Raw genomic sequence first — 230,686 nt, forward strand, 5'->3', positions numbered from 1 at the left:
CCAAACGGCAGAGTAATTTCGATTAACTCAACACCTGTGAGTGTCCACACAGATTTCTTGTTTAGATTGTTAAAGAGCATTTGACCTCGGCTTTTGCGTTACCGCTCAGCGGGTCAGGGCTGCGTATTCTACGCATTTCCCGTGTCGCGTCAAGGCGTTTTTGCAAACTTATTGGCGCTTTTGAATCAAGTGCACATTTTGCATTCGATTCGTACTGTAACCGCATCCGCTTTCGCTGTCTGCCGTGTCAGTGGATGCGCATTATAGGCAGCAGAACTTTTTGTGCAAGGGCTTTTTTGAAGTTTTTTGCATTATTTTTCAAATGCCTTTTTACACCCAATCTAGGCACAAGCTGCCCACGAGTTATTCCCAGAGTTATCCACAATCGCGGTATTTTTCACCATCACATGCCATCAAAAATCCCCTAAGTGAAACGATTTATCACTCAATACAGATGCAAGTTGCAATATTAAAGAAGGAATAAAGATGAAATTCGGCAATGAGGATAGGAACGGTAAATAGCGGAAGTCGCGACCTTATACTTATATAGCTATATAAAAGTATAAGGTCGTGCAACGCGCGCTCACTTGTGGTGTTAATTAGCACTCCACAGTAACTGGCCGCAATCGGTAAGATCGTACCCACCTAATAACGAGGCCATTTGGCGCGTGTGTCCGCTACTTAACATAGTAAAGAGCTGTTGCAGTTGTCTACGGAAGTAAATGCTTTGCGGCATCACAAAGTCGAAGGACTCTTTGACGAGAGGAACGAAGCTTAAGCCGCTCTCTAGGGCAACGGATTGGCAACCGAAACCAATGTCGGCATCACCCCGTGCTATATATCCTGCGAGTTCACGCTCGCTATAGGCCGTTAGCACCACATTGAGTTGATCTAAACGTGCCCCTTGCTTTAATAGCCATTGTTCTAAATGTTGCTGGCTACCAGCACCACCTTGGCGGCTGACCCAACGCCAAGGCAAGGTGAGTACCTTATCCTCTTCTTGGCATCTGTGGTGCATATCGGTGCGCATGATCAAGCCTTGTTGGCGGGAATAGCCATGCACCATGATCCATTGTTGGTGGTTCTGATAACCTTTAAGTAAGGCTGGATGACGGATATTCCTATCCTCCATGCTGCCCCAGTGCAGAGTACAAACGTCGGCATAGCCCTTTGCTAATAGCTCTAACCCGAGACGCGAACCCGTTGCGCTGTAACTGATCAGTTCACGGCTCCCCACCTGTGCCATCAAGCGCGCCACTAACATAGAAAGCAGGGGATCATCGCTGCCAGTGATCAAGAGTCGGTCGGTCAACATGCCACTATGGCAGGAGTCCATCACCCAACGGTCTATTAGTACCTTAGGGAATAGCCATTTACCGGTGATTTTCGTTGCTGGCAGAATGCGGTCATTCGCCATGGCGTAGACTTTCTTTTCGTTCAGATCTAAATACTCAGCAACCTGCTTCGCGCTCATGTAAATCAATTCACTGGCGGATGTCATCTTATATCCTTGTCGTCCTATCTCTTCTAAATTCAACCGATACCATCATTAGCGGCTTATTTGCCTGCAGTGGTATTCGCATCAAATTCAATATTTTCACTACCGTGATAGATCAAAAAGTGGCGCCCTTTCGCCCGGGCAATAATGGTGATACCCAGCTGCTGCGCAAGCTCTAGCCCCATTTGCGTCACGCCACTTCGCGACAGCAGTACGGGGATCCCCATCTTGGCAACCTTGATCACCATCTCTGAGGTGAGTCGCCCCGTGGTGTAGAAAATCTTGTTATCGCCCCGATCCTGCGCTAGCCACATATCGCCCGCTAAGGTGTCCACGGCATTGTGGCGCCCTACATCTTCTACGAAAGCAAGAATTTGGTCGTTCTCGCAGACACCGCAGCCATGAACTGCGCCGGCATTCTTATAAGTGTCATTATATTCATTGATATTTTTAAGCAAACTGTAGAGCGTACTTTGCTTAAGGCTTGGTGTGGGCAGCTGGATATCATCTAAATCCTGCATAAAACTGCCATAAACTGTTCCTTGGCCACAGCCTGAAGTCACGGTTTTTTCCGATAGTTTTTGCTCGATATCGGCGGTTTGCTCGCGGGTTAACACGGCGGCGGAGTTCACATCCCAATCGACAATCACTGAATCCAACTGACTGACATCGGAAATAAAGCCTTGATTTTTAAGATAACCTAACGCGAGCGACTCGGGTTTAGCCCCCAAAGTCATCAAGGTCACAATTGGGCGCCAGTTTAGGTAAACCGTTAATGGTCGCTCACAGGCAACATGCTTATCGATCACTTCGCCCGATTCATCTACGGCCTTGACGGCAATCGTTAGCGGCACTTCAGCCTGAGTTTTCACGAAAGTGAAGGCTGGCTTCGCAGGCGTTGGATGGTCATTGTGCTGTGCTTGCTGAGCAATATTAGAACTATTATCAGAGATCATACTGTTACCGCTTTACATGTGATGGCATCAGCATAGCAATATTTATACCTAGGTATAAAACTCTCGGTGAAATGCGTGATATGCCGCAATTATGAATATTGCACTGGGTGTAAATGTCCCAGACAAAATGACCAAATAGACAAAATGTCCTAAATTTACCCCTATTTTGATGATCTACCTCAAACTAATTCCCCATCTTTAATGGCATTAATATTGCAGAGACCTTTTATCCTAATCAGTTGGGGAAATAGAACCACAAACGAGGTTCACCCCACTCAGTTGAAACGGAGAGACAATGCAACATACCACTAGTGTTTGGCCTATGTACGTTTCACTCAAAAAAGTAGAGAAACAAATGGGTCGTTGGACCTCGGTGCAATGGGAAATCGATCATCTACTGCCCGCCACCCACGAAGCGCCCGAAGGCGCTACCTTAGTCCTACTTGAACTACATAAAGATGAGCGCGCCAGTTATCGCATTAACCTCGATATGGACAATGCCATGCTGTACTTAGTGTGCGATGAAATGGCAGACGGCACTTGGGTGCCCGCATTACTCTCGGCAGATCAAAACGTTGCTGCGGGTTGCCTAGAGGGCAATACCCCCGTTATCAATATGCTGATGCCGGAGGCAATCGCCTGCTGGATTGAAGCCTTCATCACCCAATACGGTGAAGTAGAAATCGCGGCATATCGTCGCAAGCATGTCGATCACCGTAAAAATCAAGGCCCTAGCCACGACCCACTGCGGAGGGACTAATGGCTGACTCAACTCCAAAGTCTAACGGCTTTTTTAGCCGTTGGAGCCAACGCCGCGAGCAAGTAGCGGCTGAAGAAGCGGCACTGGCTAACCAAACAACGGCCGAAAAAATTGCTGAATCAACTCCAACTACCACAGTTGACACAGCAATAGTTGAGCCGGCGGCGATAACACCAAACGCCCAAGATGCACTCCCACGACCCGATGAGGATCCAAACCGCATCCTCACCGCAGAAGATTTACCGAACCCTGAAGAAATAGAGATTGGCGGAAGCTTTGCTAAGTTTATGGGGGCCAATGTTGACCCTGCGGCCAAAACGGCGGCGCTACGTGCATTATGGAAACAGCCACATTTCAATGAGATAGATGGTCTCTTGGAATATGCGCTCGACTACAGCAATCAGCCAAAGCTGACGCCTGAGGTGTCCGCCGAGTTGGCTCAAAAAGTATTCCGTTTTATCACCAAAGAGAATGAAGAGTCAGACGAAGATCTGGCCTCAATCCCCAGCGATGCGGTGATGAATACAGAAAATGCAATGGAATCAAAAAACAGTGATGTCAAAACCGAATTAGCAAACACTCAGATCACGGACAATTTGGATGGGGAGACTGATGACCTACCCCAAAATGCACCAGAGCCTGCCGCTCAGATGCAAAAGCCAGTTGTTTAATGTCAGTTTAGCTAATTCTTATGTCCATAACTTTGGTATGTGAATTGCTGTACTAAGAAATAAATACTTAGATAAAAGCAGAAAAGGCAATGACTTAGTCTCCAACCACAGCCTAAATCTGCCGAAAAACAGCTATTAAAGAGCAGCCAGAGTACTGTTCAGGAACGCAATGTGAGCACTCATTTGATGACCAATCAAACCCAGCTTGCGCTAAAACAAGCGCGGCAAAATGTGTTAGCCCAAACGCAAATTTTACAGAATCTGATCCCGCCAACAGTGAGCTATACCACTGAAGGTACAGTACTAATTATTGGCCCCGAAGATCTGGCACGCCTCGCGGCGGACAAATTGTCCACTATGGCGAGCCGTGTGATTTTGGCTAATGAAGCGATTACCAGCCAAGATGAAACTCACCTTGAGCGAGTCATGGCTGCGGCAACGAATGTCGAAAGCTACTACAACAAACTCATTGGCATTAAAGGATTTTTAGGTCAATTCCAGGTCAGCGTTGAGCACCAAGATGGCGCGGCTGAATTGAGTGTTGTTGCTATTCGCAAACCCCATTTCGATTTGATCCTCGATTTAAGCAGCACACCTTGCCTGAATTTAGAGATGCTGCCGCCGGGCTATTTCTATGTCGGTCAAGACGAAGCCAAACTGGCCGATGCGCTGGAGCAACTCCCTGAACTGGTGGGCCAGTTTGATAAACCCCGTTACGTTAAAATCAATGCCGACCTGTGCGCCCATGATCGTAATGGCATCAACGGCTGTAACCGTTGCCTCAACTTCTGCCCTGCGGATGCGATTAGCAGTGTCGCTAAGAAAATTGAGGTCGACCCTTACCTCTGCCACGGCGCTGGTAGCTGTGCGAGTGCCTGCCCGACGGGTGCGATTGGTTATGACTTACCGACGCCACAGGCACTGCATTCTTACCTGAATAAGATTATCAACCGTTACCGTGAGCAAGCCCAAACCGCCCCCGTGATCCTGTTCCACGACAACGCGGTTGGCGCCAGCTTGATAGGTGGCGACTTAGCCGGGGATGTATTACCCGTCGCCCTAGAAGAAATCACCGTTGCCAGCATTGACCATTGGTTAGCGGCTTTAGCTTGGGGCGCACGCCAAGTGTTAATCCTCAATACCGAGGCGACAGCTCCCACACTCACGCAAATGTTGAAAGGTGAACTCGCTTTAGCCAACAGCATGTTAGATGAAATCGGCCAACCGCAGCGCCTGAGCCTTATCGACCCAAGCATGCTGGCGAATTTGGAGCCGCTGCTCGATATCAGCCTCGATTGGCCGGTGATTGTTCCGGGCGCTTTTGCATCGACCACCAAACGTAACACCTTGTTTGACGCGATTGACCATCTGAACAGCCAGGCAGGTGAAATCAACAGTAGTTTAAGTATCAACAACGTTCCCTACGGCAAAGTCAGCGTCAATGTCGAGAAATGTACTCTGTGTATGTCCTGCGTGGCGATTTGCCCGACCATGGCATTGCAAGATGGTGGCGACAAACCTGCACTACACTTTATTGAGCAAAACTGTGTGCAATGTGGCTTATGTGAGGCGGCGTGCCCTGAGAAGGTCATCAGTCTGACGCCACAAATTAACTTTGATAAAGCTGCTCGTCAGCAATTACACACCCTGAAAGAAGAAGCCCCATTCGAATGTATTCGCTGTGGCTCTCCTTTTGCGACCCAATCTATGGTGCATCGGATGCTGGATATGGTCGGCGCGCACAGCGCATTCTCAGCCAATATTGAACGACTGAAAATGTGTGGCGATTGCCGGGTAAAAGACATGTTTGAAGACATTCTTCAAGATCCTGAAAAGCAACTGCGATAAGAGATCCGCTATGACCGAATCAGTAAGACAAGTATCAGAAAACGATCAGTTGAGAGCCGATATCTATCAACTGTTAGCCGCCCTGTTGCGTCGCCATCCAAGCCCTGAACTGCTGCAATTTTTGGCCAATCTTGAAATCGACGCCAATGAAGACAATGAGATGACCAAAGCTTGGTTATCCCTGCAATTGGCCGCCCAGCAGTTCAGCAGTGAACAATTAGAAGATGAGTATTTTGCCCTGTTCCTCGGTGTAGGTTGCGGCGAAATCCTGCCCTATGGCAGCTGGTTTATGACTGGCTCACTGATGGATAAGCCTTTAGCTCTGCTACGCCAAGACTTAATGCAACTCGGTTTTGAACGTGAAGAAAACGTGAAAGAGCCGGAAGATCATGTCGCGGCCCTCTGCGAAGTCATGGGTACGCTTATCCTCGAAGCCCCAGGCTACCGTCAATTGGCATTCTATCAACGCCACATCGGCAGTTGGATTCAGCGCTTCTGCGATGCCGTCAGCAAAGCCCCGAGCGCGGCGTTTTATGCCACGGTCGCCCATCTTGCGAAGGCATTTTTCGAGATGGAAGCCACCGAGTTTGAGCAACTCAGTTTAGACATTCCTGTGAATTGCCCTGGCAGTGGGGAGCTACAACCCGCTGCCAGCGATTTAGAAAAACAAGTGGAATTAATGAACTAAACTGAAAACGGTTGGCGATGCACATACCAGTGCCTATCGCATAAGCGTTTGATAGGCAAAGGTGGACTTAAGGTTCACCTTTGCCACAAAAAGGAGGCCTTGGCCTCCAAAATAACCGAGGTGGTTATGGTTTGTATCACCTCACCCGTAACACAAGGAGACACTATGAAGAAGCAAGCTTCCGACATGGGCCGTCGTCAATTGCTCAAAGCATTGGCACTCGGCAGTGCGGCTGGCGCGGTTGCGACTGTCAGTAGCCAAACTCTGGCTGCCACCCCAACAGTTGCCCCAAGCGAACCTAAGAGTGAAAACTATCGCGAAACCGACCATATCCGTAACTATTATGCGTCGTTGAACAACTAACCAGAGGAGTGTGTGTGATGCGATTAACCCGCAAAACAGACCAAGTCGTCGAGCCTAAAGTGCCCGCCCTCGGTCTTAATCGTCGCCAATTCTTAAAATCTGCAGGTCTTGCTACTGGTGGTATCGCCGCAGCCTCAATGCTAGGCACAGGTATGATGCGCAAAGCACAGGCGCAGGAACATATCCCCCATAATGCACCAACTGAAGTCAAACGTACCATTTGCTCTCACTGCGCTGTGGGTTGTGGTATCTATGCTGAAGTGCAAAACGGTGTGTGGACAGGTCAAGAACCCGCATTCGATCATCCATTTAACCAAGGCGGCCACTGTGCTAAAGGTGCAGCTCTGCGTGAGCACGGCCACGGTGAAAAACGCCTGAAATACCCAATGAAGTTAGAAGGTGGTAAGTGGAAGAAGATCTCTTGGGATCAAGCCATCAATGAAGTGGGCGATAAGATGATGGCGATTCGTCAAGAATCGGGTCCAGATTCTATCTACTTTATGGGTAGTGCAAAGTTTTCTAACGAACAGGCTTATTTATATCGCAAACTCGCGGCACTGTGGGGCACAAACAACGTCGACCACTCAGCCCGTATTTGTCACTCTACCACGGTAGCCGGTGTTGCTAACACCTGGGGCTACGGTGCGCAAACCAACTCAATTAACGATATCCGTAACGCTAAGAGCATCATGTTTGTGGGCTCAAACCCCAGTGAAGCACATCCTGTCGCCATGCAACACATTCTGGTGGCTAAAGAGCGCGGCGCTAAGATTATCGTTGTTGATCCACGTTTCACCCGTACTGCAGCTAAGTCTGACGAGTACGTGCATATCCGCCCAGGTACCGATATCCCCTTCATCTATGGTCTGTTATGGCACATTTTTGAAAACGGCTGGGAAGATAAAGAGTTTATCAAGCAACGCGTATACGGCATGGAACGTATCCGCGAGGAAGTGAAAAAATATACTCCTGAAGAAGTTGAACACGTTGCAGGCGTGCCTAAGGCACAAATGTACCGCGTTGCAAAAATGCTCGCCGAAACCAAACCAGGCACTATCGTATGGTGTATGGGCGGTACTCAGCACCACGTCGGTAATGCCAACACCCGCTCGTACTGTATTTTACAGTTAGCACTGGGCAATATGGGTGTATCTGGCGGCGGAACCAACATTTTCCGTGGTCACGATAACGTGCAAGGTGCAACCGACTTTGGTTTGTTATTCGATAACTTACCCGGCTACTACGGTTTAACCTCAGGCGCTTGGGCGCACTGGTCAAACGTATGGGACTTAGATCCGAAATGGGTTGCGAGTCGTTTCGACCAAGGCGAATACCTAGGTCAAACACCTCAAACCTCAACCGGTATCCCCTGCTCTCGCTGGCACGATGGTGTGCTGGAAGATAAAACCAAGATCGCGCAAAAAGACAATATCCGTCTAGCGTTCTTCTGGGGACAATCGGTCAACACCGAAACCCGTGGCCGCGAAGTGCGTGAAGCGCTGAACAAACTTGATACAGTGGTGGTCGTCGACCCAATCCCAACCATGGCTGGTGTGATGCACCAACGTAAAGACGGAGTGTATCTGCTACCCGCAGCCACGCAGTTTGAAACCTACGGTTCAGTGTCAGCCACTAACCGTTCAATTCAATGGCGCTCTAAAGTGATTGAGCCATTGTTTGAGTCGCTGCCTGACCACGTGATCATGTACAAACTGGCGAAAAAGCTGGGTATTGAAAAAGAATTCTGTAAGCACATCCAAGTAAATGGCGAAGAGCCATTAGTTGAAGATGTGACCCGCGAATTCAACAAAGGTATGTGGACCGTTGGTTACACAGGTCAAAGCCCTGAACGTTTGAAAATGCACCAAGAAAACTGGGGCACTTTCGATGTCAACACGCTAACAGCCCCCGGCGGCCCTGCCAAAGGTGAGGTTTACGGCTTACCTTGGCCATGCTGGGGTACACCAGAAATGAAACACCCTGGTACCCAAATCCTTTACGATCAATCCAAAGAAGTGAAAGACGGTGGCGGTAACTTCCGTGCCCGTTATGGTGTAGAACACAATGGCGTCAATATTCTCGCCGATGGTTCATTCTCTAAAGGCAGTGAAATTCAAGATGGTTATCCTGAGTTTACCGCCGACATGCTCAAGCAATTGGGTTGGTGGGATGATTTAACCGAAGAAGAGAAAAAATACGCCGAAGGCAAAAACTGGAAGACTGATATTTCTGGCGGCATTCAACGTGTTGCCATTAAACACGGCTGTATTCCTTTCGGTAACGCGAAGGCACGTTGTATCGTTTGGACCTTCCCAGACGATATCCCGCTGCACCGCGAGCCACTCTACACTCCTCGTCGTGACTTAGTCGCTAAGTACCCAACCTACGAAGACCGTATGGTTGCCCGTCTACCGACGCTGTATAAGTCCATTCAGGACAAAGACTTTACCCAAGGCTTCCCACTGACACTGACCTCAGGTCGTTTAGTGGAATACGAAGGTGGTGGTGAAGAATCTCGTTCTAACCCTTGGTTGGCCGAGCTACAACAAGAAATGTTTATCGAAATGAACCCGGCAGACGCGGCTGACCGCGGTATCCGTGACGGTGACAATGTCTTTGTTCATAGCCCTGAAGGCGCCAAGATCACAGTGAAGGCAATGGTGACACCACGGGTTGTTCCGGGTGAATGTTTTATGCCATACCACTTCGCCGGTATCTTCGAAGGTGAAAACCTCGCGAAGAATTACCCAGAAGGTACAGTACCTTATGTACAAGGTGAATCGGCAAACACCATTTTAACTTACGGCTATGACGTTGTGACTCAGATGCAAGAAACTAAGTCCAGCCTTTGCCAAGTTAGCAAAGCCTAACCTACTTGATGAGGAGATAAGCCATTATGGCAGTCATGAAATTTTTGTGTGACACCAAACGCTGCATCGAGTGTAACGGCTGCGTCACAGCATGTAAAAACGAAAACGACTCCGCGCTTGAGTGGGGTATTCAACGTCGCCGCGTGGTGACAATTAACGATGGTCAACCGGGTGAAGCATCGATTTCAGTCGCATGTATGCACTGTACCGACGCTCCTTGCATGGCCGTATGTCCGGCAGATTGTTTCTACCGTACCGACGATGGCATTGTGCTACACAACAAAGATACCTGTATCGGTTGTGGTTACTGCTTCTATGCCTGTCCATTCGGTGCACCACAATTTCCGAAGAAAACCGCATTCGGTAGCCGCGGTAAAATGGACAAGTGTACTTTCTGTGCCGGTGGCCCAGAAGAAACCTTCTCCGAAGCCGAGCACAAGAAATACGGTGCCAACCGTATTGCTGAAGGCAAGCTACCTATGTGTGCTGAGCTTTGTTCAACCAAAGCGCTGCTTGCAGGTGATGCGGAAGTGGTATCAAACATCTACCGTCAACGTATGGCCTCTCGAGGCAATCCTAACGTGATTTGGGGCTACAACCCAAAGACCGGTGAGATTAACTAAGCAGAGTGAAGGTTAGGGAGCCATCCCTAACCTCTGGCAAGGAGTGAAAATGTTAAACAAACAGTTAAACAAATCACTGCGCAGTCTGTTTGCTCTGATGGTACTCGTGATGGGATTGGGCCTAGGTTCAGTAATGAGCGCAGGCCCAGTACAGGCAAGTGATCAGCAATCGAGTCAACAACAGGCGAAAGCGCAAACCAGCGAAGCCGATCTGTGGCGTGCGGTAAAGTCGGGTGAAACTGGCTATACCACAGCCAAAGGGGTCGAAACTGGGGTGTTGATTAACGTTGCCGGCAACCAAGGTAAAGAACTGAGAAACCAATACATCACCCCGATTATGGCCTTGGCTGTAACGGGCGTATTTGGCGCTTTCTTACTGTTTTACCTGGTAAATGGTCCTTCAAGGCTCAGCCACGGCTTTTCGGGCAAGATGGTGGCTCGTTGGTCTAAGGCAGATCTGTGGATCCACTGGATCATGGCAATTAGCTGTCTCGCGCTTATGTTTACCGGCTTAACCATTATGCTCGGTAAGCATGTTGTGCAAGAGCTGCTAGGGCCAGATCTGTGGGCACCGCTGATCTACGGCAGTAAGACCGTGCACGACTGGGCAGGCCCCATCTTTATCGTGGCGTGGATTGTCTGCGTGGTGAAATGGATGCCGCTACAAACCTTTAAGATGTACGATCTTAAGTGGTTCTTAGTGGTCGGTGGCTATATCAACTTTGGCCCATTCAAAGGCAAACACCCTGACAGTGGTTTTGCTAACGCCGGTGAAAAAATGTGGTTCTGGACACTGACCCTATTCGGGCTGTTTATCAGTGTGTCTGGCATCATGTTGGTATTACCCGGCTTAGACCTGCCCCGTGAAGCCTCGATGGGCGCGCTGCTGATCCACTCGATCAGTGCCGTTATCCTGATTGCCTTTACCATAGTGCATATCTGGATGGCGACCGTACTCAGTGAAGGCGGTATGGAGTGTATGAAGTCAGGCTATTGTGATGAGAACTGGGCAATCCAGCACCACAATTTATGGTATGACGAAATCAAAGCCAACGGCAGTCTGCGTTATAAAGACTAACGAAAGCCTTAAGCTTTAACCCGGTAAAAACACCTCGCACTGCGGGGTGTTTTTTTACCTAGAATCAAAACAACAAACCATTAACAAGTGTTTCATTTTTATCCGATTCTTACGTACTCACACAAGTGCTGAAACCATGAGCGAGTTAACGCTTTTGCCTCAGCGCGCCTGCCTGTCCGGCTGCAAACTGTTCTAGATCAAGTCTTACTCAATCTTTTCCTACTATATTGCCCCCACGCGCGATGATTATCGGCAAACAAGATGATTTCATTATCTTTTCCACCTCTAATCTTCACTTTTTGATAACAAGTTATATCCCCTCGAAAAGCCGCGCGCCCAAGAACCATATCCACTCATTCAGGAGTCAGCATGAAGCAACAACCTAGCGATTTATCTCGCCGTTCTTTGCTTAAAGCGCTCACCGTTGGCAGTGTTGCCGGCGCCGCCATTGCCGCTACCGGCATCAGCGCAGCCCAAGCCAGCGAGAGCAGCAAGGTAACAACCCAAGAGCCTAAGGGTTACCACGAAACTGCGCACATTATCAGCTATTACGATAGCCTGCGTAGCTAATCTAGGAGAAGTCAGCGATGAAGTTAACTCGCAAGTCCGATGTCGCCCAAGTGGCCGACAAACCGACGTTAGGCATTAGCCGTCGTCAATTTATGAAGCAAGCAGGTATTACTACCGGTGGTATCGCAGCCGCTTCTCTGTTGGGTACAGGCATGATGCGCCGTGCAGAAGCCAAAGATGTGCCACACGATGCGCCAATCGAAGTTAAACGTACAATTTGTAGTGCCTGTGCTGTGGGTTGTGGTCTGTATGCCGAAGTGCAAAATGGCGTGTGGACAGGTCAAGAACCCGCATTCGATCACCCATTCAATGCCGGCGGTCACTGCGCGAAAGGCGCTGCACTGCGTGAGCATGGCCACGGTGAAAAACGCCTGAAATACCCAATGAAATTGGTTGATGGCAAGTGGAAAAAAATCTCTTGGGAAGATGCGATTAACGAAGTGGGCGACCAAATGCTCAACATTCGTAAAGAATCTGGCCCAGATTCTGTGTACTTTATGGGTAGCGCTAAGTTCTCTAACGAAGGCTGCTATATGTACCGCAAACTGGCGGCCATGTGGGGCACAAACAACGTCGACCACTCTGCTCGTATTTGTCACTCTACCACGGTAGCCGGTGTTGCTAACACTTGGGGTTACGGTGCGCAAACTAACTCTTTCAACGACATTCAGAATGCCAATGCTATCTTCCTGATCGGGGCAAACCCAGCGGAAGCGCATCCAGTATCGATGCAACACATTCTGATCGCCAAAGAGAAAAACAACGCGAAAATTATCGTTGTTGACCCACGTTTCTCTCGCACTGCAGCGCACTCAGATCTGCACTGCGCGATTCGTCCAGGTACCGACATTCCCTTTATCTACGGTATGTTATGGCACATTTTCGAAAACGGTTGGGAAGATAAAACCTTTATCCAACAACGTGTATTCGAGATGGAAACCATCCGCGAAGAAGTGAAAAAATTCCCACCTAAAGAAGTGGCGGATATCACTGGCGTAAGCGAAGAAGTGGTTTATCAAGCCGCAAAACTGATGGCAGAAAACCGTCCAGGTACAGTGATTTGGTGTATGGGTGGTACTCAGCACCACGTTGGTAACGCTAACACCCGTGCTTACTGTATTCTGCAACTAGCCTTAGGCAACATGGGCGTTTCTGGCGGCGGTACTAACATTTTCCGTGGCCACGACAACGTACAGGGCGCGACTGACTTAGGTCTGCTGTTCGACAACCTGCCAGGTTACTACGGTTTAACCTCAGCCGCTTGGACTCACTGGACCCATGTGTGGGATCTGGATATGGAGTGGGTGAAGAGCCGCTTCGATCAAAACGCCTATTTAGGCAAAGATCCAATGACCACCCCAGGTATTCCTTGTTCTCGCTGGCACGATGGCGTGTTAGAAGACAAGAGCAAGCTGGCACAGAAAGACAACATCCGTATGGCCTTCTTCTGGGGTCAATCGGTCAACACCGAAACCCGTCAACGTGAAGTGCGTGATGCCTTAGACAAGATGGACACAGTAGTAGTTGTCGATCCATTCCCAACCATGGCGGGTGTTATGCACCGTCGTAAGAATGGCGTGTATCTGTTACCTGCTGCGACTCAGTTTGAAACTCAAGGTTCAGTGTCTAACTCAGGCCGTTCTATCCAATGGCGTGAGCAGGTTATCCAACCTTTATTCGAGTCAAAAACCGACATCGAAATCATGTACCGTTTAGCGCAAAAACTCGGTATCGCCGAGCAATACACTAAACGCATCGCCAAAGAAAACGGCTTACCGGTTATCGAAGAGATCACCCGCGAAATCAACCGCGGCATGTGGACCATCGGTATGACAGGTCAAAGCCCTGAGCGTATCAAGCTGCACACCCAAAACTGGGGCACTTTCAGCAACAAGACGCTCGAAGCCGCCGGCGGCCCAGCTAAAGGCGAAACCTACGGTTTACCTTGGCCATGTTGGGGCACACCAGAAGCTAAACACCCTGGTACCCAAATTCTGTATAACCAATCCAAACACGTTAAAGACGGCGGTGGTAACTTCCGTGCTCGTTATGGCGTTGAATACAATGGTAAAAACCTGCTGGCTGAAGGCTCTTTCTCTAAAGGTGCCGAGATCCAAGACGGTTACCCAGAATTTACCGATAAGCTGCTAAAACAACTCGGTTGGTGGGATGACCTGACTGCGGAAGAAAAAGCCGAAGCCGAAGGCCGCAACTGGAAGACCGACTTATCAGGCGGTATCGTGCGCGTCGCTATCAAGCACGGTTGTATTCCATTTGGTAACGCTAAAGCCCGTTGTATTGTTTGGACTTTCCCAGACCAAGTGCCAGTTCACCGCGAGCCGTTATACACAGCACGCCGTGACTTAGTGGCTAAGTACCCAACCTACGACGATATGCAAGTTCATCGTCTGCCAACACTGTACAAGTCAATCCAAGAGAAAGACTTCAGTGGCAAGTACCCACTGGTACTGACCTCTGGTCGTTTAGTGGAATACGAAGGTGGTGGTGAAGAATCTCGTTCTAACCCATGGCTGGCTGAGCTTCAACAGGAAATGTTTGTTGAAATCAACCCAGGAGACGCAGCCGACCGCGGTATCCGCAACGGTGAGTTTGTGTGGTTAGAGGGCGCCGAAGGTGGCCGCATTAAAGTACAAGCCATGGTAACGCCACGCGTTAAACCAGGTGTGACCTTTATGCCATACCACTTTGCGGGTGTGATGCACGGTGAAAGCTTAGCGCCTAACTATCCTGAAGGCACTGTGCCTTACGTTATCGGTGAATCCGCTAACACGGCACTGACCTATGGTTATGATCCTGTGACTCAAATGCAGGAAACCAAAGCGTCGCTCTGTCAGATTGTTAAAGCGTAAGTGCAGCTTAAGCTAGGAGAATTGCCACTATGGCTACAATGAAATTTTTGTGTGATACCAAGCGCTGCATCGAATGTAACGGCTGTGTCACAGCATGTAAAAACGAAAACGATTCCGCTCTCGAGTGGGGTATCCAACGCCGCCGCGTGGTGACTATCAACGATGGTCAACCCGGTGAAGCTTCAATCTCTGTCGCCTGTATGCATTGCTCAGACGCGCCATGTATGGCGGTTTGCCCTGCAAACTGCTTCTACAGAACCGAAGACGGCATTGTGCTACACAACAAAGATGCCTGTATTGGTTGCGGTTACTGCCTGTACGCCTGTCCATTTGGCGCACCACAGTTCCCGAAAAAAGGTGCCTTTGGTAGCCGCGGTAAGATGGATAAATGTACCTTCTGTGCCGGCGGCCCAGAAGAAAACCACTCAGAGGCAGAGCGCCAGAAGTACGGCTCAAACCGTATTGCCGAGGGCAAACTGCCAATGTGCGCAGAACTATGTGCGACTAAGGCCCTGTTAGCGGGTGATGCAGAAGTGGTTTCTAGCATCTTCCGTGAGCGTGTGGCTTACCGTGGCGCTAAAAACGCGGCTTGGAATTAATTCAGGTCACAGGATCTGTCCACAGACTTAGCCTGGCGCCTGCTAGCAGGCGCCACTAAGCGAGAGAGGATGTATGATGAACAAATGGTTCAAACACATAGGTTTAGCCATAGCACTGCTATTTAGTGCCGTGTGTCTAGCCAATGGTGGTGATGAACAAGCGCTCCAACCTCAAGCCTCTGATGCCCAAATTTGGGCACAGCTGAAGGACGGCGCCACGGGATACACTACCTCCCACAGCGAGTTCCACGCACAACCGATCAATACCTATGATCTGCGCGTGCTGGAGCTGCGTAGCGACTGGTTAGCGCCCGCTTTAATGGCGGCGCTATTCGGCATGATCATTATCTTTGTCTTATTTATCAAGGTGAACGGCATATCCAAGCTACACCATGGTTTTTCGGGCAAGCTAGTGTATCGCTGGTCAAAGTTTGACGTTTCAATCCACTGGTTAGGCGCAATCCCGTGCTTAATGTTGATTTTAACGGGCTTAACCTTATTAGCGGGTCGTTTCTTCTTCCAACCTTGGTTGGGCGAAGGCATCTGGGAAGCCATAGTTTATGGCGCTAAGCAAATCCACGATGTGATGGCGATTCCGTTCATGATCGGCTGGGCATTGATGACAGTGTTATGGGCGAAGAACCAGCTGCCAAAAATGTACGACGTGAAGTGGTTCCTCGTTGTCGGTGGTTACATTAACTTTGGTCCCTTCAAAGGTAAGCACCCTGATGCAGGTTTTGCTAACGCCGGTGAAAAAATGTGGTTCTGGGCCTTCGCTCTGTTCGGGTTAATCATTTCAGCATCGGGTATGTTGTTACTGTTCCCAAATCTTTTCGAACCTAGCCGCACCTTAAGCTTAATCGCGCTGGTATTGCACTCAGTGAGTGCCATCGTGATCTGCGCTTTCTCTATCGTGCACATCTTTATGGCAACTGTGATGTCAGAAGGTGGTATGGAGTGTATGGTGTCTGGTTATTGTGATGAAAACTGGGCAACCCAACACCACAACCTGTGGTACGACGAAATCAAAGCCAACGGCACTTTGAAATATAAAGAGTAAAAGTCGCTGAAAACAAAAAACCTCCACAGCATGCTGTGGAGGTTTTTTTATTGCTAAAAAGCTTCAAACTGAACGGTTAGAAGCGATACATCACAGAGATACCGAGATTTCTAGGATCGATGATTGCTGCATAACCATCGGGATAACTGCGGCTAGCGGGTTCATTTACCGTCAACGCTTGCTCATCAAATAGGTTGTTTACAAAGCCGCTGATTCTCCAGCTATCGGTTTGGTAATCAAGGCTTAGGCGAGCAACCACATAATCACCAGCCACCCGTGATTCGGTATTATTGATATCCGCATAATACTCACCCACATAGTTGCCTGAAAACCCGAAAGAAAACGCATCGCCCAACCAATATTTTAATCCTGCATTGGCGGTCACATGCGGCGCCGAGTTCAGCTGATTGCCGATAATGTCACCATAGCTAGGATCCGCTTGTTTGATTTCACTATCGAGTAACCCTACGCCCGAAATAAACTGCAGGTTTTCGGTAAGCATAGCGCTGAATTCAGCCTCAACCCCGTAACTGACGGCTTTATCGATATTGGTAATTTTGCGAGCACTATTAGACGCTTGGTAACCGTCAAAATCGTTGTAGAACAGGTTAGCACTTAAGTTAACATCACCATCCATAAAGGTGCTGCGACTGCTTAGCTCATAGGTGTTGACGTACTCTTCATCGTAGTAGTAATACTCACTTTCGACTAACGATAACGCACCGCCGCCAGAGTTATAACCACGACGTACGCTAGCCGCCAAAGTTGTGCTGTCATTCAGCGCATACTGCAACACTAACTTCGGCAGGGTGACAGTGTTGGCATCATCCAGCTTTTCATGCAATTGACTGCCTTGATAGAGCATATTGAAGTTACGCAATTGCTCCTCACGCATCACGCGGCCACCGACTGTGACCCAGAGCGAGTCGGCAAGCCCATAGGTCATTTCACCATAAATAGAGGTGGACTTAGTACTGTCATCACCACTGTAGACAGAGCTACCCGTACTGCCAAAATCTTGGCTACGTTTAAAATAGGCTAAACCAACAAAACCATTGAAATCTTTATCTTTTAGGCCAAAGCTATATTTGCCGTCAACGGTGTAACTCTGGTCGTTCATATCGACATATTGCTGCGCCGTGGCAAGGGCCTCATAGGATTCAAAGCCCCAGTCATAGTCCATATAGGCAACGATAAGATCTAAGGCGCGCCCTTCACCGAGGTCATAATCGGCTTTGACTGAGTGAGTCGTCGATTTAGTCTCGATATAACGTTGAAAAATGGGTTTAAACGCCCAAGGATCATCACCGGTAAAATAATTACGCCCTGAGTCACCTTTCTCATCATTATATGAAAAGCTGTAGAGCACTTTGAGATCCTCAATCGCACTCGGCTGCCACAGGAATTTACCGCGCCAGCGATTGGTGTTCAGTTCATTGAGGTCAAATGGGGCGGGATTTGTCTCATATTCCAATCCTTTATTGAAGGTATTCCCTGTTACATTTTGGCCACTCACCCTAAATGCCAACTCATCATCGAGGATAGGACCAGAGAGCATCACCGCACTGTCGATAAAGTTATCTTGATTGCGATAACCAACACGAGCCGCCCCTTGCCAATCAAAGGTTGGGTCTTCTGTTTTAATAAACACTGTGCCGCCAATGCTGTTACGACCGTTAATCGTCGATTGTGGGCCGCGGTACACCTCAATTTGCTGGATATCCCACAGGCCAGTATCGCCGGTAAGATCGGCCACGAAAGGCTCTGCGACACCGTCAACTAAGGTAGAAACCCTTGCCCGAGCACCGCCAGTAAAAGAGTTAAATCCCGAGGCTGAACCATTGCCAGAAACCCCACGAATATCCGGTACTGCACCCGTTAGCACGACAACGTTTGGCACTTCAGATAAAGCGCTTGAAGTAGATTGGTATTGACCGCTGTCGAGCGCTTCTTTATCAATCACCGAAATAGAGGAAGTCGTATCCTTAAGACTACGTTCGATTTTCTCACCATAAACAGTAATTTTTTCAATCGGTTCAGAAGATTCCGCGTCCACGCCCGCATAAGCTGAAGATATCAACAAACTCGAAACTATTGCGGCAATTGCACTTTTTTTAAACGCCCTGCATTCCATAAAAACCTCGACGGCACTCATTGATAAAAAGGTATTAACTAAAAATGCCGACAATCTATATTAAAACAACCTTAATCACAATTGATAATCGATATCATTTACATTTCAGATTATTACTTTGTGATACGGCGCATATTCATCAGGAATGGCATAAAAAACATGGGACATTAGGGGACAAATGCGATGACTTTAGTGACAGATAAAGATAGTCGCAGAGCTTTATGAGTTTTTGAGATTTCCTTCACAATCATCTTTATGACTGTTAATGCACTGTAGTATGAACTGTAACTATCAGCATTTTAATTGTTAAAATCAATACGATGAAAACATACTGAACTTTAATTACATAACATATGACAACTGTTAGGCTATCCCATGCTAACAGGAAACAAACAAATCCTTATAAAACATTAGATTAGCAATTATCACATTAAGAAAGCGCGTTGCAGAACGGTTAGCCAAGGAGCTAAACTAGCTACTTATGTAATTCAATTACACCCTTCTTGATTTTATACCTCAGTAGGCCACCATGTTTAACAATGCCAAAACCAGCACATTGACGGCGCTGCCCTCAGTGTTTGCGAGTATTTTATTGATCATTATCGGTATTTCCTCCTATAGGGGTTTTACCGAACTCAATGACACTAGTATAAAACTAGTAAACAATACCCAGCTCGCCGAAACCTTCACCAGTGTGCGTGAAGCTTTTTTCGAGTTGCGTTTAGCCACCTTAGTCCATAACAGTGACGCCATCAGTTTGCAGCAACGCAATGTGCAGCAACTTGTTGAGCAACTCGCAGGATTTAACACCGATTTTATGGGGCAAGATGCCAGAACGATCCGCACTCTATTGCCGCAAATAGAGCAATATGTGCGTCTCTATCAGCAGGAGTTAGCCTTCGCCAAACAAACGGGTACCGAACCTGAACTCACACCAGAACGTGGCGCACTTGGGCCCAAGGTTAGCAATGAGATCAATCAATTAGTTAAATTGATCACCCAACGCAATCATGAACTTGGCAAACAGGCTGAATACAAGGTGAATACTACCGAGGTATTACTGCTTGGTTTAATCCTAATCGCCATAGTCGCTTCCTTACTTAGCGCCCTGTTTATGAGCAGAGGTTTGGTCAATATCGTTAATCAAATCAAGCGCGTCGTAGAGCACCTTGCTGCTGGCGATCTCACCCAGAAGACTCAAATCAGTGGTCAAAACGAACTCTGCGCGCTTGGCGCCGATCTTGATCGAGTGATTGACCACTTGCGCCATATGATTTCCGATATTGCCCAGGCCTCAGAACATATGTCGGATCAAATTGGTCAGTTGAATGTGCAGTCCAATGCCAATAGCCATGCATTGCAAACCCACGCGCTAGAAACCGACCAAGTGGTTACGGCCATGACCGAAATGAGTGCAACTGCCCATAATGTTGCCGGTGATGCAGCCTCCGCCGCACGCTTTACCCAACAGGCAAATGAACAGGCTGATAAGTCGAAAAAGGCTGTCGAACAAGCGGCAAAGACGGTTATCGCGCTGGTCGGCAAAGTTGATGTAGCAGCACACAACATAGCGGAAATGAATGAAAACACCCGCCATATCGCCACCATCTTAGATGTGATTGGAGATATCGCCGACCAAACCAACTTACTCGCACTTAATGCCGCCATCGAAGCCGCCCGCGCTGGTGAACAGGGCCGTGGTTTCGCCGTCGTCGCCGACGAAGTACGCGCCCTCGCCGCTCGCACCCAAGCGAGCACAGCTGAGATCAATCAGATGTTAGAGCGACTAAGCAATGGCGCCAATTCAGCCGTTAGCGCAATGGATGAGACCAAACAGAGTTGTCAAGACGCAGCGGATACCACCACACTGGTTACTGAAAGCCTTGAAACATTGACAACCTATGTATTTGATATCAATGGATTGAGCAATCAAATCGCAACCGCCGCCGAAGAACAAAGCGCGGTGAGTGAAGAGATTAATCGTAACTTGAATACCATTCGCGAAATGGTTGAAGAGTTAAATCAAAGTGGTAAAGCGACCCTCAATAGTGCGACCTCTCTGGCCGCCACCAAGGAACAGTTAACAGGCGTAGTCTCGCATTTTAGACTCTAATTCGAGCCAGCTAAGTCACAACAATGGCCTAATATCGCAAGATATTAGGCCAAACTTTTTAGCTCAATTCATAAAGCCTTAAATAAATATCTAATGGCTTATTCCAATGCCTCTGTCTGTTTCTTCTGCTCTAAGCTCGACCAATATCCTGCCAGCAGGGCGCCTGAGAGATTATGCCAAATTGAGAAAATGGCGCTGGGGACGGCGGAGAGCGGGCTAAAAAACTTGATGCATAATGCAGTCGCAAGACCTGAGTTTTGTAACCCCACCTCAATCGAAATGGTTTTACACACTGTATGGCTAAAGCCGAGCAAGCGGCAACACGTATAACCCAAGGCGAGTCCCAAGCCATTATGCAGAAACACCGCGAGTAAAATCACAGGCCCCACCTGCGCAAATTGCCCCGCATTTAAGGCCACAATAATGCTGATGGCCAGTACAATCGCCACGATAGAAATGATGGGTAATGCAGGGGCAAGTTTAGCCACCTGCGGTTTAAAGAAATGATTCAACACCACACCCACAGTCACTGGAATAAGCACGATTTTAACAAGGCTGACTAACATATCCATTAGAGGAATGGCGACAATCTCACCGATTAATAGCTGAATAATCAACGGGGTAAACACCACACCCGCTAAGGTGGATAGCGCCGTCATAGTGATAGATAAGGCGACATCGCCCTTGGCCAAATAACAAATCACATTCGATGCCGTGCCACCCGCCACGCTCCCCACCAGCACCATGCCTATGGTCAATTCACGATTGAGCCCTAACAGCAAACTAATGGCTAAGGCACTTAAGGGCATTAGGGTAAATTGCAAGATTAAGCCAGTGATAACGGCGCGCTTCTGCTTGAATGCATTGGCAAAATCCCGCACATCTAAGGTCAATCCCATGGATAACATAATCACCACCAGCAACGGCACTATGCTGGTTTTCAATCCGCTAAACCACGCGGGCATCAAATACGCCGTACCCGCCCCAAGTAAGGCAAATAGCGGAAAAAAGCGGTTGATATTAACCAAAGAGATTTCAGGCGGTTTGAGGAGATTAAGCAGTGTCCGCAGGGATAATGACAGCCAGATACCCTCAGTACAAGTCAAAATGCCCACAAGTAAGAAGCTCAACTTTTTATCATTTCAGTCTTTCGATTGAGCCCTAAAGTTAATCGCTCAAATTCAATAACAAAGGCCCAAAAACCTTAGCAAATATGCATCTACAATTACTAAAACATGATCTGCTTAACAAAAAGCCAGTGATTTCCTTGTTAGGAAACCGTAACTTATAACCAGTTCACGTTTTGCTTACTCCATACGAGGTAGTCTAATTGCGCTAGGTGGTCGTGAATTACCTAAAGCAATTTCGGTGTTTACGGTTAGCACTCTCAGATAGGAATCGTTATGTCTTCAGTTATTCAAACGCTCAATGGCGCGATCGCAACGCCTTATCAAGCGAATATTACCGTCCCTAACTGGATGCTCAGCTCGATGGAACGAGTCATGCAGTATTATGTCGATAAGAATCTTCGCCTCGATACGCTCTCCGCCGACATCATGCCCGCCCCGGTCGAAGGTAAAAAGTACATGCTTTATGCCCATGTGCCCTTCTGCCATACCTTGTGTTCATACTGTACCTTCCACCGTTTTATGTTTAAGGAAGACAAGGCGCGCGCTTACTTTATCTCTCTGCGTAAAGAGATGGAGATGGTCAAAGCCTTAGGCTATGACTTTGAATCTATGTACATTGGCGGTGGCACCACCACAGTATTAGAAGACGAACTCGCACGCACCATTGAGCATGCCAAGACGCTATTCCCAAATATTAAAGAAGTGTCCTGCGAGTCGGATCCACAGCATTTAGATAGCCCAGGCTTTAAGCAACTCAAGGGCTTAGTGGATCGCATGTCCATCGGCGTACAAAGCTTTAACGACGATATTTTAAAAATGACCGACCGCCTCGAAAAATTCGGCACTGGTCAGCAAACCTTCGACAAGATTATGGCGGCCAAGGAGCTGTTCCCCATTATCAACGTCGACCTGATTTTTGGCTTCCGCGGCCAAACCGATGAAGTGATCCAGCACGATTTAGACATGGCCTCGCGTCTCGACCCAAGACAGATCACCACCTATCCGCTGATGATTACGCACCAAACGCGTAAGAGTGTTAAGGGCAAACTGGCCGCGCCACAGGCGGATATGGCCAACCAATATCGCCAGATCTTAAACAGTCTAAATGGTCAATATAATCAATTGTCTGCATGGGCCTTTGGTAAAGCAAATGACGAAGGCTTCGACGAATATGTAATCGACTACGATGAGTATTTAGGGGTGGGTTCAGGCTCATTTAGCTTCCTGAACGACACTTTATACGTCAACACCTTCTCGCTGCGTAAATACCAAGAGCGGATCGCCGCCGGCAAGATGGGCGTCGAGCAACAGAAGAACTACAGCAAAAAAGATGTGATGCAATATCGCTTCCTGCTGGGGATGTTCTCCGGTCGTCTGTCGCGCAAATACTTCCGCGAAACCTTTGGCGTAAACTTAGACACCGCGCTGTTTAAGGAAATGACCTCGATGAAGCTGATTGGCGCCATCAAGAACGACCCCACCGATCCCGATAATCTGATCATCACAGATAACGGCAAGATGATGGGCCTGTTAATGATGAAAGAGTTTTACGCTGGCATGGATAACGTGCGCGCCCAATTGCGTAAACCACTCAAACCCTGCGATATGTAAATATCAGTTAAAGCACAAAAGGCCCATGATGGGCCTTTTTGTTAGCGCCATTTCAGGCTACGCTTGCCATCACTCACGCATGAGTCTGTCACCCAGTGATAAAGGAGTATTCGTTATGGGTTTTAATGAGCAAGAAAAACAAGCACTACTCGCCGTTAAAGGCGTTGGTCCTACCGTAATTAAACGCTTTGAAGAAATCGGTATTAGCTCACTCGCGCAGTTAGCCGAGCATGAGGTCGATGATATCGCCAACCTAGTCGCCAGCATGTTACGCACCACTTGCTGGAAGAACAGCCCACAGGCGCGCAATGCTATTGCTGCGGCCATTGAACTTGCCCGACGCGCCTAATCTTTATTGCTATTTTTTTGAGATGTTTATGCCAATCCATATTCGCGCCTTAATCGGCAGTTTACTCGCCTTGCTGCTGAACTCTGCGGCCTTCGCCAATGACAGCAGTTTTGGTGATGCCAATGGTTCAATCACCCTTAAATATCAGCCACATATCAGTATGGACAAGGAGTCACTCTTTATCAGCGAGGCCGAAGTTCGGGTTGATTATGTGTTTACCAACACCAGCTCGCAGGATCTTATCGTCCCCATCGCCTTCCCCATGCCGCCGATGTTTTTTGGCTCAGCTGAGCACAGCAGCATTGATAATTTCACCCTTAAAGTGAATGGCAAAACCCAACCAACCGAGCATAGACTCGTCGCCCAACTCGCCGATAAGACCGATATTACTACCGAGCTGAAACAGCTTGGTTGGGGGATAGATGAAGTCGCTTACTTTGCCGAATATGGCGAAATCCCTAAGGGCAAACCCGCGCTCCCCAAGGAATGGTTGGATGAGGAGCAACAAATCGCCTTTACCCTAAGCGATTACTTTGTGTGGGAACAAACCTTTCCCGCGGGCCAATCTGTCTCCATCAGCCACAGTTATACGCCGAGCCTCTCAACGGGCATCCCCGATACTGCCAATAGTATTATCGATACTTACACTGAACTTGCCTGTTTAGATGAAAGCGCTAAGCAAGGTATTCGGAAGCGAAACCTTATCGTTAAACAAGACGGCGAAGATGTTGAATATGGCGTGGAATGGAGCCACCTTAGCTATATTTTGGTCACGGCCAATAACTGGCAAGGGGCGATTAAGGACTTCAAACTGACGCTGAAAAAATCCCAGCCCACAGATCTCATTAGCCTGTGTTTTGATGGCGAGCTTAAAAAAACCGATCCACTCACCTTTGAATTCCAACAAAAACAGTTCACGCCAAAACAAGATCTCAGCATCCTGTTTATTCGTAAACCGAATATTGAATAATCAAAAAAGAAGCCAGCTAGGTGCTAGCTTCTTTATAAGCTGCTGTTTTTTTTAAAAAAATTAAAAACTATAAGTCATACCTAACCAGTAACGACGGCCATCTTCGATGTAGCCATATTCTTCTTGAGTAATTTCCTTATCGAAAGCGTTATAAATACCCGCGCTGAATTTAATGCTGTCGTTAACGCGATAGTTGGCCCCTAAATCTAACAGCGTATAGGAAGGCGCAATCAAACTTTTCGACGAAGGCCCTGTGGTTGGCTGGCTCTCTTCACCACGATAGTTAACCCGCAGCCAAGTGCTTAACTTATCGATCGGCTCATAGTTAACCGACAATTGCACCAGATGTTTAGGTAACTGATTCAATGGACTACCTTTATATGCGCCCGTCTTCTGCTCCGAGTCGGTATAGGTGTAGTTGCCCGTCAATGCCAAGTTGCTGAGGATTTTATAGTCGATACTAAACTCAACCCCTTGGGTGACCGCCTCATCGATATTCACATAAGTGGTGGGATTAGCGCCAAACTGGTTTGGCCCATCGGTACATTGAGTCGCAGGGCAAGCGACACGGGTGATCTTGTCCTCAAACTCGTTATAGAACACGCCAGCACTGGTGGTAATGGAATCGGTGAGATCGGTGTAAATGCCTAACTCATAGTTCACTGAGGTTTCGGGTTGTAAATCCGGGTTACCGTACATATTGCCGCCTCGGCTCACCTGCCCCCAATCGGGCACAGTTTGCCTCAGGCTCGGCGCCCTAAAGCCCGTCGACACACCGCCTTTTAAGGTAGTGTGCTCAGTCAGCCCCCAGACGCCGTAAATCCGTGGGCTGAGGTGGTCGCCAAAGTTTTCATCATCGTCTAAACGCAGGCCTAAGGTTAAGGCAAAATTATCGACGATACGCCACTCATCCTCTGAGAACACAGACCATTGTCGGCGACTAATATCGGTTAAGTCACTGACCTGATTGCCAGTTTCATCGGTCAGATCTTGATAATTGAAAGCAGCACCAAAGGTGGCGGTATGGCTTTCACCTAAGGTAGCGATCAGGCTGGTTTGAGCATCGGTATTTTTGATTTTCATCTTGCGGGACTTGTTATCGTACACTTCGTGCTTGATATAAGTATCCGAGGTACCAAAGTCCCAACGTCCGGTGTGAGATAGCGAAATGGTGCTGTTTTCATACTCGGTTGTCGACGATGCAGGGCAGCCACCGCGGCCACAACTGGCGCCCGGTGCCAATGGCGCAACGGTTTTCCCTAAGGTGCTATCCAACTCTTGGTTGGCGATGCCGACTTCCAACATAATGTCGTGGTCTTGGTTAGGCGTGAGGGCAAATCTGGCTGTGAGATTATCCGCATCGCGACCTCGGTAACCACCGTAGATATTATCTTCTTCACGTTGAGTGTATTGGCCGTATAACTGCACGCCGAGCAGATCTTTAATCAAGCCACCGTTCACAAAAAAGTTGCCCTGATACACATTGCCTGAGTCCGACTTCTCCTGCAGCGTGGTGTCGAGGCGTAATTCCCCCTGCCACTCATTGGGGACTTTTCGAGTGATAATGTTGATCACCCCACCAATGGCATCGGAGCCATAAAGGGATGACATGGGGCCGCGGACAATTTCAATCCTATCGATTGCGGCGAGCGGCGGCGTCCAAGCGCCTTCAACACCCGGACCATCGCTGTTGGTGCGGGTCTCGCGGGAAGACTGGCGTTTACCATCGACGAGGATCAGCGTGTACTGGCTGCCCATGCCCCGCAGACTAATGTCCCGACGGTCGGCACCACCAGTCACCACCACGCCGGGCACTTCTAACATGGCGTCGGTTAAGTCACGGTAAAAACGTGTATCGAGATCCTCACGGGTGATAACACTAATCGACGCCGGTGCGTCACGCACTTGCTGTTCAAAGCCCGATGCAGTGACGACAATCCTTTCCATCATCTTGTCTTGATCGGGTGCGGCATCCGCCAAAGCCTGAGTGGCTGGTAGCAATAATGCGGCAGAAACTAGCTGTGCGAGGATCTTTTTACGACGTAACAACATAACCAACAAATCTCCCTTGATCGCCTGTAAATGATAATAATTTTCAATACGGAAATGTATCCCTATGTTACAATCGGCTCAAGTTAGACTTTGAGTAATCACTTGTAAGAGTTGCTTAAGAATGAATAGAAATATGGTCAAGGGCATGATCGTGTTTGCCGCCATCGCGGAAAAAGGCTCGATGAGCGCTGCGGCAACACAGCTTAATCTGAGTTCATCGGCGGTGAGCCAACAAGTCGCAAAACTTGAAATGGATATGGGAATTAGTCTATTTCACCGTAATACCCGCCACCTGACACTCACAGAGGCAGGCACATTATTTTATGAAAACTGCATTAAAATCATAAAAATAGTAGAAAGCGCCGAACATCAGCTGCATGCATTAAAGGGCACGCCTTCGGGGGAGCTTAAAATCGCCGCGCCAGTGGGCTTTGGCGGTGGTTTACTCAGCCAGCCATTAGCGCATTTATTGGCGGCTCACCCGCAGATCAGCCTCAATCTGCAATTGCAGGACGGCCCAATCGATATAGTTAATGAAGGAATCGATCTGGCGATTTGCATCGGCCCTCTGTCGAATTCGAACCTTATTGCTCGCCCCTTGGCGGATTGGCGCATGTTACTGTGTGTGGCTCCGAGCTATATTCCCCAGCATCAGAGCCTACAACACCCTGAAGACTTACAAGGGCTCAATCGCATCAGCCACAGTTATGCTAAGCCCGAGTTCTTAACCCATTTACAGACTCAAGAGCGAATCGAGCTTCCAGCCCAGCGTATCAGCGTGAACAATATGCAGACGCTGATCCAACTCACCCTCGATGGATTGGGCTTTGCCGTGTTGCCAGAGCCCGAAGTGCATCAATATCTTGCATCAGGCCAATTGGTAACACTTTTACCCGAGTGGTCACTACGCACCTACAGCGTGTATAGCGTGACCTCGGCGCGGGATAAACAGCCTGCCAAGGTAAAAGAAGCCATAGCGGCCCTTAGCCAATATTTCAGCCAGATGGATTTTAGCCCGCGCCCAGCGTCACTAACTCAGTCCAGCGCCTGCGAACTCACGCCAAGATTAGCCATCCCCGCCTAACCGCTCGTTGGCATGCGTTTCATTTATCAGGTGAGTTAGAGTATGCTGTTTTATCCATTTGATTAAGTAGTAGTAATGTAATGCAAGATGTGGCCTTAGTGTTAGAGGGCGGCGGCCTGAGGGCAATTTATACCGCCGGCGTATTAGATGCCTTTTTGCAGCAACAATTGCACTTCCCCTATGTAATTGGTGTATCGGCGGGGGCGATTTATCCCGCTTCTTATGTCTCACGCCAATTTGGCCGCAATTTAAAAATTCAGCAGCAATATCTGCGAGATAAGCGCTACATGGGGCTACGCCACTGGTTAGCCACGGGGAATTACGTCAATACCGATTTTACCTATAAGCGTATGGCCTATGAGTTACTACCTTTTGATTTTAAAACCTTTTTAACGAGCGGTACTGAGTTTAAGATCGGGGCATTTAATTGCCAGACAGGATGGACAGATTTCTTTGGCATGGCGGATTTTCAGGAGCACGACAAGTTGCTCGACGTGCTTATCGCCTCCTCGAGCCTGCCTTTTATGGCCAATCCCTACCCGATAAACCACCAAACCTACCTCGACGGCGGCATCGCCGCCCCCATTCCGGTAGCGCAGGCGCAGCAAGAGGGCTACTCGCGCCAGGTGGTGATCCTAACTCAAGACGCAAACTATCGAAAATCACCGATGAAGTTCAACTGGTTAGCGCGCAAGCGTTATCAAGCTTATCCGGCAGTGGCCGCTGCACTTAAAGTGCGTCACCAACGTTATAACCAATCCCTCGAGGAACTCGCCAAGAGTGTTGCCAGCGGCCAGTCCTTTGTGATCCGCCCTGCTGCGCCACTTAATCTCTCGCGGCTTGACCGCAATATCGATAAAGTGACCGCCGTGTATCAGCAAGGCCTCGCCGATGGACAGGCGATTTTGCCTAAGCTGCGGGCTTGGCTAAACACTAGGGCAGAAGTTAGTTAGGGAGCGAGGTAAGGACATTGTCGATAATCAGTTCCCGCAACCATTTATGGCTGAGATCGTGTTCAAAATGCTTATGCCACATAAGCAGATACGCACCGGGGATCAGCTTAATTGGCGAAGGTAAATACTTAAGGTCAAACGACTTCATCACAGCTAAGGCATAACGGGAAGGGGCACAGAGGATCAAATCGCTCTGCTCGCACAGGGCCAGCGCACTCTGAAAATCCGTCATATTCACCGCAATATCCCGTTTACGCCCTTGGATTTGCAGCACATCGTCTAACAACCAATGCTCCAAGCCACCAAAGGCAACCTGTAACTGGCGATAGCTTAAAAAGGTGTCGAGATTCCATTCCTGCGAAAGGGCTGGATGGTCACGGCGCATCAGGCACACTGTGTAATCCTGAACCAATTCAACATAATGGATATCATCCGGGATATGGTTTACATGCATGGGCGAACGTTCATCCCATTCGCGGCAACCTATGGCGAGATCGATATCGCAGCGCATCAATCTTTCCATGGTATCCAGCCGCCAGGTTTGGCAATTAATGCTCACACCGGGCGCCTGCGCTAAGAGCGAAGGCATAAAATGCGGGAAGGTCAGCGAATAAGTCGTCTCGACCAGATGCATTCGAAATTGCCTTTGGCTTAAGGCGGGCTCAAAACTATCTGGCCGAGTAAATTGCGCTAATTGCTGTAAGCATTGGCGTAAGTCGGGCGCCAGCGACAGCGCCTTGGGCGTCGGTTTGAGGCCGTAGGCGGTACGCTCGAATAAGGGGTCATCAAACACTTCCCGCAGGCGAGTCAATTGCTTACTCACCGCCGACTGACTTAAATGCAGCCGCGCCGCCGCGGCCGTGACACTCTGCTCCTCAAGGAGAATTTCCAGTACGGGCAGTAAGTTTAAGTCTAAGTGTTTTAGCATTTAACCCCTCGCTTTTAAGGGATTCCACCTCAAGTTTTGCGGCAACTTCATCAGCAATAGCGACAGTAAAATCACTAAAATCCCTGCCCACTGGCGCATATCTAAGGCTTCACCCACAATCAATACGCCTAATGATACGGCAACCACGGGATTGACTAAAGCGACCATCCCCATGATTTCTGGCCCTAAATTTCGCATTGACCAGAGCCAAGCCCAATAGGCCACCGCGGTATTGGCGGTGACTAGCCAAATTAACGAGGGAACCACATCCATACTCGGTATCTGTGGCGGCCCCGCCATAAACCAAGCCAGCGGGATTAACATCAATCCCCCCAAGAGTAATTGCCAGGCGGTAAGCACTAAAAAGTCGCCCACATCCCAGCGCTGCATCCAGCGGGAAGAAAAGGCAATCAGAGTCGTCGCGCTCAGCATACACAGGACACCAATCGGGTCGAGATCCGCCGAGGGATTAAGCAATAAAATCACGCCACCGAGGCCCATTAAGCCGAGCAGTAACCACTTCATCCCCGGGCGTTTTTTATCGATCAGCCAAGCGAGGATCAAAAAGATTAATGGCAATGTCGCCCCCAGCGTACCCGCGACGGCGCCGGGTAGCCGATAGGCGCCAATAAACAGCAGCGCAAAGAAGGCGCCAATATTACAAAACGCCAGCAAGCTTAATTTAGACCATGCCAGCGTCGGCAAACGTGGCCGCAGCATCAGCAGCAATATGCCCGCAGGCAGCGCGCGCCAAACCGCCACCCAGTAGGGCGACATATCCTGTAAGTAAAGACTCACCAGTGCATAGGTGGTCCCCCAAAACACTGGGGCGAGTAACGCAATCACAAACGGCATAATGACTTCTTAAAAAGTATCTTGATATTGAGATATATTACTTTGAGGGAATAAAACAGGCAAGTGCTGAGATAAGGTTAATAGGGAGAAAAGAAAATGGACTAGCGTTTATGCCGCTGTAGATATGCGCACGCAGAGCTGTGCTTAAGGCTTGTTTGCCGTATAATCGGGCGTCATTTTTTATAGGCGGGCAAGCATGTTCCATATCGCACTCTATGAGCCAGAAATCGCACCCAACACGGGTAATATCATTCGCCTTTGCGCAAACAACGGCAGCCAGCTTCATTTAATTGAGCCGCTTGGGTTTGATTTTGAAGAGAAAAAACTGCGCCGCGCGGGCCTAGACTATGCCGATTTAACCAATGTGACTCGCCATAAAAACTTCGATGCCTTCCTCGAAGCCATGGCAGGCAAACGCATTATGGCCTGTACCACTAAGGGCAGTCGCCCTCACACTGAACTCAGTTTTGCCAAAGATGACGTGCTGTTATTTGGCCCAGAGACCCGTGGGCTACCTATGTCGATTATCGAGTCAATCCCAACTGAGCAGCGATTACGCATTCCCATGGCGGCCACCAGCCGCAGCCTCAACCTCTCCAATGCAGTAGCTATTATTAGCTACGAAGCCTGGCGTCAGCTCGGGTTTGAAGGCGCTATTTAATGTGTGGAGATGCTTTTTAAAGTTGGACACCAATTTTAAAGTTGGACACCCAACGTTAATAGCGCGGTAGTTAACCTCCGACTATGCTTTGGTTAAGCATTGAACAAGGAGGTTTGTATGCCGCGCCCTCGCAGAACTCAGATAAGCCTTGAAGACACACCTTATTACCATTGTTGTAGCCGCGTTGTTCGGCGGGCATTTTTATGTGGCGATGATACCTATTCCGGTAAAAACTATGACCATCGCCGCGCTTGGGTAGAGTCATTATTGTTTGAACTTGAAGCCGTTTTTGCTATTGATGTTGCGGCCTTTGCGGTTATGTCGAATCATCTACATGTGGTGCTACGAGTCGATATCGAGACGGCAAATCTCTGGACTGACCGCGAAGTGCTTGAGCAGTGGCATAAGTTGTTTAAAGGCGATGAGTTAACACAAAAGTTCGCCAAAGGTGAGTTAGTTGAAGCCTATGAGGTCAGCAGATTAAAGCATTCAATCGCCATTTACCGCAGCCGTTTATGTGATATCAGTTGGTTTATGCGCTGCCTCAACGAACCCATTGCAAGGCAAGCAAATCAAGAAGATAACTGCACAGGCAGGTTCTGGGAAGGGCGGTTCAAATCGCAAGCCCTACTCGATGAAGCCGCAGTATTAGCCTGTATAACTTATGTGGATTTAAATCCTATTAGAGCACAACTGGCTGATACACCAGAGCAATCCGACCATACCAGTATTCAACTACGCATTCGGGCGGCGTTAAAAGGTGAGCAGCCGAGCAATCTACTACCTTTTATTGGTAATGAGTGCGACAACCAACCCAATGGCATAGCATTTTCCTTAACGGATTACCTTCAATTGGTGGATGATACCGGCCGAATCATTCGCAATGATAAACGTGGATGCATCAGCGAAAGTAGCGCCAAGATACTGAACAGATTAAATATTCCCCATGACAATTGGCTCAAGCTGACAACCGAATTTGGCAAGTTATTTCATGGTCCCGTGGGCACATTGCAAGAATTGACCGACTACTGCGAACACTTAGAAAAGCGACGACGGCATTTTGCCACAAGCTGCCAGCACTTTAACAGTAACTGACAACGGCTTATATCACTTCAAATGCCCCATCCAGAACACTTCCCAAGCGCTATGGGATGACTTACCTCGTCTGAAATGCTCCATTTTTTAAGGAATTAGCGTGATTTTTGCCTTAGATGCTCTCCCCGCGACTGTGATGGTTCTTTTTAAACAACATTAACTTTTACAAGTTGTAGGTAAACGGAAAGTGCATTATGTTGTTGATTTAAAATGGGTGGCCAGATTTATCGACAACGGCTTATATCACTTCAAATGCCCCATCCAGAACACATCCCAAGCTTTAAGGGATGACTAACCTCGTCTGAAATACCCCATTTTTTAAGGGATTAGCGTAATTTTTGCCTTAGATGCTGTTCCTGCGACTTTTGATGACTCCCACTCAAGTCATTTTAGCTCACACAAGTTGTAGGCAAAGCGAAAGTACATTATGTTGTTGATTTAAAATGGGTGGCTAGATTTAATCTGGTGATTATGGTGTCATGCGGAAAGTTAGTAGCAGCGTTGTCTGCCCATTAAGCGGGCGTTATATGTCATTTAGGAAAGTTCGATGAAATGTCCCGTGTGTTCTGAGGAGTTTGGGTACTTACTATTGAAAGACCTGGAAAAAACAAAAAAGGAAACATTATTTCATTGCCCTAAATGCTCGCAAAAGCTTAGCAATTCATCACTATTAGAAATCCAAAGAAAAGTAAATTTCTGCATACATGGAGGACTAGTTTTTTTGATGGTAGTGCTTGGGATCGAATATATCATCCCAGGGGAGTCAATGAGCACGATTTCTACAATTTTAATAATGACTATTTGTCCTATATCGTTGCTTATAGGTTACTTACAAATGAAAAAGATGGACACAGCAGAGTATCGGAAGGCTGGTGAAAAAAATGCCATATAACAAATTTTATCGCCAGCATAAAACGCTGGCTGCGAGGTCAGCTCGCTTTTGTCCAAAATGAATCGTATAGCTATCAAGTCAAGATTGTACGACAAAGTTGTACCACAGACTCAAAACTACCCGTTCGGGTATCAATAAGTTGGCTTAATGCGATGGTGCAATAGGCGTCATTTCTATTCCACGAAAGAGCTGATAGCGGTCGATATCATCATCTAAATATTGGATATTTTGCGTCCACTGCCATGCGCCTTGGGGCGATTTAGCTTCGAATAACAGTTGGATTAAGGCGGCGCGCGCATTCACGACTCCCTCACCCAGCAGGGAAAAATCGCCATTTTGTTGATATAAACTAAAGAGTTGCTGCTTTTCCTGCGAGACACCGTCGTAGTATGTTAACAGCACTTGCTCGCCTTGCTCCCGAAACCACCAAGTCTCGCTGTAGGGAGCGCGCGTACCGACACTCACGGAGAGGATCAACTGGCGCTGATCATGGGAGCAAAAGCCGTTGACGATAACTTGCTTAGGGATCTCCCCCACCTTAGCCGCATTGCCCTGCCACTGCCCCACCATTTGCGGGCAAAAAGCCTTAAAACTGATCTTAGCGGCTTGCGCAGGAAAGACAGCCAAGCTGCCCAAGGCGAGTATCAATACATTTTTGATCAATAGCTTGCCCTGTCTTCGCGGGATGATTAACGCCATATTCGAGTCCTATTTCAACCTCCCAATACATTAGCGTTAAAACACCTTAGCCACAAATACGCTACGGCACTTTGTGCCATGCCCAACCTACCTCGTCATCAAAATGTGCCCGGTGGTTACAGTTACTTACATAAAAGTCCGCCTCAACCTTCACAGACTCAGCTTGATTTCATGCTCGGTTTTTATACTTTGGGGTTTAATGGGAAATATAACGATAACACTCTGAATGATAAGGAGACATCTAGTGAAAAAGGCAGGAATTATACTGCTGAGTCTGCTAATGCCCCTGAGTACGGCATTTGCAGAAGCCAGCAAACCACTCTCAGTCGAATTACTTTGGCAACTCAAGCGCATAGGTAGCCCAGTGGTGTCCTCCACGGGCGAGCACATTATTGCGCCTGTGACTGAATACGACCTTAAGGAAGACAAAGGCTCAACCCAACTGTGGCGCTTCGACGGTGAAGGTAAACATAACCGTGCGATTACCGCCAAAGGCTTAAAAGTCAGCGAGCCAGTGTTCTCGCCAGACGGCAAAACCTTGGCTTTTATCAGCGAGCGCCATGATGACGATACGAGCCAAATTTACCTGTTACCTATGGACGGCCCGGGTGAAGCCAGCAAACTCACGGATATCCCCACCGGTGTCAATGGCATCAAGTGGGTTGGCAAGCATTTGTATTTTATTAGCAATATCTTTCCTGAGCAGAATTGGGAGCAAATGAAGGCCCAGCTTAAGACTGATAAAGATAATAAAGTCTCCGCCCGCCAGTGGAATGCGCTGCCCTATTCGCAGTTCGATCATTGGTTAGATGAGCGCCGTCAGGCCCATGTGTTTAGGATCCCTGCAACGGGCGGCGCGGTCGAAGCCGTGACTCAGCCGCTAGGCCATGAATTGCCACGCTCAAGCCAAAGCAGTTCAAGCTATGATATTTCCCCCGATGAACGCTTAATCGCCTTTAGCGCCTATGGTTCGGATAATCGTGTCGATCCTAAATTAGACTTGTTCCTCGCCACCATCGGCGGCAGCAAAGCCGACAACATCACTCCCGATAACCCCGCGCCGGATCTAAACCCCACATTTAGCCCTAATGGCAAAACCCTTGCCTTTACTCGTCAAAAAATCCCCGGATTTTATGCCGATACCGCAAGGTTGATGCTGCTGGATGTAAGCAGTCGCAAACTCACCACACTCACTGCCGATTGGGATCGCTCAATTTCTCAATTCGAATGGACACCTGATAGCAAGGGTTTCTATGCCAGCATTGATGATGCCGCCACTAACCGTATTTATCATATCGATGCCAAGAGCGGTAAGGCCAAGGCCATCACTCAAGCCACCGACTTTAGCCAACCTGCTATCGCTAAAGATGGCCAGCTGATTGCGACCAATCAGAGCTTTTTATATCCCGCGCGTTTAGTCAGCATCAACCCTCGCAATGGTAAAACCGTGCGTTTAGAGCAATTTAACGACGATGTTTTAAAGGATGTCGATTTAGGCACCTATGAGTCAGTCACCTACAAGGGTTACCAGGGCCAAGACATTCAAATGTGGGTACACTATCCACCTGGGTTCGACCGCAGCAAAAAGTATCCGCTGTTTATGCTGATCCACGGCGGCCCACACAACGCCATTAGCGATGGTTTCCACTTCCGCTGGAATGCGCAAACCTTTGCCTCTTGGGGTTATGTTACCGCGTGGCCAAACTTCCACGGCTCTAGCGGTTTCGGACAAGAGTTTGCCGATGCCATTAACCCAGATTGGAAAAACAAATCCCTCGAAGATGTGCTCAAAGCCGCAGACTGGTTTAAGCAACAAAGCTGGATCGATAGCGATCGTATGGTTGCCGGTGGCGCCAGCTATGGTGGCTACTTAACCTCGATTATTTTAGGTCAGCCACATCCCTTCAAGGCGCTGCTAATCCACGCAGCGGTATACGACATGTACGCACAAATGTCGGCGGACTTTGCCGTCCACAGCACCCGCTTTGGTAACTACTGGGATAATCCTGAGTTGTATAAAGCCATTTCGCCCCACTACTTTGCCGCCAACTTTAATACTCCAACCTTAGTCAGCCATGGTCAACTCGATTACCGTGTGCCCGTCGGCCAAGGTTTTGAGCTGTTCCGTACTCTGCAAACCCGTAACGTTGAATCGCGGATGATTTATTTCCCCGATGAAAACCATTGGATTATGAAACCCAACAACTCCATCTATTGGTATAACCAAGTGAAAGATTGGATGGCTCACTACGCTAAGCCTGGTGCGCAATAACACCTAGAACCTAGAACCTAGAACCTAGAACCTAGAACCTAGAACCTAGAACCTAGAACCTAGAACAGAAAAACAAAAGGTCTGCACTATGCAGACCTTTTTATTGGGCGATATAAACTAACGCCAGTGGTTATTGACCAAAACCTACCGCATTAATATCGACGGTTTGCACTTGGCCATACTTGGCGGCTATCGGCGCAATCTTGCTGGCGTTGCCAATCAGCACAAACTGTAAGTTCTTTTGCGGGAAGTAAGTTTTCACTAACCTTTGGGTTTCTTCTAAGGTTAAGCCGTCCACTTTGGTTTGGAACTCGTTGATAAACTTATCATCGAAGCCATACAGATACATGCCAGATAAGAGTCCTGCCAATTGGCCCGAGGTTTCAAACTTAGGCGGGAACTGACCTTTAACATAGGCCTTAGCCGAATCAAGAGTCGCTTGGTCAACGCCTTTTTCCCATAAACGAGCATAGGTTTTCAGGGCTAAATCAATCGCTTCTTGAGTGGTTTCCGTCTTAGTGAAGGTGCTAATGGTAAACACACCCGAGTCGGTATAAGGACTAAAGCCAGAGCGCGCGCCATAGGTTAGCCCCGCATTCACTCGCAGTTCATCGTTCAGCCAAGAGGTAAAGCGACCACCTAAAATAGTGTTCACTACCGTTAGCCCCACATAGTCTGGGTTATCACGGCTAATGCCTAAACCGCCGATAACAAAGGTGGTTTCCATCGCATCTGGCTTATCCACCAGCAGCACTTTGGCCTGAGTTAACTTAGGTAAACCTTGGTTTAAGTCGGGCTGAACGAGTTTTTCGCTGCCTTTCCACTGACCAAAAGTCTGGGTTAGCTTGGCCTTCATCGCCGCCACATCAAAATCCCCCACCACAGTTAATGCGGTATTGGCGGGTTGATAGTAGCTTTTATGGAAGGCGCGCAGCTGCGACACTGTGACTTGCTCAAGTGACTCGCGATTACCCGATGAAGCATTACCGTAAGGATGGGCACCGAATACCAGTTTATCGAAGTAGCGACCAATCACGGCGCGCGGGCTTTCTTTATCCTGCTGTAAACCCGCGATGGCGCGCTGCTTAAGCTTGTCGAACTCGGTCGAATCAAAGTCTGGGCTTAATAGCGCGGCGCTGAATAGGCCGAGCATCACATCGGTATCTTTCGCCATAAAATCGGCGGCCAGATAACTGCCTTCTTTGTCGGCTTCGGCCCCTAAGCTAGCACCGAGAAAATCCACTTGCTGCTCAATCTCGGCCTTGGATTTACCCGCCGCGCCAAGGAGTAAACCTTCGGCGGTCATTTGGGCAATACCCGCTGTGGTGTCGTTTACCGCCCCGGCACGCACTACTGCGTTTAAGGTGATTAACGGCACTTCGCGCTGCGGCATTAAATACACGGTTAGGCCATTATCCAGCACTAACTTGTCGTAATTTGGCATGGCAAAGCTGCCAGTATCGACGCGTTTGGGTGCCGTGGTGGAAGCGCAGCCGGATAAGGCTAAGCTAGTGCCCAGGGCCAATGCGACCATTAACTTAGTCGGTTGCCAAGATGATTTGACAAAGGATGATTTTACAAAGGAGAGCTTCATTGCCATCGATTTCATTGAGAGTTCTCCTCATTTGCCGCCAATACCGCGACCGTGCGATTCGATTTGCGTAAATAGGTTTGGGCAACACGTTGGATATCCGCAGGTGTGACCTTGTTATAGGCCTCTGGCGCATTAAATAACTTGTCGTAGCTGCCAAAATACATTTCATAGGTGCCGATGGTGTTGGCCTTGCCATTAATGGTTTCCATCGCACGATAAAAATCCATCAACTTGATATTTTTGACTTTATCCAATTCTTGCTGGGTAACACCATGGGTCGCAATGGCATCGATTTGTTCAATCAGCGCCCGCTCTAGCGTCGATGCTTTCACCTCTGGTGTAGCCACACCCATGACGTAAAAGAGATTGGGATCGACCGACATCGGCATATAGGTTTGCGCTTCTAAAGCCACTTGCTTATCCACCAACGCTTGATATAAACGCGAGCTATTACCTTGGCTTAAAATCGAGCTTAATAAATCCAGCGAATAAAAATCTGCGTGAGTCGCCGCTGGAATATGGTAAGCCAGCATCACATTAGGCGTACTGACCGAGGCTTTTTGAACGAAGGTACGGCGCTCACCCTTTTGCTCAGGCTCCACGGTACGCACAGCCTTAGGCGGTGTTTGCGCAGGAATAGGCGCAAAGTACTTGTCGGCCAATGCTTTAACTTGAGCCAGCTTTACATCACCGGCAATCACCACGACCGCATTGTTCGGCGCATAATAGGTTTTATGGTATTGCACTAAATCTTCTAGGGTCCAAGCGGCAATATCCGACTCATGGCCAATCACAGACCAAGAGTAAGGGTGCGCTAAAAACGCTACGCCTTTAACTTCGCCTTCGAGGGTATTCCAGTTGGAGTTTTCAAGCCCAGTCGAACGCTCCGACTGCACTACGCCACGCTCGCTTTCCACCATTTCTGGATTGATATCCAAGTTGGCGATACGATCGGCCTCGAGGTCGAACATAGTTTCTAGCGCATTGGCTGGGAACCAGTCGGTGTAAACTGTCATATCCTCTGTGGTGTAGGCATTGTTAGCCCCGCCCGCAGCTTCCATGGTACGGTCGAACATCTTAGGGCCATATTTTTTCGAGCCGTTAAACATCATATGTTCGAAAAAGTGTGAAATACCGGTAATCCCCGGCACTTCGTTGCGGGAACCGACTTTCCAAAACAGATACATATTGGCATTGGGAATAGAAGAGTCCTCTAGCACCATGATTTTCATACCATTGGCGAGTGTAAAACTCTTGATGTCTTCTGCCGTTGTGGCCTGTGCTTGGCTTAAGGGATTAAAGAGTCCCATCGCCAACACCAGCGCCGATAGCGTGCGCTTCATCTTGTTCGCTCCTTGCTGTAAAAATTCACATAAGAGGGCATATTGATTAACAAATCAAGGGCGAAAAGATCTTCCCGCCCAATTTTTTGTAAGCTCAAGTTATACCGAAAAGCTGACGGAATAAGACTTAAACGGTTTATTGCGCCTTCAGTGCCGTAAGGGCAACCTTAGTCATGGCCTCAACACCAACTTTTAACGCGCTTTCATCCACATAAAATGCTGGCGAATGGTTACTGGCCGCCGTTTCAGGATCTGTGCCCTTTGGCGTCACCCCGAGGAAGAAAAACATCCCAGGAGACTCTAAGGCATAGAAGGAAAAGTCCTCGGCACCTGTGATTAATCCAGGCTCAATCAGCATCTTATCGCCAACCACGCTGGCAAGCACGGGGCGCATACTGGCGACCAATTCGGGATTGTTCACCACCACGGGATAACCTTGATGGATTTCGGTTGTCGCGGTGGCACCTAAGGTTTTTGCCGATAATTCGGCGATTTCGGCCAAACGCACCTTAATATCGGCACGCATAGGCTGGTCAAAGGTGCGGATGGTGCCAATCAGTTCCACTTCATCGGGAATAATATTCGAGCGAATACCGCCATTTACCGCGCCAAAACTCACTACAGCCGGCGCTTTGGTAATATCCACCTGACGACTGACAATAGTTTGCACATTGGTAATAATTTGCGCCGCGGCAACAATTGGATCGACGCCATTCCAAGGGCGCGAACCATGGGTTTGTCGACCTTTCACTTTGATCGTAAAGGAATCTTCACTCGCCATTGCTGGGCCACTACGCACCCCAATCATGCCGCTTGGCATACTCGAGGTCACATGCATGCCAAACACTTGGTCGGGTTTACGCTTGGCAAACAGCCCTTGTTTGAGCATTAATTCCGCGCCGCCCTCTTCGCCATCGGGCGCACCTTCTTCGGCGGGTTGAAAGATAAACATCACATCGCCAGCAAGACTATCTTTCACTTTCACTAAATTCTCGGCCACGCCCATTAACATAGCCACATGGGTATCGTGACCGCAGGCATGCATCACCCCAACGGTTTGACCGCGATAGGTATCCGTCGCTTTAGAGGCAAAGGGCACATCGACGACTTCGGTCACGGGCAAAGCATCCATATCAGCGCGAATCGCAATCAAGGGACCGGGTTTACCGCCCTTTAACTTTCCGCCTTTCAAGATAGCAACAACGCCTGTATGGGCGATGCCCGTTTGTACTTCTAATCCGAGAGATTTCAGATGCTTTTCAATAATCTTGCTGGTGCGAAACTCGCGGTTAGATAACTCAGGATGCTGGTGCAAATCACGGCGCCAGTCGATCACCTTTTGCTCCACACTCGCCGCCAACTTAGCCGCATCGGGCTGCGCCGCATAGGCAGAACTTAAGCCTACACCCATTAAACTCAAAGTGACGATGGAAGCCAGTAAGCTCTTGGTCAGTTTTGATGTACTCACACCGAATGAACTCACATAAGGTGCAAAGGATGTGGCTACAGAGGATGTTGATAAAGCGCGCGATACCGAGGATACAGTCATAGCGATAACCTATTGTTGTTTTTATAAGCTATCTAAACTACACGCACATCACAGAATTGTTAATAGATTTAATAGTAAGGCTTGTAACGAAGAATTATTGTGGGATAAACACATCATTTATGGCCGATGACAATCCACACTTGGACGCATAAAAAAGGGCCTTCGTTAGAAGGCCCAAAGACAAGGAACTACTTAAATTTAAAGGTGAAGTTTACTTATTAACATTCCATTTTTGACGTGATACTGCTATCAATCCAAGCATCAAGACCGCAAGCCAACCCAAACTACCGCCACTGTTATCTTTGGTTTCTTCAACCGGAGGCGTTGGAGGCGTAGGTGGAGTCGGCGGCGTTGGCTCCACACCATCAGAGTTCACGACTAAGTTGAAGCTCGTTTGTACCATGTCATTTTGATAAACCATATCAAAGGCTTTCACTGTGACAGTGGTTGTGCCGTGCCAATCTTTTTCGGGAGTGATGGTGACTTGGTTGCCATTAACGACAGAGGTGATGTGCGCGCCTGTGACTTGGATACCATTAGCGGTATTTTCTTTATCTTGCACTAGCACCTCAAAACTGATGCTAGTGTTTTCGGCAACAGACATATCGCCTAAAGCACCGATTGCAAGGTTTGAAGGCACTTTGATGCTTCCGCTAGAGGTCACACTATTGCTGCCAGTGTAATCACTTTTAGCAATAATCTGCAGATCTTGACCTACCGCTTTGGCGCCCACACGGGCTGAGAATGATACTTCAATTGCCGTTGCTTCCGGTCCAGTGTAGTTAGCACAGACCACTAAGCCCTCTGCAATTTTCTCATCCAGATTATTAAAAGCAAAACCATCACCGATATAACCATACGCAGGACCAAAGGTGCCACGTGGTCCATGGTAACCATGTAAACCAATTGAACCTAAATGGGCTTTGTTACCCGTTAATTTGTCGTAGGCGAAAATAAACTCATGTTCACCGGGAGCAAAATTAAGCTGCGTTGAGGCTATTAACTCAAAACTGTAACGGGCATCGTAGTCAGGATCATGGTTAATACCAAAGGCAAACTCCTGACGCATATTGTCCCATTCAACAATCAGATAGCGACGGTCGTTCGTAACGGCAAGTGATACACCGTCAAAGCTCTCAGTATCCAAATTATATTCTGGAATAGTTAACCCATCTCCACGCCATAATGGTGCAATCACAGTATCTGGGAAATATTGCTCTTCCATTGGATAATGAGCAGCCCAGAACAGCGGTAGTTGATCGAGCTGAATAAATCCACCAGGAGAAATACTTAAGGTATCTTTGTGTGAATATTCTTCAGGGTTGTTATACAACGGGATACGATCAATACCAAAGGTACTTAATGGCACGGTTACCGTTTCATTCACCCGACCAGCAATCGCAGTTTCAGACTGAATGCCAGCCTCAGTAAATAAATCCAAATAATAGGGATTCGAACCGATAGGAATTCGACAACTCTCATCGGTCTCGCTCGTGGTAAAGAGATATTGACGTTTTTGCGCATTGCTCGCCTGTTGCATCGCTTTCAGGGTGATTTGCTGTGCCGCAACAGTCAGACCAGCTTTAAGATCTTGGTTATTGCTGGTCGCTTTTAACGTGTCAGGCAATATTTGCAGACCTTCGGGCAACGTTAAGGCAATATTCACATCGCGCTCTAATCCGAGTAGGTTTGGTGCCATCACCATCTTGACCTCAACAACATCGCCTTCTTTGGCCTGCTGTTGGCTGGTCGTGATACTGACATCATCGCCCTCATGCACTAAATGCACGGCCATTTTGCCAATATTACCTACGTTTTGTGCACCATTACCCACTTCAACCAAACCGTATAAGCGATCACCCGCTTTACTACCTGTGGCAGACCAGTTCATTTGTAATTGGTAAGGATCGATACCATTGGTACTGGCAGGCCCTGTCACATTAAGTTGCTTAGTATCAGTGTCGGAGATAATCGCCAGACTCGCTTTAATGCTGTCTTTAGTATCAATCTCGTCTCCCCATGGACGCTTAAAGTTGCCTAGCATCACCCAATAGCGACCAGGTGTGGGATCATTGATCGCGCAATAGTCGGTAACATCGGTATAGGAGTAACAAATCGCCTCGTCATACCATTCCACTTTGCCGTTGTTATTCAAGTCCATACCAATATCTAAAGACGTTGATGCGGCATTATCTGCAGAGACTTCTTCCCATACGATGCGGCGAGTACCTTCCGGCACGTCAAAGAAATGCACCGAAACACCTGGATTATTTTCCAATGTTTCAGGCTTTGTAAAGTCAACATAGGCGGCACTAAGTTTGTGCTCTGTGACTGTACCTGCGGTTAAGCCGCTCACTTTGACATTTAGCTCGCTGATTTCTTTGGTCATCAACTCAGGTGTTAGCATAGTGCCAGTATCGCGGTGAATTTTTCCTGCGACAATTTCAGGCAAGCTAGAACCAGTAAAACGTGCCATAACGGGCAAGTATTGATCTGGCAAACTGGCATCCGTTGGTTTCAAGTCAATTTTTCCAAATACTTCGTTTGAGGAAGAGTTAGCGTTGACTGAAGTCACATCGAGGATTTTCGCGGTCACCATAATGCTTTGTTGCTCACCCGCTTTTAACTTAATCTTTTGCGGATAAACACTTAACTCAAGGAAAGGCGCGCCTTCTGTGGTGATTTCCGTCGCACTCACGTTCCACTCGCCATCAGTCGTAGCAGTAAAGGTACGCATCCAAGTGCAGCTACTTTTACATTCCGCATTGACTAAGTAAGGCACGTTTAACGCGGTTACATCACCGCCTTCCATCGGGTTAGCTGCGCGATAATTGTCACCGTTTTCATCCATCACCAGACCCGCTTTTACCGCTCTGGCAACGTTAATCACTCCGCTACCCATATCGTAGAAAGTTGCATCCACTAATTTTGGCGGATTATCGTAGGTTGGAGCTTTACCTAACACGGCGGTGGTCATCAGTGCCGACTGAATCATCGCAGGCGTCCATTGCGGGTGCGCTTGGGTTAATAACGCCAAAGCGCCCGCCACATGTGGACCGGACATGGAAGTACCACTAATGGCTACATAATCACTCGGAGAGGGATACAAGCTAAAAGGCATTTCGTCAGAATAAGCAGCAAATACGTCAACCCCAGGTGCCGATACGTTGGGCACCATTACATTGGGGTTAGTGCTACTTGGACCACGGGAGGAGAAGTCAGCTAACACATCGGCTTCACGCTCAGTGGTGATAATCTTACCCGCGGTGATAGTGACTTTAGGCTCTGTAGCGCTAGCAACCCATTCCACTAGCTGATTGCCTGATGCCGCATCGATATGCATTCCAGGGATAGGGAAAGGGTTTAAATTTAGGCTATTAGCGCCAGTACCATCATCAAATGAAATGGCGTTATACAGGATCACGCCACCCGCGCCACCCGCTGCAACGTTAATCCCTTTTTGTACTCGGCCATTTTCTCCACGCTTACAAATGACAACATCATCACTTTTAAAGGTGCCTGCGGGGAAGGGTTGTAAGCAGAGAGGATCATTGTGAGCCGCTGCATCAACTAAGTTACCTGTGATATCACCTGTTACGGCATAACCAATCATATCTTCAGGAGCATTTTCCCCCACAAAAGACAGTTTGCCTTCAACAGGTTCAATTTGGCGTCCATGGGTACTGGCGGCAACGGATGTTAACCAAGGTGATACATGGTCGATATAACCTGGCCCGTAACGTCCCCAGTTACCCGCCGAGGCGGCAACAGAGATCCCTGATTCGCGGGCCGCTAAAAACGCCATTTCAACCGCATCGTACCAAGGTAGATGTTCAAGCCCACCGATGGAGAAGTTGATCACATCAACGCCGTCGATAATGGCATCTTCAATCGCAGCGACTAAGGCATCGCCAGGACAACCACCGTAGTTTTCGCCGTAAGAGCCGCCACCGGGATAGCACACTTGATAGGCAATAATGTTGGCCCTTGGGGCAACGCCTGAAATTTCGGGGAAGACTAAAGAGGTATCAAAACCATCTGATTTTTCATCAGTTCCATTGAGTTTAAAGGGCACATTGTAGAGCACGTTACCCGCAACTGTACTGGCAGTGTGTGAACCATGGCCGTTGTAATCTTCACCGTTTGGTGGGCGTTTATAATCCACTTCCCATGGCGGCAGATCGGGTTGGAAAATCGGGTCTTTATAGGTATCGGTAATAATATCGTAAGAACGAACACCAATAAGCTTGCTGTTACACATCAAGGGATATTCTTGGCAGTCGCCCAGATATTTTCCTTCGCCTAATGGGTTGACGTGCTTATAACCATCTGCCGAAACTGCGGCAAAAGAGGGATGATCTGAGTTAATCCCAGTGTCGATAATACCGGCAATAATGCCCTCACCGCGCATAGCAACGCCATCGGGAGTGCTCGTGCCCTGCCAAATCATATCCGCGCCAATATGTTTAGGGCCGACATCGGTGAACAATTGGTATTCCTTCGCCCGAGTCACCACTTTAACATTGGGCAACTTAGCCACTTCAGCGGCTTGTTCTTGAGTTAACACCATAGTCATGCCGTTTAGTGCCACATTAAAGCGACGCTTTATTTCCGCATCTGGCGCAACCCGCTTGATTTGACTAGCCGTTTCATCCTGAGAACGCGTTAAAAAAGCTTGGTAGTTTTTAACTGCTTTGCTCTTTAAATCGATTGTCCCAAAACGCTCATTGGAACGTATTGCAGGCTGATTGCTACGAGGAGACGTTGCAGCAAACTCAGGACGCTCACCCAGATAAAGTGAAACCGGGGCATCCATTAATTGAATAATGTAAGTATGCGTTCCATCAATATCCTTTTCCCATGCAAATGGTGCCTTATGGCTACTCCCATTTACAGCGCGATGGACGTTCATACCAATTTGACCCGGCCTCTCAGCGCGATTCAGCGCCGGATGGGTTGGTTTATTTTTATTGGCTAATATTTGTTCTGGTGCCAGCTTGATACTAATAAGTTTTTGCTCAGCTTGGTTCCTATCTAAAGGATTGGCAACTAACGTCCCGATTCCGGTCGCATATAGCGCCGCAAAGGTCATTATGCTGATCTTCTTCAATTTCATCACTCATTCCTTTGTTTAATTTATGTTGCAAATTTGTTTATTTGCAGAATGAATAGTTACCGTCAGCCATACCTTAAGGCCAATGCGTTTTACGTATCGCTCTATGACAAAAAGCTATACAAGATCAGAGTCAAACAATTAAAAAATAAAAACAAACACTTATTCACAACTGTTAATTCTTCATATAAAGATAAAGATACAAATTGTCACCAACGTCTGCTTGTTGATACTGAGCCACAAGGGTATGTTTCACATATGTTGTAATTATTTGACAAATAACTTGTGATTGAGTTTAAGCATCTTAAAAATTTCCAGATTTTAGCCAAAGAACGTAATTTTCAAAAAGCAGCTCAAAAATTAAATCTTGCTCAACCTTCATTAAGCCGAAGTATTCAGCGACTAGAACACCTACTAGGTGCTGAACTTTTGCTTAGGGGAAACCAATCAACCTCTTTAACTCCCGCAGGAGAATTGGTTCTTAGCCATAGTCAGCATATTTTGCAAAATGTCGAAAACCTTCGAAAAGAATTGCAATATATGCAGGGAAAAAGCAGCGGTTATTTATCCATCGGCGCAAGCCCTGTACCAGCAAATACGATTCTCGGCCCTATTCTTGGACGATTTTTTGAACAATATCCTGATATTCATATCGATCTAGAGGTTGGTGCTTGGCAGCAACAACTCGAAAAATTGCTGCGGGGAGAGCTCACACTATTAATTACAGATGTTGAAGGTGAGATTATTGGCCACGAAAGTGCAATACAGTCCTTTAATTTACCTTCTTTTGAGGCTGTGTTTTGTACTAGAGTAGGACATCCACTAACCTATTTAGATCATTTAACGTTAGAAGATATTAGAAACTACCCACTCGCCATACCCAAAAACTTACCTTATGGTGTTAGCGAACAATTTGGCGATCTGTTTAATAAATATCGAACCGACTTTTCAGGATTATTACATTACGATTCATTCCCGCCTATAAAAGGCGCCTTGTTACATTCTCAAATTGTCGCATTAACTCCACAAATTACCTTATTTGATGATGACATTAAAAATGCAGTACGTATTATCACGCCAGTTGATATGCCTAAACTCAACGTATTTTTTAGTGTTGTGATGCTTAAAAAACAAATCAGTATTCCAACAAAGCGCCTTCTCAGTTTTCTACTTTAACTAACCGTTTTTTTAGCGCTAACGCAATAGCGCTATTAAAATTAAAATAAGGGGGAAACCAAACATAAAACTCGATTTACCCACTATTTGTAACCTTTCATTCTGTTAAACATCGTTTATGAACCTTTGCATTGTTAATGCCTGCCTGATTGCAATCGTATTCAAACTTTTAAGCAAGATTAAATACGCTAAGCTGTTCTCAATCACCATCACACTACAAAACCAACATGATGAGATTACTCGGCATTTTATTCATACTGCTAAGCTCAAGTTTCAATGTATATGCGCAATTACCGCAAGTAAGCGCAGGCAGCATTGAGCGACTCAGCAGTTTCCCTTCGGCCTTTGTCCCACCTCGGAATATCGATATTTGGTTACCCGCGGGTTACGATAAACAGCAACGTTATGCAGTGCTATATATGCATGATGGTCAAATGCTATTTGATGCGACAACAAGTTGGAACAAACAGGAGTGGCAAATTGATGAGGTGGCATCGAGACTAATCAAAGCAGGAAAAACTCAACCTTTTATCGTGGTTGGAATCGATAACGCAGGCGAAAATCGCCATAGCGAATACTTTCCACAGCAACCCTTTGAAAATCTGTCCCAAGCACAACAAACTGCACTCTATCAATTACAACGCACTAAAAACCAAGCGCTATTTAGCCAGCAGGTATATTCAGATCGCTATCTTAAATTTCTAGTGACAGAACTTAAGCCCTATATCGATAGTCATTACTCTGTTTATACAGATGCCGCCCACACCTTTGTTATGGGATCGAGTATGGGCGGATTAATTTCACTGTATGCGATCAGCGAATATCCTCATATTTTTGGTGGTGCGGCTTGTCTATCAACTCACTGGCCAGGTACGTTTGAGCAGCAAAACAACCCTATTCCGACTGCATTTTTTAACTATATGCAGCAAAAACTCCCCGATCCTTCGACACATAAACTCTACTTTGACCATGGAACGGCCACTTTAGATGCCTGGTATCCACCATTACAAGCTCAAGCAGATAAGATCATTAAAGCGAAAGGCTATACAAGTCAGAATTGGCAAAGCTTAACATTCGAAGGTGCCGAGCATAGTGAACACGCTTGGGCGGCAAGGCTAGATATCCCACTTATCTTTTTGCTCACTTTAAAATAGCAATGCCCTCTTCAATTATTAAGAGGGCTAATCGCCAGAATTCAGGCTGGGCAAGCTTTGGGACAAAAGCGTGTTAGGTCATCGGTTGTATCAGGTGAATTTCGGATAAAAATTTCTATGGATTAACGCCCGCCTAAGGGGCTGGCAACGCATAACACTAAAATCAAACACAACAACCATAACCACCGCGGCTCATTGGGACTGGAAACGCCATACGTTGACAGTCCCTCTTGAGGCGATTGTTATAAATACTCTTTCACTATATCTGGAAATAGTCGCTCTACTTCTTTACGTAATGGCGAGAAGAAAAACTTTTTACCTAATAAAACTAAGCACTCAGCATCTGGGTCAAGTAGTTTAAAGATATTTCCAACAGGATCATCTGCTAACTCATGTGAACCTATTATAGGTGTTGGAAAAAAATAGCCTGCTTCTTGAGTTAACAAGTAAGTATCTAATTTTTCATCAAAATGTTCCCATGCGTTTCTTAGCTCTCGGTCAGCTAAAGGCGAGTTGTCGGTAAGTTTATAACGTTTCTTTAAGTATTCGCCTCTTTTAAGCCTCAGATTACGCTGTTGCTTATCTTTCTTGTGCCCTCCCGGCGATGGCCAAAAATATCTTGATAATGCACCAACATGAACAATAGCCTCTTGCACTTCACTAATTAGTGTTGATGCATCATCTGTTTGAGTAAGCAAGTAGTCATACTGCATAAACGCAACAATTGCCCGCTCAGCTGAATATCGAACTGAAAATGTATAAAACGGATTGTGCATCGGCTGAACACCACCAAACTCCAAAATAATTGACGCTCTACGCTCTAATTCTTCTTGTTCAATTTCTGTCACGTCATATTCTCCGTATTTATAACGCCGCGTTCACCAGCTTGTCCGGTGTAATGCCTTGTTATGCTTACCAAAGTGCAGATCTCGGTGACAATTTGGGCACAGCGCAACTGCATTTTCCACAGTATCTTCTCCACCGTCAGCAAGTCTAGTTTTATGATGAACCTCCAAATATGGACTATCATCTTTTTTTCTTATAAAAGGAGCAGCACTATTGCATCTTTCGCATACACCATTTGCTCGTGTAAGCACCTCTGCCACCACATAAGGATTGCGCTCATATACTTTGACGAGGACTGATTTGGTTTTAGGCACTGCACTTGATTCAGCGATTCGCTTTTGACGCTCGTCTTTAGGTGTACTTAATGCCTTCTTGACTTCGGCATCAAAAGATTCATTTAGACTATCCAGGCTGGAGGAGCCTTTCTCAATTGCTGAGTAGGATGAATGCAAATCACGAAGCGATTTAAGCGTGACGTTATTCCTTGCTTCGTAGTAAGTTATGTGCCTCCACAATGCTTCGACAGGTTTTGTCAACGCGTTACTGCCACCCTCGCACATGATTCGAGCTAAGTAATAACTCATGTCAGGTGCGCTTAACGCACGCTTGAATTCCAGCCCTTTTACCAACTTTCCGTACACGGTTATCATAATTTTTGCGGAATTAAGATTTATTCCATGCCCTGCGTTTAACTGGCGAGCACCTTCAGTTTGAGAAAGCTCTCCATTAAATACTTTTTTCGCCGTGGTAAAAGCCGCTTCGGTAGTTTCCATCTAATTAGGGTCTCAATTGAGCATAACGCTCCAGTCAATTCCGCAGAACACATAAATAAAGCGTATAAAAATTTAAAACCGCAACAGCAGTGATTAAATGCGTCAATTGCACTGGCTTGTTAGCTTTCATTGTCAAAAGGGAAGGCTTTTTCTAGATATCCAATTTGCTTATTTAAAATCGGTTTTGAAATACGTAATATTAATGATTCCACATGCTTGGGGTAGTCAACCCATTGTGAATCACCTACATCATAAGCTGAAATGTAACGTACAACTTCATGACGTTTTTCTGGTGATTTTTTTACACCAGTAGGAAACTTTACAGGTACATCTCTCCGAATCGCTGAATAGCATTCATCGAGTAATCTAGTAGCCTTACCGACATAAATTAAATTCGCAAATGCATCATAAAACGCATAAATACCCATTCTATCCTCATAACCTTTGAATAGATTTCTTAACTGAGGTCTAACGTCACCCTTTGGTTCAAATTCTGCGTATTCGACAATAACTTTGAATTCTGGCACAAATAATTTATGCATAATAAATTCAACTGTCTGTTTTTGTGGATGTTTAACACCAGTTATCCAATCGTGTAACTGTGTTTTTGTATATCCTGTTAGATCACTTGCTTGATCTAAATCGCCGTTGAAGTATTCATTGATCAAGTAATTAATCATTACATTTCTTTCTTCCACAAACTACCTCGATTTATAAATTCAAAGCTATATTAGGAAAGCTAACGCCGCATTAAGGGGCAGGCAACGCAAACCACTGCGCTCAAATTAACCAACCGTAACCTCAAATACTCAGCCAAACCAAAACTGCCAAGCGTTGACTGTCTCTCTTGAATGCTTTGTTAGCTGTCTTCTCCCAGTAAACGAGGACTAAATGTTGGGTACACTACACTTAAGTCGTTTAGTATTTCGTTGACTAACATACATGCATCCTGAAGAGTATCGGGCAGTGTCGACTCCTTAGGGTATCTATGTAAGCGGTGTAGTGGATTACCACATGTGTGGAAGCAAACCTCCCTGATAGCGCCCCAAGTCCCGTGCGAATATGTAGATGACCAAGAATAAAATTGGTCATAAGAGGACTTTAACCCTGCCTGATCACTCAATTTTCTGAGGTCAGAACCACTCCAACTACCAAGTTCGATATTGATGAACTCTTCCCACAAGTCTTCACCTGCAATAGACTCTAACGTTTCAGTATTAATAAATTTTGGCGGCTCTATAAGCTCATCAAATTTCAAGGCGTTCAGTTTGGCTTGACCAGCTCCGTAAGTTCTCCATTTAGCCCAAAGCTGATCGTCATTTTTTTGAATCAAATATCTAAGACTGATATGTGTTTCTAAAATGGTTCTCAGTCCTAACCTTGCAAGAATTCCAGTGCTAACTCCAACCGAGACTATCTCACTCAATATCGATAGCGCGTAAAATGCCATACCAAAAACGCCGTCGTGCTTAGCATCGACTCCAGTTGTAGAGTGAGTTTTTTCCCAGTGTGTTTCCAACTCGCCTCTGAGCTTATGGATCTCATTTAAATCACAACAACGTTCTTCGGAATTAGTGTCACTTTCTGGAATTAATTCTAAACAAGGAGTGTTTTCCCATGATTCAGCCCAAAAATCGTTTGACCATGTTAATTCTTGCTCGACTATCGAATTGGTAGCCATTTCACACGAACGGATAGATGGGCGAACACTTCGTTGATCTCCCTCATAAGGATAGTTAATCCAAGGTTCAACCATTTCTCTTGGTGCACGAAATTTGCCACCCACAACCACTAACATTAACTTGAACCAACGACAATCCGTAGCCTCTTGAGATTGATGAGGTAAACACATACCAATTGCAGTCATCAGAATATTAAGATCTGGTTCAATAGGTGGCAAAAATCTCAGCCAAGACTCTTTAGCTGGCAAGTTTTTAAACAACTTTAAAACAGTTAAGGCTGATGCTGTTTGGGGATTCAACAATAGAAAAGCCAAAAACTCATTCCGTAGCTCTTCATCTAACTTTGAAATCCCTGTAATAGAGAGGTCTGATAGTTTCTCTTTTTCCGAATGCTCCGAAACAAATGTAATAATCCTTCTAAACTCAACGATTGCCGAATCTTGGTCTTGAATAACGCGGATAATCGCTACCCACAACATTTCGGGAAGACGCTCATTAGACCAAGAAGAGAACGTCATTTTATCGCCTAATTGTGCAAAACCTGGCTGTAATTCAGAACCTACTTTTTTATGATCGAGCAGAGCCGTTCTATTCTTACCACTTTTTGACGGTTTCTTTTTTCGTGTTTTTTTATTTCCAGCCATAACACACCTAATACTAAAGATTAATCACCTAGATAGCTAACGACCAAGCTCAGCTGCGCTGATGTCTAGCGTCGGCTGGAGCGCCTTGTTATGCATCATTATCTCCGACTATTGCCATAGCAATGTCGTGTTTCTCACCCTCTGTAAATGAATTATTCGCAGTTTTGTGAACAAACAAGTCATAGTGCTGCTGTATGTCGTGAGCATCTTTTTCAATCAAAAATTCATATCTTCTAGATTCACCAGAGCCGACTGTCCCGGATATTTTAAGCACACCGTCAAATGGAGGAATGAGCGACAAATGAATTATTAACGGTTGTACGTTTGCCCCTGGAGGTAAACGATAACCGGGTGCACTTATTAGGCTTGCCTGTCTCCAGAACTCAAAGCTACCTGTCCAATTGGCCTGACCAGGCGTCTCAAATCTCATTTGTGAGTTATTGCCCGGTAAATATTGCATAAGACAAGTACAGAAGATATCAGAAGCAATCCCCGGCCCCTCATTGTGAATTGCGAGCCCAAAAGTTATGTATAGTTCGTTACCTCTAAGCTCTGGGACAGCGAGAATATATTGATGAAATACATGTGGCTGCGGCCTCCTACCAAACATACCAGCCAGAACATCATGCGGTGTCGGAATAAAGTCAGAACCAGCACGAATAAGATATTTTTTGTCAGGAAGCATTTGGTGTGGTGCCCAGTTGCTTTTCGGTATCAACGTAACAACAAAGCCTCTATCCTCATCGACATTAATAACGTAGTTTTCAACACCAGAATGCGGTGGCACTGTACAACCTGAAATCACGCCCTGTAGTAAACTCGAAAATCTAGTAGGGTTATTTATGAAGACCTCAGTATGGGCGACGTCCGCCCCATCAACATCTATGGAACAGTCAACACCCCATACAATTACACCACCTTCTGAGTTCCCAAAACCTGAAATTGCTTTTGCTAGATTCTTTCTGTCATTGTTCGACAATCTATTCCCATTACCATCATCAGAAGAGCGTTTAAAATCCAAGAAAAGATCTTCTGACCTTCGATCTGCAATAAACTCCTCTATTGCAGCTTGTCCGCGCTCTTTAATACGCTCGTAAATTTCTAGACATCTTTCCATAGTTTACCTAGCAATTTTCCAATTGATGCATAACATGTTATTAGTGCGCATGCGCGTTTATCTCGTCAGACTAGTGAAAACGCGCACAGTTAACTATCTGTATGTAAAGAACTTATCAGCTTTTTGCCTAATATACCATCTGGAAAAACGCGCATGCGCGTTTTCCAAACCTATTAACTAAAATTCAGTTACTATATTCACCTGATTTTATAGGGTTTTATTTATTGCGGATGGAAATAGTGCGCACTGATTTTGTGTTAAAATCATACTAAAATACTTAAATTTAAATATGACTGTATACCCATACATTGTCAGTCGATTTCTGGTAAGGCAAAACATAGGCAAATAGATAAAAATTTGTATAGCAGCTGGAGTGGGAATTTTTGGTTGAGCTAACGAGGCGAAACACGGAATGGGGCAAAACTGCGTTAGCTAACTGTCAATGCCAAATAGCAATGTTTGGCGGGTAAACAACGTTAGACGATTCAGCTTCACTGCTTTTAACTCTCCATCACTTTTAAGCGTCATTTATAGGCCAAAGCTCAAAAGCTACGACAGCTTTTGTCGCTGCTATTGATTAATATACGGATATTCGTGCCTAAGCCTGTAACTTATCAATTAATATGCAGCCTAATTTTCAGCGTCAAGTGACCTTACTCAGCTTAATCCCGCGGGCTCCGCGCAAAATTTCGGTGAATGAATTAGTCGAGCGACTGGCAAACCGCACGCAAGATATCAGTAAGCGTTCAGTGCAGCGAGATCTCAAGGCGATGTATGAAATGGGCACCTTTGGCTTGCGCCTTGATGACAGAAACAAGCCCTATGGTTGGTCGATTGAATCTTGCTGGCGTGGCCTTAATCTGGACTTAATGGATCAACATATGGCGCTGGCATTAACCACCTTAAAGCGAAGTGCCAGCCAGTTGATGCCGCCGCAAAGCTTGCAACAACTGCAACCCTATTTCGAACGGGCCGACCAAGTGCTGGCTAGCGATCCTGAGAATCCTTGGCTTTATTGGGCTTGCCGAGTTGCACAGCTCCCAGAGCCTTATCCCTTTATCCTGCCGCAGCACGAACCTAAATCCCTAGAGGTAATACAACAGGCGATTTTGGATAAAAAGCAAATTAGCTGCGATATAAAAAAACGGATCAATGGCAAAATGGATTGGCTGCATTACAACCCAATCAATCCACAGGGAATTTTAATCCGTGACGGTGTAGCGCTGCTCGCCTTTACGATTGGCCGTTTTGATAAACGCCGCCATCATAAACCAATAGGTTTACTGCGTAATGCACAGTTACTGTCGACCCCGGCGGTGGCGAGTGCAGATTTTGATATTAATAAAACCGCCCAAGGTCTAAGCGGGGAAAAAATTCACCTCGAATTACTGCTCGCCGATCGGGCAAGTTTTATCATGCGTGAAGCTAAATTTAGTGAAAACCAAACCATGCAATTACGTGAGGATGGCCGCTTTTATGTAACGGCTGAGGTCAATGACACCCCAAAACTTCGCGCGGTGCTATGGGAAATGGCCGACACCGTTGAGGTATTAGCCCCAGCAAAACTGCGGGAGCATTTTGCAGCCCTAAGCCAAAAAATGTATGCCAAATATCTTTCTGCGGTTTAAGTGTTTGATGCGACAAGTCTAGTCGCTACTCAAGGTTAGCCTTAAGACATAATAGCTAACCGTGAGAATCACCATGTTTGAACTTATCAGTGAAGGATCCGCTAGCACTATGCCCAAATTAACCGTGTTGGGTGTAGGAGGCTGCGGCTGCAATACCATTAATCAACTCAGCCACGCCAATCTGCCGCCAAGCGTCGAACTGGTCTCGGTCAATACCGACGCGCAAGCCATGGCGGCCACCAGCAGCCACGCCCGCATTCAAATTGGCCCGCAAACCACCAGAGGCTTAGGCGCTGGCGCTAAACCTGATGTCGGTTGTGCGGCTGCGGTTGAGTCAGCACAAGAATTAAGTCAGCAAATGCAGCACGCGGATATTGTATTTCTGACTGCGGGTTTAGGTGGCGGAACGGGCACTGGTGCACTTCCACAGGTCGCAAGACTCGCTCAAGAACTATCAAAACCCGTTATCGCCGTTGTCACCATGCCTTTTAGCTTTGAGGGTCAGCACAGAAAGGCCAATGCCGAGGCGGGATTACAAGCATTATTGGAAAGTGCCAATGCTGTTATCGTACTCCCCAATGACAAGCTTGCCGAGGTGCTCGGGACCAAAGTCACCTTGCTTAACGCCTTTAAGGAGAGTAATAAAATTTTGCAAGATGTACTGCTTGGGCTTGCCACTACCATTAGCCAAGCTGGGCTTATCAATATTGATTTAAACGACTTTATTTCCGTCATCAGTCGCCAAGGCCGGGCAGCCATGGGCGTGAGCAGCCTTCAGGCCGATGAGGATCTTATCTCGGCGGTTAAACGCGCCATGCAACATCCTTTGCTCGATAATATCGAACTCAATCAAGCGCAAGCGGCAATTGTCAGTGTGGTAGCAAAAGACACCATCGAACTCAGTCAATACAACCAAATCGGCGCGACTGTACATGAGCAATTACCCAAAGATGCCTTAGTAATTATTGGGTTAACCATCAATCCAGATCTCGAGTCGGAGCTCGAAATCATGGTGATAGCAACGGGGATTGGATTAGAGCAGACCGCAAAGCCAGAACCAGTACAGATTATTGAGGATAGCTATATCAATGTGCATGATTTTATTAAGCGTCCAGCCCTACCCATACCCGAACCAGCACAATCGAAGTTTGATTTAGACAAGTTGCAAATCCCAACTTATCTGCGGCAGCAAAAGCCTCCAACGCATTAGTGGGCTTGATGCAAAAACACCACGTCTTTGTCGATGATTTCCAGCCGCCAGCCGTAATGCTCGGCGAGCCATTGAAAGGTGGCTTCGGAGTAAAAGTTAATATGAGTGGGATCATTTTTATAATGCCAAGTGCTAAATGCTGTGGGATTAAGCACTCGCTTGGTCATCACGGCCAAAATGCCCTTGGGTTTGAGTAAGGTGTTTAATAAGGTCAGTAACGCATCGGCATCACTTACATGCTCAATGACCTCTGTCAGGGTAATAAAATCGTATTGCCGCGTGAGTAACTCGGGGTGATTGGCATAATAGAGATCGTAGTTCTCGACCCGATAACCCCGCGTTTGCGCCATCAAACTTAATGCTTTGCCCTCACCACAACCAAAATCGAGCCCTAATGCCGTTGGCGCAAAGCGGCTCAACAAGGGGGTGAGAGTTCTATCTAGAAACTGCTGATAACCGAGATCCTGCGGGTGATTCTCGTGCTTATCATATTCGGCTTTTTCCGCTTCAGGGCTCAGATAAAACTCAGCAGGCACGCTCACTAAGGCACAGTGCAGGCACTGTTGGTAATGGCGGCGTTTATCTTGGTGGTAGGCAACTAAATCGGCACTATGGCAGAGGGGACAGGTATTCAACAGCAGTTTCCTAAAGAGCCGTAAGGCAAACGGCGGATATTGCCTTTAACTAAAAAGATTAAGGTTTGGGGATTTTACGCTCTTTGGCAGCGGCTTCCTTTGCTTCTTGCAGATATTTTTGCTCACGGCTTTCCCTTTCATCAAACTGCTTTTGCGCCTTGAGCTGTTGCTGTGCCTCCCAATCCTTAGGATTGGTCTGTTGGCGGATTTTTTCTTCCCGCGCCGAGGTCTCTTGCGCTGCTCGGCGGGCCTTTTCAAGCTGGGCTTGCTCAATTCTTTCAGAATCGATACGCGCCTTATCAGCCTTTTGTTCTAAGGTGAGTCGAGGTTTAGGCTGTTCGGCCGCGTTTGCAGAAGCCAATAACACGCCGACACACATTGCTAATACAATATTGGGTATCAGTTTTTGCATCCTATGTTCCTCACGTTTCAAGCCCCATTTGATATTACACCGCCAACATAGCATAAAACATTACTTAGCCATGATGAGCCAGCATGATTTTCGACTAAGTTAGTGAAATAAAGCTATCTTAAACTATTAATTTTTAATTTCTATTTGAGCAAAACATCGATTAGGTTTATTTTTAACCCCAATGGAATGATGTACTATTTGAATTAATTTCGTTATAAACGAAGCACCTAGGCTATAGGATGTGACCTAAAATAGTGTCACCGAGGGAGTATCCTAATGATTCGATGGCAACACTTGCTGAATAAACTCACAACAGATGATCCTCTGTTGCAAGAAAAGCTGTCGCTTTGGCGAGCTCATCCCCATAAAACGCCCCTCGCCTTGATTCAAGGTTTTAGCTTTATTAGCGCAAACAGTGCCACTTTGGATTATTTTGGTACTGAGTATGATGCCTTTGTCAATGCAACTCCCTATGATTTTTCTCCTAGAATTCAATCGTCTGGACGTAACAGTGTTGAATTTGCGCGGGAGATGATCCTTGAAGCTGTATCAGGCATCAATGTCGAGTTTAGTTGGCTTCACCTTAACCAACAGGGAAATGAACTACCTACTCGTGTAAATCTTTATCGCTGTTATTTGCAACAGCAACCCGTTGTACTTGTAGAACTACAAGCCCTCAACCGTCGAACACAGGTTAGGCCTGCCGTTGCCGACGGTTTCGCCCATATTCCAAAAGAGATCCTTTCAACGACCTTGGAGGAAAGCGCCGAGGCGGTTTATATCACTGACACGAGCAATCGAGTGCTGGCGGTCAATAAAGCGATGTGCCGAATTTGCGGCTACAGCGCCGAACAACTCATTAATAAAAATCCTGAGTTTTTAGAGGCTAACCCAACCAATGCCAGTGAAGAAAACGAGTGCCAGCTTGCCTTGAAACAGCGTGGATTTTGGCAGGGTGAAACCCTGAAGCAACGCTCTGATGGCAGTGCTTTCCCTGCATGGCAAAGCAGTCGTCGCATTGAAACTGATGGTATTCAATATCATGTAAATATTTTCAGTGATATCAGCACTAAAAAGCTACTAGAAACACAGCTCACTACCCGTGCCATGTATGACACCTTAACCGGATTGCCAAATCGGTTTCATCTTAAACAGATTCTCAATAATGCTCTTGAGAAACTCAAAGAGGATCCCCTCAGCCTTGGTGCACTGATGTTTTTGGACCTAAACGGTTTTAAAAATATTAATGACAGTTTTGGCCATTCCATGGGCGATAGAGTATTACAGCTGGTCGCGGCAAGATTGGAAGCCGGTTGCATTGAAAAAGCGGATATTGCTCGTATGGGGGGCGATGAGTTTACCCTAGTGCTGCAAGACTGCAGTTGTAAGGAAGAAATTCAGCTGTTTGCCGAACAAATTTTAAGTTTATTCGATAGCCCGTTCGAAATCGAAGGACAAAAATTCTTCCTTGGCACCAGTATCGGTATCGCACTTTTCCCAACACACAGTGATCAAGCTGGCCAACTGATTAGCTTGGCCGATACCGCCATGTATTGCGCCAAAAAGAATCAGCCTCATTTAGTGTTTTATGATAAATCAATGAGCCAAGCTGCAGAGCTAAAGTTAAAACTTATCAATAACCTAAGACATGCTCACAGCCTAAAGCAGTTTAAACTTGCCTATCAAGCCATAGTAGATTTACATACTAACGAACCGATTGGTGCTGAAGCCCTACTACGTTGGCAAAAGTCCCCAACTGAGCATTATGAAGCCGCTGAGTTTGTGCCTTTGCTGGAAGAAACGGGGCTCATTGTCACCATTGGTCAATGGGCACTGGAACAAGCCTGTAAGCAAGCATCTGTGTGGCGAGCGCAATACCAACCGGATTTTAAAATTTCGGTTAACGTTTCTCCCTTGCAATTAGAACACGTCGACTTTGTAGGCCAAGTAGTTACTGCACTTGAAATGGTTGCCTTACCGGCCGAGGCATTAATTTTAGAAATTACTGAGTCCGCACTTCTCCGCCAACCTGAGCTTGCTAGACTTACGTTAGAACGGATCAAAGCCCTTGGGGTCGGTATTGCCATTGATGACTTTGGCACGGGTCTGTCTTCGCTCAGTCGCTTGGGCACCTTGCCGATTGACAGCGTGAAAATTGATGCGGAATTTGCCCTGCGTTTAAATGACGCCTCGGGACAAAAACTCTGCCATGCCATAGTGCAATTAGCGCAGGCACTCGATATCCACTTCGTGGCTGAGGGGATAGAAACTCAGCAACAAAAAGATATCATCACCCATATGGGGCGCGGTTTTGCCCAAGGCTTTTTATTTGGTTACCCAAGCTCCGTAGAACAATTTACACAGGCCTACTTAGCCGAGAAGTGCATTGCCTAGGCTTTAAAATCAATACGTTAATATTATTCATTCGGATAATAAAGAAGTATAAAGGCGGGGCTCGATAGCCCTGCCAGCACACCATAAAATATGGAATCACTCCCCTGCAAAGTAATTGGCTGGCAAAGCTATCTCATCATCTGCAACGCAAATGAATCGTCACTATTAAACCTTGTTTTAGGTTACGTTAGCGTGATCTGAATAAGATTTTAACTATTTTAATTCGTACAGAGTCTCAAAAATGTAAGAATTAAAAATCACTTACCGCAATTCTAAAAAAATGAAATTAATCATAGCGCAACCTCACTTCAGTGGGCATCGCCTGAAGTCTAATCGCAACCATAGCATCAAAGGCCGCCAATAATGGGTTCACATCTAAACCCTCATCAAGTGCTTTGAGCATATAAGCACTCGCCTCTAAGGTTGATAGGCTATCGCTACGGCTCGATTTGCGGATCTTATACCTTGATGCATAACCTTCGGGCAAATGCACCGCGGGTAATTGAGTCAGCCAAGGATTTAATTGCAAGATTTTAAAAGCTTTGCGCCAAGTGCCATCTATCAGCAACAGTATGCAATCAGCGCTAATCGTCTGTTGTTCGACACTCACACTCCGCTCAGAGGGATAAACAAGATAGACAGGGCGCCCACAATTCATCAACTGTTTGCTCAATAATGCAAAATCCGCTTCCGTCTCGCCCACATACACTTGAGTATCGGGGATCACTAGACTTAACACCTTGACGCTATTCTTTTTATGCTCGACTTCAGAGGGATGCTGCAATATCACTAGTTGCGTCTGCGGTTTTACCTGCTGCACATGGGAGCATAAGCACGCATTCATCGGATAACAGCAAGTAGGACAATATTGACGGCTCAAAGCGAGTTCTCGATAAATTATTTCCAGTAGTATAGCAACTTGAATTATCCATAAAAAATGCCCGTAGCTATGGTCAAATAAGCTACGGGCAAAGGGTGTTTCTTTAATTAGCCGTTTAGGGCGTATTAATGCTCGGCGGCTAATTGCTCTTGGTGCCAGTGGTCAAAGCGGCTGAGCGCCATCATCGAGAGTAATCCGATAGAGAAAAATCCCATCACTAACGCCACCGCATAGGGTGCAGTCAGGTTTGTTTGCTGCACTAAGCCTGCGATGACGGATGCGCCACTCATCTGAATAAAACCTAACATCGCCGTTGCAGTGCCTGCGCGCTCGCCAAAGACAGACAACGCCATACTGGTCGCTGGGCCTAATAAGAAAGCAAAACCAATACACAACAACATCATAGGCAGCATAAAGGCAAAGGCGGCAGCCATACCCATACTTGGGCCAAATGCTTGCGCAGCGATAATCAATACCGCCGAGAGCACCAACAGTGCTAAAGCAAGGATGGCGGTTGGACGATTGCCTAACTTGCGGATCACCACTGGTGCAGCAAAACAAGCCACAATATTGACCAAAGCATTCAATCCAAATAAACCGCTAAAAGCTAACTCTGACACGCCTAAATGACCGATAAGCCACACGGGAGAGTAAGACACATAACTTAAAATCGCCGCCATCGCCGACATACAGGCAAAGGCATAGAACAAGAAATGGGTATTGCTCAGTACGGGTTTATAACGGCTCCAACGGTACAAGGGACCACTGCTCACCGTATTGGCCGGACGAGTTTCGGGTAAACGATAGCCCACTAAAAGCATCATCAAAATCGCGTATAGGGTCATAAACACAAAGGTTGAGCGCCAGCCAAATTGCATAGCCAATAGACCCCCTAAGGTTGGCGCCAGTGCAGGGATCACGCAGATAGCCCCATTTAAGTAACTGTAAATTTTGGCGCCTTCTTTTGGTGAGTAACAATCGCGCACTGCACTAAAGACCACAATAGAGGTCGAGCAGGCAGCCAAACCTTGTAATACCCGGGCAATTTGTAACCAATGGAATTCAATCGCAGCGGCCGCAAGCAAACTGCTGGCACCATAGAGCAGCACGCCAAAGAGTGCCACAGGTCGACGTCCGTAACGGTCGGCCAAGGGGCCAATCAAAATTTGGCCCACACCCATAGCAAATAAAAACAGCACTAAGGTGGATTGCACTTCACTGGCAGACACGGCGAACTCTGCCGCCATGGTGGGCATCGAAGGTAGATAAATATCAATCGCCAAAGGGCTGAGTAGCACCAAAGACATCAAAATAGGTAACAGATTGCGCCGCATAAAACTTATCTCGGTTAAACAGTAAAAGGTATTTCAGTGGGCGCTATTTTAAATAACTCAAGGTATGAACAGAAATGGTATAATTTCCAAAGTGAATTTCCTCTGAGGAATATCTATGAATCTCGACAACTTAGCCAGAATCGATCTCAACCTACTGGTGATATTGAAGGTTTTGCTCGAAGAGCAGAGTGTCACACGCGCAGCGAGTCGATTACATATTAGCCAATCGGCGTTGAGCAAGAGCTTGAATCGCCTGCGAGAAACCTTAGATGATCCCCTGTTCCAACGCACTGCCCACGGCCTAAAACCCACGGCACATGCGCTCAATATTGGGCTGAAGTTGCCAAATATTTTGCAGGACTTATATCAACTCACACAGCCACCGACGTTTACACCGGCCAGCAGTAACAGGCAGTTTTCCTTTGCCATGGTTGAAAGCGCCTACGAAACCTTAATTCCCTATTTTATCGGCCCATTATTAAGCACTGCACCGAACCTGAAGCTCGACTCCTATGTGTGGACCGAGAAATCGATGCACGATTTGCAGCAGGGGCAAATTGACTTTGGGATCTCGGGGCGGGATTTACACCCGCTGTCAGACTCGCAAACGGACAGACTCCCAGATGGCATTAGCTGCCAAACCCTGTTTACCGACAGGCAAGTGTGTTTGGTGCGCCAAGATCATCCTTTGATGGCCGCTCTCACCTCACCACAATGGGATTTAAATTTGTATTTGGATATGGCACATGTGCAGGTGCGTTGTGAAGGGAGTGATTGGTGGGCGCTGGATTACTTTCTAGCAGACCTTGGCCACAGGCGTAAAATCAGCACAACTGTGCCCGATTTTTATGGCGCGGCCAGCATCTGTGCCCACAGTGATTTGATTTTTACCTTACCATCGAGCTTTGCACTGCACGCATGCAAGCTGTATCCACTGAGGCTGTTGCCTCTGCCCTTTGAATTTATCCCTATGGCCTATGTGCTGCTCTGGCACCAGCGCAACGATGAAGACCAAGGTCATAAATGGATGCGCGATACCATCTGTCAAAGTGTTGAAAAACTGATGCTGCCGCAGAATTCGAGCAAATAAAAAGCCCAGAGTATTTACCTACGCTGGGCTTATCGCTGTCATCAAGCTTACAGAATAAAGGTCGCAACCTGCGCATTGAGATCGTTCGCACGCGCCTTTAATGCTTGGGCTTGCGTCAGATCCGATTTCGCCGCCTCGGTGATTTCGTCGGTCACGTCCTTGATCGCCACGGTATTTTGGGTGATTTCCCCCGTAACCTGTGTTTGCTCTTCGGCAGCCGTGGCAATTTGCCCCGCCATATCCGAAATAACATTCACAGCTTGGGTGATTTCCTCCAGCGCCTTGGCCGCAGCATTGGCATCTTCCACGCTGTTTCCCGCAAGCATTTGACTGCTTTCCATCAAACTCACGGCCTTCGCTGTGGTACGTTGTAGGGTTTCAATGGTCGCATGTACTTCTTGGGTCGAATCCTGCGTCCGACGCGACAATACCCGCACCTCATCGGCGACCACCGCAAAACCACGGCCCTGCTCACCCGCGCGGGCGGCTTCAATCGCTGCGTTGAGCGCTAATAGGTTAGTCTGCTCCGCAATCCCTTGAATTGTCGCTAAAATGCTAGAAATCGACTGGGCATGGCGACTTAAATCTTCAATCACGTCTGTTGCCTGAGCAACTTCATCGGCCAAGGAGTTGATCGAACTGCGGGTTTTATTAACCAGCTCTTTGCCTTGAAAACTACTCGCGGCCGACTGCTGCGCCGCAGTTGCAGTGTTTTCCGCATTAGCGGCAATTTCATTGGTCGCGCTCGCCATTTCGGTCACCGCCGTTGCCACCATAGCCACTTCCTGCTGCTGACGTTGCAACTCTGCCACGGCAATATGATTGGTTTTAAGGCTGCGCTCTGCATCCGCATCTAGCTCGCTGGCTAACTGACGAATATGGCTGATAAGTTGATGCTGGCTGCCGACAAAACGGTTAAAGCTATCGGCCAATACGCCTACTTCATCCTGTGTGTCGACCTCTATGCGTTGAGTTAAATCGCCATTGCCGTCGGCAATACGTGCCAGCGCCTGAGACACGCGTCCAAGTGGGCCTAGCAGTAGATTTACCAACCAGGAAATCGCCAACACGCTCAGGAGTAACACTACGGCAGCGAGTCCAAATTGCGTTAACAGAAGATCGGTTAACGGCGCCTCAAGAGTCTCCTTATCCAGCACTATCACCAGCTCCCAATCGGTATTGGGAATATCGACACCCCAAACTAACTTATCACGGCCCTCATTCTCAAAATACATGGGCAGCAAGGCTCCCGCTTGGCGGCTCTGCTGCGGTAAATCATGATTCAAATCATTGTCGATTTGGCCGACGGGCTTCATCGCCTTAGAGGCATCTTTGTAAGCAATCACAGTGCCGTCTTTGTGCATCATGATCGCATAGCCATTGGCGGGGAGCGTCATGCGATTTACGCTCTCGACTAAGCTCGCAATCGAGAGATCGCCTCCCACTACACCTTGAGAAGTCGGCTGCGCCATAGTGACCACTAACACGTTATAGGCCACGTCGACATAGGGTTTAGTCAGGATGAGGCCGCGCTCATTCACCGCCTGTTTATACCAAGGACGCGTTCTCGGATCGTAACCCGTACGGTCGATGCTTGGATCTGAGTCCAACATTTGTCCTGTCTCGGTACCATAATAAGTCAGCTGGAATCGCCCTGAGGCCTGTGCCTGTTGCAATGCACTTAAACTGTTACCTTCCACCTTAGATGCCAATGCGCCTACGATATCTTGGCGTCCAGCCAGCCATTCTTGAATGCGCTCGGCCTGTTGTTCACCTAAGCGCTGCACCTGCTCTAGGCTATTTTGCAATAACAATGATTTTTGACTGGAGTAGCTTTGCCAAGACAGCAAGCTGATCACGAGGGACAAGGCGATCACGACCGAAATCAGGATCTTTTGTTTAAGTGAATATGAGTTCATTTTGGTATCTACGATTTACACAGCACTGAAGGAAGGTATTGGACGAATGGTCATCACTCACTGTAATAAATTTACAGATTTAGCCATGACCAATCAAAATATCGGTTAAATTTTCGCACATCTCGCACAACAAACAAAGAATCACTTATCATCAAATTAATAAATAATTAAGCTAAAACATAATGATAACTTTAATCAAGTCATTAAAAACCTAATGATAACCAAAAGATCACAGATACCTTGGATTACACAACAATGTAAGCTTTCAGACGTAAAACAACGTAAATTAACCCAAATTAACGTGACCCAATCCGTTTATTTATTGCACACTGACTCTCCATAGCATTGGGAAAGAGGCCTCTCGATAACGCCAAGTTGGCAAATCCTTAGATGATTTACCTTACGCCTCGCCCCATTTTGATTAGGAGTTCTTATGATCTATCAACAATTTCAACAGAGCCCATTTCAGCCACGCATTTCAGGAGCACGGGCTTGGTTAGCCATGGCCGTTAGTGTCAGCCTAATCTGTTTATCACTGTTTTTATTGCCTTTTGTGCTTTTATTTGGCGCTATTGCGCTCGGCTGCTTAGTGCTATTTAGCCGCATTTACGTGGCGCGCCAAATGAGTAAGTTTAATCGTGCCCAAGCACAAGCAAGGGAAGCGGCGAGCCAAGAGACTGAGTTTTATCGTTCCACCAATGTGGTGCGCGAAACCCATGCAAAGCACTACACTGGTCGCACCTTTGAACATCAACAGGATGAGAAATAATACTAGGCGCTGAGTAAGGTCTTTGCGCGCTTAAGGGTTTGAATCTCGCCGGGATCTTGGGTCATTTCCAACACAGTATCAACCTGCAATGCGAGTGATTGCCATAGGGGCTCGATAATCTCAGCCTCTTTGCTATTGGCATGACGGCGCGCCAGGTTGAGCAGCGCCGCAGAGCCCACCACATCGATACGCCCTAAAATACCGTCTGCGAGTGCCATGCTCAGTTCAATCATGGCTGGCACACTGTGACCGTATTTAATTACTTCACGCAGGTAATGCTCCGCCTGACTGACATCGCCACCCAAACCACTTTCGTCGTTTAGCATGTGCTGCGCGCGGGTAAGCATGGCATCCAGCTGACCTTGCTCGGCCGCTTCGGCCATCCAATACTCACTAACGATAGGATCGCGCTGACAACCATCGCCGTTGGCGAGCATTAAGGCTAAATGATACTGGGCATGGGGATAACCCGCTTGCGCCGCTTTATTAATAAAATGATAGGCTTGGGTCAGATCTTTGGTCTGATAGTAAAGCACGCCTAAATTCGCCATGGCTTCAGTCTGCTCACCCTCGGCCGCCAGTTGTAAATAATGCTTCGCCTGCGCTAAATCCGGCTTAAATGACTCGCTGCCCACCAGATAAAAATACCCGAGTAACGCCATCGCATTGACGACACCCGCCTCAGCAGCCTTAGCAATCGCAGCTTCGCCCTGAATGGCATCGGCCTGTCCTTGGTAACCATGAATAAGCCCCACCCCATGTTCATAGAGGGCATCGGAATGTTTTGGCGCCGCAAGGGCAAACCAATAGGCGGCTTTGGCAAAGGTATCACGGGCTTTTTGCGCCACTTCCTTCACTGCTGGGCCATTTTCATCTTCATTACCATAGGATTGATCAACCAAGGCAAGCTCTTGCTCTTTAAGCATTAATGCTTTGGTTTTAAAAGAGATCCCCACAAGGTATTGTGCCTTAGGGTCGTCTTCCATCACAGCGCGGTAACAGAGATCTTTGATGGTGACGGCGTCACTGGCTTGGTAACGATAAGCGGGAGCAGCACGCCCGAGCACCTTAGGATACAAGTGCTCAATTAAGGCCAACACATCTTTGATGGCCTTTTGGGCCAAGGCGAGCAATTGTTCTTGGGTTAAATGGTATTTTTCAGGATGGGCGCCACGATTACCATCTCCACGCAGACGATGTAAGGCTCGTGTCGTCTTCACATCGATCAGCCGCCTTTGGTTTAACAGCTCGATACGGTCATAGAGATTAGGACTGGTGAAGGAAACAGCTTTATCCTGACCAAGCAGTTCGGTCAGCCTGTGGGTAAAACTGCGGATATGCAGCAGTGACTGAGTGGGTACATCCTGCACATAGTTTTTGGCGTTGAGGTAATCATCGAGGAGCGCGGCCGAAAAGCCTTGGATAAATTCGCTATCCAGTAACTCAGCCCCTGTCCCCATACGTTCTTACCTCAACTCGAATATACTCAGTGAATGTTATTCTGCGCTGGGCTTTTTCGTCACCATATACAGGCGGAACAGCGCTAAGTTCACGAATAGACCGATAAATGCCATCAAGGTATCCGCCAACATTTGCACTGGCAGGCCACCCAGAGAAGCAGCGCCAGAGAGCTGAGCGCCCACGACAGAAAGCGGCAGGTAAAGCATCAATAAGGCGATGGTTTTCAGTACAATTGGACCACTGAAGCTAAAGCTTGCCTTAATAGCTTCCAGCGGCGTTAGACGCTCAACCACCACCATAAAGTTCACATAGGCTAGGCGGGCAAACAGGTAAAAACTGATCACAAGCCCAACCAACCACATTGGCCCAAACGCGGCGAATAACATCACAGGCGCTAGAATTGCGAGACCTGAAAATACACCCGCCAGCAGTAAGGGCGGTACAAAGGGTAAGCTGGCTTTTAATACCATACCCGCCGAGGGATTGTGCCCTTGGGATCTCAACTCTAAAAACAGTGTTAACGCGGCAATCAGCACCGAAAAAATCAACAGCAATAGCATCATGGCAATCATATGCGGCGCGCCAAACTGCGGGTTTTCCAGATCGACTTTGCTCATCTCTGTGCCTAGCCACAGCTGTATCCCCACTTGCACTAACAGCAATGGTACCGTCAGCATGGCAAGCTGAGTGAGATGATTACGGAAAAAGTTATAAGCTTCGGTCAAAATTGCGGATAGTGACATGCGCCTTTCCAAAAATAATTGAAGTAAATTAACACCGTGAATTGCCGCTAAGGATACCCAAAATCCTGCTCCAATGCACAACACAAATCGTCTGAGTGAACCGTAAATCACAGAAAAGGGCTGCAACAAAAGTCGCAAAGTCGTTACACTGTCCACTTTATTGCGCGCAAACCGTCAAAGGATGCCACTCTATGAAACACACTTTCACTCTCTCTATTCTGATTAGCGCCTGTCTTCTCGCTACTCCCGCCAGTGCAGGTTGGTTAGATAACCTTGCCGGTACACAAGCAAAAACGGAGAAAGCGACCACAGCTACTGTAACCCAATCCAACGAGTTAGTTGGCAGCGTGATGTCGCAACTCGGCTTAAGCCAAGCCCAAGCCGAAGGTGGTTTAGGCAGCCTGTTAGGCCTTGCACAATCAAGCTTAGGTACGAATGATTACACCAAATTAGCCGCCAGCATTCCGAATGCAGACAGCCTATTAGCTGCAGTCCCTAAACTCGATGGCAATTCAGGGGTGTCAGGTTTGCTCTCTAAGGCGGGTAATATTGGCTCTTCTCTACAGGGTAGCGCAATGGTGTTAGATGCCTTTGAAAAATTAGGTATTTCTAAAGAGTTAGCCATGCCTATGATCAATATCGCCAAGTCTTACCTTGAGACAAATGGTGCTGAAGGCAGCTCAGATCTGCTGATGAAAGGCCTAAACGCCCTACTGTAATCTTGCCCATCACCCTAAGCCCATAAGCTTAGGGTGAACTTTAGCGCCGTAAATCGCTCTATTAAATTATCTCTTCTTGCCAGAGCAGTGCCCTTTTATGATTGCTAAGCTGAAACGATTTATTCAATCCCACACTCAAGCTATCTCTCCCGAGGAGAAAGCCCACCAGTTAAAGTTAGCGGCAGCGAGCATGTTGCTCGAAGTGGTATTTGCCGATGAAACCCTCGCGGCGGAAGAAATGGCGTTACTGCCGACATTGCTGACGGAAACACTGTCTATGCAGGAGGAGGAAGCCAAGGAACTGATTGAAGAGGCTAAAAAAGCCCAAGGTAATGCAACATCGTTATTTGAGTTTACCAATACCATCAATGCCGAGTTTAGCGTGGAGCAAAAACAGCAATTGCTATTAGCCATGTGGCAACTTGCCTATGCGGATGGACAACTCTCCCAATATGAAGATCAAATCATTCGCCGCACCGCTGATTTGCTATACCTTAAGCACAGCGAACTGATCCAGATGCGTAATCAGGCTATCGACGCACTAAACTAAGATCAAACAACAAAAAAGCATGAATCGCAGTAACGCTATTCATGCTTTTAGTTAACGTTTTAAGTTTACGGCTCAAACAGTCTTAGGCAAGTGCCTTACCAATCTCGAAGCCTGCACCTCTCAGCTCAGTTAATTTGGCTCGCAATCCACCCATTTCCATTTTTAAGCCTTTCTTAGTCGCCAATTGCGATAACCAACTGGTTTTATCGTCATCTTCAATACTATCCCAATCAGCTAACACTTTGTGAGATAAACACAATAACGCCGCGAGCTTTGAGAAGGGATTAGAATCCTTAGGGTGATCTTGAAACAGAATGCCCTGCACCAGCGCGGGAGTAAATTTCCAGTTTTGAGCTAACAATGCACCAATATCGGGGGAATCATAACCAAGGAGTTCGCGCTCAAATGCATGCTTATCTTTACCCTGTGCGACAGCTTCGTTAATTTTTTCAGCGTCTTCAGGAGAAATCGCCGCAATTAATAAATCACCAATCCGATGGAGAATCCCGCAAGTAAAGGCCTCTTCCGGCTGTACTCCGCACCGTCTAGCCATTTCTTGGCTATAAAGTGCAATTTCAAAGGTTTGCCCCCAAAATTGAGCCAGATCCACACCATTACATTTAGGCATAGACCCCATAACAGCGGAGGCTAAGACTAAAGTTCGTAGCGTCTGCATCCCTAGACGTACTACGGCCTCATCAATACTACCGACCTCTCTGCTATGTCCATAATATGCACAGTTAGCCAACCTAAGAACCTTGGCACTGATTAAGGGATCGTGGGACACCTTAGTCGCAATGGTTTTTACCGTTGCATTGTCATCATTTACGACATCAAGTAGCTCGCTAATCGCTTTAGGTAAACGGGGTAACTCATCGACTCGACTCAGTAGCGCGGCGGAATCCATATTTATTCTCCTTCTAAACGAATGATCAAAATATAGAACACAAAATCTCGCCTCGCTCTGAAAGATATGATGACTTATCAATAGGGTGTAAAGCTTTTACGCCAGCATTCAGCAATCATTATCTTGGCCAAAAATACTCTGACTCAATATCAAAATACCCTGCAATGCCTAATGAACCTGATAAATTCACTCTTTGATTGATGAGGAACAGCAACAAAATCACTCAATAAACAGTCTTATTTGTAAATAAATATTTCTAAAATTAAGTAATGGGTGATATAGATTAAATCTTGTTCATCAATTGTAAGGAAGCACTATGGGCCAAAATGCACTCGTTAATCGCACTGGGATTATTATTGTTAGCGCTCTGATCACCTTAGGTTTGTTCGTGTTTATGGCGCAACTTATCCATAATCCGCAGCCATTGAGCGGACAAGCGTCAGATGCGCCGCAAATCAATATTTTGATGAGCGAGCGAACGCCAATTCCACCGAAGGAAAGTCGCAAACCCGAACCACCAAAACCCATTCCAGCGAGGGAGCGGGTGGCGACTCCGGGCGAAAGTACTGAAGTGGTTGACTTTAGTCCTAAGACTTTTACCCCCGAAATGCCAACGCAAACAGCGTTATTTAACCCATCGGCAATGACGGCAGAGGCCTTACCCGTGGTGCAAGTGTCCCCTCGCTATCCCATTGATGCGGCACAAAATGGTAAGGAAGGTTATGTAGTCGTAGGCTTTGATATTACCGCGGATGGTACTGTCAGCAACGTGCGTGTGCTCGATGCCAACCCCAAGCGGGTGTTTGACAAGGCCGCGCTGTCAGCGGTGCAAAACTGGAAATACAAACCTAAGTTTGATTCGGGCAAGGCCGTGCCACAGCTGAATCAACAGGTGCAGCTCGACTTTAAACTGGATCAGAAAATATAAGCGCAAGAGACCAGAACGCGCGCTGGTTGGCGTTCTGGTGTTACATTCAGTGATTAATCGTTCAAAACCTCGGCCACTAAGACACTTTATTTACCGCTAAGCTCTGTTTGCGACTGATATGCGTCTTCTGCCACCACAGGAACGGCGCAACGAACAAAATCAATACCAGTACGTAGGTCATGCTAGCCCCAAGCGCGATACCTAAGGCCAAACAGAAGCCACAACCTAATACCACTAAGGGTAAGTTGCTGCGGGGCAATAATTTAGCTGCGGCTAACATCGCCATTAAGTAAATCACCACAAATACCCCATTACTCCAAGCAATAAGATGCTCCAGCTCTTGACCAGTGATGTGAGTTAGCACTATCACACTCGCCATAACGCTAAGTAACGCCGCCAAAGCGCGAATTGGCACACCGTAGCCATTCTTTACCGCAAAGCAGCGCGGCAAAATCCCTTCGTTACTAAAGCTCCAGATAAGACGCGCAGCACTGGCGGCATACACGTTAACCGTGGCAAGACCGCTGGCAATCCCCAGCACACCAATCACTTGAGCGCCATAGCCGCCCAAGAGCGTATCGAACACACCGATCATGGCCACGCTTTTATCGGTCGGCACTAACAGTAAAATCAAGGTACAGGCCACATAAATAATGCCCACCAGCACAGTGCCCATCATCATCGCTGGGATCATATCCTGCTGTGGACGGCGGAAATCATCGGCGAGGTGAGTCATGGCCTCAATCCCCAAGAAGCTCCAAAAGGCGATACCTGCGGCAATCATAATGGTGGGGATTTCTGGCGTGCCATAGCTTGCTAATGAAGTTAAGTGCCCAGGTTGCACACTGCTCGCCCCGAATAACAGCACCACAATCGCCACAATACAAAGGGTTAAGCCAAATTGCAGTTTGGCCGAGACTTGAATGCCACGCAGATTAAGCAGGAATAAGCCGAAAATCACTAATACCTCAGCGCCCACCTTGTACCAGCCATCCAAGGGGATGAGTGCGTTAACAAATTGGAAGGTCATCAAAATCGCGGCCGGCGCCCCCATGGGCACTACCAGCAAAAAAATCAGCCCAATAGTACGGCCAGCGGTTCGACTAAAGGCCTTTTCGACAAAATATGCGGGACCCGCAGCATGGGGAAAGACGCTCGCCAGTCGACCAAAAATCAATGCTACTGGAATAATGGCTAAGGTCAGGAGTGACCACGCGATAAGCGCGCCAGCATGGGCTTTGTCGATTGTCATTTGTGGGAGAATAAACACCCCTGTGCCCAGCAAAGTGGTGGCCATTAAGCCTGCGCCTTGCCAACGTCCTATAGTTCCGCTATGTGAGTTCATCTGTTAAAATTCAGTGGTTTTGAAGCCGTCAGTATAGTGAGATTCTACGCCGCAATCTGCCGTTAATCTCAGTGTTCTTAGTGGCAAACACCAGCAAAATGACGGCAAAAATACATATTTCCGGCAAAATGACGGCGCAGCCCCAGCACTGGGTGCTTAACTGATATTAGTCTGCCTTGGCGATATGCTTCTTGCTTTTACCACTCGTTTTTATCGGAGTCCAAGTTGGATAAGTTTGATACCGCCATCATTAACAGCCTGCGCCAAGATGCTCGCCAGAGCGTCTCCAGTATTGCCGAGCAGGTGAACCTTTCCCGTAGCGCCGTTGCCGAGCGGATCAAAAAACTCGAGCAAACTGGGGTGATCCGCGGCTATCAGGTTTTACTGAGCGAATCGCAAAAGGAAGGCGTGTCGGCCTATTTCGAAATCCAGCATAAATGCCCGCGTTGCGCCGATGTGGTGCATGTATTCCATGCCATCCCCGAAGTAATTACCTGCCGCGGTATCTCTGGCGATATGGATTTACTGGTGTATGTCCACGCCCCTTCGATGCGCCGCTTGCACGAGATCCGTGAATATATCGATACCCACACTGACATCATTAAAATCAAAACCCATGTGGTGATGAGCGAGTGGATAAATAACGCGGGTGAATAAACATGTTTTGCCCCCAAACAAGAAACGCCACCCCTAAGGAATAAAGGTGGCGAGGCCCTTGTGGAGGCAGGGCAAACAATACCTAAATATCAAATATGGCTTCCCTTCCCAATAACCTCCCTGTGACAGCAAATCGCGACAAGACAACACACCTTTAATTACTTCAGCCAGCGTGATTAAAGGGAGTTAGCTCACGGTGCTTCCTTAGACACCGCTTCGCCATTCACCGTAATTCCTTCTTATCTATAACCTTGGGCGAACCCTGCCCAATTAAACGACCGTCATTTGCCCCGTGTAGAGAATAAAGTTACGCAGCAGAAGCACACCAATGAGACTTAAGCATGCAGTGCCTGCAACATAAGCCCACTTACGTTTTGAAGTGGCCGTCATAAACAGGTTCATCGCCAATGGGCCAGACAACCCCAATCCGACAATACCAATCCAGAAGATCCATCCCCAGAAGCCGTAACCTATCGCATTGAAGGCGGCAAACTTGCTCTGACCTCCGGACAAGACCAGCCCCATAAAGAAGGTGAAAATTAGCACTATCTCCACCAAAATCAGTGGGATCTCAACCTTGTGGATAAAGTGCACTTCCTTGGCATTAGGGTTAGCGTTTAGCAACACGCCACCCAGTAGAGAAGATGCAGCGCCCGATGACAGTCCCGAAGCCAAAAACAGCAGTGGCAACACTGGGTTTTTCAACATCGGATAGCCGGGTAAGGCCGACAGCAAAAAGCCGGTATAGGCACCAAGCGCGAGGGAAAAGATCACCAACAAACCGGTAATTGTCGCCTCGAAGCGGCTCAACCAAGCGGTAAACTTCAGCACTATGGGGAAGCGACTCTCACACCAAGCATCGATAGGTTTACGGAATAATAAGCCAATCCACATAAACATAAAGACTTGGTAAATCAGTAGGATCAGCACCCCCATCGACATCACAGACTTGGGATTATAGAAGACTAAGATCTTCCAAAAATCGAAGGGCTTAGTTAGGTCCAATACCAAGATGCCCAAACCCGCCATCACCGCCACGGGCGCCACAATACAGGCCGCCTGCACAAAGCCAGACTGGTAGGCATTATGCTTTAACACAAAATGTTTGAGCAACACCGCAAAGAACATAGCACCCGCCGAAGCACCTGCTAAAAACAGGTAAATCGCGATCGGCCAATGCCACACTAGCGTATCAAAATGTAGGGCGCTCATATTGCTACCTCCCCTGATTTAGCCACAATGCGGAATAGTTTTGGCCGCGTTCCTAGGTCGACCTTAGCCCTTTGGGTTGGGTTTGCCTTCAGCACTTGTACCACCTGTGAAGTGGGATCCTTTAAGTTGCCAAACACTAAAGCCTTAGTCGGACAAGCCGCAACGCAGGCGGGTTGTTTACCCTGGGCAAGATTGGTCTCACGGCAAAAATCACATTTGTCCGCAGCATGGGTAACGGGATTGATAAAGCGAATTTTGTAAGGGCAGGCCGCGATACAATACTGGCAGCCGACACACTTCCAAGCATCCACAGACACGATTCCCGTCTCTTTATCGATAAAAGCGGCACCTGTGGGGCAAACATTGACACAGGGCGCATCTTCACAGTGCTGGCAAGACTTACGACTGAAGTGATAAAACTGGTTAGGATATTCTCCGTAGGGCCCAGTTTGTTCTATCTTCAACCGCGCCACTCCCTCAGGCACATGGTTGGTTTCACGGCATGCAACCTCACAGGCTTTGCAACCTATGCACTTAGTCTCATCGTGGATCAGCGCATACTTAACACTGGGGTCGGCCTTGGCCTCATTCGAAGCACTAACAGTCGCGAGTAGAGTCGCCCCCGAAGCGCCAGCCAACAGGGCGCATGTTCCTTTCAGAAATCTTCTTTTTGAATTTTCCATAACCTTACTCCTGCTGGCCTGTATGACAGTTACGGCACAGCTCACTGCGAACCTTAGGCGTCATCTCCGCCATAGGATCGGTGGGGCTATGTAATTTATGGCAAGCGGCACAGGCCACTTTTTGCGCATGCACATTATGCGTCCATTCTTGAGAGCTAAGTTTGGCGGGCATATGGCACTTATGGCAGACCTGCAATTGCACTGAGGTTTCGGATGCCTCATTTAATCCAAAAACCACTAAATCATTTGGTTTTTTAGGGTGATCACCCTTTTCACCATGACAGCTTGAACAGGTCATTTTCATGGCATCTTGGCCGTGATGCCCTAACATTTGACCATTACGCTTATGACACTTCATGCAAGCATCACTGTTAATTTGCTTGGCGGGTTCAGCACTCGTTGCGGAAAAACTGAGCAGTAATGCCATTGCACCCAAGCGTAATGACCACAGCCATTGTCGTGTAGACATAGCGAGTCCTCATATCAATTCATTGGGAAACAAAGAGGAAGTCAGGTTCGGAGAGCTCCGAACCCGACGAGCGAGGTCAAACAGCTAGCGCTTGCTTAAGACTTGTTGGATCCCAGTGCTTATGCTGATTCATTTCAATAAAACCAATATTGAATTTACTGAATAGCTTTTTCATGGGTGAATTGATTTGTTTACCCGCGTCACTGATCACCATTTTGACTTCTGATGAGTCATGGTCAATCAACACATAGTCGAGACGGCATTCATGGTTTAAATCAGCATCGTGCTGGTCCATATCAAATACGGTGTCCAATGGCACATTGCAACAGACGTCGTATTTACCTTCAACGACAGTTTTGAGTGATTTAAAAAAGTTGAAACTATCCTCGTCAAATAACACTGGTTTAAGTTTCATTTCATGATGTGCAGCTTCCTCGGGATCAGCCCTAAAAAACTTAATGCAAGTCATGACGAACATTACAAACACAAATGGCACTGCTACGAATAGTACGAAGTACATAAATGCATAGCTGAGAATGACTGAAGTATTCATATACGCCTCCAATAACACAATTATATTTTTGTTATCTCCTTTAAAGCACCTTCAGTATTATTGCAGACAGGATTTATTTTTTTGATGCAGATCACATATCCAAATTCAAAATTAAACATAAACAACAAGTTAGGATACAGAACACATTACCATATCGCGTAAATCTAAAATGCACATATTGATAATAGTTAATTAAGAAACTGAAATTTGCCGAACTGAATGTCAAAAATTAAAATTTCAAATTAGTTTAATTATGTTTTTTGAAATATAAAAAAACAAATTCTAAACCCTTTGTTACACATAGATAAATTCAAGGTGTAAAACTTGAGACGGGATTCACATTAAATTAAATAAATAACACCATAATTAGGTGTTCTTTAAAGTATTTACTCAATATTAAGGAATATAAAAAATGCATATTAGTAACATGGACGGCCTCGATATTTTGAGTTTAAAAATACTTGTTTCATTATATGAGAACAAGTCTGCAACTTATGTATCAAAGGCATTGGATATTCCCGCACCCAAAATAAGTCGCAGCCTAAAAAATCTGCGGGAAGTGTTCGGTGATGAGCTTTTTATTCGTAAGAAATATGGCTTATTCCCTAATGAATTTGTCACTCACTTATATCCTATAGCTAAACAAACCATTGAATGTACTGATAAGTTTCAAAAGGTACGTGCCGCCAATGCTAACCATGTTAAAACCCATATTGAAATCGCAGCACCGGGGCTCATCGCCTATGCGTTTCCTAAAGCCCTAATGCAAGCCATTAAGGAAGAACAGAAATCTATCCATATTAATATTACCCCTTGGTCAATCCATACCACGCAGGACATCATCAATGGGGACACCACTTTAGGTATTTGCTGTAATAAGAGCACCGCTGATGTCGCCGCCTATGGCGACAAATTACAAACCACAACACTACAACGCATGGACAAGGTTTACCTGATCGCTAGCCGCAATCATCCCATTTTTAAACGCGACATCACGCTTGAGAGCATCGCCGAGTATCCTTATGTCAACACAGATCTTGGCAACCCCAGCACTCGGCTCAGCCCGTATCAAGAATTTTGTATAAAAAACGGCATAAAACTCAATACTGAAATTACCATTACCAGTATTTCAAGCCTGTTTGAATACCTCGGCGAGAGCCAGACGATTTCCTTACTGCCATATCGAGTAGTTTACGAAATGGTGGCCGAAATACCTGAGCTACATACTTGTCAGTTATCGCAACTGGAGGCCGAGCGTTTATATGCAAATACCGAGGCGCCGACAATTTTCCTTGTGCAAAAAAATCAACCCAACAAAGCTAATGAGGAGTTACTCTGGTTAAGCGGACAAATTAAAAAAATCGTCGACAACATTATCTGATCGCTGATTTATAAACATTCGCCATCTTGTTATTCGAGGTGATAGGCATCCTGTGCCTTAGCTTAGGCTCCACCTCACCCTCCTGCGTACAACCCTAAGTTTTGTTAAGCCAGACATACATCTTAGCCGCCAAACACGTTACACTAAGCCCATCTTTATCCTGATTGATCTTGCTATGCGAACCGAAAACACAGCCACACTGAACCTAATGTGGGGCGCACTGATTCTGGAAGAATTAGCACGTCTTGGTGTGCAGCATGTCTGCATGGCGCCGGGCTCACGCTCGACACCGTTAACCTTAGCCGCGGCTCAGCAAACTAAGCTGAAACGTCACTTGCATTTCGATGAGCGCGGCTTAGGTTTTATGGCCCTCGGATTAGCCAAAGCCAGTTGCGCCCCGGTGGCAATTATCACCACCTCAGGCACGGCCGTCGCCAACCTTTATCCTGCGATAGTCGAAGCTTGGTTGACCCATGTGCCTTTGATTGTCTTAAGCGGTGACAGACCGCCAGAGTTACTCGGTTGTGGCGCCAACCAAGCCATAGTGCAACCGGCAATTTTTGCCAATTATGCCCAGCAGGTAAACCTGCCCACGCCGGATGCACACATTGCACCGCAGATGTTGCTCACAACCCTCGATGAGGCGGTGGCAAACCAAACACGCCCAGTGCATATCAACTGCATGTACCGTGAACCCCTCTATCCGAGTGAGATGAACGGCGCCATTCTCGATAGCGAATCGCCTTATCTGAGGCCATTGCAAACTTGGTTACAACACGCCAGACCCTACACTCAATACGGTAAGAGTGAACAACTCAGCAGCCCGAGCGATGACGCCATTATGCGTTTCGTCCACGGCAAGGGCGTCATCATCGCGGGTACGCTCACGCCGGAGCAAGATCCACAGCAGCTTATCGCCCTCTCACAAAAAATTGGTTGGCCCTTGCTGACCGATGCACAGTCGCAATTGCGGCAACATCCGGCGGCGATAGGCAATATTGACCAACTACTGCAACATCCCAAGGCGCGCAATCTGTTGCAAGAGGCTGACCGAGTGCTGGTGTTTGGTGGACGCTTATTGTCTAAGCGTTTGATTGCTTACCTTGCCGAGCAAAACTGGCACAGTTACTGGCAAGTGCTGCCACAGCAGGACAGGCTCGACCCAAGCCATAATGCTAAACACATCTGGCATGCCAATGCCGCCCAATTTGCTCAACTCAATTGGTATCGCTCTTCGTCGGCGAATTGGGCTAACACCCTAATCACCTATAATGATGAATTGCATCACTTATTTGTGCGTAATATCGATCAAGGTGAGTTTGGTGAGGCGCAGGTTATCCGTGCAATTGCCAATACACGGCCGCTGGAGCAGCAATTGTTTATCGGCAATAGCCTGCCGGTACGTTTGTACGATATGTACGCGCCAGTGAGCTGCTGCACTGCCACCACTTACACTAATCGCGGCGCCTCGGGGATCGATGGCTTACTGGCGACAGCCTGCGGCATTGCCGCACACCAAGGTAAACCCACAAGCTTGATTATTGGGGATTTATCCCAGCTGCATGATCTCAACTCTTTTGCCATTGCCCGCAGCTTAACCAGTCCGCTGGTGATCATTATTCTCAATAACGATGGCGGCAATATCTTTAATCTCTTGCCCGTTCCCAACGAAGAGCTGCGCAGTGATTACTACCGCTTAAGCCATGGTCTAGAGTTTGGTTATGCCGCGGCCATGTTCAATCTGCCCTATAATCAAGTGGATAATTTAGCCGACTTCCAAAGTTGTTATCACGAAGCGCTGGATTATCAGGGCGCCTCGGTGATCGAAGTCAGTGTGAGCCAACATCAAGCCAGCGAGCAGATCGCCGCGCTTAATTTATGGGTGAAACAAAGCTAATGCCAACCGTAGCCCGTTACGGGGAAGTCTCGCAGCCAAACTTAGTCCTGCTTCACGGCTTTTTAGGGACTAAAACCGATTGGCTGCCGCTTATCCCCGAACTGAGCCAGCATTTTCACTGTATCTGCCTCGATTTACCCGGACACGGCGACAATCAGCAAGAGCCACCATCAACGCTCGCCAATGGTTTTGAGCATTGTGTTCAAGACGTTATCAGTCGCCTCGACCGCCTTGGTATTGAATCCTTTTATCTCTACGGTTATTCCCTCGGCGGCCGCATCGCGCTGCATCTTGCCAAGGCCTATCCACAACGCATTTTGAGCTTATGGCTAGAGTCCTGTCATCCCGGGCTAACCGATACCGCAGAGCAAGCCGCACGCAGTAAAAACGACAACCTGTGGGCCAAACGCTTACTCAGCTTAAGCAGTCGGGATTTTTTACAGCTTTGGTATCAACAGGCGGTGTTTGCCGATATGTCCGACAAGGCTCGGCATGCCTTGATTGCCAAGCGTGCGGCGCTGCTCGACCAACATCCCAAGCAGACACTAAAACAGATTTTTTTGGCCACATCGCTGGCTCGCCAAGCCTCTCTCTGGGATTTACCTGAAAGCCTTGGCTGTGAATGCCATTTTTTTACTGGCAGCCAAGATGCGAAATTCACTGCAATAGCAAAGGATTGGCAAGCACAACAGCCCATCATCATGCATCAGATTGAACTGGCTGGGCATAACATACATCAGGCCAATCCCGCGGCATTAGTCGCCTGCTTAAGCGCACTCAAGCTTAAAAAATCGATGACTTGAAACAAATAAATTTAGGGAAAATATGATCTTAACTTCGCTCAGCTTGTCCTTATATCGCCTGCCCTTAGACCGCTTTTTACCCGTGGGGAAACAGCGTATCGACCATAGAACGGGCTTAGTGTTGCAGGCAAAAGCACGAGCAGAGGGTGAAGAAAGCGAGCAACTGGTTGAAATCGCGCCGCTCTCAGGGATTGATATCGACCAACAGCCGTTGTCCGGTTTTAGCCGCGAGAGCCTAGATGAAGTACAGCAAGCCTTAGTGGCGCTATTGCCCAGCCTGCAAAACCAGTCTATCGATTGCTTGCTCGAGCAGGCCGAAGCGAGTCCCTTTCCATCCATTGCCTTTGGCTTGAGTCTATTGCACGCCAAACTTAGTGGAAAACTCGATGCGGTGCGCCCAGTTACCACCACAGTGCCGCTCATCTATCAGCCAGCGGATGCGCCAAAATCCGAATTAATAGCAAGAATTGCGAGTCTCGATAGCGGCGTACACTCAGTCAAAGTGAAAGTCGCACAAACCTCAATGGAAGATGAGTTGGGCCTGATTTATGCCATCTTAGGCCAGAGACCCGATCTTAAGCTGCGCTTAGATGCCAACCGTGGCTTTAGCTTAGAGCAGGCCCTCGACTTTGCAGCCTGTTTACCGCTAGAGAGCATTGAATATATTGAGGAACCTTGTCAGCATCCGCAGGATAATCAAACCCTGTATCGCGCTATTCCTCTGCCCTTCGCCTTAGATGAATCCCTCAATGATCCGGATTATCAATTTGTGATGCATGAGGGGCTCACGGCGCTCATCATCAAACCCATGCTACTGGGCAGTATTGAAAAACTTCAGCGCCTTATCGATGAGGCCCATAGCCATGGCGTGCGCTGCATCTTAAGCTCAAGCCTTGAGGCCAGCTTAGGCATCAATGACTTGGCCCATTTAGCCGCCATACTGACGCCCGATGAAATTCCAGGGCTCGATACTTTGAGCGCCTTTAGCCAAGACTTAATCGTGCCAAGCAACAAGCCACAATGCTTGAAGCCTCATCAACTTAAGCTTGTCGCCAGTACACAGCCGGATTAATTGCCGATGTCCGAATCTCAAGCATTGGCTCCATCCCAATCCGTTTCACAGCAAGGTATTTCGCCATTACATAGCGCCGCGCTCAACTCGCCCACACAAACGGCGGTTAAGTTCAATGGGCATGACATCAGCTACGCCCGCTTAAGCCATATGGTGCAGGGCTTGGGAGAACAGCTCATGCGCATTGGTGTTGGCCAAGGGCAACCATTGGCATGCATCAGCCGCAATAATTTAGAGATGATTTGCCTGTATTGGGCCTGTGTGGATATTGGCGCAATTTTCTTTCCTATCTCGCCGCGTTTTCCGCTGGCGCAAGTTCAAGGGCTTATCGATAGCCACCAAATCCCTTTCTATTGGAGCGAAGCGGAGTTGGCCTTGTCAGGCAGTCATCAACTCACGCTGGATTTTAGCCTCGATGTGAGTCCAAACAATGAGCAAGCAGCGATAGCTTTTGATCTTTATCGCCCAAGCAATGTGATTTTAACCTCTGGCTCCAGCGGCTTTCCTAAGGCGGCCGTGCACCATCTTGCGAATCATATAGCCAATGCCGAGGGCGCTCGCAGACTGATCCCACTGGTCACAGGTGATGCTTGGTTATTGTCGTTACCCCTGTTTCATATTGGCGGCCTCGCCATTCTCAACCGCTGCGCCTTAGTGGCGGCGACGGTAGTGCTGCCGGATCCGACTCTCCCGCTGCAGGCACAAATCGAGCGTGACGGCTTAACCCATGCTTCCCTCGTACCGACACAGTTACTCAATCTACTCGCCGACAAACAGGTTTCACTCAAGAGCATTAAAGCCCTGCTACTCGGCGGCGGCGCAATTTCTGTCGATTTGCTTAAACAGCTCGAACAGCGGCATATTGCCAGCTTTACCAGTTACGGCATGACGGAAATGGGCTCGCAAATCACCACAGGCCCAGCGCTAAGCGATGGCACCAGTGGCAAATTACTCCCAGGGCGTGAACTCAAAATTGTCGATGGGGTGATTTGGGTACGGGGAGATTGCTTATTTATGGGTTATCTCACGGATAAGGGCATTGAAAAACCACTCGATGCCGAGGGTTGGTTTTATACCAAAGACAGGGGCGAATGGGATGCTAACGGCAATCTTAAGATCTTGGGCCGCGTTGATAATATGTTTATCAGTGGCGGCGAGAACATTCAGCCAGAGGAAATTGAAGCGGCGCTCAAACTGCATCCGCTAATTGATGAGGCAATCGTCTTCCCTCTGCCTGACGTTACCTTCGGCCAACTCCCCGCCGCCATTATTCGTGGTGACATTTTTCTCGGCAGCACAAGCCCAGAGATGAGTGCAATAGAAGCCGAGCTCGAAGTCTTTCTCGCCGATAAAATCGCTCGCTTTAAAAGGCCGCGCCGCTATTACCCTTGGCCAGAAAACCTTGAACAAACAAGCTTGAAAGTCAATCGATCGCTAATAGCTAAACTCGCTACATCGTAACCTAGAGCAAAGCGTAAAACTGGCATGGAAAGTGTGAACCAAAGTAGAGGTGTGACACTTAAAGGCTACTAGAACTAGGTACTTAGCCTAATGCAGTCTTCCATTTCTCTATCGAAAGGGAAAAAACGTTGTATAAAGGTATGCTCATCTATGGGGCGAGAGAAACAAAAGCCCTGACCAACAGTACAACCCAATTGCTGCAATAAGACCAACTGAGAGTTTGTTTCGATTCCCTCGATTACTAACTCCATGTTAAGTGCCTGAGATAATGCAATGACACTTGAAATCGCCGCCTGACATCGAGGTTCGACACCTAATTCCCTAACAAAACAACTATCTAGCTTAATTTGCGAGAATGGTAATTCGCATAATCTCGCGAGAGAGGAATGAGCCGCACCAAAATCATCTATCGCCAGCTCAAAACCTTGCATACGTAACCTGATCAGATTTTCCATATTCACCGCTGGGGCAGAGAGCAAACCAGTCTCAGTAATCTCTAGCGTGATACAGCGTGGGGGAATATTAAACCGCTTCACAATATCTACAATACGATAAACTAATTTGGTTGAATTGAGCTGAGAGATGTCGAGATTATAAGCAAGCGATATCTGGTGGTTTTGGTTTAACAACTCTTGCTGTAATTGGCATCCTTGCTCGAATAACTGCAAAAACAACTCATCAAGTAGTCCATGACCAATCAATGGCTCAATAAACACGACAGGACTAAGTGTGCCGAGCTCGGGATGGATCCACCTCGCTAACACTTCAACACCCGCGAGACTAAAATCAGCCACATCGAATTTTGGCTGATAAAACCCTACAAACTGATGCTGTTCAAGTGCCAACTGAAAATCAGCGAATGAAAAATCTTTCGGCCTTATTTCAACTCTAGAAGGGGTTATGACTTTGCGTTTTTGAGTACGAGAATAAACAAATTTATCCAACATACTTTGCAAATTATCAACTGAAGGGCTTTTACTCAAATCGCCAAGATACTCAAAATTAAGCATTTTTATCATTTGAGATACAGCTCGTCTTAATTCCATATCAATACAACTAAATAAAGCTACTGCGCTAATACTGTATTTAGCTTTGGCCTTACGTAAAAATGATAAGCCATCGATTCCAGCCATCATCAAATCACAAATGACAATATCGGCACTTTTATGAACATCGAGCCAAGTTAAAGCATCCTGAGCACTACCGAATGCGAATACCTCAACATCAGTAAACGAAGCTAAGTTGTATTCAAGCACTGCACGCTGAAAGGGATGATCTTCTAAGACTATTACTCGAACCTTACTCATCAAATGTCCTTCAAACCTAACTAATTAAAATGTCATAGTATCCTTTCAAAATGAACTACAACTCCCAGTTGCAGATAAATTGCTATAATAAGATGCAAGTTGCTCCGCCAAGTGATACAAATTACAACATATGTGAAGCACTTTACCTAAATGATCAGAATCGTGAATAAAGGCGCCTCATTTTGTCTATGCTACGATAAATTGAAAAAAGAAATGACCGATCACCGCGTAGGAAATATCTGAACCGCGTTCTAGCGTTTCCTACAAGGACTTACAAAGGATAAAATCTGTACATAATAGTTATGGAGTTTTATTAATGAAGAAAAAAATATTAATAGTAGATGATCATCCGGTTGTAGTCTTGGCGTTGAAAATCATTCTTGAGCAAAATAATTTTGAAATTACTGCTGAAACCAATAATGGTGTTGATGCACTGAGATTGATGAAAGAACTATCACCAGATGCGGTCATTCTAGACATTGGGATACCACAACTGGATGGATTAGAAGTAATCGAGAGATCACGAAAATTAACTAATAATCCACCCATATTGGTGTTAACCGCACAGCCATCTGAGCACTTTGTTTCTCGTTGCATTCAAACGGGAGCATCTGGTTTTGTCTCTAAACAGAAAGACTTAACTGAGGTCATTGGTGCATTAAAAGCAATACTATCGGGACATTCCTACTTTCCTATATTAGCAAATAGCAATGTAATTTCTAAGTCAACTCAGGATGAGGCAGAATTAATTAAAAAGCTTTCAACTAGAGAAATGGTTGTATTGCAACAACTAGCAACAGGTTTATCGAATAAAGAAATTGCAGATAGAATGCTGCTTAGTAACAAAACAATCAGCACTTATAAAACCAGACTTTTAGAAAAACTTAATGCTAAAACGCTAGTAGATATAATAGAAATCGCGAAGAGACATAACTTATCATGAAATTTGCTACTATACTAAAATCCATTATTATATTAGCTATCATTATATTACCAATTCACAAATTAACTGCACATAATCTGGATAGTGATACTTTTTTACTTAAAGGACATCCTAATCTGGAAGCAGAGAGAACAGTATTAACTCAAGTAGAAGAAGAATACCTCCGTAATCTTCAAATCATCAAAATTGCGATTACAGAACCCAATTTCCACCCTTATGATATCGTTGACGAAGAAAGTCATTATTATCAAGGTATTAGCGCAGACTTTTTACAGTTAATAAAAGAGTCACTCCATACGCAGGTTAAAATAGTCCGTTTTAAAGTCAGAGAGGATGCAATCAATGCTGTAAAAAATGGAGATGTTGACTTACTTACCACGGCCAATAACTACGAAGAATATAATGGGTTAAAGCTATCCATACCTTATATTTCAGATCGACCTGCATTATTTAAAAATGTGATATTAAATACTGAAGTAAAAACGATCTCAATGGCTTATGATTATTTAGCGGATAGAGATGTTAAAGAATATTTCCCAAATAAAACGATTATTAATTACCCGACAAAACAGGCTGCAGTTGCAGCAGCCGCTTTTGGAAAAACAGATGCCGTTATCATGGATTTATCCTCAGCAAATTACATGATAAATAATACATTTTACAAGAGACTTCAGTTAGACGAATATGTACATATCGACTCTAAAGGTATTGCATTTGCAGCTAAAGATACAAATAAAACACTGCTGGAAATTTTTAACAAGGCAATAAAAACAATCTCTAAAGACGAAAGCCGACTGATTCGTAAACGATGGAGTGGTGGTGGGTATATTATTCCTGAAAAAAGCGAATTACCTGTATATAGTGAAGAAGAAAAAGATTGGATCAAAACAAATGGCAAAATAAATGTTGTTTTTAATGAGTATATGGCACCTCTTTCTTACCTTAATAGCTCCGGACATCCTGCCGGGTATGCGATTGAAATATTAGAATTGTTGCGACTATATTCAGGGTTAGATATAGACTATACCGCATCAAAAGACTTTAATGAACAACAAGAGCTAGTTTTAAAAAGTAAAATCCCGTATATAACTATATTAACACCAAATAATACCAGATCTAAAAAATTTGAATTTTCGTCGGAATTCTCGAGCTCACCTTATATAATTGCTCAAAGGAAAAATAGTGAAAAGATTAACGACCCTGTCATAGCTGTTCCCAAGGGGCATGCTATCGAAGCATATACAAGGCAACATCTTAAATTTAAAGATATAAACCTAACCTCTAATTTTATTGAAGCTTTAGATTCAGTAAAAAATAATGAAGCCGATTATACACTATTACCACTAAACATTGCAGACTATTATAACCATGGTTATTTTGATGACTCTCTTGAAATAAAAGAAATAGCGGACAACATTCCAAATGCAGCAGCTAACTTTGCTGTCAGAAAGAATGAACACATATTGGTTGACATTATTAACAAAACACTACTTGCGATACCTCCAAATGAATTACAAACGCTAGAAAATTACTGGAGAAGTAATTCTCTACCAGCTAAACAAACCTGGAAAGATTATCGTTATACAATTTACACAACGCTAATTGCATCATTAATATTGATCTTAGTATCAATTGGTTGGACACTTTATACCAGACAACACTACAGGCAGCGTTTAAAAGCCACTCGCGCTCTTGATGGTCAACTATTATTCATGCAACAGATCGTTGATGCTATTCCTCACCCTATCTATGTGAGAAATAAACAGCGTGAACTTACTATGTGTAATGAAAGTTATTTGAAAGCTTTCAATTCTTCACGTGAGGACTTATTACATAAAACGACTATTGAAGGCGTTAGCCGTTCTATAGAGGCTCCCATTGTTGACAAGGAATACATACAAGCCTTAGAGGATGGCATCCCTATTTTTAAAGACAGAGAACTACATATAGATGGTATCAAGTATAATATTTATCACTGGTTTAAATCATATGGTGATGATACGGGAAATATAGAAGGAATTATTGGGGGATGGATAGATGTTAGTGACCGCGCTAAGTTAATCAAGGAATTAAAAAATGCTAAAGATGTAGCAGATACTGCAAGTCAAGCTAAAAGCACATTTTTGGCAACTATGAGCCATGAAATAAGAACTCCAATGAATGCGATTATCGGAATGTTGGAATTAGCGCTTAAAAGCCCAAATTTACCTGTTTCAGAACTAAATACAATTAAAGTAGCTTACGACTCAGCAAATGGCTTACTTGAACTTATTGGTGATATTCTTGATATAGCACGTATTGAAGCAGGACAACTGACATTATCTCCTGTAAGAACTAATTTGAAATCGGTTGTCGCTTCAGTTGTGAGAGTTTTTGAGGGACTGGCACATCAAAAAGGATTATCACTAGAACTTAACTTTGATACTCGTGTTAATAATGACGTGTTAGTCGATCCTATGAGGATCAAACAAATACTGTCTAATTTAATTGGTAATGCGATTAAATTTACCGATGTTGGCAGCGTAAAAATTTCTGTGAGTTGCGCTAACCTGAGTCAAGGCCAATGTTCATTTATCTTCACTGTCATTGATTCAGGTATCGGAATATCACCAGAGGATCAGCAAAGACTCTTTACACCATTCTCTCAAGGGCATGAATCCCATATTAAATATGGTGGTACCGGATTGGGATTAATGATTAGTCGATCGCTATGCGAAATGATGGGTGGAAGATTAGAACTAAAGAGCCAGCTAGGTTCAGGAACAGAAATTAGAATGGAGTTGAGCTTAACGTTACTCGATGATATCCCTAAATTTGTAGAATCTCAGGTAACGGATCTATATAAATTAGATCAGTCCTATAGCATACTTATAGTAGACGACCATCCAGCAAATAGATTACTACTTTGTCAGCAATTAAAATTTTTAGGCCACAATGTTATTGAAGCTGATAATGGAAAATCGGCAATTGATTTATTTAAAGAAAATGAAATTCAATATCTCATTACAGATTGCAACATGCCGGAAATGAATGGATATGAATTATGCAAAATAATTAGAAACATCGAAAAGGACTACTGTAATGTAGCCCCCGTGATTATAGGCTATACAGCAAATGCCCAAAAAGAGGTTAAAGAGGCATGTATAGAAGCCGGTATGAATGACTGCTTATTTAAACCAATAAGTTTACAAGAGTTAAATTATGTTCTGATAGCACATAGCCAAACTTATAGCAGTGACACTTCAGGACTCAGTTTTTCACCTGAAGTTGTGAATAACTTAACGGGTAACAATGAAGAACTGATTGTTAAGCTACTTATCGAACTTACAAAGAGTAATAAAACAGACCGAGAATCTTTACTTCAAGCAAAAAATAACAGTGACTACCAAATGCTTAAGGATGTTGCCCATAAGATTAAAGGCGCAGCAAGAATTATTGATGCAAAAAAACTTGTTGCATGCTGTGAATATCTTGAGCAATCAAACCATAATTCACTTGATAATTATTTCACATTGTTAATTAATGAATTAGAAAGATTGGACTGTGAAATAGCAGATTATATCGAAAAGAATAGTTCAGAAGAATAAATTTATTCCGTGAATTTAGCCCAGAGGCCACTGATGTGTTCTTTGGGCTAATACGTTAATTTGGCATTTTTAGAGTTTACAACACCGTCATCATCAATATAGTCAAACTTAATTGTTACATTTTTATTTTTAAGTGTTTTTTCTGAGCTAGTAATATTAATAGATTTACTCGAAAATGGTGATAAGATTTCCGGATAAATTTTAACCTCATTCAAACCATCTGATAGTAAAACCTGACTATACACAATAAAAAATGGTGAATCATTTTTTATCGTCAACCTATCGTTATTTAGCACGAAATATTGTTTATCAAATCTAGTATCTTGCTCCGTTTTTAAATTAATTGGCCTTAAAAACACTTTAATTTGTGTTCTTATGGTTAAAATCATCAATTGATCACCAGAGCCAGCTTCATAGTTACTTGGCTCTGGAGGGATTTCATAGATGTTCAGCCAATACATTTCTTCCTGATCACGCTTTTCAGTGTGATTCAAATTGACCAATCGAATACTTTTATGTTCTCCTGGGCTGAACTTTAACATCCCAGGCACAACCATTATCGGTGCTCTTGTATTTTCTGGCGTAGTATCTATATCACCATCATCAACCCATAATTGAGTGATTACAGGAAAGTCATTCGTATTGGCCAATGTTAACTGCTGTGCTTGCTCATTGTCATACATAACGACTCTGGTTTTATCCATGACTACGCCTGCAATACAGTTTGTACTAGCCAAGATGAAGCCTAAGATGGCTATTTTACTGAACACGAATAAGCACTTGAGCCTGTGCATAATATTTACCTGCCGTAACGGTCGCACCCGGTATTTTGGTTAATTTTGCCGTATAGGTTTCGTGCAAAATAGTAACTTTATTAATCGGATCATAGTCAATATTTGTACCAATGAATTTGCGCCAACCATCCTTACTGGAGTCATATATTCCCGTTCCAAGATCTGGGTAAGTTTTAATCACAAATGGTTGTGTAAGACCATCTTCACGTTCCAATATCACCCCAACTCCTTGTGCATAACCTGGGCTCCCATAATTCTGGCTCAACAGATGACTCACGGCGGCTTGATCTGTTAGTCCCATAGCTTTAGCCCTATTAAAACTATTCGTATCAATCTTAAAGCCAACTGCAAAATTTCCAGCTTGGGTACCCGAAATAAAATCCCCCTGGCACCTATAGCTCAATGACATATTGACGTTTACAGAGTGGCCTTGTGCTAGTTCATTAATTGTTGTAGCAGGAAAAAGAACATAGGGAGCAACGCTACTTACGGAGCAAGTTCCTGGAGTACGTCTTACTAGCATTTGTTGGTAAAAACTAATATTACCGGGCCATTGCGCGTACCAACCTGGATAATGGGATATATGGTCAATCCCCTCCGTGGGGTGAGTTATCCCCGGCCCACCAAACGCGATATAACCAGCAGGTTGATTATAGCTATAACCACTCTCATAAGGCCGATTGACAGCGCTGCTACCATTGAAACCTCTGACATCTCTGATCCTAAATAACTCCACCGAAATATCAGTGAAGTTTTTCGCTTTCACTAAAATACGACCTTCGGCATCTCGGTCTAACCCTGTCATTGCGCGCTTTTGCCAGATTCGCGAAAAATATTCACCACTCTGATTATTCTTAAGCCTTGCAACAACATTTTTTATGTACGTTGCGTACCCTCTATTCACACCATCAGCGACACCATCTTCATACATACCGCTATATGCGTTGTCCGCGTTTACTGAATAGTATTCAAAAATTTCATTCTCGTCCGCCGCATCACAGCGATAGAGCACTTGTTCAGGATCATAACCCCCTCTTTGACCATAGGTAATAAAAGGCACTATGGATGACGCTAGCATTGTCCCATTTGGTTGAAATGCGGTATCAGAAATATTCACTATGGGTAAATTGAGGTCACCACGATTGGGGTCATGTGCACCATCCCAAATTGCGGTTTTACCATACAGTGGATCAACATAGGAGCCATTGGTTGGACTAGTGGTAGTGGTAGAGATACGTTGACATTTTGCATTCGCATCACTGGCTATTAATAGTCCTGAAGCCAACAAAAAGGTGACGGCAAACTTATAACGACTTTCGTAAGTTACACTATTAGACATATCCTATTCACTCCTAGATGCTTGACTGACAATTTACAGGCATACGCACCAGTTCGGACGATAACTCTGCTTCTGATAAGGCATAATCGAAACTACAAGCTTGTTCACTCAACTCACCCCAGGTCACTTTCAAATGCCCATTAGATGCAGGAGCACGGATATAAGCCATCCCAGCTTGGCCAACCATACCCAGTACTTGGCCATTTTCATCGACCACTTCAGCACCAATAGGAATAACACCGCCGTTAGTCTTTTGAGTCATAAACAACACGGCATAGCCTTCACGAGTTTCAAACTTCAACTTCACAATCGCACCGGCATAGGGCGCAATCTGCTGCTGGGTCTCGAGTAATTCCGATTGACCAAGCATGTTCCCAGAATCCAACGTCACACGATTCATTCTATAGGGTGTCAATGTTGGTATAACGGCATAACCGGCTGAATTAACTTCAGTTCCCCAGCTGTTAATCACTTTTGCCCCATTTGCACCCTTGGCTTCAACAATAGCGAAGGTGTCACTTAAATTTTGGCTTAATGTCAAACCGCCAGCATGAGCAACAACAGCACCACTTATTCCTGCACTCATTTGTTGGTAAGAATCTGCTATTGAGTAACTGCCTGAAAGCGTAGCTTGGCTAAATCGCTTCTGTGTATTCACTCCAAGGCTCTTACTTGTACCATCATCACTCTGTAATGAAGCATTAACGCCATACGTCCAAGATTGGTCTTCCAACACAGTTCCAGATACGCCCATGTTGTAACTATTCATTCCACGCGATGAATGGCTGGCTCCCATATTTAACATGTTTGATTGCCTAGTCCCCAAGGGGATAGAAATCGTCAAACTCAGCAGATCTTCCTTGGTTCGTGGAGCGTTAAAATCTGTTAACTGGTTAAGATAATCATCGTTATAAGCATACTGCACTGGTACTTGGCTCGAATATTGACGAGAGAATGTCAGCCCTAAACTCCATTGACCTAGATTGACTGAGTACCCGAGTTGTAGCTGGTCATCATCATCTCGACCATCCCTATATTGTCGTTTAGAGCCGCTGACATACAGAAAGCCGTAGTCATCAAGGCTTTGGTTAATACTCAAGCTCATCTCGCTTCGTTGCTTATAGGTCTCAGACGTGAAAATATCCGATCTTTCAAGCACTTTTCGTACGCCTAAAACATCATTCAATTCGCGGAACGACTCAGTTGAATAATGATATCCAGCAAGTGCTACAGAGGTCCCCGTCTCAAAAGAACGACTATAGTTAACGCCTAAACGCCAACCATTCTCCCAATCATCAAGGCCAGCTTCCTTCGAGAGCCGAGAAAAAGAGTGGACAGCTGTAATACCAACGGCTCCCCACTCAGTCCCTAAAACTGTTCCAAGGCTGAGTGCATAATAATCTTCACCAACACGTCCACCCGAATTTAGGGTCAGCATATTGTTAATGCCGTACTCATAATTCAAATCGATAAAGTAATTACCAGACCCTAAATAATTCACTTCACCAGCAGATAAACCATATTGTGAGTGACCTTCCCGAATTGAACCGGGAACCGCACTAAACGGAACAGTAAAGTCAGAAATTTTCCCATCTGCCTCTGTGACTTCTACAATTAAATCACCTTCATAACTCGTCGGATATAAGTCATTGATCACAAATGGCCCTGCGGCGACAGTCGTTTGGTATATTGCAATACCATTCTGTTTAATAACAACTTTTGCAGTAGAATTAGCTAACCCTCGTACAACAGGCGCATAACCTCTCTGCGAGTCGGGTAGCATTCGATTATCCGTCTGTAACTGAAACCCAGTAAAAGGTAAACTCCCTAAGACATTACCTCGGGTATATGAATCACCAAGTAGTAATTCACTTTCTATATTAGGTAGCGCGCGCATAGCATAAGTTCTTATTGAATTAAAATTATCTTTAGAACTGCTATCATAATCATTGTAATTATAGCTAGATTGATTTCTCAGACGCCATAAACCAATATTTACTCCAGAATTAAACCCAGTATAAAATGCACGCATATCACCGCCATTACCCGAGCTATTTGTCTGATAAAGGTTGGTGTTATAGCTAATATATCCTGCAGTTTCTCCCATGTTCCATAATTCAGGATGCACATATCCTCTAGGGGATTTTTGCATATAAGCTTGGGGAATTGTTATGTCTAACTTCAATCTTTCAACGTCGAATTTAGCTGTTGCACCATTCACAGTCAGCTCAGGTGTTTGACATTGTTTATCTAGTAATTCTTGATTGATATAGGTAGAAATGACTGGTGATATTTTCCAAAAATTGGCATCAAGACATGGATAGATTTCATTTTCACCTTCCTTCACAAAATCAACAATTTGCCGACTTACACGTGTGCCATTAATATAAATATCAACCTGATATTTCCCTGGTGTAGCCTGTCCTACCGTATTAAAACGGGCGAGGTAGCTCTCTCCGTAGCCACCACCCAAAAGCAAGCTATCATCGAAAGTAAACTCCTGAAAATCATCCTCTTTAAGCTCGTCGGCAATCAATAAAGGCGCAACACCAAAATTGCAATAAAACAAGCCCAATAAGGATAACTTTGTGGCCAATGCAATACACTTTCTCATAATAGAAATTTCACTTAATTTTATTATTTTATTTCATATTCATACTTTATAAACCCACCAAAATCATTGACGATAGTGAATTTAACTTTCATTGGATGAATAGAAACAAACTGTTGATTATACACCTTAATAAGCTTATTCCCTTTTGGCTCAACCATATCAACAGGAACTTTAAGCTCTTGATTACCAGAGATAAGTTTCACGTCAACAAATGAAGCGTAAAAAGGTGATTTATTAATAACATCAACCTCAATACCACCATTTATTTTATTTACGTTAAAGCTAATTTCTCTTCCAACATTTTCAGGATTAGATTTAATCTCGACTGGCCTATAAAAAATCTTAACTCTGTTTTTCAGCATAACTAACATCTGGTTTTCACCGGCATTATCTTTAGATAATGGGGGAATTTGTAGAAAGTTAAGATAAAACAAGCTCTCTCTATCTTTAGGCAGTTCTCCACCACTATATATTAAGCGGAACAACTGTCCTCGATTAGGCTCTATTCTGAAGATCGCTGGCAAAGCTAAAAATGGACCATCTGCATTTTCAGGAGTAGACTCAGAATTATTAATATCTGTCCAAACCTGAACTACGTTTGGAAAACTATCATTATTTTTTAACTGAACACTACGCTCTTTAGCATCACTGGGATAAATTACTCGAGTATTGGTCATCACAACACTTGCACTCGATGGGAAAACAATAATTAGCAATGAAATTAGAACTGATAAGCGCACAGATAAAGGAAGAATTGACATATTATTTCCACAAAACCGGAGTGCTCACTCAGAGAGCTGAGTGAGCAAGAGCAGAATTTGGCTTTAATTACAGGTAAGAAATCGCGTATTGAACAGAACTAACTACGGTACCTGCTGTTGCTGCACCTTCAGCATAATATTGAACAGCAAAGTCATGTGATGCAGTGCTATCACCAGCGGCTACATTCAAGCCATCAACTGTTGCAACACCAGTCAAATCAACAGCATTACCACCAACAGCATCTAAAATTTGTAGCGATACGTTTGTTGCAGTACCTGTGTTACCTAAGTTACCAGCTGCAGTAACGCTGTTACCAACGAAAACAGTTTTAATTGGAAGAGCTTGAGTAGCATTGATAGTACAACCACTTACAGACAGAGTGAATGGTGTTTCACCAGCAACAGAGCCAGCGGCAGCTAAATCAGCAGTTGAAACTGTTGGTAATAATACCGTTGGATTAGCAGTTGCACCATTGATAGCAACTTCGCAAGTTTGATCAGAAACTTCACCTAAGAAAGTAATAGTATTATTTGCGTGAGCATTAGCGCCAAATAAAGCAGTTAAAACTAGTGCAGAAAGAGTTAATTTTTTCATCAGAAATTCGATCCCATAAAATTGTTAATGATACAATGGGTTTACTTATTAAACCTGCGTATACAATAGCAATAATATCCAGCAGTCCCCATAGGACTAACCTTGCACTGCTGTAGGAAATGTCTGATCAACTAATATCAATTATATAGGCAGCCTTAAATATTATGGCTGCCTATAATTAAACGAAGTTACTATTAGTTATAATAAAATGAAATCATCACTTCATTTCTATCCAACTGATTAAAGACCAGTGAGTTTATTTGGCTAAAATTAGTAGGAATATTTTTGGCAATGCCATCAAGAGAAGATACTTCGGAAAAATTAAAGGATATTAGTTGAGTGTCGAATTGATGTGTAGATTGATTATAACAACTGATGGAAGATAAATCAGAGTAGCAACTAGGTTCTGCCACCTCACCTCGAAATGTAAGGGTACTAAACTCTGTTGCAGCTACCACTGAATTCAAACCCACAATGAGTAGTGCAGCACTACAGAGCTTGCCCCAAAATGTTAATTTTCTCATAAAGCACCTCTTCCGGCGTTAAGGACACATGATAAGTATCGGCCAGAATAGAGATGTCTGAAGCTAATTTTTCAAAATTAACAACAAATTATTTACTATGAATAACTGATTAAATTTTGAGATGACACACTAAAATTTAATATAAATATGAAATTTTAAACTTTAATTTAGTATACTTCCTCCATAAAGCTCTGAATTATTTAATTCTATCGTGTGTTTTTTCCACTGAATATAATAGATATTTGATATATTACTCGGCAATAGCCAACGAACTCTATCATCCTCTAAGAAGTATGGAATTTCATTAAAATCAAGAAATTCAACCAACTTTTGCAATGAAAATTGGCAAACAACAACGATCGATCCTAAAAAGTCGCTTAGGGTAATATCTCTCATATCACAGGGCATACCCTTGCTTAATAGCCAAAATAGGCTCTGCTGATACGCCTCAATCGAGGCCCCATTTCTGAAAGCAACTCCCCAACCAGGCTCTGAAGATAGGGCTAATTTGGAAACCATAGTGACCATAATTATCTGACCTACATATTGATGAAAAAACCGCAAAATGGGTATTAAACTTTGCCATGTTAGATTTGAATTCCCTGTTGATTTTATCCATAACGACTCAATCTAACTCCCTAAAGCATCCTTACCAAATGACAAAGCCAAACCCATAATGCGGAGAGCAACACTATCGATATCAAGCTTCGATAATCACTTTTGAATGAGGCTCAAAAGTAAACATATTTTAAGAAGGATTCACTAGAGAATGCTGTAGGACAATTCCGTTAATAACGACGAAAAACCTTAGAAAGAGTTAAATATGCTATAAACAAACTAATTTTCACCATCATTAGTAAAATCTAGACAACAAAAAACCTGCCGAAGCAGGTTTTTGATATCTTGTCTTGAAAGAAAACGTAGCCTAATTAGGCTTCCATACAAGCCTTAAGCTTGTTCATGGCGTTTTTCTCTAACTGGCGAATGCGCTCAGCCGAGACTTGATAGGTTTCTGCTAATTCCTGCAGTGTGGTTTTATCATCATCTAACCAACGGGCACGCAGAATGTGCTGGCTACGCTCGTCTAAGGTTTTGATGGCCGATAATAAACGACCTTGGGCATTGGATTCCCAGTTATCGTTTTCGATATTTTCGGCTAAATCCGACGAATGATCTTCAAGATAATGCACAGGGGCAAAATCCTGCTCATCATCGTTATCACTGCTCAGGTCAAACGCAGGATCCTGCGCCGCCATACGTGATTCCATCTCAGTCACATCGGCCTTAGATACACCTAAGTTTTCTGCCACCATTGCGACTTCATCATCGCTAAACCAACCAAGGCGAGTTTTCGCTTTACGGATATTAAAGAACAACTTACGTTGTGCTTTGGTGGTTGCGACTTTAACAATGCGCCAGTTCTTCAGCACATACTCATGAATTTCAGCTTTAATCCAGTGCACAGCAAAAGACACTAGACGGACACCCACATCGGGATCGAAGCGCTTAACCGCTTTCATCAGACCGATGTTGCCTTCTTGGATCAAATCCGCCTGTGGCAGACCGTAACCTGAATAGCCCTTGGCAACGTGCACCACAAAACGTAAGTGCGACATAATCAGTTGCTTAGCCGCTTGCAGATCACCCGTTTCCTGCAAACGCTTGGCTAACTCATACTCAGTCTCAGCGTCTAACATTGTCATGCTAGTCACTGAATGGATATAAGCTTCTAAACTACTGCTGCCCTGAGGGACTGTTAGTGCCATTGATTGCGTTTGAAAGGTCATTCGCGCTCCTACTTTCTTGCTACTTATCAAATATAAGTCGATTTCATCCTGCGGCTTAACTCAAAACACCTTAAGGATGAGCTGACGAACTATCGGCTAATTGACAGAGTATGTCAACCTTCGCTCGTCTGGGATGTTACTTTTAACCCCGTTGAATAGACATTGCAAGTGAACAAAAGTTCATCGCTTGCCTTATCTAGCCGCATTTTTAAACGATAAGCGATTGATCATTAAGAGGGTTCAATCGCTCTTAAATGTTGTCGTACCGAAAGGTAAGAGCCCAGCCAACCTAAGAAGGAGGCTAAGCCCACTAATTGTAGCAGTTCGGTAAAGGTCAAAGACTTCATCTCTAACTGACTGCCGTACAAACCGAGCAGTTCGGCTAGGGCAGAATCCAAATACCAAACCAATATGTTAATGATAAGCCAAGCCAATATGCCGCCAATCACTCCGTACCAAATGCCGGTATAAAGGAAGGGGCGCTGAATAAAGGACTCTGTAGCGCCGACAAGTTTCATCACTTCAATTTCGGTGCGACGGTTCATAATCGCCAAGCGAATGGTGTTACCTATTACCAACACCACGGCGAGCACCAGTAAGGCCGCAATCGCCATCACGGTACGTTCGAGCAAGCGCACCACTGCTTGCAGACGCTCTAGCCATTCGATATCTAAGCGGCCAAAACTGATTTCAGGCTCGCGCTCCAGCTTAGATAACAACTCACGGGCACCCACGGGGGTGGAATAACGCTGGGTCGGCGTTACGGTAATGACCGCTGGCAGCGGGTTTTTATCGAGATAGGCTAACGCCTCACCAAACCCCGACAGGCGCTGAAACTCTTCGAGTGCTTGATTGCGGTCGATATACTGCACCTTTTCCACTTCGGCATAGGCTCGGATGCGGGTCAGCAAGCTTTGGATCGTCTGCTCGCTGCGATTTTCATCGATAAACAGTGAAATCTCCGCCGCGCTGTTCCAAGAGCTGGTAATGGTCTCGGCATTTTTAACTAACACTTGCAGCGCCGCAGGTAAGCTTAAACTCACCCCAAGAACCGCCATAGTCATCAGCGAAGAAACTGGGCTGCGCCACAGCTCGCCCATACTCGCCATGGCTTGCTGCACATGACGAATAAAAAACATCACAATACGCCCCGAGATGGGTAACTTGCTGCGCGTTAGTTTGGCGTTATCACTCATAGCCCATCACCTCGAGCGGTCGCGTGTCCATGGTGTAATTCCTGTGCGCCGAGCATGCGCCCTTGTTTCAGGGTGAAAGTGCGATACTTCATCCGCGCGATCAGTCCTAAATCGTGGGTAGCGATAAGCACACTAGTACCCGCATCGTTAAAGGTTTCGAATAAGCGCAAGATATCCATCGACAACTTAGGATCTAAGTTGCCCGTTGGCTCGTCGGCCAGCAATAGTGGCGGTTTATTCACAATGGCGCGGGCAATACCGACACGTTGCTGCTCACCACCGGATAACATGATGGGGTTATGGCGCTCTTTGCCATATAAACCCACCATATCCAGCGCGCCAGCGACACGTTTGCGGATCTCGCCGTGGGAGAAACCTTCAATCACTAACGGTAAGGCGACGTTGTCGAATACACTTCTGTCCATCAATAGATGATGGTTTTGGAAAATCATCCCAATATTGCGGCGCAAATAGGGCACGTGTTTAGGGCTGATTTTGGCAATATCATGGCCATTAATCGCCACGCGGCCGGTGGTTGCGCGCTCGATCACTGTGATTAATTTCAACAGGGTACTCTTACCCGCGCCCGAATGGCCGGTTAAGAATGCCATTTCACCTTTTTGTAGATGAAAATTCACCTCTTCCAGTGCCATTTGGCCACCAGGATAAATCTTACTGACCTGCTGAAAATCAATCATAAATTAGCTATCCGCTTTCTCTTGAGTGAACAAGGCATCAATAAATTCTTTAGAATTAAAGGTACGCAAATCATCAATTTGCTCACCTACGCCAATATAGCGCAGCGGGATTTTAAATTTGTCGGCAATCGCAAACACCACGCCGCCCTTAGCGGTACCGTCGAGCTTGCTGATGGTCATGCCGGTAACGCCCACAGCCTCTTGGAATAGCTGCGCTTGGCTAATGGCATTTTGGCCCGTGCTCGCATCTAAGGTCAGCATCACTTCGTGCGGTGCCTCTGGGTCGAGTTTCTTCATCACCCGCACCACTTTCTTTAACTCTTCCATCAGGTGCGATTTGTTTTGCAGACGACCGGCAGTATCGGCAATCAAAATATCAATCTTACGGGCCTTAGCCGCTTGCAACGCATCGAAGAGTACCGAAGCACTGTCGGCCCCCGTATGCTGAGCCACCACGGGAATGTTATTGCGTTGACCCCAAACCTGTAATTGCTCGACGGCTGCTGCGCGGAAGGTATCGCCCGCCGCTAACATCACAGACTTACCTTGGCGCTGGTATTGCTTCGCCAGTTTACCGATAGTGGTAGTTTTACCCACGCCATTAACGCCAACCATAAGAATCACATAGGGGCCGTTAGCATTTTCAGGCACTAAAGGGATAGCGACAGGATCGAGCGTCTTCTGCATTTCATCACGTAGCAGATCGTAGAGTGCTTCAGCATCCTTTAATTGCTTGCGGGACGCATGTTCAGTCAGGCTCTGGATAAGGCGTGAAGTGGTTTCAACCCCTACGTCGGCGATTAATAGCTGCTCTTCCAGCTCTTCAAACAGGTCATCATCGATTTTTTTACCACGGAATAACCCGATGAAACCGCTACCAATATTTTCGCTGGTTCGCATCAGGCCGCGTTTTAGGCGCGCGAAGAAGCTTTCTTTGGCGGGTTTTGCCTGGGGTTCGGGTTGTTGCTCAAGGGGCTGTTCAGCTTGGATCTGCGCAGCGGCAATGCGCTCTGCTTCTGCTTGGGCTGCTGCCTGTTCTGCAGCAACTCTTTCCTCTTCGGCTTTTTCTGCGGCTAACTGTTCTTCCTGTGCTTGCTCCGCCGCCAAACGCGCGGCTTCGGCAACCTGTTGTTCGGCTAAACGTGCAGCTTGTTCTTCGGCAATACGCTGGGCTTCCGCTTGAGCTTTTGCGGCTTGTTCCGCGGCAACTCTTTCTGCTTCGGCTTTTTCTGCTTGTGCTTTTTCAGCGGCTAACTGCTCCGACTGAGCTTGCTCTGCCGCTAAACGCGCGGCTTCTGCAGCCTGTTGTTCAGCTAAACGTGCAGCTTGCTCTTCAGCAATACGCTGCGCTTCTGCTTCTGCTTGAGCTTTTGCGGCTTGTTCTGCTGCAACTCTTTCTGCTTCGGCTTTTTCTGCGGCTAGCTGCTCAGCCTGCGCTTGCTCGGTCGCTAATTTGTCGGCTAACGCCTGTTCGGCTGCGGCTTTTTCAGCCGCAAAACGGGCTTCTTCAGCTTGCTGCTTTGCTAATGCTTCGGCTTGCTCGGTTTGCGATGGAGTAGAGACTGGGGTTTGCTCGACAACCTCATCTTGTGATTTATCTTTACGAAACCAGGAGAAAAAACCTTTCTTTGCCATGTGTAATTCCAGCGCTCTACTTCAGTGTTGAATTTAAAATAAGACCCTGCCGTTATACCAGATTACCGCGGCAATTACGCCCAAAAAGTCGGCAATTAGTTCTGCTCTATCAGCCTTCTCACCTTTTACTAGGAGTTTGATATAAAATAGTGGCCTTTATTAAGGTGGCATAGTCTACCACTTTCTTTCTTCAGGCAAAATCACGGGGGCACTTTGGCTAATAATCGTGCAAACAACAAGCAAGTGACCAAGAGTCCAACGGCCAACAAGAAAGCCGGTAGTGGCCAAGTGCGGATCATTGCCGGGCAATGGCGTTCACGCAAACTGCCTATCCACGATTTAGACGGCCTGCGGCCGACCACAGATAGAGTCCGTGAAACCCTATTTAACTGGCTCGCCAATGATATTGCCCACGCAAGGGTGCTCGACTGCTTCGGAGGCAGCGGCGCCTTGGCGCTTGAGTCTCTCTCGCGCTACGCCAGTTACGCCAAGATTATCGAGTTGCAACGTCCTGCCGCCATGCAACTTAAAGCGAATCTCAATACCCTCAAGTGCGACAATGCCGAGGTACTCAACGCCGATACTTTAGTCGTGCTGCAAAATGGCTGCGACCAAGGGTTTGATGTGGTATTTATCGATCCACCTTTCCGTAAAGGCTTGGCAGAAAAAACCATTCAGCTATTGGATAGCAAAGCTTGGCTTAATGATGGTGCGCTAATTTATGTGGAGATTGAGTCAGAATTAACTCAAATGGCAGTCCCTGCGACTTGGCAACCGCTCAAAGACAAGACCGCAGGACAAGTTAGCTATCGTTTATATCAATACCAAGCCGAAGACACTTCGGCTAACACCGAGGAATAGCATGTCGTTTCTGATCAATATGGGTAAAGCCATCACCCTAATCGCGTGGTTGATGATGGCTTATAACCTTGTTATGCCTTTTGCAGGTAATATCGGCATTATTCTCAATATCTTACTTGGCATTACTTGTTTGATGCATTGCTTCCAAGTCGCCATCTTCCATATGCTGTTTAAAACCCTGCTGACGCTACGCAAACAAGATTATCTTCAAGTGTTTATCTTCGGCGTATTTAGTTTATTGAGCTATCGTCGACAGGTGTTGGCGCAGGCGTAAGCGCACTAAACCTTTGTCGAAATGCACTCGGTGTTAAACCGGTAATACGAGTAAACGCTTTGCGACAGGCACTCACATCCTCATAGCCCACTTGGTGCGCTATGGTCTCGAAACTCAGAGAACTATTTTCGAGTAAGTCACAGGCCTTTTGGATCCTGAGTTTTTGCAGGTATTCATTAGGCTTATGCCCCGTTGCTTTCACAAAACGTCGCAAAAAAGTTCGCTCGCCCATGCAGCACTGCTGTGCCAAAACCGCAACACTCATCGGCTGACCATAGTCGGTTTGTAGGCGATTTTGCAGATTCAAGATAACAGTATCCCCATGATCTCGCTTAGGTAAAAACTGTTGGTAATAACGTTGTTCACGCCCGCCAGTGTCGATAACAAGGTACTTGCCCAGTTGGCGCATGACTTTCACATGGCAAAACTGCGCCACTAACTCCAACCCCAAGTCGAGCCAGGACATCATGCCAGCAGCCGTGATGATATCGCCCTCGTTGACCATGATTTTTTCGATCTCGAGTTTCACCTGTGGATATTGGGTCTCAAACGTTTCCACTAATCCCCAATGGGTTGTCGCTTTGCGGCCATCGAGTAACCCCGCGGCGGCCAGCACAAATGCTCCCGCACAGGCGGAGCAGAGGATAGCGCCTTGAGCATGTTGCTGCTGTAGCCATAATCGCAATGAAGGCGCCGCATTGAAATAAAGCTCTGTCTCGATGCTTGGCGGGATAATCACTAACTGATAACACTCTTCGAGACTCATTTCCTCTAGGGATAACCGAGTCACTGCAAAACTACTTGAGCTTAGCGAATTATTTTCGTCAGCTAACATCAGCTTGTTAGCCACCAGCAACATCTCTTCTAGACCAAACACGGCAGAAGTTAAGCAACCGGGTATGGCTAATATCGCCACTTTTAATGGGGATGGCTCGGCAAAATTTGTCAATTTAAGCACCATAGATGTCATTTCTGCCACTCTTAATAGGCATGAATCTACCGCAAACTCTCCTTCGAAGACATCTTTTGCAAGAGAAGACGAACAGGAGAAAATTATGCCAAGCTTAAGCAAAATCCCAGCGAACAGCGCCTTAGTGATTATTGATGTGCAGAATGACTACTTTAGCCATGGTGCTTACCCACAATGGCAAGTCGATGAAGCATTAGCGCGCACCTTGCACTCAGTGCAGCGTGCCCAGCAACAGGCGATACCTATTATTCTCGTGCAGCATATTGCCGATACGACTCAGGGTGAGGCGCCCTTTTTTAACCCAAACACCCAAGGAGTCGAAATCCATCCAGCGCTTTTAGCAGAGCTCCCCAATGCCCCTTTTGTGGTAAAACAATTTGCCGACAGTTTCGATGGCACAGAACTGGCCCGCTTACTCCAAGATATGCAGATCAAGCATTTACTTTTATGCGGCATCATGACGCAAAACTGCGTGACCCATACGGCGCTATCACCCGCTGCACAAGCCTATTCAGTACAAGTGATTGCCGATGCCTGCACAGCTCCCACGCAAATGGTGCATCACATTGCGTTAAGCGCCTTGTCCCGCAGAGTGGCATTAATCAATAGCCAAGACTTATAAGGTTAGGAAGCAAAAAGCCCTCGTAAGAGGGCTTTTTATTTTAATATCAATCAATTGAAGCGCTAAACCTTATCCTTTTGGATAGGGGTGAGCAACACCTTTGTGGCAGTCCACACAGGTCTTTCTTGCTTCAGGATCTTTCTTGAAGTTGTTGGTGTGCATTCTCACAGCCATTGGCTTCATAGTTTCAGGTTGATTTTCATAAATACGAGTATGGCAATGTTGACAGTTAGCAGAGTCGTTACCACGGAAGTAAGCTAATGCTTTGTCAGCTTGCTCTTTACGGTTTTCGTCTAACCAAGCTTGAGTGTTAAAGCCATCGATAGTTAAGAAACCATATAAGTCTTTAGATACGATGATTTTCTTGATCAAGTAATCCACTGGAGCATGTGGTAAGTGGCAGTCTTGACATTGTACAGTCACACCAGCACGGCCACCGCCATGGGCAGAAGCTAACACTTCATCTTTCAATGAGTGGTTGCTATGGCAGCTCATACAGAATGCGTCTTCGCTTGTCGCATGTAAGGTTTGTTGGGTTGCAAAATAGCCGACAACACCGATAACAATACCGACGACGATCAGCGCCAGGATGGAATATTTTGCGCTTGGTTTAAATAGTGCACGCCAGTTCATCACTCTATCTCCAAAAATATTGTCAAAATTAGTTTTTATAAGACTATTTTATGTTTTTTCATTTATTAGAAATTTGATTTTAAGCCTAAAAATGCCGATTAATTTAAACTTTAAAGCGCAAAATGAGACTTAGGTCTAACTCTGAATACGACAACCCGCACAATCCAGCTTAGCAGGGCTTCAAGGTACTTCAACTATCACTAATACATTAATCATTATGCTAAGCGGTAAATGATTAAGTACCACCTTAAGAAGCTAAGCCAATGAAATCATTTTTAGAATACAAAAATGTGATCGAGGCTACATTTAATTTTTGATATGTAAACGCAGCAGATAAAAAGCAAACATGGGGTGAAACTTTTTATTCACTTTAGAGGTCTTTTAAGGTGTGCATATTCGTAAGGGTTATTTATGGCCAAGTTTTGGATCATCGTAGCGCTGTTATTTTCACTTATCGCCCAATCAGCGATGGTGAATGCTATGCCAACTTCAGCAATAAATGATTTCCACGATGCCACCAGCATGCAAATGGTCGATGGCAAGATGAAGTGTACTATGCCCTATTGTGCTTCAGACGAATGCATGCTGCATTGCCAAGACTCTCTCACTAATCACTGTAAAACCCATTGCCTTGCACAACTGTATCTAACAGCTTCACAACCGCAACTCGCCTCGATGGGTCATGCAAGTAAGCGTATTACGGTGCAAAGTTGGGCGATTCAAACCGTTGATCTCGGGTTAGCCACGCCACCTCCCAACTCCAATCTGCTGTAACCGATCTTTTTTAACGACTAAATCGATTCAATATTCTGCGACTGTGTCACTACGATTGCACACCCTCGCGGTATAGCAAATTTTTGGAGTTTATTATGAAAACCACTTTATTAAATAAAGCTTTCGTTGGCGCGACGTTAATCATGAGCACTATGGCGATTAGCGTAACCGCAACTGCGGCAACCCTAAAAGGTACTGATACCCTTAATGTGGTCAGTATTAATGGCCAAGCCACTAAAGCCTTTAAACCTGTGCAATTGCCAGAGGGTAAAGTGCTGGTTGAAGTTAAATATCAGGATCTGTTTAGCTATCGCGCCGATGATAGCGGCACTTGGGTCAAATCAGAGCCTTTATTCTTCACTTTAGATGTCGCACCGCAGTCTAATTACCAAATCAACACCCCAACTAAATTAGTCAGCGAAGCCGATGCAAGGCGTTTTATCAAAAACCCTAGCATTCAGTTAAGCGAAGATGGCGCCGAACCGCGTCAACTCCCCCTGCAAAACCACAGCCAATTAATGGCGGATATGCTGGTAAGTCACCCTTCTAAATAATAAACCTTAGGAGTTTGCAAGCTGGGGCATTAACTGAAATGTGAGTTAACGCATTGCAGCTTAATGCCCCTATGCTAGAATCGAGCCGTTCATTATTTGGAATATATATGCATCAGGCACTTAGTCGTTATCTATTAGTCATATTCACTTTACTCGCACTCGTCGGGCAAAGTGTCGTGTCTAATGGTCACGCCATGGTGATGCGCTCTATGGAGATGGGCGCTATGGTTCATCATCCTTCCAGCCAAGGAATGGATCATGCAGCTATGATGCAAATGAACACAGAGAACCACTCTGACTCAAGTACAATGGCCAATACAGATTGCTGTAACGATCAAATGCTTCCCGGCGCAAAGCACTGCTGTGATGGCACCACATCCTGTCTCAACGACTGTGGACATTGTTTAACGATTTCAGTTGCTGGCACTCTTTTCAGCCCACACCTCTGGCCGAGTGTGAGTCTGAGCGATACCCCAGTGGCCACTCCTATGCCTCATTTCCACTCTATCTCTTTGTCTTCGGCCTTCAAACCGCCGATAGCCTAGCCTCATTGCGCCCTTTTTTCAGGGCAAACCAAGCTAAAAAACAATTTATTTCGCCGTTTATTGTGGTGCGCCAACATCTTAGCACCCAGAGTAAAGCAAAAGCGTTGTACTGAGCACACAGGCCACTGTGTCGACCCTTTCTCGCGCCTTAAAGCGCCGGAATCTCGCAGTCACGTTTTATGCACTCATATTCGGCTGTAAAACCCGATGGAGTGAACAATATGAAAACCTTAACTAATCTTGCCTTAGTTGCATTTTTAATGACCAGCACCAGTGTGTTTGCTACGGCAACACCCCATGAGCATCACCACAACAATGCAGCGCCACAGGAACAAGCCCAAGCCTATGTTTGCCCTATGCACCCCGAAGTGACAGGCAACAAAGGCGATACTTGCCCTAAATGTGGCATGAACTTAGAGCCAAAAGCGACGACAGAAAAAATGGCTGACGGTGCAATGCACAAAGATCACGCGCACCACTAAGCTAGGCTGGAGATGAGGCATATGAACCAATTTCATAAAGTAAAAAAGCCAGGCCCTAAGGCAGTATTGATACTCAGTAGTTTACTTATGGGTACGCCTTGGTTAACCCAGGCCCAGCTCGTTAATCCTGCCACTCAAGCAGAGACAGGCCAAGAGCATGCGCACGATACTCATAGTGCAAATCAAGTCAAAACCTACACTTGCCCTATGCACCCCGAGGTCGAAAGCCACGAACCCGGTCGTTGCCCTAAGTGCAATATGTTCCTCGTTGAAAAAGAAGAAGAGGAAGAAGCCAGTACTGCCGCACAACATGCAGAGCATCAAGCAGCAAGCCAAAATGCGGCGCAAGTCTTTGATACACCAACCCCCAAAGCGAATAGCTTAGTTAAAAGGCAAAGCTCGGGTGCAACCATTAAATATGTCTGCCCCATGCACGCCCACATTATTAGTGATGTGCCCGGCACTTGCCCTATCTGCGGCATGAATTTAGAAAAGGTTGAAACCGGCGGCAATACTCAGGAAATCAATATTAATGTCTCTGGCAGCATGCAACAGGCGCTTGCACTGAAAGTGGCAGAGGCAAAACGCGATACCCTGTGGAAGTTTGTCGAAACCGTCGGCCAAATTGACTACGACGAGAGTCAGATCAACCATGTGCATGCCCGTGTGACTGGCTGGATTGAGAAGCTGATGATCAAATCGGTGGGCGACTCAGTTAAAAAAGGCCAGTTACTATACGAGATCTATTCACCCGATCTGATTAACGCCCAGGATGATTATCTGTTAGCACTCGATACCGCCAAATCTGCGGGTAACAGTAGCCGTTATCAGGATCTAGTCCGCAAAGCCGGGCTGCGTTTATCGCTGCTTGGTATGAATGAAAAACAAATCCAACAGCTTGCAGACTCACGCAAAACCCAATACCGGGTGCCTTTTTATGCCCAGCAAGATGGCATAGTCAAAGCACTCGATGTGCGTGATGGCATGTATATCCAACCGTCAACCGAGGTGATGTCGGTTGTCGACCTCTCTAAAGTGTGGGTGATTGCCGACGTGTTTGAAAATGAGCAAAGCTGGATTGCCCTGGGTCAAAAGGCCGAAGTCTCAGTCCCCGCGATGAATATCAGCGGTATCGAAGGCACGATTGACTATATCTATCCCGAGCTGGACCCCGTCACCCGCAGCTTAAGAGTGCGCGTGGTGCTGAATAATACCGACATTTCCCTAAGACCTAAGACACTCGCCAAGGTCTCGCTCTTCGGCGGCCCGAATAAAGATGTGTTAGTGATCCCGCAGGAAGCCCTGATCCAAACGGGTAAAGAAAACCGCGTGATAGTTAAACAGGCCGACGACAGCTTCACCGCTAAGGCCGTGACGGTCGGCATGATGAGCCAAGGTAAGGCCGAAATAGTCTCGGGCCTGAACGAAGGTGAGCGCGTGGTGACATCGGGACAATTCCTACTCGACTCCGAGGCCAGCCTCAAGGGCAGCTTAATGCGTTTAAGCAGCGGCCATCAGCACTAGGAGCGGATTATGTTGAAATATATTATCGAGTCCTCGATCAGGCAAAGGCTCATGGTGTTGATTATCGCCATGATGATCACTGTCTGGGGGATACAGGAGCTGCGTAAAACGCCGCTCGATGCCCTGCCGGATTTATCCGACGTGCAGGTGATCATTAAGACCCCTTATCCGGGTCAAGCGCCAAAATTGGTTGAAGAACAAGTGACTTACCCACTCTCAACCGCCATGTTAGCCGTGCCCGGTGCAAAAACCGTGCGGGGTTATTCGATGTTTGGTGACTCCTATGTCTATGTCATCTTTGAAGATGGCACCGACATCTATTGGGCACGCTCACGGGTGTTGGAGTATTTAAGCCAGATCAGCAGTCGCTTGCCCCAAGGGGTGCAACCCTCTCTCGGCCCCGATGCCTCAGGTGTGGGCTGGGTATTTGAGTACGCACTGGTCGATCGCTCCGGCAACTTAGACCTGTCGCAACTGAAAAGCTTGCAAGATTGGTATCTCAAACTCGAGCTACAAAGCGTTGCCGGAGTCTCCGAAGTTGCGACCGTTGGCGGCATGGAACAAACCTATCAAATCGTGCTTGAGCCGGACAAAATGGCAATTTACAAGCTCGATATCGCCGCCGTTAAGCAAGCGATCGATAAAGCCAACAGCGAGGCGGGCGGCTCTGTAGTCGAAATGGCCGAAGCCGAGTACATGGTGCGCGCTAAGGGTTATCGCCAAACCTTAGAGGATTTTCGCGAAATTCCGTTAGGGATCACTAGCCCATCGGGCACAGGTTTGTTGCTTAAGGATGTTGCCACCGTCCGTAAAGGCCCGGCTTCTCGCCGTGGTATTGCCGAGCTAGATGGCGAAGGCGAAGTCGTGGGCGGCATTGTGGTCATGCGTTACGGTGAAAACGCCCTCGCGACGATCGATGCGGTTAAAGCCAAACTCGAAGAGTTAAAAACCGGTCTGCCTGACGGCGTGGAAATCATTCCAACCTATGACCGTTCGCAGCTGATCCAAAAGTCCGTCGATAACCTGTTCAGCAAAGTGGTCGAAGAAATGCTGGTCGTGGGCTTAGTGTGTCTGCTGTTTTTGCTGCATGCCCGCTCAACCTTAGTGGCCGTTATCACCTTGCCGCTGTCGATTCTTATCGCCTTTATCGTGATGAACAAAATGGGCGTGAATGCCAACATCATGAGCCTTGGCGGTATCGCCATAGCTATCGGTGCTGTGGTTGACGGCGCCATAGTTATGATCGAAAACCTGCACAAACATTTGGAGCATTTTAAAGCCGAGCACGACCGAGAGCCTTCGGTAAAAGAGCATTGGCGCATTGTAACTGAAGCCTCGATTGAAGTCGGCCCAGCACTATTTTTCTCGCTGATTATCATCACCTTAAGCTTTGTACCGGTCTTCGCGCTAGAGGCGCAGGAAGGACGCTTATTCGCACCGCTCGCCTATACCAAAACCTTTGCCATGGCGGCGGCCGCGTTTTTATCTATTACCTTAGTACCCATTCTCATGGGTTACTTTATCCGTGGGAAAATCCCAAGTGAGCGCAGCAACCCCATCAGCCGCGTGTTGATTGCCCTGTATCAACCAGCATTAAAACTGGTGCTTAAGTTCCCTAAAGTCACCATTGTGCTTGCCTTAGTCGCATTGGCGAGCGCTTGGTATCCTATGACGCGCATGGGCAGTGAGTTTATGCCCGCCCTAGAAGAGGGGGATTTACTCTATATGCCAACGGCACTGCCTGGGATCAGCGCCAGTAAAGCCGCCGAAGTGCTGCAACAGACCGACCGTTTGATTAAAACCGTCCCTGAGGTAGCCCGCGTATTTGGTAAAGTCGGCCGCGCCGAAACCGCCACCGATCCCGCGCCACTGACCATGCTCGAAACCACGATTATGCTTAAACCCCATGAAGAGTGGCGTGAGGGCATGACCTTAGACGGCATCATCAATCAGCTGCAACAAACGGTAAAAGTGCCCGGCCTAACCAACGCTTGGGTACAACCGATTAAAACTCGTATCGATATGCTGTCGACGGGGATTAAAACCCCCGTGGGGATTAAGATCACTGGCGCCGATGTCAATGAGCTACAAACCCTAGGCGCTAAGATTGAGGCCATCTTGAGTAAAGTGCCACACACTAAATCGGCCTACGCCGAACGCAGTGGTGGCGGTCGCTATATCGATATCAGCCCCAAACTCGATGTGGCCGCCCGCTACGGCATGACGCTTCAGGATATCCAAGATGTAGTACGTTACGCGATTGGCGGTATGGACATTGGAGAGTCGGTTCAAGGCGCGGAGCGTTACCCCATCAACCTGCGCTACCCCCGTGAACTGCGTGACAATATCGAGAAACTGCGCGAGCTGCCAGTGATCACTAAATCAGGGCATTATTTGCCGCTGCGTAACTTGGCCGATATCGAAATTAACGATGGCGCGCCAATGCTTAAGAGTGAGAACGGCCGATTAATTTCGTGGGTATTTATCGATATCGAAGGCACTTCGATTGGTGAATATATCGCCGCGGCAAAAACCGCTTTAGATGAAGAACTCGTTGTGCCGCCCCGTTACAGCTATAGCTTTGCGGGTCAGTACGAGTATATGCAGCGAGTCGATGCCAAACTTAAGCAAGTGATCCCTATGGCACTCGGGGTGATCTTTATTCTACTGATGATGACCTTTGGCTCGACCATGCAGGCCAGCATTATTATGCTCAGCCTCCCCTTCGCCCTCGTGGGTAGCACTTGGTTGTTGTATCTACTCGACTACAACATCTCAGTCGCCGTCGCCGTGGGGATGATCGCCCTTGCCGGGGTCGCCGCCGAGTTCGGGGTGGTAATGTTGGTGTACCTCAATAACGCCATTAAACATCGGCAGGAGAAAAACACTTACCACACAGTCGAGGACTTAAAAGAAGCCTTGATTGAAGGTGCGGTCATGCGTATTCGCCCTAAAGCGATGACAGTCGCAACCATCTTCTTCGGCCTGCTACCCATCATGTGGGGCGCAGGTTCGGGTAACGATGTAATGCAAAAAATCGCCGCACCTATGGTCGGCGGTATGGTCACAGCACCTATACTGTCACTGTTTGTACTGCCAGCACTGTATCTGTTGATCTACGCTCGCCAAATCAATAAAGCAGAATAACTCACTGTTTTAACTAAACATAACCCCTAGCACAATTAACGTTAGGGGTTATGTTTCTTGAATTCGAATTAGCTTTTCAGTCAATATCCTATTCGCGTATTCGGCCATTTCACTGCACAATAGCAGCTTGCAACTCCATATGTTTGTGCCACTGCCATAGCAGAAAGGACGCCAGCGAATGACAGTTTTATTTTCCCTCCACAACAGCACAGGTATTTATCGCCATAGCTTTGGCTTGATGGGGCTGTTGTTGATAGGTTTAACGCCCATCACCCTTCAGGCGGCCCCCGCCTCGGGAGAGTTTGTCGCCAACAAGCGCTGCGAACTGTTTCAGTCCAAAAATAAACAAACCAATCCCGATGATTGGCAGAGCAATATTGGCGAGCGTTATCCCGTCTCCGAAATTTTAGGTAATAGCAGTAATCCAGATTGGCTCAGGGTGCGCACCAATGCCAACAGCTCGCCACTGCGTTGGATAAAAGGTGATTGCGGGCAATATAGTGCCACAGGTACAGCGCCTGCCGAGCCAATTGCAACCGCTCAGCCCACCACTAACGTAGAGCCAGCGCAAACAAGCATCATTAACGAGAGCGCTGCGGTTAAGAGTGAAAGCCAGCAGGAGCGGAGCACGCCAGAAAAACACCAAGGTAATGTGTGCCAAATTGAGGATAACTACGATTCCAATGTGCTCGCCCTAAGTTGGCAGAGCACCTTTTGCGAACTCTATGGCAGCCGTAAACCCGAGTGCCGCGCCTTAAGCCAAACGAGTGATGCGCCTCAGTGGCAACACTTTAGCCTGCATGGCCTCTGGCCGAATCGCCAGCAATGTGACACCCGTTACGGCTTTTGCAGCAGCGTAAAACAACAACCGAGTGATTTTTGTGATTATCCCGAGGTGCCGCTCAATGCCTCCGTTCAAAAAAATCTCGAGGAAGTGATGCCAAGCGCCCGTTACGGCAGCTGTTTAGAGCGCCATGAATGGTGGAAACATGGCACCTGTCGCAACCAAGACCCTAATGATTACTTTTTACTGGCGACTCAGCTGACGCAGGAAGTGAATGCCTCGGCATGGGTACAACAATTTATCCATGAAAGAATTGGTAAAAAAGTGACTCAAAAGGAGCTAAATCAAAGCTTTGATGCCAGCTTTGGCCAAAGTGCACACACTAAGGTCACAGTCCATTGTGCCAAGGGGTTATTAAACGAAATACGGATTAATCTTCCTCAAAATATCAAGCTGTCAGACTCAATCCCAAGCCTGCTTGCCAAAGCACCGAAGGCAAAAAAGACCAATTGTCCTGATCCGTTATTAATTGATATGCCAAACTAACTCACTCTGATAATGCTCACTAACTTTCACTTCACTTTAAGTGAATTATTGCAAAAGTCGCCCCTTGCGCATCGGCAATCACCGCAAAACGTCCCACATCTGGGATATCGCTGGGTGGCACGCATAGTTGTGCGCCTAGCCCCTGCGCCTTAGCGGCAAAGGCATCACAATCTGCCACCATAAAATAGGGCATCCAATGGGCGGGGATCTCGCCCCATTCCGGCATCATTTTCATCATGCCCCCCATAGACTGACCGTCGATTTGCCACTCGGTATAATCGATGCCGGGTACATGACTGGGGAGCGCGGTCCAAGGAAACACTTGAGTGTAAAAACTGGCTTCGGCGCTAGGTTCACGACAAGCCAGCTCAACCCAACACAGGGTATTTTCTTCCCCTTGGCGACGTGAGCCTGGGTGGTTTTTAGCCTGCCACAGGGCGAAGCGCGCGCCTTCGGGATCACTCACCTGCGCCATCACGCCCGCATCACCCACCACATGGGGTCCCATATGTAATTGCCCGCCTGCTGCAAGGATGGCGGCAACTGTGGCTTCGATATCCTTAACCGCAAAATAGATCCGCCAATGGCTAGGGATCTGTGGTTCCGACTCAGGGATTTGATACATGGCACCTAAGTCATCACCGTCGAGGTTGAACAGCGAAAAATGGCCATTAGGAATCGCCATTTCCACCGCATTCCACCCAAACAGCGCGTGGTAAAACGCCTGTGCACCCTGCCAGTCATGGCTCGCCAGTTCGACCCAACAGGCCTGTCCCTGTGCGTACTGAGTAATCCTCATTGCAGACTCCAATCAAACAGATAATGTGTTCGAGTTAAGCTGGAGTTTGAGCAACTGTCCAGTTTTGGCGATAAAAAGATGAATATAAAGAAAAAGCCCTCAATTTGAGGGCTTGATTCGTACGAGAAATACTTAGGAGAACTGCGGCAATAAATTCGCCATCGCGAGTAGATGACAAGCCCCTGTCACCACACCATATAACACCACAAGGATAATTAATGGCGTGCCACCAAAGACTCTAAAACCTTGCTGGTTAGGGAACTGCTGTCTCGATTTATAGGCCATCAGTGCAGGCACGATGACGGCCCACACGGTTGCCGCTAAAGCAGCAAAACCTATGGCAATCAAAAAGCCATCGGGGAATAACAAACCTAAAATGGTGGGTGGCACAAAGGTAACAATTGCGGTTTTCATCCGGCCTGAACGCGAATCATCAAAACCAAATAAATCGGCCAAATAATCGAATAAACCTAAGGTCACACCGAGGAAAGAAGATGCCACAGCTAAGTTAGCAAACAGGGTTAACATGCTGTTTAACCAGCTGCTTTCCATCACTTTCGACAAGGCGCCGACTAACACGCCCATATTGCCGCCTTGGGCAATAATCTCACTAAACTGGCTGCGGGGAATGTTGCCCATAGTGGCGACTAACCAGCAGGCATAAATGATCAGCGCGATGAAAGTGCCGACGAAAATCGCTTTGATGATGGTCGATGAATCTTTGCCATAGTACTTCACCAGACTCGGCACGTTGCCATGATAACCAAAACTTGCCAGACCAAAGGGCAATGCCGCCCACAGATAAGGCATAAAGCTTTGATTGCCATCCGGTTCGAGCAACTTAGTCACATCGATCTCGATCAGTAAGTTACCAATCGCGAGGAAGAAAGTGATGATCATCCCGCCGAGCATTATAGTCGTTATACGATCCACCGCCTTGGTGCTGATCAACACGATACAAGCCAATACGACCGCAAACACAAATCCGGCAACACTCTGGGGTAACTCAATCCCCATGCCCTGCAGGCTATGGTTAACAATCGAGCCGCCGCCACTGATATAGGCGTAGGTTAAGATGTAGAGCACGAAGGCAATCGATACCCCATTTACGATCCGCCAAAACTGACCTAGGGTTTCCTTGGTCAAGGTATCGAAACTCGCCCCCGGCTCGAAATGTAGATTGGTTTCGAGCAGTAACAGTCCCGACATCAACATACAGAACCAAATACCGAGTAACATCAGTACCGAGTAGCCAAACCACATGCCAGCGCCCACAACGGGCAAAGAAAACATCCCCGCCCCGACTGTGGTGCCGGCAATAATCATGGCACCACCGAGCAAAGACTTACCCACCGGCTTATTCTTCGCCGCATTCATATGGTTAGCCATTAAACGATATGCTCCGCGGTCACACTCGCCACTATGGTTTGTCTCACTGAGGCTCGAAGTAAGCTATTGGCTTGATCGCGAATGCGCTCAACGTCGGATTTATCTTCCTTCTCGGAAAAATAGCCTAACTCTTTAAGCTTAACACTCAAGGTGTTATAGAGTTTCTTGTCGTAGAATTCTGGTGCAGTAATTCCATGCAGTGCCCCTAAACGTTGGGCAAGCAGATGGCTTTCAGACTCCAGATCCGAACGCTCCATCTTAGGTCTGTGGGCCAGCAGATTGAAAATAATCGCATAGCGTTGCAAAGTCTCGCTAACGCTTCCGGCCAGCAACAACATTTGGCTAGTGTGCTCAGTCACCACCGACAGCGTATCGCTTTCCTGCACTAAGCCCTGCTCAATAAACAGATCCAGCACTTGATTCACATAGCTTGGCAGATCCTTGATACCCATGAATAACTCCGCCTTCAGTAGCGGGTAGAAGTCACTCACAATTCCCAAAATCTGAGCTCTTGAAATCTGCTTATTGTTGGTTAAACAGCTGGCAATTAACGACGGAATGATAAACAAGTGGATGATATTGTTACGATAGTAAGTCATTGAGATCGCTTGTTTCTCATCAATCGACACTATCTCACCCAGAGGATCGGCATTGATGGAGAACTTATTCAGCTCTAATCCTTGCTGCACTAAGTGCTTGCCATCACCTTCGGCCACTGAAGTAAACGAAGTGTAAGGCACACGCTTAAGCAAAGTTAGGTACAAATCTAACTGACGCTCGAGTAAACAACGCTCAAGGGCATTTTGCTCCGACGCCAGCAACACTAAGCTGGTTAAGGTAATTGAACTGGCGGCAGCAGCATCGTTAATGCGGGTCATCACACGATTCGCTAACACGTTCACCGCTGGGGTTAACCAAGTGGGTTTTTGCTCAGGATCGTCGGCCACTTCAATGCGCCAGTTAGGCGCCGTTTCATTCAAGAAGTTTTGCAGTGTAATCGGCTCACCAAAGTTGACATAACCTTGGCCAAAATTACCTAATTTGCGAATAGCACCAAAGACTTGCCATACAGATTCTTTCTGTTTTTTCTTACCACTCAGCTCCTTGTGATAGGTCGCCACTTCCATCACGTGATCGTAACCTAAGTACACAGGTACTAAGGTGACTGGGCGTTCGATGCCGCGCAGCACACTGTTGATCGTCATGGCGATCATGCCCGTTTTAGGCGCCAATAGACGACCGGTACGAGAACGTCCCCCCTCAGAGAAATACTCCACCGAATATCCCTTAGCAAACAGCTGATCGAGATATTCACGGAACACGGCCGTATAAAGTTTATTGCCGTTAAAACTACGGCGAATAAAGAAAGCCCCTCCACGGCGGAACAGCGGCCCTGCTGGCCAGAAGTTTAGGTTAATCCCCGCCGCAATATGCGGTGGCACCATGCCTTGGTAATACAGAATGTAGGATAACAGCAGGTAATCCATATGGCTGCGATGGCAAGGTACATACACAATCTCGTGACCATCATGGTGAAGCTGGCGGATTTGCTCGGCACCTTTGATATTGATACCGCTGTAGAGCTTGTTCCATAACCAAGTTAAGAAACGCTCGGCAATACGCACTAGACTGTCGGAATAATTCGCTGCAATTTCATCAAGATATTCAATTGCTGTTTCACGAGCTTGGGTTTCTGAAATCTTCTTACTCGCCGCTTCTTCCTGAATCGCCTTGCGTAAGGATTCTGATTTCAGCAGAGAGTGGAATAACGCCTGACGATTAGGCAGCACAGGTCCCGTCATCACCTTGCGCTGACGGCGGAAATGCACTCTCGCTACCCGCGCCAATTTGTGGGCAATCCCCATGTCGGTGCCGTGCTCGTCGGCCATATAACGCAGCGATACCGCATTAGAAAACTGAACAAAGTTGTGGCGGCCTAAAAATAGGATCATCAAGCACTTACGTAACCAAGTGGGGTTCTCGCGCTCAAGCACAGCCGCCTTCATGGTGTCGTCTTCTTTACCCGGAGTACGGCCCCAATAAAGGCTGACAGGCACCAGCTGAATATCTAACTCAGGCTTTTCTTTATGGACGGCCAACAAACGCATAAAACATTCGAGGAATGGCTCATTGCTGGCACGCTCGCCAAACAAAGGCTTACGCCCTTCGAGACAAACGACGCGGGGCGCAACAACGCCATTGACCACGAGCGGCTCGTAGGGGCTTGGCAAACCCAGCTTAGTAGTGATCTCGCTTAACGCAGCAATATCACTCAAGGATTCTGTTTTCATTACATAAGCAAGCGGTCTGGAGGCGTCCAGATTCAGATCGGCAAAGGGATCCTGCGGCACAACAATAGTGTGCACTAAGTGTTTTTGGATCCAGCGTAATGATTTCAACCAAAGAGAGTCTTGTTTAGGCATTATTCTTATGCAATGTAAGTACGTTCATTAGCCCCATAGAATACCAGATTCTAGGGAACATTCGCTAATACTCTCCAATCGCGTTAAAAAGTGGTTAATACTTGCACTACGAATAATACTGTATATACTAACAGTAACTGTATAGAAAAACAGGAAAGAACATGAGACCGTTGACGCCACGCCAAGCCGAAATTTTAGAGCTGATTAAACGTAATATTGCCGAGACTGGCATGCCACCCACCCGGGCCGAAATCGCCACACGTTTGGGTTTTAAAAGTGCAAATGCCGCCGAAGAACACCTTAAGGCATTGGCGAAAAAAGGCTGCATCGAGATCATGCCTGGCACTTCCCGCGGGATCCGCCTCCCAGTTGAGGAAGAAGATAACAGCGAATCAGGCTTGCCACTGATTGGCCAAGTGGCGGCAGGCGAACCTATCCTCGCTCAAGAGCATGTCGAACAGTATTACCAAGTCGACCCCAGCATGTTCCACCCTGCCGCCGATTTCTTACTGCGTGTCAGAGGCGACAGTATGAAGAACATCGGTATCCTCGAAGGGGATCTGCTCGCCGTTCATAAAGTACAGCAAGCGCGCAATGGCCAAGTTGTGGTTGCTCGCGTTGACGATGATGTAACAGTTAAACGCTTTGAAAAGAAAGGGAATCTCGTTTATCTACATGCAGAGAATGAAGATTACTCCCCAATTAAAGTCGATTTAAGTTTCCAAAGTCTAACAATAGAAGGGCTCGCCGTAGGGGTGATCCGCAATGGAGATTGGCTATGAACAAACTACTAGGTAATGCCCCGCGTCACCCCGGTTTATGGCTCGATGCGGTACGCGAAACCAATACAGACTGGCAGCATACGCCTATCATCACTATGCCTACCGAGAGCAAAGGGCGCCAAGAGCTAATGCAACTTAGCAAGCAGTTAGCACAACTGAGCCAACAAGGCCGCTGGGTCGTACTCATCAACCCACCTAGTATTGGCTACAAGCAGTTACTGGCCAGCGCTGGCGTGCGTATGGACCGCGTACTTTTAGTCCATGCGAAAGATGAAGTCGAAACCCTGTGGGCTATGGAAAAAGCATTAACCAGTGGCACTTCAAGCGCAGTAATTACTTGGATCCACTCACTCGATGCCCGTGACAATCGTCGTTTGCAAATTGTGGCCAAGAGCGCCCGCGCCATGGGAATAGTGCTCGAAGGTGTCGTAAATCACTCGACTGCGGACGCGACACTCAAGCAGCCCGCTCACTTTGCCCAAGGTAGTTTTTTTAGCTCTGTTCATTAAAATTTTTGCACTGCGTATTTAGCCTTGAAAGCCGCCTCACCTGTGAATGTGGGGCTTTTTTTGGCAATTTTTCAGACAATTAGAAAAAGAAGTGATCTTGATCAATTTTTAAACAGCAAGTATGGTTGATTTAGGCGAGCATAATATATCGCCCGTTTAGGCAGAAATATCGGCAAATTATCGAATATCTCTTGCCCACACAAGTCGAGAAAATGAGTTAATTCAGCAGTATGTGCCAGTGTGGCTAATACCAGCAGTAACAATACTTAATCAAAAGTAAGCCGCCAACGCACGTTGAAGTCAAAAAAGCTTTTTTGGGAACTGAAGAGTTTGCATAGAGTTGAGACTTACTGTGTTGCTCTTCTTTGTAGTTGCTATTCGCAATTGGCAGAGGAGAAGTCTTGTGAAGCAATGGTTGTATTGTTTACTCGTGGTGCTATTCGCCCCACCGTTGGCCGCATCGGACATGCGGTTCAACATGACCCCCGGCGTAACAGAAATCAGTGGCAAGGTATATCACCTGCACATGACGATTCTGTATATCTGCTGCGCCATAGGCTTAGTGGTGTTCGGCATTATGATTTATGCCATGATCAACCACAGAAAATCCAAAGGCGCGGTCGCGTCTCACTTCCATGAAAGTACAAAAGTCGAAATCGCGTGGACGATCATTCCTTTTGTCATTCTGATCTTAATGGCGATTCCCGCCACAAAAACTCTGATTGCTATGGAAGATCCCAGCAATGCCGATCTTACAGTCAAAGTGACTGGCTCCCAATGGAAATGGCATTATAGCTACTTCGATCAAGATATTGAGTTTTACAGCATTCTCGCAACCCCAAGGCCTCAAATCGAAGGCGCGGAGGCCAAAGGAGAACATTACTTACTCGAAGTAGATAAGCCCCTTGTCCTGCCGATCAATCGTAAAATCCGTTTCTTGATGACCTCAGAGGATGTTATCCACTCATGGTGGATGCCCGCCTTTGCCGTTAAAAAAGACGCTAATCCAGGTTTTATCAACGAGGCGTGGACCCGTATCGACAAACCCGGCATTTACCGTGGCCAATGTGCCGAGCTTTGCGGTAAAGACCATGGTTTTATGCCGATAGTGGTGCAAGCATTGCCCGAAGCCGAGTTCGATGCTTGGGTTGAAGAACAAAAACAAGCCGCCAATGCCGCAGCGCAAGCCGCACAAGCCGCCTTATCGCAAACACTGACGAAAGAAGAGCTAATGGCTCAGGGTGAGCAAGTTTACCTTGGTCACTGCGCGGCCTGTCACCAACCTAACGGTGAAGGTTTACAGGGGGTATTCCCACACCTCAAAGGCAGCCCCATTGCGACAGGGCCTCTGAGCGGCCATCTTGAAATCGTGCTCAATGGTAAAGCGGGTACGGCCATGCAAGCCTTTGGCAAACAATTAACGACCCAAGAAATAGCCGCCGTGATTACCTATGAGCGTAATGCGTGGGGCAATAACACGGGGGATGCGGTACAAGCCAAAGACGTTGACGCCCATAAATCCGGAGGCACCAATAGCGAACCAGTAGCCACGACTCCGCCCCCTGCAACCACCGATGCGCCCGAGGCTGCGACAGAACCCGCCGCCAGTGTCGCCCCCGCGAGTCTCCCCACGCTTAGCCATGATGAACTGATGGCCGAAGGGGAAAAAACCTATGCCACGATTTGCGCCGCCTGCCACCAGCTAACAGGTGCAGGTATGCCTCCCGCCTTTCCCGCCCTTGCTGGCAGCGCAATTGCAACGGGGCCGGTCGCCAATCACATCGACATTGTGATGCACGGTAAACCGGGCACGGCGATGCAGGCATTTGGCACACAACTCACGCCACAACAGCTTGCCGCCATCATTACCTATGAGCGCAATGCATGGGGCAACAATACTGGCGATACAGTGCAACCCGCTGATATTGCTCGCCATGGACAGTAGGGGATTAAGATGAGCACACTGACTCAAGATCAAATTGCCGCCCATGATGAACACCATCACGGTGCACCTAAAGGCATCATGCGCTGGTTACTCACCACTAACCACAAGGACATTGGCACCCTGTATTTATGGTTTAGCTTTATTATGTTTTTAACTGGTGGCGCTATGGCCATGGTGATCCGCGCCGAACTCTTCCAGCCAGGATTACAACTCGTTGAACCTAACTTTTTTAATCAGATGACCACGGTTCATGGGCTGATTATGGTATTCGGTGCCGTGATGCCGGCCTTTACAGGCTTAGCGAACTGGTTGATTCCGATGATGATTGGCGCGCCCGATATGGCGCTTCCACGGATGAATAACTGGAGTTTTTGGATCCTCCCCTTCGCCTTTGCCATATTGTTGAGCTCACTGTTTATGGAAGGCGGCGGCCCTAACTTCGGTTGGACCTTCTACGCACCACTCTCGACCACTTATAGTCCTGATAGCACAGCATTATTTGTATTCTCTATTCATATCATGGGGATAAGTTCGATCATGGGTGCCATCAACGTGATCGTAACCATAGTCAACCTACGTGCCCCCGGTATGACATGGATGAAGTTACCGCTGTTTGTCTGGACCTGGCTGATTACCGCCTTCTTGCTGATCGCCGTGATGCCCGTACTCGCGGGCGCCGTCACTATGGTGTTAACCGATAAGTTTTTCGGTACTAGCTTCTTCGAGGCAGCAGGCGGCGGCGACCCTGTGATGTTCCAGCATATCTTCTGGTTCTTCGGTCACCCCGAGGTCTACATCATGATTTTGCCGTCCTTCGGCATTATCTCCGCCATAGTTCCGGCCTTTAGTCGCAAGAAATTGTTCGGCTATTCATCCATGGTGTATGCCACGGCGAGTATTGCGATTCTGTCCTTCCTCGTGTGGGCGCACCATATGTTCACCACCGGTATGCCCGTGTTTGCCGAGTTGTTTTTTATGTACTGCACTATGCTGATTGCCGTGCCGACAGGGGTAAAAGTGTTTAACTGGGTAGCGACCATGTGGCGCGGCTCACTAAGTTTTGAAACCCCAATGTTGTTCGCCGTAGCCTTTATTATCCTGTTCACTATTGGCGGCTTCTCGGGTTTGATGCTCGCCATCACGCCAGCCGACTTCCAATACCACGATACTTACTTTGTGGTGGCTCACTTCCACTATGTGTTGGTCACGGGTGCGATTTTCTCCATCATGGCGGCGGCCTATTACTGGCTGCCTAAATGGACCGGACATATGTACAGCGAAAAGCTCGGCCAGTGGCATTTTTGGTGTTCGGTGATTTCGGTCAACGTGTTGTTTTTCCCGATGCACTTCTTGGGTCTTGCGGGTATGCCAAGGCGCATTCCCGATTACTCGATTCAATTTGCCGATGTAAACCAAATCGTATCGATTGGGGGTTTTGCTTTTGGGCTATCTCAGCTGATCTTCCTTGTGCTGGTGATTAAGTGCATTCGGGGTGGTGAAAAGGCGCCCGCCAAACCTTGGGAAGGCAGTGAAGGCTTAGAGTGGACTCTACCAAGCCCCGCACCCTACCACTCTTTCACCACGCCACCCGAGGTGAAATAACATGCAAGGCCAACCCCATCAGCCCAACATCAAGTCAAACCGTAAGCTTATCAGCCTACTAGTGTTGGGCTGCCTTGCGATGTTTGGCTTTGGGTTCGCCTTAGTACCGCTCTACGATGTGCTGTGCGAAGAACTGGGTATTAATGGCAAAACCTCTAATACTGCCAGCAGTTATCAGGCAATCACTGTAGATAAGAACCGCGTGGTAACGGTCGAGTTTATCTCGCAGGTGCAGACGGGGATGCCGTGGAAATTTGAGCCTCAAACTAAGCGGCTCGAAGTGCATCCGGGCGAACTCATTCACACGGCATTTCTGGCGCAAAACGTCTCGAATAGAGCGACTGTGGGCCAGGCGATTCCCTCTATTTCGCCCGGACAAGGTGCGGCTTATTTCAATAAAACCGAATGTTTTTGCTTTAACCAACAACACTTAGCGGCTGCGAGTCGCGCTGAGCTGCCGTTGATTTTCTTCGTGGACCCTCAATTGCCCGAGTCGATCCACACCTTAACCCTCTCTTACACCCTCTACGACATTACCGACAAGCAGTTAGCGTCTGCCATAGAGCAAGGAGCTGCAAAATGACCACTAAACATGAGACTTACTACGTCCCCGCCCAGAGTGCTTGGCCGATTGTTGGTGCTATCGGCTTGTTTTTAATTGCCTTTGGTGCAGGACATTTTGTTCATCAACTCAAATCTGGCGCTTCCGGTGGCGGCTATATTCTACTAGCAGGCATAGCCGTGATCTTATTTATGCTTGTAGGCTGGTTTAGAACCGTTATTCAGGAATCGATGACGGGCCTTTACTCCCATCAAATGGACAGATCGTTTCGCCAAGGCATGAGCTGGTTTATCTTCTCCGAGGTGATGTTCTTTGCCGCCTTCTTCGGCGCCTTATTTTACGCCCGCATGGTCGCAGTACCTTGGCTCGGCGGCGCATCCAACAATGCCATGACCCACGAAGTCCTGTGGCCACACTTCGAGGCTGTTTGGCCACTCCTCACCACGCCGGATGGCACCAAAACCGAAGCCATGCCATGGAATGGACTACCGCTAGTCAACACCATTGTGCTGCTAACCTCCTCTGTCACGCTGCATTTCGCCCATACCAGCTTAGAAAAGGGTAAGCGTTCGGCCATCACCCTCTGGTTGGGACTCACGATTTTGCTCGGAATTAGCTTCCTTGCTTTGCAGGCAGAGGAATACAGCCATGCCTACCATGAGATGGGGCTAACGCTCACCTCGGGCGTGTATGGCAACACCTTTTTCCTGCTGACGGGTTTCCACGGCATGCATGTCACTTTGGGGACTATATTCCTATTAGTCTTGTTTTTCAGAGTGTTAAAAGGCCACTTTAGTGCGGATAAGCATTTTGCCTTCCAAGCGGGCAGTTGGTACTGGCACTTTGTCGACGTAGTCTGGCTCTGCCTGTTTATCTTTGTTTATGTGCTTTAAAGATTTATTGAAACAATAAATTGAAAGCTTAAGGCGTGGGATTGAGACCAAGCATTCCAGTTCCCAAAGCCACCAGCAAAAGCAGGATAACCAGTACAGAAAACATCACCCTACGGCCCAAATAGCGACTCATAGGCACAGGGTGATCAGCGGTTTGATCGTCACCTTTAACCATAATGATTAAGGCTCTGCCTAGGTTAAAAATGATAAACAGTAACAGCAGTACTAAAACACACTTAAAAATGAACGGGATGTTCATACGCTATCCTTATGTTTTGCTGACCAAATTAATTGGGTTGCCAAGATATATTTGGCGGCATAGGGGAATGTTGTTACTGCTGATATTGACTGTGGTGGTATTTACTATTTTGGTCAAGCTGGGTTTGTGGCAAATGGACAGGGCCGCTGAAAAAACCGAACTGCTCGCACAAATGGAGGCCAGACAATCCGCTGCCGCACTCAATCCTGAACAGCTCATAGCTGAATTGGCTAAAGGCGGCGTTACTGGCTATCGCCTTGAGGTTCAAGCCAGCCCCGTTAATCCACAAATCTGGTTACTCGACAATCAGGTCTATCAAGGGCAAGTGGGCTATCTCGCCTTTCAATTACTGCAAATAACGTCAGCAAATCTGGCAAATAATCGCGAGCAACCTTGGCTGTTACTCGAACTCGGCTTTATCGCAGCTAAATCCCACCGAGATGCCTTGCCCGAAGTCAGCCCCATGATCGGTGAACAGGCTCTTATAGGCCGCCTCTACCAAAAACAGATTAATCCCTTGAGCCATCACTTATTAGCAGAACCCTTCACCACGGAACAAGGTGAACGGATTCGGTTTCAAAATCTCAATCTACCCGAGATGGCACAAATGTTAGGACATCCCATCCTGCCCGCGGTATTACAACCCGATGCCTTACCCCAATTACAACCTGCGCAGGCCTTGCCCCACCCTTGGCAACCATTCCCCCTCTCGGCACAAAAGCATTGGGGTTATGCATTGCAATGGTTTGCCATGGCAACTGTGTTTGCTGGGCTGATGGGTTGGCAAGGAGCGAAATACCTCAAAACATCACGACAACGGCATCAAACCGATAAGGAAGCGACTAAGACCGAGTAACAGATACCAGCAAGATTTTAATAAAAAACAATAAAACAAAGCATTAGGGACAATTAAGAGGAGCAAATATGGACTCCCAACAAACAGCCAAATACCGCGCATTGGGGTTATTGCTACTGGCCTTTATCGCGCCTGTGGTCATCGCTAAGTTAGTGCTAAGCATGCATTGGTATCAAGGCGGCTCCACCAACCATGGTGAGCTCATCAGCCCAGAAACCAGTTATACCAGTCTTGGCCTTAACAATCCTCAGCCAAGAGAATGGCAACTGCTGTATTTATTGCCCGCAAAGTGCGATGAAGCTTGCCGCGAGCGCTTGTATATCCTGCGTCAGAGCCATACCGCCTTAGGGCCAGATCAGGCTCGTGTCGAACCGCTTATTCTTGTAAACCCAGACAGTGACTTAAGCGCATTAAGCAGCTTTAACTTCAACACTCAGCCCGCCAGCCAAAGCCTAAGCCATTGGCTTGACCAACAGCAACTGATTATTGTCGATCCACTCGGCGCACTCGTGCTGCGTTACCCCCAAGTGCAAGGCAAGGCGGCACATTTAGCTCAGGGTAAAGCCTTGGTCGCGGATCTGCGTAAGCTATTAAAACTATCGAGGGTAGACTAATGCAACTGACTTGGCTCCTACGCATCACCATAGTCTTTACCCTGTTAGTAATTTTAATGGGGGCTTACACTCGGCTCTCGGACGCAGGACTTGGCTGCCCAGATTGGCCCGGTTGTTACGGCCATATCAAAGTACCCACCCACGACCATGAGATCTCCCATGCCCAAACCCTGTTTCCCGACCACGATATCCATCCCGAAAAAGCCTGGCTCGAGATGATCCACAGGTATATCGCGGGCGCCTTGGGCATCCTAGTGTTACTGGTTTTTATCCTCTGCCTAAAAACATCCCAAGCTCCAAAAAAGCTACCCTTTACCATAGTGTTACTCATCATCTTTCAGGCAGCGTTGGGTATGTGGACTGTGACGATGAAATTAATGCCGATTGTCGTGATGTCCCATTTAATTGGCGGCTTTAGCTTGCTCTCGCTCCTGCTATTGCTGTATCTGCGAACACGTCCGAGACGGATTTTCGAAACCGCTGATATTCACAATCAGCGTGTTGCGAGCACAGGATTTAATGGCGCCCATGGTTCGCGGATAGGCTCAAGCCTTAAATTTCTCGGCCAGAGTAAACACTTACCGAAACTGGCGTTGCTGAGTCTGTTGGTGCTGATAGGTCAAATCATGCTAGGGGGCTGGACCTCCTCCAACTATGCGGCACTCGCCTGCACGGCTTTGCCGATTTGTGAAGGTAATTGGATGGATAACCTCGCCATTGCCGATGCGTTTTCCCCTTTCCAAGGGCAACACCCAAGCTTTGAATTTGGGGTACTGGATTACCATGCGCGCATGACTATCCATATTGCCCATCGTATCGGTGCCATTATTACCGCCAGCCTGTTAATGCTGCTTGCCTATCGATTATTTGTCAGCACGCAACTCAAGGCACTCAGTCTGTTGCTGGTCGCCTTAGTGATACTGCAGGTCAGTTTAGGGATTTCAAACGTGGTAATGCATTTACCACTGGGGATTGCCGTTTCCCACAACGGCGGCGCGGCCTTGTTATTACTCACATTAGTCGCGATTAACTATTTCCTTTGGCGCAGGGCACCTTAATCATCGGGGGATTTATCATGGCAAAACCACTCTCTATCAGCAGTCACCCCAGTGTGCATTTGGCTTGGCGTGCCTATTTCGAGATGACCAAACCTAAGGTGGTGGCCTTAATGCTGCTCACCGTCTTAGTCGGCATGTGTTTAGCCATGCCCACCATACTGCCCGTTAAACCTTTAGTGGCAGGCTTGCTCGGCATCGCTATGATGGCGGGATCGGCCGCCGCCTTGAACCATCTGATTGATAGGCGAATCGACGGCATGATGGCACGCACCTATAACCGACCACTGCCCAAGGGCCGAGTTTCTGCGACGAGGGCGCTGTTGTTTGCGGCACTCTTAGGCAGCCTAGGTTTTGTAATCCTCTATGTTTTTACTAATCCACTCACCGCTTGGCTCACCTTTGCCAGCTTGATTGGTTACGCCTTGATTTATACCGCCTATTTAAAACGGGCCACGCCACAAAACATTGTCATTGGCGGTTTAGCGGGTGCGATGCCGCCGCTCTTGGGTTGGACGGCGGTGACAAATCAATTCCATGGTCATGCGCTATTGCTCGTCATCATCATATTCCTGTGGACGCCGCCGCATTTTTGGGCGCTGGCGATTCACAGACGCGCAGAATATGCCAAAGTGGATATTCCCATGCTACCCGTGACCCATGGGGTAGAATTTACTAAGACCTGTATCTTGCTCTATACGATTTTGCTGGCGATTGCTTGTCTATTGCCCGTGTTAGTCGGGATGAGTGGACCACTCTACTTTGTATGCTCAAGCTTACTCAGCACGGGATTTATTTATAAAGCGTGGCAGTTAAAGTATCAGGACAGCGAAGGGCTGGCGATGCAGGTGTTTCGTTTTTCGATTTATCATTTAATGTTGTTATTCATGGCATTACTGCTCGACCACTATCTTTGGGCTTAATGTGCAACGAGCGATGGGCGAGCATGGTCAAAGGACAAAATATGCAAACAAGAATCTCCAACAAGATCTTAGTGATAGCAATTCTATTGATAGGATTGGGCGGACTATTTGCAGTGAAGTTCAATCCACCTAAGCCCGTTGAGTTAGAGAGCGGTTTTTTGTTTCCCGAGGCGTTCGAGCTAGCGCCCTTTGAGCTTGTCGATCAACAGCAGAAACCCTTTACCAATGCGAATTTGAAGGACCAATGGAGTCTATTCTTTATCGGCTTTACCTATTGCCCCGATGTCTGTCCGACCACCTTAAACAAACTCGCCGCAGCCTATCCTGAGCTGAAAAAAATTGCGCCCATTCAAATCGTGTTTTTATCCGTTGATCCCAAACGGGACACGCCAGATAAACTCCTCACCTATGTGAATTTCTTTAATCCTGAGTTTAAGGCGGTGACGGGTGAGCAAGCCCAAATCTTCCCACTCACCCGCAGCCTAGGACTGATCTACGCCATGGTCGGCGAAGGGGATAATTATCAAGTCGATCATAGCGCTGGCTATGTACTGGTTTCTCCCCAAGGCACGCGGGTTGCGGTGTTTAAACCCACCGCAGCCTTAGGTAAAGCCCCTCAAGTACTTAACGACGCCTTGATCAGCGACTTCGATAAAATCGTCAAAAGCTACAAACCTAAATAGCCGCCGCTGACGTGTTACTCTTTAACCCAAGTGCCGTCGTCTTTGGGTCTCACCCATGCCTGCGAAAACCAGTAATAACCATTGCGCGTCTTGCTTGGCGCCGTGCAATTGTAGCGTGAGCGACCAGCGGGTAAGGCTAAATCGGCTTGAATACTAAATTCATTGTCACTGCTCCAAGTCGGCGTTTTAGCGCCTTGCCCTTGGATATAACACATGACTTGCTTGGCGGAAATGTCGCTCATATCGAGCTTAACCTTAAGTTCAGGGCGCCAATGTCCGCCCTTAAGCTCAGGATCGCTAGGCGTTTGCTCAAGCACTGGCATATTGAGGCTGTATAACTTGGCTTTTAAGCTTTTTAGATCTGCATATTGCCCCGCTACAGGGAAACGCGGCAGCGCAGTGAGTGGCGAATAGGGCCCCGCCGCACCAGACTGCTGGCCAAAGGCGACAAAGCCATTGTCGCTCAACATATCCTGAATCGCCTGATTGTATTCGCCATAGGGATAGGCCAGCATTTTAAAGTTCTGCCCCGTCGCCTCACGAATCGCGTTTTCGGTGTCCTGAATATTGGCTTTAATTCGCGCTAGCCATTGGCTTTGGGATTCATTGTCGAGTTTGCGGATCAGATGCTCATGGGCCCAGCTGTGGTTAGCGATGTCAGCCCCTTCCTTGGAGAGTTTAATCAGCTCCTCCCAAGTCATCATCTCGGTAAACTTTTGTTTAATCGGCTCAATTGCCACAAATAGGGTGTAGGGAAAGCCAAATTCCTTTAGGATAGGGTGCGCTGTGGTCGCAATGCTGCGATAACCATCATCGAAGGTGATCGCCACCGTTTTGGCGGGTAAATCTTGCTTGTTTTTGATCGCCTCAACCACTTGGGATAAGGGGATAACCTTAAATCCATCGTCCGCCAGAAACTGCATTTGCTCACGAAATTGTGCAGGCGTGACGCTCGTCGCCGCCGGTGTGCTTTCTGACACATGGTGATACTGTAAAATGACCACAGCATGGGCCGAGAAAGTCATCAGCCCTAAGAGTGCCAATAACGCACGTTTAACCATAATGTGAATACCTCTGAATCAATGACTACCGCAAAATTCACCGCACTCGCGCTCCTGTTGAATGGCACCAAGAATCGCCAGCTGCTCGCGCTTGCCCTGCCGATGATCCTCTCCAATATCACGGTTCCGCTGTTGGGATTAGTCGATACGGCTGTCATCGGGCATTTAAGTGACGCCTATTATTTAGGGGGCGTTGCACTCGGGTCAACGATTATCACATTAATCATTTGGTTATTAGGCTTTTTACGGATGGCGACCACGGGATTGGTCGCACAGGCCTATGGCGCAAATGATCTTAACGCCCAATTAAAATTGCTGGTTCAAGGCGCCATGTTGGCGACAGGACTGGGTATCGCGGTGATCCTATTGCAGATCCCGATACTGAATTTAGCGCTTAGCCTCTCCGAGGCGAGTGTCGAGGTGGAGCGTTATTGCCGAGAATATTTTCAAGTCCGCGTTTGGTCGACGCCATTCGCCCTGCTCAATTTAGTCATGTTGGGCTGGCTCCTTGGCAGACAACAACCCAAGGCGGCCATGTGGCAGCTTATCTTCGCCAACGTAGCCAATATTATCCTCGATGTACTGTTTGTAATAGGATTTGGCTGGGACGTTAAAGGAGCCGCACTCGCCTCAGTATGTGCGGATATCACCGCCTTTAGCGTTGCGCTCTACATGGTATTACAACAGCTTAAGCTGTCGTCTCAATTTACATTTGACCACTTGCGTGTCCATCTAACTTTTGCTGGTTATAGCAAACTGCTTAGGCTCAATACCGATATTTTTATCCGCAGCCTGTGCCTGCAAGCCGCCTTCGCCTTTATGACCTTTCACGGTGCGGGCCTTGGGGATAATACGGTCGCAGCCAATGCGGTGTTATTGAATTTACTGTTATTAATCGCCTACGCCCTCGATGGCATTGCCTATTATGCCGAGGCGGAAGTGGGCAAAGCTTACGGACAAAAACGCACACAACCACTGCGCGAAGCAGTACTCCTAGCTTGGTGTTGGTCCGCCATCTCTGCATTGGGTTTCAGTCTGATATTTTATCTTTTTGGCGACCGTATCATCGGGCTGCTCACCAATATTGATGAGGTAAAAACTACAGCGCAAATTTATCTGCCTTGGCTGATATTACTGCCGCTTTGGTCTTTTAGCTCTTACCTTTTCGATGGGGTTTATATTGGCGCCGCTAAGGGCAAAGTGATGCGTAACAGTATGATTATCGCCACATTTGGCGCCTTCTTCCCAACATGGTATTTGCTGCAATCGCTGTTGCCTTCCGAGCAGGCTAACCATGCTCTGTGGGCGGCCATGACGGCCTTTATGCTAACGCGCAGCCTCACCCTAGCGACACATTACCGCTTTAGCAAGGCATTTATTCTTAATTAGTTCTGTAAAGACAGTAGCTTACTTAAGGTTATCCCATTAAGATACGCGCCATTATTGTAATGAAATTGTGATGCGCTATGAAAAGGATTTTACCTTTGTTACTCCTGTGGCTAAGCCTGCCACTGCTTGCTCAAACAGTTCCTCAGCTTCCCGTCGAGGCCTTTGCCAGTATTCCCGATGTCAGCTCAGTCCAACTGTCTCCCGATGGTAAAAAAATTGCCTCTATCGTTCGGGTAGACCAGCCCAAACTTAAGGGTACCGTTGTCAGCATCCTCGATTTAGAAACAGGTGCAAAAGACGTTGCAGTTCATACCGATAATCAGAAGTTTGTCCTGCTGTCATTACAGTGGGCAAATGACACTACTTTGCTGATTAGCGCTAAGTTTCCGGCAAACCGCTACGGCACACCAACGACCGAAACTCGCTTGGTGAAGTACGATTTAACCACACAAAAAACGACGAGTGTTCTTGCGCGCAGTGTTGTGGAGCGACTTAGTTGGATTCCCCAACATCAGGGACAGATTATCGATATGATGCCGGATGATCCCGATCATATCTTGCTCTCCCTCGATGGTATGGGCGAAGCAGTGGGAGAAGACAGCGTGCTTAGAGTCAATCTCTCTCAGGGAAAATCCGCCTTTATTCAAAACGCTAAGCGTAAAGTCATCGGTTGGATTGCCGACAGGCAGCACAAGGTCCGAATTTCCATCTATAACGATGACACTGAGTACCGAATCTACGAACAGCCCGAACAAAAAACCGAGTCTCGCTTACTTTGGACCTTTAAAGCCTTCTCCGAAGACAGTATCTGGCCACTGGGGTTTGATGCAGACCCAAATATTCTGTACGTACGCGCCTATCACCAAGGATTTGAAGCCATTTTTAAGGTGAATTTGACTGATCCTAAGCTCACCAAAGAGTTAGTGTACGCCAACGAAAATACCGATGTCGAAGGCGACCTCATCTATTCAGAATTAAAGAAAAAAGTCATTGGGATCAGTGAGGGCGATGGCGAAGAGTATACCTTCTGGGATCCTGAATATGCGGGCCTACAAAATGGGCTGAAAGCGGTATTACCCAATGCGCACAACTTCATCACCCAATTTAGCGCCAATGAACGCCGCTATATTGTCTACTCCACCAGCTCAACTCAGCCAGGCACCTATTACTTTGGTGATCGGGATGAAAAGGCACTGTTTCCAATAGCCGAGAGATATAGCCAGCTCAGCAGCGAACAACTCGCCGACACTCAATATCTGAGCTACGAAGCGCGGGATAAACTCAAAATCGATGCTTACCTTACTGTGCCTAAAGGCCTTGAGGCGAAAAACTTACCAACCATCATCTTCCCCCACGGCGGCCCCATTAGTTACGACAGTAATGACTTTGATTACTGGGCACAGTTTTTTGCTAACCGAGGCTACGCAGTATTTCGAATGAACTTTAGGGGCTCAGCCGGCTACGGCTATGAGTTTATGAAAGCCGGCCTAAAAAGCTGGGGACTCGAAATGCAAAACGATGTGGAAGATGGCACGCGTTACCTAATTAATCAAGGGATTAGCGATCCACAACGTATCTGTATTGTCGGCGCGAGTTATGGTGGTTATGCAGCACTAATGGGCGCGGCGATGACCCCCGACCTATACCGCTGTGCGGTCAGTGTGGCTGGCGTAACAGACGTGGCTTACCTAGTAAAATCCAGTCGCCGTTTTACCAATTATGAAGTCGTTAAAGAACAAATTGGCGATGACTTTAGCGCCCTCTATGAACGCTCACCCGTCAGTAAGGCCGATAAAATCACTATCCCAGTATTACTATTGCATGGCGACAAGGACCGAGTGGTCAAGGTGCAACATAGCCGCGAAATGTTCGACGAACTGAAATCACGTAAGAAAAACGTCGAATATATTGAGCTTGAAAATGGTGACCATTATTTAAGTAACAATGACCACAGGTTAACCACGTTCAAAGCACTGGATAAGTTTTTAGCCGACAATCTGAAAACCCAGTTGTAGCATCAAAGCCAAATATAAAAAACGCGACTCAAGGTCGCGTTTTTTAATTCAGCTCAACACAAACTTAAGCGTAAGAGTGCTCACCATGTTGGTGATCGGTTACGTCACGTACACCAGACAACTCGCCTGGGAACATATCCAATAGTTGCTTCTCGATACCATCTTTTAAAGTGATATCCACTTGCGAACAACCGTTACAACCGCCGCCGAACTGCAATACCGCAACGCCTTCGCTAGTGATCTCAACCAACATAATGTTACCGCCATGGCTTGCTAGTTGTGGGTTGATTTCTGATTGGATCACGTACTCAACACGCTCAGCTAATGGCGCATCGGAAGCGACTTTACGCATTTTCGCGTTAGGTGCTTTCAGGGTTAATTGCGAACCTAATTGATCGGTCACAAAGTCGATTGAGGCTTCTTCTAAGAATGGCGCACTCTTTTCGTCTACCATAGCGCTAAAACCATTGAATTCTAATTCAATATCATCGCTTTCAACGGCGTCAGGTGGGCAGTAAGACACGCCACACTCGGCTTGTGCGGTACCAGGACTAATCACAAATACGCGAATATGAGTGCCTTCAGGTTGATCGGCTAACAACTTTACAAAATGGGCTTGAGCCGCATCGGAAATCGTAATCATGGAAACCAGCTCCGTCAGGGGATACCTGAGTGTTTTAGTAAGAATTAGCCGTATGATACTCCTACTCACTCACGCTTTGTAGTCCCCTTGGGCGCAAGTTTATGGATTTTTGCCATAGTGATCACGATTCATACCTTATTAAGCAATTTATAAATAACACTTAAACATCAGCATTATGCATGAGTAAACAATCATTAATAAAAAGAAAAGCGACTCAATTGAGTCGCTAAAAAGATCCGATAAAAGACAAATTATTTTGCAGCTTCTTGTCCTGCGATACGGCCAAAAACAATGATATCTGTATAAGCATTGCCACCGAGGCGATTGGTTCCATGGGTTAAACCAGTCACTTCACCCGCAGCAAACAAGCCTGGAATCACCTTTCCTTGTTCATCTAGTACACGAGTACGTGTATCCACCACAAGGCCGCCCATCGTATGGTGCACGGAAGGTGTCGCTTTTAAAATCCAATAAGGTCCTTTACTTAAATCGACTAATCCTGAGCGATGATTAAAGGCCTCATCCTTTCCTGTAGCTGCATAGCGATTAACGTCTTTAATCGTTGATAACAACTTATCTTCAGGAATATTAAAGACTTTAGCGGCTTCTTCTAGGGTATCGACCTTATACATTAGCCCGTCTTTTGTGAACTCCTTCAGTTCGCCTTGATGCATTTCAACTGTATGGGCAACGTTTTCAATGCCTTGATTCCAGAGCACATAAGTATAGCGGCCAGGCTGGGCTAGAATAGCCTGTGAAATCACATCTCGGCGCTCCAATTCCTCAACAAAACGCTCACCCTTCTGGTTGATTAATACCGCACCAAAAAAACGAGAGTCTGCAATCAAGGCAATCGCACCCGAGGTTGGGCTACAAATAGGATATGACTGGATATAGCCCATATTTTTGGCCGCTGCATGAATTTTCTCTGCCATCACAATGCCATCACCGGTGCCGCCCGCATGGCCTGTACTACCATAGCGCTCGTCGAGTTCTGGATTGTATTTCTTGCGCATCTCCATATTCGAGGAAAAACCACCCGTTGCAATCACAACACCGCGTTTAGCATGGTAAGTGATAGTTTTGCCATTATGTGTCGCTTCTACACCCACAATGCGACCCGTTTGATCTTGGATTAACTTTTCAGCCTTAGTATTGGTATGGATCGGTAAACCGACTTCATCCGCTTTAATCGAAAACTTACTAATGACCTCTGCCCCAGTATGACCTTTAGGGATTAATGCCCGTTTAACGCTGTGTCCACCAAACTGAAATAATTGATCTGGGTAGAATTCTACTTTGACGTAATCCCTTAGCCATTCAGCTGCGCCGACGGCATTATCGACCATGGTTTTAACCATTTCAGGATCACCTTTGAAATCACCACCTTTCAGCGTGTCGCTGATAAACAGCTCTTTGCTATCGGTAATTCCCATATTTTTTTGCACCCAACTACCGGCCACATTCATCTCAGCGCCAGAGATCAATGAGTTACCACCAATAATTGGCATTTTTTCAATAATAACAGCGGAGCGACCCGCAGCTTTCGCCTCTAAACCAGCGCTAAAACCTGCTCCACCCGAGCCAATAATCACCACATCATAGGTATATTCTGCTGGGGTTAACGCCTCACTTTTCTTAGCAGAAGCCGTTGCAACAAGAGTGACTCCCGCGGCTTCAATACTTTTACCCACGGCTTCTTTGAGCGCTTTAGACGTTACTGTGGCGCCAGCAATACCGTCAACCTCGATAGAGTTATTATCAATAATTGCCTGTTTAACATCTTTAAATACGGCACCAGCAAGGACTTTATTTTCCTTCTGCTTGAGTACATCAATCGCTACAATATGTCCGTCTTTGAATGTGGTTTCGACCTGCACTTCGCCATGCTTACCTTGAGCAGTGCCTTGGCTTTTTACTATTTGATGGGTCACTTGACAGCCGGCAATAATTGCTGTTGCAGTGACAGCAATACCAATAATGGATTTTTTATAATGCATTATAATTCCCTTATTATTTTTGATAAAAAATAGAACAACACCAAATGAAATGGTATTCTACTTATTAAAAATTCAACCTATTTGACAAACCGTTAAAACTGATAACCAATAGATAAACCGTATTCAATCCCATCATTATATTGTGATCCCCAGCCATCATAATGAGTGACATATATTTTTGAAAAAATTGAATCAGCAAGGTTTGTTTGTAATGTTGTGATTATCTGATGACCATAGCTGTCGTATGAAAATAATGCTTGATGCGCTTTATCCCTATCAATTTGCGCCTCATAATTCAAACTTAAACTATGTTTAAACCCTAGTAACTCAAATGGATACTTTGCATTTAAAACTACAGCATAACCTGATAGGTCGTTAAACTTTTCTGAGGCAGGGGAAAAGCTACCAATGGTATAGTTTAAACCGACCCCATAGTTTAGTGATAACTTTTGAATTTTTACATTGTGGGTAACACCTAAATAAAGATTATCTTCAACCAGCGTTTCACTCGCAGAGATAAAGTTCTGAGTCCAAAAGTTGAACTGCGATTCTCCGAGCTTATTTTCAAGTATTAATAATGACTTAATGGTAGTTTTACCATCAAGATGTTTCTGGTTTTCTGCAATTTCAGCCGGGTTTTCGAGCTTAAGATTAGCAAAGTAAGTCCCCCAGTCAGCAATTCCCAAATGATTCAACTTAACAAAAGGTTGATTAAAAACACCTGGGTTATCATTTTTTGTGTCACCGGTATAAAACTTATAACCTAAATCCACACTCGTTTTATTCACGTCAGCATATACTGAACCACTAAATACTATTGCACTAACTAAAATAGATGCCACACTTTTTTTACACATAGATCCCCTCTCAACCATGTATTCTAGGATGTATTTTCAAATACCTACCAACCAGTAAACCTTATATAATAACGTTACTATGAATATCATGATGACTATGTGATCTAAGCCCAACGGCGCTTTTGCATTTTAAAAGTGTGTGGTTTCATGCAGTAAATTTATCGTTTACATTATTTAGCCGTTAGATATTTCCAACCTGGCGGAAAATAAATTATTTGCAGATGAGCTAGTAAAAATCCAACCCAATTGATTTGCGAGACGTTTCACCAGTAAAAGTCCTAAACCAAATCCATGCCGGCCATTACTATTGTAGAAATTAGTTATTTCTATACAACAAGCATCTTGAGTAATGCGAATATCCCGCCCCCCATGCTCAATACTATTCCTTAATAAATTGCTTAATATTATTTTTAGTGGATGAAGCTGAACGGGCAAACAAGTATCGTCAGAAAATAATTGAATTTTTTGCTCATGACCATGAACCCGTTGCTGCTCCTCGATAATACTGGCAAGCAAAGGCGATAACGCTAGTTTTTCCTTTTCTAAGCTGGAACACTCTTTATTGGTCAACCACAGTAAGGTTTCAATGAGTGACTTCATTTGATTGGTTGCTTGGGAAGCATACAGCGTTGGTCCTGTAAGCTCACCTTGTTGTAATGTGAGGATTTCGAATGAAGATTGGCATATGGCGACTGGCGTTCTTAGCTCATGGCTAGCAAAGCGTAAAAAATTTAGTTCGCGTTGCTGGGCCTCTTGAAGCTGTAAAATCGAGTTATCTAAAGCATCAACAATGGCTTTAAGTTCAGCGTATTCTTGTTGCGGTAAACTCAGTTTGCCTCCGGCTTCCCAATCATGCTGCTTAATCGCATGGCTAATTTGATGCACAGGCGTAATCACTTTACTTTGCATATAAAACGCTAAGCTTGCGCTGGCACAAAAGGTGATCAAGACAAGCAGCAAAATGGCCGTCATATTCTTAGGGGCAAAATGCAAATCATGGGTAACACTAAACTGCAGCCAAACGTAAAGCGGCTGGCCAGTTTGGGGGGAGTACACACTTAGCGCGTTAACAATGGGACCTTCTGCATGCTCATAGCGAATTGTGCTCGCATCTGTTAAGACTTCATTGTTATTTAACTTACGAATTTGCAGCGGAATATCTTGCCAATCAGTATAGACAGTTAAGTTATCGGTTTTTAGAATCGGCTGCTGTAATGGTTGCTGAGTTGGCTGTGCCGCCTTCAGTAATGCTTCGGCAGCTTGCCCTGCATTGTGCATTGTGACTTCATGCATAGAAATCATACCTGCACACATCATGCAAAGCGGGATAAAACTATTCACGCCTAAGGTTATTAAAAGAAAAATAACTCCCCACACTTGATAGCTACGCTTAAGGCTAAATTTAGGCGCTTGCATTGATTTCATCCCTAAGGCTTAAGCCAACGCCACGAATTGTATGTAATATTTGCCGCTCAAACGGGCGATCTATCACTCGGCGTAAAAGATGAATATGGCTGCGTAAGCTGTCACTATCTGGTGCACAGTCGGGCCAAAGCATTCGCTCAATCTCTTCTCTAGTCACAGTTTCTGGACTACGACGCGCCAATAAAGCTAGGATCTGCCATCCGGTTTTAGACAAAGCCAGCAGTTGCCCTTGCCGATACACCATGTGGTTTGCAAAATCGATTTCTAGGTCACCAATAATCAACCTTTGGGGTGCGGGACGACGCTGGGCTACCACCTTCAGCCGCGCGACCAGCTCCTCCATCGCAAAGGGTTTGACTAAATAATCGTCTGCGCCAACAGCAAAACCACTCAAGCGATCATTCAGACTACTACGTGCAGTTAACATGATTACTGGTGAGGTAATGCACTGTGCTTTCCAGCGTTCACACGCTTCAATGCCATCCCCATCCGGCAAATTTAGATCGAGAATAATAGCGTCAAATTGCTGCTGGATAATGAGCATATCTGCTTGCGCTAGGTTGAACGCGTAATCGCACTCTATGCCACTCAATTCAAGATATTGAATGATGTTGTTAGAGAGCAGCCGGTTGTCTTCAACCAGTAATACCAACATATTTAGATCAACTCATATTGATGGGCGAGATGAATTAAGTTTGCTCGATTCGTCGCCCCAAACTTCCTACGCATTGATTCCATATGGTATTCAACTCCCCTAATGCTTATCGGGAGCTGGGTTGAAATTTCGTCATTCTGCAGGCCGTTTGCGACCATAACTAAGATATCTCTCGCATTATCTTTCAGTAGAGAACTTTGAAGAAACGGATTAAACAATGACTTATTACATTCAAATAGCTTGTTTTGGGCATCCTTTAAGGTCGCGCTCAAATCCGTTAATTGGATGTCCGAATCATCCAAATGACTCAGTAGAATAAAGCGACCCGCCCAATGTCGATTGCTATGGCATGCAACGGGCCAACTTAATATGGTTTGAATATGGTGCTTATTAAAAAGTCGGCGAGTCTTGTCACTTTTCTCACACGACAAGCGATACATATAAGATTTTGATGTATCTAACGAAAAACCAAAATTAAAATCACTAGCGGCAATCTGACTTAAATAAAAACGCTGCAATTGGGCAACTTTAGGGGATGAAGCTATACCGGCAGTGGGTTTACGCAGCGAGGCTTGCGAGAACAAATTTGTTTCTTTTGGGAAGTGATAGTTTTCATACGCACAATGTGCGACCCCTTGAAACCAGAATCCACTAAAACCGTGCGGTTTCAAAGCAGCACTTATCGCCTGAATAACGTCTTGTAATGTCGATGCCATATTGGCATTTGATAGCGCCCGTTTAGCGTCCATAAATACCCCCAAACAAAATATGATTAGAAGGTATCTCAATACAAGTAACAAACAAAATCTATAGATACATATACTTACATTTGATCGCAAAATTAAAAGTTATTTTTTATATCCCATATTTTTGACATAGTTTTGACGTTCGTAACGCTACACTGCAACGATCTTTGTTAACTATAAGTTCGTTATCTCCAACAAGCCTGGCGCTTCGGCTCGTGCAAGGCACCATATTTGAACATGCACATATCGCGCTTCGAATAAACTGGCGATTTCCGCAACCGTCGTGCCTGTCGTCACCACATCATCCACTAATGCAATGCGTTGATAGGCAAAATCAGCATTTAACTCAAAGGCATCCTGTAGATTTCTTCGCCGCTGCGCACCATTGAGTCCAGCCTGTGGGCGGGTATCCTGCCGCCGTGTTAATCCTTGGTCAACTAAGGGCAACTGTAAGCGTTGCGATAACTCATGGGCGATTAACCATGCTTGATTAAATCCACGTTGGCGCAGCCGATTAGGGTGTAAAGGGACTGGCACTATGGCCTGCGGTAGCGTGATTAATCCTTGCTGTTCAAGCTGACCAATGCGCGCCACTAAGGCTTGGCACAGAATGGGTAAGGCAGCGAGTTGCCCCTGATATTTAATAGCCGCTATCCAAGGGCCAAAGCCTTGATGATAACTACAGGGTGCGATGACTTTTCGCGGTTGATGACGTTGGCATTCACCGCAATACTCGAGTTCAAGCGGCATGGATTTGCCACAACCTAAGCAAATTGGGCTGTGATACAAACCCGTTTGCAGGCATATCTGGCAAAATCCGGCTTCCGTTGAATTTAGTGATTGGTGGCACAGTAAGCAACGGTTAGGTAAACTGCCTGCCAAGTAACGCTGCCCCCAATGCGAAACTAAGCGTAAAAACTTCGCCCCTTGCTGCGACCAAATCCATTTGCTATCGCCTGACATACAACATCCTATTAGAGGTATTTTAGTGAACGCTACAACGTCTGCTCATCATCCACTGCATATCCAAACCATTGGCCAAGGGCCAGATCTGGTGATGATCCACGGTTGGGGGGTTAATAGCGCCGTATTTACGCCGCTCCATGAGCAACTGTCTGAGTATAGGGTGCACTATGTCGATCTGCCTGGCTTTGGCTTAAGTCAACCAATCGTAGGCGATTTATCGACTTGGGTGGATACCCTAATCCATGCCTTGCCCGCCAATGCAATTTGGGCTGGCTGGTCACTAGGCGGATTAGTCGCCACTCAAGCCGCCATAAGCTATCCCTCCCATGTCAGAGGATTAATAACTATCGCGTCCTCGCCCTGCTTTATGGCGAGGGAAGCAGAAGCATGGCCCGGCATTCCGCCGCAGGTGCTCAGCATGTTTGGCGAACAACTTGGGCAAAATTTACCAAAAACGATTGAGCGCTTTTTAGCGATTCAGGCCATGGGTAGCGAAACCGCCAAAGACGATATCAAGCAGCTGCGGGATTTAGTCTTGGCGCGCCCGCTACCCGATGCAGCAGCCTTAACGCAAGGTCTTGATATGTTGAACCAAATCGATCTTAGACCGCAGTTATCGGCGATACAGCAACCTTGGCTGCGGATCTGGGGCAGGCTCGATGGACTCGTGCCCAAACGCGTGCAACCTCAAATGCCCACCGCAAGCCATATCACAGATGTGATGCTCGCCAAGGCATCCCACGCACCGTTTGTGTCCCACAGGAAAGAATTCTTGCAAGCAATCACACCTTGGCTGGCGCAATTCAAGGACTAGCGCTTTATCTTTGAGCAATAAATGGCTAGTATTTAACCATTAAGGCTACAAGGAATTTTTCATGCTGCTTGTCAGTAATTACCCCCAAGTTCCGCTAGCGACCACCAATGTCGCGACGGACTCGGCTCGGGTCGACAATCAGCTCAAACCCGTGGTTATCCCACCACAGGCTGCTACTAAGGGCCATGAAGAACGCGCCTTTAACCCGCAAAATGAACGTACTGCCGACCAAGCTCAGCAACAGGCTCGCTTACTCGAGCAAAATCAGCAACAAGTTCAAGACAAGCAGCAACAGCAGCAGTCTTCACAGCAACAGAGCCAGCAACAGCAGGAAAAGCAAGCTCCTATTGTTGCCGCTGATCGCGCGCTTCCCAAGACATTAAAAGTGCCTGTACGCGGCCCAGCCGCGCTGCAACGTAAGGATATTCGCCTCAAAGTCGGCCAACATAATCCGAGACCAGCCAATACCAATGCCAAAATGGATACAACAACGGCTCGTCAACCTATTCAGGGCGAATCACCTCAGTTTTATCAGCAGGTTGGCCAGCGTATTGGACAATATTATGCGCAGCAAACTCAGCCTGAGACCGAACCATCTATGTCGGCTTGGATTTAAAAAATGCTGATTTGAAAGATAAAAAATGCCGCTAATCAGCGGCATTTTTTATTCGGTTACTTACCCGAGCGATACAGCTCTTGCTGGTAGGCTAGGCTGCCCCACAGAGCCCAACTTAGGGCCTTTTTCTCCAGCGCCTGCGCCGCTGGGGCATAAGGCGTTAAGTGCTCGGTCTTTTCATCATACTGGAAGCCCTGCGCTGCCTTCTCCGGCTGCAGGATAACCACATCTTTACCTTCCATCAGGGCAAAGTTTTTATCGTATTGCATCAGCGCGCGCCCCGGCCAATCGTCACTAACCTGAGTTAAGTCACGACCTAGCATAGGGTAAGAGTCTGAAATACCAATCAAAGACAACAAGGTTGGCGGTAAATCGATTTGGCTCACGATACGGTGGTCGCGTTTTGGCGCAACATTATCCCCAAGGATTAACCCCGGAATACGGAAACGCGATACTGGCACCAGATCAGCGCCACCAACGCGGCTGTCGTGGTCGGCCACCACGATAAAGATAGTGTCCTTCCAGTAGTCGGCATTTTTCGCCAACTTAAAAAACTCGCCAATCGCATAATCGGCATATTTAGCCGCGTTATTGCGGGTTTGCTTAGGTTGCTCATAAAGCTCAATACGGCCATCGGGGAATTCGAATGGATCGTGATTACTCGAGCTAAAGACCAAGCTAAAGAATGGCTTACCTTCGCTGTGCAGGCGCTCAAACTCACTATTTGCCTTACGCATTAAATCTTCGTCGGATGCGCCCCACGAGCCAACAAAGGCCGGAGATTTATAGTCCTTCTGATCGATAATGTCGCTAAAACCATTACCGAGGAAGAAGCTGCGCATATTATCGAAATGACTCTCACCACCATAAATAAATTGGGTGGTGTAACCGTGGTGTTTCAACAATTCAGCGATACTGAAGAAGCCCGTCTGGCTCTTACCCAATTTCACCACGGCGCGGGCCGGTGTTGGCGTAAAACCTGTCGTAACCGCTTCGATTCCGCGCACAGAGCGTGTGCCAGTGGCATAAAGATTATCGAAATACCAACCTTCCTGTGAGAGGGCATCAATGTTTGGCGTTAATGGCAGACCGCCTAAACTCCCCACAAAACGAGCACCTAAGCTTTCCTGTAACAGGATCACGAGGTTTTTCGGTTTACCGCTGTAACTAGCTTGGTTAAAGCTGAGTGAGGGAATTTCATCGGAGGTAAACGCACTCTCAGGGCGACCGCTTTCCTGCCTAATGGTCTTGATGATCTCAGCTTTATCTAATGAGCCATACACCTTAGAGGCGTCTTCCTCACTGCCCATTTGCTTGATTGCAAACACTAAAGAATAAGCAGAGTTAATCACGAGTGAGTTTACTAATGGATCGTCGGCAAACGCTACCATCGCGGGGTTAATCGGTCTATGACCTAAGGTTGAGCGTGCCCCCAACAGAGTAACCACTATCACCATTAAAGCGAGCACTGGGCGCCAATACCAACGGGGAAAACGGAGGTTTTTACACAACTTACCACTCAATACCCAGCCACCCCACAGGGTTGCGACCGTCAGCAGCACCGAAAAAATCAGTTCTAACTTACGTCCCGCCCACAGCATAGAGAGTACTTCTTTGGGATAAATCAAATACTCCACATACAAACGATTGGGGCGAATACCATATTCCTCGATAAAGGCTGGCGTTGATACTTCGAGGAAAAAGATGGTCCACAGACCTAAAGTTAACCAGAGGCGCAGAATCCATTGCCATGCTCGGCCAATCAAATGATCACCCGAAAATATTGCCGTACCTAAGGCAGCCACACCCCATAACCAACACAGGGTTGCAATATCGACACGTATCCCTTGCAACAATAAATGCGACCAGCCATCAACGGCGGCTACACGCTCGCCCTGCCACAAACCTAAGCCAATGCGGCTAACGGTAGCAATGGCAAGTACCAAGAGACTGAAAATAAGAATAACGCGAAACGGCCCATGGGTGGGCTGTTGTCCACGAGCAGATAAACCTGACAGCATGTCTTACCCCAAAACATTAAACACACACTCAGCTTTGGAGTGCTAATTTGAAAAATCACCTGAAGTGGCTTTATGACAACCCATTTGGCTTAAGGTTGCATTAAATTGCCGACTTTATATTACCTGCAGTAGCAAACATGCAACAGATTTGTGATCTTAGGGTAAAAAATGTCGACTCGGGCACAGACTAACGCCCGAGTCGTATTGTGTTAGCTTACTTTTTCAGCTTCGCGAAGGCATCGGCAAAGGCATTGCCCATGGCCGCGTTGACAGGTGCCGCTTTTGGCGCAGGACGCGCAGACTTATGCTGTGCATTGCCCTTATGAGCCTGTGGCTTACCTTGGGATGGGCCGCGAGTTTGAGCCTTGCTCTGATCGATAGCCTCATCCAGACGCATACTCAAACCGATACGACGACGCTCGACATCGACTTCCATCACCTTCACTTTCACTACATCACCCGCTTTCACCACGGTATGGGGATCGGTAATAAACTTGTCGGTCAGTGACGAGATATGCACTAAACCATCTTGATGCACGCCGATATCCACAAAGGCACCAAAGTTAGTCACGTTGGTCACAACACCCTCGAGGATCATCTCAGGTTTCAGGTCCTTAAGCTCCTCAACCCCATCCTTAAATTTGGCGGTTTTAAACTCACCACGGGGGTCGCGGCCCGGTTTATCCAGTTCGCTCAGGATGTCGGTCACCGTCGGTAAACCAAACTCTGGGGTCGTAAACTCCTGCGGCTTGATATTGCGTAGCAGCTCGGAATTACCGATAAGGCTCGCCAGGTCCACTTGCTTGGTCTTGGCAATGGTTTCGACCAGCGCATAGGCTTCGGGGTGAACCGCCGACATATCCAAGGGATTATCGCCACCACGGATCCGCAAAAAACCCGCAGCTTGTTCAAAGGCTTTAGGGCCTAAGCGTGGCACTTTCAGCAGATCTTTACGGTTTTTGAAGGCGCCGTTGGCATCGCGGTAGTCGACCACGTTTTTCGCTAAGGTCTTGTTTAAGCCAGCAACTTGCGACAGCAAAGGCACAGACGCCATGTTTAAATCCACACCCACACCGTTTACGCAGTCTTCGACCACGGCTTCGAGCGAGCTAGATAGCTGACTTTGACTCACATCGTGCTGATATTGGCCAACGCCAATAGACTTAGGTTCAATCTTCACCAATTCCGCTAAGGGATCCTGTAAACGGCGGGCAATTGAGACCGCGCCGCGAATCGAAACGTCCAACTCAGGGAATTCCAACGCCGCCAGTTCTGAGGCGGAATACACCGAAGCGCCCGCTTCACTCACCATCACTTTGATCAATTGCGGTTGGCTGTCCTTAAGGCTGGCAATCAATTCACCCGCTAATTTATCCGTTTCGCGGGAGGCGGTACCGTTACCAATCGCGATTAACTCCACCTTATGCATTTGCACTAGGTTGGCGAGGGTACGAATCGACTTGTCCCATAAATTCTGTGGCGCATGGGGGAAGATAGTCGTGTGTGCGACCAGCTTACCCGTGTTATCTACCACAGCGACTTTAACACCCGTACGAAGACCTGGGTCTAGCCCCATGGTTGCCTTGGCACCCGCTGGTGCGGCCATTAACAAGTCGCCTAAGTTACGGGCAAACACTTTAATCGCTTCCGCTTCGGCGCGTTCGCGCATTTGCGAGATAAACTCGGTTTCCATTTGCAGGGCAATTTTAATCCGCCATGTGGCAGTCACAACGGTCTTAAGCCATTGATCGACACTGCTATCGCCCAGCTTTAAGCCTAAGTGCTCGCTAATAATGACTTCGCAGTAACTGCCCTGACCCGCTTCGGCTGTAGGATCTGCATTCATCGATAACGACAGGAAGCCCTCATTACGACCACGCAACATCGCCAAGGCGCGGTGGGACGGCACTTTCGCCAGAGGTTCGTTGTGCTCAAAATAGTCGCGGAACTTCGCGCCTTCCTTCTCTTTTCCAGCGATAACGCGGCTCTCTAACACACTGTTTTGGCTTAAGTGTTCGCGAACTTTACGCAGTAATTCCGCATCTTCGGCGTAACGCTCCATCAGAATATAACGGGCGCCTTCCAACACGGCTTTGGTGTCGGCAAAACCCGCTTCGAGATTTAGATAACCCGCAGCCAATGCCTCGATATCGGCATTGCGATCCGCAAGCACAGCTTCAACAAGCGGCTCTAAACCCGCTTCAATCGCAATTTGGCCCTTAGTGCGGCGCTTAGGCTTGAAGGGAAGATACAGATCCTCGAGGCGGGTCTTACTGTCGGCACCTTCGATTTCTCTTTGCAGCTCAGGCGTTAACTTACCCTGAGTTTGAATGCTGGATAAAATGACCTGACGTCTGTCATTCAATTCACGCAAGTAACCTAAACGGGTGTGTAATGAACGTAATTGGGTGTCATCTAAACCACCAGTTGCCTCTTTACGGTAACGGGCAACGAAGGGAACTGTGGCACCATTGTCGAGTAAATCTATGGTGGCAGTGACTTGATGCTCCTGAACATTCAGTTCCTGAGCAATAATCTGGGCAATAGTTTGCATAAATAAAGTATCGTGCCTAAGGGTTTGATTGATCCTAATTGCGCCCAAGATACCACAGGCGCAGTCGTTATTTCATATGATGCTGTCGATTTCAGCATGAAAATCGACGAGAGTTTGATCTACTAAAGGTTATTCTGGCTAGCCCTCGAGCGGCGTCTCGAATGGGGTATAGCGGATGTCGTTGATATACCATTCCTTTGGACCCGAGGGGGTTTGTACGACCACTTCATCATCGACCTGTTTACCGATCAGTGCCCGCGCCATGGGAGAGTCTATGGTGATGTAGCCCAGTTTAGTGTCGAGCTCATCCTTGCCGACGATACGATAACGCACGCGCTCGCCCGCTTCGTTTTCGAGCTCAAACCAAGCGCCAAAGTAAATTTTGCCTTCCTGCTGGGGAGAATAGTCGACGATTTTGAGTTCTTCGAGGCGTTTGACCAGATATCTAACCCGACTATCTATTTGACGTAAAAGCCTTTTATTATAAGTGTAATCCGCGTTTTCACTTCGATCACCCTGCGCGGCAGCCTCTTGCACTTTAAGGGTGATCTGCGGGCGATATTCCTTCCACAGGTATTTTAATTCTTTATCTAAGGTCATCCAGCCTTGGCGGGTGATCAAATGCGCTTTCATGCTAAGACTCTGTAGTTAAAACGAGCAAAATTTTAAACTGATGACACTGATAATACTCAGAGTCAGCGCCAAAGTTAAGGATTGACAAAAATCGCCTCATCCATAAATGCCAATTTAGTTACAATTTCATATGTATAGTGAATATATTCAACGATTCCCATGCAATTTCATTTGCTTAGTATTAACATGAGTTGGCAATTCTGTCGCATTCGACGCTGTAGGCTTACATCATGAGCTAGTCGCTCAGATTGAATCCGGCTATATTAAGCACATTCTTGGCAGATTCGTTTTCAATTTCAGCCAGTTAATCTTTGTTGTATGACGGCATAAAGAATAAAAGCAATAATCCGAGCAATTTAAGGACATCCCATGGGACAAGAAACCTCGAAAATCCTCGTCGTCGATGATGATATGCGCCTACGAGCACTACTCGAGCGTTACCTGATGGAGCAAGGCTATCAGGTACGCAGTGCGGCCAATGCTGAGCAAATGGACCGTTTATTGGAGCGGGAAAACTTCCACCTGATAGTGCTCGATCTGATGTTGCCCGGAGAAGATGGCTTATCCATCTGTCGTCGCCTGCGCCAACAGGGCAGCACGATTCCGATAGTGATGCTCACCGCCAAGGGCGATGAGGTCGACCGCATTATCGGCCTAGAACTCGGTGCCGATGATTACCTGCCGAAACCCTTTAACCCGAGGGAATTATTGGCACGGATCAAAGCGGTAATGCGTCGTCAAATCCAAGATGTGCCCGGCGCCCCTGCGCAGCAGGAAGCCGAAATTAGCTTTGGCGAGTTCTCCCTCGACTTAGCGACCCGTGAGATGTACCACGGCAATGAAGCCATCGCACTCACCAGTGGCGAGTTTGCGGTATTAAAAGTGTTAGTCACTCATCCACGCGAGCCTTTATCGCGGGATAAATTGATGAACCTTGCCCGCGGCCGCGATTATTCGGCGCTGGAGCGCTCGATTGACGTGCAGGTTTCTCGCCTGCGCCGATTGATTGAGAAAGATCCCGCTAATCCGCGCTACATCCAAACAGTCTGGGGTCTTGGCTATGTGTTTGTCCCCGACGGCGCAGCCCGTCGATGAGCCATTCTTGCCTGAAGTCGCCAGTGCGTTGGCATCAAGATGAAACCTAAGTTTTGGTGGCGCTTTCTTCCCCGCAGCGCCTTTAGCCAAACCGTTATGCTGATTGGTTGTCTACTGTTAATCAATCAGCTGGTTTCCTATGTCACTGTGGCTGTATATGTGTTAAAGCCCAGTTATCAGCAAATCAACCAGTTAATTGCCCGCCAAATCAATCTGTTATTTGTCGATGGTATCGATATCGGCCGCGAACACTTAACCATAGTCGATGCGCTCAATGCCAAAGTCCGCGACGATGGCATGAAGGTCTACAACCAACAACAGGCCCGCGAGGCGGGAATCGAACAGGCCACCTACTACGGTTTTTGGTCATCACAGATGTCGGAATACCTAGGTGGCGATGCTGAAGTTCGCGTCACCCACGGCACGGTATTACAAATTTGGATCCGCCCGCCGCAGGCGCCTTCGGTGTGGATTAAAGTGCCACTCATCGGGCAAAACGTTTCCGACTTGTCACCACTCACACTGTACTTAATGGTGATCGGTGCGCTCAGTGTCGCTGGTGGATGGTGGTTTGCCCGCCAGCAAAACAGGCCGCTCAGACGCTTACAAAAAGCCGCAATAGCCGTCTCCCGCGGTGAGTTTCCCGAGCCTTTGCCGCTTAAAGGCTCCAGCGAACTGGTCGAGGTGACCAATGCCTTTAACCAGATGTCCCACAGCATGAAACAGCTCGAACAGGACAGAGCCCTGTTGATGGCGGGAATTTCCCACGATTTACGCACACCACTGACGCGTATTCGCCTCGCCTCCGAGATGATGGTCGAAGAAGATCAATATCTTAAAGATGGTATCGTCAATGATATCGAAGATATGGACGCCATTATCAGCCAGTTTATTGCCTATATTCGCCAAGATCAGGAGGCGAGCCGCGAGCCCGGACAAATTAATAAACTGATCCAAGATATTGCGCAGGCCGAAGCCAACCGCGACGGTGAAATTGAAGTCGTACTGAGCGATTGCCCCGAGGCCCTGTTCCAAGGGCTGGCGATTAAGCGAGTGCTCAGCAATCTGGTCGAAAATGCTTTCCGCTATGGTTCGGGCTGGGTGCGAATAAGCTCGCAATTTGATGGTAAACGCATAGGCTTTAGCGTTGAGGATAATGGCCCCGGGATTGATGAATCGCAAATTCCCAAACTGTTTCAGCCATTTACCCAAGGTGATATTGCACGCGGTAGTGTTGGCTCGGGCCTTGGGCTCGCCATCATCAAACGGATTATCGACCGCCATCAAGGCCAAGTGACCTTATCTAACCGTACTGAGGGCGGCTTAAAAGCCCAAGTCTGGCTCCCTCTGGAATAACTCAAAAATCATAATGACAACGCTGACATTTGATTGGCTTTGTCATATTTATGTCACGCAAAATTCATAAACTCTAGGCAGTTAACTTACCTTAAGTTTCCAATGAAGATTGCATCATGAAGATTTCAACCTTATCACTCTCTGCTTCAGCGCTATTGTTATTGCTTGCAGGATTATTAGCAGCCGTAGTGCTATGGAGTAGCGACCAAAGGCAACAGATTGAGCAACAAACCCAAGCTCTCCAAGGTATACAGCAGGATTTCCTCATCGGTGTACGTCGCGATCTTGATGGCTATTTAGCCAACGGAAACGCAACCCTGCTCGAACAGGCCAAAGCTAAACTGAGCAAGATTAAAACTGAGCTCAGCGAACTCAACCTCGCCGCAGCGGACAGTGCCGATGAAGAATTGCAAACTGGCCTGAGCCAATTCATTCAAGACTTAGATACCAAATACCGCGCCGCCGGCAAACTCGCGGGTAATCCAAGACAGCTACTGGCCCACGCCGAATCTGAAATGCTCGACTATAACCGCAGACTCGGCAGTTACGCCGACAAAGGTTTAGCCGTTAATGCCACTGTGGCCGAACAATATCTGCAATTAAGCCGCGACTTACCCAACATTGTTTATCAGTTATCGCAGCTGACCGATGGCTATCTCATCGATAAAAATCAGCAACTTAAAAATATTCTCGACAGCACCAGCAAAGAACTAAACCAGTGGCGTGACCAACTGAACGCTCTGCCGTTAATCGGCGTGTACGAGCAGCAGGAAGCCGATGAATTTGCCCTTGGCGCAAGTGAACCTGAACAGATTGAAGTGGGTGAAAATGATCGCAGCGAGCTGTTAAGCCTAGCCAATCGATACAATAAAGAAGTCGCCAATACCCACCAACTGCTGCAAGCCAATCAGGAGATGCAAGAGCAGTTAATTCAAGCCATTAGCAGAGTTGAACAGCAGCTTATCGCCCTAGGTGAGGCGCAGGCCGCCAAAAACCAACAACTCAAATATGAGTTACAAGTCATTCTTTATGCAATGGTTTCTATTATGGCGCTGTTTGCTATCGGCTATTTAATCCTACAACAGAACCGCGTGGTTAAACCCCTTAAACGCCTCAACCAAGCCTTTATGCAATTAAGCGAGTCCAACAGTCGCGAACGCTTGGACATTAATCGCCGCTGCGAAACCGGACAAATTGCAGGCCATTTCAACCAATTGCTACACAGATTCGAGCAAGAAGACGAACTCCAGCGCCAACAAATGACTAAGGTTTCTCAATCCTTAAGTCAGTTGGTCGCACGCATTACCCAACTGTCGCAGCACACCGAACACACTCAGACCATAGTCGCCGACACTCAGTCGCAAACCGAGCATATCCGCAGCCTCGCCAATGAGGTCAGCCATACCTCTGCCCTTGTTGAACAAAGCGCGGCTGAAACCATGCGCCAAATGCAGTCGAGCCAGACCGAAGCCGAAGCGGTACTGAGTGCCACAGAACAAACCCAAACAGCCGTCGGCCTTTGCCATGCCTCGCTCGAAAGTCTGAATAACTCGGTAGCAGATGTGGCCAAAATCATTGATGTGATTGGTAATATTGCCGAGCAAACCAATCTATTGGCACTGAATGCCGCCATCGAAGCTGCCCGTGCGGGCGAGCAAGGCCGCGGCTTTGCCGTGGTCGCCGATGAGGTGCGAAGCCTGAGTCAACGTACTCAGGTGTCGTTAAATGAAATCGTGAAAATCCTGCATCAACTCACCCAGTCGAACCTCGCACTCGGCGAAAGTGTTGATGGCATCGCCCAAGCGACCGACAGCCAAAAACAACGGGCACAGAGCCTATGGCATGTGGCGCAAACCGTGCAAAATCAAGCGAGTGAAATGGCCAATACCGCCAAGCAGGGTTCGCTTAACGCCAAAGAACAAGTCGATTATCTCGATGAGTTTGTTCGCAGCATGGATAACCTAAAAGACCAAGCGCAAACCAGTTCGCAGCAGAGTGAAGTGATTGCCCAAGAAGTACAACAAAGCGTGGTAGATATCGAAACCAGTTTAGGTATTGCCGACACCAACACTGTACCAGCCCGAGCAGCTTAAGCTTGATACCAATAAAAATGGGAGCCTAGGCTCCCATTTTGTTTTTTATCAGGCATTAAAGTGCCGCTAATACCACTTCGGCTTTGCTCACTTCAAATGACTTAGGTGCTTCGACATTCAGTAAAGTCACCACGCCGTTATCGATGATCATCGCATAACGTTGTGAACGCACACCGCCAAAGCCAGCGGTATCCATCTCGAGTCCCAGCGCCTTAGTAAAGCTGGCATCGCCATCGGCTAACATCAGTAGTTCAGACGCATTCTGCGCTTCGCCCCAGGCTTTCATTACAAAGGCATCGTTTACCGATACACAGGCAATTAAATCCACACCTTTAGCTTTAAACTGATCGGCCAGTACGACATAACCTGGCAAATGCGCTTCAGAACAGGTTGGTGTGAAAGCACCAGGCACTGCAAATAACACCACTTTTTTACCCGCGAACAGCTCGGTAACTTGATGATTTACCATGCCATCTTTAGTCAGTTGGCTTAGCGTCGCCGCTGGTAATGTTTGACCTTGAGCAATCATGTCTCTCTTCCTTTAGTTAACGTAACTTGCCCATACTAGCCCGAATCCGAAATGATAAACACAGAGAGAAAAAGGGGATTTGTGCAGTGAAGCAAATTACGATACGGGAAAACCTAGAATGGAATAGCAAGTTTTTACTTTGGGATGCACCACTTACTTTTTTTGAATAAACGATTGCTATTTTTCGATCCCAACGTTTGAGCTTAGCGGCGCAGCATTTTTGTGTCGGCTTGACCGAGATTTATGGTTACCTCGAACTCAAGGCCTGCTAGTTTCTCAGCAATAAGTAACTTCTTTGCACGCTCCGTCGCTATGATCATTCGGCCACGGCTATTACCAGAGCCGAAAACAACATCAGTGCCAGAAAGATCAGATTCTGGTTCCTTTAGAAGAATTGCGGGTGTTGCACCAGCAACAGCCTTATGGAAACCACACGCAGTACAAAAGGATTCAAATTTTGTTTTTCTTGATGCAGAGTCAAACGATGTTATCGATGTTGGTTTTATCACAAAGAATTCAGAATCAGATGGGAGGGCAAGAAATTCAAGCCCACCCAGTTGCAATCGTTGACATGTCTCCTTGAACTTAAGGGAGGCGATGTTGTAACCGTCATAGGTTGCAGATAAGTCGTATTCCCTCTTTTTGACTCGAAAGAGTGAATTAATAAAATAAAGCTCCGTCTTATAACCACATACGGAGCAAATAGGGATATCTTGAACCTCCTCAAGCAGGCTGTCGCAAGAGCCACACATGTTTGAATCGTTATCACGACCGTGAAGGGTAAATGCAGCCACTAACTTCCTCTAATTAATAAAGACATTAAAAGCAACTGAGTCTAACGGAGAGCAAACGCACAGGCGCTATGCTGCCTTACATTGTAAAATGTTGTCGGCTAGAAATTTGATTGAACATACGTAAGCAGCAATTCCTTAATATTGTCTGGGTACTCTGTGAACTCATAGTCAAGTTTATTTAAGTACTCTTCATGTTTTTCAGAAATACTTTCCAATATCTCAACTCTCTCATCACGGTTTTTAGGCGGGCCTTCAGGACCAAATAGATCCTGTGCTTTCTGGGCAATGCTTGCCATGTTATGAGCACCAATAGCGTCGAAAGCTTTTGCTGCATAAAAGGAAATATCGCCAGCTGAGTTATAAAAAAGCTGGTCAAAACCACCGTTATTAACTTCGGCCTCCACAGCCCATATTGTTGCTAATACACGCTCATGCTCACGAATCGCATCGAATTCTTTTGATTCAAGTTCGATCAGTGACTGTTCAAATGCTTGCTCGATATTCATGTTGGCTTTTAATATTGCTACTGTGTATATGCGCCTAATATCACCTAAGTTCACTCGGCAAAATTATCCACAACTCACTGATTTAAAATTTGATTTTCACAATAACAAAAATCATTCTGGGTAGAAAGTGAGCATGCGCATAATTTCTACAAGTTTTACTTTACGTATTGCGAAATAAAAAAGCAGCGTATCGATGGATACGCTGCCTTTTTAGTGTGAGATCTACTTTTTACCCTAGAGGGTATTACTCAAGCATTAATCGTGATGATTTACATAAGATTTTATTTTGCTCTAAAAGCGTTAAGCCCATTTTCACGTTTACGCAGCACCGCCAACAGTCCTAGGCCAAGCAAGGCGAAGAAAGAAACTGCGCCGCCTTCATCTACAATAATTACCTCACCAGAGCTATCGCGGTCACGACTTTCTAGCGGCAGGGCATATAAGCCATCGGTGTCATCGGCGCTAATAGTGGCGACAATATCGCTATAACCCACTTCATAAACATCGATTAATACATCGTAATGATCCGTTGGATAGCCAGTGTAGAGGGTCGTTAGCACTTCGTAATCGTCCTGCGTCGAATCACCGTAAATGGTAAACACGTCCGTGGTGTAGTAATGCACCCAAGGGCCACCGTTACGACTGAGGTACAACTCGGCAAACAGGTCGGCGCGCTCATTAAGATATGCGCCAAACACATCCACATCGAAGGTCACGCTGAAGGTTTGATAAAACCCATCGTAATCAAAGTCTTCAAACAAACGGCTGCTGGCATCAAAAATCGCAAAGCTGTGATACACGGGCGCACGATAGGGATCTTCACTGGCCGCACTCGAACTTGGGATAGGCTGACTCGTGTGCTTAGCAATTACCTGTTCGCGGGTCATTGGGGTCGCGCCCATCAATTGCACGCGATGTGCACTCGGGCTTTTCGCCGATAACGACGGCGCTAAGGATTTGACCGCGTCCGCGGCGGCCTCCCCCACTGTTTGAGCGGGCGCAGCCTGTTGTAATAGGTTTAAGGCTTGTTGCTCTTGCGCGGCGGCTTGCTCGGCATCGGCTTTTTTCGCCATTCCGATACTAGCCGCAGTAAAAGGCGCTAGGTTTGGCTCGTCAGAGGATTCTGCGTTCACCATGAATGATGTCAGTAATGCGCCAGCCAATGCCATCGCCTTAACGAAAGCGGTGTTTGTGGTGGAAGCCATACCTTGTTGCTTGAGTACGTTCATCTTGAATACCCCATGGATAGTCCGTTCAAATTGATGACATTAGAGGGCACTCAAGGTGAACATAAGCTGAACATTAAAATCTGCCATTTTTGCGAGCAAAAATGTCGTTCAGCCCTAATTCATCTGGGCTGATTAACACTACTCATATGTCACATGAACACTGGATATGACTCGTGTGTGCTGAATAGGTTCAGGTGCTTGTTTGTAAATAACGCTTGCCTGAATCACAGTGAAATTTAAAGGAATTGTGTTTACCAATTGGCTGATCTCTATGTGTTTGTTATGGTGATGAGGTATTCTTAGTCGACTCGATAAGCTATCCACCTCGCGACTCACTTAAGATCGCCGAACATACGCGGGTAACAGATATGAAACTTGGTTTAACACTGACCCTAGTCGCTTGCTTATGCGCCTCTTTCGGCAGTATCGCAGGCAATGATAAACACGATGATCGCAATCAATCGCGTAGCCAAGGTGTGAAAAATGAACAGCGCCTAGTAGTGAACAGTCCAGACCAAGCCGTGGCTATGGCACAGCGTCAATATCGAGGAAAAGTGCTCAGCGTGCAGTCGAGTGGCTCAGGCTATAGAGTCAAAATCCTCAATAACGATGGCCAAGTTTTCTCGGTTTCGGTGGATGCCGCCACTGGGCGCGTGTCGAGGAATTAATATGCGACTCTTACTCGTTGAAGACGATTTAGCACTTCAAGCTAACTTAAAACAGCACTTGCTCGATGCTCACTACAGCATAGATGTCGCCAGCGACGGTGAAGAAGGCTTGTTCCAAGCCATTGAATATAATTATGATGCCGCGATTATCGATGTCGGTTTACCTAAACTCGACGGCATTAGCCTTATCCGCTGCATTCGCCAAAAAGAGCGCGCTTTCCCGATCTTAATTTTAACCGCGCGCGACAGCTGGCAAGATAAAGTCGAAGGCCTCGATGCCGGCGCCGATGATTATCTTACGAAACCGTTTCATCCCGAAGAATTAGTCGCTCGACTCAAAGCCTTGATCCGACGTTCAGCGGGTAAGGCAAGTCCAATCATCACTAACGGTCCCTTTAGTTTAAATACCAGTAGCTTAGAGGTGCGCAAAGGGGATGAACTCGTCACCCTAAGCGGCTCTGAATACAAGCTATTCGAAATTTTTATGCTGCATCAGGGCGAGGTGAAGTCAAAAACCGCGCTCACCGAACATATCTACGATCAGGATTTTGATCTCGACTCCAACGTTATCGAAGTCTTTATCCGCCGTTTACGCAAAAAGCTCGACCCCGATAACCAATACAATCTGATCGAAACGCTGCGCGGCCAAGGCTATCGTTTAAGAGTCATCTCCCCAGATGAGTAAACGCGCGCTTGCCTGGCAGTTATTAAACTCCCTAAAAACTCGGCTCGTCCTTAGCGCGCTGCTGTTTATTTTGGTGTTACTGCCACTGATTGGCGTCGCCCTCAATGATGCCTTTACCGAACAAGTAAAAAGCGCGGCCAAGAACGAACTGAGTGCCTATGTGTATTCGATATTGGCGGTAACTGAGGTCGAAAATAAGCGGATTTTTATCCCCGAGCTGGTACTCGAAAATCGTTTTAACCTCATTCAATCAGGCCTCTATGCCATTGCCACCACAGAGGATGCCGAGCATAAACAAAGTATCGTCTGGCATTCGCAATCCTTTATGGGTATCACGCCGCCCGAGCATTTTACGATTCCTCCCACGGGCAAGAGCGCGTTTGAGCAAATCGACCTCGCGGGCGCGCCGCACCTTATCTACAGCTTTAGCGTGAGCTTTGCCAGCCTGAATCAAAACGTGCCGGTGACTATCCATATCATTAAGGATGAGCTGGAGTTTCAACAGCAAATTGCCCAATTTAATCAACAGCTTTGGACTTGGTTACTGATCTTAATCTTAGTCATGCTAGTGTTTCAGTTGAGTTGGTTGATTTGGACTATTAGGCCGCTGGCGCGCTTTACCCAAGAGCTGCACGATGTCGAACAAGGTAAATCGACCCAACTGAGTAGCCAGTACCCGAGCGAGTTGCAGGAAGTCGCGCGGCAATTGAATATTTTGCTCAATACCGAGCAAACCCAGCGTAAACGCTATCGCAATGCTCTTGCGGATTTGGCCCATAGCTTAAAAACACCACTTGCAGTGATTAAGAGTCAGGCGGATTTGAGCGAAGCCTCGAGCGAGCAAGTGTCGAATATCAGTCGTATCATCAGCCATCAGCTCAAACGCGCCCAAACGGCGGCATCGGCATCATGGCACTTAGGGATTAAGGTGGATGAGGTTGGCGCCAAATTGCTGCGCACCTTAGCCAAGATTTATCGAGAACCACAAATAGAGCTCAGTGGTGAAATGGCGCCACAGGCGGTATTTAAGGGCGATGAAGCCGATCTCACCGAGATTTTAGGTAACTTACTCGACAATGCCTGTAAGGCAGCCAAATCAAAGGTCAAATTAACCGCCACTGGTGATGCTTATCAGCTACAGCTCTGTATTGAGGACGATGGTCCAGGGATCAGCGAAGCCCTGCAAACGCAAATCTTTGAGCGTGGGATCCGCGCCGATTCTTACCGCCAAGGCAACGGCATTGGCCTAGCAATTGTCCGCGATTTAGTGGATAGCTATAACGGCCGTATTTCCGTATCCCGTTCAGAAAACTTAGGCGGCGCCAAGTTTACCGTTAACTTCACCCACTCGGCTTAATCTTTTACTTTCATAAAGATAGTTAATTTTTACGCTAAGAATGGCGCTGCAAGACTCTCTTTACCCTACAAAATACTTTCAGCTTATATTCATATTCACGCGCCTATGATGCCAATAACATCCTCAATAGGATTATTGGAGCGAACCATGAACAGATTATATCGATGGAAATGGCTAGTGTTATCGGCGGCTTTAGTGGCTCTGCCCTTCACCGCGCCAACCCAAGCAGCAGGCGTATCAGTCAGCCAAGGTTCAAGTGCTTCACTGAGCCAAGCCGAACTCGAGCAGATGCTTGCGCCTATTGCCCTCTATCCCGATAGTTTATTGAGCCATATTCTGATCGCCTCAACCTACCCCCTCGAAGTGGTACAAGCACAGCGTTGGCTAGAGGATCATCCTAAGTTATCAGTCGACCAAGTGATGTCGCGCACCGAAGATAAGGACTGGGATCCAAGTGTAAAGGCACTGATGGCTTTCCCCAATGTCTTGCAAAAAATGAGCGAAGATTTGGATTGGACCCAAAGGCTGGGCGAAGCTTTTTTGGCCGATGAAGCCCAAGTGATGGACAGCATTCAATCGCTCAGACAACAGGCAGATAAAGCCAACAGCTTGGCCAATATGGACAATATGGCGATTACCCGTGCAAACAATCAGATCATCATCGAGCCCGCACGCCGCGAAGTAGTATATGTGCCCTACTATGATCCCCGCGTGGTTTACGGCACTTGGCGCTGGGGTGTGGCCTATCCCCCAGTATATTGGGAGTTTGGCGGCTATGTTGGCTACCCTTACCGCCCAAGTCATAGTTACTTTTACTGGTCACCCGGGATCCATATTTCCTTTAACTACTTCTTTAGCTCGTTCCATTGGCACAGCCACAGAGTCGTGGTTGTCGATCACCGTCACTCCCACCATTATCGCCCAAGGGAAAGGTACTCAGTCAGCTATGGTGCTCAACCTTGGAAGCATAAACCCGAGCACAGACGCGGCGTGGTGTACCATAATCCCGTGGTGAAAGAGCGCTACTATGGTGACAGCAAGTTCCGTGGCCGCGATTCTCACTCCACTGGCAGTGGTCAACACTTTACCAGTCAGTACTCAAAATCGCGGGAGCACCAAGACACACGTTATAACCGCGACAACAAGAACTATGACAAGCGCCATGATAAGGACAGAAGCAATAACCTAAGTCGCGATAATCACTACAGCCGCGAGCGTACGCCCAGTTTCCAAAGCACTCAGGCCGAGTTAAAAGAGCGCCGCGTGGCACCGACAAACGCTGCGCAAGCGAGTAAGGAAGGTTACAAAAGAGAGCGTAACGACAATGCCCGCCAGGATAATCAGGTAAGGCAAATGCAGGCCAAAGCATCGCGAGAACAAACTAGGGACAACTCAACAAGGCAGTATCAGACTCGAGAGCAACAGCCGCGCAGCGTTGAGACCCGTACTCAGCCGCAAAGACAGGAAGCTCGCCCCGAGGTGAGACGCGCCGAACCGCAGCGTATTGAACAACCCCGCCAAGTGCAACCAAGACAGCGGGAAGAGACGAGAGTTTGGCAGAGCGAGCCACGCCAAAATATGCAAATGGCCCGCAGCCCTGAGCATAACCAAGGCCGATCGGCGCAGAGCCAAGAACGCCGTCACAGGGAATAAGCACAGATCAAATATAGAAAATGAGCGCGAAGATTCGCGCTCTTTTTGATAACTCAGTCGTTAAAACTTTAAGGTCAAGGACTGGCCTTCACCCATGCCTTGCCACTCGATGGTAAGATCCATTATCTCGTTGAGAATATGTTCAAAATCAGATTCTGAAATCTCAGGCACGGCTAATTTTCGATTGCTGCAAGCCTGCTCAAGTAAATAGATAAATCCCACATAGCTAGGCGCATCGGCCGACCACAACAATGATTGCAATGCTTCGACAATCGATTCGGTTTGCCAAATTTCGGTTTTATCGGCAACCGCTAGAGAAGCTTCGTTATGCTCAAGGGTGAAATTGATATCGGCACCGGCACGTATTTGAGCGAAAAAAGCGCCCTGAATACGCAAGCGCTTTTCTACAACGTAGTGAATCATATCGTGTGGAGCAATCCCCTGCTCGGGCATTTGCGTTTGTGTGGCACTACCATCCATGCGAACACAACGTAATTGAGCGTAACGGGTCGAACCTTTAGTGAAGATAACTTGCATAGCGCTGTCCTTAATGTATCCATTTCCTATCGCCAGACTGACTCAAGTATAGTGCTAAATGGATAAAAAACGGCCTAAAAATTGCGCTCAATAAAACGGAAACAATCATCTGCAGATAAGGGTTTACTGAAATAATATCCCTGCACCAAATCGCAACCCATACTCGAGAGTAATACCAGTTGGGCCTCGTTCTCGACCCCTTCGGCCACCACGGTTAATCCTAGTTCATGGGACATGGAAATCGTTGCTGCACTGATGGCGGCATCGTTTGGATCATTTTCAATATCCTTCACAAAGGATCGATCCAGCTTGAGTCTGTCTAGGGGCAGCAATTTCAAGTATGAAAGTGATGAGTAACCCGTCCCAAAATCATCAATCGCCAATTCAATCCCCTGCTGGCGTAATTCGGCCAGCAACTTGGCATTTTGCTCAGGGTACTGCATGGCCACACTTTCTGTTATCTCAAGCTCTAACGCGCCTCTGCCGAGCTCATATTGAGCTAACACATTGATAATATCAGCAACTATGGTCTCTTTACGCAGCTGATGCGCCGACAGATTAACGGCCATTCGCAACGTTTTAGCGCCCTTTTTACGCCACTCGGCCAGTTGTGCGAGAGCATTTTCGAGTACCCATTGGCCTATGGGGATTATCATGTCAATTTCTTCAGCAATAGGGATAAAACGATCGGGAGCAACCAAACCCAACTCAGGATGTTGCCAACGGATCAACGCCTCAACCCCAACGACCTGTCCGGTATTAATATCGATTTGAGGTTGATAATGCAGTCTTAATTCATTGCGGGAGATGGCTTGTCTCAGGCCAGTCTCAATTTGCTGGCGTTCGGTAACCAAGGTGTTCATCGCCGCAGTAAAAAACTGGTAATTATTACGCCCTGCAGCCTTAGCGCGATACATGGCCATATCGGCGTTTTTCATTAATGCTTCAACACTGTCGCCATCGGCTGGAAATAGGCTGATACCAATGCTAGGTGAGGAGTGTAAAGGTTTATTATCAATAATATAGGTTTGATTCAAACCACTGCGAAGTGCTTCGGCAACCTTAGCAACACTATCATGTTCAGTATCCGATAACACCACAACAAACTCATCACCACCAAGCCGAGCCACAATATCATCTTGGCTAACAATGGTTTTTAAACGTCGGGCGACCTCAAGTAACAACATATCCCCGACATGATGACCTAAAGTGTCATTGATATTTTTGAAGTGATCCATATCGATAAACATGACTGCAATCTGCGTTTTAGTGCTTATCGCTTCTTGGAACACTCTTTCTAGCCGTGACTGTAAGCTCAGCCTGTTGGGTAATAGGGTAAGAGAGTCATGGTGAGCTAAAAAGTGGATGCGTTCCTCATTGATTTTTCGCTCACTGATATCGGTAAAGCTACCAATATAATGGCTGATCGCCCCCGTTTCGTCGCGCACCACCGACATCATCAACCACTTAGGAAAATCATAACCCTCTTTATGGCGATCCCAGACTTCGCCCTGCCAAAACCCCGTTTGTTCAAGGGCGGCGCGTATTTGCGCATCAATGCTTTTATCTGTTCTATCCGCTTCTAGAAAACGGCAATGTTTACCAATGATCTCGTCCCTTGAGTAGCCGGTAATTTGGGTAAAAGCGCTATTTACATCCACGATAATGTCATTGGCGTCCATGATGGTGATGCCTTCACCACTTTGCTGGAATACTTGCGCCAATAGATTCACACGGGCAACGGTGCGTTCCTGCTCGGTAATATCCTCCACAATAAATAAGATGAGCTGTTCACCATTAACGGCTGTGACTAAAGAGCCATTCAGCCTAACCGCAACTAGCTGCCCATCTTTACGACGATAATGCTTTTGATATGGTCCATAGCGACTCGTTTGCTTTAGCTGTTCGAGCTGCTCAGCTTCGGGAACACGGTATCGAATCGGCGTCAGTTCCCAAGGATTCAGGGCTTTTAACTCCGCTAGAGTGTAGCCAGTAATATCTGCAAATGCTTGGTTTATAGCAACAAATTGGCCATCATCGAGGCGTTTAAGCACATGGCCAACGGGCGCTTTATCAAATAGATTACGGTACTTCTCTTCACTTTCCACTAAGGTCGCTTGGAACGCCTGATTACGCGCAATCTCCTTCGAAAGTGCCATGGTTTTTTCGGCCACTTTATCCGCAATCCGATAATGCTCACCGGAAGAGATTAATGTCATACCGCCGACAACTGCACAGGTGATAAAGGCAAGGAATAACAATAGTAGCGAAAGGCTATAGGACTCGCCCATCAATGAGGCATTGGATTCATAAATCACGATGTGCCAATGACGATCCGCGAGCATTAAGTTCGCTTGATAGTATTGACCCGTTTTATCGCTATACATTTTCCCCGAGAAAGTCGGAAATTTTTTCTTACTACTAGCATACAGCAATGCACCATCGGCGCTAATATCCGTAAGTCGCCAATGCAATCCTTTGACTTGTTGGACTTTATTAATGATGCCTTGGATATCAATCACCGCAGAACAAAATCCTGTGATATTGCCTAAACGATCAAATACGGGCGCCAGTAGGAGTGTACCACCAGGCCCATTAGGGTCTTCCGCTAATTGGATCTTGCCCGTCATGACAGGTGCAAGTGTTGCTCTCACCTTTGTAATGGCTGCGGCACGCACGGGCTCACTGTTCAGATCAAGCCCCAGTACCGCGCGACGGCTATTCATAGGTTGCACATACTTTACAGGGACTAACCACCCATCGGCATTCGGTTTATCACCTTCTAAATATCGAATATTGAAAGGCCTACCAAGTTCTGCACTTGTTGCAGATTCAAAACTATCTTTATCGCTCGCAGCCACTAAAGGTGACCAAGCCCAAGCCCTAAAGCCGTCTAGCTGCAGTTGGTTGCGCTTACCAAACTGGATAAATTCATCCTCAGAAACGTCTTCGCTATTATCGAATAAGCTGGCTAAGGCGATAACTTGCTGTAAATTAGCCCCCTGAAAACTCTCAACACTGCTGATAATGGCATTTGATTGGATCTGAAATTTATCTCGCAATTGTTGGCGTTCGTTCATATCCGAGTAGTAATAAATCCCTACGCAGAATAAAAACCCCACCAGCAAAGGGATACCTGTTTGAATTCGCCTTGAGCGCCAGATAGGACGTTGATCGAAGATTAAAATAGTGAGCGGGATAAAAATCACAGCGCCAAGAAAATCCCCCATCCACCAATTAATTACGCTATTAAAAATGTCAGCGCTAGGGATCGTACCGCGAAAGGCTAAAGTAGCATTCCCAAAAAGTGAGGCAATAGTGCAGCTTGCACTGAGAAGTACAGTGGTTTTAATAACTGTATCGGGTTTATCTAAAGTTACTAAGGGGTCAACATGGTGAATAATTCTTGCAGAAAGAATCGTTTGCAGCAAAGTACCCGCTGCGATTATCACAGGCAACCAGCCGAGGTGCAGTTGGCCACCTATATTGATATTAATCAGCAGTGACCCGATAAAAACACCCACCCAAGGTGTATAGGCTTTCCATAGCACGCACGAAGCAATCGCTATTCCAGCAGCAGGCCAGATTGCCGCCGAATAACCGGGCGGCAAAGCGATCATCAGACCAATTTTACCGACAATAAAGTAGGCTAAGGCAATGAATAAATTGATCTTTACATGGTGAGCAAATGCTTTGATATATAATCCCTTTTTATTCTGTTAACGAGCAGAATGGCCCCATAATGCCTTAATCTATAAATCAATCTCAAGCCTAGTAAGGGCAGTTAGCGAACCAAGTATTGAATAATAGTCGCCTTATCGCCGAATTTGGACACCTTTTACCATGCTGTATCTGTTAAAAGTTCAGACTCAGCACCTAGGGCGTGTTGACGTGTCGAGATTAGATTTTGTTCTTTCTGGCAAGCACGTGCTCGCGAAACGAGGAATGATGTGTCGTTATTCTACTCCAATGACGAACGGCTCTTATGGCTGAAAGTAAGAGCAAGGACTTGCCAGGCGAACCCTTCGGGCAGCATTTGGCTGCAAAAATAACCCTGAAACATCAACACGACCTAGTCACAGGCTTATTTTTTGTTGAAATAAACCTGCCATTCACTGTAGGTTGCCCGCTAAATCGGCAAACATGCATAGTCCGATTCGAGCACAATCTCCCCAATCTAGCCTTAAACAGGCTAAATATAACCTCAATATTTTTCAAACAACGCTCACAAATCCCATATATTTTGTGAGCTTAATAGGTTTATCTTAAGTTAAATTTGTATAAAAAATGTATAAACACAGTTTTGATTAAGGTTTTTTTAATGCAAAAGCCCTTTTGTGACCTAGATCCACTTTCAATCAATCCCCGCTTCTTGTTATCCTCCCGCCCGCACAAAAAAGTTGCAGCTTGAATTTTTATTCAGCCAACAATTCTTCTCGCTTAACGCCGGACCTGTTAATTGAAATTCGCACTCAGCCAATTTTGCGCTGAAGGATTGAATCTCGTTGCGAGGTTCTCCCACTTCAGCATGACAAACTTAGCCCTGATTTTTGGGTTACTGTTTGTGCTGCCCACTGCTGACTTAGTGTCAGTGATGGTCGGCGGCTGCATCGATATTGGCGAATTAATCACCCTAAGTGATGGCTTTTTAATCGAGTTCTTCGGCGCCACGCTGCTGAGCATTTTGCTGCTCAACCCCCAAATAATTAAGCAATTGTGGAATCTGTTCGACGATGGCTTTAAATTTTTCAACCGCTTAGACCTCACTAATGCTGGCCAGTTTTTAGCACCCCCAAGGCTAAAATCCCTCGAGCACCTTGCGCACGGTTGTCGCGCCCCACCATTGTAACTCTCTGTTTTAAAATTCAAATTTAGCATTAAGCGCTGAAAGTCGATCCTCAATCTCGTATTGGGGTGGCAGGCATTTTTTGTGCCGCGCTCGAGCCACTTTCGGATTTGCCTTCGGATAACGCCGCTCAATGCTACTGCCTATCTCTCTGGGCAGAGTTGTAAACCTTAGGGTTAGAGGAATCTTCCTTTGTTAATTCGAAATTTAAGTAAAGTAGCATTCGCGGCGATAGCCCTGATGCTCGCAGGCTGTGATGGCGGCGTATTGGATCCCAAGGGCCAGATCGGTGTCGATGAAAAGCATCTGATCATCATCGCTACCCTACTCATGCTGATTGTGGTTATCCCCGTGATCTTCATGACCTTGTTCTTCGCATGGAAATACCGCGATGGCCGAGATCATGAGGTTTATGCCCCTAAATGGTCCCATTCAAGCGCGATTGAAACCGTGGTTTGGATTGTGCCGATTGTGATCGTATTGATTTTGGGCGTGATCACTTGGGGTTCAACCCATGATCTCGACCCTTACAAACCACTCGAACACGACGCCAAGCCAATTACGGTTGAAGTGGTTTCTATGGACTGGAAATGGTTGTTTATCTATCCAGAACAAGGTGTTGCATCGGTAAACGAACTGGCTTTCCCAGCGAATGTACCAGTGAACTTTAAGATCACCTCTGATACCGCCATGAACTCTTTCTTTATCCCGCAGTTAGGTAGCCAAATCTACTCAATGGCTGGGATGACGACTAAGTTGCACCTGATTGCCAACGAACCCGGTACCTATGACGGTATTTCCGCTAACTATAGCGGTGCAGGCTTTGCAGGCATGAAGTTTAAAGCCATTGCCACGCCAACGGCAGCCGACTTCGATGCTTGGGTAGCCAAGGCCAAACAACAGGCGACTAAGACCTTAGACTCTGCGACTTACCAAGCCTTAGCACAGAAGAGTGAAAACAATCCTGTTGAATACTTTGGCTCAGTGAGTCACGGCATGTTCGATCAAATCGTTATGCAATACATGCACATGGACTCAAGCGAGCACATGGCAGGCCATGAAGGCATGGAACACATGAATGCCGACCACAATATGGCTGGCATGCACCACGATATGACGCATATGGCGAGCGACCAGAAGATGGCCGACATGGAAGGCTCAACCCATTCTGACACTTCATCAACAGAACACTCATCCACTCACCAAGTGGAGGCGGAGTAATCATGTCTTTTCTCGGTAAATTAAGCTTAGATGCGATCCCGTATCATGAGCCTATCATCATGGTGACCCTTGCGGTTGTTGCCGTGATAGGTCTGTACATCGCAGCCTTGATCACTAAACACAAAAAATGGGGCGTGCTTTGGCACGACTGGTTAACCTCGGTTGACCATAAACGCCTCGGTATCATGTACATAGTGCTTGCATTCATCATGTTGATCCGCGGTTTCTCCGACGCCATCATGATGCGTACCCAACAGGCACTGGCCACCAATGGCGCCGCAGGTTATCTGCCGCCAGAACATTACGACCAAATCTTCACTGCCCACGGCGTGATCATGATTATCTTTATGGCGATGCCATTTATGATCGGTCTAATGAACTTAGTGCTGCCACTGCAAATCGGTGCCCGCGACGTTGCCTTCCCCTTCTTGAACAACCTCAGCTTCTGGTTAACCGCGTCTGGTGCCGTGCTGATCAATATTTCATTAGGTTTAGGTGAATTCGCCCGTACTGGTTGGGTGGCTTACCCGCCTTTGTCTGAGCTGGCTTACAGTCCGGGTGTCGGGGTCGATTACTATATCTGGGCGCTGCAGATTTCGGGGATAGGGACAACCTTAACCGGGGTCAACTTTATCGCGACTGTGCTTAAGATGCGCGCCCCAGGCATGAAGCTGATGCAAATGCCCATCTTCACTTGGACTTGTACTTGGGCCAACATCCTGATCGTGGCTTCGTTCCCGATCCTGACCGCGGTTTTAGCGCTTTTAACACTCGATCGTTACATGGGTTTCCACTTCTTCACCAATGATGGTGGTGGTAACGCCATGATGTATATCAACCTGTTCTGGGCTTGGGGTCACCCTGAAGTGTACATCCTGATTCTACCTGCGTTCGGTATCTTCTCGGATGTGATTTCAACCTTTACCTCTAAGCGACTGTTCGGCTATTCCTCCATGGTATGGGCCAGTGGCGCGATTTCGATCCTCGGTTTTATCGTGTGGTTACACCACTTCTTTACCATGGGCTCGAGTGCCAACGTCAACGCCTTCTTTGGCGTGATGACCATGGTGATTGCGGTCCCGACTGGGGTAAAACTGTTTAACTGGTTGTTCACTATTTACCGCGGCCGCCTGCGCTTAACTGTGCCAGTGCTGTGGACCTTAGGCTTTATGGTGACTTTCACCATTGGTGGTATGACGGGCGTGTTATTGGCCGTACCTGGCGCCGACTACGTACTGCACAACAGCTTGTTCCTGATCGCTCACTTCCATAACACCATTATCGGTGGTGCCGTGTTCGGTTACTTAGCCGGTTTTGCTTACTGGTTCCCGAAAGCGACGGGTTTCCACTTAAATGAGCGTTTAGGTAAAGCCTCATTCTGGTGCTGGCAAATTGGTTTCTATGTGGCCTTTATGCCGCTGTATGTACTCGGTTTTATGGGTATGACTCGCCGTATCAACCACATCGATAACCCAGCATGGAACATGTGGATCTATATCGCTGCCGTGGGTGCTTGCATCATCATGGTCGGTATCATTCTGCAATTCGTGCAACTGTACGTGAGTATCCGTGACCGCGACCAAAACCGTGACACCACGGGCGACCCATGGAATGGCCACACGCTGGAATGGTCAACCGCCTCACCACCACAGTTCTACAACTTTGCTAAGTTGCCACAAGTGTCTGATATCGATGCCTTTACCGATGCCAAAGAAAAAGGCACCGCGTATCAACGCCTCAAACACTATCAGCCAATCCATATGCCGAAAAATACTCCGAGCGGTATCTTAATGGCGCTGGGCATTACTGCCGCTGGTTTTGCTGCGATTTGGCACATTCTGTGGCTCGCGATTGTGGGCATGGTGGGCGCGTTTATCGTGTTCTTATTCCGTGCTTATAACAACGATGTCGACTATTACGTTCAACCCGATGAAGTGGCACGCATTGAAAATGCTCACTTAAACAATGTAGTAAGGGGCTGATATGAGTGTTGCAATCCCAGCTGATTTAGAAGTTGCTCACGCCGAGGAGCACCACGAGCACCATGACACGGGTGGCAACACCCTGTTTGGTTTTTGGCTCTACCTGATGACCGACTGCATCCTGTTTGCTTCGGTATTTGCCACCTACGCCGTGCTCTATATGAACACCGACGGCGGTGTATCGGGTAAAGACATTTTCGAACTGGACTTTGTGCTGATCGAAACCGCAGCCCTGCTGCTCAGTAGTATTACCTATGGCTTTGCGTTGATTTTCGCTAAGCGCCACAACAGGTTGGCGACCCTCACTTGGTTAGCCATTACCTTTGCACTGGGCTGTGTGTTTATCGGCATGGAAGTCTATGAGTTCCATCACCTGATCGAACATGGCAACGGCCCACAACGCAGCGCCTTCCTGTCATCTTTCTTCACCTTAGTGGGCATGCACGGCTTGCACGTGACCGCTGGGTTAATTTGGATGGCAATCATGATGATTGAAGTCGCCAAAACGGGCTTAGGTAACCGCAGCATCACTCGCCTGAGCTGCTTAAGTTTGTTCTGGCATTTCCTCGACATCGTGTGGATTTGCGTATTCACCGTTGTGTACTTATTGGGAGCACTGTAATGGGCACACATACTCAATCACATGACCATAGCCATGGCACAGACGATCTGGCCGCCAGCATCAAGTCCTACTTAGTCGGTTTTGTGCTGTCAGTGGTGTTAACTGCCATCCCATTCTGGGCGGTAATGACCCATCACTTCGAGCAATCGACGACGCTCGCCATCGTCGTTGTCACGGCACTGGTGCAGATTTTGGTACACCTTAAGTACTTCCTGCACTTGGACTTCTCTAAGGAAGGCAAGATCAACACCTTCTCCTTCCTATTTACCGCGCTGATCATCGTGATGGTGGTTGGCTTGTCGGTATGGATCATTCTCGAAGCTAACGCTTTGATGATGTAATGAGACACAGCAAATGAACACACAAGCTAGATTGACATCGACGCAATGGAAAGCACGCTTCAAAGGGTATGTACAGGTGACTAAGCCTGGCATCATTTTCGGGAATCTGATTTCCGTTGCTGGCGGCTTCCTATTGGCCGCGAAGGGCGATGTGGATCTGGTCTTGATGCTGGCAAGCTTAGTGGGATTATCCTTAGTCGTCGCCTCAGGCTGTGCGATTAATAACTGTATTGACCGTGACATTGACGCCAAAATGCAGCGCACCTGCAAACGCGTCACCGTCACGGGCGAAATCCCCCTAAGCCATGTCTTGCTGTTTGGCATCGCCTTAGGCGTGCTTGGATTTGGCATCTTAGCCTTGTTCACCAATGCCTTAGCCCTGCTGTTTGCCGCGATTGGTTATGTCGTTTATGTCGGGATTTATAGCCTCTATATGAAGCGAAACTCCGTTTACGGCACCTTAGTCGGCAGCTTTTCGGGCGCAGTACCGCCCGTGGTGGGCTATTGCAGCGTGACGGGGCAAATGGATATGGGCGCAGTGATTTTATTGCTGATGTTCAGTCTCTGGCAGATGCCACACTCCTACGCCATCGCGATTTTCCGCTTTAATGACTATGCAGCCGCGAAGATCCCCGTGCTGCCCGTCGCCGAAGGGATGGCCAAGGCGAAGCACCATATAGTGCTCTATATCGCAGTGTTCGCCTTGGTCAGCACCATGCTGCCACTCGCAGGTTACACAGGCACCGCCTTTATGGCCGTGACCTGTGCCACCAGCCTCTGGTGGCTAACAATGGCCCTCAAAGGTTATCGTCAAGATGTGGATATGCCACGTTGGGCCAGACAAGTGTTTGGTTTTTCAATTATTACCATCACAGCACTCAGTGTAACCATGGCGCTGGATTTTCAAGCGGTCAGTCAAACCCCACTGTTTACCTTAGTGCGATAAACATAACCTTTATTCAAAAACAAAAGCGCTAACCTAGGTTAGCGCTTTTTTATTGTCTCAAGTCTCAATAACTAAGGGACAAAAGGGCGTTAAAAATGAAAGAGGAAAAACAACTGAGTGACCAGTTACTAAAGAGCTTAAATGTAATCAACAATTTATAGGTGACCCATGGTATTTGCTCACCTGTTTAGCATCAGCGTAGCCTGTCTGTAGATTTAATAACCTTACTCAGCACGCTTCGGGACATTTCCGCGTTAAAGCTATAACTCAAAAACGCAAATTTCGGATTAAAATTTATATGGGGAACACCCGCCTAAACTGCGAACAACAAGTTACGAATCCTGCAATCCTAGGTCGTGTTGTTTAAAGCGCATTGACATGCTCCACTTCCTCCAGTTTTTTCAATGCAAAACGACCACGTTCGGCTACTGCTTCAGACCTATCCGATGCAAACTTGTTAGCTAATTCCCTTGCAACAACTCCAAGATTTTCTAACTCCCGAATTAGAAATTCTGCAGAAACTCGCCGAACGATAGCCGATCTGTCATCAGCAGACATTTTTAACAAGTCAATCAATGGAGTTTGAACATTTACTTTTCGCTCTGAAATGATTGGCTTTATTCTTCCCTTGCAATATCGGATGTCAGTCCATTCCCACTTACGACCTTCTATCCATACTATTCGGCCTTCGAATAAGCTTCGTAAAGCCTTGGCTCGAACGGAGGGCTGGATGGAGAGGGTAGCAATTTCTTTAATCTTTCCATCCAGAATCGGTGTACGTCCAAGCTGAGAAAAGAGAGATGGCATAGGCCCCGATGTCGATAACATTAACTTAGACCTAAGTAAATCTGCTATCTGGTCTTCGCATATGATCTGCAAAAGAACCTTTTTGTCTAGTTCCTCAATCCTCCCCCAAGAATTCCAATTGGAAAGTGCGATACAAAGAGCTTCAACAACAACTTTAGGGTTTGTCGCTTTTGCAATATCTAAAAGCTTTTCCCTTGCAGCTTTTCGAACTTGAGGAACCCAATCATTGAGCCTTCTAACGATAAGTGAAAAGAAGAAAATGTTCGGCGCTGCACCAGACAGTGTACGCAACGTCTTTTCACGCTTGTAGCCATCCCAACTTATTAGATCTAGCCAAGTTAACAATTCAGTAGGTTTAGACCAAATTTTCCACTTAGGTGGAGTTGACTCCCTTACCGCTAAGGAAAATTCTGACCGAATTAAGCTTTCCCAATGGTCAAAACTGGTGAGAGTTAACTGAGACGTCACATCAATAAGTGCTGTCATGTCAACGCTGACTTTACCTCCCGAATTTATCGAGTTAGCAAAATCCCTCACTGCTGATATAACTTTATCTTCCATGATCTGCGATTGTCGCACCTATTTCCAGCCTCTTAACATTAATCTCCACCGATGTTGTAGGCACTTTGTATCATTACTAAAGTTTGGTCAACAGGGACGAGTTACTCGACCTAAACATGAAAGATTTAAAATCGTTTGGGGCATTTCTTTGTTAGAGACTTTGGAAGTAAGAGATTGAATAGAAGCATTACTGCTTCTATTTTTATGGATTTGTCAGACAACACTTCAGCACCAATGTAACTCATTAATTTAATTGGTGTTGTGTTTTATTTGTAAATTACAGAACCCTATTTTATGTCAAAATATGCTTTAAATTTGTCAATCTATGGGTTCAGCGACAGCTATATCGATTTAATACTCAGCTTATAGCCTACTTCATTGCCGATTTCACATAGACATCGAAGCGGTTTTTCTTGGTCTCTATAACCATACTGGGCTTAACACCGGCGAGATCTTCGGCATAATCGGGGCGCTTCACCACAACACGCTTACTGGCTAGGGCCATGGCGGGGGCGAGCAATCCATCGGCGTCGAGGTCTGCACCGACTAAGGTTTGGAAGACCCGCATTTCCTTTTTAACTAAGGCCGATTTGTCGCGGTGAGGATACATAGGGTCGAGGTAGACAACATCGACCTCTTGCTCCAATTTTGCGAGTGCTTCGAGGCTGGAACCATGGAAAAGCTGCATACGTTCACGCATCCAGTCGCCGATTTCGGCATCTTGATAGGCGCGGCGCAGGCCATCTTCTAATAATGCGGCTACTACAGGATGGCGCTCTACCATAGTCACAGTGCAACCTAAGCTGGCCAGCACAAAGGCATCGCGGCCGAGGCCCGCAGTGCCATCGACAACTTTTGGCGTAACGCCCTGCTTTAACCCGACAGCCTTGGCTATCGACTGACCACGACCGCCACCAAACTTACGCCTATGGGCAACCGCGCCAGTCACAAAATCCACTACTATGCCATCGAGCTTAGGCTCATCACGCTTATGTAGCGTCAAGGTGTCTGATTCAAAACGCAATTCGAATGGCGCATCGGCATCAAACACCAGTTGCCAGCGGGCACAAATGTCCACAAGAGTTGGAAATTGCTGATTAAAAAAGACTGGAATAGGCAAAGGGATCACTGTTTAACGGATAGAAATTGCGGCCATTATGCCAAAGAACCGCCTTGATGAACATGCAAGCAAATCCCCCTATTTGCGAGTTTCTGCTTATTGGTCAATTTGTCTAACTCATCCGACATAAGCTCAAACATGAATCACATTGTAATCTACTGATTTATAGAGGTTATAATCTATTTGTGTAACAATTAAGCGATTTATGTTATATGTCTTATCCCCAGTCAACCTTAGCGACTTCCGTATGGAATAAGGACAATCTTTGCTTAACTGGCTGAAAGGTTTTTTGTTTATCAGGGAGCAAGATTTTTTAAACCCCGATAGAACCATATTAAAAACCAGTTTATTGCGGATTATTTTGCTGAGTGGTGCCGTTCTTACCACCAGCATAGTGCTGCATAGTTCGTTGATCGCCTATCAGCTAAACCTCAGTTTTATTATTGGCATTACGGTCAGTTTTTTAACTGTGCTATTTCTTGCCTTATGGTTTACGCGCAAATATTTACTGGCGAGTTCTATCAGCTTGCTGGTAATGGTGGTTGCAGCCTGTTTGTCTATCTTATTATTTGTACCAAATTTCAATTTGTCGCAGGCGGGTATTACTTTTCTGTACACGCTGCCTTTAATGGCACTTTTTTTGTTTGGCAGAAAAGTCGCCTGCTGGATGATGTGCTTCAATGTGTTGCCTTTTTTATTGTTGCTGCGTAACCAAAACCTTCCGCCCATTGTCGATGTAGATATTAGCCTGCCCGCGACCCACGCCTATCTCAACGGGCTGCTGTTTATGTTTTTTAATATCTGCATCCCCTTATCGGCAATGCGGTTGTTAAAAACTCAAAAAATCCATGCACAGCAGATGATTAGGCATCAAAAAGCACTGCAACGCACCCTAGACCAATATGCTGAAATATTTGACAACAATGGCACAGCGTCTTTCTTCTGCAATGAAGAGGGCACGATCCTCAATCTAAACAATGCTGCCAAAGATATCGCCGCGAATGTCCAACTCAACTGCACCCGTCTCTGTGATATTTTTGAACTGAGCGAAGACACTAGCGTTAATTTACTTGCAGCATCATTTCAGACCCGCTTAAAAAATAATGACAGCAGCCGATATCTCCTGCAAAAAGCGTCATTAGAGCACCACGATACTCTGCTATTTCACTGCCACGATATCACGGCACAAACCAACCATGAGCTCGAAGTTAATCGGCTCAAAAAACACCATATCAGTACCCATTTTTATGATTTAGTCACGGGCTTACCCAACGAGAACCACTGGTATAACCCGACACCAAGTGCTACCCACCAAGAAATGACGGTAGCTTTGGTTAAGATTGATAATCTGAGTCAAATCAACGCTGCTTTTGGAATAAGTGTCGGGGACGCTATCCTAAAAGCCTTTGCCTTAGAGCTTAAAGAGCGCTTCGGCCATCAAGCAAAAATATATCGCTTTAGAGGAGCATCCTTTGCCCTGGAATTTACCGAACTGCCACTCATCTCGCCAGAGACGCTCGCACCGCAATTACGTCTTCGCATTCCAACAAGTTTAAAACTTAAGCAAGAACAACAGATTGACTACCATTTAGAGTGCCGCGTTGGCTGCAGTTCTGGCCATAAATCCGCGCCACAGCAAGCCGCCGAGCAGTGCTTGATTGCCATTAAACAAACCACCCAAGCCAACCCGGTTATGGTGTATTACGTTGGTTTGATTAACAATTTACTTGAAGCCTCCTCGCAAGAAAGCAAAATCCGCGATGCATTAAAACACAACCGACTCGAAATGTGGCTACAGCCAAAAGTGTTAGCCGATGGCCATATTGTCAGCTTTGAAGCGCTCGCCAGAATGTTCGATAAAGACGGCAGCATGATTATGCCAAGCACCTTTATTCCGATCATAGAGTCATCGCAGTTGCAGGCGATTTTCGCCATTAAAGTGTTTAGGCAATTACTCCAATTGATCCGCGCTTGGCCAAAAAATGTCCCTATGACTAAAATCGCTTTTAACCTGTCGGGGCAAGATATTCTGTCGGATCGTTTCTTCAAAGTGCTGATCCAGACGTACATTAACCATCCCGAACTGATCCCAATCTTAGAAATTGAAATCACCGAAACCTCAGTTTTTTCGACACACAAAGAAACGGGTAAACGTTTAAATACCCTCGCAAAAATGGGCGTTTCGATTGCCATCGATGATTTTGGGACTGGCCATGCCTCATTGAGCCAGCTGATCGATATCAGTGCCGATACGATTAAAATCGATCGCTATTTTGTCAGCCAACTCGGCATTAGCGAGCGCCACACGCAGATTGTCAACGCGGCGATTTTGTTAGCGAAGAGTTTAAAACTCAATGTGATTGCCGAAGGGATAGAAACAGAAACCCAGCTGTTACAGCTGACAACGCTTGGATGTGAACAGTTTCAAGGTTACTTATTTGGTAAGCCTGCGCCCGCAGCGCTGTGGCTGAAAACCTATCAGATGCAAACGCCCTCCCACTGGCTAAACCATAAGAAAAGTGCCAACTAAGGCATTCGTTTTACGCATTAGGGCATCCTAGGTATAATTAGCAACACGCATTTGCCTCCCTTTGCTTTGTTTGCAAATAACTAGGATCCCCCATGTTAAGTTACCGCCACGGTTATCACGCCGGCAATTATGCCGATGTGCTGAAACACGCTATCTTGCTGCAAACCTTGCAGTTAATGCATAAGAAAGACAAACCTTTAGTCTATATCGATACCCATGCGGGTGCGGGTGGTTATGCGTTAACGGATGAGTTTGCTCAGAAAACGGGTGAATACCTCGAAGGCGTAGCCAAGCTCTGGGATAAAACCGATCTGCCAAAATCCCTACAGGATTATGTGGATGCAGTGCGCCACTTTAACGAAGATAGTCCAGAAGAGCTCAACTTCTACCCAGGCTCCCCCGCCATTATCGATATGGAGCTGGGGCCGAAGGATCGTATGCTGCTGCACGAATTGCACGGTACCGATCATCTGCTGCTGGATGAGTATTTCGAGCAGGATAAGCAGGTAAAAGTCATCAAGGGCGATGGCCTAAAAGGATTAATTGCTGCGGTACCGCCACTAGAGCGCCGCGCACTGGTACTTGTCGACCCCAGTTATGAGATTAAGACCGACTATCAAACGGTTGCAGAGACCTTAATCAAGGCGCACAAACGCTTTGCCACGGGCGTATTTATGCTCTGGTATCCTGTTGTCAACCGCGCGCAGACGGAAGAAATGCTTTCCCGCTTAGCTTGCAGCGGCATTAAGCGCCAGCTACGTATCGAGCAGGCAATCAAACCTGACTCCAATGAATTTGGCATGACAGCCGCAGGACTATGGGTGATTAACCCACCTTGGCAACTGGATGAAATCGCGACCGAAATGCTCGACTATCTCAGCAAAAACTTAGGCCAAGCGGATGGCAATGTCATCGTTAAATGGGAAGTCGGCGAATAAGCAAATCCTATTGCGTCATCAACGTATGCAGCAGAGCAGCGTCACCTCCTAGGTCCGCTGCTTTTGTTTTTTCAGCATGAAATAACCTAAGCTCGGGATAAGTAGAGACACTGAATAGGCATCTTTTCGACACTCGTTACCCCGAGTTCAGGTTAAATAGAGAGTGGCAGTGCCGCTAGACTTTGGCGCTTCGATAACGCTTTAGCAGAATTTGCACCCGCTCAACATAGGCTTGGGTTTCTGGATAGGGAGGAATACCGTTGTATTGAGTCACAGTGGTTGGCCCAGCATTGTAGGCCGCGCAGGCCAATGCAATATCACCATTGAACTGTTTTAGCATTTGCGCCAAATACTTACTGCCGCCGAGAATATTCTCCTCCGGTAAAAAGGCATTGGTCACGCCCATCTCTTTGGCGGTTTCGGGCATTAATTGCATCAACCCCATTGCGCCAGTACGCGACAAGGCTCTGGCATTAAAGGCCGATTCGGCATGGATAACGGCGCGGATAAGTGCAGGGTCTAACTGATGTTTATGGGCCGCACGGCTGATCAAACTATCGTAATTGCGGGTAAACAACTGAATGCCATTCCAGTCAATTTTGGAATCGGGGCGACAGGCAAAGCAGTCATAGAGCAGGATTTGATACTCATTGGTGGTCGGCGCTTTATCGGTAAAAGCCGTGACGCCATTGGCCTGTTGATATTGATAAACTTTGACTTTTTCTTGCCCTACATTGCTCACAATACCGCTTTCAGAATAACGGGCCACAATGCGCGGCTTAGGCTTGGCTTCTTCGGCAAACGCGGCCGCAACACTTCCCCAAGCCAAGCACAAACTAAGGCTAGCTATGGCTATCGACTTAAGGCAAAGTGGTGAAGAGTGCGTTGCTGGCATCAAAGTCCCGTATGTTCGTTGAGTTTAAGTACTTCAATAATAGCAAAGAGTTGCTTCATCTCACGGTTTAACTGACTAAACTCTGCTGAAAAATTAGCGCTGTCGAAGATGGAGCGATTTTGGAAACGACTGCGACGATTGGGCAAGAACAAAAGCAAACGGTTGCGAAAGAAGGCGCATTGAATATCATCATCGAAATACCTCGCCAGTTGCTGCAAACGTTCCATAAAGGCGGTATTGAGCAAATATCGAGCTTCAATTTGATCCGTTGAAAACACATCGAATTCTTTTTCGAACAAGGGATCTTCCAGCTTCACCCTTTGCAACCCTGAATGGCTATCGGATAAGAAGTTTGCCAGCCCACCGCGATCCTTTAAAACCACGGTATGGCCAACAAAACGCTTATGACTACTTAGCTCAACAACAGTACCGCGAAAGGGGGTCTCAGTGCGGGTCACGGTTCTGCGTTTATTGCCGTGCCACTCATCAACTCGCACATCTTTGGTCAGGGTTAACTCATTAACAACCAAATCAACACCCTTGTATTGGCCTTGGATATAATCACCAAAACTCGCCTTATCGTAATCTGGCAGCACTTTAGCCGCGGTGAGGCGATTCATATCGAGGCGTATCTCGCGGTTATAAATAAAATCCTCACCAAAATACTTAAACATGATGGGATAAATATCTCGCTGCACCTGACGGGTAAACTGCCTAGTCGGCTCAAAACTCCAAAAACCTAATACCAACAATCCAATTAAAGGTAATGGAAACAGCATGATCCCACGGCTATGCCCCAATAGCGCTAACAGCGCGAGACCCGCGACTATCACCAAACTCAGAGATAGGCGTTTGCGTGTTGCCTTAAGGCTGTTGACGCGCTTGGTTTCATAGCGAGCGGCGAGCGGTGCAAGGTGTGTATCGTAATAATGCTGAAGTGACGCCTTATCCGAAGGTTCAGCCAACAAGGTTACCGCCTGCCGCTGAGCCTTGATGGGGCTGCCTAAGATAAAGCTGAATATATTCATTGAGTTCATATGTATGTGGAGCCAATCTTGGCTCCACAAATATTGAAGGATTACAAATAATCCGCCGCGTCTATCGGCGCTTTAGAGGCTTCATTCACCTCGTAGAATGGCATCACCTTAATGTTTGCCATCGATGCAATAATCGACCCGGGGAAAATCTCAACGGCGGTATTTAACTCAGATACCGCCGAATTATAGAAACGGCGGGCAGCAGAGATATGGGCTTCGACCTCGTTATAGGTTTGCATCGCCTCGAGCATAGTATTGTCCGACTTGAGCTCAGGGTAGCTTTCAACGCTTACCATCAAGGCTCCCATTTTATCGTTAAGCTTCTCGGCTTGCGCGATATGCTCTTTAACCGCATTGGGATCGGTCTTGTTGTAATTACGGGTTAATTGGGTGCGCAGCTCGGTGATTTCAGTGAGTAATGACTTTTCATGATCCATAAATCGCTTAGCGATTTTGAGGATATTGGGTACAAGATCGGCACGCTTGGCTAACTGCACATCGATTCCTGACAGGGCTTCAAGGGCGGTATTGCGCTTTTTGACTAGACTGACGTACCAAAGATAGGTGACGATAAAAATCAGCGCTAATCCTAATAACAGTTTGTCCATCTTCCATCCTTAGGGTTTATTCTTACTCTTAACAGGTACAGCTAACCATAAATGGCTAAGAATTTCATCTAAAGCGTTAGCTAACGCAATGAAATATTAGCTTTACCGACTCTGGTCAGAGCATTAAACAATAAAATCGTGAATAGCGATTATTCAGCTTGGATACAGAAAAAATGCACTATACTGTATTTGCACAACGTTAAGAGCAACCTTTTTGCTCGTGAATACTGGACTCCTAGTGGGTCCATTTTTTTATCCCTAATTCTCCCAAAATCCGCTGCTCATCCGCAGTTGCAACATTTAAGTTTCAATTAAAGCTTAACCATCATACTTTTCGGCCAATTTTTTAACTTTCACCTTAGCGTTAATCCAACCACTTGGGCCAGACATAGCTCTACCAAGTACGCCGCATCGATTCTGCTCCCGGGTAAAGAATGCGCTAGCAAAGGTCGACAGAGGCAAGAGAATGAGCTCGAAATCCAACGATACTCCCGTCAATCCATCACAGTCTAACGACATCAGTTCTCGCGGCTGGTTTGTCCGTTTTCTTAATATTGTCGAACGCTTAGGGAACCTACTCCCCCATCCTATTACCTTGTTCGCCCTGTTCTGTGTCGCCGTGATCTTGGTGTCTGGCATTGCGGGTTACTTTGGATTAACGGTGACTGATCCGCGCCCAGAGGGTGCCCACGGCCGTGGCGCCGATGGACTTATCCATGTCGTCAGCCTGATGAATGCCGAAGGCTTGCGGATGATAGTGTCCAACTTAGTCACTAACTTCACCGGCTTTACGCCCCTAGGCACTGTGCTGGTCGCCCTACTGGGTGTGGGTATCGCCGAACGTTCTGGGCTGTTATCCGCGGCGATGCGAGCACTCGTTATGGGTGCATCTAAGCGATTAGTAACTGTGACTATCGTGTTTGCTGGCATTATGTCGAACACAGCAGCTGAGCTTGGGTATGTGGTATTAATTCCCATGGCGGCGATGATCTTCCACTCCTTAGGTCGCCATCCCCTGCGGGTCTTGCTGCGGCATTTGCAGGGGTATCAGGGGGCTACAGCGCTAACCTATTGCTTGGTACTGTTGACCCATTGTTATCGGGTATTACTGAGGCGGCGGCGCGGATGATCGATCCTGAGTACAACGTCGGCCCCGAGGTTAACTGGTACTTTATGTTTGTCTCGACCTTTGTGATCACTTTCCTCGGCGCCTTTGTAACCGAGAAAATTGTCGAACCGAAATTAGGTAAGTATCAAGGCGATGATGCCGATGAAACCGTGCATCAATCCATGGGTAATGTCACTGAGTTGGAAAAACGCGGCCTCAAGTGGGCGGGATTATCTATGCTGGTGTTAGCGTTAATCCTTGCGCTGTCCGTCGTGCCAGAGGGTGCGCCACTGCGCGATCCTAAAACCGGTCTGGTCTCGGGTTCCCCCTTCCTAAAGGGTATTGTCGCCTTTATCTTTATCTGTTTTGCGATCCCAGGTTTTGTCTACGGCAAGGTCGTTGGCAGCATTAAAAACGATAAAGACGTTATCAATGCCATGTCGCACAGCATGAGCACTATGGGATTGTATATCGTACTGGTGTTTTTTGCGGCGCAATTTGTGGCCTTCTTTAACTGGAGTAATCTGGGCGCCGTGTTAGCCGTGCTGGGTGCCGATGCCCTACAATCCATTGGTTTAACAGGGCCAATCCTGTTCCTGTTTTTTATTATGCTCTGTGGCTTTATCAACTTGATGCTGGGCAGCGCCTCGGCCCAGTGGGCCATTACCGCACCGATTTTTGTACCTATGCTGATGTTAGTCGGCTATGCGCCTGAAACCATTCAAGCGGCCTACCGTATTGGCGACTCAGTGACTAACCTAGTCACGCCTATGATGAGTTATTTTGGATTAATTTTAGCCGTAGCTTGCCGTTACCAGAAAAACCTCGGCATAGGCACGCTTATCGCCACTATGCTGCCGTACACCTTAGTATTTTTCGTTGGCTGGACGGCGTTCTTCTTCCTGTGGGTGTTTGGTTTTGGTCTGCCAGTGGGACCGGGCGCAGCCACTTACTACACGCCTTAAGCCGGAGTTTAACTCCATCCCTAACAGAAAGGGCGTCGAAGCTAAGCTCGACGCCCTTTTGATGTCCCAATCCTAGCTGGGATGAACTGCATCAGTCATACAGCCATTCCATTAAAAAACTACAGATCAGCAAGAAAACCCCCAGATTAAACACCACAGTCTGTAACTTTGCCTTAGGCGATTTATCCTCAGCTTGAGTCATCACTTGGTTGAGGGGAGTAAAAAACATATTAGGGTCGAGCCCCATGCCAATAAAAAAAACCACCACAGCCAAGCTACGGGTAAGTTCGGGAACGGCAAGTTGTTCAAGATAAAACTCAAATATACTGTAGGCCGCTATGCCTACAGCGACACAATAGCAAACCACGGCGACAATAAGTTGCTTAGTGATAAGGTGGCTAACCGATGACACTATTTTGCTCCTCAAGCCAACACACTGTTATTGATTATGCGGCTGATAATGTTCGGCGCGCAGTCTATCTCTTTTACGTTGCAGCTGCACCCAAGCAAACCAACCAAATAAAATACCCGTCGCAGGATAAATATAGAGTGCCCGAGCTAACTCGCCCCAAAAGGATGTGTCGGAGGTCAAATAATGAATCGCTGCGACCACGAGTGAAGTCATACAACCCCAAGACAACACGCCAACCACTAGGATAAAAAACCACTTTCCCTTGGCAAAGGCTTTATCCAATGCAGCCAGTTCCTGTGCCGACATACCCAGCTCCCCATCATTCATTATGATTCCTTCAATATGCCTGAATTGGCTAGTGGTGGCTATCCGTCCTTGTGACGATTCTCTTACCCAACAAAAAGCCCTGCATCTGCAGGGCTTCAATAGTGCTAGATTAGATTACTCAGCCGAGCTCGGCTTTTCTTCTTTGCCTTTCTTCTCACGCTTACTGAAGATACGTTCCACAATCACGAAGAACAACGGCACGAAGAAGATACCTAAGAAGGTCGAACTCATCATACCGCCGAGTACCCCAGTACCGATAGCGTTCTGGCTACCAGAACCTACACCCGTACTAATCGCTAACGGTACAACACCCAGACCGAAGGCGAGTGACGTCATCAAAATTGGACGCAAACGCACACGTACCGCATGTAGGGTCGCCTCGATAAGACCTGCACCTTTTTCATAGAATTCTTTGGCAAATTCCACAATCAAGATGGCGTTCTTCGTCGCCAAACCAACCGTCGTTAACAGGCCCACCTGGAAGAACACGTCGTTTGGTAAGCCACGACCATTCATCGCCAGCAGAGCACCGATAATACCTAGCGGAACCACTAGGATTACCGCAAACGGTACTGACCAGCTCTCATACAATGCTGCGAGTACGAGGAATACTACCAGAATCGACAGCGCATACAGCGCTGGCGCTTGGTTACCCGATAAACGTTCCTCATAGGATAAGCCGTTCCACTCGATACCAAAGCCTGGAGGCAGTTGTTTAACTAAGTCCTCCATGATGTTCATCGCCGCACCAGTACTGAACCCAGGAGCCGTTGCACCTTGAATGTTCACCGCAGGTAAACCGTTAAAACGCTCTAGACGCGGTGAGCCGTATTCCCAAGACCCTGTCGCAAAGGCAGAGAATGGCACCATGTCACCCTTGTTATTTCGTACATACCAAGTGTCTAAGTCTTCAGGTTGCATACGGTATTGCGCATCACCCTGTACGTAAACTTTCTTCACGCGACCACGGTCGATAAAGTCGTTGACATACGAGCCACCCCACGCAGTTGCTAACACGCTGTTAACGTTAGCAATTTCAATACCTAAGGCACTCAGTTTGGCATGATCTATATGCAGTTGATAAATTGGTGCATCTTCCTGACCGTTAGGACGAACGCCCACTAGGTTTGGATTCTGCCCCGCCATTCCAAGCAATTGGTTACGCGCGGCAACCAGCTTATCGTGGCCTTGACCGTTTTTATCTTGCAGGTACATGTCAAAACCGTTTGCTGTACCCAGTTCGATTACCGCAGGTGGTACAAAGGCGAACACAAAGGCATCTTTAATTTGACTAAAGGCTCCCATGGCGCGACCGGCAATAGATTGCACATCCATACCTGGTGCTTCACGCTCTGACCAATCCTTCAAGCCAACGAAGGCAATACCCATGTTTTGGCCTTGACCCGCAAAGCTGAAGCCCGCAACACTAAATACCGACCTTACGCCTTCTTCAGCCATAAAGTGATCTGATACTTTCTCCAGCACTTTAAGCGTGCTTTCCTGTGTCGAGTTAGTCGGCAAAATCGCCTGAGTAAACAAAATACCTTGGTCTTCATCGGGCAAGAATGCCGTCGGCATACGCATGAAGATCCAACCAACCGCAACCACTAACGCCACATAGATCATCATGACCCTAAAGCCACGCTTTACTATGCCAGCCACACTTGACTCATAACGATTAGTCAAACGATCGAAGTTACGGTTAAACCAGCCAAAGAAGCCCGTTTCAATATGGCCATGACCTTTCTTGACAGGTTTTAGCATGGTCGCACAAAGCGCAGGCGTTAAGATCAAAGCCACCAGTACTGACAGCGCCATCGCAGATACGATAGTGATAGAGAACTGACGATAAATAACCCCTGTTGAGCCAGACATAAATGCCATAGGTACGAATACCGCAGACAGCGTCAGACCAATACCGACTAAGGCACCAGTGATTTGATCCATCGATTTACGAGTCGCTTCGAGCGGACTTAACCCCTCTTCAGACATCACCCGCTCAACGTTTTCGACCACCACAATGGCGTCGTCCACGAGCAGACCAATGGCCAGCACCATAGCGAACATGGTGAGGGTGTTGATGGAGAAGCCCGTCGCCGACAAAATCGCAAAGGTACCCAGCAATACCACAGGTACAGCAATCGTTGGAATTAAGGTTGCACGGAAGTTTTGCAGGAAGAGATACATGATGACGAACACCAGTACGATCGCTTCTAGCAGGGTGTGAACCACGCCTTCAATCGATTTTTCAACGAAGGGTGTGGTGTCATAGGGATAAACCACATCTAACCCTTGTGGGAAGAAAGGCTTCATCTCATCAATTTTTGCTCGAACCGCTTCTGCAGTATCAAGAGCGTTAGCACCCGTCGCTAATTTAATCGCTAAACCCGTTGCAGGTTTACCATTGTATAACGATACAACCGCATAACTTTCGGAACCTAACTCAACTCGCGCCACATCACCGAGGAAAACATTCGCACCCGAAGTATCTGACTTCAGAATGATTTTGCGGAACTCCTCTGGCGTCTGCAAACGGCTTTGGGCAGAAACAGTCGCGTTGAGTTCTTGACCTTGAATAGAAGGTGTTCCCCCCAGTTGACCCGCTGATACCTGCGCGTTTTGCGCACGAATCGCCGAGATAACATCTAAGCTGGTCAAGTTATACTGGGTCAACTTCAGCGGATCTAACCATATGCGCATCGCATATTGGGCACCGAACAGCTGAATTTCACCAACACCTGGCACACGGCTCATTGGGTCCTGTACGTTAGCACCCACATAGTCGGCAATGTCGCCTTTATCTAAGGAACCATCTGTCGATACGAAACCCAAAACCATTAAGAAGCCAGAACTTGACTTGTTAACGTTAACCCCTTGAGCCTGAACTTCTTGCGGCAACAGGGTCATCGCACCTTGTAACTTGTTCTGAACCTGAACCTGAGCAATATCAGGATCGGCTTCAGCGTTAAAAGTTAAGGTAATAGACGCGTTACCAAAGCTATCACTGGTCGAGGCGATATAACGTAAGTGGTCAATGCCTTTCATACGTTGCTCAATCACCTGAGTCACTGAGTCTTCAACAATTTTGGCCGATGCACCAGGATAGTTTGCACTGATCACCACGGTTGGCGGTGCAATGCTGGGATACTGTGAAACGGGCAAGGAGCGAATAGAAAGCACCCCCGCCAACATAATGATTAAGGCGATCACCCACGCAAAGATGGGGCGATCAATAAAAAAACGTGCCATAGCTATGCCCTATTGTGCTTGGGTTTCTGAAATAACTTTGGGAGTGACTGGCGCACCTGGACGGATTTTTTGTAATCCTTCCACAATCAACTGATCACCTACGGCAAGACCTGAAGTCACGCGCCACTGATGATCTATCACCTCAGCTGTTGTCACAATTTTAGCTTCTACTTGTCCCTGTGCATTCACGACCATAGCCACAGCCTCACCCTTAGAGTTACGGGTAATCGCCTTTTGTGGAACAAGAATCGCTTGAGGATCTGTGCCAGCATTTAACATTGCACGTACATACATACCCGGTAATAAAATCCCCTCAGGGTTCGGGAATTCAGCACGTAAGATCACTGAGCCAGTGTTTTGATCCACGCTCACTTCGGCAAATTGTAGTTTGCCTGTATGGGCATAAATTGACCCATCCTCAAGTACTAACTGTACGTCAGCGTTATCTGCCGCCTGCAATTTTCCTTGCTTCAACTTGGCTTTTAGGCGCAACAGCTGAGCGCTCGATTGCGCGATATCCACATTGATAGGATCAAGCTGTTGAATAGTTGCTAACGTCTGGCTTTGGTTTGCGGTTACCAACGCACCCGCAGTCACACTCGATTTACCAATACGGCCAGAAATTGGCGCTAACACTTCGGTATATTGAAGATTGATTTTTGCTGTATTAATCGCCGCTTCTGCCACAGTCACACTGGCCAGCGCTTCTTTGTAAGCAGCTTCGGCTTCATCGAAATCTTGCTTACTGATCGCATTAGTTTTAACTAGCTGCTGGTAACGAGCCGCTTTCGCCTTGGCAGAGGCAAGACTGGCATTAGCTCGAGCTAAATCAGCATTTGCACTGACTAAAGCCGCTTTGTAAGTGGCTGAGTCAATTTGATAAAGAGATTCGCCTTGCTTAACGTTTCCACCTTCAACAAAGCTACGTTTGGTGATGATACCACTCACTTGAGGGCGCACTTCCGCCTCGAGGAATGCTTTGCTTCGGCCAGGTAATTCGACTTGAATCATCTGTGGCTTTGCAACGACTTTGATCACGCCAACTTCCATGCTCTGCGGCCCAGCGCCTGCATGAGCGGCCTTCTCTTCTTGAGGGCTACAAGCTGCCATCCACAACGCCACGCTGATTACTGAGGCAAGTTTAATTGTCTGCCGCATGAGAACTCCTTTAAATATTAACGCTACCGTTTTTCACACTCTCGGAAGGTGAGTCACGGCCGTAATTATAACCAAAATCAAATCTGATACTTATCGCATACCCTATAAGGATCAACAACAAAGATAAACAAACAAAAGTGTAAACTAATGAAAATATTCACACCTTTACGAATACCTTATTAGTGGAATTGTGATCCTATTTAAGAAGTATGTTAACTGTGGATAAGGTTGTTAGCGTTATACAGTACAAATCACTTATTCAGCCTACTCTATATCTAAAATGTTGCAAATATGTTTGGCAACACGAATAGCTATAAACTTACTGGAGGTAAACATTCAATGGATAAATATCCCGCGTTGTCTCTCATTTATCAGATTTTACGCATGTAACATTCATCTATTCGCTATTTGAGGCGAAACAATACGGGTGTTAATGCGTGTCATAAACAGCCAAAACAATTAATACGCTTGATGTACCGAAATAATTCAAGTTTTGTGTAAATGCTGATTTGCATCAGAAAAAATGAGAGACATTCAAACCTTTGGACGCGACATTTTATGACCAAGCTTAATTGGGGGCAAATCAGAAATGGCTTTTTACACCCCATTTAATGAAACTCTGCTTCCCAAAAAACGTATTTTTATTAATTAAATCACCACATCATCAGCAAACTCGGTTATTTTGCCGCTTGTTCACATTCATTCATATCTTTTCGTCATTGGTTCATCCCATGCTGCAGCGCTATTCACAACTTATTTTTACGATAAAGGTGCGCTAACAATTCCCAATACTTTGAGATGATGATTATGAAGACTCGTACTAAATTTTTGCTGACAGGAGCATTGCTTTCTTTGGCGGCAAGCTCCCACGGCGCCGAAGATAATCAACTCTTTGGCGGCACTATTAACGGCAACCTTAACTTTGCATCTGACTATGTGTTTCGTGGTGAATCAGAGACCTTAGACGGCGATATTCCTGTGGTACAAGGCACTCTGAGTTGGAATCACAACCAAGGCTGGTATGCAGGGGTATTTAGCTCCAACATCAAATTTGCCGACCCTAACTTAGAGATAGTGACTGCACCTTTTATTGGTAAAGCGGGGGAATTTGGCGACTCAGGTTTTACCTATGATGTGATGCTGTTTTCATACCTCTACCCAGGTGCATCCTACTCCAACTACACCGAGTTATGGTTAAAAGTGGGTAAACAATTTGGCCGTGCAAATCTGCAACTCGAAGTCACCCCGACAGTGGATGATTGGTTTGGTGTCGATGGCTGGCATGGCGTTAACTATGCCTTGCACCCAAGCTATAGCTTTGACAATGGTGTAAAAATCTCAGCCTCTGTGGGTTATCAAGACCTCACGGGTGATGGCGCCGAAGGGTGGGGTCACTGGAACATCGGCTTAAGTAAAGCATACTACGGCCTCAACTTCGACCTGCGCTACCACGGCAGCACAGTGGACAGTGACCATAAGGTCTATGGCACTCAAACTCAAATCTTCGATGACAGAGTCGTCATTGGGATCAGTAAAAGCTTTTAATCGTTATGTGACTTACCCGTTCATCCCACTGCTTCCCTGCAGTACTCCAATTGCTTGATATATCGAGCCTTGACCAGCCAATTTGGCTGGTCATTTTTTATCTAAATACGATTATCACCCACGCTACAGGCTAAGACGCGGCTGATATCCGCAAGACAACGACCCGACTCTTGCTGCCATTGATTGAAGGCAGCCTGCACCTGCTTTAGCGCCGTTTGCGAGCTAAAACCGGCATCCACCAGCTTGTGCGCCTTAAAATAGCCTTGCACATCATCGGTTAACAAAAAGGTGTCCTTACCGATTCCACGTAAGAAATACGGCCCAGTATTACCGCCGAGACGAGATCCGCGTTTTTTCAATAACGCCCAGAGTCCGACGATATCTTCGGTTGGCCAGTCGGCAATCAGCTTAGCCAAGCTACCATGTTTGCGGGCGATATCATGGATCATCAGCGCATTGTCATAAATCGCTTGGGTCTTCTTTAAATGGCGAATTAAGGTCGCATCCGCGGCGCGGGCTTGGATCTGTTCGGGCGACAGCATCAACACCTTTTCAGGCACAAAATTGAAGAAAGACTGCTCATAGGCGGGCCACTTATTATCGACCACACGCCAGACAAAGCCACTCTGAAATACCTGCCGACTCATAGCAGAGAGCAGCTCAGCATCATCATACTGGCGAATCTCAGCACTGGTAAGACAGCCCGGCAACAATGCTTCGAGTCCCTTGGCGCCGCCCTTACGCTCACTCGCTCTGGCATAGATGGATGAGAAACTTTCTAACTGACTCATACTGTTACCTTTGATTGTCTATATTTCACTGATTTTTTGAAGCGTTAATAGTACCGAATTTTAGCGGGAATAGATCATTCCGCATGGCAAACCACTTTTACGCCACTTCAGCTACTTTTAAAGAAAATTCCCACAGCAAGCGCCTTGATACCGACTAAAGTTAAGGCGTAGAGTCAAAAAATGCAGTGGTTATGGGGTCGGCACCTATGGAGCTTTTCTATCATCCGTTATCGCGATATTCACAGAAGGTGCTAATCGCTCTCTATGAGAAACAAGCTAACTTCTATCCGCGGATCACCGATCTGCGCGACCCATTTGCTCGCCAAACATTCCAACAGTTTTATCCACCCGCAAAATTGCCACTGCTTAAGACCCAAGAAGGCCAACTCATCCCCGAATCCAGCATTATTATCGAATATTTAGATAGGCATTTTAGCAACAGCACAGAGCTGCTACCCGCAGAGCCAGAACGCAACTTAGCAGTACGCTTATTTGATCGCATTATTGATAACGATATCAATAACCCACTATTTCAATTAGAAAAGTTGAAGATTTTGCCCGAAGGCAATGAATTTGAAATCAAGCAGATAGAAAAGCAGATGTTTATCCAATTTCAGCGCTTGGATGCCCACCTTAGCCAAAATCACTGGGTGTGTGGTGATAGTTTTACCTTGGCCGATTGCGCACTTATCCCCTGTTTAAGCTACAGTTTTGCCCACTTAAACCTACTGGATTTAGATGAACTCGTGCGTTACTGGCAGCAGGCGCAACTACGCGGCGCCTGGATGCTAGTGCTGGAAGAAGTACTGCTCGCCGAAATGGAGGAATACACAGGTATCAGGAGTATTCCCTAACGCAAACACAACTAAAGGTTGCGCTCTTTCTTCAACTGTAAAAACGCTTTCCATTTAACCACTTCAGGCGGCAATTCAGGAGCCGGATCGGTATAACCCGCCTCTTTAACCAACACATCCAGCGGGACTTGCTTACCTTTACAAACAAACACACCACGCACATGCACGATACAGTGCAAACCGCGCTCGCTCACAAAGCGTTGTTCAATATAAAAATATTTCTCATCCCAGCCCACGACCTTGGTTTCAATCTCAAACTTTTTCAGGGGCTTGATATCGCGGATATAGGTAAATTCGGCGGCGTTAACAATTGGCATCCACTTCAATTTGAGGAAACGCTTTAACAGCCCCATTTCGGCCAACATATAGGTACGCGCCAGATCCATAAACGCCGGATAGCGGGAGTTGGTCAGGTGGAAGTTGATATCGCAATCGCTAGGTAATGCCCGGTAAGTAATGCGGCTTGTGCCCAAAAAATCAATCTTACGGCAGTGACGCGTGCGCCAAAATAACAACCAAAACAAACGGAAATACAGATTCATATGCAGTCGCCCTAAAAAGAAGAGCCACAGGCTAACAGAGGTCATACCAGAGGGCAAGCGAGATCTAGCTCACAAAAAAGGCGCCAAATAGCGCCTTTTTATGCTCAAGCATTCCTATTGAGTCTGGCTTAAGCTGCAATCCCAGAGTGGCGCAGCAGCGCATCGATACTCGGCTCGCGGCCCATAAACTGTTTGAACAAGTCCATAGGCTCGGCTGAACCGCCCATTTCGAGGATATTGTGCAAGAAGCTACGGCCCGTGTCAGGATTGAAGATACCTTCCTCTTCGAAGCGAGAAAACGCATCCGCCGACAGCACTTCTGCCCACTTGTAGCTGTAGTAACCCGCGGCATAACCGCCCGCAAAAATATGCGCAAAACCATGTTGGAAGCGGTTAAATGAAGGCGGAATTAACACGGCTACCTGACGACGGACTTCATCCAAGGTTTCTTGAATACGCGCCCCTTTAGCTGGGTCAAATTCGTGGTGCAGTCTAAAATCGAACAGTGAAAACTCCAGCTGGCGTAACATCATCATGCCTGATTGGAAGTTTTTCGCCGCTAACATCTTGTCTAACATGGCTTTTGGCAAAGGCTCACCGGTTTCGTAGTGACCGGAGATCTCCGCTAAGGCTTCTTCTTGCCAGCACCAGTTTTCCATAAACTGGCTAGGCAATTCGACTGCATCCCAAGGCACACCGTTGATACCTGACACACCTGCCACGTCGATTTTGGTCAGCATATGGTGAATGCCATGGCCAAATTCGTGGAACAGGGTCGTCACTTCATCGTGGGTGAAGAGTGCCGGTTTGCCATCCACTGGGCCATTAAAGTTACAGGTGAGATAAGCCACGGGCTTTTGCAGACCATTAGGCGTGTGGCGACGCACTCGGCAATCATCCATCCAAGCGCCGCCGCGTTTACCTGTGCGGGCGTATAGGTCTAAATAGAAGCTGCCTCTGTGCTCGCCTGTTTCGTCAAAAATATCGAAGAAACGCACGTCTTTATGCCAACGGTCGAACTCGGTTTGCTCAACAATCTTCAAACCAAAGAGACGTGAGACAGTGTAAAACAAGCCAGATAGCACTTTATCTTCAGGGAAGTAAGGGCGCAGCAACTCTTGAGAAATCTCATACTTATGTTGCTGTAACTTCTCGGCATAAAAACTTAAGTCCCAAGAAGCCATTTCAGTCACGCCATATTGTTCCTGCGCAAAGGCTTTTAACTCGGCTAATTCGGCCTTAGCTTGATCCTTAGAACGCAGTGCCAATTCATTTAAGAAAGCCATCACCTGCGCGGGCGTTTCAGCCATTTTAGTGGCGAGTGATTTTTCGGCAAAGCTATCAAAGCCTAACAACTGTGCCAGTTCATGGCGCAGCGCGAGGATTTCATCCATCAAAGGACCGTTATCAAATTCACCCGCATTCGGGCCTTGATCCGATGCGCGAGTCACAAAGGCACGATAACATTCTTCACGCAGATTACGGTTTTCGCTGTAGGTCATCACGGGTAAATAGGAAGGGAAATCTAAGGTAAATAACCAACCTTCTAGTTCGCGCGCCTCGGCCATTGCTTTCGCTGCTGCTTTGGCAGAATCTGGCAAGCCAGCAAGTTCGGCCTCATCGGTAATTAACTTAGTCCACGCTTGGGTTGCATCCAGTAATTGATTGGAAAAGCCGCTGGTAAGTTCAGAAAGACGCTTAACGATTTCGCCATAACGCACTTTTTGCCCATCGTCTAAGCCGATACCCGAAAGCTCGAAGTCCCGTAAGCTGTGCTCAATCACCATCTGTTGTGCTTGGCTCAATTGGTCAAAGTCTGCCGATGCACGCAGGGATTTATAGGCCTGATACAGCCCTTGGTGTTGGCCAACGTAAGTGCCGTATTCGGATAGCAGCGGCAAACAAGCATCATGGGCGGCGCGCCATTCATCTGTGCTCACCACTGAGTTCATATGGGAGACAGGCGACCAAATCTGGCTTAACTCGTCATCCACTTGCTCGAGCGGGGCGACTAAGTTATCCCAGGTAAAAGGCCCAGGGTTTTGCAGCACTTCATCAATCTTGGCACGACACTGAGCAATGGCCTGCTCAACGGCAACTTGAATGTGTTCAGGTTTAATCTGGGAAAAAAGCGGTAATTTTGCGCCGTTAAGCAAAGGGTTGCTCATAATGGTTCCTCTACAATCTGTGTAGCTAATAAATAAGGGCTTATCTGCTATTTATCAAGGCGAGAAAACCGATTGCCCCCTTCGCAGATACACCTAGCCGTATTCCACAAAGAAAAAAGCGAACAAGTTCACAATTAAGATTTACACCAAATTTACTTACTCAATCTTGACGAGCTGATCGCAAATCGAATCCATTCTCATTAACGATCATATTCGCTTGAGTTAATATCTGCACATATTCCGCATCTTTTATTAGATTGGCTTAAATATGGCAGCTTCACTTCATCCCATCCTTAGTGCCGTCGGTGTGATTAGCGTCATTTGCTTGAGTCACACATGCTTGGCGAACGAGAGCTTAGTGCAAACCGAAGGTGTATCAAGCGGCGTATTACCCGCAACAACCACAGCACCTTGGGCCGCGAATCTAGACTTAGGTTGGGATAGCAAATATGTGTCCCAAGGACGTAACAATCTGGCCGAGGGCGGAATTTATTGGCTAAATGCTAGCGTTCAATACGGTAATCTCACCACCTACGCCCTAGTCGGACGCGGCGATAGCCAAGCTTATACCGAGTGGAATATTGGTCTCGAATACGCATTAAACCTCAGCGAACACTTAGAGGCGAATCTGGGTTATCAGCGGATTGAAGGTTATAGCAGCAGTCGCTGCCAGGATAACGAACTGTTCGCAGAATTAGCCTACACCGCCGCCCCTTGGTTAGTCCCCTCGGTAAATTATGTGTATTCCACCGAGGCTGCCGGCTATTTTGTCGAGCTGAGTCTGCACAGTTATTGGCAACTGAGTGAAAGCTTTACTCTCGCACCTTATATAACCCAAGGGCTTGATTTTAAATATCGAACAGAAGAACACAATGGCCGTAATCACCTCCAATTTGGTTTGGAGGCCAATTATGTTCTGGCCGATAATATGAGTCTCAGTGGCCATATTAGCCACAGCATTGCCCAGAACGATATTGAGCAAGAAGCGGCCACCAATGGCGATTTTAGCTCGCAGGATCAAACCTATGCGGGTATCCATTTCAATATCAACTTCTAAGTTTTTAAGCACGCCTCTGCGTTTGGCAAACTCTCCCTGCTCTAACTACACTCAAGAAGTCGATGGAACGACTCAAATTAAGCGAGGAACAGGGAATGTTAACGCATCATATAAAATGGCTGTCTAACGCATTTATCTTATTGATATTTTATGGCTTATTATCATTTGCGGCCGAGCCAGAATTAGAAGCATTATCCAAACCGACCACAACTGAGCCCCTACCTTTAGGAACCTTACTCGACAGTGAAGGGAAACCGCTTCCGCTCCCGGCTCAACAAAGCGCCTTAGATTACCAATCTCCCGTGATAGACACTGACAATATGCCTGCGAAAACAAATACCCATAAGGCAAAGTCGACGTCATCGAAGAAGAAAAAGCAGAGCCGCAAGCAACAACTCGCCAGCCGAGAGAGGGTCGCTAACGACCCTAGTTGTCGCTGGCTCAATGCCCGCATGTCACAACTCGAGACCCTGATTGGCAACCGCCCCGACAAAGCGGCAAGCTATCAGACCGATGAACTCAGCGCCCGTCAGCTGGAGTGGCAATGCCTCAAATGCGGCGCCGAAGGGCCAAACCAAGACGATCACTATCGCTGCCAATATCGCCGTTAAGCTTGAGCTAACCGCCCAAAGATAAAGTAGGTGCTTTGCTGAGATTTTTTGCGGCAAAACAAGGTCTATACCAAAGCAACCTAATGGGCTGGTCTGCAAACCCATTCCAACCTACAATGACCTTCTGCTAATAAGCACCTCATTCTTAGAGTTAGACGGAGAAACTCATGGCTCAACATTTTGACTATATCTGCCTAGGCGCAGGCAGCGGCGGTATCGCCTCAGCTAACCGAGCTGCCATGCGTGGCGCTAAAGTTCTACTCATCGAAGCGAAACATGTTGGCGGCACCTGCGTAAACGTAGGCTGCGTACCTAAAAAAGTCATGTGGTATGGCGCGCATATCGCCGAAGCCATGAACCTCTACGCCAAAGATTATGGATTTGATGTTTCAGTCAACAAATTCGACTGGAACACCTTAGTGAACAGCCGCGAAGCCTATATCGGTCGTATCCACGAGGCCTACGGTCGCGGTTTTACCAATAACAAAGTCACCCTGCTCAATGGTTATGGCCGCTTCGTTAATGGCAACACCATTGAAGTGAATGGCGAGCACTATACGGCTGACCATATCCTGATCGCCACCGGCGGCGCACCAACTATTCCAAACATTCCTGGTGCGGAATACGGGATTGATTCCGATGGTTTCTTCGCCCTGCGCGAACAACCTAAACGTGTCGCTGTTGTCGGCGCTGGCTATATCGCCGTCGAAGTCGCGGGCGTGTTACACGCGCTTGGCAGCGAGACTCACCTGTTTGTGCGTAAACATGCGCCGCTGCGTAACTTCGATCCTATGCTAATCGATGCTCTCGTCGATGCCATGAAGACCGAAGGCCCAACCCTGCACACCAACAGTGTTCCTCAATCTGTGGTCAAAAATGCCGACAACAGCCTGACTCTGCACCTCGAAAATGGCGAAAGCGTGACCGTTGATTGCCTGATTTGGGCCATTGGCCGCTCACCCGCGACGGGCAATATCGGTTTAGAAAACACCGATGTGCAATTGGATAGCAAAGGCTATGTGATTACCGACGCGCAGCAAAATACCACCCACAAAGGCATTTATTGCGTGGGCGATATTATGGCGGGCGGCGTGGAGCTGACTCCCGTTGCGGTTAAAGCCGGTCGCTTACTCTCCGAGCGCCTATTCAACGGCATGAGCGATGCCAAAATGGATTACAGCCAAATCCCAACCGTGGTATTCAGCCATCCTCCGATTGGCACTATGGGCTTAACCGAGCCAGAAGCCCGTGCGCAATATGGTGATGATAATGTCAAGGTTTACACCTCAGGCTTTACCTCAATGTATACCGCCGTCACTAGCCACCGTCAGGCCTGTAAAATGAAGCTGGTATGCGCGGGCAAAGAAGAGAAAGTCGTGGGTATTCATGGCATTGGTTTTGGTATGGATGAGATCCTCCAAGGATTTGGTGTCGCCATGAAAATGGGCGCCACCAAAGCTGATTTCGATGCCGTTGTCGCCATCCACCCCACTGGTGCTGAGGAATTTGTGACCATGCGCTAAGCGCATGACTCAAGTTTTAAATCAGGCTCAATAGCCTGTGAATGTTGCATTTTATCGAAGCGGTTCTGATATTCTCAGCGCCGCTTTTTTTATGTTCAACGCTAAGCCATCAAGCCTATTTATCCGCTCTCAACATCCCACTCTTTCGCCCCAATTATCGGTTAAAAGCACAGGTAAATTTATCAGTATTCAAATCAATTTCTCTTGCTTTATGCCAATCGAAAGTATGCAAACTGGGCATTTCAACTTGATATTTTGCTAATAAAGATCTTATTATAGTTATAGCACTAACTATTATTCGCTTTAAATAAATCAAGGAGGCATTATGTCAGCTAAGCATGCTGCAGATGAAAACCCCATCTCACAGATCATCCGTTCCACCTGGGAACGCCTTCATGGAACACTACAATATTTCTGCCTGTTCGCCATTCTAAGTACCTATCTCTTTGTCATTTTGAAACCGAGCTTCATTCAAAATAACAAAGCGTTAGGAGGAAAATAATCGATGAATTCCCTCTCTTACGTTTCATTGGCAATTTACTTTATTGCCATGCTCGCTATTGGTTTGTTCGCCTATCGTAAGTCGACCGATGATGTCTCTGGCTACATTTTGGGTGGCCGCCAAGTGAGCCCGCACGTCACGGCTCTCTCGGCCGGCGCCTCGGATATGAGTGGCTGGATGCTGATGGGCCTACCCGGCGCTATGTTTCTGGTGGGGTTTGAAACCCTGTATATCGCCCTCGGATTATTAATTGGTGCTCTAATCAATTATCTGGTTGTTGCCCCTAAATTGCGGGTCTACACCGAGGTCGCCGATAACGCGTTGACTATCCCAGAGTTCTTCGCCAAACGCTTTGGTCAGGCCGATAACAGCATTCGCATTATTGCCGCCGCCATCATAGTGATCTTTTTCACCCTCTATACCTCGGCGGGATTAGTCGCGGGCGGCAAGTTGTTCGAATCCGCCTTTGGGCTGAACTACGATATTGGCCTAGTCGTCACCTTAGCCGTCGTGGTGTCGTACACTCTGCTGGGGGGATTTTTAGCCGTTAGCCTCACCGACTTTGTGCAGGGCTGCATTATGTTTGTCGCCTTGGTCTTAGTGCCTTTCGTGGCATATCAAGAATTTACCAGCGCAGATCGTATGATGAACTTTGCCTATCAGTCGATCCCGCATTTTACTGACGCGATGCAAAATGTGACCCTGCTTGGCTTAATCTCGAGCCTCTCGTGGGGACTCGGGTATTTCGGACAGCCGCATATTATTGTGCGTTTTATGGCGATCCGCTCGGTCGCCGACATTAAAACCGCACGCCGCATCGGCATCAGTTGGATGACAGTGACCATTATCGGCGCCTTAGCGACAGGCTTGGTCGGTATCGCCTACGCCAATAAATTTGGGATGAAACTGTCAGACCCTGAAACCATCTTTATCGTGTTTTCAGAGTTACTGTTCCACCCCTTAATCAGCGGCTTCCTGCTGGCAGCGATTCTCGCGGCCATTATGAGCACGATTTCATCGCAGTTATTAGTCTCGTCGAGTTCGCTGACCGAAGATATTTATCGCACCCTGTCGAAGAAACAAGCGAGCGAGCAAGAGATGGTAAAAATGGGCCGTTACGGGGTTGCTGGTGTTGCCATTGTCGCAACGCTATTGGCGCTTGATCGCTCTAACAGCATCCTCTCCCTCGTGAGTAATGCGTGGGCAGGCTTTGGTGCTGCCTTCGGTCCGCTGGTGCTGTTTAGTTTGTATAAAGCCAATCTCACCCATAAAGCGGCGATTGCGGGGATTATTTCGGGCGCGCTCACGGTACTCTTTTGGATTTACGCCCCCGTGCTTGCCGATGGTAAGGCATTGAGTAGCTTAGTGTATGAGATGATTCCAGGCTTTATTGTCAGCAGCACAGTGATTTATCTGGTGAGCAAATTCGATAACGACCCGTGCGCTAAAACCACGAAGCAGTTCCATCAGGCCGGTCGTGTATTGGCCGAGGAAAGCTAAGGAGGCGTTATGACAGACTCTCCCCGTAAACGTATCGTCGTCAAAGTGGGGAGCGCCTTAATCGCGCCCCACAAGCAAGGTTGCAGCAGCCATTATCTCTTGGGTATCGCGCAGTTTATTACTTACTGCCGCGTCCAAGGTATCCAAGTGGTACTGGTTTCATCCGGCTCGGTTGCCGCTGGGTGGCATCACTTTGAGGGCCAAGCTCAGCCGAGTGTCACGGTCAAAAAGGCCATGGCGGCTGCGGGTCAGGCGGATATGATGGCGACGTGGAATAAGCTATTTGATTTTCCCACAGCCCAACTGCTGCTGACCCATGGCGATTTACGTAATCGCGAGCGTTATATCAGTATTCGAGACACGATTTTTAGCCTGCTCGAACACGGTTTAATGCCAATTATCAATGAGAATGACGCCGTGACCGCCGACAAACTCAAGGTTGGCGATAACGATAATCTCTCGGCCATGGTGGCGGCTGCGGCCGATGCCGACACCTTAGTAATTTGCTCGGATGTGGATGGACTCTACGATCAAAATCCCCACGAATATCCCAATGCCAAGCTGATCAAGCAAGTCACTGAAATCAATGCCGATATCTATGCGATGGCGGGAGGCGCCAGCAGCGATGTTGGCACCGGAGGCATGCGCACTAAGATCCAAGCCGCCGAAAAAGCCATTTCCCACGGCATTGAGACCTTTATTATCAATGGCTTTAATGCCGATTCCTTTAGCCAACTGCTAAAGGGGCAAAATCCGGGCACCCTCTTTACCCCCTACGAAAAACCGATGCAGGAGCATTTGCATTGGATGACCCACACCTCGCAAGCGCAGGGCGAAGTGATCGTCGAGGATGATTTTGACCTCGCGCTCGATCAGCACAGCGAGCAATTAACCAGCGATGATGTGGTTGAAGTCAAAGGGGATTTCTCAGTGGGCGACACCATTCTGGTGCGTAAAGGCGATGGCACTAAGTTAGCAAAAGCCAAATCTAACTACAGCAGTTGCCTACTGAGTTTTATTACCGAGCAGGATGATCAGGCGTTTGCCAGTGAATTCCAGCAAAAAACCGGCCCCATCATTTCCGATAAGAATATCGCCATTCTTAAATCCATTTGAGTGGAGAAACTATGAGCCTAATTAAACAAATATCTGCCGATGCCGCCCATGCGGCCCGCACACTCGCCCAACTCGATGAGTCGTTAAAAAACACCGTATTACTTGATATGGCGCGCTCATTAAGGGAAAAAACCTATGAAATCCAAAGCGCCAACCTGATTGATGTGCACCGTGCAACACAGGACAACTTAAGCCCTGCCATGGTCGATCGCATCACGCTGAACCAGCATCGTATTGAGGCGATGGCGCAAGGAATCGAAACCATCGCCGCCCTGCCCGATCCCGTTGGGCGCGAGCGTTTTATTGGTAAACGACCTAACGGCTTATCTATCAGTAAGATGCGTGTGCCACTCGGCGTGGTGTGTATGATTTATGAGGCGCGCCCTAATGTCACCGCCGATGCAGGCGCCCTGTGCTTTAAATCCGGCAATGCGGTGATCCTGCGTGGCGGTAAAGAAGCACTGCACACCAGCCAAGTGATCGCCAGCATTTTACAGGCGGTACTGACCGCCTATGGTTTGCCTAAAGCACTTATCAGCGTGATCCCAAATCCTGACCGCGCCCTGATGCTCGAACTGATGCAGCAGCGGGAATTTATCGATGTGATCATCCCTCGCGGTGGTGAAGGATTGATTAACTACGTCACTGAAAACAGTAGCATTCCGGTTATTCAACACTTTAAGGGCGTGTGCCATTTATATGTGGATAAGGATGCCAATCAAGATATCGCCTTAGATTTGCTGCTTAATGGTAAAACCCAACGCACAGGAGTGTGCAACGCCCTCGAAGGCTTGTTAGTGCATAAGGATATCGCACCGCGATTCTTGCCCCGCGTCGCCAAAGCACTGGCCGAGCATCAAGTAAAAATCAATGCATGTCCTCCGGCCGCCGCGTATTTCGACGCCTGTACTTATATGGCCGAAGAGGATTTTGGCCAAGAATACTTGGACTTAGAAATCGCCATTCGCCAAGTCGACAGTTTTGAGGTCGCCACCCAACATATAGCTAAGTTTGGCAGCCACCATACCGAGGTGATTTGCACCGACAATGAACTCACCGCCGCCCGCTTTCAACGCGCAGTGGATGCTTCGGTCGTTATGGTGAATGCCTCATCACGCTTTTCCGATGGAAGCGAACTCGGCCTCGGCGCCGAAATCGGCATCGCCACCACTAAGCTACATGCCTACGGCCCCATGGGACTCGAAGCCTTAACCACTGAAAAATATCTGGTTTCAGGCACAGGACAGATTAGAGCTTAGCGATTACCTAGAAGATGTGATTAACTGCCCCAAGATATTCTCCCTTGGGGCTTTATTTAAGTGCTCGCCATTGAAATAGAGCTTCATACTTCTTATACGGCTTTCAAATGTTTCGAAAATACCCAAGCGAGTTTGTCTTGATATAGAAAGGCTTTCCAATCACCGCTTGCAGCAAGCACATTAATACGCTCACCTTTTGAAAGTGCCCCCAGTAACTCCGCATTTTTCTTAGGTTGATTACGGATATTGAGCTTATCGATAGTCACTTCATATACTTGTCCATTCTCCAGAACGGGATTACTCGCCATATCCGCGTTTGGCGATTTGAAATGGCTTGTCTCTTGTGATGCCAAGACGCTAGCACTTGTATTTACCGATCCGATACGACAAGTTTTGCTCCAAGAAATGCAAGAGTTGCCACACGGTTGACCCTTTTTACAGTTTTTGGCGTTGGCAATGGATATTGGATGCCCCAGAACAAAAACTAACAGTAATATCCATAACCTATTCACATTTAACTCCTTTAATATTCTTGCCTCAAAAGAAAGAATTACCGCTAGATTGCTTTAAGCATAGATTTACCGCCCGATGCCGCAGAATACGACTCCCCTCGGAGTTGCCGCAGGGCGAATAGGCAAATTGTGTGAGTGCGGTCATGGATGACCGACTAGCTTTCGCAGGTGCTGGGGCGAATGAAAATCGGTGATTTTCACGCTTATGAGCGAGAGGCAAGGATTGCCGAACTGGAGTGCTTTACATGGATGTAAAGCGAGGACTTCGGAAGCGATAGCAAATTTGCCAATGAGCACAAGGGGCTTTCAACTCCGTTGGGGGCGGCAAGGGAGATCCAAGAGGGAATTGCTGTTGATCCCCTCTTGGTCGGGTGTGGGGTGAAGACCCACGACCTTGATTCACCTCGGCCGTAAGGCCGCAAAACTCAACGTAAATCAAATAGTGATTTACGTTGCCCCATCACACTGCGATTTCCCCGCTTGATAACAGCTGGGTTGCCGTGGGCAGACGGCGCCGCGGGAGCAAATAAGCCGGGCATCATTTTTAATCCCGCGTTCAATCCAGTTGATATTCAATATCTTAGCCACGCTGACCAGATCGCTTTTAATATGCTGAGGAATCGCGACTGAGCCACCGCCAGACACACAGGCGGCTTTTAAATCATGGGCGATAGAGAGTGCATCTTTACCTTGGGCTTCAATGGCTGGATTCAAATCGATACCGGCACAGAGCACATGGGGGTTGCCCGCCGAGTCTTCGACCTTAATCGACTCGCAGCAGTAAATCCGTGGTTCATTGCCCACATTTAAAATCGAAATTTGCGCCGATGTCCCAACTGAAGGTTCGCTGATCATTCTAAACACCGCCCAATGCTGGCAAGGGTCTTCCACCAGCCGCATATTGCCCCAAGGCAGGGGAATGCCATTACCACGGTAAACGGCTTTGAGTTTGCCCGGCGCGTAAGCATCAAAATAATGCCAATGGGGATAAGGCGATACCACAGTCATCCGCCGCATGGCGACCGAGGCCGACACTTGCAGCTGTTTATGCACCTCAATTTCGTAACCGTGGCGGTCGAGTAATTGTCGATAGGGCACCTTAGGGCATAACAGGGCTCCGGCAAAAAAGCTGGATTCGAAGTCGCGCCACGCATGCAAAATATCCTGCGCGTTCAGGGTATTAGACTGCATTGTCACTTCTTCATCCATCTCCAGTTTTCGGCCGGAGATCATCACACTCTTAAGCCCATCTTTGTTGTGCAATACGCAATGACCGATATGGGCGGCGAGATCGTACTTCAGCCGACTGGGGCGATTTTTAAGGACTTTATTGATGTAAATTGTGCTGGGCGGCTCGAAGAAAGAGGTCACTAACTGATGGGAGCTTACGCCGCGCTCGTCGATCACTTCCTGGGGCGTACTATCTATCCATTTGATTTTTAAGCCTACACCCTTGGCAATATCCAGCATCTCCTCGAGGGATAAGGGCATACGTTTTAACCCAACCTCTTCGGCGGCACGTTCAAGATCGGGGAAATGGTTTTGATGGTGTTCCTGATGGGCGCGGATTAACAAATGGGCGAATTGCCGACCCGAGATCCCAGTCTGGGATAGCATTTCAGGAATCGCAATTTGCAAAATATCATTTGAAAACAAAAAGCTGGGTTCGAGCGCCATGCCGCTGATCCCACCACGGCGGCCCTTGTCCGGCGTGATGGCGCTCTCCTCGGGCACGTCGTCTAAAAACCAGTCAACGTCCTTTTGAAAAACCGTGGCAATCACGGCCAACATTTCGGCACTGGGCACGCGTTTTCCACGTTCGATCATCGACAAATATGACACAGAGGGTGCACTGCCCGCATCGACGCGAATGCAACGCGCAGATAAATCTTCCATGGTTAAATTGTTACGTTTCCGTAGGTTACGTATTTTTGTCCCTAGGAAATGTGACTTTCTCATCAAGCTCTGGTCATTGCGCATTTTGTAAAATTCACATTGTAAAATTTTTATTGTGAAATTGTAGTCAAAAAAAGACTAGACTACAAATTAAGCAATCGAGGCAGGTTATCCACCTGACACTGCTTAACCATTAACTCTGTCGGACAAACCAAATTGAAGACAAACGTTGAACCATTAGAAGTGAAATCAAGGCCCTAATTTTTAATTTGAATGTGTAGAGGATACAGCGATGAATATGTCAATTATCAATAGCCACCAGATCCAACCGAATCTAAACAGCTTCATCGCCGAAGAAGTGCTTGCCGTCGCCCAAGTGAACGTGGCCGAACATGAAAAACTTGCCCAAGCGAAGCAGTTCCTCGACCGTCATTTCCCGCTGGATACGGGTTCGCACCAGGATGTGATCAGCTATGTGGTTTACTACCAACACCTGCTGGCATTTTTTGCCGACGGCAGCCACAGCGGATTACGCCAAACCAAGCAGTTTGTTGCCTTTAACGGCACTAAAGATGCGCCAAGCGCCATAGTGTTACAGGACCAAGGCTGCCATGTAGAGTTATGCTTCGACCGCACTGGCATGATAGGCGCAAGGGATTTAGCAAATTTGGAAGATGTGCAAATTGAAACACCAATGGTGCAAGCGACTGAGCCAAAGGACACTCGCAACGCCACATCGCGCCACTGGTTAAGCCTGTTACATGCGGGAATGCCAAGCGCCAACGATATTCAAGACAAGTTATTTACCGCTAAAGATGGTGGTGACTACAGCCTACAAAGTATTGTTAATCTTTAATTTAATCCTACAGTTGGAGGAGATAAAGCCATAGGTGAGTCTCCTCAGCTTTCCTTGATGATCATTCCATCGACCCAACAATCAGTAAAACTGACTCTCAAAATAAATTAAATTGATTTTATTGAAGATTAATTCCATCGCTATAATACCCGCTTTTATCAGCGTCTCTGTTCTAACCTCGTTGCCATATAAAACCACGCTCCAGTAGTTAGAACCAAACAATCAGTCGCAAACCTAAGGCGTTATGAATTTTTCATCGATAGTCTCGCAACTTAAGCAACCCCATCGCCTTGTGTTTATCTGCGCCGCACTGCTGTGCCTCGCGCCTGTTATCTCATCCCCTATGGCACTTGTGCTCGGTTTTACCTTGGCCAGCCTAGGTTGGGTGCCAAACGGCTGGAATATCGCTGCCCTCACCAAAAAATTACTGTCCTATTCGATTATCGGCTTAGGCTTTGGCATTAATTTCAACGCCGCGATTGAGGCCAGTAGTCACAATGTAGGGCTAATTGTCGGCTCGATTATTTTTACGCTGATCTTAGGCTTTATGGTGACTCGCGCCCTGAAGTTTGACCCGATCACAGGGCACTTAATTGCCTCTGGCACCGCCATATGTGGCGGCAGTGCCATTGCTGCCGTATCGCCCGCCATTAATGCCAAACCAGACCAAACCGCCACCGCATTAGCCTGTGTATTTGTACTCAACTCGGTGGCTTTGTTTTTATTCCCCGCCCTCGGGCATTTGCTCAATATGAGCCAGTACGATTTTGGCGTGTGGAGTGCCATTGCGATTCATGACACCTCCTCAGTGGTCGGCGCGGCCTCTGCCTATGGTGATGAAGCACTTAAAACCGCCACCACCATTAAACTGGCGCGCGCACTTTGGATTATCCCCATCGCCCTTGTCAGTGCACTGATCTTTGGCGGCGATAAACGTAAGCTTAACCTACCGTATTTTATTGGATTTTACTGTTTAGCCATCGCAATCGCCCATTGGCTGCCGCAGTTTCAGCCGCTCTACGACACGCTGTTTATGGTGTCTAAACGTACCTTGGTTCTGTGTCTATTCTTGATTGGCGCGGGGATTACGGTGCAAAAAATGCGGGCGAGCGGCCCTAAGCCTTTGCTGCTGGGCGTGGTTCTGTGGGCGGCGATTGGGGTAACGTCTTTAGGTTATATTCTGTATTTTCAATAGATTGGATTTGAGTCTAACTGATCAGATTGACGTGCTAATGCAGGAAGCTTTATTCGGCGTTGGGTTTAATCCGCCAAGCCAACCCCAGTACGCCTAAAAAGGCAGAAAATTCAATCAGCGAGCGGAGTAATCCTGTGGTTTGCGTGGATGCAACCAAGGCAATAAGGCAAAACACAATTAGCAGCGAGTTTTTCAATTGCATCCTCCGACAAACTTAGGGGATGCTCATTATTGTTTAGAACCAAAAAGCCAGCCAATATCGATTTTCAATAACAAATAGCTATAACAACTAAGCCTGAGAGTTTAGGCTAAGCGGCTTTATGGGCGCTATCGGACTCGTTTGCCGCCAGTTCTTGGTTATGTTCTTGAATAAAATCCTCCATAAACCAAGCACAAAAGGTGTGGCGGCCATCCACGGCGGCCTTGCCATAAATGGTCGACGCCTGTTGGCGCACGGTTTTCTCTTTTGTCTGTCTCACTTCGGCAATTTCTTTAAAACTCAGCCCTTTAAGCAATAAAAACGCGACTTGCTGCTCGCTCTTGGTAAAACCCCAAGTATCAAACTGGTTTGCAACGGCTTGGCTGTATTCCTGTCTGGCGGAACGCATTTGAGTCGACATATTGTCGATTTTTTTATCGGCGTACTCGAGGCGTTTTGCTAAGGCTTTAACCTCGCGTGAGCGGCGAATTAAATCGTAACTGAGGTAGATGGCCCCGACTGCGGTGAGCACTAAGAGTATGGCTTCCTGCACTAAATGCCATTGCGGAATGCCTAATTGAATGTCGGAACTAATGTCAAAAAGCTTAAAGCACATGATGAGTGCCAGCAGACCAATAATGACAATATCCTTCATTTAAAACTCCTAAATAAAAGCAAAATCAATCAATTATTTTATGGGACATATGTACCATAGGCGGATTTATGATACAGGTCCCCGACGACTTTCACCCGTCAATCCCTACACTGACAGCATTGTTTAATACCACAGAATCATGTCATGTCTGTCAGTTCGTCTTGTATCAAGTTATGTCTGTTGACCAGCTTAGTCGGCAGTAGTTTCCTTTGTCTTGCGGCGGAAGCCGAACTTTCCCAAGCGCTGTCGAGCAGCCAAGCGAGGTTGACTCATATCACTTCGTCGAATACTCAAGCTGCCAATTTAACCAGCTCGACCTGGCTCTCTGGCCTGCCGAGCATCAGTTTAAGTCACCTCGGGAGTTTGGATAATAGTAACAGCTACGAGCAGGAACTCTCAGTCAATTTGCCATTTAAATCCCCCGCGCTACACAGCAGCGATAAGCAAATAAAACAGCTCGCCGAGCAAATTCATCAGCAACAAATGGCGCTGCAAGGCTTGTATCTCTCGGGATTATTAAGGCAGAGCCTGTGGGAATACCGCCAGAGCGAAGTCAAACTGTCGCAGCTTGAGCGTAAACAGCAGTTGCTCGATAAACTCCATCGCCAGCAAAAACAACTGACCGATGCGGGGGAATTACCACTGGCCAACACCCTGCTGCTGGAGCGGGAAAGTGTCGATATCGCCTTAAGCCGCGCCGACATTCTGCAACAACAAGCCCAATCTTTAGCCCTGTATCAACAGCTAACGGGCCAAGACCGAATGCCCAGCGCGATTGAGGAAACTGACCGCTCACTTGGCAAGGGTGCCGAGACCTTAGCCCAACATCCCCTGTGGCAATTGTTGAAACTACAACAACAGCAACACCTGCTGCTGATCCAAACTCAACAAGCGGGTGAGCGCGATCCTTGGACCGTCTCACTCACGGCAAAAAATACCGCCGATGCGGGTGTGGATGATCAGCAGTTAGGCATAGCCGTGTCAGTGCCCTTAACCTTAGGCTCGGCGCTGTCACAGAGCGATTTATCCCAATGGCAACAAGCAAATACCGAACAAAGCCTCAATCTTGACCGCAGCGCACTCGAGCTTAAAAACCAGTGGGATCAATTGGTCCGCCAGCAAACTAACCTCGTCGAGCAACAGCGCTTACTCACCCAAGCACTCGCCCTCAGTCGCACCATTACCGAGGAACTCGCCAAGGTAAAAGATCAAGATCAGGTGAGTTATGAAGTCTGGCTGCGCCGCTACATGGAGGCGCTCGACACCGAGTCCCGCTTGGCGCTCAACCGCGTCAGCTTGCAACAACTGCATTCTCAACAACTCCAAGCCTTAGGAATTTCATTATGATGGCCAAGTACGGCGCATGCCTTCTCTGTTTATCCGCGAGTGTTGTAGGTTCGGCGCAGGCCGAAAGCTTAGCCATTAGCGCCTTAGGTAATCTCGACCTCAGTTACACCCAACCACAAAGAGTCGCCAGTTATGAGGGCAGCCCACTGCCGGCGCAGGTTGAAATCCTTCCCGGCAATGATTATTGGATCAGCACACCCGAGAATATCCAGCAGGTGCACTTTCTCGTCGGCCAAGGCCAGCGCGTCAGTAAAGGCCAAGCGATAGTCAAACTCACAGGGCCAGAAGTGTTCCACTACCTCGCCCAAGTCGAGGCCGCGGCTAGCCTGTATCAACTCGCCAAGAGTCGCTATGAGCGCAACAAACCTTTGCTCGCCAATGGCAGCATTAGCGCCGAAAAATGGCGTGAGATCAGTCAGGACTATTTCACGACTCACCTCGAATACGAGCATATGCAGCACTTTATGGAGCGCGTCCACAGCACGGATGCGGCAACTGACTCCTTAGTGGTCGCCGCGCCCGTTGACGGTATCGTTAAACTCAATGCCATCAGCGGCCCTTATATGGCGGGGGACCAACTGTTTTCACTGGTGCCCAATAACAGCATCCGCGTCAAAGTGAATGTGCCCACGGGGCAGTCCCATTCCCTGTCGGCCATCAATATCAATCAATGCCATATCGCGATTGAGTCACTGTCGGCGATTGCCGAAGGCGCCTTTGTTACGGCTTGGTCATCGGCGGTGCCGCAGGAATGTAACCTATTGTTAGGTCAGCAAATGACTGTGGTTCCCGAGTATCAAAAGGCCGTGTATTTACTGCCCAAAAACAGTGTGTTTAGTTGGGAGCAGGACAGCCAAGTGTTCACTAAGTCCGATAGCCAGCTCAATGCGCTAACGGTCGATATCTTAGGCTCAACCCCGGAGCAATATATTGTCGCCAGCGATCAAGACTTGAGTCAGCTGCAAGTCCTATCCCAGTCAGTTGCCGCGGTGAAAGGCATCATGCTCGGTTTAGGAGGCGAATAAGATGCTCACCTCAGTGATCCGTTTTTCGCTCACTCAGCGACTGTTTGTGCTGATAGTAGCGCTGATCCTCATGTTGGCTGGTGCACGGGCTTGGTTTGCCATTCCCTTGGATGCCTTTCCGGATATTTCCCCAACCCAAGTGAAGATTATCCTCAAGGCTCCCGGCATGACGCCGGAGGAAATCGAAGCCCAGATTACTGTCCCGATTGAAACCGAGCTTTTAGGTATTCCGCGGCAATCGATTCTGCGCTCGACCACTAAGTACGCCATTAGCGATATCACCCTCGATTTTGAAGAAGGCACGGATATCTATTGGGCGCGCCAACAGGTGAGCGAGCGCCTCACTGCGGTCTGGGACAGTTTTCCCGAAGGCGTGAGTGGCGGCGTGGCGCCCATGAGCACGCCGCTCAGTGAAATTTTTATGTTTTCACTCGAAAACCCCAATCTTTCCCTGCTGGAGCGACGTCAATTACTCGAGTGGGAAATTCGGCCGCTGCTGCGCACAGTACCGGGTGTTGCCGATGTGAATATCCTTGGCGGTTATGCCAAGAGTTTCAGCATCAGCCCTAATCCTGCGGCGATGGCGGCAGCGGGCGTAAGCTTTGCCGCGCTGCAACAGGCAATTGTGGAGAATAATCACAACGAAGGTGCCGGTAAGCTCACCATAGGTACTGACACCATCATAGTGCGCTCCGAGGGACGCATCGATGATATCGACGAGCTCAAACAGCTAGTGATCAAAGCCGATAATGCTAAGGTCTATCGCTTGCAGGATCTCGCCGATATCCAGATAGGCCACCTTGCGCGCTACGGCGCCGTCACTAAGGATGGCAACGAAACCGCCGAAGCCTTAATCATTGCCCTAAAGGATGCTAATACGGCACAAGTAGTTAACAACATTAAGGAAAAACTAGCGCAAATCAGCCTGACGCTCCCCGAAGGCAGCCAGATAAACACCTTTTACGACCGCGCTAACCTGATCAATACTGCCATCGAGACCATCTCCAATGCGCTATTCGAGGCCGTTGTGCTGGTCATCGTATTGCTGGCGCTGTTTTTAGGAAATGTGCGCGCCGCGTTAGTGGTGTCACTATCGTTGCCGCTAGCCGCACTGTTCACCTTTTTGATGATGGATCACTTCAATCTGTCCGCGAACCTGATGAGCCTCGGTGGCCTCGTTATCGCTATCGGCATGTTGGTGGACTCCTCAGTGGTAGTAGTTGAAAACATGGTGAATTTAATCGCCACTAAACAGCGTTTGCCGCGTTTGCACTTGATCTTTCGCGCCACCAAAGACGTCGCCATTCCTGTGGTCTCGGGCACGGTTATCGTGATCATAGTGTTCTCACCACTGCTTACCCTCAGTGGTTTAGAGGGCAAACTCTTTACCCCAGTCGCCATCACCATAGTGTTTGCCATGTTGTCGGCGCTGGTGCTATCGCTGACAGTGATCCCCGTGATTGCCTCGTACCTAGTCAATGAGAATGCCGCGAAAGAACCTAAGGCCGTCGAAAAGCTCAAGCATCTTTATCTTGGCAGCCTAAAGGCCTGCTTTGGTTGGCAAAAACCTTTTATGCTCACCGCCTTTAGCTTACTGATCGTCAGTCTGGGTCTGTTTAGTCTGGTGGGGAAAACCTTTATGCCGACCTTAGATGAGGGCGACATCATTCTTCAGTTAGAGAAATCCCCTTCGATTTCCCTCGACGCCTCCATCGCTATCGATAAACAGATCCAGCAAACCCTGCTAAGCCAAATCCCTGAAATCAAGCAGATGGTGGCGCGAACTGGCGCCGATGAGATTGGTTTAGATCCCATGGGGCTGAACGAAACCGATGTGTTTTTAGAGCTGGCGCCCCGCAGCGAATGGCGTTTTGCCACCAAAGAGCAACTTATCGATGCCATCCGCACTGTGTTGCTTAAATATCCCGGCGTGAACTTTAACTTTACGCAACCGATACAGATGCGCGTCTCCGAAATGCTCACCGGCAGTATTGGCGATGTCGCGATTAAAGTATTCGGTAATGATATCGAGACCTTAGGCAAGCTCACCGGAGAGATAGAACAACTGGTCACCGCCACTCAGGGCAGTGTCGACGTTAAGATGGCGATGATTGAAGGCAGCCCCTTTATCAATCTCACCTTAGATAATGAGCTGGCCCGTGGGTTTGGGATGAGCACTATGGAGTTTGCCCGCTACCTCAAGAGCCAACTCGAAGGCGTGGTCGTCACCGAAGTGCTGCAAGGGAAGAAGCGCACGCCTGTGCTTATCGCTAATAATCAGGCGCAGATAAGCAACATTAACGAACTGCAAAATCAGTTATTGGTAATGCCAGATCATTCCCTAAAACGCCTAAGCGATGTGGCGGTATTGAGCTATAAACAAGGCCCTATCCTGATCGAACGGGAACAGGGAAATCGCTTTTCGGTGATCACCACCAACGTCCAAGGGCGGGATATTGTGGGCTTTGTGGAGGAGCTCAACAGCAAAATCGCCAAGGAGATCAAACTGCCCAGTGGCTATAGCGTTAGCTTCGGTGGCGAGTTTGAAAACCAGCAGCGCGCCACCAGCAATTTATTGCTGGTGATCCCCATTGCTATCGCGCTGATCACTTTGATTTTATTCACCACCTTCGGCTCGCTAGCAAAATCGGGGTTAATCCTCGCCAACGTCCCGTTTGCCATGATGGGCGGTATCGTCAGCTTGTATCTCTCGGGGGAATACCTCTCGGTGCCCGCCTCGGTAGGCTTTATCGCCCTGCTAGGTGTCGCCGTGCTTAACGGCGTAGTGATGGTCAGCTATTACGAACAAACCAAATACTTATTTGGCAGCCTCAGGGAACGGGTCGAACAGGGCGCCGCGCGGCGACTCAGACCCATTCTGATGACGGCCACCACCGCCATGTTTGGTTTGATCCCATTAGTATTCGCCTCTGGCCCCGGTGCTGAAATCCAAAAACCTTTGGCCATTGTGGTGATCGGTGGCTTGCTCACCTCCACTATCACGACCCTGTATTTACTGCCCATGTTGTATTTTTGGCTGGAGAAACGCCGATGAGCACCGAACAACTGCTAGTCCTGATCGCCCAAAACGATATCAAGGACGATATAGTCGATACCCTGATTGAGTTGGAGTTTTTATCCGGCTTTAGCCTAGGCAATATTTGCGGATTTAGCCGCGAGCACAGCCATTTCAATATCAAGGAACAAGTGGAAGGTTATCGAGAGTTTTGTAAGTTTGAGATTATGCACCCTGCAAGCCAGCAAACCGCTTTGCTTGAGGCACTAGCAAAGGTCTGTAAACACAACCCTTGCCGTTATTGGATTATGCCCATCTATCAAAACGGCACGCTTTCCTAACGATAAAGGGCATACAGAACCTGCTGTATGCCTGACTACAGAATCGGGGTTGGTCGACGCACTAAGTAACCACTGGCGATGGAGAGAATGCAGTAGGCGGTAAAGAAGTAGAATCCGCTCTCAAACTGCGCCTTGGTCTTTAACATTTCGCCCATGCCCCCCGAGGCATTGCCCGCCAAAAAGGTAATGATCAGGGCCACCACAAACACATCGGCCATCGACCATTTCGCCAGCGCAGAGACGATATGGTGAATGCGCCACTGCAGCGCAATCGAACTCACGGTTTGTTGTACCAACATCAGGCTGAGTTTCACTGCAGGGATAACGATGCTAAACAGCATTACCAGCCCAGCCACTAAGCCATTGCCGGTATTATATAGTTCGGTGACTGTGCTCCAAATACTGCGGGTTTGCTGTAATACCTCCACCTCGCCCTTGAGATTATTCAGCCCCAACAGGCCACTGACCATATTCAACATGCCGCGGGCACTGTCGCGCCCCGAATCCTCATCGAAACTTTGTGCGACCTGCTCAATCCCTTGTTCGGTGAGTTTGGCCTTATCTATGCTGCCATTGAGGCTCAAAATGGGCTGAGTTACGCCGGGGATTAACAGCGCCAAAGACAGCAGAATAACGAGAATGGGAAGCAGAGAGTTGCGTAAACAGTTCATAACTAGGCCCAGAGGAAGTTTGTCCCAGTGTACGGCTTTTAGCGCAGTGAAGGAAATGAATGGCACCTGACATTTCGGCGGATATCAAGTGCACTAAGCGATTAATAGAAAGGAGTCGGATCGATATCGAGTGAGCTTGGGGACACACCACGCTCAATATATAAATCTGATTTGAGCAGATCTACCATGACCACTTCTGTATAACGTTTTGCTTTTAAAGAATAAAAACATTTAACTATCGGGTTTAATGCATCTCTATCCTTTGAAACCCAAACGATACCTACACGTCCATCAGACAGCTCTACTAAAGATCCAACAGGATAAACACCGATACAACGGATAAATTCGTAGACTAACTGCTGGTCTAAATGAAACGGGGTCAAGCTCAGTAAAATCTTAAACGCGGCGGCAGGACTCATTGCCTCTTTATAGCAGCGAGTCGCAGTTAAGGCATCGAAGATATCGACGATACAACTCATGCGACCATGGAGCGGGATTTCATCACCCTTTAATCCCCTTGGATAACCCCGACCGTCCAATTTTTCATGATGCATCAAACATACATCACGACTTATTTGAGACAACCCTTTAGTTTCACTCATAATTTCAAGCGCATACACTTGATGCAACTTCATATGCTCGAACTCTTCGGGGGTGAGTTTGCCCGGTTTATGCAGGACTTTATTATCGACCTTAATCTTGCCGATATCATGCAAAATGCCACCTACAGCCATTTCCCTCAGCATATCGCGGTCGAGTTTAAGGTATTTACCAAAAGTCACCAGCAGGAAGGCGACATTCACTGAGTGCTCTAACAAATAGGCATCTTTTGTGCGCAGTGCTGACATGCACTTGAGGGCGTCCTCATCCAAGAGCACTGATTCGATCATGCTATCGGCTAAAGCTTCAAAGGGAGCCACTTCTATCGCTTTACCTTCGAAGGTTTCGGAGAGAACTTTACGGATAAGATCCTTAGCTTCAGTCAAAATAATCTGAGCTTGCTCTTGCTGCTTCTCACGTGTCACAGAGGTTTTCTTGGGATCAGATAAGCCATCATTATTGGCTTTGCGCTTAAAACCACAATGATCCGCTGAACGCTCGGTATCCACCCAAACGAATTTGATCCCACTATTAGTTAACTTAGAAATCGCATCCTTGTGCTTGATTTGTCCAGCATTTGCGATAGCAAGCCGACCTTGATCTTTTTTGTCAATTGCCGTGACAAACATTCCCAGTGTCAATTTCGACACAGGCAATTTGATTAGGTCAACCGATTCTGCCGACTCACTCATATCTGCAACCCCAAGGCATAGAGAAAATGACTGCTATTTACTACGCAGCTTGCCGCCCTATTGGGCATATTAGCTGTGACTTATCTCTTGGTAGTATAGGACAGTTTATCCTGCATTCTAAGCCGAGGGAGGGAAAAGCACCATATTCTTTGATGACGAGCATCAAAGAACCAGATAAAAACCGAGCAGAATGATGGGGTATTGCTCAGTTAAAGGCTAATTGGTTAATAATACGGTATTTTTTAGCATCATACATTCGAAGCTTGTCACCATCCAACGGCGATATTGGCAGTTATAGCAGGAGCGCATTTCATCATCGACCTGCTCATCTTCATCGTCGGGCGCAAAGCGAGAACACAGCTGTGCCGCTCGCCTCGCTTCAGGATATTGCTGCAAACCCGCTCGAAAAATCCAACGTTCGGTCTCGTATTCAAACTGGTTGAGAAGGTCCTGATTCATCTTCACCTCAATAGTCCTGCAATGCTTGTTTGCCCGCATTACGCCACTGCTCACCGTCACGGCTAACTAGCAATACAAATTGATGCTCAAGATAAACCGCCTTCACTTTACCTTTGAGTTGAACCTTTTCATCCGCCGCTAAACGGGTTTTATCTGTGCTCATGACCGCATCGAGGCCTGTCTGCTCGAGAATGTCTGCCACAGTTAATTCGAGGGACACTTCCTCAAGCTGACCGAGTTTAATTTGCCCCTTAACGCGCCCATCACTGCCCATTAAACGCAGCCCTAATCCCGCCAAAGCACCAATCACGCCCTGGCCAGTACCACCGTGCTCGGTGAGTTGGATCTGTAACTGCTCAGCAAGCTGATAAGCGGCCGCTTTGGTGATCACTTCACGCTTGGCTCTGAGCCCAAAGTCCATCAGCGCATTCACATCATAGTCGGAATCGACATCCAAAATTGCAATGCCAGGATCCGCCTTAGGCGCAGACTCTGCGACTAAATGCGCGACCGCCAGACGATGGATCTCCGCCTGCGATAATGGCGACTGCAACGCAAAACACATGGCGCTGTTGTGGGAGGTGTAAGGAATATCTGGATGCACAAACAACTGATGCCGCGTCACAAAGGAAGCCTTGCCACCAGAGTGCTGCGCGAGCAAATGTGCAATCTCCTCGGCTATCTCGCCTGTTCCCTTAGTGCCAATGTCGTCGGTATCGTCAATACAAATAAGCCAATTTTTCATCGGTATTCCTAGCAATTAAAACTTGTCACGGTGGAGGAGATCATGGGCCTTAAGCCTATGCAACACAGGCGGCACCAGCAAGGCACCTAAGGTGGCAAAGAATCCGCCCTTAAGCACGCTCGCGCCCCATTGGATAAGCACGACGTCGAAGGCCATGCCCGCCAACGCATTGGTCAGTGCCACTTTTACCGCCCAGGCCATACAACCAATAATGCCTAAGATCACGCAGCGCCAATGCAGGCTTAATGTGAGCGGTAACAGTAAAGCCACGAGATCCATCGCAATCGCCGGTAAGATAAACTTCAATAAAATCATCGGGCCGCCCTTGCCGACACCGAGCGCCATGGCGACTAAACCTGCTATCCCGCCACAGGCAATCATGCTGCCGAAACGCCCAAGCACGCCGTAGCAAATCAAGTAGAAGAAGCTCATTAAAAACATGCTGTGACCAGAGATCCCAAGCTTGAGCCTTAACATTCCCGTCAAGGCCACCAGCAAGGTGGCGCAAAAACCAATAAACAACGAGTCCTGTAGACTCAGAGGGAGTTTTTTCTTCATTTTTTGTCTCTCGGTGAGTGCCAATGGGTGACACGCGTACTCTTGCCAAAGTGACGACTCTGGGCCGCAATCGCCATCTGACGAGATAATTTAAGTAATTGGATTAATACGGGAAACAGCACGCAATACACTAGCTCTGGCCAATTTTTAGGATTTCGCAGCGCCTTAGGGGTAATGCGTGCGCCGCGCAGACATTGGATCTGGTAAATCTCGCGTACTTCGTCCGCCATAAAGGGTAGCAAACTCAAGGAAGCTGCCACCACAAAGGCCCATTTAGTTGGCAAAAAGGCACTTAACACTTCGCTGATACGCTCGGGCGCCGCCGTAATACACAACCACCAGCCGGGGATAGTCGCTAGAATAATCCGCCCGACCAGCACGGCGCCTTGAGCCAAATGGCCAACACCATAGAGCAACAGATACAAACTCAAGGTAATCGTCAGTTGAATCGCACCGAGTTTAACCACCCCCATGATGCTGCCGCGGCGCGCTAAACCATGGAGCACGAGCAAGCCATTGATCGCCACCAGCGGCAGCAATAGATCGGCGGGCAATACAAAAGCGCAGGCTGAGAGCACACAGACCAACAATAGCGATAGCGCACATAGCGTAGTTTCTTGGCGTTCGCGACTCCAACGCCTGCGGGCTCGTAGTCGCCAGCGACGGCAACTAACCCACATAGCGCTCCTCCATCCCCATGGCATCTTCCGTCAGCAAGCCATTGTGTAAACTGAGTTGCCTAGACACGGCACTATGCTCCACCACTCTGTGACTGCTCATTAGAATCGCACAGCCCTGCGCCCTAAGACGCTTGAGCAGGAACCACACTTTTCGGTAATAGTGCTTATCCATGCCAGCAAGCGGGTCATCGAGTAACAGTACCTTAGGCTGCAGGCAGGCCAAGGATGCCAAGGCAACCAAATGCTGCTGCCCGTAGGACAATTTATGGGGAGATTGTTCGGCAAGCGCCATCAACTCGAGATCGAGTAGCATTTGCTCGGCACGCTCTTTGGGGAGTTCGAAACGATTCAGGCTAAACTGCATCTCGGCTAACACGCTGGTTTCAAACAGTTGTCGACTCGGCCTTTGGATTAATAATCCTAACTCGGCACCATAGATGCCCAATTTAGGTTTACGACCTAAGACTTTGAGCGGCAAACGCAGCTTTAGGTTGAGCATTCCGGCTAAGGACTTTAATAGACTGGTTTTACCCGAGCCATTATCCCCGACCAGAGTCACTATCTCACCCGCATGTAACTGAAACCCCTGCGGACAGCTAAACAAAGGCTGGCTACCGTCGAAACAAAAATCGAATGCCTCAGCACTGACCAGCACTTTACCAACATGAGCAGAACCCCAAGGTTTAACTGGCGTATCAATCGGTTGAGTATCGCTAACTGTATAGATACCTGTGGATAAACGGCCAGCCTCCAATTGCCAATAATGCTGGATAATCTCGGCAAACGCCGCCGCATTATGCTCCACTAGCACCAGCGCCATACCTTCGGCAATAAGATTGCGCAGCACTACCAATAGCTCAGCCACACCCTGATCATCGAGCTGCGCCCATGGCTCATCGAGCAGCAATAAGTGCGGCTCGCACACCAGCTGGGCGGCGATCATCAAACGGTATTTTTGGCCGAGGGAAAGGGTGCTGACTGGGGTATCGAGCCGCAGAAACAACCCGACGCGTCGCAGCGCTAACTGCACCTTAGGCAACATATTCTCGGCGGGAATGCCGAGATTCTCTAAGGCGAAGGCCACTTCGGCGCCCACGGTTTGCCTTAGTAGCTGAGTTTGAGGATCCTGCATCACTAAACCAGTAACCAGCTCGGGATGACGCCAAATATCGCCCTCATGCGGGCGATTCTGCACGCCCGCAAGCAGGTTTAATAGACTCGATTTACCCGAACCCGTTGGCCCGCTGACACAATGGCATTGACCAGCGCTAATCCCTAGCCTGACCTCCTGCAATACAGGGGTTAATTGGCTGCCATAGTTAAAGCTGACACCTTCGAGCTCGAGTAATTTCATCTTAAATTTGCCAGTTCACACCCACAAAGAACTGACGGCCAGCCTGAGGCAGGGCCTCACTTTGGTAGTAGTTCTCATCCAATAGGTTAGTGGCGCGCAGATACACTTCTAACTTATCGGCGATCAGCGGCTGCACTAAGTTAATGTCCACTAAGGTGTAGTTATCCAGCGACTGTTGTTGATACTGGTTCTGCCCGTTCACTTTCACCTGAGTCGCATAAACCTGATCGAGGATACGCTCCACATTCAGGTGCACTTGCGTCTCGAAGGGGAACTCGTAACTCATCTGCCAACGCAGCTGGTGACGAGGACGGTATTGCAGCGCATCTAAGGTATCGTCGCCTTCCATTTCTTTCGAATCTAAGAAACTGTAGGAGAAGCTCAGATCTAAATGCTCAATCGCATGGTTGTTAATTTGGAAATCAATCCCTTTGAACTCATAGCGCCCCATATTTTGGTAGAAACCATCGGTATCTTTGGCGATATAGTTCTTCGCATCCGTGTAATAACCGTAGAGCGAGAAGTCGGTGCTAGCCGGTAAGTTTTGCTCCAGACCGAGCTCGACATGTTTAGATTCTTCCGCTTCTAGCTCACTATTACCCGATGATTGCGAGTACAGGTTCACCATAGAGGGGAAACGCACTTTACGGGCCACACTCAGGCTCAAGCGTGAATCGGGTACCACCTGCCAATAGCTAGAGGCCATTGCCGAGTAGTTATCATCCGTACCATCGGAGGTATCGAGCGAATGGAAGGCACCACCTAAGGTAAAACCATAGTTGTGCTCAGATTGATACTGATATTCGGCCGCAGCGGTATATAACCATGCAGAATCGTTTAGGTTTTCAGCACCGCCGGAACCGCCACCGCTACCATTGCCACCGCCAGAACCTGTTCCGCCACCGCTACCAGTGCCACCACCAGAACCTGTTCCGCCGCCGCTACCAGTGCCACCACCAGAGCCTGTTCCACCGCCAGAACCTGTTCCACTGCCGCTACCTGAGCCGCTGCCAGAACCTGAACCTGTGCCAGAACCCGAGCCTGTGCCCGAGTTATTCCCCGTGCCACTGCCAGTATCGCTTGAGTAAGTATCGACGACTGACTTCCAACTCTGTTCTTCAGCAATCACAGAGGTGGTTAACAGCCCAGCCTTATGGAAATCGGTGATCAGCTGTAAATTGACCCCTTGCACCACGGAGCGGCCATCTTGAGTTTGCGTCAATGCCTGATAGGTTTCATCGGCATAGGCCGCTTCTAAGGTATCGCTTTGATTGTGATAACCAAATCCGCGCAGGGTGAAGGTATCGTCAAACTGATGGGCCAAGCCAAGTTGGAAGGTATGTGAATCGTAATCGTCGGTACGTTCATACTTAAGTTTGCCGCTACCAGTACCATCACGGGCAGGTTTGCCCCATTCACCATTGCGCAGCGCCATGTTGGCAATCAATTGGGTCTTATCCGATAACCAGTAACTGCCTTGGGCATAGACGTTGGTGACTTCTTTATCTGAGTTAGCCCGCAGCTCACCGTCTTGATATTGAGTCGGCTCGAAATCATTCGACATAGGGTAGCCATCGGTCTGCTGACGGCTAACACTCGCCAATCCCTGCCAATCATCACCCGAGCCAGCGGCGCTGATATCACCATTGAAGGTATTGTCTTTGCCCGCTTCCAAGCGTCCAGACAGAGCGGGCGCAGTACTGCCCTGCTTCGTAATAATATTGATCACCCCACCGGCACCGCTTGGGCCGTACAGCACTGAGGTCGGTCCGACCGACACTTCAACCGAGGCAATTTGGCTGGTTGGGATTACGCTTGGGTCGAACTGGCCATCATCGGCACTGCTCATGGGCACACCATTCACCAGTAAAGTGACATGGCGTGTCTTAAAACCACGAATATCGACCCTTGGAGTGCCATCACCGCCCACACGGATATATACCCCGGGCACATTCTTCAACACTTGATCTAAGGTCTGGGCACCTAAAGCGCGGATCTCGGCTTCGTCTATGCTCCAATGGGTGGTCGCCAATTGCTCGGCATCGGCACCTTCGCCATGGACGACAATAACTTCATTCACATTCAGCAGGGGATCACGGGCGATTTCATCGGCGTTGGCGCTAAAACTCAACCCAATCGCAAGCGCTAAGGACGACACTCTAAAGGCGGTATTTCTGGTAATCATATTATTGTTGTCATACAGGAAGTTTAGGATGTGCCCCCTATTGTGGTCTGAGGAATTTCCGCCTCAACTGAAAAACAATCAAAAACCAACTCAGATCGATAAATTGCAACAAATGGAAAACGCCTTCTGTCACAAATAGACAAAATGTCCAACACAGGCTACGGTATCGACAAAAAGACCCATATAGGTCACATTTTTTTGCACCTCAAAATGAGACTATGGCAAAAGTCACACACTCGTGGGTTGCATCTTGACACTCGCGGCCTCGGCCTTTAATTTGAGCGAAAGATTCTTATTTACACGTTCTCGGCCACTTAGTGTAAATGACTTTAAAAAGAATGGATTAACTTACCGCTGACTGCCGGAACTTCAGCCACCACCTTCATCTCGTTACCTTTGGAGTTTTATTTGCCCGCTCACGCCCTGTCTGAAGACCTTAAGTCTCTCATCGACAAACTCATTCAATTGAAGCAGGTTCCACCGACGGAGCCGATAGTGCAGTTATCCTTAACAACTGTCTCTATCCCTTTGATTTCGTGGCTGGCATCCCAACACCAATATCCACGCATTTACTGGCATGGACGTGACAAGGTTGAAGAAGTCGCGGCAATTGGCGCCTGTAAAGACTTTAAGTTTGAAACCGGTGTCGATGATAAAACATTAGCGAACGTCTACGAACAGCAGCGCGCCTTATCCAGCAATCCTGAGATCCGCTACTACGGCGGCGTGGCGTTTGACCGCAGCATCGAATCTTGGCCCGAGTTTGGTAACAGTCGCTTTGTGTTGCCGCGTATCGAATTTAGGCGCAGCAACAATCAGTTCAGTTTACGGGTGAATCTTAACTTTGCCGATAGCACTCCAGAAGAGGAAATCAATCGCGCCATTGCCGCGATTGAAGCCGTGATGCCAGCAAGGCCTTTGGCACCACCGAATAAACTGACCCTGTTGAGCCGCAACGATACTCCCGACTTTCCACGCTGGAAAACCTTAGTCGAACAAGTGGTTGAGCCTAAGTTTAATCAAGAGACGCCCAAGGTGGTGCTATCGCGCCACACTGAGCTTGAGGTTAATGCGCAGGTTGACCCTTGGATGGTGTTAGCCTGCTGGCAAGGGCGTAATCCCAACAGTTTTCAGTTTGGCTTCCAATTTAGCCCAGATCGCACTTATATCTCCTGCTCGCCAGAGCGGTTATTTCGCCGTCGCCAGCAGGAACTGTTTACCGAGGCACTTGCCGGCACCACAGTACGTGGCTTAAACCAAGAGGAAGACACGGCGCTAGCCAACGCACTGCTCGAGGACAATAAAAACAGCGTAGAGAACCAGCTGGTTCGCCGCCATATCGTCAGTATGCTCTCCCCCTTGAGCCAACATGTGAGCGCCGAAGAAGCCGCGACGATTTTTAAGTTAAACCATATTCAACACTTGCACCGCGCCATTCGCGCCGAGTTAAAGCAGGGCGTGAATGACTTCCAATTGTTACAGGCGTTGCACCCAACACCTGCGGTGGGTGGCCTTCCCAGACAGTCTGCAATGAACTTTATTCGCGAGCGTGAAGGCTATATGCGTGGCTGGTATGCTGGCGCCTGTGGTTATTTCAATAAGTATGAGAGTGAGTTTTCGGTGGCGATTCGCAGCGCCTTGATTGAACCCGGCAAGATCAATCTTTTTGCTGGCGCGGGGATTATTGCTGGCTCTGACCCTGAGGCAGAATGGCAAGAGCTAGAGAATAAGTTAGCGACAATTATGTCGATTCTGATTGAGCTATAAGCTACTGATAAACCCTAAAATCCCTTTGCTTTTGTCTCTGCATAAAGCCGTTCTTGCTCGCCAGATTCAATAAGTTTTTTATGCTCAATATCAAACTGTCGCTTTAACATTTGTCCTTTTTCCGTATTGGCAAACGCAAAAAATATCTCTGCATTTAATACGCCTTGAATAATCACAAACTGTTGTGGCTCCTTCAGTTGGGGGATTAAGGATTCTAAATTTTTTTTATAATCCAGCAATGCATCTATTCGTCCGACATTGACACTGTTGAGCATACTGAGCATATCGCTACTTTCTTCGTAAAACATGGGAGTGGTAGTGAGCATGTTGTAGCGATAAGCCAACATGGCTTGGACTTTCTTGTGGGACAAGCTCTCAATTCCCGACCAAGAAGCGGCAATTTGAGGAGTAACGGCAGCATCAATAGAGTCGAGTTCAACAGGCTCTTCACTTAATAAACTCTTTTTCACATCCCCCTTATAGACGCTGAGGATCATATCTACTCTATTGGACTCTATCAGGTATAAGGTTCGAGCAAAGGGCATAAACTGCACATCGAGTTGCCACTCAGGCGCAGGAAAAGTACGTTGCAAAATATCGAAGTAATAACCCGTCTGATCGGGATTAGCGAAACCTTCCCACGAGGCAGTAACCAAATGAATAATCACAGGCTTACTCGGCGTAGCGAAAGCGCACAAACTCAAAAAACTTAAACACAAGGCCGCAAGGAATGATCTCATCTGAATCTCCTTCCCTTTTACTCATAGTGTAGGATAGTTTCGATGCTAATGCAGAGAACATATCGATCACTCGTGCTTAGAGAGTGCAGTTAAATTGCTTGGAATATAAACAGTAAGCTTGCATCTTCAAGCCTGGTCACTATAATGGCGGCCCCGATTTCAGCACGCTGATATTGGCAAAAATAACAACAGATCATTTAGCGGGTTCCCTCACCCCGCCCTACACAACTAAAAAGGCCACATATGTTAATGTTAACTCCTGCGCAGCTTCGCCGCGCACTCCTACTATTAGTGGGATTTCATATACTGATTATTTGCGTAAGCAACTACTTGGTCCAACTACCGTTTCAATTGTTTGGTTTTCACACCACTTGGGGCGCGTTTAGTTTTCCCTTTGTCTATCTCGCGACCGATCTCACAGTGCGCATCTTTGGACAAACACCTGCCCGTAGCATCATTCTCAAGGCCATGGTGCCAGCCTTGATGATTTCCTATGTCATGGGTGTGGTATTCCATCAGGGTAGCTTCCAAGGGATAGATTCCTTAAGCCAATGGAACACTTTTGTGTTTCGCATTGCCTTCGCCAGCTTCGCGGCGTATTTGATTGGTCAGCTGATGGATATCACAGTCTTCGCTCGTCTACGCCAAAGCCGTTCTTGGTGGGTCGCGCCTGCGGCATCGACCATTGTCGGTAACTTAGTCGACACTTTAGTGTTCTTCAGTGTCGCTTTTTATGCCTCGACAGACAGCTTTATGGCAGCCAACTGGCCCGAAATCGCGGCAGTGGATTACAGTTTTAAATTACTCGTGAGCTTAGGGTTGTTCCTGCCCGCCTACGGCGTCCTGCTGAAGATCCTACAAGACAAGATCTTGCAAACCAGTCCACAAAAATCATTTTCCTGATTAACTCAACTGGCCAGACCTGTTATAATTTGAGCAGTTTTTTGTTCAGCCCCACTGTGTTTATGCGCATTTGGGGCTGATTTTCTGTGAGAGAAAATTATGTATTCAATTGAAATCAAAGCACTGACAGCTCTGACTCCTGAGTTGACCACACAGCTTATCGAACTGAGCAAGCAAATCCCTGAACTCGACCGTCCTCTAACTAGCGAAACCCTCGCGGAACGTCTCTCAGACAAAACTAGCTTGATTCTCTTAGCCTATGTGGAAGGTGAATTGGCAGGTTTTAAACTGGGATACGAGCAGGCAGATGCCGTGTTTTACAGTTGGTTAGGCGGTGTTGCGACCGACTTTAGACGCTTAGGGCTGGCACAGAGCCTATTGGAATACCAAGAAACCTGGGCGAGCCGCCAAGGTTATAAGCTGATCCAGGTTAAGACCATGAATCGCTTCCCTGCCATGCTCAATCTGCTGATTAGAAATCAATATTTGATTACTGAACTGAAGGCTGATCCGCAAAGCCTGATTAACCATAAACTGCATTTAAGCAAGTCGATAGCAACGGCTTAAAGGCGATTTACATAAAAATGTGCATTTTTTGCGAGAAATAGCTTGCAAACCTAATTGAGAATGATTATCGTTAACTTGCGTTCCAAAACTCATCTTTAACACGGATGACTGGTAATCTGACGTTGTTAAAGTGCTCCTGAGTTTGCAAGCACGACATTGCTCACACACACTCTTTTGTGGCCGGATTCATCATCCGGCTTTTTTTTGCGTTTTATTCAGTGAATCAATCCGATAGCATTTCGTGCAAAGTAGCTTCTAAGATGACATTTCAGTGCTTTTACCAGAAAAATGTAAGCCATCGTAGGGATTATTTTGCTGATCTTCCTTAGCCTCGTGGTGCAAACCAATGGTGAAAATAGAACCTTTCCCCAGTACAGAACTGACCTCAATGGTGCCACCGATGCGCTTGATAATGCCGTAGCTGAGGGATAATCCAAGGCCAGTACCGTCTTTACGTGTGGTGTAGAAGGGATCAAAAATCCGCCCTAGCTGCTCAGGCGCAATCCCAGAACCTTCATCCTCAACCTCGATTTTCACCCCAATAGGCATATCCTGCTGCACCCAATCATAGGTTCGCACCCAAATCCGCCCCTTACCATCCATCGCATGGGCGGCGTTAACTACAAGGTTAATCAGCACTTGCAACAACTGCGGGCGGTTAACCTGCACGGGGCAACTGGCGTTCAATTCAGTTATCAGCACCACTTCTTGTTTTTGAATCGAGTGCCGCACTAATACCAGCATTTCCTCGATGATGGGCGTGATGGGATGCATCTCTAAGGGAGCGTTAAACTCACCTGGGCGGCTGTATTGCAGCAGGCTGCGGATAATAGTGCTGATACGACCAACCTGTTGAATAACTAAATCAATTTCTTCTTTAACAGTTTCAGCATTATCCCCAAGCTCGTATCGCAACAACTCCATATTCCCGAGGATCACCGCCGTTGGGTTGTTAATCTCATGGGCAATGCCTGCGGTTAGCTCGCCCAGCGCGGTTAGCTTTTCATTAGTCACTAACTGCTGGCGAGTCTCATTGAGTAACGCCACGTTGCGCTGTAACTCTAAGGTCTTGTCCTGCAGGCTACGAGTACGCTCTTCAACCTTCATCTCGAGTTGTTCGGCGGCGGCTTGGATTTGTGCGTTGCGCCGCTGCAATAAGTCGAGCATTCGGTCGAACTGCTCGGCAAGATTCGACAATTCGTTATCCCTGTCTAGCCCCAAGGCGCCAATCCGCACGTTGCGCCCTGACTGTACCGCTTGCACTACATGGTGAATGCGCTCAATCGGTTGCAACAAGCTGTAAGCGCCGCGGTAAACCAATAAGCCGGAGATCAGCAGCACCAGCATCAGAATGGTGCCTAACTCAATGATATTAAGCAGGTAGTTATGAATAAAGGGCGACTCAGAGAATCCGGTATAGATCATGCCAACACGTTGCCCACGGATATCTTCTAAGGGCGCGTAGGCGGAAATAAACCAATCGTTAAACACAAAGGCGCGATCGACCCATAACTCGCCGTGATTCAGCACTTTTTCGCGCACTTCCTCCGACACTAAACTGCCGAGCGCCCGCCCTTGGGGTTCATTCGACTGTGGGAAAAAATGCAAAGGCACGTTGGTTGAGACACGAATATTGTCGAGGAAAATGGTCACAGTACCGATGGAACGCTCCGGCAACGTGCCCTTGTCGTACACGAGGTCGCGGATATGGTCGACGATGCGCGTATCCCGATTAAACAGCACGCCGCCATCGAGATACCAAGCCACTTTTCCCTCAAAATCGGGGATCGGCAGCAAACTGCGGCTCAGTAACCCACGGTCTTCCACTTGTTTATTCGGGCTTTGCGCCCGCAGTGTCGCTAGTAAGGGAATCGCCGCCCTTTGGGCTAAATCCGGATCAACCCGCGCCAAACGTTCAGGCGATAACACCATCAGCCCCGAATAGGGCAAGAGACCACCCATTTTCGGTAAAATTTGTCGCAAATCCGGGTCTGACGCGGCCTCGGCCACACTGACAAGTCTTAGAAAATCCAGATCGAGTTGCTTTTTTTGCTCATTTAGAAAGGCATCTATACTCGCCCTGTGGGCCAACTCGCCAGTGAGAATGGGCCGAAAATCATTTTGAAAAGTCCATGAGGTCATTACTCTCTCGAGCTGTTTCTCCTGACGAACTTGCACCTGTTGCAGGGTATTTTCAGCGACAGCCAGATCGGCTTTTACCTTCATAAACAGTTGCTTGCCTGTGTAACTGATATTCCAGTAAATAGTGATAAACACTAAACTCACCAAGGTGAGCAAAATCGGCAGCAAGGTGAGGATCAGAATGCGATAACGCACTTTGGCCTGCATTTGCTGCCAACTGACACCAAAAAAGTGAGTAAAAAACGACACTTAGAACTCCTGCTCGTCGCTAACGTCAAACCACTCTTTATACTTGCGATCTAAGGTCTTACGGGAAACGCCTAAGTCCCTCGCCGCCGCCGATTTATTGCCAGAGTGCAGATCCACCACACTGGTCACATGGTGTTTTTCCACTTCTTTCAACGGCCAATCTAAGGGATAACCTTGGGAGGCCGAAGACTCTGTCTTCACCTGTTGTTTCCAGTATTCCGCTGGCGGCTTGCCGAGCAGAATGCAGCGTTCAATCATATTGCGCAGTTCACGGATATTGCCTGGCCACTCGTGCTGTTGCAGCTTCACCATATCCTCATGGCTCCACACGACTTCACGCACACCCAATTCGGCCGCTAACTGGCGAGTAAAGTGATGGGTCAATTCGACCACATCTTCCGGACGCTCACGCAGGGGAGGAATTAAAATATCCAGCACATTCAATCGATAATAAAGATCACGACGGAAGTTACCCGCCTCGACTTCATCCACCAGCGTGCGGTTAGTAGCCGCAATCACCCGGACATCGATATTGACTTCCTTCTCACTGCCGACGGGGCGAATCGCCTTTTGCTCTAATACCCTGAGCAGTGCCGTCTGCATTTTGAGGGGCATCTCACCAATTTCATCGAGGAAAATGGTGCCGCCGGAAGCAAAACTGAATAAGCCTTCGCGATTTCCCTTAGCGCCGGTAAATGCCCCCGCGGTATGACCAAAGAGTTCACTCTCCAGTAGTTCGGGGGCGATAGAGCCGCAGTTAACGGGCACAAATGGCCCTTGGCGGCCGCTGAGTAGGTGTAATTGGCGCGCGACAAGCTCTTTACCCGTGCCCGATTCGCCTTGAATTAACACCACGGCATTAGTCGGTGCCACGCGCTCAATCACTTGCTTGACCGACTTCATGGCCTCGCTGCTACCGATAATGGTGGAGGAATAGCCGATAGAGACTTCACGGCGCAGCATTAAGTTTTCACGGCGCAGCAAACGGCGTTCAATACAACGGTCAACCGCCGACATCATCTGCTCGAGGTGGAAGGGCTTCATAATAAAGTCTGAGGCACCAGCCCGCAGCGCTTTAATCGCGACTTCTAAATCCGCATAGCCTGTCATAAAAATCACATCGGAGCGGCGGCCTTGTTCATCCAAGGCTTCGTGCCACTCGATACCCGAGCGACCCGGTAAACGGATATCGACAATCAATAGGTCGAAGTGGCAGCGACTACGTAACTGCTCAGCATCTTCAATACTGCCCGCCGTTTCGACTAAGGCGAATTTTTTCGAGAGCGCCTTATTCAAAAAGCTACGCATCCCCGGCTCGTCATCGACGATCAGGACAGACACAGCGGAAGGAAGGGGCTTGAGGTTATTATCTATCTGGCTCATAGTGCTCACTTCTGGACATTTTGACTCAATTGCGACCAATTCTAGCATTGAAACTAGACAAATAGGTCACTATGAACCATAAGAAGCATGCGCTGAGACAATTTGTCTGCAAACTATTTGTTGAGCCTGAGATCAGGGTCACAATTTAGATCAAGCTGTGAACGTAAATGCGTCATTGTTGGTTTGGCATCCTATTTGCTTTCAATCGAACGCATTACAATTTACGGAACCTCCCACTCAGTAGGCAATTGAGTCGGAACCCTATTTTTCGCCAAGGAGTATCCATGCTAAACGTGAAATCCCATATGAAGTCATTACTGGGCCTGGTTGTTGCAGCCAGCATGCTCACAGTGTTACCCGCTCAATCGGCTGAAGTGATCAAGTTAGCCACCACCACCAGTACTGAAAACTCAGGTCTGTTAAAAGAATTACTGCCTAAGTTTGAAAGTGAATCAGGCTACAAAGTACAAGTTATCGCAACGGGTACGGGTAAAGCCCTGAAACTGGGCGAGCAAGGCGATGTGGATTTAGTGATGACCCACGCCCCAAGTGCTGAAGCAAAATTTGTTGCCGACGGTTTTGGTGTTGAGCCACGTGGCATTATGGAAAACGATTTCGTGGTGTTAGGTCCTAAAAACGACCCAGCGAAACTACGTGAAAGCAAAACTGCCGAAGAAGCCTTCGCAAAAATCGCCAAATCTGGCTTACCTTTCGTCTCTCGTGGTGACAACTCTGGCACCCACATCAAAGAGTTAGAAGTATGGAAAGCCGCAGGCGTGACTCCTGACTTCAAAGGTTACACTTCAGTAGGTCAAGGCATGGGTAAAACCCTGCTGATGGCAAACGAATTACAAGGTTATACGCTGTCTGACCGTGGTACTTTCGTGGCTTACAAAACTAAGCTGGACTTAGGTGTCGACTTCGATGGCGGTAAAACGCTGGCGAACCCATATCAAGTGATTCTGATCAACCCAGCTAAATACCCAGATCTGAACCACAAAGGCGCCAAAGCCTTCAGTGATTGGCTGATCAGCAAAGAAGGTCAAGCCATGATCAACAACTTCAAAGTTGAAGGCGAGCAACTGTTCAAGGCAACCTATAGCGAATGAGCGAAGGCTGGCTAGCACTGTTACAGCAGGCGTTAAGCCTGCTGTTTTCATTGGACCCCGACGTTTGGTCCATCATCTCTGTCTCGTTTTCGGTTTCTTTCGCGGCGCTGCTCATCACCTTAGTCCCCTCTATGGTGCTCGGTTTTGTGTTGGCGTTTGCCCATTTCCCCGGAAAGTGGTTTGTCACTAACTTAGTACAAACCTTGCAATCGATCCCTACGGTCGTCATTGGCCTGCTGGTGTATCTCATCTTGACCCGCAACGGCCCGCTTGGGGATTTAAAGTGGTTGTTCACTCAAGAGGGGATGATCCTCGGCCAAATGATGATTTGCGCCCCCGTGATGATAGCCATGAGTCAAGCGGCCTTCACCAGTGTCGATCGCCGTGCATGGGAAACCTCACGCACCTTAGGCGCCTCTTGGTTTAGCGCGGTCTGGACCGTATGCCGCGAACTGCGTATGCCGTTATTGTTGGCGATTGTCGCGGCCTTTAGCCGTATTCTCACCGAAGTCGGCTGTTCTATGATGGTCGGCGGCAACATTTTAAACGTAACACGTAATATCCCGACGGCTATCGCACTGGAAACCAGTAAAGGCGATTTCGCCCAAGCTATCGCCCTCGGATTAGTGCTGCTAATCTTGGCCTTGATCCTCAACTTTGCCTTAGGTAGTTTACGCGGCAAAGAAACGCCAAGGAGCCATTAACTTATGACCCAAGCCAAACTGATCGCCCGTGACTTGGAAATGTCCTTTGGCTCGCGCTTATTATTCAAAGCCCATAGCCTAGAGTTGTGCCAAGGGAACGTCATTTATTTGCAGGGTGACAACGGCTCGGGCAAGTCGACCCTAATGAAGATCCTCGCGGGTTTACAGCCGCCATCTAAGGGCAAAATTGAAGTCAGCGGCTTTAAAAAGGATGCATGGTGGACACGCAATCCTTTGCAGGGCAAAGCCGTTTACCTCCACCAGCATCCCTATCTATTCGATGGTACAGTCAATTACAACCTGACCTACGGCTTACCCTTTGCGGCCTCAAAAACCGAAGCCAAACACAGGATAGGTCAAGCAATTGAGATGGCACAACTGGGCTCGCTATTGCAAGCCAGAGCCAGCAATTTATCCGGCGGCGAAAGACAACGCCTCGCCATCGCCCGCGCTTGGATATTGCAGCCAAAGTTACTGATGCTCGATGAGCCGACCTCCAATATGGATAAGGACTCCCAGGCCTTAGTGCTGCAAATGATCCAACAGCTCAAACAGCAAGGGACGGGAATGCTATTAAGCAGCCACCAAAACTGTGCGCTCACCGCCATTTGCGAGCAGCAGTGGCACATTGAAGACCAACAGGTGATAACCTCCCGTCAGCAAACGCCCACAAACTCCACACAGGGATCTTTATATGTCGTTGCAAATTGATGCCGTAATTCTTGCCGGTGGTATGGCGCGCCGTATGGGCGGGGACGATAAAGGCCTCGTCGAGCTAAACGGCAAGGCCATGATTGAACACACTATCGAGCGGATAAAACCTCAGGTTAAGGAGATCCTGATCAACGCAAATCGTAACCAAACACGTTATGCTGAGTTCGGTTTTACGGTGTTGAGCGATGAACATACTGGGTTTCTCGGCCCCTTGGCGGGCATGATCACCGCTATGGGTCACACCCAAGCAGACTATCTGCTCGTGGTGCCCTGCGATTGTCCGCTGCTGCCGCGGGATTTAGTCGCCCGTTTATTGGCCGCCATTGAGGCAAACGATGCTGAACTTGCCGTTGCCAGCGATGGGGAACGTGAGCAGCCGGTGGTGATGTTGTTAAAGCCGAGCCTGCGCGAGTCGATGACCGCCTTTCTCGAAGCGGGTGAGCGTAAAATTGATTTTTGGTATGCCAAACATCGCTTTGCTGTGGCGGCCTTTGCCGATCAACCCAATGCCTTCGTCAATGTGAACACGCCAGAACAAAAACAACGACTGGCTGCAGAGATAAACCAAAGCTAAGGCTTCAAATTTCCTAGATTAGAGGTGCAAATGAGTACTCCCTTCGTCAATCCGCTATCTATTCCCGTTCTCGGATTTTGTGCCTATAGCGGCACGGGGAAAACCACCTTACTCAAGCAATTGATCCCCGAATTGAATCAGCGCGGCCTGCGTCTGGCGGTGATCAAACATGCTCACCACAATTTCGATGTCGATATTCCCGGTAAAGACAGTTACGAGATGCGCAAAGCCGGCGCGCGGCAAATGCTAGTCGCCTCCCATGTGCGTTGGGCGCTAATGACCGAAGATGCCCGCGATGGCGACCCAGAGTTAGTCCACCTACTCAAGCAAATTGAAGCCGATAAAGTCGATATCGTCTTAGTCGAAGGCTTTAAAAAACTCACATTACCGAAAATTGAGCTGCACCGCGCCGCCCACGGTAAGCCGTTTATCTATACCCAAGACGACAATATTCTCGCCATCGCTTGCTGTGATGACACTGAGCTGCCGAGCGAGCTAAGAAGACTCGACCTTAACAATGTCGCACAAATTGCTGACTTTGTGATGGAATACGCCAATAGCTGGCAAGCCCCTAACCCCGCATTACCGATTGCGACTGTCGATGCCTGCACCTTGGGCAGCGATAAAAACCTCAGCGTGAGCCAAGGCTTGGCACAGATTTTATCCCATGTCGCCCCCGTCACTGAGGTGGAAGATGTAGGTTTAGATGCGTTAGATAACCGCGTGCTCGCCCGCGACAGCATTTCTCCCGTGGATGTGCCGCAACAAACCAACTCGGCGATGGATGGTTATGCCTTTGCCTATCAAGATCCGCTGCCAGCGAGCTTCGACTTAGTCGGTGAAGTCCTCGCCGGACATCAATATTCGGGCACACTCAAAGCGGGTGAAACCGTGCGCATTATGACAGGCGCGCCCGTACCCGCTGGCGCAGATACAGTTCAACCTCGTGAGCTAGCTAACGAGGCCAATGCCAAGGTCAGTTTCGATGGTCGCATTCAGCCAGGCCAACACGTTCGCCTTGCGGGTGAAGACATAGGCCAAGGCCAAGTCGCCCTCACCCAAGCCACACGCCTAAGCGCCGCCGAACAGGGCTTATTAGCCTCCCTCGGCCTTGACCGTGTGACGGTTTATCGCCGCCCGACCGTGGCCGTGTTCTCAACCGGGGATGAAGTCAGCCAACCCGGTGAAGCACTGAATCCAAACTGTATCTATGACTCGAACCGTTACACCATCAAGGCGATGGCAAAACGTTTAGGTTGTGACGTCATTGACTTAGGTATTATCGAAGATTCCGAAAGCGCTCTCGAAGCCACCTTGACCAAAGCCGCGGCACAGGCCGATGTGGTGATTAGCTCTGGCGGCGTTTCCGTTGGCGATGCCGACTACATCAAGGCCGTGCTGGCACGCCTTGGCAATATCGACTTCTGGCGGATCAATATGCGCCCAGGTCGCCCACTCGCCTTTGGTAAGGTCGGCGATAGCCTATTCTTCGGCTTGCCCGGCAATCCAGTGGCTGTGATGGTGTCCTTCCTGCAATTTGTGCAACCTGCGCTGCGTAAGCTCGCTGGCGAAACAAACTGGCAGGCGCCGTTATTCCCGGCGATTACCGATGAAACCCTGCGTAGCCGCACGGGCCGCACGGAGTTTATCCGCGGAATTTATCGCCTTGGTAATGATGGTAGGCTGCACGTGACCAGCACTGGCAACCAAGGTTCGGGCATGCTCAGCTCTATGGTCAAAGGCAATTGCCTTATCATTATTGGAGATGATGCTGAGGCGGTCAATGCAGGTGAAACTGTGTTTATTCAACCTTTTGCCGATCTTTTATAAGTTCAGGTAAGCTCTATGAGCCAACTTGTGGATGCCTTTGGCCGTCAGGTCGAATATTTACGACTCTCAGTGACGGATCGCTGCGACTTCCGTTGTGTCTATTGCATGACGGAAGATCCCTGCTTCTTGCCCAAGGACCATGTACTGCACCTCGAAGAGTTGGCTTGGATTGCCCAAGCCTTTACTGAACTCGGGGTGACCAAGATCCGCCTCACAGGCGGCGAGCCGCTAGTGCGTAGCGATTGCGATCAACTGGTGCACTTACTGGGCAAGCTCCCAGGGCTCAAAGATTTATCGATGACCACCAATGGTTCTAGGCTCAGTAAGTTTGCCAAACCTATGTTTGATGCGGGACTTAAGCGCTTAAACATCAGCTTAGATACCCTTAACCCCGAGCTCTTTACCCAACTGACACGCAACGGCAAATTAGCACGAGTGATCGAAGGGATTGATGCGGCCATCGCCGCAGGTTTTGAGCGCATTAAAATCAATGCGGTGATCCTTAAACAGCAAAACGATCATGAAGTGATTGATCTGGTTAATTTTTGCCGTGCCCGTAAGTTAGATATCGCCTTTATTGAAGAAATGCCGCTGGGTGAAATGTACGAGCGTAAAGACGCGCGCCATTGCAGCAGTGATGAAGTTAAGGCCATGATTAACGAGCATTATCCCCTGCAACTTTCCAATAAACGCACAGGCGGCCCCGCGCGTTACTACACCATGGCGGATAGTCCGATTCATATCGGGTTTATCTCACCCCATAGCCACAACTTTTGCCACGAATGTAATAGAGTGCGCGTAACCGTAGAGGGGCAATTGTTGCTCTGCCTAGGTAATGAACACTCCATTGATTTAAAAAGCATTGTACGAGAATACCCCGGAGACATTAAACGCCTTAAAACCGCGATTCTCCAAGGCATTAAGCTCAAACCTAAGCAGCATGTTTTCGATAATAACGGCGTGCAAATCCTGCGCTTTATGAACAGCACTGGCGGTTAACCCCTTCGTCATAGGGCTAGCATCTCTATTTTGCCGTGATACACTCAAGGCATCAGTCCCTTTTTTGTGTCACTCTTACCATGGCGCTTACTCGTAAACAGTGGAATAACATCATTATTCTTGCCTGCATTTTTATCATTGCGGTGCTGACGTTTATGGACAAGAAAACCCATAATGTACCGAGTGATGCCCAACTGTTATTTGATGACAATGCACCGCTGGCGCAGTTGCAGCTAGATGGAGTGTGGCTGCATAAGCAAGCCTCGGGTTGGGAGTGCGATCCACAAGTACTCAACTGTGAGCAATGGGCAAAGGCTTGGCAAGGTTTAAGGGTCTCGCCCTTGAATGACGCGCCACAACCCACTGGTAAACCTCAGGAACTGGTGATCCAAATTGCCGAGATCCGCCAATCGCAACGTTGGATTTATTTCCCCGAGGACGGTGTGCTCAAGTCGCCCGCTGGCAACTGGTACTTAGTGCCCCCCAGCCTAAGAGCCGATTTACAACCGATCCTCGATGCCAAATCCACCAGCTAATTTTATTACCTAAAAGAACTCAATCATGCCGGAATTACCAGAAGTTGAAGTCACCCGTCAGGGCATAGCCCCACATCTTGTCGAACAAACCGTGGTTGACCTCGTAGTCCGTAACGCCTCACTGCGTTGGCCCGTTCCCGAACTTGCCAAACAGATCATCGGCCAAACCATACGCCAAGTGCGCCGCCGCGCTAAATATCTGTTAATCGATACCGATGCCGGCACCAGCATAGTGCATTTGGGGATGTCGGGCAGCCTAAGGATCCTGCCCCATGACACGCCAGTGGAGAAGCACGACCA

Annotated in this window: 197 protein-coding genes and 1 pseudogene (1 of these 198 cut by a window edge); 106 read left to right on the forward strand and 92 right to left on the reverse strand. The window is 47.4% G+C overall.

Going from position 1 to position 230,686, the window contains the following annotated elements:
- Nucleotides 1–595 precede the first annotated feature (595 nt).
- Nucleotides 596–1,501, reverse strand: a complete 906-nt coding sequence (locus EYR25_RS16535) for a helix-turn-helix transcriptional regulator (protein ID WP_011718636.1) — start codon at nt 1,499–1,501, stop codon at nt 596–598.
- 56 nt (nt 1,502–1,557) lie between these two features.
- Nucleotides 1,558–2,454, reverse strand: a complete 897-nt coding sequence (locus EYR25_RS16540) for a formate dehydrogenase accessory sulfurtransferase FdhD (protein WP_023265406.1) — start codon at nt 2,452–2,454, stop codon at nt 1,558–1,560.
- A gap of 295 nt (nt 2,455–2,749) precedes the next feature.
- Between EYR25_RS16540 and EYR25_RS16545 the strand changes: the two genes are divergently transcribed.
- The 12 genes from EYR25_RS16545 (at nt 2,750) to EYR25_RS16600 (ending at nt 16,454) form a co-directional block, all read left to right on the forward strand.
- Nucleotides 2,750–3,214, forward strand: a complete 465-nt coding sequence (locus tag EYR25_RS16545) for a DUF3305 domain-containing protein (protein WP_039976978.1) — start codon at nt 2,750–2,752, stop codon at nt 3,212–3,214.
- Nucleotides 3,214–3,885 (forward strand): DUF3306 domain-containing protein, encoded by a 672-nt coding sequence (locus tag EYR25_RS16550; RefSeq protein ID WP_133181517.1) that lies wholly within the window; start codon nt 3,214–3,216, stop codon nt 3,883–3,885. The genes EYR25_RS16545 and EYR25_RS16550 overlap by 1 nt, the downstream gene beginning before the upstream one ends.
- A gap of 186 nt (nt 3,886–4,071) precedes the next feature.
- Nucleotides 4,072–5,733: a 4Fe-4S binding protein gene (locus EYR25_RS16555; RefSeq protein ID WP_023265403.1), complete on the forward strand. Its 1,662-nt coding sequence runs from the start codon at nt 4,072–4,074 to the stop codon at nt 5,731–5,733.
- Between the two features lie 10 nt (nt 5,734–5,743).
- Nucleotides 5,744–6,421: a TorD/DmsD family molecular chaperone gene (locus EYR25_RS16560; protein WP_133181519.1), complete on the forward strand. Its 678-nt coding sequence runs from the start codon at nt 5,744–5,746 to the stop codon at nt 6,419–6,421.
- A 165-nt stretch (nt 6,422–6,586) separates the two neighbouring features.
- Nucleotides 6,587–6,784 (forward strand): formate dehydrogenase, encoded by a 198-nt coding sequence (locus EYR25_RS16565; protein WP_133181521.1) that lies wholly within the window; start codon nt 6,587–6,589, stop codon nt 6,782–6,784.
- 17 nt (nt 6,785–6,801) lie between these two features.
- Nucleotides 6,802–9,654, forward strand: a complete 2,853-nt coding sequence (locus EYR25_RS16570) for a molybdopterin-dependent oxidoreductase (RefSeq protein WP_133182925.1) — start codon at nt 6,802–6,804, stop codon at nt 9,652–9,654.
- Nucleotides 9,655–9,680: 26 nt separating this feature from the next.
- Entirely contained in the window at nt 9,681–10,277 is a 597-nt protein-coding gene (gene fdh3B, locus EYR25_RS16575) for a formate dehydrogenase FDH3 subunit beta (protein WP_007651894.1), read from the forward strand.
- A 49-nt stretch (nt 10,278–10,326) separates the two neighbouring features.
- The gene (locus tag EYR25_RS16580; protein ID WP_133181523.1) at nt 10,327–11,355 is read left to right on the forward strand and encodes a formate dehydrogenase subunit gamma; all 1,029 of its coding nucleotides are present in this window, start codon (nt 10,327–10,329) and stop codon (nt 11,353–11,355) included.
- Nucleotides 11,356–11,724: 369 nt separating this feature from the next.
- On the forward strand, nt 11,725–11,925 hold the full coding sequence (locus EYR25_RS16585; protein ID WP_133181525.1) for a twin-arginine translocation signal domain-containing protein: 201 nt from the start codon (nt 11,725–11,727) through the stop codon (nt 11,923–11,925).
- Between the two features lie 17 nt (nt 11,926–11,942).
- Nucleotides 11,943–14,795 (forward strand): molybdopterin-dependent oxidoreductase, encoded by a 2,853-nt coding sequence (locus tag EYR25_RS16590; RefSeq protein WP_133181527.1) that lies wholly within the window; start codon nt 11,943–11,945, stop codon nt 14,793–14,795.
- Between the two features lie 29 nt (nt 14,796–14,824).
- Entirely contained in the window at nt 14,825–15,394 is a 570-nt protein-coding gene (gene fdh3B / locus EYR25_RS16595; protein WP_011627524.1) for a formate dehydrogenase FDH3 subunit beta, read from the forward strand.
- Between the two features lie 76 nt (nt 15,395–15,470).
- On the forward strand, nt 15,471–16,454 hold the full coding sequence (locus EYR25_RS16600) for a formate dehydrogenase subunit gamma (RefSeq protein ID WP_133181530.1): 984 nt from the start codon (nt 15,471–15,473) through the stop codon (nt 16,452–16,454).
- A gap of 76 nt (nt 16,455–16,530) precedes the next feature.
- Here EYR25_RS16600 and EYR25_RS16605 read toward each other — a convergent pair whose 3' ends face one another.
- Nucleotides 16,531–18,588, reverse strand: a complete 2,058-nt coding sequence (locus EYR25_RS16605; protein ID WP_133181532.1) for a TonB-dependent receptor — start codon at nt 18,586–18,588, stop codon at nt 16,531–16,533.
- Nucleotides 18,589–19,117: 529 nt separating this feature from the next.
- Between EYR25_RS16605 and EYR25_RS16610 the strand changes: the two genes are divergently transcribed.
- The gene (locus EYR25_RS16610) at nt 19,118–20,701 is read left to right on the forward strand and encodes a methyl-accepting chemotaxis protein (RefSeq protein WP_133181535.1); all 1,584 of its coding nucleotides are present in this window, start codon (nt 19,118–19,120) and stop codon (nt 20,699–20,701) included.
- 98 nt (nt 20,702–20,799) lie between these two features.
- Here the strand turns inward: EYR25_RS16610 and EYR25_RS16615 are convergent, their stop codons facing one another.
- Nucleotides 20,800–21,729: a bile acid:sodium symporter family protein gene (locus EYR25_RS16615; RefSeq protein ID WP_133182927.1), complete on the reverse strand. Its 930-nt coding sequence runs from the start codon at nt 21,727–21,729 to the stop codon at nt 20,800–20,802.
- A 375-nt stretch (nt 21,730–22,104) separates the two neighbouring features.
- On the opposite strand from EYR25_RS16615, the gene EYR25_RS16620 reads away from it, so the two are divergent.
- The 3 genes from EYR25_RS16620 to EYR25_RS16630 all read left to right on the forward strand — a co-directional run bounded on the left by EYR25_RS16620 (nt 22,105) and on the right by EYR25_RS16630 (nt 24,761).
- Nucleotides 22,105–23,442, forward strand: a complete 1,338-nt coding sequence (locus EYR25_RS16620; protein ID WP_133181538.1) for a coproporphyrinogen III oxidase family protein — start codon at nt 22,105–22,107, stop codon at nt 23,440–23,442.
- A gap of 115 nt (nt 23,443–23,557) precedes the next feature.
- Nucleotides 23,558–23,791 carry a helix-hairpin-helix domain-containing protein gene (locus EYR25_RS16625; protein ID WP_133181540.1) on the forward strand — a complete coding sequence of 78 codons (234 nt, stop codon included), beginning with the start codon at nt 23,558–23,560 and terminating at the stop codon, nt 23,789–23,791.
- A 28-nt stretch (nt 23,792–23,819) separates the two neighbouring features.
- A complete protein-coding gene (locus EYR25_RS16630; protein ID WP_133181543.1) occupies nt 23,820–24,761 on the forward strand; it encodes a DUF4424 domain-containing protein in 942 nt (313 codons plus the stop codon).
- 60 nt (nt 24,762–24,821) lie between these two features.
- Here EYR25_RS16630 and EYR25_RS16635 read toward each other — a convergent pair whose 3' ends face one another.
- The gene (locus EYR25_RS16635; protein ID WP_133181545.1) at nt 24,822–26,813 is read right to left on the reverse strand and encodes a ligand-gated channel protein; all 1,992 of its coding nucleotides are present in this window, start codon (nt 26,811–26,813) and stop codon (nt 24,822–24,824) included.
- Nucleotides 26,814–26,934: 121 nt separating this feature from the next.
- On the opposite strand from EYR25_RS16635, the gene EYR25_RS16640 reads away from it, so the two are divergent.
- Nucleotides 26,935–27,897: a LysR family transcriptional regulator gene (locus tag EYR25_RS16640; protein ID WP_133181547.1), complete on the forward strand. Its 963-nt coding sequence runs from the start codon at nt 26,935–26,937 to the stop codon at nt 27,895–27,897.
- Nucleotides 27,898–27,977: 80 nt separating this feature from the next.
- Complete coding sequence (locus EYR25_RS16645; protein ID WP_133181549.1) at nt 27,978–28,850, forward strand: patatin-like phospholipase family protein; 873 nt, start codon at nt 27,978–27,980, stop codon at nt 28,848–28,850.
- On the opposite strand, the gene EYR25_RS16650 is transcribed toward EYR25_RS16645, so the two are convergent.
- Together EYR25_RS16650 and EYR25_RS16655 are read right to left on the reverse strand one after the other, a co-directional pair.
- Nucleotides 28,843–29,778: a LysR family transcriptional regulator gene (locus tag EYR25_RS16650; RefSeq protein WP_088586303.1), complete on the reverse strand. Its 936-nt coding sequence runs from the start codon at nt 29,776–29,778 to the stop codon at nt 28,843–28,845. The two genes, EYR25_RS16645 and EYR25_RS16650, sit on opposite strands and share 8 nt — an antisense overlap.
- Nucleotides 29,779–30,633 carry a DMT family transporter gene (locus EYR25_RS16655; protein WP_011624456.1) on the reverse strand — a complete coding sequence of 285 codons (855 nt, stop codon included), beginning with the start codon at nt 30,631–30,633 and terminating at the stop codon, nt 29,779–29,781.
- 196 nt (nt 30,634–30,829) lie between these two features.
- On the opposite strand from EYR25_RS16655, the gene trmL reads away from it, so the two are divergent.
- Together trmL and EYR25_RS16665 are read left to right on the forward strand one after the other, a co-directional pair.
- Nucleotides 30,830–31,294, forward strand: a complete 465-nt coding sequence (trmL, locus tag EYR25_RS16660; protein WP_088212461.1) for a tRNA (uridine(34)/cytosine(34)/5-carboxymethylaminomethyluridine(34)-2'-O)-methyltransferase TrmL — start codon at nt 30,830–30,832, stop codon at nt 31,292–31,294.
- A gap of 117 nt (nt 31,295–31,411) precedes the next feature.
- Nucleotides 31,412–32,389 carry a transposase gene (locus EYR25_RS16665; protein WP_133181551.1) on the forward strand — a complete coding sequence of 326 codons (978 nt, stop codon included), beginning with the start codon at nt 31,412–31,414 and terminating at the stop codon, nt 32,387–32,389.
- 1,036 nt (nt 32,390–33,425) lie between these two features.
- On the opposite strand, the gene EYR25_RS16670 is transcribed toward EYR25_RS16665, so the two are convergent.
- On the reverse strand, nt 33,426–33,980 hold the full coding sequence (locus EYR25_RS16670; RefSeq protein WP_133181554.1) for a hypothetical protein: 555 nt from the start codon (nt 33,978–33,980) through the stop codon (nt 33,426–33,428).
- A gap of 244 nt (nt 33,981–34,224) precedes the next feature.
- On the opposite strand from EYR25_RS16670, the gene EYR25_RS16675 reads away from it, so the two are divergent.
- On the forward strand, nt 34,225–36,252 hold the full coding sequence (locus tag EYR25_RS16675; protein ID WP_133181556.1) for a S9 family peptidase: 2,028 nt from the start codon (nt 34,225–34,227) through the stop codon (nt 36,250–36,252).
- Nucleotides 36,253–36,382: 130 nt separating this feature from the next.
- On the opposite strand, the gene EYR25_RS16680 is transcribed toward EYR25_RS16675, so the two are convergent.
- The 4 genes from EYR25_RS16680 to EYR25_RS21515 all read right to left on the reverse strand — a co-directional run bounded on the left by EYR25_RS16680 (nt 36,383) and on the right by EYR25_RS21515 (nt 45,854).
- On the reverse strand, nt 36,383–37,846 hold the full coding sequence (locus tag EYR25_RS16680) for a M16 family metallopeptidase (protein WP_425057230.1): 1,464 nt from the start codon (nt 37,844–37,846) through the stop codon (nt 36,383–36,385).
- Nucleotides 37,847–37,857: 11 nt separating this feature from the next.
- A complete protein-coding gene (locus tag EYR25_RS16685) occupies nt 37,858–39,189 on the reverse strand; it encodes a M16 family metallopeptidase (RefSeq protein WP_133181560.1) in 1,332 nt (443 codons plus the stop codon).
- Between the two features lie 136 nt (nt 39,190–39,325).
- On the reverse strand, nt 39,326–40,738 hold the full coding sequence (locus EYR25_RS16690; protein WP_133181562.1) for an amidohydrolase: 1,413 nt from the start codon (nt 40,736–40,738) through the stop codon (nt 39,326–39,328).
- A gap of 211 nt (nt 40,739–40,949) precedes the next feature.
- On the reverse strand, nt 40,950–45,854 hold the full coding sequence (locus tag EYR25_RS21515) for a S8 family serine peptidase (RefSeq protein WP_133181564.1): 4,905 nt from the start codon (nt 45,852–45,854) through the stop codon (nt 40,950–40,952).
- A gap of 282 nt (nt 45,855–46,136) precedes the next feature.
- Here EYR25_RS21515 and EYR25_RS16700 point away from each other — a divergent pair, with 282 nt between their 5' ends.
- Together EYR25_RS16700 and EYR25_RS16705 are read left to right on the forward strand one after the other, a co-directional pair.
- On the forward strand, nt 46,137–47,027 hold the full coding sequence (locus EYR25_RS16700) for a LysR family transcriptional regulator (protein ID WP_133181566.1): 891 nt from the start codon (nt 46,137–46,139) through the stop codon (nt 47,025–47,027).
- Between the two features lie 227 nt (nt 47,028–47,254).
- On the forward strand, nt 47,255–48,181 hold the full coding sequence (locus EYR25_RS16705; RefSeq protein WP_133181568.1) for an alpha/beta hydrolase: 927 nt from the start codon (nt 47,255–47,257) through the stop codon (nt 48,179–48,181).
- Nucleotides 48,182–48,423: 242 nt separating this feature from the next.
- On the opposite strand, the gene EYR25_RS16710 is transcribed toward EYR25_RS16705, so the two are convergent.
- From EYR25_RS16710 to EYR25_RS16730, 5 genes are all read right to left on the reverse strand, one after another.
- Nucleotides 48,424–49,029 carry a hypothetical protein gene (locus EYR25_RS16710; RefSeq protein ID WP_133181571.1) on the reverse strand — a complete coding sequence of 202 codons (606 nt, stop codon included), beginning with the start codon at nt 49,027–49,029 and terminating at the stop codon, nt 48,424–48,426.
- Between the two features lie 30 nt (nt 49,030–49,059).
- Nucleotides 49,060–49,800: an HNH endonuclease gene (locus EYR25_RS16715; protein WP_207953662.1), complete on the reverse strand. Its 741-nt coding sequence runs from the start codon at nt 49,798–49,800 to the stop codon at nt 49,060–49,062.
- Nucleotides 49,801–49,919: 119 nt separating this feature from the next.
- Nucleotides 49,920–50,498, reverse strand: a complete 579-nt coding sequence (locus EYR25_RS16720; RefSeq protein WP_243729902.1) for a GIY-YIG nuclease family protein — start codon at nt 50,496–50,498, stop codon at nt 49,920–49,922.
- Between the two features lie 161 nt (nt 50,499–50,659).
- Entirely contained in the window at nt 50,660–52,126 is a 1,467-nt protein-coding gene (locus EYR25_RS16725; protein WP_133181573.1) for a DUF5677 domain-containing protein, read from the reverse strand.
- 88 nt (nt 52,127–52,214) lie between these two features.
- Nucleotides 52,215–53,243: an AlbA family DNA-binding domain-containing protein gene (locus EYR25_RS16730; RefSeq protein ID WP_133181575.1), complete on the reverse strand. Its 1,029-nt coding sequence runs from the start codon at nt 53,241–53,243 to the stop codon at nt 52,215–52,217.
- A 623-nt stretch (nt 53,244–53,866) separates the two neighbouring features.
- Here EYR25_RS16730 and EYR25_RS16735 point away from each other — a divergent pair.
- Together EYR25_RS16735 and ftsZ are read left to right on the forward strand one after the other, a co-directional pair.
- Nucleotides 53,867–54,871: a helix-turn-helix transcriptional regulator gene (locus tag EYR25_RS16735; RefSeq protein WP_133181577.1), complete on the forward strand. Its 1,005-nt coding sequence runs from the start codon at nt 53,867–53,869 to the stop codon at nt 54,869–54,871.
- A gap of 109 nt (nt 54,872–54,980) precedes the next feature.
- Nucleotides 54,981–56,081, forward strand: coding sequence for a cell division protein FtsZ (gene ftsZ, locus EYR25_RS16740; RefSeq protein WP_243729903.1), 1,101 nt, complete (start codon nt 54,981–54,983; stop codon nt 56,079–56,081).
- On the opposite strand, the gene EYR25_RS16745 is transcribed toward ftsZ, so the two are convergent.
- Together EYR25_RS16745 and EYR25_RS16750 are read right to left on the reverse strand one after the other, a co-directional pair.
- The gene (locus tag EYR25_RS16745) at nt 56,078–56,716 is read right to left on the reverse strand and encodes a class I SAM-dependent methyltransferase (RefSeq protein WP_133181581.1); all 639 of its coding nucleotides are present in this window, start codon (nt 56,714–56,716) and stop codon (nt 56,078–56,080) included. The genes ftsZ and EYR25_RS16745 overlap by 4 nt on opposite strands.
- Nucleotides 56,717–56,774: 58 nt before the next feature.
- Nucleotides 56,775–57,128, reverse strand: a complete 354-nt coding sequence (locus EYR25_RS16750) for a hypothetical protein (RefSeq protein ID WP_133181583.1) — start codon at nt 57,126–57,128, stop codon at nt 56,775–56,777.
- 276 nt (nt 57,129–57,404) lie between these two features.
- Between EYR25_RS16750 and pdgA the strand changes: the two genes are divergently transcribed.
- Entirely contained in the window at nt 57,405–59,522 is a 2,118-nt protein-coding gene (pdgA, locus tag EYR25_RS16755; RefSeq protein ID WP_023265368.1) for a diguanylate cyclase PdgA, read from the forward strand.
- Between the two features lie 286 nt (nt 59,523–59,808).
- Here the strand turns inward: pdgA and EYR25_RS16760 are convergent, their stop codons facing one another.
- Together EYR25_RS16760 and EYR25_RS16765 are read right to left on the reverse strand one after the other, a co-directional pair.
- A complete protein-coding gene (locus EYR25_RS16760) occupies nt 59,809–60,402 on the reverse strand; it encodes a tRNA-uridine aminocarboxypropyltransferase (RefSeq protein ID WP_133181585.1) in 594 nt (197 codons plus the stop codon).
- A gap of 125 nt (nt 60,403–60,527) precedes the next feature.
- Nucleotides 60,528–61,736, reverse strand: coding sequence for a multidrug effflux MFS transporter (locus EYR25_RS16765; protein WP_133181587.1), 1,209 nt, complete (start codon nt 61,734–61,736; stop codon nt 60,528–60,530).
- 115 nt (nt 61,737–61,851) lie between these two features.
- On the opposite strand from EYR25_RS16765, the gene EYR25_RS16770 reads away from it, so the two are divergent.
- Nucleotides 61,852–62,826 (forward strand): LysR family transcriptional regulator, encoded by a 975-nt coding sequence (locus EYR25_RS16770; protein WP_133181589.1) that lies wholly within the window; start codon nt 61,852–61,854, stop codon nt 62,824–62,826.
- Nucleotides 62,827–62,873: 47 nt separating this feature from the next.
- On the opposite strand, the gene EYR25_RS16775 is transcribed toward EYR25_RS16770, so the two are convergent.
- Complete coding sequence (locus EYR25_RS16775) at nt 62,874–64,745, reverse strand: methyl-accepting chemotaxis protein (RefSeq protein ID WP_133181591.1); 1,872 nt, start codon at nt 64,743–64,745, stop codon at nt 62,874–62,876.
- Nucleotides 64,746–65,178: 433 nt separating this feature from the next.
- Between EYR25_RS16775 and EYR25_RS16780 the strand changes: the two genes are divergently transcribed.
- Nucleotides 65,179–65,514 carry a hypothetical protein gene (locus EYR25_RS16780; RefSeq protein ID WP_133181594.1) on the forward strand — a complete coding sequence of 112 codons (336 nt, stop codon included), beginning with the start codon at nt 65,179–65,181 and terminating at the stop codon, nt 65,512–65,514.
- Between the two features lie 2 nt (nt 65,515–65,516).
- Here EYR25_RS16780 and EYR25_RS16785 read toward each other — a convergent pair whose 3' ends face one another.
- Together EYR25_RS16785 and EYR25_RS16790 are read right to left on the reverse strand one after the other, a co-directional pair.
- Nucleotides 65,517–66,974 (reverse strand): DUF4145 domain-containing protein, encoded by a 1,458-nt coding sequence (locus tag EYR25_RS16785; RefSeq protein ID WP_133181596.1) that lies wholly within the window; start codon nt 66,972–66,974, stop codon nt 65,517–65,519.
- 36 nt (nt 66,975–67,010) lie between these two features.
- Nucleotides 67,011–67,718, reverse strand: a complete 708-nt coding sequence (locus tag EYR25_RS16790) for a hypothetical protein (RefSeq protein ID WP_039976951.1) — start codon at nt 67,716–67,718, stop codon at nt 67,011–67,013.
- A gap of 191 nt (nt 67,719–67,909) precedes the next feature.
- Here EYR25_RS16790 and EYR25_RS16795 point away from each other — a divergent pair, with 191 nt between their 5' ends.
- Complete coding sequence (locus EYR25_RS16795) at nt 67,910–68,437, forward strand: DUF2780 domain-containing protein (RefSeq protein WP_023265359.1); 528 nt, start codon at nt 67,910–67,912, stop codon at nt 68,435–68,437.
- Between the two features lie 97 nt (nt 68,438–68,534).
- On the forward strand, nt 68,535–68,987 hold the full coding sequence (locus EYR25_RS16800) for a tellurite resistance TerB family protein (RefSeq protein ID WP_133181598.1): 453 nt from the start codon (nt 68,535–68,537) through the stop codon (nt 68,985–68,987).
- Nucleotides 68,988–69,069: 82 nt separating this feature from the next.
- Here EYR25_RS16800 and EYR25_RS16805 read toward each other — a convergent pair whose 3' ends face one another.
- Complete coding sequence (locus EYR25_RS16805) at nt 69,070–69,894, reverse strand: HDOD domain-containing protein (RefSeq protein WP_023265357.1); 825 nt, start codon at nt 69,892–69,894, stop codon at nt 69,070–69,072.
- A 316-nt stretch (nt 69,895–70,210) separates the two neighbouring features.
- On the opposite strand from EYR25_RS16805, the gene EYR25_RS16810 reads away from it, so the two are divergent.
- The gene (locus EYR25_RS16810; RefSeq protein WP_133181600.1) at nt 70,211–70,822 is read left to right on the forward strand and encodes an energy transducer TonB; all 612 of its coding nucleotides are present in this window, start codon (nt 70,211–70,213) and stop codon (nt 70,820–70,822) included.
- A gap of 76 nt (nt 70,823–70,898) precedes the next feature.
- Here the strand turns inward: EYR25_RS16810 and yjeH are convergent, their stop codons facing one another.
- Complete coding sequence (gene yjeH / locus EYR25_RS16815; RefSeq protein WP_133181602.1) at nt 70,899–72,167, reverse strand: L-methionine/branched-chain amino acid transporter; 1,269 nt, start codon at nt 72,165–72,167, stop codon at nt 70,899–70,901.
- A gap of 225 nt (nt 72,168–72,392) precedes the next feature.
- Between yjeH and EYR25_RS16820 the strand changes: the two genes are divergently transcribed.
- Nucleotides 72,393–72,824: an Lrp/AsnC family transcriptional regulator gene (locus tag EYR25_RS16820; protein WP_133181605.1), complete on the forward strand. Its 432-nt coding sequence runs from the start codon at nt 72,393–72,395 to the stop codon at nt 72,822–72,824.
- A gap of 270 nt (nt 72,825–73,094) precedes the next feature.
- Here the strand turns inward: EYR25_RS16820 and nrfD are convergent, their stop codons facing one another.
- The 4 genes from nrfD to EYR25_RS16840 all read right to left on the reverse strand — a co-directional run bounded on the left by nrfD (nt 73,095) and on the right by EYR25_RS16840 (nt 75,741).
- Nucleotides 73,095–74,036 (reverse strand): cytochrome c nitrite reductase subunit NrfD, encoded by a 942-nt coding sequence (nrfD, locus tag EYR25_RS16825; RefSeq protein WP_011718680.1) that lies wholly within the window; start codon nt 74,034–74,036, stop codon nt 73,095–73,097.
- The gene (locus EYR25_RS16830; RefSeq protein ID WP_023265353.1) at nt 74,033–74,719 is read right to left on the reverse strand and encodes a 4Fe-4S dicluster domain-containing protein; all 687 of its coding nucleotides are present in this window, start codon (nt 74,717–74,719) and stop codon (nt 74,033–74,035) included. The genes nrfD and EYR25_RS16830 overlap by 4 nt, the downstream gene beginning before the upstream one ends.
- A gap of 4 nt (nt 74,720–74,723) precedes the next feature.
- Nucleotides 74,724–75,188, reverse strand: coding sequence for a nitrite reductase (locus EYR25_RS16835; RefSeq protein ID WP_133181607.1), 465 nt, complete (start codon nt 75,186–75,188; stop codon nt 74,724–74,726).
- Between the two features lie 76 nt (nt 75,189–75,264).
- Nucleotides 75,265–75,741: a hypothetical protein gene (locus EYR25_RS16840; protein ID WP_023265351.1), complete on the reverse strand. Its 477-nt coding sequence runs from the start codon at nt 75,739–75,741 to the stop codon at nt 75,265–75,267.
- Between the two features lie 412 nt (nt 75,742–76,153).
- Here EYR25_RS16840 and EYR25_RS16845 point away from each other — a divergent pair, with 412 nt between their 5' ends.
- The 5 genes from EYR25_RS16845 to menE all read left to right on the forward strand — a co-directional run bounded on the left by EYR25_RS16845 (nt 76,154) and on the right by menE (nt 82,355).
- Nucleotides 76,154–77,122 carry a LysR family transcriptional regulator gene (locus tag EYR25_RS16845; protein ID WP_039976946.1) on the forward strand — a complete coding sequence of 323 codons (969 nt, stop codon included), beginning with the start codon at nt 76,154–76,156 and terminating at the stop codon, nt 77,120–77,122.
- Between the two features lie 175 nt (nt 77,123–77,297).
- Nucleotides 77,298–79,019 (forward strand): 2-succinyl-5-enolpyruvyl-6-hydroxy-3-cyclohexene-1-carboxylic-acid synthase, encoded by a 1,722-nt coding sequence (gene menD, locus EYR25_RS16850; protein WP_133181609.1) that lies wholly within the window; start codon nt 77,298–77,300, stop codon nt 79,017–79,019.
- Nucleotides 79,019–79,822: a 2-succinyl-6-hydroxy-2,4-cyclohexadiene-1-carboxylate synthase gene (menH, locus tag EYR25_RS16855; RefSeq protein ID WP_133181611.1), complete on the forward strand. Its 804-nt coding sequence runs from the start codon at nt 79,019–79,021 to the stop codon at nt 79,820–79,822. The genes menD and menH overlap by 1 nt, the downstream gene beginning before the upstream one ends.
- Before the next feature lie 22 nt (nt 79,823–79,844).
- Nucleotides 79,845–80,894: an o-succinylbenzoate synthase gene (gene menC / locus EYR25_RS16860; RefSeq protein ID WP_133181614.1), complete on the forward strand. Its 1,050-nt coding sequence runs from the start codon at nt 79,845–79,847 to the stop codon at nt 80,892–80,894.
- Nucleotides 80,895–80,900: 6 nt separating this feature from the next.
- Nucleotides 80,901–82,355, forward strand: a complete 1,455-nt coding sequence (menE, locus tag EYR25_RS16865; RefSeq protein WP_133181616.1) for an o-succinylbenzoate--CoA ligase — start codon at nt 80,901–80,903, stop codon at nt 82,353–82,355.
- Nucleotides 82,356–82,429: 74 nt separating this feature from the next.
- Here menE and EYR25_RS16870 read toward each other — a convergent pair whose 3' ends face one another.
- A complete protein-coding gene (locus EYR25_RS16870) occupies nt 82,430–83,662 on the reverse strand; it encodes an EAL domain-containing response regulator (protein ID WP_133181618.1) in 1,233 nt (410 codons plus the stop codon).
- A 316-nt stretch (nt 83,663–83,978) separates the two neighbouring features.
- Between EYR25_RS16870 and EYR25_RS16875 the strand changes: the two genes are divergently transcribed.
- On the forward strand, nt 83,979–84,605 hold the full coding sequence (locus EYR25_RS16875; protein WP_133181621.1) for a response regulator transcription factor: 627 nt from the start codon (nt 83,979–83,981) through the stop codon (nt 84,603–84,605).
- On the forward strand, nt 84,602–88,192 hold the full coding sequence (locus EYR25_RS16880) for a response regulator (RefSeq protein ID WP_133181623.1): 3,591 nt from the start codon (nt 84,602–84,604) through the stop codon (nt 88,190–88,192). The genes EYR25_RS16875 and EYR25_RS16880 overlap by 4 nt, the downstream gene beginning before the upstream one ends.
- A 47-nt stretch (nt 88,193–88,239) precedes the next feature.
- Here EYR25_RS16880 and EYR25_RS16885 read toward each other — a convergent pair whose 3' ends face one another.
- From EYR25_RS16885 to ftsY, 11 genes are all read right to left on the reverse strand, one after another.
- On the reverse strand, nt 88,240–88,896 hold the full coding sequence (locus tag EYR25_RS16885) for a fimbrial biogenesis chaperone (protein ID WP_165953516.1): 657 nt from the start codon (nt 88,894–88,896) through the stop codon (nt 88,240–88,242).
- A gap of 55 nt (nt 88,897–88,951) precedes the next feature.
- Complete coding sequence (locus EYR25_RS16890) at nt 88,952–90,325, reverse strand: fimbrial protein (protein WP_133181627.1); 1,374 nt, start codon at nt 90,323–90,325, stop codon at nt 88,952–88,954.
- A 13-nt stretch (nt 90,326–90,338) separates the two neighbouring features.
- Nucleotides 90,339–92,921, reverse strand: a complete 2,583-nt coding sequence (locus tag EYR25_RS16895; protein WP_243729904.1) for a fimbria/pilus outer membrane usher protein — start codon at nt 92,919–92,921, stop codon at nt 90,339–90,341.
- Between the two features lie 41 nt (nt 92,922–92,962).
- On the reverse strand, nt 92,963–93,700 hold the full coding sequence (locus EYR25_RS16900) for a fimbrial biogenesis chaperone (protein ID WP_023266421.1): 738 nt from the start codon (nt 93,698–93,700) through the stop codon (nt 92,963–92,965).
- A 67-nt stretch (nt 93,701–93,767) separates the two neighbouring features.
- Nucleotides 93,768–94,295 (reverse strand): fimbrial protein, encoded by a 528-nt coding sequence (locus tag EYR25_RS16905; protein ID WP_023266422.1) that lies wholly within the window; start codon nt 94,293–94,295, stop codon nt 93,768–93,770.
- Between the two features lie 194 nt (nt 94,296–94,489).
- Nucleotides 94,490–94,819 carry a hypothetical protein gene (locus tag EYR25_RS16910; RefSeq protein WP_133181631.1) on the reverse strand — a complete coding sequence of 110 codons (330 nt, stop codon included), beginning with the start codon at nt 94,817–94,819 and terminating at the stop codon, nt 94,490–94,492.
- A 162-nt stretch (nt 94,820–94,981) separates the two neighbouring features.
- Nucleotides 94,982–95,347: a hypothetical protein gene (locus EYR25_RS16915; RefSeq protein ID WP_023266424.1), complete on the reverse strand. Its 366-nt coding sequence runs from the start codon at nt 95,345–95,347 to the stop codon at nt 94,982–94,984.
- 401 nt (nt 95,348–95,748) lie between these two features.
- Complete coding sequence (gene rpoH / locus EYR25_RS16920) at nt 95,749–96,606, reverse strand: RNA polymerase sigma factor RpoH (RefSeq protein ID WP_011624492.1); 858 nt, start codon at nt 96,604–96,606, stop codon at nt 95,749–95,751.
- Between the two features lie 230 nt (nt 96,607–96,836).
- Nucleotides 96,837–97,802 (reverse strand): permease-like cell division protein FtsX, encoded by a 966-nt coding sequence (gene ftsX / locus EYR25_RS16925; protein WP_037426641.1) that lies wholly within the window; start codon nt 97,800–97,802, stop codon nt 96,837–96,839.
- The gene (gene ftsE / locus EYR25_RS16930; RefSeq protein ID WP_011718689.1) at nt 97,799–98,500 is read right to left on the reverse strand and encodes a cell division ATP-binding protein FtsE; all 702 of its coding nucleotides are present in this window, start codon (nt 98,498–98,500) and stop codon (nt 97,799–97,801) included. The genes ftsX and ftsE overlap by 4 nt, the downstream gene beginning before the upstream one ends.
- A gap of 3 nt (nt 98,501–98,503) precedes the next feature.
- A complete protein-coding gene (ftsY, locus tag EYR25_RS16935; protein ID WP_133181633.1) occupies nt 98,504–100,135 on the reverse strand; it encodes a signal recognition particle-docking protein FtsY in 1,632 nt (543 codons plus the stop codon).
- A 213-nt stretch (nt 100,136–100,348) separates the two neighbouring features.
- Here ftsY and rsmD point away from each other — a divergent pair, with 213 nt between their 5' ends.
- The gene (rsmD, locus tag EYR25_RS16940) at nt 100,349–100,996 is read left to right on the forward strand and encodes a 16S rRNA (guanine(966)-N(2))-methyltransferase RsmD (RefSeq protein ID WP_133181635.1); all 648 of its coding nucleotides are present in this window, start codon (nt 100,349–100,351) and stop codon (nt 100,994–100,996) included.
- Between the two features lies 1 nt (nt 100,997).
- Nucleotides 100,998–101,270, forward strand: a complete 273-nt coding sequence (locus tag EYR25_RS16945) for a DUF1145 domain-containing protein (RefSeq protein WP_133181637.1) — start codon at nt 100,998–101,000, stop codon at nt 101,268–101,270.
- Here EYR25_RS16945 and EYR25_RS16950 read toward each other — a convergent pair.
- Nucleotides 101,227–102,228 carry a GlxA family transcriptional regulator gene (locus EYR25_RS16950; RefSeq protein ID WP_243729975.1) on the reverse strand — a complete coding sequence of 334 codons (1,002 nt, stop codon included), beginning with the start codon at nt 102,226–102,228 and terminating at the stop codon, nt 101,227–101,229. The genes EYR25_RS16945 and EYR25_RS16950 overlap by 44 nt on opposite strands.
- Before the next feature lie 97 nt (nt 102,229–102,325).
- Here EYR25_RS16950 and EYR25_RS16955 point away from each other — a divergent pair, with 97 nt between their 5' ends.
- The gene (locus EYR25_RS16955) at nt 102,326–102,862 is read left to right on the forward strand and encodes a cysteine hydrolase family protein (RefSeq protein WP_133181642.1); all 537 of its coding nucleotides are present in this window, start codon (nt 102,326–102,328) and stop codon (nt 102,860–102,862) included.
- A gap of 69 nt (nt 102,863–102,931) precedes the next feature.
- Here EYR25_RS16955 and cymA read toward each other — a convergent pair whose 3' ends face one another.
- Complete coding sequence (gene cymA, locus EYR25_RS16960) at nt 102,932–103,495, reverse strand: NapC/NirT family cytochrome c CymA (RefSeq protein WP_133181644.1); 564 nt, start codon at nt 103,493–103,495, stop codon at nt 102,932–102,934.
- A gap of 411 nt (nt 103,496–103,906) precedes the next feature.
- Between cymA and EYR25_RS16965 the strand changes: the two genes are divergently transcribed.
- The 7 genes from EYR25_RS16965 to EYR25_RS16995 all read left to right on the forward strand — a co-directional run bounded on the left by EYR25_RS16965 (nt 103,907) and on the right by EYR25_RS16995 (nt 111,851).
- Nucleotides 103,907–104,269, forward strand: a complete 363-nt coding sequence (locus EYR25_RS16965; RefSeq protein ID WP_133181646.1) for a hypothetical protein — start codon at nt 103,907–103,909, stop codon at nt 104,267–104,269.
- Nucleotides 104,270–104,364: 95 nt separating this feature from the next.
- Nucleotides 104,365–104,823: a DUF2057 family protein gene (locus EYR25_RS16970; protein WP_133181648.1), complete on the forward strand. Its 459-nt coding sequence runs from the start codon at nt 104,365–104,367 to the stop codon at nt 104,821–104,823.
- 107 nt (nt 104,824–104,930) lie between these two features.
- Nucleotides 104,931–105,368: a hypothetical protein gene (locus tag EYR25_RS16975; RefSeq protein ID WP_133181650.1), complete on the forward strand. Its 438-nt coding sequence runs from the start codon at nt 104,931–104,933 to the stop codon at nt 105,366–105,368.
- A 221-nt stretch (nt 105,369–105,589) separates the two neighbouring features.
- Nucleotides 105,590–105,850, forward strand: coding sequence for a heavy metal-binding domain-containing protein (locus tag EYR25_RS16980; protein ID WP_133181653.1), 261 nt, complete (start codon nt 105,590–105,592; stop codon nt 105,848–105,850).
- A 21-nt stretch (nt 105,851–105,871) separates the two neighbouring features.
- Complete coding sequence (locus EYR25_RS16985) at nt 105,872–107,374, forward strand: efflux RND transporter periplasmic adaptor subunit (protein WP_133181655.1); 1,503 nt, start codon at nt 105,872–105,874, stop codon at nt 107,372–107,374.
- Between the two features lie 9 nt (nt 107,375–107,383).
- On the forward strand, nt 107,384–110,521 hold the full coding sequence (locus EYR25_RS16990) for an efflux RND transporter permease subunit (RefSeq protein WP_133181657.1): 3,138 nt from the start codon (nt 107,384–107,386) through the stop codon (nt 110,519–110,521).
- Between the two features lie 178 nt (nt 110,522–110,699).
- Nucleotides 110,700–111,851, forward strand: coding sequence for a ribonuclease T2 (locus EYR25_RS16995; RefSeq protein WP_133181659.1), 1,152 nt, complete (start codon nt 110,700–110,702; stop codon nt 111,849–111,851).
- Between the two features lie 31 nt (nt 111,852–111,882).
- On the opposite strand, the gene EYR25_RS17000 is transcribed toward EYR25_RS16995, so the two are convergent.
- From EYR25_RS17000 to plsB, 3 genes are all read right to left on the reverse strand, one after another.
- Nucleotides 111,883–112,650: a VOC family protein gene (locus EYR25_RS17000; protein WP_133181661.1), complete on the reverse strand. Its 768-nt coding sequence runs from the start codon at nt 112,648–112,650 to the stop codon at nt 111,883–111,885.
- Between the two features lie 132 nt (nt 112,651–112,782).
- Complete coding sequence (mtr, locus tag EYR25_RS17005) at nt 112,783–114,039, reverse strand: tryptophan permease (protein ID WP_133181663.1); 1,257 nt, start codon at nt 114,037–114,039, stop codon at nt 112,783–112,785.
- On the reverse strand, nt 114,039–116,462 hold the full coding sequence (gene plsB / locus EYR25_RS17010) for a glycerol-3-phosphate 1-O-acyltransferase PlsB (protein WP_133181665.1): 2,424 nt from the start codon (nt 116,460–116,462) through the stop codon (nt 114,039–114,041). Before plsB ends, mtr begins: the two co-directional genes overlap by 1 nt.
- A 161-nt stretch (nt 116,463–116,623) precedes the next feature.
- On the opposite strand from plsB, the gene lexA reads away from it, so the two are divergent.
- The 6 genes from lexA (at nt 116,624) to EYR25_RS17040 (ending at nt 122,755) form a co-directional block, all read left to right on the forward strand.
- Entirely contained in the window at nt 116,624–117,244 is a 621-nt protein-coding gene (gene lexA, locus EYR25_RS17015; RefSeq protein WP_011624510.1) for a transcriptional repressor LexA, read from the forward strand.
- Nucleotides 117,241–117,753, forward strand: a complete 513-nt coding sequence (locus EYR25_RS17020; RefSeq protein ID WP_133181667.1) for a cell division inhibitor SulA — start codon at nt 117,241–117,243, stop codon at nt 117,751–117,753. Before lexA ends, EYR25_RS17020 begins: the two co-directional genes overlap by 4 nt.
- 403 nt (nt 117,754–118,156) lie before the next feature.
- A complete protein-coding gene (gene coxB / locus EYR25_RS17025; RefSeq protein ID WP_133181669.1) occupies nt 118,157–119,698 on the forward strand; it encodes a cytochrome c oxidase subunit II in 1,542 nt (513 codons plus the stop codon).
- Nucleotides 119,699–119,707: 9 nt separating this feature from the next.
- A complete protein-coding gene (gene ctaD, locus EYR25_RS17030) occupies nt 119,708–121,300 on the forward strand; it encodes a cytochrome c oxidase subunit I (RefSeq protein WP_011627583.1) in 1,593 nt (530 codons plus the stop codon).
- Between the two features lies 1 nt (nt 121,301).
- Nucleotides 121,302–121,883, forward strand: coding sequence for a cytochrome c oxidase assembly protein (locus EYR25_RS17035; protein ID WP_133181672.1), 582 nt, complete (start codon nt 121,302–121,304; stop codon nt 121,881–121,883).
- On the forward strand, nt 121,880–122,755 hold the full coding sequence (locus EYR25_RS17040) for a cytochrome c oxidase subunit 3 (RefSeq protein ID WP_133181674.1): 876 nt from the start codon (nt 121,880–121,882) through the stop codon (nt 122,753–122,755). Before EYR25_RS17035 ends, EYR25_RS17040 begins: the two co-directional genes overlap by 4 nt.
- Before the next feature lie 28 nt (nt 122,756–122,783).
- On the opposite strand, the gene EYR25_RS17045 is transcribed toward EYR25_RS17040, so the two are convergent.
- The gene (locus EYR25_RS17045) at nt 122,784–123,014 is read right to left on the reverse strand and encodes a DUF2909 family protein (RefSeq protein WP_088212503.1); all 231 of its coding nucleotides are present in this window, start codon (nt 123,012–123,014) and stop codon (nt 122,784–122,786) included.
- On the opposite strand from EYR25_RS17045, the gene EYR25_RS17050 reads away from it, so the two are divergent.
- The 5 genes from EYR25_RS17050 (at nt 122,959) to EYR25_RS17070 (ending at nt 127,145) form a co-directional block, all read left to right on the forward strand.
- Nucleotides 122,959–123,870 carry an SURF1 family protein gene (locus EYR25_RS17050; RefSeq protein ID WP_165953518.1) on the forward strand — a complete coding sequence of 304 codons (912 nt, stop codon included), beginning with the start codon at nt 122,959–122,961 and terminating at the stop codon, nt 123,868–123,870. The genes EYR25_RS17045 and EYR25_RS17050 overlap by 56 nt on opposite strands.
- 68 nt (nt 123,871–123,938) lie before the next feature.
- Complete coding sequence (locus tag EYR25_RS17055; RefSeq protein ID WP_133181676.1) at nt 123,939–124,484, forward strand: hypothetical protein; 546 nt, start codon at nt 123,939–123,941, stop codon at nt 124,482–124,484.
- The gene (locus EYR25_RS17060; protein WP_133181678.1) at nt 124,484–125,542 is read left to right on the forward strand and encodes a COX15/CtaA family protein; all 1,059 of its coding nucleotides are present in this window, start codon (nt 124,484–124,486) and stop codon (nt 125,540–125,542) included. Before EYR25_RS17055 ends, EYR25_RS17060 begins: the two co-directional genes overlap by 1 nt.
- 17 nt (nt 125,543–125,559) lie before the next feature.
- Entirely contained in the window at nt 125,560–126,462 is a 903-nt protein-coding gene (gene cyoE / locus EYR25_RS17065) for a heme o synthase (RefSeq protein WP_133181680.1), read from the forward strand.
- A gap of 53 nt (nt 126,463–126,515) precedes the next feature.
- Nucleotides 126,516–127,145, forward strand: a complete 630-nt coding sequence (locus EYR25_RS17070) for an SCO family protein (protein ID WP_165953593.1) — start codon at nt 126,516–126,518, stop codon at nt 127,143–127,145.
- 14 nt (nt 127,146–127,159) lie between these two features.
- Here EYR25_RS17070 and EYR25_RS17075 read toward each other — a convergent pair whose 3' ends face one another.
- Complete coding sequence (locus EYR25_RS17075; protein ID WP_133181684.1) at nt 127,160–128,206, reverse strand: polysaccharide deacetylase family protein; 1,047 nt, start codon at nt 128,204–128,206, stop codon at nt 127,160–127,162.
- 21 nt (nt 128,207–128,227) lie between these two features.
- On the opposite strand from EYR25_RS17075, the gene EYR25_RS17080 reads away from it, so the two are divergent.
- Both EYR25_RS17080 and EYR25_RS17085 read left to right on the forward strand, forming a co-directional pair.
- On the forward strand, nt 128,228–129,595 hold the full coding sequence (locus EYR25_RS17080; RefSeq protein ID WP_133181686.1) for an MATE family efflux transporter: 1,368 nt from the start codon (nt 128,228–128,230) through the stop codon (nt 129,593–129,595).
- Nucleotides 129,596–129,672: 77 nt separating this feature from the next.
- Nucleotides 129,673–131,610: an alpha/beta hydrolase family protein gene (locus tag EYR25_RS17085; protein WP_133181688.1), complete on the forward strand. Its 1,938-nt coding sequence runs from the start codon at nt 129,673–129,675 to the stop codon at nt 131,608–131,610.
- Nucleotides 131,611–131,674: 64 nt separating this feature from the next.
- Here the strand turns inward: EYR25_RS17085 and nfuA are convergent, their stop codons facing one another.
- The 7 genes from nfuA to EYR25_RS17120 form a co-directional block, all read right to left on the reverse strand.
- On the reverse strand, nt 131,675–132,253 hold the full coding sequence (gene nfuA, locus EYR25_RS17090) for a Fe-S biogenesis protein NfuA (RefSeq protein WP_089068797.1): 579 nt from the start codon (nt 132,251–132,253) through the stop codon (nt 131,675–131,677).
- A 251-nt stretch (nt 132,254–132,504) separates the two neighbouring features.
- The gene (urdA, locus tag EYR25_RS17095; RefSeq protein ID WP_133181690.1) at nt 132,505–134,253 is read right to left on the reverse strand and encodes a urocanate reductase; all 1,749 of its coding nucleotides are present in this window, start codon (nt 134,251–134,253) and stop codon (nt 132,505–132,507) included.
- Between the two features lie 92 nt (nt 134,254–134,345).
- Nucleotides 134,346–135,110 carry a nucleoside-specific channel-forming Tsx family protein gene (locus EYR25_RS17100; protein ID WP_133181693.1) on the reverse strand — a complete coding sequence of 255 codons (765 nt, stop codon included), beginning with the start codon at nt 135,108–135,110 and terminating at the stop codon, nt 134,346–134,348.
- 174 nt (nt 135,111–135,284) lie between these two features.
- On the reverse strand, nt 135,285–136,526 hold the full coding sequence (locus tag EYR25_RS17105; RefSeq protein WP_133181695.1) for a sensor histidine kinase: 1,242 nt from the start codon (nt 136,524–136,526) through the stop codon (nt 135,285–135,287).
- Nucleotides 136,513–137,190 carry a response regulator transcription factor gene (locus EYR25_RS17110; protein WP_133181697.1) on the reverse strand — a complete coding sequence of 226 codons (678 nt, stop codon included), beginning with the start codon at nt 137,188–137,190 and terminating at the stop codon, nt 136,513–136,515. The genes EYR25_RS17105 and EYR25_RS17110 overlap by 14 nt, the downstream gene beginning before the upstream one ends.
- A gap of 2 nt (nt 137,191–137,192) precedes the next feature.
- On the reverse strand, nt 137,193–137,939 hold the full coding sequence (locus EYR25_RS17115; protein ID WP_133181699.1) for a response regulator transcription factor: 747 nt from the start codon (nt 137,937–137,939) through the stop codon (nt 137,193–137,195).
- Nucleotides 137,940–138,110: 171 nt separating this feature from the next.
- Nucleotides 138,111–138,899, reverse strand: a complete 789-nt coding sequence (locus EYR25_RS17120; protein WP_165953519.1) for a ComF family protein — start codon at nt 138,897–138,899, stop codon at nt 138,111–138,113.
- 25 nt (nt 138,900–138,924) lie between these two features.
- Here EYR25_RS17120 and bioH point away from each other — a divergent pair, with 25 nt between their 5' ends.
- Together bioH and EYR25_RS17130 are read left to right on the forward strand one after the other, a co-directional pair.
- The gene (gene bioH / locus EYR25_RS17125) at nt 138,925–139,716 is read left to right on the forward strand and encodes a pimeloyl-ACP methyl ester esterase BioH (RefSeq protein ID WP_133181701.1); all 792 of its coding nucleotides are present in this window, start codon (nt 138,925–138,927) and stop codon (nt 139,714–139,716) included.
- A gap of 61 nt (nt 139,717–139,777) precedes the next feature.
- On the forward strand, nt 139,778–140,332 hold the full coding sequence (locus EYR25_RS17130; RefSeq protein WP_133181703.1) for a hypothetical protein: 555 nt from the start codon (nt 139,778–139,780) through the stop codon (nt 140,330–140,332).
- Between the two features lie 56 nt (nt 140,333–140,388).
- Here the strand turns inward: EYR25_RS17130 and EYR25_RS17135 are convergent, their stop codons facing one another.
- The 3 genes from EYR25_RS17135 to greB all read right to left on the reverse strand — a co-directional run bounded on the left by EYR25_RS17135 (nt 140,389) and on the right by greB (nt 145,540).
- On the reverse strand, nt 140,389–142,353 hold the full coding sequence (locus tag EYR25_RS17135) for an LTA synthase family protein (protein WP_133181704.1): 1,965 nt from the start codon (nt 142,351–142,353) through the stop codon (nt 140,389–140,391).
- Nucleotides 142,354–142,567: 214 nt separating this feature from the next.
- Nucleotides 142,568–144,907, reverse strand: a complete 2,340-nt coding sequence (locus EYR25_RS17140) for a Tex family protein (RefSeq protein ID WP_133181706.1) — start codon at nt 144,905–144,907, stop codon at nt 142,568–142,570.
- A 138-nt stretch (nt 144,908–145,045) separates the two neighbouring features.
- On the reverse strand, nt 145,046–145,540 hold the full coding sequence (greB, locus tag EYR25_RS17145) for a transcription elongation factor GreB (protein ID WP_133181708.1): 495 nt from the start codon (nt 145,538–145,540) through the stop codon (nt 145,046–145,048).
- A 369-nt stretch (nt 145,541–145,909) separates the two neighbouring features.
- Between greB and ompR the strand changes: the two genes are divergently transcribed.
- The 3 genes from ompR (at nt 145,910) to EYR25_RS17160 (ending at nt 150,084) form a co-directional block, all read left to right on the forward strand.
- Entirely contained in the window at nt 145,910–146,635 is a 726-nt protein-coding gene (ompR, locus tag EYR25_RS17150) for an osmolarity response regulator transcription factor OmpR (RefSeq protein WP_011718733.1), read from the forward strand.
- Nucleotides 146,636–146,674: 39 nt separating this feature from the next.
- Nucleotides 146,675–147,991 (forward strand): two-component system sensor histidine kinase EnvZ, encoded by a 1,317-nt coding sequence (gene envZ, locus EYR25_RS17155; RefSeq protein WP_133181711.1) that lies wholly within the window; start codon nt 146,675–146,677, stop codon nt 147,989–147,991.
- A 116-nt stretch (nt 147,992–148,107) separates the two neighbouring features.
- Nucleotides 148,108–150,084, forward strand: coding sequence for a methyl-accepting chemotaxis protein (locus tag EYR25_RS17160; protein ID WP_133181713.1), 1,977 nt, complete (start codon nt 148,108–148,110; stop codon nt 150,082–150,084).
- A 55-nt stretch (nt 150,085–150,139) separates the two neighbouring features.
- Here the strand turns inward: EYR25_RS17160 and EYR25_RS17165 are convergent, their stop codons facing one another.
- The 4 genes from EYR25_RS17165 to EYR25_RS17180 form a co-directional block, all read right to left on the reverse strand.
- Nucleotides 150,140–150,613 (reverse strand): peroxiredoxin, encoded by a 474-nt coding sequence (locus tag EYR25_RS17165; RefSeq protein WP_011624535.1) that lies wholly within the window; start codon nt 150,611–150,613, stop codon nt 150,140–150,142.
- A gap of 203 nt (nt 150,614–150,816) precedes the next feature.
- Nucleotides 150,817–151,407, reverse strand: a complete 591-nt coding sequence (locus EYR25_RS17170; RefSeq protein WP_133181715.1) for a hypothetical protein — start codon at nt 151,405–151,407, stop codon at nt 150,817–150,819.
- A 98-nt stretch (nt 151,408–151,505) separates the two neighbouring features.
- The gene (locus EYR25_RS17175) at nt 151,506–151,967 is read right to left on the reverse strand and encodes a DMP19 family protein (RefSeq protein ID WP_133181717.1); all 462 of its coding nucleotides are present in this window, start codon (nt 151,965–151,967) and stop codon (nt 151,506–151,508) included.
- Nucleotides 151,968–152,194: 227 nt separating this feature from the next.
- The gene (locus tag EYR25_RS17180; RefSeq protein WP_133181719.1) at nt 152,195–153,142 is read right to left on the reverse strand and encodes a choice-of-anchor H family protein; all 948 of its coding nucleotides are present in this window, start codon (nt 153,140–153,142) and stop codon (nt 152,195–152,197) included.
- A gap of 368 nt (nt 153,143–153,510) precedes the next feature.
- Between EYR25_RS17180 and EYR25_RS17185 the strand changes: the two genes are divergently transcribed.
- The 4 genes from EYR25_RS17185 to EYR25_RS17200 all read left to right on the forward strand — a co-directional run bounded on the left by EYR25_RS17185 (nt 153,511) and on the right by EYR25_RS17200 (nt 157,505).
- Nucleotides 153,511–153,810 (forward strand): PepSY domain-containing protein, encoded by a 300-nt coding sequence (locus EYR25_RS17185; protein WP_133181721.1) that lies wholly within the window; start codon nt 153,511–153,513, stop codon nt 153,808–153,810.
- A gap of 1 nt (nt 153,811) precedes the next feature.
- Nucleotides 153,812–154,495, forward strand: coding sequence for a response regulator transcription factor (locus EYR25_RS17190; protein WP_133181723.1), 684 nt, complete (start codon nt 153,812–153,814; stop codon nt 154,493–154,495).
- Nucleotides 154,488–155,852, forward strand: coding sequence for an ATP-binding protein (locus EYR25_RS17195; protein WP_133181725.1), 1,365 nt, complete (start codon nt 154,488–154,490; stop codon nt 155,850–155,852). Before EYR25_RS17190 ends, EYR25_RS17195 begins: the two co-directional genes overlap by 8 nt.
- A gap of 147 nt (nt 155,853–155,999) precedes the next feature.
- On the forward strand, nt 156,000–157,505 hold the full coding sequence (locus tag EYR25_RS17200) for a DUF3300 domain-containing protein (RefSeq protein WP_133181727.1): 1,506 nt from the start codon (nt 156,000–156,002) through the stop codon (nt 157,503–157,505).
- A 60-nt stretch (nt 157,506–157,565) separates the two neighbouring features.
- Here the strand turns inward: EYR25_RS17200 and EYR25_RS17205 are convergent, their stop codons facing one another.
- Together EYR25_RS17205 and EYR25_RS17210 are read right to left on the reverse strand one after the other, a co-directional pair.
- Nucleotides 157,566–158,042, reverse strand: a complete 477-nt coding sequence (locus tag EYR25_RS17205) for a cytoplasmic protein (protein ID WP_133181729.1) — start codon at nt 158,040–158,042, stop codon at nt 157,566–157,568.
- A 74-nt stretch (nt 158,043–158,116) separates the two neighbouring features.
- Nucleotides 158,117–161,713: an EAL domain-containing protein gene (locus tag EYR25_RS17210; RefSeq protein WP_279535270.1), complete on the reverse strand. Its 3,597-nt coding sequence runs from the start codon at nt 161,711–161,713 to the stop codon at nt 158,117–158,119.
- 857 nt (nt 161,714–162,570) lie between these two features.
- Here EYR25_RS17210 and EYR25_RS17215 point away from each other — a divergent pair.
- The 6 genes from EYR25_RS17215 (at nt 162,571) to cyoE (EYR25_RS17240) (ending at nt 168,000) form a co-directional block, all read left to right on the forward strand.
- The gene (locus tag EYR25_RS17215; protein ID WP_133181733.1) at nt 162,571–162,891 is read left to right on the forward strand and encodes a hypothetical protein; all 321 of its coding nucleotides are present in this window, start codon (nt 162,571–162,573) and stop codon (nt 162,889–162,891) included.
- A 189-nt stretch (nt 162,892–163,080) separates the two neighbouring features.
- Nucleotides 163,081–164,109, forward strand: coding sequence for a ubiquinol oxidase subunit II (gene cyoA, locus EYR25_RS17220; protein WP_133181735.1), 1,029 nt, complete (start codon nt 163,081–163,083; stop codon nt 164,107–164,109).
- 2 nt (nt 164,110–164,111) lie between these two features.
- Nucleotides 164,112–166,091, forward strand: a complete 1,980-nt coding sequence (cyoB, locus tag EYR25_RS17225) for a cytochrome o ubiquinol oxidase subunit I (protein WP_133181737.1) — start codon at nt 164,112–164,114, stop codon at nt 166,089–166,091.
- 1 nt (nt 166,092) lies between these two features.
- The gene (cyoC, locus tag EYR25_RS17230) at nt 166,093–166,713 is read left to right on the forward strand and encodes a cytochrome o ubiquinol oxidase subunit III (protein ID WP_011627628.1); all 621 of its coding nucleotides are present in this window, start codon (nt 166,093–166,095) and stop codon (nt 166,711–166,713) included.
- Nucleotides 166,713–167,054: a cytochrome o ubiquinol oxidase subunit IV gene (gene cyoD, locus EYR25_RS17235; protein WP_133181739.1), complete on the forward strand. Its 342-nt coding sequence runs from the start codon at nt 166,713–166,715 to the stop codon at nt 167,052–167,054. The genes cyoC and cyoD overlap by 1 nt, the downstream gene beginning before the upstream one ends.
- Before the next feature lie 13 nt (nt 167,055–167,067).
- Nucleotides 167,068–168,000 (forward strand): heme o synthase, encoded by a 933-nt coding sequence (cyoE, locus tag EYR25_RS17240; protein WP_011718749.1) that lies wholly within the window; start codon nt 167,068–167,070, stop codon nt 167,998–168,000.
- 363 nt (nt 168,001–168,363) lie between these two features.
- Here cyoE (EYR25_RS17240) and EYR25_RS17245 read toward each other — a convergent pair whose 3' ends face one another.
- Nucleotides 168,364–169,368 (reverse strand): hypothetical protein, encoded by a 1,005-nt coding sequence (locus tag EYR25_RS17245; RefSeq protein WP_243729906.1) that lies wholly within the window; start codon nt 169,366–169,368, stop codon nt 168,364–168,366.
- A gap of 370 nt (nt 169,369–169,738) precedes the next feature.
- Nucleotides 169,739–170,488, reverse strand: a complete 750-nt coding sequence (locus EYR25_RS17250) for a class I SAM-dependent methyltransferase (protein ID WP_086902519.1) — start codon at nt 170,486–170,488, stop codon at nt 169,739–169,741.
- A 265-nt stretch (nt 170,489–170,753) separates the two neighbouring features.
- Between EYR25_RS17250 and EYR25_RS17255 the strand changes: the two genes are divergently transcribed.
- Both EYR25_RS17255 and EYR25_RS17260 read left to right on the forward strand, forming a co-directional pair.
- Nucleotides 170,754–173,018: a GGDEF domain-containing phosphodiesterase gene (locus EYR25_RS17255; protein WP_133181743.1), complete on the forward strand. Its 2,265-nt coding sequence runs from the start codon at nt 170,754–170,756 to the stop codon at nt 173,016–173,018.
- A 92-nt stretch (nt 173,019–173,110) separates the two neighbouring features.
- A complete protein-coding gene (locus EYR25_RS17260; RefSeq protein WP_133181745.1) occupies nt 173,111–173,956 on the forward strand; it encodes a 23S rRNA (adenine(2030)-N(6))-methyltransferase RlmJ in 846 nt (281 codons plus the stop codon).
- A 175-nt stretch (nt 173,957–174,131) separates the two neighbouring features.
- On the opposite strand, the gene EYR25_RS17265 is transcribed toward EYR25_RS17260, so the two are convergent.
- From EYR25_RS17265 to EYR25_RS17275, 3 genes are read right to left on the reverse strand one after another with little or no spacing between them, the layout of a single operon-like run.
- A complete protein-coding gene (locus EYR25_RS17265; protein ID WP_088212814.1) occupies nt 174,132–174,851 on the reverse strand; it encodes a lytic transglycosylase domain-containing protein in 720 nt (239 codons plus the stop codon).
- Entirely contained in the window at nt 174,851–175,879 is a 1,029-nt protein-coding gene (locus EYR25_RS17270; RefSeq protein ID WP_133181748.1) for a DUF3137 domain-containing protein, read from the reverse strand. Before EYR25_RS17270 ends, EYR25_RS17265 begins: the two co-directional genes overlap by 1 nt.
- A 50-nt stretch (nt 175,880–175,929) precedes the next feature.
- Complete coding sequence (locus EYR25_RS17275; RefSeq protein ID WP_011624553.1) at nt 175,930–176,496, reverse strand: LemA family protein; 567 nt, start codon at nt 176,494–176,496, stop codon at nt 175,930–175,932.
- A gap of 466 nt (nt 176,497–176,962) precedes the next feature.
- Between EYR25_RS17275 and EYR25_RS17280 the strand changes: the two are divergent.
- Nucleotides 176,963–178,569: pseudogene (locus tag EYR25_RS17280) on the forward strand (AbgT family transporter).
- A 91-nt stretch (nt 178,570–178,660) separates the two neighbouring features.
- Here the strand turns inward: EYR25_RS17280 and EYR25_RS17285 are convergent.
- The 4 genes from EYR25_RS17285 to EYR25_RS17300 form a co-directional block, all read right to left on the reverse strand.
- On the reverse strand, nt 178,661–178,981 hold the full coding sequence (locus EYR25_RS17285) for a hypothetical protein (protein ID WP_243729907.1): 321 nt from the start codon (nt 178,979–178,981) through the stop codon (nt 178,661–178,663).
- A 27-nt stretch (nt 178,982–179,008) separates the two neighbouring features.
- The gene (locus tag EYR25_RS17290; RefSeq protein WP_133181750.1) at nt 179,009–179,308 is read right to left on the reverse strand and encodes a hypothetical protein; all 300 of its coding nucleotides are present in this window, start codon (nt 179,306–179,308) and stop codon (nt 179,009–179,011) included.
- Between the two features lie 114 nt (nt 179,309–179,422).
- Complete coding sequence (locus EYR25_RS17295) at nt 179,423–182,557, reverse strand: efflux RND transporter permease subunit (RefSeq protein ID WP_133181752.1); 3,135 nt, start codon at nt 182,555–182,557, stop codon at nt 179,423–179,425.
- A gap of 9 nt (nt 182,558–182,566) precedes the next feature.
- Complete coding sequence (locus EYR25_RS17300; RefSeq protein WP_133181755.1) at nt 182,567–183,715, reverse strand: efflux RND transporter periplasmic adaptor subunit; 1,149 nt, start codon at nt 183,713–183,715, stop codon at nt 182,567–182,569.
- 798 nt (nt 183,716–184,513) lie between these two features.
- Here EYR25_RS17300 and EYR25_RS17305 point away from each other — a divergent pair.
- Complete coding sequence (locus tag EYR25_RS17305; RefSeq protein WP_086902476.1) at nt 184,514–185,260, forward strand: TorF family putative porin; 747 nt, start codon at nt 184,514–184,516, stop codon at nt 185,258–185,260.
- A 101-nt stretch (nt 185,261–185,361) separates the two neighbouring features.
- Here EYR25_RS17305 and EYR25_RS17310 read toward each other — a convergent pair whose 3' ends face one another.
- On the reverse strand, nt 185,362–186,051 hold the full coding sequence (locus tag EYR25_RS17310) for a DNA-3-methyladenine glycosylase I (RefSeq protein WP_133181757.1): 690 nt from the start codon (nt 186,049–186,051) through the stop codon (nt 185,362–185,364).
- A 206-nt stretch (nt 186,052–186,257) separates the two neighbouring features.
- Between EYR25_RS17310 and EYR25_RS17315 the strand changes: the two genes are divergently transcribed.
- Nucleotides 186,258–186,905 (forward strand): glutathione S-transferase family protein, encoded by a 648-nt coding sequence (locus EYR25_RS17315; protein WP_023266145.1) that lies wholly within the window; start codon nt 186,258–186,260, stop codon nt 186,903–186,905.
- A gap of 11 nt (nt 186,906–186,916) precedes the next feature.
- Here the strand turns inward: EYR25_RS17315 and EYR25_RS17320 are convergent, their stop codons facing one another.
- On the reverse strand, nt 186,917–187,447 hold the full coding sequence (locus EYR25_RS17320; RefSeq protein WP_023266146.1) for a thioesterase family protein: 531 nt from the start codon (nt 187,445–187,447) through the stop codon (nt 186,917–186,919).
- A gap of 128 nt (nt 187,448–187,575) precedes the next feature.
- Nucleotides 187,576–189,615 (reverse strand): oligopeptidase A, encoded by a 2,040-nt coding sequence (gene prlC / locus EYR25_RS17325; RefSeq protein WP_133181759.1) that lies wholly within the window; start codon nt 189,613–189,615, stop codon nt 187,576–187,578.
- 268 nt (nt 189,616–189,883) lie between these two features.
- Here prlC and EYR25_RS17330 point away from each other — a divergent pair, with 268 nt between their 5' ends.
- From EYR25_RS17330 to EYR25_RS17355, 7 genes are all read left to right on the forward strand, one after another.
- Entirely contained in the window at nt 189,884–190,672 is a 789-nt protein-coding gene (locus tag EYR25_RS17330) for a hypothetical protein (protein WP_133181762.1), read from the forward strand.
- Between the two features lie 95 nt (nt 190,673–190,767).
- Nucleotides 190,768–191,283, forward strand: coding sequence for a hypothetical protein (locus EYR25_RS17335; RefSeq protein ID WP_133181764.1), 516 nt, complete (start codon nt 190,768–190,770; stop codon nt 191,281–191,283).
- Between the two features lie 167 nt (nt 191,284–191,450).
- Nucleotides 191,451–192,806 (forward strand): glutathione-disulfide reductase, encoded by a 1,356-nt coding sequence (gorA, locus tag EYR25_RS17340; RefSeq protein ID WP_133181766.1) that lies wholly within the window; start codon nt 191,451–191,453, stop codon nt 192,804–192,806.
- Between the two features lie 325 nt (nt 192,807–193,131).
- On the forward strand, nt 193,132–193,308 hold the full coding sequence (locus tag EYR25_RS21225) for a hypothetical protein (protein ID WP_165953520.1): 177 nt from the start codon (nt 193,132–193,134) through the stop codon (nt 193,306–193,308).
- 3 nt (nt 193,309–193,311) lie between these two features.
- Complete coding sequence (putP, locus tag EYR25_RS17345; RefSeq protein ID WP_037427438.1) at nt 193,312–194,808, forward strand: sodium/proline symporter PutP; 1,497 nt, start codon at nt 193,312–193,314, stop codon at nt 194,806–194,808.
- Nucleotides 194,809–194,817: 9 nt separating this feature from the next.
- Entirely contained in the window at nt 194,818–195,924 is a 1,107-nt protein-coding gene (proB, locus tag EYR25_RS17350) for a glutamate 5-kinase (protein ID WP_133181768.1), read from the forward strand.
- A gap of 11 nt (nt 195,925–195,935) precedes the next feature.
- Nucleotides 195,936–197,183 carry a glutamate-5-semialdehyde dehydrogenase gene (locus tag EYR25_RS17355; protein ID WP_133181770.1) on the forward strand — a complete coding sequence of 416 codons (1,248 nt, stop codon included), beginning with the start codon at nt 195,936–195,938 and terminating at the stop codon, nt 197,181–197,183.
- 92 nt (nt 197,184–197,275) lie between these two features.
- On the opposite strand, the gene EYR25_RS17360 is transcribed toward EYR25_RS17355, so the two are convergent.
- Together EYR25_RS17360 and EYR25_RS17365 are read right to left on the reverse strand one after the other, a co-directional pair.
- Entirely contained in the window at nt 197,276–197,695 is a 420-nt protein-coding gene (locus EYR25_RS17360) for an SH3 domain-containing protein (protein WP_133181773.1), read from the reverse strand.
- Between the two features lie 447 nt (nt 197,696–198,142).
- The gene (locus EYR25_RS17365; RefSeq protein WP_133181775.1) at nt 198,143–199,675 is read right to left on the reverse strand and encodes a DUF3612 domain-containing protein; all 1,533 of its coding nucleotides are present in this window, start codon (nt 199,673–199,675) and stop codon (nt 198,143–198,145) included.
- Nucleotides 199,676–199,883: 208 nt separating this feature from the next.
- On the opposite strand from EYR25_RS17365, the gene EYR25_RS17370 reads away from it, so the two are divergent.
- Nucleotides 199,884–200,447, forward strand: coding sequence for an aldolase/citrate lyase/malate synthase family protein (locus EYR25_RS17370; RefSeq protein WP_133181777.1), 564 nt, complete (start codon nt 199,884–199,886; stop codon nt 200,445–200,447).
- Between the two features lie 244 nt (nt 200,448–200,691).
- Nucleotides 200,692–201,642, forward strand: coding sequence for a YeiH family protein (locus EYR25_RS17375; RefSeq protein ID WP_133181779.1), 951 nt, complete (start codon nt 200,692–200,694; stop codon nt 201,640–201,642).
- Between the two features lie 49 nt (nt 201,643–201,691).
- Here EYR25_RS17375 and EYR25_RS17380 read toward each other — a convergent pair whose 3' ends face one another.
- Nucleotides 201,692–201,838, reverse strand: a complete 147-nt coding sequence (locus tag EYR25_RS17380) for a hypothetical protein (RefSeq protein WP_083758005.1) — start codon at nt 201,836–201,838, stop codon at nt 201,692–201,694.
- 112 nt (nt 201,839–201,950) lie between these two features.
- Nucleotides 201,951–202,496: a helix-turn-helix transcriptional regulator gene (locus tag EYR25_RS17385; protein WP_011718776.1), complete on the reverse strand. Its 546-nt coding sequence runs from the start codon at nt 202,494–202,496 to the stop codon at nt 201,951–201,953.
- A 144-nt stretch (nt 202,497–202,640) separates the two neighbouring features.
- Here EYR25_RS17385 and EYR25_RS17390 point away from each other — a divergent pair, with 144 nt between their 5' ends.
- Genes EYR25_RS17390 through EYR25_RS17405 form a run of 4 tightly spaced genes read left to right on the forward strand, consistent with a single transcriptional unit; the run spans nt 202,641 to nt 208,225 of the window.
- The gene (locus tag EYR25_RS17390; protein WP_133181781.1) at nt 202,641–203,843 is read left to right on the forward strand and encodes a metal transporter; all 1,203 of its coding nucleotides are present in this window, start codon (nt 202,641–202,643) and stop codon (nt 203,841–203,843) included.
- Nucleotides 203,840–204,868: an efflux RND transporter periplasmic adaptor subunit gene (locus EYR25_RS17395; RefSeq protein ID WP_011718778.1), complete on the forward strand. Its 1,029-nt coding sequence runs from the start codon at nt 203,840–203,842 to the stop codon at nt 204,866–204,868. The genes EYR25_RS17390 and EYR25_RS17395 overlap by 4 nt, the downstream gene beginning before the upstream one ends.
- 1 nt (nt 204,869) lies before the next feature.
- Nucleotides 204,870–207,923: an efflux RND transporter permease subunit gene (locus EYR25_RS17400; protein WP_133181784.1), complete on the forward strand. Its 3,054-nt coding sequence runs from the start codon at nt 204,870–204,872 to the stop codon at nt 207,921–207,923.
- The gene (locus EYR25_RS17405; RefSeq protein WP_088212792.1) at nt 207,920–208,225 is read left to right on the forward strand and encodes a DUF3240 family protein; all 306 of its coding nucleotides are present in this window, start codon (nt 207,920–207,922) and stop codon (nt 208,223–208,225) included. Before EYR25_RS17400 ends, EYR25_RS17405 begins: the two co-directional genes overlap by 4 nt.
- A gap of 35 nt (nt 208,226–208,260) precedes the next feature.
- Here the strand turns inward: EYR25_RS17405 and EYR25_RS17410 are convergent, their stop codons facing one another.
- The 8 genes from EYR25_RS17410 to EYR25_RS17445 form a co-directional block, all read right to left on the reverse strand.
- Entirely contained in the window at nt 208,261–208,896 is a 636-nt protein-coding gene (locus EYR25_RS17410; RefSeq protein WP_133181786.1) for a paraquat-inducible protein A, read from the reverse strand.
- 101 nt (nt 208,897–208,997) lie between these two features.
- Nucleotides 208,998–210,188 (reverse strand): cyclic di-GMP phosphodiesterase, encoded by a 1,191-nt coding sequence (locus EYR25_RS17415; protein ID WP_133181788.1) that lies wholly within the window; start codon nt 210,186–210,188, stop codon nt 208,998–209,000.
- A gap of 216 nt (nt 210,189–210,404) precedes the next feature.
- On the reverse strand, nt 210,405–210,647 hold the full coding sequence (locus EYR25_RS17420; protein ID WP_133181790.1) for a hypothetical protein: 243 nt from the start codon (nt 210,645–210,647) through the stop codon (nt 210,405–210,407).
- Between the two features lie 7 nt (nt 210,648–210,654).
- The gene (locus tag EYR25_RS17425; RefSeq protein ID WP_133181792.1) at nt 210,655–211,392 is read right to left on the reverse strand and encodes a DNA-binding protein; all 738 of its coding nucleotides are present in this window, start codon (nt 211,390–211,392) and stop codon (nt 210,655–210,657) included.
- A 15-nt stretch (nt 211,393–211,407) separates the two neighbouring features.
- Nucleotides 211,408–211,950, reverse strand: coding sequence for a core component of ECF transporter (locus EYR25_RS17430; protein ID WP_133181794.1), 543 nt, complete (start codon nt 211,948–211,950; stop codon nt 211,408–211,410).
- Nucleotides 211,947–212,630 (reverse strand): energy-coupling factor transporter transmembrane component T, encoded by a 684-nt coding sequence (locus tag EYR25_RS17435; protein WP_133181796.1) that lies wholly within the window; start codon nt 212,628–212,630, stop codon nt 211,947–211,949. Before EYR25_RS17435 ends, EYR25_RS17430 begins: the two co-directional genes overlap by 4 nt.
- Nucleotides 212,620–213,984: an ATP-binding cassette domain-containing protein gene (locus EYR25_RS17440; RefSeq protein WP_133181799.1), complete on the reverse strand. Its 1,365-nt coding sequence runs from the start codon at nt 213,982–213,984 to the stop codon at nt 212,620–212,622. The genes EYR25_RS17435 and EYR25_RS17440 overlap by 11 nt, the downstream gene beginning before the upstream one ends.
- A gap of 1 nt (nt 213,985) precedes the next feature.
- Nucleotides 213,986–216,169, reverse strand: coding sequence for a TonB-dependent receptor plug domain-containing protein (locus EYR25_RS17445; RefSeq protein ID WP_133181801.1), 2,184 nt, complete (start codon nt 216,167–216,169; stop codon nt 213,986–213,988).
- Between the two features lie 408 nt (nt 216,170–216,577).
- On the opposite strand from EYR25_RS17445, the gene EYR25_RS17450 reads away from it, so the two are divergent.
- Nucleotides 216,578–217,936 carry an isochorismate synthase gene (locus tag EYR25_RS17450; RefSeq protein ID WP_133181803.1) on the forward strand — a complete coding sequence of 453 codons (1,359 nt, stop codon included), beginning with the start codon at nt 216,578–216,580 and terminating at the stop codon, nt 217,934–217,936.
- A gap of 14 nt (nt 217,937–217,950) precedes the next feature.
- Here EYR25_RS17450 and EYR25_RS17455 read toward each other — a convergent pair whose 3' ends face one another.
- Nucleotides 217,951–218,676, reverse strand: a complete 726-nt coding sequence (locus EYR25_RS17455; protein ID WP_133181805.1) for a type 2 periplasmic-binding domain-containing protein — start codon at nt 218,674–218,676, stop codon at nt 217,951–217,953.
- Between the two features lie 243 nt (nt 218,677–218,919).
- Between EYR25_RS17455 and EYR25_RS17460 the strand changes: the two genes are divergently transcribed.
- Together EYR25_RS17460 and EYR25_RS17465 are read left to right on the forward strand one after the other, a co-directional pair.
- Complete coding sequence (locus tag EYR25_RS17460; protein ID WP_133181807.1) at nt 218,920–219,579, forward strand: 7-cyano-7-deazaguanine/7-aminomethyl-7-deazaguanine transporter; 660 nt, start codon at nt 218,920–218,922, stop codon at nt 219,577–219,579.
- Nucleotides 219,580–219,678: 99 nt separating this feature from the next.
- Complete coding sequence (locus EYR25_RS17465) at nt 219,679–220,146, forward strand: GNAT family N-acetyltransferase (protein WP_133181809.1); 468 nt, start codon at nt 219,679–219,681, stop codon at nt 220,144–220,146.
- Nucleotides 220,147–220,401: 255 nt separating this feature from the next.
- On the opposite strand, the gene EYR25_RS17470 is transcribed toward EYR25_RS17465, so the two are convergent.
- Complete coding sequence (locus EYR25_RS17470) at nt 220,402–222,537, reverse strand: sensor histidine kinase (protein WP_133181811.1); 2,136 nt, start codon at nt 222,535–222,537, stop codon at nt 220,402–220,404.
- Nucleotides 222,538–223,920: a sigma-54-dependent transcriptional regulator gene (locus tag EYR25_RS17475; RefSeq protein WP_011718787.1), complete on the reverse strand. Its 1,383-nt coding sequence runs from the start codon at nt 223,918–223,920 to the stop codon at nt 222,538–222,540.
- A 284-nt stretch (nt 223,921–224,204) separates the two neighbouring features.
- Between EYR25_RS17475 and EYR25_RS17480 the strand changes: the two genes are divergently transcribed.
- The 8 genes from EYR25_RS17480 to mutM form a co-directional block, all read left to right on the forward strand.
- Nucleotides 224,205–225,029, forward strand: coding sequence for an ABC transporter substrate-binding protein (locus tag EYR25_RS17480; protein ID WP_011624595.1), 825 nt, complete (start codon nt 224,205–224,207; stop codon nt 225,027–225,029).
- On the forward strand, nt 225,026–225,733 hold the full coding sequence (locus EYR25_RS17485; RefSeq protein WP_011624596.1) for an ABC transporter permease: 708 nt from the start codon (nt 225,026–225,028) through the stop codon (nt 225,731–225,733). The genes EYR25_RS17480 and EYR25_RS17485 overlap by 4 nt, the downstream gene beginning before the upstream one ends.
- A 3-nt stretch (nt 225,734–225,736) precedes the next feature.
- On the forward strand, nt 225,737–226,444 hold the full coding sequence (locus EYR25_RS17490) for an energy-coupling factor ABC transporter ATP-binding protein (RefSeq protein WP_133181813.1): 708 nt from the start codon (nt 225,737–225,739) through the stop codon (nt 226,442–226,444).
- Complete coding sequence (gene mobA, locus EYR25_RS17495) at nt 226,428–227,021, forward strand: molybdenum cofactor guanylyltransferase MobA (protein ID WP_023266178.1); 594 nt, start codon at nt 226,428–226,430, stop codon at nt 227,019–227,021. The genes EYR25_RS17490 and mobA overlap by 17 nt, the downstream gene beginning before the upstream one ends.
- A 30-nt stretch (nt 227,022–227,051) precedes the next feature.
- Nucleotides 227,052–228,851: a bifunctional molybdopterin-guanine dinucleotide biosynthesis adaptor protein MobB/molybdopterin molybdotransferase MoeA gene (locus EYR25_RS17500; RefSeq protein ID WP_133181815.1), complete on the forward strand. Its 1,800-nt coding sequence runs from the start codon at nt 227,052–227,054 to the stop codon at nt 228,849–228,851.
- Nucleotides 228,852–228,866: 15 nt separating this feature from the next.
- Nucleotides 228,867–229,850 (forward strand): GTP 3',8-cyclase MoaA, encoded by a 984-nt coding sequence (gene moaA, locus EYR25_RS17505; protein ID WP_133181817.1) that lies wholly within the window; start codon nt 228,867–228,869, stop codon nt 229,848–229,850.
- An 80-nt stretch (nt 229,851–229,930) separates the two neighbouring features.
- Nucleotides 229,931–230,386 carry a hypothetical protein gene (locus tag EYR25_RS17510; protein ID WP_133181819.1) on the forward strand — a complete coding sequence of 152 codons (456 nt, stop codon included), beginning with the start codon at nt 229,931–229,933 and terminating at the stop codon, nt 230,384–230,386.
- A 25-nt stretch (nt 230,387–230,411) separates the two neighbouring features.
- Nucleotides 230,412–230,686 carry the 5' end (the start) of a bifunctional DNA-formamidopyrimidine glycosylase/DNA-(apurinic or apyrimidinic site) lyase gene (gene mutM, locus EYR25_RS17515; protein ID WP_133181821.1) on the forward strand. The gene runs 541 nt beyond the window's last position, so 275 of the gene's 816 nt are visible here — the first part of the coding sequence; its start codon is at nt 230,412–230,414; the stop codon falls past the right edge of the window.

This window comes from Shewanella decolorationis, assembly GCF_004354305.1.
GTDB lineage: Bacteria > Pseudomonadota > Gammaproteobacteria > Enterobacterales > Shewanellaceae > Shewanella > Shewanella decolorationis.

Excerpts from the sequence above, each read along its gene's own strand:
- EYR25_RS16725 (WP_133181573.1), bottom strand. The coding sequence starts at position 52,126 with ATGGCTGGAAATAAAAAAACACGAAAAAAGAAACCGTCAAAAAGTGGT.
- EYR25_RS17195 (WP_133181725.1), top strand. The coding sequence starts at position 154,488 with ATGAGTAAACGCGCGCTTGCCTGGCAGTTATTAAACTCCCTAAAAACT.
- EYR25_RS16790 (WP_039976951.1), bottom strand. The coding sequence starts at position 67,718 with ATGTCACTATCCGCAATTTTGACCGAAGCTTATAACTTTTTCCGTAAT.
- EYR25_RS17400 (WP_133181784.1), top strand. The coding sequence starts at position 204,870 with ATGCTCACCTCAGTGATCCGTTTTTCGCTCACTCAGCGACTGTTTGTG.
- EYR25_RS16965 (WP_133181646.1), top strand. The coding sequence starts at position 103,907 with ATGGCCAAGTTTTGGATCATCGTAGCGCTGTTATTTTCACTTATCGCC.
- EYR25_RS16835 (WP_133181607.1), bottom strand. The coding sequence starts at position 75,188 with ATGTCTACACGACAATGGCTGTGGTCATTACGCTTGGGTGCAATGGCA.
- EYR25_RS16900 (WP_023266421.1), bottom strand. The coding sequence starts at position 93,700 with ATGTCAATTCTTCCTTTATCTGTGCGCTTATCAGTTCTAATTTCATTG.
- menC (WP_133181614.1), top strand. The coding sequence starts at position 79,845 with ATGATCTTAACTTCGCTCAGCTTGTCCTTATATCGCCTGCCCTTAGAC.
- EYR25_RS17440 (WP_133181799.1), bottom strand. The coding sequence starts at position 213,984 with ATGAAATTACTCGAGCTCGAAGGTGTCAGCTTTAACTATGGCAGCCAA.
- EYR25_RS16770 (WP_133181589.1), top strand. The coding sequence starts at position 61,852 with ATGAATCTCGACAACTTAGCCAGAATCGATCTCAACCTACTGGTGATA.
- EYR25_RS21225 (WP_165953520.1), top strand. The coding sequence starts at position 193,132 with ATGTCAGCTAAGCATGCTGCAGATGAAAACCCCATCTCACAGATCATC.
- EYR25_RS17305 (WP_086902476.1), top strand. The coding sequence starts at position 184,514 with ATGATGATTATGAAGACTCGTACTAAATTTTTGCTGACAGGAGCATTG.
- EYR25_RS17190 (WP_133181723.1), top strand. The coding sequence starts at position 153,812 with ATGCGACTCTTACTCGTTGAAGACGATTTAGCACTTCAAGCTAACTTA.
- cyoD (WP_133181739.1), top strand. The coding sequence starts at position 166,713 with ATGGGCACACATACTCAATCACATGACCATAGCCATGGCACAGACGAT.
- EYR25_RS16645 (WP_133181549.1), top strand. The coding sequence starts at position 27,978 with ATGCAAGATGTGGCCTTAGTGTTAGAGGGCGGCGGCCTGAGGGCAATT.
- EYR25_RS16690 (WP_133181562.1), bottom strand. The coding sequence starts at position 40,738 with ATGACTGTATCCTCGGTATCGCGCGCTTTATCAACATCCTCTGTAGCC.
- EYR25_RS16730 (WP_133181575.1), bottom strand. The coding sequence starts at position 53,243 with ATGGAAAGATGTCTAGAAATTTACGAGCGTATTAAAGAGCGCGGACAA.
- plsB (WP_133181665.1), bottom strand. The coding sequence starts at position 116,462 with ATGCCTAAACAAGACTCTCTTTGGTTGAAATCATTACGCTGGATCCAA.
- EYR25_RS17140 (WP_133181706.1), bottom strand. The coding sequence starts at position 144,907 with ATGCAAACTATTGCCCAGATTATTGCTCAGGAACTGAATGTTCAGGAG.
- EYR25_RS16945 (WP_133181637.1), top strand. The coding sequence starts at position 100,998 with ATGTCGTTTCTGATCAATATGGGTAAAGCCATCACCCTAATCGCGTGG.
- EYR25_RS16840 (WP_023265351.1), bottom strand. The coding sequence starts at position 75,741 with ATGAATACTTCAGTCATTCTCAGCTATGCATTTATGTACTTCGTACTA.
- EYR25_RS17215 (WP_133181733.1), top strand. The coding sequence starts at position 162,571 with ATGACAAACTTAGCCCTGATTTTTGGGTTACTGTTTGTGCTGCCCACT.
- EYR25_RS17130 (WP_133181703.1), top strand. The coding sequence starts at position 139,778 with ATGCTGCTTGTCAGTAATTACCCCCAAGTTCCGCTAGCGACCACCAAT.
- nrfD (WP_011718680.1), bottom strand. The coding sequence starts at position 74,036 with ATGAGCGCCCTACATTTTGATACGCTAGTGTGGCATTGGCCGATCGCG.
- lexA (WP_011624510.1), top strand. The coding sequence starts at position 116,624 with ATGAGACCGTTGACGCCACGCCAAGCCGAAATTTTAGAGCTGATTAAA.
- EYR25_RS17100 (WP_133181693.1), bottom strand. The coding sequence starts at position 135,110 with ATGTGTAAAAAAAGTGTGGCATCTATTTTAGTTAGTGCAATAGTATTT.
- EYR25_RS17315 (WP_023266145.1), top strand. The coding sequence starts at position 186,258 with ATGGAGCTTTTCTATCATCCGTTATCGCGATATTCACAGAAGGTGCTA.
- EYR25_RS17080 (WP_133181686.1), top strand. The coding sequence starts at position 128,228 with ATGACTACCGCAAAATTCACCGCACTCGCGCTCCTGTTGAATGGCACC.
- EYR25_RS17075 (WP_133181684.1), bottom strand. The coding sequence starts at position 128,206 with ATGGTTAAACGTGCGTTATTGGCACTCTTAGGGCTGATGACTTTCTCG.
- EYR25_RS17395 (WP_011718778.1), top strand. The coding sequence starts at position 203,840 with ATGATGGCCAAGTACGGCGCATGCCTTCTCTGTTTATCCGCGAGTGTT.
- EYR25_RS17410 (WP_133181786.1), bottom strand. The coding sequence starts at position 208,896 with ATGAACTGTTTACGCAACTCTCTGCTTCCCATTCTCGTTATTCTGCTG.
- EYR25_RS17245 (WP_243729906.1), bottom strand. The coding sequence starts at position 169,368 with ATGGAAGATAAAGTTATATCAGCAGTGAGGGATTTTGCTAACTCGATA.
- EYR25_RS16765 (WP_133181587.1), bottom strand. The coding sequence starts at position 61,736 with ATGCGGCGCAATCTGTTACCTATTTTGATGTCTTTGGTGCTACTCAGC.
- EYR25_RS17205 (WP_133181729.1), bottom strand. The coding sequence starts at position 158,042 with ATGCAAGTTATCTTCACTAAAGGTTCGACCCGTTACGCTCAATTACGT.
- EYR25_RS17415 (WP_133181788.1), bottom strand. The coding sequence starts at position 210,188 with ATGAGTGAGTCGGCAGAATCGGTTGACCTAATCAAATTGCCTGTGTCG.
- EYR25_RS16685 (WP_133181560.1), bottom strand. The coding sequence starts at position 39,189 with ATGAAGCGCACGCTATCGGCGCTGGTGTTGGCGATGGGACTCTTTAAT.
- cymA (WP_133181644.1), bottom strand. The coding sequence starts at position 103,495 with ATGAACTGGCGTGCACTATTTAAACCAAGCGCAAAATATTCCATCCTG.
- menD (WP_133181609.1), top strand. The coding sequence starts at position 77,298 with ATGCGAACCGAAAACACAGCCACACTGAACCTAATGTGGGGCGCACTG.
- EYR25_RS17265 (WP_088212814.1), bottom strand. The coding sequence starts at position 174,851 with ATGCCAGCAACGCACTCTTCACCACTTTGCCTTAAGTCGATAGCCATA.
- trmL (WP_088212461.1), top strand. The coding sequence starts at position 30,830 with ATGTTCCATATCGCACTCTATGAGCCAGAAATCGCACCCAACACGGGT.
- EYR25_RS17480 (WP_011624595.1), top strand. The coding sequence starts at position 224,205 with ATGCTAAACGTGAAATCCCATATGAAGTCATTACTGGGCCTGGTTGTT.
- EYR25_RS17405 (WP_088212792.1), top strand. The coding sequence starts at position 207,920 with ATGAGCACCGAACAACTGCTAGTCCTGATCGCCCAAAACGATATCAAG.
- EYR25_RS17485 (WP_011624596.1), top strand. The coding sequence starts at position 225,026 with ATGAGCGAAGGCTGGCTAGCACTGTTACAGCAGGCGTTAAGCCTGCTG.
- EYR25_RS17490 (WP_133181813.1), top strand. The coding sequence starts at position 225,737 with ATGACCCAAGCCAAACTGATCGCCCGTGACTTGGAAATGTCCTTTGGC.
- cyoE (WP_133181680.1), top strand. The coding sequence starts at position 125,560 with ATGGCAAAACCACTCTCTATCAGCAGTCACCCCAGTGTGCATTTGGCT.
- cyoB (WP_133181737.1), top strand. The coding sequence starts at position 164,112 with ATGTCTTTTCTCGGTAAATTAAGCTTAGATGCGATCCCGTATCATGAG.
- EYR25_RS16535 (WP_011718636.1), bottom strand. The coding sequence starts at position 1,501 with ATGACATCCGCCAGTGAATTGATTTACATGAGCGCGAAGCAGGTTGCT.
- EYR25_RS17260 (WP_133181745.1), top strand. The coding sequence starts at position 173,111 with ATGTTAAGTTACCGCCACGGTTATCACGCCGGCAATTATGCCGATGTG.
- EYR25_RS17475 (WP_011718787.1), bottom strand. The coding sequence starts at position 223,920 with ATGAGCCAGATAGATAATAACCTCAAGCCCCTTCCTTCCGCTGTGTCT.
- EYR25_RS16800 (WP_133181598.1), top strand. The coding sequence starts at position 68,535 with ATGATTGCTAAGCTGAAACGATTTATTCAATCCCACACTCAAGCTATC.
- prlC (WP_133181759.1), bottom strand. The coding sequence starts at position 189,615 with ATGAGCAACCCTTTGCTTAACGGCGCAAAATTACCGCTTTTTTCCCAG.
- EYR25_RS17320 (WP_023266146.1), bottom strand. The coding sequence starts at position 187,447 with ATGAATCTGTATTTCCGTTTGTTTTGGTTGTTATTTTGGCGCACGCGT.
- EYR25_RS17000 (WP_133181661.1), bottom strand. The coding sequence starts at position 112,650 with ATGAGGATTACTCAGTACGCACAGGGACAGGCCTGTTGGGTCGAACTG.
- EYR25_RS16600 (WP_133181530.1), top strand. The coding sequence starts at position 15,471 with ATGAACAAATGGTTCAAACACATAGGTTTAGCCATAGCACTGCTATTT.
- pdgA (WP_023265368.1), top strand. The coding sequence starts at position 57,405 with ATGATTCGATGGCAACACTTGCTGAATAAACTCACAACAGATGATCCT.
- mtr (WP_133181663.1), bottom strand. The coding sequence starts at position 114,039 with ATGGCTAACCATATGAATGCGGCGAAGAATAAGCCGGTGGGTAAGTCT.
- EYR25_RS16560 (WP_133181519.1), top strand. The coding sequence starts at position 5,744 with ATGACCGAATCAGTAAGACAAGTATCAGAAAACGATCAGTTGAGAGCC.
- EYR25_RS17425 (WP_133181792.1), bottom strand. The coding sequence starts at position 211,392 with ATGAAAAATTGGCTTATTTGTATTGACGATACCGACGACATTGGCACT.
- moaA (WP_133181817.1), top strand. The coding sequence starts at position 228,867 with ATGAGCCAACTTGTGGATGCCTTTGGCCGTCAGGTCGAATATTTACGA.
- EYR25_RS17115 (WP_133181699.1), bottom strand. The coding sequence starts at position 137,939 with ATGGACGCTAAACGGGCGCTATCAAATGCCAATATGGCATCGACATTA.
- EYR25_RS17330 (WP_133181762.1), top strand. The coding sequence starts at position 189,884 with ATGGCAGCTTCACTTCATCCCATCCTTAGTGCCGTCGGTGTGATTAGC.
- EYR25_RS16990 (WP_133181657.1), top strand. The coding sequence starts at position 107,384 with ATGTTGAAATATATTATCGAGTCCTCGATCAGGCAAAGGCTCATGGTG.
- EYR25_RS17180 (WP_133181719.1), bottom strand. The coding sequence starts at position 153,142 with ATGAACGTACTCAAGCAACAAGGTATGGCTTCCACCACAAACACCGCT.
- EYR25_RS16810 (WP_133181600.1), top strand. The coding sequence starts at position 70,211 with ATGGGCCAAAATGCACTCGTTAATCGCACTGGGATTATTATTGTTAGC.
- EYR25_RS16590 (WP_133181527.1), top strand. The coding sequence starts at position 11,943 with ATGAAGTTAACTCGCAAGTCCGATGTCGCCCAAGTGGCCGACAAACCG.
- EYR25_RS17110 (WP_133181697.1), bottom strand. The coding sequence starts at position 137,190 with ATGTTGGTATTACTGGTTGAAGACAACCGGCTGCTCTCTAACAACATC.
- EYR25_RS17035 (WP_133181672.1), top strand. The coding sequence starts at position 121,302 with ATGCAAGGCCAACCCCATCAGCCCAACATCAAGTCAAACCGTAAGCTT.
- EYR25_RS17105 (WP_133181695.1), bottom strand. The coding sequence starts at position 136,526 with ATGCAAGCGCCTAAATTTAGCCTTAAGCGTAGCTATCAAGTGTGGGGA.
- EYR25_RS16985 (WP_133181655.1), top strand. The coding sequence starts at position 105,872 with ATGAACCAATTTCATAAAGTAAAAAAGCCAGGCCCTAAGGCAGTATTG.
- EYR25_RS17335 (WP_133181764.1), top strand. The coding sequence starts at position 190,768 with ATGTTAACGCATCATATAAAATGGCTGTCTAACGCATTTATCTTATTG.
- EYR25_RS17060 (WP_133181678.1), top strand. The coding sequence starts at position 124,484 with ATGCAACTGACTTGGCTCCTACGCATCACCATAGTCTTTACCCTGTTA.
- EYR25_RS16570 (WP_133182925.1), top strand. The coding sequence starts at position 6,802 with ATGCGATTAACCCGCAAAACAGACCAAGTCGTCGAGCCTAAAGTGCCC.
- EYR25_RS17355 (WP_133181770.1), top strand. The coding sequence starts at position 195,936 with ATGAGCCTAATTAAACAAATATCTGCCGATGCCGCCCATGCGGCCCGC.
- EYR25_RS16875 (WP_133181621.1), top strand. The coding sequence starts at position 83,979 with ATGAAGAAAAAAATATTAATAGTAGATGATCATCCGGTTGTAGTCTTG.
- EYR25_RS17295 (WP_133181752.1), bottom strand. The coding sequence starts at position 182,557 with ATGGCACGTTTTTTTATTGATCGCCCCATCTTTGCGTGGGTGATCGCC.
- EYR25_RS16910 (WP_133181631.1), bottom strand. The coding sequence starts at position 94,819 with ATGAGAAAATTAACATTTTGGGGCAAGCTCTGTAGTGCTGCACTACTC.
- EYR25_RS16775 (WP_133181591.1), bottom strand. The coding sequence starts at position 64,745 with ATGAACTCATATTCACTTAAACAAAAGATCCTGATTTCGGTCGTGATC.
- EYR25_RS16905 (WP_023266422.1), bottom strand. The coding sequence starts at position 94,295 with ATGAAAAAATTAACTCTTTCTGCACTAGTTTTAACTGCTTTATTTGGC.
- greB (WP_133181708.1), bottom strand. The coding sequence starts at position 145,540 with ATGAAAGCGCATTTGATCACCCGCCAAGGCTGGATGACCTTAGATAAA.
- EYR25_RS16555 (WP_023265403.1), top strand. The coding sequence starts at position 4,072 with ATGACCAATCAAACCCAGCTTGCGCTAAAACAAGCGCGGCAAAATGTG.
- EYR25_RS16735 (WP_133181577.1), top strand. The coding sequence starts at position 53,867 with ATGCAGCCTAATTTTCAGCGTCAAGTGACCTTACTCAGCTTAATCCCG.
- EYR25_RS21515 (WP_133181564.1), bottom strand. The coding sequence starts at position 45,854 with ATGAAATTGAAGAAGATCAGCATAATGACCTTTGCGGCGCTATATGCG.
- yjeH (WP_133181602.1), bottom strand. The coding sequence starts at position 72,167 with ATGAACTCACATAGCGGAACTATAGGACGTTGGCAAGGCGCAGGCTTA.
- ftsE (WP_011718689.1), bottom strand. The coding sequence starts at position 98,500 with ATGATTGATTTTCAGCAGGTCAGTAAGATTTATCCTGGTGGCCAAATG.
- EYR25_RS17050 (WP_165953518.1), top strand. The coding sequence starts at position 122,959 with ATGATAAACAGTAACAGCAGTACTAAAACACACTTAAAAATGAACGGG.
- EYR25_RS16670 (WP_133181554.1), bottom strand. The coding sequence starts at position 33,980 with ATGGCGTTAATCATCCCGCGAAGACAGGGCAAGCTATTGATCAAAAAT.
- EYR25_RS17200 (WP_133181727.1), top strand. The coding sequence starts at position 156,000 with ATGAACAGATTATATCGATGGAAATGGCTAGTGTTATCGGCGGCTTTA.
- EYR25_RS17510 (WP_133181819.1), top strand. The coding sequence starts at position 229,931 with ATGGCGCTTACTCGTAAACAGTGGAATAACATCATTATTCTTGCCTGC.
- EYR25_RS16545 (WP_039976978.1), top strand. The coding sequence starts at position 2,750 with ATGCAACATACCACTAGTGTTTGGCCTATGTACGTTTCACTCAAAAAA.
- EYR25_RS17085 (WP_133181688.1), top strand. The coding sequence starts at position 129,673 with ATGAAAAGGATTTTACCTTTGTTACTCCTGTGGCTAAGCCTGCCACTG.
- EYR25_RS17455 (WP_133181805.1), bottom strand. The coding sequence starts at position 218,676 with ATGAGATCATTCCTTGCGGCCTTGTGTTTAAGTTTTTTGAGTTTGTGC.
- EYR25_RS16665 (WP_133181551.1), top strand. The coding sequence starts at position 31,412 with ATGCCGCGCCCTCGCAGAACTCAGATAAGCCTTGAAGACACACCTTAT.
- cyoC (WP_011627628.1), top strand. The coding sequence starts at position 166,093 with ATGAGTGTTGCAATCCCAGCTGATTTAGAAGTTGCTCACGCCGAGGAG.
- EYR25_RS17370 (WP_133181777.1), top strand. The coding sequence starts at position 199,884 with ATGAATATGTCAATTATCAATAGCCACCAGATCCAACCGAATCTAAAC.
- EYR25_RS17300 (WP_133181755.1), bottom strand. The coding sequence starts at position 183,715 with ATGCGGCAGACAATTAAACTTGCCTCAGTAATCAGCGTGGCGTTGTGG.
- proB (WP_133181768.1), top strand. The coding sequence starts at position 194,818 with ATGACAGACTCTCCCCGTAAACGTATCGTCGTCAAAGTGGGGAGCGCC.
- EYR25_RS17390 (WP_133181781.1), top strand. The coding sequence starts at position 202,641 with ATGTCTGTCAGTTCGTCTTGTATCAAGTTATGTCTGTTGACCAGCTTA.
- EYR25_RS16640 (WP_133181547.1), top strand. The coding sequence starts at position 26,935 with ATGAATAGAAATATGGTCAAGGGCATGATCGTGTTTGCCGCCATCGCG.
- EYR25_RS17435 (WP_133181796.1), bottom strand. The coding sequence starts at position 212,630 with ATGTGGGTTAGTTGCCGTCGCTGGCGACTACGAGCCCGCAGGCGTTGG.
- EYR25_RS16630 (WP_133181543.1), top strand. The coding sequence starts at position 23,820 with ATGCCAATCCATATTCGCGCCTTAATCGGCAGTTTACTCGCCTTGCTG.
- EYR25_RS16625 (WP_133181540.1), top strand. The coding sequence starts at position 23,558 with ATGGGTTTTAATGAGCAAGAAAAACAAGCACTACTCGCCGTTAAAGGC.
- EYR25_RS16805 (WP_023265357.1), bottom strand. The coding sequence starts at position 69,894 with ATGGATTCCGCCGCGCTACTGAGTCGAGTCGATGAGTTACCCCGTTTA.
- EYR25_RS16580 (WP_133181523.1), top strand. The coding sequence starts at position 10,327 with ATGTTAAACAAACAGTTAAACAAATCACTGCGCAGTCTGTTTGCTCTG.
- putP (WP_037427438.1), top strand. The coding sequence starts at position 193,312 with ATGAATTCCCTCTCTTACGTTTCATTGGCAATTTACTTTATTGCCATG.
- EYR25_RS16795 (WP_023265359.1), top strand. The coding sequence starts at position 67,910 with ATGAAACACACTTTCACTCTCTCTATTCTGATTAGCGCCTGTCTTCTC.
- EYR25_RS16550 (WP_133181517.1), top strand. The coding sequence starts at position 3,214 with ATGGCTGACTCAACTCCAAAGTCTAACGGCTTTTTTAGCCGTTGGAGC.
- menH (WP_133181611.1), top strand. The coding sequence starts at position 79,019 with ATGCCAACCGTAGCCCGTTACGGGGAAGTCTCGCAGCCAAACTTAGTC.
- EYR25_RS17290 (WP_133181750.1), bottom strand. The coding sequence starts at position 179,308 with ATGAATGATGGGGAGCTGGGTATGTCGGCACAGGAACTGGCTGCATTG.
- EYR25_RS16870 (WP_133181618.1), bottom strand. The coding sequence starts at position 83,662 with ATGAGTAAGGTTCGAGTAATAGTCTTAGAAGATCATCCCTTTCAGCGT.
- EYR25_RS16975 (WP_133181650.1), top strand. The coding sequence starts at position 104,931 with ATGCATCAGGCACTTAGTCGTTATCTATTAGTCATATTCACTTTACTC.
- ompR (WP_011718733.1), top strand. The coding sequence starts at position 145,910 with ATGGGACAAGAAACCTCGAAAATCCTCGTCGTCGATGATGATATGCGC.
- EYR25_RS17270 (WP_133181748.1), bottom strand. The coding sequence starts at position 175,879 with ATGAATATATTCAGCTTTATCTTAGGCAGCCCCATCAAGGCTCAGCGG.
- EYR25_RS17385 (WP_011718776.1), bottom strand. The coding sequence starts at position 202,496 with ATGAAGGATATTGTCATTATTGGTCTGCTGGCACTCATCATGTGCTTT.
- EYR25_RS17045 (WP_088212503.1), bottom strand. The coding sequence starts at position 123,014 with ATGAACATCCCGTTCATTTTTAAGTGTGTTTTAGTACTGCTGTTACTG.
- EYR25_RS16610 (WP_133181535.1), top strand. The coding sequence starts at position 19,118 with ATGTTTAACAATGCCAAAACCAGCACATTGACGGCGCTGCCCTCAGTG.
- EYR25_RS17055 (WP_133181676.1), top strand. The coding sequence starts at position 123,939 with ATGGACTCCCAACAAACAGCCAAATACCGCGCATTGGGGTTATTGCTA.
- EYR25_RS17310 (WP_133181757.1), bottom strand. The coding sequence starts at position 186,051 with ATGAGTCAGTTAGAAAGTTTCTCATCCATCTATGCCAGAGCGAGTGAG.
- EYR25_RS17375 (WP_133181779.1), top strand. The coding sequence starts at position 200,692 with ATGAATTTTTCATCGATAGTCTCGCAACTTAAGCAACCCCATCGCCTT.
- EYR25_RS16880 (WP_133181623.1), top strand. The coding sequence starts at position 84,602 with ATGAAATTTGCTACTATACTAAAATCCATTATTATATTAGCTATCATT.
- EYR25_RS17165 (WP_011624535.1), bottom strand. The coding sequence starts at position 150,613 with ATGATTGCTCAAGGTCAAACATTACCAGCGGCGACGCTAAGCCAACTG.
- EYR25_RS16830 (WP_023265353.1), bottom strand. The coding sequence starts at position 74,719 with ATGGAAAATTCAAAAAGAAGATTTCTGAAAGGAACATGCGCCCTGTTG.
- ftsX (WP_037426641.1), bottom strand. The coding sequence starts at position 97,802 with ATGAGTGATAACGCCAAACTAACGCGCAGCAAGTTACCCATCTCGGGG.
- EYR25_RS17160 (WP_133181713.1), top strand. The coding sequence starts at position 148,108 with ATGAAGATTTCAACCTTATCACTCTCTGCTTCAGCGCTATTGTTATTG.
- gorA (WP_133181766.1), top strand. The coding sequence starts at position 191,451 with ATGGCTCAACATTTTGACTATATCTGCCTAGGCGCAGGCAGCGGCGGT.
- rpoH (WP_011624492.1), bottom strand. The coding sequence starts at position 96,606 with ATGACCTTTCAAACGCAATCAATGGCACTAACAGTCCCTCAGGGCAGC.
- EYR25_RS16785 (WP_133181596.1), bottom strand. The coding sequence starts at position 66,974 with ATGGGGACAGGGGCTGAGTTACTGGATAGCGAATTTATCCAAGGCTTT.
- EYR25_RS17275 (WP_011624553.1), bottom strand. The coding sequence starts at position 176,496 with ATGGACAAACTGTTATTAGGATTAGCGCTGATTTTTATCGTCACCTAT.
- EYR25_RS17500 (WP_133181815.1), top strand. The coding sequence starts at position 227,052 with ATGAGTACTCCCTTCGTCAATCCGCTATCTATTCCCGTTCTCGGATTT.
- EYR25_RS16605 (WP_133181532.1), bottom strand. The coding sequence starts at position 18,588 with ATGGAATGCAGGGCGTTTAAAAAAAGTGCAATTGCCGCAATAGTTTCG.
- ftsY (WP_133181633.1), bottom strand. The coding sequence starts at position 100,135 with ATGGCAAAGAAAGGTTTTTTCTCCTGGTTTCGTAAAGATAAATCACAA.
- EYR25_RS16915 (WP_023266424.1), bottom strand. The coding sequence starts at position 95,347 with ATGGTCACTATGGTTTCCAAATTAGCCCTATCTTCAGAGCCTGGTTGG.
- EYR25_RS16680 (WP_425057230.1), bottom strand. The coding sequence starts at position 37,846 with ATGAAGCTCTCCTTTGTAAAATCATCCTTTGTCAAATCATCTTGGCAA.
- EYR25_RS16705 (WP_133181568.1), top strand. The coding sequence starts at position 47,255 with ATGATGAGATTACTCGGCATTTTATTCATACTGCTAAGCTCAAGTTTC.
- EYR25_RS17120 (WP_165953519.1), bottom strand. The coding sequence starts at position 138,899 with ATGTCAGGCGATAGCAAATGGATTTGGTCGCAGCAAGGGGCGAAGTTT.
- EYR25_RS16980 (WP_133181653.1), top strand. The coding sequence starts at position 105,590 with ATGAAAACCTTAACTAATCTTGCCTTAGTTGCATTTTTAATGACCAGC.
- envZ (WP_133181711.1), top strand. The coding sequence starts at position 146,675 with ATGAAACCTAAGTTTTGGTGGCGCTTTCTTCCCCGCAGCGCCTTTAGC.
- EYR25_RS16845 (WP_039976946.1), top strand. The coding sequence starts at position 76,154 with ATGCATATTAGTAACATGGACGGCCTCGATATTTTGAGTTTAAAAATA.
- EYR25_RS16780 (WP_133181594.1), top strand. The coding sequence starts at position 65,179 with ATGATCTATCAACAATTTCAACAGAGCCCATTTCAGCCACGCATTTCA.
- EYR25_RS17040 (WP_133181674.1), top strand. The coding sequence starts at position 121,880 with ATGACCACTAAACATGAGACTTACTACGTCCCCGCCCAGAGTGCTTGG.
- EYR25_RS16750 (WP_133181583.1), bottom strand. The coding sequence starts at position 57,128 with ATGCAAAAACTGATACCCAATATTGTATTAGCAATGTGTGTCGGCGTG.
- EYR25_RS16585 (WP_133181525.1), top strand. The coding sequence starts at position 11,725 with ATGAAGCAACAACCTAGCGATTTATCTCGCCGTTCTTTGCTTAAAGCG.
- EYR25_RS16715 (WP_207953662.1), bottom strand. The coding sequence starts at position 49,800 with ATGGAAACTACCGAAGCGGCTTTTACCACGGCGAAAAAAGTATTTAAT.
- EYR25_RS17460 (WP_133181807.1), top strand. The coding sequence starts at position 218,920 with ATGTTAATGTTAACTCCTGCGCAGCTTCGCCGCGCACTCCTACTATTA.
- ftsZ (WP_243729903.1), top strand. The coding sequence starts at position 54,981 with ATGCCCAAATTAACCGTGTTGGGTGTAGGAGGCTGCGGCTGCAATACC.
- EYR25_RS16565 (WP_133181521.1), top strand. The coding sequence starts at position 6,587 with ATGAAGAAGCAAGCTTCCGACATGGGCCGTCGTCAATTGCTCAAAGCA.
- EYR25_RS16955 (WP_133181642.1), top strand. The coding sequence starts at position 102,326 with ATGCCAAGCTTAAGCAAAATCCCAGCGAACAGCGCCTTAGTGATTATT.
- EYR25_RS17135 (WP_133181704.1), bottom strand. The coding sequence starts at position 142,353 with ATGCTGTCAGGTTTATCTGCTCGTGGACAACAGCCCACCCATGGGCCG.
- EYR25_RS17365 (WP_133181775.1), bottom strand. The coding sequence starts at position 199,675 with ATGCGCAATGACCAGAGCTTGATGAGAAAGTCACATTTCCTAGGGACA.
- EYR25_RS17430 (WP_133181794.1), bottom strand. The coding sequence starts at position 211,950 with ATGAAGAAAAAACTCCCTCTGAGTCTACAGGACTCGTTGTTTATTGGT.
- EYR25_RS17445 (WP_133181801.1), bottom strand. The coding sequence starts at position 216,169 with ATGATTACCAGAAATACCGCCTTTAGAGTGTCGTCCTTAGCGCTTGCG.
- EYR25_RS16620 (WP_133181538.1), top strand. The coding sequence starts at position 22,105 with ATGTCTTCAGTTATTCAAACGCTCAATGGCGCGATCGCAACGCCTTAT.
- cyoE (WP_011718749.1), top strand. The coding sequence starts at position 167,068 with ATGAACACACAAGCTAGATTGACATCGACGCAATGGAAAGCACGCTTC.
- EYR25_RS16995 (WP_133181659.1), top strand. The coding sequence starts at position 110,700 with ATGACAGTTTTATTTTCCCTCCACAACAGCACAGGTATTTATCGCCAT.
- ctaD (WP_011627583.1), top strand. The coding sequence starts at position 119,708 with ATGAGCACACTGACTCAAGATCAAATTGCCGCCCATGATGAACACCAT.
- EYR25_RS17465 (WP_133181809.1), top strand. The coding sequence starts at position 219,679 with ATGTATTCAATTGAAATCAAAGCACTGACAGCTCTGACTCCTGAGTTG.
- menE (WP_133181616.1), top strand. The coding sequence starts at position 80,901 with ATGTCCGAATCTCAAGCATTGGCTCCATCCCAATCCGTTTCACAGCAA.
- fdh3B (WP_011627524.1), top strand. The coding sequence starts at position 14,825 with ATGGCTACAATGAAATTTTTGTGTGATACCAAGCGCTGCATCGAATGT.
- nfuA (WP_089068797.1), bottom strand. The coding sequence starts at position 132,253 with ATGATTACGATTTCCGATGCGGCTCAAGCCCATTTTGTAAAGTTGTTA.
- EYR25_RS16650 (WP_088586303.1), bottom strand. The coding sequence starts at position 29,778 with ATGCTAAAACACTTAGACTTAAACTTACTGCCCGTACTGGAAATTCTC.
- EYR25_RS16885 (WP_165953516.1), bottom strand. The coding sequence starts at position 88,896 with ATGGATAAAACCAGAGTCGTTATGTATGACAATGAGCAAGCACAGCAG.
- EYR25_RS17185 (WP_133181721.1), top strand. The coding sequence starts at position 153,511 with ATGAAACTTGGTTTAACACTGACCCTAGTCGCTTGCTTATGCGCCTCT.
- fdh3B (WP_007651894.1), top strand. The coding sequence starts at position 9,681 with ATGGCAGTCATGAAATTTTTGTGTGACACCAAACGCTGCATCGAGTGT.
- EYR25_RS17420 (WP_133181790.1), bottom strand. The coding sequence starts at position 210,647 with ATGAATCAGGACCTTCTCAACCAGTTTGAATACGAGACCGAACGTTGG.
- urdA (WP_133181690.1), bottom strand. The coding sequence starts at position 134,253 with ATGCATTATAAAAAATCCATTATTGGTATTGCTGTCACTGCAACAGCA.
- EYR25_RS16890 (WP_133181627.1), bottom strand. The coding sequence starts at position 90,325 with ATGTCTAATAGTGTAACTTACGAAAGTCGTTATAAGTTTGCCGTCACC.
- EYR25_RS16635 (WP_133181545.1), bottom strand. The coding sequence starts at position 26,813 with ATGTTGTTACGTCGTAAAAAGATCCTCGCACAGCTAGTTTCTGCCGCA.
- EYR25_RS16540 (WP_023265406.1), bottom strand. The coding sequence starts at position 2,454 with ATGATCTCTGATAATAGTTCTAATATTGCTCAGCAAGCACAGCACAAT.
- mobA (WP_023266178.1), top strand. The coding sequence starts at position 226,428 with ATGTCGTTGCAAATTGATGCCGTAATTCTTGCCGGTGGTATGGCGCGC.
- EYR25_RS16970 (WP_133181648.1), top strand. The coding sequence starts at position 104,365 with ATGAAAACCACTTTATTAAATAAAGCTTTCGTTGGCGCGACGTTAATC.
- EYR25_RS17020 (WP_133181667.1), top strand. The coding sequence starts at position 117,241 with ATGAACAAACTACTAGGTAATGCCCCGCGTCACCCCGGTTTATGGCTC.
- EYR25_RS16655 (WP_011624456.1), bottom strand. The coding sequence starts at position 30,633 with ATGCCGTTTGTGATTGCGTTACTCGCCCCAGTGTTTTGGGGGACCACC.